Raw genomic sequence first — 178,318 nt, 5'->3', positions numbered from 1 at the left:
GGGGGCGGGGGCTGCGGGGGGGGGCCGCCCATCAGGACGCACTGCCGGAGGAGGCTGTGCGTCCTCAAGCATTCACGAGAAATGGGAGGGAGGGGCCCATGCCCGAGAAGATCAATATCGGCGTCATTGGCGCCGGCTGGTGGGCGACGCTCAGCCACATTCCAGCGCTGCTCGCCAATCCGCACGTCGGCTCAGTCGCTGTCAGCCGCCCCGATGCCGATGGCCTCGCCAAGGTCGCGGCCGAATTTCCGCGCGTGAAGCCCTATCTCCATACGGCCGAAATGCTGGCGAGCGAGACACTGCATGGCGTCGTCGTCGCATCGCCGCACACTTTTCACGCCGAGCATGGCCACATGGCGCTGTCGCGGGGCTTGCACACGCTGATCGAAAAGCCGATGGCAACCAATGCGGGCGACGCCCGCATGCTAGTCGAGACGGCAAAGGCGAACGGCGTCGAGATCATCCTCCCCTATGGCTGGAACTTCAAACCGATCACGGCGCTCGCGCACCGCCTTGTCGCCGATGGCTGGATCGGCGAGGTCCGCCATGTCGTGGCGCAGATGGCCTCGGCGCTCTCGGATCTCTTTGGCGGCGAGCAGATGGTCGAGACCAAGGATCATCTGTTCCGCCCGCCGGCTTCGACCTGGGCCGACCCCGCCAAGGCCGGCGGCTATGGCTGGGGCCAGCTGACCCACGGCCTCGGCGCGCTGTTCAGCATGGTCGATCTCGATCCGGTCCGCGTCTTCGCCAAGACCGGCCTCTCGCCGGCCGGCGTCGACTTCTACGATGCCGCCGTGGTCGAACTGGAGAACGGTGCCACCATCTCGCTGTCCGGTGCGGCGACCGTGCCGAAATCGCGAAGCTACCAGATGGATATCCGCATTTTCGGGACGGAAGGCATGCTGCTCTTTGACATCGAGCGCGCGCGCTGCGAAGTCATCCGCCATGACGGCAAGACCCATATCGAGCAATTGCCTGCCGATGCGGGCGCTTACGAATCCGTCGCGCCGATCGCGCTGCTCGTCGAGCTCTGCCGCGGCGCGGATGTCGTCAATCCCGCCGATGGAACGGTCGGAATGCGGGCGAGCCTGCTGCTCGACGCCATGTATCGCTCGGCCGCAAGCGGCCAGATGGAGAAGGTCGGATGATCCGCTTCAGCGTCACCAGCTGGTCGTTTCCGCAGCTGACCCTCGACGAGGTCGGCGGCCTCGCCAAGGTGCTTGGTATCGAGGCGATCGACATCGGCTACTTCTACCGCTCGGCCCTCGACAAGCAGCGGCTGCTGGCAGCGCCGAGATCATATGCCGACGAAATAAAGGCGCGGCTGCCGGTCGCGGTCTCGAACCTCTATCATCTGTTCGGAAACTCGGTGGCAGAGCGCAACCTCGCCGATCCGGCGTGGCGCAAGGAAAACGAGGCTGACTTCTCGAAGGCGCTGGAATTCTGCGCCGCTATCGGTTCCCCGACCATCTTCATCCTGCCGGGCGTCATCAACGGCGCGCAGAGCCGCAGCCAGGCGCTCGCCGAGACCGTGGAATCGCTGAAGCCGCTGGTCGAGGCCGGCGCCAGGGCCGGTGTCACCGTCTGCGTCGAGCCGCATGTCCATTCCTATCTCGAAAGCCCGGCAATCACGGCCGAGATGTGCGAACGCGCGCCCGGCGTGAAGCTCGCAATCGACTACGCCCATTTCGCGGTCTCCGGCTATCGACAGGAGGAGATTGACGTCCTTGCACCGTGGTTCGCCCATGCGCATCTGCGCCAGGCGCGCCCTGGCGCGCTACAGGCAAAGATGGAGGAAGGCACGATGAACTTCCCGGCCATGTTCTCGACCTTTCGCGATGCCGGCTATCAGGGCTGGCTGTCGGCGGAATATGTTCACCAAGGCTATTTCGACACGCTGCACGAAGACGTGCTGACGGAGACCATCAAGATGCGCGATCTGTTCCGCACCTGGAGCGCAGCATGAGCGCCGTCATCGTCACCGGAGGCGCCGGCGGCATCGGCCGAGTCATCTGCACGCGCCTGCATCGCGACGGCAACAAGGTCGTCGTTGCCGATCGCGACCGCGCCGCTGCCAGGGCGGCGGCCGAATTGATCGGCTGCGATTTCGAGGAACTCGATATCGGCGAGGAAGTCTCGGTCGTCACCGGCGTCAACGCCGTGGCGGAGCGCCATGGCGGGTTGAAAGCCGTCATCAACAATGCTGGCATCCACATGCAGTCGCTCGTCGTCGAGACAAGCGCGGTCGATTGGGACCGCATCTTCCGCGTCAACAGCCGCGGCACTTTCCTGATGTGCCGCGAGGCGGCGCGGATCATGGCCCAGCAGCGCTCCGGCCAGATCGTCAACATCATCACCAAGCTCGGCTTCGGCAATCCGTTTTCCTCAGTCTATGTATCGTCGAAGAATGCCGTCTGGGGCCTGACCCAGTGCCTCGCTGTCGAGATGGCGTCGAGCGGCGTCCGCGTGAACGCAATTGCGCCCGGTCATGTCGGCCCTGGCACCGGCATGGAAGCCGCCTTCCGCGCCAAGGCCGACAAGCTCGGCAAGAGCTGGGAGGATTTCGAACAGCAGGTGATCTCGACCATCCCGCTTGGCCGCTGGTGCACGCCCGAGGATGTCGCTGGCGGCGTCGCCTGGCTGCTTGGACCGGATACGACGTTCGTGACCGGCGAGATGATCAACATCACCGGCGGCTTCCAGGCCTATGCTGCGGCACCCCGCGACGATGACGTCCGCACGGCGGCAGAAAAGGGACCGAATTCATGATGAGCCTTGAAGGCAAGGTCGCACTCGTTACCGGCGCGCGCAGCGGTCTCGGTGCAGCAACGGTCGAGGCGTTGGCCAGGGCTGGCGCGACGGTCATCGCGTGCGGTCGCAAGGCGGGCGATTGCAATGCCACCGTCGAAACGGTGACGAAATCAGGCGGGCGCGCCTTCGATCTTGCGCTCGATGTGGCCGATATCCCGGGCATTCCGGCCAGGATCGAGGCGGCGCTGGCGCCGGCCGGCGGCATCGACATTCTCGTCAACAACGCTGCGACGATCGCGCCGATGGCGACGCTCGGCGAACTCGACGCAGTCAGCTTCGATCACGCCATGACCGTCAATATCAGCGGACCGGCCGCGCTGACCTCGGCGCTCTGGTCGCACTTCTCGGCCAAAGGCGGGCGAGTCATCAACGTCGTCAGCGGCGCTTCAAACCAGCCGCTGCTCGGCTGGGCCGCGTACTGCGCGTCCAAGGCGGCACTTCTGATGCTGACCCGCTCGATTGAGCTTGAAGGCGCAGGGCTCGGCATTCGCGGCTTCGCCTTCGCGCCGGGTCTCGTCGATACCGGCATGCAGGCGAATATCCGCGCCGCGCGGATCAACGAGGTCTCGAACATCCCGCGCGAGAACCTCGCCCCGCCAGAGCGCCCGGCTCGCATCATCGCCTGGCTCGCCTCGGGCGCCGGCGACGACCTCGCCGGCCAATATGTCGACATCCGCCAGGAGGGTCTGGCGGAGCGCGCGGGACTTTAGTTGCATTCGAGCGGACCGGCTCATGGAGCCGGTCACGCTATTTCGGCCAGCCGTTCCTGCCGCCGCTCAGGCCTGCAGAGCGGTGTCGTAGGGCTCGTTGGCGAGATTGCCGGCGAGCCCCGGCGAGATAACGGCGGCCTCATCGACGGAGGCCGTGACGAAATACTGGAGATGGAAGCGGCTCTCCGTGTAGTCAGCCGGAATCACTCCGACAAAGGCCCCGTCGGAAGGCATCATCGGCAATGTCGTCCAGCGCTCGGCCTGGTTGACGTGACGATAATGCAGCATCGGCGGAGCGTCGAAACGCCCCTCGACCCGCACCTCGAAGGGTTGGCCGGCATTAACTCGCTCAGAAGCCTTTGTCGCGAGCCGCCTTCCGGCGACGGGCCGGCGGCTCGCAATGGCGGCGAGCGCTGCCTCGACCGCGGGCGTCATCGGCGTGGTGTTGCCTTGTCCGGCTCCAGTATAATTCTTGACCGCCCCCCGCGAGGCTTCGATGTCCAGGATTTCGGCCCTGATCTCATCGAGCCGCGTGTGCCATGAGCCCCGCATCCAGCTCTGCGGCCCGTAGGTTATGTCGTTGTCATAGACCTCGCGGCTGATCGCGGCGACGCCTTCCCAGGCCGTCACGGAACGGCGAACATAGTCGAGCGCCGTGTCGATCACCGAGGTCACATGGGTCGCGAGCCATATCTCGGCATAGATGGCGGCGCGGAAGCGCTCGGCGAAGAACCGCGCAATCCCGGCCGCGATGCCGGCATCGATGACAAGGCGCTGGACGGAGACCCTGCCGGCTGCCCGGCGGGCCTTGATATCGATGAGGGCGTGCTCGACGCCGGCCGCGATTTCCTCGAGCCAATCCGCGACATCGAGCGGCGAATAGCGATGATCCAATCGACCCGCCAGAAGGCTCTCCGCATATTCTCGCGGACTGGAGAAGAGCTCGAAATCGAACGTGGCGACGTTCCCGAAGCGCGCCTCCCCCTCCATATCGAACGCATAGGCTCGGCCGTTATTGCCCGGGATGAGGCTGATATTCGTATAGATTTCCGGCCAGTAGTGGTTGTTGGATGCGGAGGGCGCGTGCGCGATGGAGACGAGCGGCAGAACACGGCTCGCGAGGCCGAGGGCCCGCTCGCACAGATCGGCCGCGTCCCCGCATTCGCTGCGCAGTTCGCGCATCCAGCTGTCGCGCGGCGCTTCGGGATTGTAGAGAAGCCGCCCCCAGACGCGGTATTGGTAGCGATATTTTTCCCAGTCATAGCGCGGCAGCAGGTCCTGGCGCTGATAGTTGAGGCGCCCGCCGGGTATGCCCGTTCCCATGCGTCCCTTGAAGCTCAGCGGCTCGCAAAGCTCGACGCCATCAGCGCCGGCGAACATCGAACTGCGCCCGTAGCCCGCCGCCAGTTCCGGATCTCCCCAGAGCAGCACGCGCTGCGTCCCCGGCCAGATGCGGAAGATGACCTTGTAGTCCTTGTCCTTCTGAAGAAGGTCGCCATAGCTGTAGCGCAGGAAGCTGCGCGACCCGGCGCTGATCCGCTCGCGATCGCTGCGCTCCGGGTTCTTCGGATATTCGCGATTGCGGATCGCGGATTGATGATAGGGCAGGCCCAGATGCTCGGACATGTATTTGGGCGAAGCCGCGAAGGGCATGCCGCTCCGGCGCGCGACATCGAGCATCTCGTAGTCGAGACCCTTGCCGTGCATATCGATCTCGACGGGACGGCCCGCAGCCGCCACGCCGGCAAAGACCTCCTCCCAGAAGTGATAGTCACCTTCGGAAATGCCGCCCTCGACATGAACGCGGAAGGTGATCCCGGTGATCTCGGGCACTTCCGTCAGGAGCGCGGCAACGGCGTCCCGGCAATAGGGTGCGAGATTGTCGGCGGTCACGCCCATCACCGCCTGGCGCGCCCTTGGAACATCGTCAAAATCGTAGCGCTGCGTCCAGAGCGCAAGCTGGAATTCCATGCCGCGCCTTGCCGTCTCCCGAGCGACAAACTGCAAGGTCTCGAGATTGTGCTGGCGCTCGGCTCTGCTCAGTCCTTCGACTTCCACGCCGTAGCCAGGCATATCGAGCAGGTAAGGATAGGCGAAGTAGAAATAGACGTCCGTGATCCAGAGATTGTGACCTGGATAGTTATAGCCCATGCCGAGGGTCAGCGAGAACCGGTTGATCCTGTTTGAGGCCAGCATGTCGAGATAGGCAGACCACTGGTTCCGGTCGTAGAACCAGATCTTGTCCTCTTCCTCACTGCAGAAGAGCCTTGCAATGGATCGCACCGCCGCGGTCGGCGTCTCGGCAATCGGAAATTGACCGAAAAGCGCTTCGCCCGGCACCGCATGCGACACGCGATCGGCCAGTTCGGTCAGCGCGTAGACGAGGCCGCGCTCGTCGGCGCCCCAAATGCCGATCCCGCCCTCCGTTTCGAAAAGCGCGTAGCTCTCCGGCCGATCGGATATCGCAAGCTCCGCGGGCGCAGCTTCTAGCGCGATTTCGAAGGGTGCGTCGGCGTCGAGGGCGATCTTGCGCTTCCCGAGGCTCGACTGCAGCTCTCCCAGCGCCCAGAGGACGGGGGACGACGAGTGCGAGACGGCAAGACGCACGGCATTCGGCCAGGCCATGGATATCCAACTCCGGGAAAAAGGCGCCGCCCGGACGGGCGGCGCAGTCATGGCCGATGAGGCATCGTCAACGGCCGTATACTCTGGTCAGGTGATCGTCGTCCGCGTGAGATCCCAGTCGGAGCCGCCCGACACCACCTCGTAGCCGAGTTCGACCCCGCCCCTTCGCACCATCAGGAATCCATTGGTGCAGATCGGAAGATAGACTGCGTCGCGCAGAACCTGCGCCTCGGCCTCGCGCACCAGTTCGAGGCGCTTGTCGAGATTGGCTTCGGAGAGGGCCGCCTCGATCTTGTCGTCAATACCCGGCATTGCGAGGCCGTAGCGGCTCAGATTCTGCCCGCCCGGCTCGGCGCTGGTCGAAGAGAGATACTGCAGCAGAGGCATTGTCGGAACGGGCGGGAACGCCGCCGACAGCATCGAGAGCGTATTGGTGCCGGACACCTGATTGGCATGGAACGTCGTATGTTCCTTGACCGTCAGGTTCATGGTGATGCCGGCGCGGCGAAGCTGTTCCTGGATCATCAGGGCGATGGAGGAATAATCTTCGCGCTGCGATGTATAGGCATCAAAGGTGAAGTTCGGCAGACCTGCTTCGGCCAGCAACGCCTTGGATTTGTCGACGTCTACGTTGTAGCGGATATCGGCGGGAATGGTTTCGGCCGTAAAGGCGCCGAGGAAACTCGGCGGATTGACGCCGAAGGTCTCGGCCCCGAACGGAGCCATGGCGTCTGCGATCTCCTTGCGGTCGATGGCGTAGAAGATGCCCTGGCGCACGCGCAGATCGTCGAAGGGCTTGATCTTCAGATTGACATGCATGCCGAAGAAGCTGCCGGGCCGGGAAACGTCGAACCCGAGGCCCGGCTGCTTCTGCTGGAGCGAGGGGACCCAGCCCGGCGCACGCACACCCTCGATCATGTCGAGATCGCCGGAGAGCAGTGCCAGTGTGCGCGCGGTCGTATCCGCCACATAGCTGAAATGGATGCGCGGCGTTGCCGGTTGCTGGCCCCAGAACTGCGAATTGGCCGTCAGCATGACGCCGTCAGCGGGGTTCTCGTAAACCTTCTCCACCTGATAGGGTCCGGTACCGATCGGATCGAACTCGATGGCCTTCTCGCCCTTCTCCTCGATCGCCTTCCGCGACATGATATTGGTGGAATAGCCGAGCAGCGAACTCACGGGAAACAGCGGATCGGGACGCTTCAGCTTGAAGACGACGCTGTAGGGCCCGTCCGGCTCGATGCTCTCGATATTCTCGAAGACCGCGCGGGTGGTGCCTGAACGCTTCGGATCCAGCATCCGCTCCAGCGAGTATTTGACGTCGTCCGACGTCATCGCGCCATAGCCCTTCTGGAATTGCACGCCTTCGCGCAGCTTGAAGGTCCAGGTTCGCGCATCCTCCGAAACCGTCCAGGACAATGCGAGGCTCGGCTGCAACTCGTCGAGGCTCTTCGGATATCGTCCGAGGGGCGCCGTCACCAGGCGATCATAGACATGGTTGATGGTCCAGGCATCGGCGCCCTGGTTGATCTTGGCGGCGTCGAAATTGCGCGGCCCGCCTGCTGCAAAGGCGACCCTCAAAGTGCCGCTCTCCGCCGCGGCGAAGGCAGCTCGGCCTGCGCCGCTGGCGATGAACGCGCCCGCCGCACCAACTTTCAGAAATGTCCGCCGGTTTATCATCATTTTCCTCCCGCCCCGATGCACATACATGGATGCGCTGAACACACGTTATGCGAGGCGCTGATCGCGTCGGCCGGAATTAGTCTTGCTTTTCACGATGCAGAAGCATTCCGCATCGTGAAAACAACTTGCCGCCGGTGCGCGCCTCTACAGCGTCCTCTATTCGTTTCCCGGTGCTCGTCCGCCGAGCGAGATCGTCAATTCCCGCGCTATCTGCGCGACGACTTCGCCGACCGGCTCGACGCGTTCATAGGTGAGGCGCGCGGTCAGGCCAGATACGGAAACGGCGCAAAGAACTTCCGAGTGGGAATCGTAGACGGTGGCCGCGATGCAGCGCAGCCCGACCTGATATTCCTCGTCGTCGACCGCATAGCCTGAGCTGCGCACGCGCTCCAACTCCTGCTTCAGCGCCGACATGCGCAGGATGGACTTTTGCGTGAAACGCTGCATGCCGCGCACGGCCACGCTGGCGGCGACCTCCGCCGGCGAATAGGTGGCGAGGATGGCCTTGCCCAGCCCCGAATTCACGATCGGCACATGCCCACCGACACGACTGATCGCACGCATGATCTCGCGGCTCTCGACCTGCGACAGCACGACGACCTCGCCATCCTCGATATAGCCGAGATTGGCGGTTTCGCGCGTCAAGTCGCGCAGGCGCCTCAGATAGGGCAGCGCCGTCGCGACGAAATTACGCCGGCGCACGAAGCGCGCCCCGACGATGAAGCTCTGGCGCCCGACATGCCAAAGGCCCTCCGTGGAATCGAACTGGACGAACTGCCGCTTCTGCAGCGTCGTCAACAGCCGGTGCGCGGTCGATGGCGAAAGATTGGTCCGGCCCGCCAGATCGATCAGGCGGCACCCTTCCTCATCCTCGCCAAGAGCTTCAAGCAGAGAGAGCGCGCGATCGACCGACTGCACGCTTCCCGACCGGCTGGTCGGTTCGCGAGCCTCAGTCTTGCCAGGCGATACGGAAGCCATATCAAAGTCCTCCCTCAAGGTCGGCCACTTCCCGCCCCGCGGCGGTGATGTCACGCGCCCCGTTTTCGGAACGCGATCGGCAGGCTATTCCGCTACAATGTCAATAATCTGCGGCCGAGGCGGCTCGCAATTGACTCCCTGCGATCGACAGACAGCGGCGCGGCCGATGGGCCCTGCCCGTCTCCGATCGACGGTCACTCCAGAACAAACCACCGTTGCGGCGGCGACCCGGGCTCTTGCGGCAGAAGCCGAGTTCGGCCCGTCTTTTCCCGCGTTTCCGCCGCTTGTAGCGTACGCGACCTTGATCGCGACACCATGGACAGCTAGGCCGCCGGCGCCAGGCTCGACCAGTCTCCCGACCACTCCTGGACCAGATGACCTTCACCGAGGTCCCTATACTGCCGCATCGGCGGGACATAATCCACGCTGCGAATCGGACTTTTGATCTCGAAATTATCGACACCGCGCAATTGATTGCGCCGTGCCGGATCAGGAACGGGAACGGCCGCGATCAGCCGCTTCGTATACGGGTGCTGCGGATTGGCGAACACTGACCTGGTCGGGCCCACCTCGACGATCTCGCCGAGATACATGACCGCGACCCGGTGGCTCATGCGCTCCACCACGGCCATGTCATGCGAGATGAAAAGGTAGCTGAGCCCCAGTTGCTGCTGCAGATCCAGCAGCAGGTTGACCACCTGCGCCTTGATGGACACATCCAGGCCGGACACGGACTCGTCCGCCACGATGACTTTCGGCGACAGGGACAAAGCGCGCGCAATGCAGATGCGCTGGCGCTGGCCGCCCGAGAATTGCTGCGGGTAGCGATTGGCCACCTGCGGATCGAGCCCGACGCGTTGCAGAAGATCCGCAACCATAGCCTGCGCTTCTACCCGGGTGCCGAGCTTGTGCGTCAGAAACGGTTCCGCGACTGCCTCTCCGACGCGGATGCGCGGATTGAGGCTGGCGAACGGATCCTGGAAGATCATCTGGATATGACGGCGCATGTCGCGCATGCGCTCGGCGTCGAGGGCGAGCACATCGGTGCCGTTGATGCGAACCTCGCCGCCCTGCGGTTCGGTCAGGCGCATGATCGTGCGGCCGGTCGTCGATTTTCCGCACCCCGATTCCCCGACAAGCGACAGCGTCTCCCCGGGCATGAGATCGAACGATACGTTCTCTACGGCATGCACTCGGCCCTTGATGCCGCCGAAGAAGCCTGAAGGAATGTCGAAACGCTTGACGAGATTGCGGACCGAAAGCGCAGGCGTCGCGGCGCGTTCGACCGTGTCGGGGCGTGGCGCGGAGACGCGCAGTTGTCCCGTCGCCTTGTCGATCAGCGGAAAATGTTCCGGCTGCCCGCTGAGAGCGCTGCCAAGCTGCGGCACGGCGGCAATCAGGCTCCGGGTGTAGGCGCTCTTGGCCGACGTGAAGATGGCGCCCGTCGGACCTTGCTCGACGACCTCGCCGCCCAGCATGACCACAGTCCGATCCGCGATCTCGGCCACGACGCCCATGTCATGGGTGATGAAGAGGACGCCCATTTCCTCTTCCTGCTGCAATTCCTTGATGAGTTGCAGGATCTGGGCCTGGATGGTGACGTCGAGCGCGGTGGTCGGCTCGTCGGCAATCAGGAGGTTCGGCTTGCAGGCGAGCGCCATCGCGATCATGACACGCTGGCGCATGCCGCCCGAAAGGCTGTGCGGAAGGTCCCCGGAGCGAGCCTTGGCGGCCGGAATCTTGACGCGCTCGAGCAGCCGCACGGCTTCTGCCCTCGCGGCGGCGCGGCTTGTCTGGCCATGAATGGTCAGCACTTCCGCGATCTGATCGCCGATGCGGGCCAAGGGATTGAGACTGGTCAGCGCCTCCTGGAAGACCATACCAATCTTCCGGCCGCGCACGAGGCGCATCTGCGGCTCGGGAAGGCCGATCAGTTCCTGACCGGCGAGCGACACCGATCCCTCGATCCGGCTCGAGGCTGGGTCGAGAAGGCGCATGATCGAAAGCGCGGTAACGCTCTTGCCCGAGCCCGATTCACCGACCACCGCCAAGGTCCGGCTCGATTCGACATCGAAGGAGATGCCCTTGACGATCTCGGTCCACCCGGTCGGCGAACGGAAGCTGGTCCTCAGATCGCGAACCGAGAGAACAGGCGGGGAATTCGTGGCCGTCATGATCTCTCCCGCCTCACTCGGACGAAGTGGATGGATCGAGCGCATCGCGGATCGCATCCCCGACCAGATTGAAGGCGAGCACGACGAGCGTGATGGCTGCACCCGCGCCGATGATGGGCCATGGCGAACCGAAGATGTTGTTGAGGCCGTCGCGGATGATGTTGCCCCAGCTCGGATTGGGTGGCTGCGTGCCGATGCCGAGGAAGCTCAGCGACGCCTCAAGGCGGATCGCCGAAGCAACCCAGAGCATCGCAAGCACGACGATGGGCGCCATGATGTTCGGAATGATGTGCCTGATGATGATGACGGGCGTCCGCACCCCGACCGCGATGGCCGCCTCGACATAGGGCTCGCGCTTGGCGGCCATGGTCTGCGCGCGTGCGACGCGGGCGAAGCCGGGGACGAAGGCGACCGTGATGACGAAGATGACGTTCCAGAAGCCGCCGCCGAGCACCGCCGCGATGAGGATGGCAAGGAGCAGTTCGGGGAAGGCGAGCAAAAGGTCGACGACCCGCGAGATGATGCGGTCGACGATGCCGCCGAAATAGCCCGCGAGGATACCGAGTGCGCTGCCCACCACCGCCGCGCAGAAGGGCGAGATCAGGCCGAACAGCAGCGAGTTTCTCGATCCGTAGATGATACGCGAAAGGACGTCGCGCCCGAACTGATCAGTCCCGAGCCAATTTGCAGCGCTCGGCAGCCGGTTGATCTTGATCATCGATTGCGAGAGCGGATCGTAAGGAGCAAGAAACGGCGCGAAGGCCGCGACGAATACAAAGACGACGATGATGGCGACGGCGAATATCGTTCCCGGCTTGCTGAAAAGCGTCGTGCGCAGCAAGTCGAGCGTCGAGGGCTGGGGCGGCAGGCTCGGCCGCGCATCGCTGATGAGGCTCATTAGTTTCCTCGCATACGGGGATCGACCATGATGTAGACGAGGTCCATGATGAGATTGACGGCCACGACAATGATGGCGAAGACCACGACTCCGCCCTGGATGACCGCGTAATCGCGTTCCGAAATGGCATTGACGAGCAGCTTGCCGATGCCGGGACGATTGAAGACCAGTTCGATGGCCACCGATCCCGAGAGCGTTGCGAGAAGGCTCAGCCCGAGACCGGTCGTGATTGGCAGGAGCGCATTGCGCAGGCCGTGACGATAGATGACCCGGCGTTCCGTCGCGCCCTTGGCGCGAGCGGTGCGCACGAAATCCTTCCCGAGAACCTCGAGGAGCGAGGTTCTGGTGAGCCGGCCGATGAAGGCCGCCTTGACGAAGGCGAGCGTCAGCGCAGGCAGGAAGACATGGTACAATCGGTCGGCAAATCCTTCGCCGCCGCCGTTGATGGGGAACCATCCGAGATTGAGCGCGAAGGTGATGAGCAGAAGCGCCCCCAGATAGAAGTCGGGGACCGCATAGCCGATCAGCGAGAATACGCGGACGCCGCTGTCCGGCAGCTTGTTGCGATGCGTCGCCGCCATGACCCCGAGCGGCACCCCGGCGAGGACACCCATGATCATGGCGACGATCGTCAGTTCGATCGTGTAGGGCAGATTGTAGGCGATGAGCTGGGTGACCTGGCGTCCGTTCGACAAGGATGTGCCGAAGTCCAGCGTGAACACGCCACGCACGAAGGTCACGAATTGCAGCCAGAGCGGATCGTTCAGCCCCATTTGTTCGCGCAGGATCGCAAGCTGCTCGGGCGTCGCCGTATCACCGAGCGCTGCCAGCGCCGGATCGCCCGGCAGGATGCGCATCGCGAAGAAGACGAGGACCAGCACCAGGAAGACGGTCGGGATTGCATCGAGCAATCGCAAGATCAGAGTACGCCCCACGAGCCGCTTTCTCCGGTTTCCGGTAGATCGTCAGTCTCGGATGGCACGGCGGCGCGCCATCCTCGTCATCAGCTCGCGCGACGCGCGCGCCAGAGGGCCCAGGCGGCCCCGCCCGATACGACTTCGTATCCAAGATCGACGCGCGGGTTCCGCGCCACGACATAGCCGAGCGTGATGATCCCGAGACAGGGAAGATCGGACAGGATCTTGGTCTCGATCTGCTTGAAGATGGCCGTGCGGGCCTCGAAGCTCGGCTCCTGACGTGCCTGATCCAGAAGCTGATCGACGCCCGGGATCACCACGCCGTAATGGCTGTAATTGCCGCCGCCGGTACCGTCGGCCTTGACCGCCGCTGGCCCCGACACCTGCTGGGCGAAGATATTGAGCGGCAGCGGGGGATAGCTGGTCGAGTTCAGCGGCATGGCGTTCTTGTCGTTGCGGTTGTCCGCATGGAACGTGTTGTGCTCGATGACCGGCATATCGAGGGTGATGCCGACCGTGCGCAGCTGTTCCTGAACGATCAGCATGATCGTCTGATAGTCTTCGCGCTGGCTGACATAACAGGGGATGGTGACCCCGCCGCCGAGGCCGGCCTCGGCAAGCAGCGCCTTGGCCTTTTCCGGATCGTAGTTGTATTTGAGGTCCGCGGGCAGTTCGTCCTTGGTCACCGAGCCCTCGAACTGGCTGGCGATGAGGCCGACCATCGGCTTGGCCACGGCACCATAGGCCTGCGCGATCTGCTCGTTGTCGATCGCATAGCGGATTGCCTGCCGCACGCGGATGTCGTCGAGCGGCTTCCGCGTCAGGTTCAGATGCAGGAAATTGAAGCTGCCGGGCGAGGTCACGTCGAATTTCGTGTCGGCGGACCTTTGCTGCATGGATTCGATCCAGCCCGGCGAGCGGACGCCGTCGATCATGTCGATCTGACCGGAGGCGAATGCGAGCGTGCGGGCGGTGGTGTCGGCGATGAAGGTGAAGGTCAGTCGCTCCGCCGCGGCCTTCTCTCCATGGAAGTCGGGGAAGGCGACGAGCATCGCACCCTGCGCGTCGTCATAGCTTTCGAGCTGGAAGGGCCCGGTGCCGATCGGATCGAAATTGAAGCCGGCGCCCTTCTCCTCGAAGGCCTTCCTGCTCATGATTCCAGCCGACAGGGTCGAGACGACCGTGCCGTTGAACATCGGATCGGGCTGCGTCAGCTTGATGACGACGGTATAGGCGTCCGGCGCCTCGATCGACGCGATATTCTTGAAGTAGAGCTTGTTGACGGTGACCGTCTTCGGATCGAGCTGGCGATTGTAGCAGAACAGCACGTCATCGGCCGTCATCTCGCCATAACCTTTATGGAACTGGACGCCCTTGCGCAGGTGATAGGTCCAGGTCAGCGCGTCGCTCGTCGACTCCCAGCTTTCGGCGAGCGAGGGAAGGAAGTCCTCAGGCCGGTTCGCGTAGTTGCCGTCTGGCACCTTCACGAGACCCTCGTAGATCTGGAACATCACCCAGTTGTCAGCCCCGACCGTACCGGGCTGCTGCGGGCTCAGCCCGTTGAGCCCGCGGACCGCCAGCGCCATGGTGATGGCTCCGGCATCCTGTGCGTTCGCCTCGAAGCTGAAGCCGAACCCCGCGGCGATGCCTGCGGCACCCGCTGCACCAAGGAATGTCCTGCGCGATAGTGTCATTTGTCCCCTCCTCCCGGGATCACGTCATGCCTCGGCAAACGCTCCTCAGACGCGACGTCTGGCGATCTCATCCTCGTTGATGTCGAGGCCGAGCCCCGGACGGCTGGTCAGCCGGAACCGTCCGTTTTCCGGCCCGATAGGATGCGTGAACGCGATGTCGGTGCGCCCGGTGTCGTCGGCATATTCGGCCGGCTTGGTCATGTGCATCACCGTCGAGAGCACATGGAGATTGGCCATGTGGCCGATGCCGGGCTGGGTCTGGTGCGGCACGAACTCCACGCCATGTGCGAAGCAGATGGCGGCGCATTGCATGAGCCCGGTAATGCCGCCCATCTTGACGATATCGGGCTGCACCATGCGGACGCCGGACCGGATCAGGTCGACGAGCGCCTGGGTCGTATAGGTCTGCTCGCCCGCCGAGACGGTGATGCTCAGCCTTTGCGCCACCTCGCCCATGGCATGCACATGATAATGCTGCACGGGCTCCTCGAACCAGGCATAGCCGAGATCTTCGAGCACACGGCCAACCCGCATGGCACCGCTGATCGAATATTGATTATTGGCATCGAAGGCGAGCGGCAGGTCGGGACCGACCAGCGCGCGGACGGCCTTCACCTTCGCGATGTCGCCGGGAAGATCGTGGTCCTGCCGCGTCCGGTCGCCATCGAGCCTGATCTTGATCGCGGATGGCTGTTCATTGCGCCAACGCCGTTCGACGCGAGCCAGCGTTTCCTCGACGGTCGTGTCCTGGTTGCCGCCGATCGAGGAATAGAAGGGCAGCTCGGTGCGCCACGCTCCGCCGAGCAGCTTGTAGATCGGCTCGCCGAGCAGCTTGCCCTTGATATCCCAAAGCGCGATGTCGACGCCCGCCAAAGCGCCGGTTACCGCGCCTTCCGGGCCGAGCTTGACCAGCCTGTGAAGCGCCCGATCGTAAAGAACGGCATGATCGAGCGGATCGGCGCCGACGATCATCGGCGCGATATAGCGATTGATAATGTCGATCGAGTGCTCGCCGCCCAGCATCGGCGAAACCTCGCCGTAGCCGATCGTGCCACCCTCGGTTTCGACCCGCACCCAACCGCTGTTGGCCAGTCGCGAACTGCCGGGCTTCCAGGCGAGCTGGAATGCCTCCGCAGACTTGATTGTGTCGCTCATCAGGCTCTCCCTTTACTCAAGGGCTAGACGAGCTGCGGGATGACATCTTCACATTTGGTCGGGAATTTCACCATGTGGAATGACCGGCCTCGAAACAGAGGATTATTGACATTCCGGGAGGCAGGTTGCCGCTTGAGCAGGCACACGCCAAGCGCGATCGTTTCGCAAGACGATGCGTCAGGTCGAGCTTGGGCTCCCGATCGGGTGCCTACCGATTCGTCTGATATCGGGGCGCCCGACGTCTTCCACGACACGGACAGGATCAGGTCTCAACCCTAGCTGTGCGGCCGGCCCGGCGATATTCTTGTCGAGGGGGAACGGCGGGAGACCGGGCGGAGTTGAGGCAGATATGGCCGTGTCACCCAACGCGTACCGGCCAGCTCGGAGGTCCCCATGTTGTGGCGCCGATGGATCCTTGGAGCGCTTGCCTTGGCGCTCTTGCCGGGATGCAATACCTGGCAGAACTATCAACAATCGGTCGAGAAAAACTGCCGTCAGCAGGCAAAGTACAAATCCGATCGCTATTACGATTGCCTTCGGAAGGCTGCAGCGGTCGATCGCCAACGGCTACGCCACCAGGATGAAGCCTGGCTCGACAGCCTCGAGGACGCCAGTCAGTTTCCCATTGTTCCACTACGTCCGCAGTATCGGCCTCCTTATCATCACTGATGATCGGGGCGGCATAGCGCGCACTCGTGCTCAACGATCGGGTCCAACACTGAAGGGCATCATATGACCGAAAATTCAAATCGCTCACAACCGGACTACCCTTATCACCCGGAAGAAATGCGCGCGGCCTGGGACTGCAAGTTTGGGAAGAACATCACGCTGCAGGGCACCGCGCGCTGGACGCCAGCCGGAGTCGTCACGGCCGGAATCGCCGCGTCGGCCGTGCTGCTGTCGCTGGCAGCGTTGGTTCGGGCCGCACACAGGCCGTAAGGCATCTTGAGAGAGCGGCATCGAGAGCATCGTCGAAACAGACGCGGCGGCGGCGGGTGACGCACCACGTCGCCCTTCTCCTTGCGCGGTTGGCTTTTCCGAGGACCGAATTGGCGATCTCAAGCCGGCTCGGAGCGGCCCTTCGAATGGCTCTCGGTGTATTTGAAAGCGCTGACGAGCGCCGCGACAGTCACGGCCACGCCGACCCAATGCGGGACGGCCGTCACAAAGCCCATGATCAAGTCAGCGATCGCGCAGACGGCGAAGGCCAAAGCCCACACGCCTGATATCTTGTAGTTGACGCGGAGAAACTCGGGATTGCTCCAGAGCGCTCGCGGTACCGTTTCTTTCGCATATTGTATGGTGAATGGCTGCCCGATCGCGATGGAGATCGCCACAATAACGAAGAGGCCGCAGTCGACGACCAGCCGCACCAAGGGGATCGTCCATTCATGGGCGGTCACCGTCGTAAAGATCGCCAGGCCGCCAAACAGCACGACCGTTCCCACTTCGAGGATTTTCGGCGACTTACGCTTCAATAGACTGTCCCGAACGATCATCGCCGCCGATACGGCTGCCGCCGTCCAAAGGCCGGCGACCGTCAGCCCAAAATGGACCAGGACGGCAAAGACGATAAAGGGCGCGAAGCTGACGAGGATGCTCATAGCGCAGGCTCCTGGCTGGTGAATGCAACGATTGCGGAGAATCGCCTCGTCGGCAACGGGCAAGAGGATTTATTGCACTTATTGCGTTCAAGCGGATCCCGCAGCTTAGGGGAGAATCTGGTCCAGTGAGATTCTTGCCGGAATGCGCTGCGCCAGCCGGATCCACTCGAAATCGGGCCGACGATGCCTGCAGGCTGCCGACACAGTTGGATCGACCAGCCTTGCCGCGCTCACGCGACGGCGAGTTGCCGTACCAGCCAGTCCTCGCCGCCGAACGCTCCGGACTTCGAGAAGCAGGACACCCCACGCCACCGGCCGACATCCATCCGCGAGGCAGGGATGCCGGGTTCGCTCTCCCCCTCCACGAGAAGACGCACGGCGCCGAGCGCGGTGCAGAGCGCAGCAAATGTCTCCCCGCCGACGACGGTCAGCACATCGGGCGGCGCCATCTCATCAGCGAGTGCGCCGATCCAGCGCGCTATGAGCCGCGCCGCCTCGCCGCCATCCAGCGCGTCAGGCAGGTCGGGAATGGCGACACAGCGGCCCCGCGCGGACATCAGTGCCGTTATCGCCCGGGCGCTCGCCGCCGCATCCGCTCCGTAGCGGGCGATTGGCTCCAGGCTGCGTGCGGAAAACGCCGCGATCTGGCGAAGCGTGACGTGATGATGCGAGCCGACCAGCACGAGATGAGAGCCCGATGGCGGGGCAATAATCGGAGCCGGCCGGCCGGCGAGTGCGCGGGCGAGCCCGGCGGCGCCACACCAGAGCGTGCCGGCTCTGCCACCGTGGCGAGCGACGATGGCCTCGAGGTCGGCATCCGTCGCTGCGTCGAGCAGCAGGACCTCCGTGCCGCAATCACCGAGCGCGGCAGCTTCGTTCCCGACGGTGATGCCGTAGCGGGCGAGAGCCGCCGCCGGTTCTGCGACCAACGTAATCGCGCCGGTGGCATCGGCCAATATCTGGCGGCCGCCAATCGTCATGCGCCGCTGCGCAGGAAAGGCCGGCGCGAGGATGATTCGCCGAAACAGTCCCGACCGGGCGACCTCCGCGAGCTCGGCGGCCCAGTGACCACGCAAGAGGCTGTCGATCTTCTTGAAGGCGATGTCGCCCCCGGCAAGCACCGCCGTGGTGTCCCGCGTTGCCGCGATTGCCGCCGCCGCCTGCCCGTCGCGGCATGACATATTGATTGCGAAGGATCCGGTCGGACGATCCGCCTTCGGATCGACGACAACAGGAACCGGACCGATCAAGGCCGCAAACTGCGCGCTCGTGTCGAGCGCTCCGGTCAAATCGTCGGCGACGAGGCGAAAAAGCGTCATGCGGCGGCGGTCGTCGTGGCTCGCGACGGGACGACGGTCACCGAGACGCCGACATTGCGGACCCGCTCGATCTCGGAGGGGTCGGCTCGGTCGTCGGTAAAGAGCTCGTGGATATCGGTGAGTTCGCAGATCCTGCAGAACGCGGCCGCGCGGAACTTCGATGCATCGGCGAGCAGGACGACGCGCCGCGCCGCCGCAATCATGGCGCGCTTCATGGCAGCGGCCTCGAGCGAGGTTTCGCTGAGCCCAAGCCCCGTTATGGCATGCGTCCCGATCAGGGCGACATCGGCTGAAAGTTCGCGGAGCAGCCCTTCGCCCGGCTCACCGACCATGGTCAGCGAGCCCGCCCGAACCGTGCCACCGAGCACGACGACCCGCATATTGTTGGCCCCCACCAGCACTTGACCGATGCCGAGATCATTGGTGACGGCAGTCAGCGAAAGGGCCCGTTCGACACAGGCGCGCGCGGCCGCCAGAACGGTCGAACTGCTGTCGAAGAGCACGCTGGCGCCCGATTTCAGCGTGGCCGCAGCGGCGGAGCCGATCGCTTCCTTCTCGAAGCGGTCGAATTCCGCGGTGATTGCCGCCTCCGGCTCAAAGGTCGATTGCAACTGCTTCTGGATCACGGCCCCGCCATGCGAACGCTCCAGATAGCCGCGCTCCTCGAGATGCTCCAGATCGCGGCGGACCGTCGACATCGAGATGCCGATCGCCTCGGCCAGGTCCTGGATGGAGGCGGCGCCGCGCTTGCGGATAAGCTCCAGCATCGTCGCGCGGCGCTGGGCGGGGATGAGTTCGGGGCGTCGGGGTTGGCTCATTGATTCCGGACGGCGTTTAGGGGGCGCGACGGGCGCGGTCGATCAATAGCATCGCAAGAATGATGGCGCCGAACACCATCTGCCGCAACGCATCGGGGACCTGCATCAGCGAAAGGACCGAGGCGAGCAGCGTGATGAAGATGGCACCCATGAAGGTTCCAGAATAATTGCCGCTGCCGCCAAAGATCGATGTGCCGCCGAGGACGACTGCGGCGATCACCGGCATCAGATAGCTGTCGCCCATGCCCTGATAAGCCTGGTTGGCATAGCCGACAAGCAACAGCCCACCGAGGCTTGAAAGAAGGCCGGCCAGCGCGAAGACGCCGACGATGATCCGCTCGACCGGCGCGCCGGCGAGGAACAGAGCCCGCGGCGACTGACCGAGCGCATAGATATAATTGCCGAAGACGGTGCGCCGCAGCATGAACAGCACCAAGGCGCCGACGACGAGCCAGAGCAGGAAGGCATTCGGGATGCCGAGGGTCCGCTCGCGGGCGAGGAAGACCATCAGCGGCGGCGGCGCGCCGGCCGGCTTGGCACCGCTGGTGTAGAACACCGTGATCCCGAGCAGCATCGCATTGACTGCGAGGGTCCACACCATGGCCGGGATGCGGAAGATCGCAACGCCGAGGCCGTTGACCGCCCCGATGAGGAGCCCGCCGGCGAGCCCGGCGGGGATCGCGATAAAGGCGAGCGTCGGGTTACCCGAGCCTGCGAGCGAGGTGGCGAGGATTGCCGTTCCGGTGATGGTTAGCGGCACCGAGAGGTCGATCTGGCCGAGCAGGATGACGAGCATCGCACCCGTTGCGAGAATGCCGACGATTGACGCGATCTGGAGCTGCTGCAGCAGATAATTGACCGAGAGCACGCCTGGGGATTCGAGCGCGGCGCCGGCCAGCACCACAATGCTCGCGATCAGAAGGATGACCACCGAGCGATCGACGCCCCAAGAGGCCTTGCGGCCCGAGTCGGCTGTTGACGATGACGGTGCCGACATCAGAGGAACCGCTCCAGGCGGGACCGCACGCGAAGCATGCCCAGCGAGCCAAGGACGATGGCGATCGCGAGGATGGCGCCCTCGAAGAAGGGCTGGGCCAGCGGCGGAAGGTTGGAGAAAAACATAAGGGCCGAAATCGTCTTGAGGATGAAGGCGCCGAGCGCAGCGCCGAGCGGCGAGCCGACCCCGCCTGACAATGCAACGCCACCGATGACGACGGCGGCGATCGAATTCAGCGTGTAGGAAGGGCCGATATTCGGATCGCCCGTCAGCGTCAGCATGCTGACATAGAGGCCCGCGAGCGCCGCGAAGAAGCCGCCCAGCGAATAGGCCGCGAGTGTCATCTGCGGGACGCGAATACCGGTCATCACCGATGCGTCACGCGAGGAGCCGATGGCGTAGAGGCTCATGCCGAACCGGCTCCGCCGCAGCGGGATGGCGACTAGAATCAAGACGATGGCGAGTGCGATCAGCGCCGTGGGCACCCCATAGACGTCATAGGTCAACGCGTCGGAGAGCGTCTCATCGATCGCCCCACCCGGCGTTGGGCGCAGCAGCAGAGCAACGCCGGAATAGAGGCTGCCGAGCGCGAGCGTCGCCACGATCGGCGGAATACGGCCGACGACGACGGCGAGGCCGTTGAGCAGACCGCAGCCGATGCCGACGACCATGACCAACACGACTCCAAGCGCCACCTGGGCCGGCGAACCTGAGATGAGATAAGAGGCGACGACATTGGTCAGCGCGATCATGGGGCCGACCGAGAGATCGATGCCCCGCACCAGCACGACGAAGAACTGCGCGATGGCGGCAAGCGCCAGGAGCAGACCCTGGTTCGACCAGATGGTCAGCACATAGGTCGAGAAGCCGCGCGGCTGGATGCTGATGTAGAGCGCGAACAGGATCGCGAGCAGCACCGCCGAAATCACGACGCGCGGCACCTTGAACCTGCCGCTTCGGGATGAGCCGGTTTCTGTCATGTCGAGGCCGTGTTCGAGTGGGCGTTGAGTGCAGCGGCGATCAGGGCATCGGGCGTGACCTCGTCGCCGCTCATCTCGCGGACAACCCGCCCGCGATAGAAGACGTAGATACGATGGCAGAGATGGATCAGCTCCTCATAGTCGGTCGACTGAAGGATGATCGCGAGGCCCTCGCCTGCCAGTTCCTGGAGAAGGCGGTAGATCTGCGCCTTGGTGCGCACATCGATGCCACGCGTCGGATCCATCAGAAGCAGGCAGCGCGGCGATAGAGCGAGCCATTTGGCGAGCACGACCTTCTGCTGATTGCCGCCGGAGAGCGTCTTGACCGGGTCATCGAGGCTTTTCAGCTTGATCTCCAGCCGTTCCGTGAGGCGCGCGATGGCTGCATCCGCCGGGCCCGCCGCGTTTGTCAGTCCATAGGGCTTGCGGCTGAGCGCGGCGAGGCTGAGATTTTGGCCGATCGACATGTCGAGGATCAGGCCCTCGGTCTTGCGGTCCTCCGGAACGAGGGCGATGTCGACGCCCGGCGCCTTCGCCCGGCGCGGGGTGACACCCCCAAGCGGCTTGCCGTCGAGCGTCAGCGTTCCCTGCACACCCTTCAGGACGCCGAAGACGGCATGCATCAGATATTGCTGGCCCTGGCCGTCCAGACCGCCAAGGCCGATGATCTCGCCAGGCCGGACGTCGAAGTTGACGCCGTCGAGCCCGCGCTCCCAGCTGAGGCCGCGGCCTGAAAGCAGTGGTACGACGCCCTTGGCCGGCGCCGCGACTCGCGGGGGAAAGAGTTCCGTCAGCGGCTGCCCAACCATCAGTCCGATCATCTCGTCGCGGTTGCGCGTGCCGGCCGCGAAGGTCTCGACATGGCGGCCATTGCGAAACACCGAGACGCGGTCGGCCACGGCGTCGATTTCATACATCCGATGGGAGATGAAGAGAATCGCGCAACCTTCATCGCGCAGCTTGCGGATCACGGCGAACACTGTTTCCACGCGCTCGGCCGTTAGCGCCGCCGTGGCCTCGTCGAGGATCAACAGACGCGGCCGCCGATGGATGGCTTTGGCGATCTCGACAAGCTGCCGATCGGCAAGCGGAAGTTCGGAAACAAGCGCAGAGAGGCCGATATGGCTGCCGCCAACGCTATCCAGTGAGGCGCGCACGGCCTTGACGGCGGCGCCGCCAATGAGGCGCAGCATCGGCCCGCCGTCGCCGAGCAGGAGATTGTCTCGCACCGTCAGGTGCGGCATCAGCGACAGTTCCTGGAACATGCAGACAATGCCGAGCGCCGTCGCATCGCGCGGCGTCGCGAACTGCCGCTCGATGCCGTCGACCTTGATGGTGCCGCCATTGGGCGTGATCACGCCCGCCAGCAGCTTCATGAGGGTCGACTTGCCGGCGCCGTTCTCGCCGAGAATGGCGTGAACGGCGCCGGCTTCGATCGTCAGCGAGACGTCGGTCAGGGCCGGAATCCCGCCATAGCTCTTGGATACGGCGGAGAATTCGACGAGAGATGTCATTCCAACTGGCCTTCCGATGTCCCGCAGCGGCGGATCACTCCGCGTTCTGGGCGGTCTGTCCCAACAGTTCCTGCGGCGTGAAAACCGGGAAGCACTGCGGATAGCCAGTCGTTGTATAGAAGTTCGGAGGCAGGTCCGGGAAGTAGTCCTTGCCGGAAACGAGATCGGCATTGTTCTTGTTCGGGATCGGCAGGAAAACCTTCTGCGGCAGTGAATTGCCACCGAGCAGAACGACGGCCGCCTCCAGAGCCAGTGCCGACATTGCCGGCGCCTGCGCGGCCGTGATCCCCGGATATTTGCCCTCGACGGCGAGCTGGCGCGTACCGTTACCGGCGTCGACGCCGATCGGGACGACCGGGTGCTTGGCGGCCTGCATCGCATGAAGCGCGCCGATCGCGCCTTCCTGGACCATCACGCCATCGAAGTTGCCATTGGTGGCGATCGCGTCGGCGGTACCCTTCTCGGCGGTGCCCGCATCCCAGTTGCCGACGACCTGTACGACCTTCAGGTCCTTGTATTGGTCGAGCACCGAATGCATGCCCTCATGGTTGTCGCGATCGACGCTGTTGCCCGGCAGGCCCGAAATCTCGAGGACCTGGCCCTTCACATCGCCCTTGGCAGCCTTGATACCGTCGACGACAGCCTGCGCCTTCATGCGGCCGAGGTCGAACTGGTCCTCGTTGACCTGCACGATCTTGTCGGAATCGAGAACGTTGTCGAACGTGACGAGCACGACGCCGGCGCGCTGCGCGCGCTTCACAACCGCGTCGAAGGCGGTCGGGTTCACGGCGTTGATGACGATCGCATCATAGCCGGCAGCGATGTAGTTATCGATCGCGGCGATCTGCGCGGCGGAATCGTTGCCGACCGAGATCACCTTGAATTCGGACAGCTGCTTGGCATTGTCGGGGCGCGCGCCCCATGCCTTGGCTGACTGGATGGCGGTGATGCGCCAGTCATTGCCGACATAGCCGTTGACCAGCGCGATCTTGTACGGGCCCTTCTTGGCATCATACTGGATCGTCTTCTGATTGTCCTTGGCCGGGCTGAAGCACTCCGGCTTGTAGGTGTCGGCATGGGCGCCCCAGGTCAGCGCGGCGATCGACGCCGCGCCCAGGAGCCGGGTCACGAACTTCACGGATACCATGGCAAATCCTCCCTTTCAGATCGAGTGAGGCGCAGCAGCCCGCGCTCATATTCACTCGCCTGTGGTAGAAAGTGAGAGATTTCGAAAACTGTCAACTCCCATTCATCACGCTATCGGCGCCACTCACGCAGCTTTGTCCGTTTTTGTGCAGTGCGGTGACGTTTTCTGATAGAAAGTGGAATTATCTGACTTCCCAACGCCGCCAGCCTTCGCTAGCTTCCGTTCAAACAAGATCAGGTGCATCAGTGTCTCGACCCAGGATTGCCGTCACATCGGGAGACCCGGCCGGAATTGGACCGGAGATCATGGCGCGCGCAGCTTCGGTGCTGCGCCCGCGCATCGCCTCGGGCGAGTTCTCTCTCGTGCTTGTCGGATCGGCCTCGGCCCATGGCAATGCCGTGAAAGCCCTCGGCCTCGAGGATCCGGCGGTATCTGTTGATCCGGCCCAGCTCACCGACCCCGACGCGCCCGCCATTGCCTTTGTCGACGTCGATGCCGAGCGGCTCGACGTTCCCGTCGGGCGTTCAACCGCCGAGGGTGGCCGCATAGCCTATGACGCGATTGCGAGGGCCGTCGATTTCGCGATGGACGGGCGCGCAGATGCCATCTGCACCGGGCCAATCAGCAAGGAGGCCCTGAACTTCGCCGGTCATCACTACAGCGGCCACACCGAGCTGCTGGCGGACCTCACTGGCGCTCGCGACAGCGTCATGCTGCTCGCTCACGGCAATATGCGCGTCAGCCACATCACCACGCATGTCGCGCTTGAAGACGTGCCGCGCCGCGTCACCCCCGAGCGGATCAGCCGCGTCGTGGTGCTGACCGACGAGGCGCTCAAGGCGCTCGATCTTCCGCGCCGCAAGATCGCCATTGCCGCGCTGAACCCGCATGCGGGCGAAGGCGGCCTGTTCGGCCGGCAGGATATCGACATCGTCGAGCCGACGATCCGCAAGCTTCGCGACGAGGGCTTCGATGTCGAGGGTCCGGTCCCTGGCGATACGGTCTTCGTGAAGCTGCGCGCCCGTCAGTTCGATGCGGTGATCGCGATGTATCACGACCAGGGCCACATCCCGGTCAAGCTGCTCGGGTTCTCGGTGGACGAGAAGACCGGCCGCTGGGAGGCGCTGAGCGGGGTCAATGTCACGCTCGGCCTGCCGATCATCCGCACATCGGTCGATCACGGCACAGCCTTCGACATCGCCGGACGCGGCATCGCCAGCGAGACGAGCCTGATCGAGGCGATCGAGCTTGCCACCTCCTTCGCGCGATCGCGAAGCGCCTGACGCCGGAGGAGCGGGCTGAAAGGCCCGTCGGCACAACCATCATAGCGACCGGTTCGGGCCGGCCCGGTCGCACTTTGACAATGTCGGCCCCGGGGAGGACCTCATGATCTCTAGACGTACCCTCATGCTCGCGATGGCGGCGCCGCTTGCCGTCGCGCTGGCCGGCCCTGCCTCGGCGGCGGCCGACAAGCCGACCATCGGCGTCGTCGTCCCGACGCTCGCCGCGCAGTTCTGGAACAACTACATCGACTTCATGAAGAAGGGCTCGGAAGAGCTCGGCGTCAATCTTGTCGTGCTCAACGCCGACAACAAGCCGGACCAGATGGTGAAGTCGCTTGAGGACCTCGTCGCGCAACCGGTCGATGGCATCATCTTCACGCCCTATTGGGCGACGGCGGCCCGCGGCCTGACGCTTGCGAAGGACGCCAATATCCCGGTGATCCTGACCGACAGCTATCCCGACTTCCAGCCGCAGAGCGATCGCTTCCCGAACTATCGCGCCTTTGTCGGCCCGAGCGACGAGGATGCCGGCAAGCAGATGGCCGAGGCACTCTTCGCCGCCATTCCCGCCGACGCGAACGGCAAGAAGGTCATCGGCGTCGTCAATGGTACGGCCGGAACCTCGGTCGCCATCGACCGCCGCAAGGGCCTCGAAGACGCGCTGAAGGATCATCCTGAAGTGGTGATCGCGGGCGAAGTCGACGGCAATTTTGTCCGTGATACGTCGCAGACGGTGTTCGAGTCGCTCTATCAGGGCAACCCGGAGATCAAGGGGGTCTGGGCCGCCAATGGCGGCACCGCGACGGGCGTCATGACGGCGCTGAAGAATGCCGGCAAGCAGCCCGGCAAGGACGTCATGGTCGTCGCCATGGACCTCAACCCAGAAAATGTCACGGCGGTGAAGAACGGCGAGTTGCTGTTCGACATTGGCGGTCACTGGCTGCAGGGCGGCTTTGCTCTGGTCATGCTCTATGACCAGATCAAGGGTCACGCGATCCCGCAGGATCAGGACAACGTCAAGCTGAAGCTGCTGCCGCTGACGCAGGACCGCGTCGCGCAGTTCGAGGCCGATTTCCCCGGCGGCGTCCCGCCCTATGACTTCAAGGCCCACTCGCAGACCTATACGCCGAGCGCCGGCGCGGCCACGTTCGAGCTGAAATACTCGAAGTAAGGCCAGGCTATACCATCGCGGCCCGGCGGAGCTTCCGTCCGGGCCGCGACATCGCTTCGAACCGTCTCGCCCTGCTCTTCAGCCGGGCCGTCCGGGAACACGCCCTTGAAGATCGTCGCCACCGACATCGCCAGAAGCTTCGGCAGCACGCGGGCCCTTTCCGGCGTTTCGATCACGCTCGAGCCCGGCCGCGTCCACGCGCTTGTCGGGGAGAATGGCGCCGGCAAATCGACGCTGCTCAAGATCCTCGCCGGTGCCGAGCGCCCCGATACGGGCAGTATCGCCATCGACGGTAAGCCCTATGCGCCCCGGTCACTGGCCGAGGCGACAGCGCTTGGCGTCCGGCTGGTGTTTCAGGAAATCACCATCAATCCGTCGCTGTCGATCGCCGAGAACGTCTTCTCGGGCCAGTTGGCGCGGTTTCGCAGTCGCGGCCTCCTCAACCAGGCTGCTATGAACCGCGCGGCGCAGGCGCTGCTGGACACGCTGGCAGTCGATGTCTCGGTCGCGCAGCCGCTCGCACGGCTCGATCTCGGCCAATGGAAATGCATCGAGGTCGCGCGCGCACTCTCCACCGACCCACGCGCCGTCCTGTTCGACGAATCCACCGCCTTCCTCAATCATCGCGAGGCTGACCAACTGCTGGCCGCCATGCGCGCGCTCGGCGATCGCGGTCTCGTCGTCGCTTTCGTCTCGCATCACCTGGCCGAGATCGACGCAGTAGCGGATCAACTCACCATCCTGAAGGACGGCCGCAAGGTCGGCGACTTCGCCGCCGGTGAACTCGACCGCGAAGGCATCCAGAGCCGGATGGTCGGGCGCGACCTCTCGCGGGGTCTTTACCCTCCCCGTCCAGAGGCACGGATATCCAGCGGGCCGATGCTGCGTTTCAACAATGTCGCTGCCGACGGGCTCGAGCCGACCAGTCTTTCGGTCGCTCCGGGGGAAATCCTTGGTATCGCGGGCCTCAAGGGCGCCGGTGGCGAGCGCATCCTCGAAGTTGCGGCCGGCGTCGTCCGGCCGCGGGGCGGCAGCATCACGGTCGGCGGCGCGCCGCTCGCGGCAAAAACGCCCGCCGAGGGCTGGGCCGCGAGCATTGCCTATCTGCCTGGCGAGCGCACGACCGAGGGCCTCATCGTCGATGCGAGCGTGCTCGACAATCTCGTCATGGCAAAGCCGCCGCGACGCGGGCCGTTCTTCGATCGTACCAAGGCGCGCGCGATGGCGCAGGCGATGATCGCCCGGCTGCTGATCAAGGCGAGTTCCGAAAAGGCACGCTCCGGCTCGCTCAGTGGCGGCAACCTGCAGAAGGTCGTGCTGGGCAAATGCCTCGCCATCGATCCGCGCGTGCTGCTGCTCAACAATCCGACGCGGGGCGTCGATGTCGGCGCACGGACCGAAATCTATCGCTCGCTGCGCGAGGCCGCGAAGGAAGGACTCGCCATTCTGATGGTCAGCGAAGATCTCAACGAGCTCATCGGCCTCAGCGACCGCATTCTGGTCATGCGTGAAAAGCGCATCGCGGCGTCGATCGATGATCCGGCCGCCACATCCGAAGACGCCATCATCCGGCACATGACCTGAGGGAAACCCAATGTCCTCCGCAAAACCCACGGTCACGGGACGTTCCGAAACCGCGCAGCGACCGGCCGATGCGCGCTCGCGCCGAGACGACATCCGGCGCTTCTTCCCGATCCTGCTGCTGCTTGTCCTCGTCGCGGTGTTCTCCTTCGCTTCGCCGCGCTTCCTCCAGTTCAACAATCTGATGATCGTCGCCCAGCAGGCCGTCGTGCTGCTGGTGGCGGCCCTCGGCATGACCTTCGTGATCATCGCCGGCTCGATCGACCTGTCAGTCGGGGCCATCGTCGCCCTTGCGGCGCTCGTGGCGGCGGCCACATCGGCGAGCCTCGGCATCTATGCCATCGTACCGGCCTGCCTAGTCGGCGCTGCGGCCGGCCTTGTGAACGGCGTGGTCGTCGCAAAGGGCAAGGTGCCATCCTTCATCGTCACGCTCGGTGCGATGGTCGTCTATCGCGGCATCGTGCTCTTCTTCACCCGTGGCGCGCCGATCTCCATCGACGACGAGCGCTTCCTCGATCTCTATTCGGGTCGCACAGCCGGCATTCCGCATTCGGTATTGATTGCGATCCTGCTGATCGCCATCGCGGCCGTGATGCTGAACCTGACGGTCTTCGGCCGCGAGGTGCGGGCGATCGGCGGCGGTGAGCGTATCGCGCTCCTGACGGGCATCCGCGTCGACCGCGTCAAGATCGCCATCTTCGTCCTGTCGGGACTGATGTGCGGAATGGCCGGCCTGCTGCAGGGCGCCCGCGCAATGGCGGCGACCGCCCAGCTCGGAGAGGGGCTCGAGCTCGACGCCATCGCCGCTGTCGTCGTGGGCGGGACACCGCTGACCGGCGGCGTCGGCAGCATCCAGGGAACGATCCTCGGCGCGCTCATCATCACCATTCTCTCGAATGGCATGAACATCGTCGGCCTCGATCCCTATTTCCAGAACATCGTCAAGGGACTGGTGCTGGTCCTTTCGGTGTTCGTCACGATCGACCGCAAGAAGATCGGCATCATCAAGTGATCCACGAGATCTGCGAGCACGGATACAGGAGAAAGCGATCATGACGATCCAGACCATGCGTGATTTCGGCATCGGCGATGGCCAGCTGTTCATCGGCGGCCGGTGGGTCGATTCCGCAAGCCGCGAGCGGCGCGAGATCGAAAACCCGAAGGACCAGAGCATCGTCGCCGCCGTCGCCTCGAGCACGATCGAGGACGCCGACCGCGCCATCGCTGCTGCGCGCAAGGCGCAGCCGCTCTGGCGGCGGACCACTGCCGCCCAGCGAGCGGCCCTGCTCAATCGCTTCGCCACTCTCATCGACGAGAACGCCGAGACGCTGGCGCAGTTGCTGACGGCCGAGGGCGGCAAGATCCTGCGCGACTCGCGCATCGACGTCGCCTTCTCCGCCCTCCTCCTGCGCTATGCGGCGGAGAGCGCGCGCCATATCCAGGGCGAGATCATGCCGGGCGAGAACCCGGACGAGCAGATCTGGATCCAGCGCGTTCCCTACGGTGTCGCCGTCGGCATTACGGCCTGGAACTTCCCGGCCGCGCTCTTTGCGCGCAAGGTCGGCCCGGCGCTCGTCACCGGCAACACGATCATCATCAAGCCGCACGAACAGACGCCGCTCACCACGCTGGTGCTCGCCGAGCTTTCACGCCGCGCCGGAATTCCCGAGGGCGTGATCAATGTGATTGTCGGCGATGGTCGCACCGTCGGCGCCCATCTCGTCGCTCACAAGGGCACCGACATCATCTCGATGACGGGCAGCGTACGCGCCGGCGGCGAGATCTATGCGCTCGGCGCGGAGCATATCAAACCCGTCCGCCTCGAACTCGGCGGCAAGGCTCCGTTCATCGTCATGGAGGACGCCGATATCGACGAGGCCGTCGAGGCGGCCGTCGCCTCGAAGTTCTTCGCCGGCGGCGCTGTCTGCACCTGCAATGACCGGATGTATCTGCACCGCGCCATCCATGACGACTTCATGGAGAAGTTCATCGCGCGGGTTCAGAAGCTGACGGTTGGCGATCCGACAACAGCCGTCGATATCGGACCGCGCATCAATGCGAGCGAGGTCACGAAGCTGAAGGCGATGGTCGAACAGGCGCTGAAGCAGAAGGCGGCAAAGCTTGTCGATGCGACGCCGCTAAAGGCCGAGGCACGGGGCCACTGGTTCTACCCGACCATCCTCTCGGTGGACTCGAACGATCTCGACATCATGAAGCAGGAGACTTTTGGCCCTGTCATCGCGGCGCTCGCCGTCGATGATTTCGAGCAGGCGCTTGCTTATGCCAACGATTCCGATTTCGGCCTGTCGGCCTATGTGTTCACGCGTGATCATCGCAGGATCATGCGCAGCGTGAACGAACTCGAATTCGGTGAGATCTACCTCAACCGCGCTTCCGGCGAGAGCCCGCATGCCCATCATGTCGGCTATCGCAAGAGCGGCATCGGTGGCGAGGACGGCAAGCACGGCATCGAGGGCTATCTGCGCAAGAAGACCCTCTACAACAACTACGCCTGAACAAGACGGGGCGGCACGCGACGCGCGCCGCCCCCTTCGGAGAGAGCGATGATCACGCACTGGTTCGATATACGCGACGAGCGCTTCAGGGCGCTGATCCTGCCCAATGTGCATGTCGACGTGCTCTATGAGGGCGGCCGCTGGCTCGAGGGGCCAGTCTATGTGCCGGCCGCGCGGCACCTCCTCTTCTCCGACATCCCCAATGACCGCGTGCTGCGCTTTGACGAGGTGACCGGCGCGGTCACCCCGTTCCAGTCGCCTTCCTTCTTCGCGAACGGCCACACGCTCGATCCCTCCGGCCGCGTCCTCGCCTGCGAGCATCAGAACCGACGCGTGGCGCGTTTCGAGCATGATGGCTCGGTGACGACGGTCGCCGACAGCCACGACGGACGCCGGCTGAACTCGCCCAATGACGTGATCGTCGCCCGGGACGGATCGGTCTGGTTCACCGACCCGACCTATGGCATCGCGACGGAGTATGAAGGGGCGCGGACCGCAAGCGAGATCGGCAGCAACAATGTCTATCGCGTCGGCGCCGACGGCCGCACTGAGGCCGTTATCACCGACCTCGTGCAGCCGAACGGCCTCGCGCTCTCGCCCGATGAGCGCATTCTCTACGTGGCCGATAGTGGGTCGAGCCCGTCACGCCTCCTGGCCTATCCCCTCGGCGCCGATGGTCGGCTCGGCCCGCCCCGGTTGCTTTGCGAGGCGGAGGCCGGGATCTATGACGGCTTCAGGATCGACCGGCACGGTAATATCTGGACCAGCGCCGAGGATGGCGTGCATTGCCTCGCGCCCGACGGCACGCTGCTCGGCAGGATCGTGCTGCCCGAGGTCGCCGCCAATGTCGAATTCGGCGGCCGTTTCCGCAACCGCCTGTTCATCTGCGCAACGCAGCGCCTCTATTCGGTTTATCTGAACACGACCGCCGCCCGCTGAGGGCTCGGCCCACACCCCTTCGTCAGGAGGACAAGGCCTTGCACCCGCCTCGCGTCTCCCTGCACGCGGCTTGCTGAGAATCCACCCTAATGATTATAACAGTATAAACTCACAATCATCAGGCGACGGTTAGCCACGCGTCGTCTCAACCGATTCCGGGAGGACGTCTTGGCACTCGAAAAGATCGACGGGGTGCAGATCGCGGCGAGCGATCTGGAGCCTTTCATCACGGCCATCTTCAGCGCGGCGGGTACGGATCGCGCCAGTGCGGCCGCCGTTGCGACCGCGGTGGTCGATGCGTCGTCCCGCGCCTTCGACACGCATGGCGTCCGCCTGGTGCCCTTCTACATGCGCGGGCTCGCTGGCGGCCGCATCAATCGCACGCCGCAATTGACGATCGAGCGCAAGGCAGCGGCCGTCGCCCATGTCGATGCCGATGACGGGCTCGGCCATCTCGCGAGCTATCGCGCCATCGACGAAGGATGCGCGATCGCCGCCGAGACCGGAGTCGCTGTGGTCACCGTTGGCCGATCGTCGCATCATGGCGCCACAGGCTGCTATACCCGCCTCGCGGCGACGCGGGGCTTTGCCGCGATCGGCATGACGCATGCTGACAGCATGGTCATCCCGCACGGCGGTACGTCGGCGTTCTTCGGCACCAATCCGCTCAGCTTCGCCCTGCCCGCGCCCGGCGAAGACCCTCTCCTGCTCGACATGGCGACCAGCGCCGTTCCCTTCAATCGCGTCGAACTGCGCCGCGCGACGGGCACGCCGCTGCCCGAAACCGTTGCCGTCGACCGCGAAGGCGATTTCACCATCAACCCGCATCATGCCGTCGCGGTGGCGCCCGTCGGCGGCGCCGTGTTCGGCTACAAGGGTAGCGGCCTCGCCGCGATGATCGACCTGCTCTGCTCGGCGTTTACCGGCATGGGTCACGGCCATACGCTGGCGTCGTTTGGCGGACCGGACTTCTCGCAGCCAATCCGGATCGGCCACTTCTTCATCATCATGGCGCCGGCCGTCTTTCAGGCGCTTTCGCTGTTCGACGCGCGAATCGCGTCCTTCCTGGCCGACATTCGCGCGCAGCCGGCGAAGACAGGGATGCAGGTGCATGCGCCCGGCGACATCGAGAAGGCGGAGGCGAAGCGCCGCGCCATCGAGGGCCTGCCGGTCGACCTCGTGACCTGGGCCGCGCTGCAGGAGTTCGCGACCCGCTACAAGATCAAGACGCCAGCCGTGATCGGCTGAAGCCTGCATTCGGGCAGGGACGGCACGCCGCTCCTGCCCGCAACGCTCAGGAGGCGCGGCGTACCGGCGACGCCGACTTCAGGAACTGGCGGTTGACGCAGTTGGTCAGCCGGCCTTCCTCGGTATAAGCGAGGATGACCTCGACGGCCTTGCGCTGCATGTCGTTCATGGCGGCAGGGCTGTAGAAGGCGGCATGCGGGGTCAGGATGAGCCGCCCGTCGAGCCAGCTTTCGCGGCTGGTCCACGCCTTGACGAGTGGATGGTCGCTGTCCGCCGGCTCCTTTGGCAGCACATCGAGACCGGCGCCGGCGACGCGGCCGTCCTTGAGCGCGTCATACAGCGCGTCGAGATCGACGATCGGGCCGCGCGCCGTATTGACGAGCACGAGCCCGGGTTTCGCAGCCTCGAACGCCGCCTTGCCGACGAAGCCGCGCGTCTCGTCGTTGAGCGGCGTGTGCACGCTGACGATGTCGCTCATCGCCATGAGGTCTGTGAGGCTGTGCACACGTTCATAGCCGACCGAGAGTTCCGTGCCGTTCGGGAGATACGGGTCGTAGAAGACGACGCGCATGTCGAAGGCCGCCGCGCGGCGCGCCGCTGCAAGGCCGATGCGGCCAAGCCCGATCACGCCGAAGGTCGCTCCCTTATGGCGGCGAACAAGCGGCGCCGCGGAAAAGCGCCAGTTGCCGACCGGATCGCTGCGAAGCACGTCGCCATAGGTGGCCGTGCCGCGCGTCAATGCGAGCATCAGCGCGATCGCATGATCCGCGACCTCGGTGGTGCCGTAGTCGGGAACGTTGCAGACCGGAATCCCCCGCGCGCCCCAGCCCTCGAGATCGAGATTGTCGTAGCCGACGCCCTCGCGCACGACGATGCGGACATTTTCGAAATCGTCGATCTCTGCCGGCAGGAGATGCGTCGCCGAACAATTGATCAGCGCGTCTGCGGCGCGGCTGCGCTCGCGCGCAATCGTGTAGCCGGGATCGGTGGGGATCGGGTCGATGTCGAATTCGACCGTCTTGCCGTAGAGGCGCTCCAGCTCCTCGCTCTGAGGCGGATACCAATTGACCTTGAAGATGCGCATAATGTTCCTGCCGTTTGTCCGTCTGCTTTTTGCTGGCGCTCTCCAGATTGTTAACAGTAGGCTATGTGCATGAGCAAGAGTCCAGTTGCCCCCCACCTCCATCGCCGTGAGCGCCGGGTGCTGACCGACGACGTTTCCGACGCGATCCGCGAGGCCATCCTCTCGGGACGGCTCAAGGGCGGCGACCGGCTGATCGAGGACGAACTGGCCGAGAGCCTCAATGTCAGCCGCGGCCCAATCCGCCAGGCAATCTTCCGGTTGGAGCAGGAGGGCCTCGTCATCCACGAGACGCATCGCGGCGCAACGGTCGCGCAGGTCTCCGTCGAGGACGCCGCCGAAATCTACACGCTGCGCAAGGCCCTGGAGCGGCTTGCCGTCACAGCCGCCTGCGAGCGTGCCACAGAAGCCGACTTCGTGCCGCTCAACGCAATTCTTACGTTATTTCAATCTGTTCCGCGAGCATCGATGACGCGTCGGCGCGTCGCCGAACTTGATATCGACTTCCACGATGCGCTATTCCGTGCCTCTCATCACGTTCGACTTTACAAGGCCTGGGAGTCGCTTCGCTCGCAGATCTTCGTCTTCCTGCTGCTGCGCGACGGCCTGCCCAACGACTATCTGACGTCCTGGTACCGCGACCATTCCCGCCTGCTCGATCTCATCCGCAGCCATGATGTCGAAGCGGCTGGCGCCTGTATCGAGGAGCATATCGGCGGCGCCTATGAGCGGCTGAAGGCTCATATGGCCGAACGCAGCATCCTCCGTATCGAAGCGAACTGAGCGCAAGGTCCATCGCTTGACAGAAGAGGCTCACCTGTTATCGTCGGATTGTTAACAATCAACAAGTGGTCAAAAAGGCCACGTCGCCATGCCGCTTCGGCATGAGCCAGGGAGGAGACGACCATGAGCAGACCAGAAGGTGGCGGGGCTGCGAGCCCGACATTTCGGACGCGCCCGACCCGGCGCCAGCTCCTCGGCGGCGCAGCCGTCGTCGGCGGTGCGCTCGTTGCCGGCCCGCTGGTGCGTCAGGCACGCGCCGCCGACCGCATTCCGCTGAAAGTCATGAGCTGGGAGCAGTTCCAGCCGGGCGAGAAGGAAGGGTGGAACGCGCTCTTCAAGAAGTTCAACGAGTCCCAGTCCAAATACACGGTCGACTGGACGGGCTGGCCGGCGAGCCAGTACGTCTCCAATGTCGTGATCCAGGCCCAGGCCGGCGGCATCGACGCCGACGTGTTGATGGCGATGCCGGATCTCGCCGCGCAGGTCATCCGCAAGTTCAAGCTCGCAGAGCCGCTCGACGATGTCGTCTCCGCCCTTGGCATCACGCCGAGCGCCGGCCACGCGTTCCTCACCGTCGACGGCAAGCTCTACGGTCTCTCGGCGATCGATGTGAATTTCGCCCTCGTCTACAACAAGGCGCTGTTCGGCAAGGCCGGCCTCAAACCCGCGACGACGCCCGAGGAATGGATCGACACCACGGCGAAGCTGACGAAGCGGCCGGAGCAATTCGGCATTGCCCTCACCAATGTGATCGCCGATTCCGGCGAATGGTGGTTCCAGCTGCAGAATTTCTGCCTGCCGTTCGACGGGAAGTGGGCGGAAGGCAAGACGCCGCTGGCCAATTCGCCCGAGGTGGTGAAAGGGCTCGAACTCTGGAAGAGCCTCTACGAGGCCGGCGTGCCGCAGGGCACGGCCCAGAGCGCGATCATGAAGCTCGCAGCCGACGGCCGGGTCGCCCAGGCCTTCGGCGTCAACCCGACCGTGGTCGTGCTGCGCGCGACGAACCCGGCGATCTATCCCGACCTGCTCTCCGCGCCCCCGCCATGGCCGAGCCGCCGGTCGCTCGACCGCATCCATCCGCTGATCGCCCTCAAGGGCGCGAATTCGGAGGGCGCGAAGGAATTCATCAAGTTCGCCATGACGCCGGATGTGATGGCCGATCTTATGATCACCAATCTCTATGTCATGCCGCCCTACGACCTCGCCGCGAAGTCGGAGAAGTTCAAGCAGTTCCTGGCCGACAAGCCGTGGATCACGGGCTTCAACGAGGCGAAGCAGGTCTCGCCGATCGACGTGATGGGCGACTTCGCCTTCGTCGATGATCAGTTCGGCCGCATCATCATGCAGAACTTCCAGAGCGCACTGCGCCCCGGTGGCTCTGTGAAGGCGGCGATGGACGCCGCCCAGAAGCAGCTCGAGCAACTCGCGACGCGTATCTGACGCGGACAAACCGCCCCGTCGAGCCCGCATGGGCCCGACGCCTCCGCATCGCGCCACGCAAGGCATGGCAATTCGGCCGGCGCTCACTCGCCGAATGCGCCTATTCCCCGCCGGCGCGATGCGGAGACCAAGAAGGCGGAAGCGACGCCGCAATGAGCGGAGGCGGCCGAATGCAGGGCGACCGGTCCCGCCGCCGCTATCAGGAGGATCAGTTGGCATTGGCTACGGCGCTCCCCGAGACGGCCATCCGCCGCGCTCGCCGTCCGAGGACGCCGAGCGGCGTCGTGGGCAGCCGCAGCTTTCCCTATCTCCTGGTCCTTCCGATGCTGCTGCTCGAAGGCGCGCTCATCCTCTATCCGATCGTGCGCGGCGCGCTTTACAGCCTCGAGACGCCTGATGGTCTCGGCCTCGACAACTATGCGCAGATGCTGGTCGATCCCGACTTCTGGCGCATGATCGGCCGGACGCTCGTCTTCACCATCTCGGTCGACGTCATCATCCTCTCGGTCGGCCTGTCGCTCGCGCTCCTCATGAACTGGAGCTTCCGTGGCCGCGGGTTGTTCCGCAGCCTGCTGACCATTCCCTGGGCCATTCCCGAGGTTCCGGTCGCCATCACCTTCGTGCTGATGCTCGATCCGAGCTTCGGCGTCCTCAATGCCTTTGTCCGCTTCTTTTCCGGCGCCGACGAAAGCCCGCAATGGCTTCTCGACCCGACACTCGCGATGGGCATCATCATCGTGGTCACCGTCTGGAAGGGTTTCCCCTTCTATTCGCTCGTCCTGCTCTCGGCGCTCCAAGCGGTGCCGGACGAGCTCTACGAGGCGGCGCGCATCGACGGCGCGGGGCGCATCGCGCAGTTCCGCTACATCACCATTCCCGGCATCAGCAGTTCGCTCGCGCTGCTCGCCGTGCTCGGCTTCATCTATTCGACTCAGCAGTTCACGCTGATCTGGCTGATCACCGGCGGCGGCCCCGTCGATGCCACGACCACGCTCGCGCCGGCGATCTACATGCAGGCCTTCCGCTTCTACAACTTCAACTATGCCGGCGTGATCGCGGTGGTCGGCTTCCTCATCTCGGCCGTCTCGACCATTGCCTTCGTCGCAGTCCAGCGCCGCCAGCAGGTGCCGGAATGACATCAATCCGCGACAGCGATCGACCCGGCGCGGGCGGCCGCATCGAGACGGTGGCACGCTTCGCCGCGATCGTATTCGCGTCAGCGGTCATCCTGTTCCCGGTCTACTGGATGGTGCTGTCCTCGCTTCGATCCTCGGCGGAATCGCTGTCCTTTCCGCCGCCGCTCCTGCCGCATGCCATCGATCTTTCGGCTTACCTGCAGCTCTTCACCGACAAGCCGATCGGCCATTGGCTGTTGCTCTCGACACTGGTCGCCACGCTGACGGTGATCGGCACCATCATCCTCGTCATTCCCGCCGCCTATGCGCTTTCACGGCTCTACTGGCCGGGGCGTACAGCGGTCGGCCTGCTGCTGCTCTTCACGCAGATGATGCCGGGCGCCGTCGTCGTTGCACCCGTGCTCACGCTCTATCGGCAGCTCGGCTGGACCGACAATCTTCTCACGCTCGCTCTGCTGCACACGGCCTTCGTCGTGCCGCTTTGCGCCTGGGTGCTGAAGACGTCGTTCGACGCGGTGCCCAAGGAGATCGTGGAAGCGGCGCTCATCGACGGCTGCGATCGCTGGAAGGTGCTCTGGCTCGTCGTTCTGCCGCTCACCCGGCCGGGCCTCGTAGCCGTCAGCGTCATCGCCTTCTTCGCATCGTGGAACGAGTATCTGTTTGCCTCGACGCTCATCACGCGGAACGAGCTCTACACCGCCTCGCTCGGCCTCGCGACGCTGATGACGCAGCTCGACACGCCGCTGTTCGTGCTGATGGCGGCCGGCGTCACATTCTCGATCCTGCCGGTGTTCTTCTACATGGCCATCCAGCGCCACCTCCTGCGTGGGCTGACGGCCGGAGCGGTGAAAGGCTGAGAGCAGCGATGAAGATCACGAAAATCGAGACGCTCTGGTTCGAGGCGTTGCCGCAGACCGAATGGGCGAAGCTCAACCCGAAGGCGCGCCAAGCGCTGCCCAACAATCTCTGGGTCCGCATCTACACCGACAAGGGCCTCGTCGGTATCGGCGAGACCTATTATTTGCCGCGCGCCGTTGCCGCGATCATCCATGACATCTTCGCGCCGCTCCTCATCGGACGCGACGCGCGCGACATCGAGAACCACTGGCAGAACATGTTCGCGCTGGTGAATTTCTGCGGGGCTTATGGCGCGGAAATGCGGGCGATCTCGGCGATCGACGTCGCGCTTTGGGATCTTGCCGGACAGAACGCCGGCGAGCCGATCTACACGATGCTCGGCGGGCGCAGCCGCGACCGCATCCGCGCCTACAATACCTGCGTCGGCTACGGGAAATATGACGATCTCAACGCCTGGCTGAACGGCAAGGCGGGAGAACTCGCCACCGATCTCCTAGCGCAGGGCATCACGGCGATGAAGATCTGGCCGTTCGACCAGTTCGGCCCGACCCTTTCGGGGCCGGTCGACAGCCGGAAGCCGATGGTGATCTGGGGCGCGCAGACGGCGGCCGGCCCACGCGGCCATTCGATCACGCAGGACGAATTGAAGGCGGGTGTCGCGATCATCGAGGACATTCGCCGCGCCGTCGGCGACCGGATGGAAATCGCCATCGAAGGTCACGCGCGCTGGGATCTCGGCACAGCGGTGAAGATCGCGCGCGCGATCGAGCCGCTCGACATCCTGTGGCTCGAGGAAATCATGCCACCGGATAATGTCGAGCCGTATTTGAGACTGAAGCAGGCGACGAATATTCCGATCTGCCAGAGCGAGCGCGTCTTCACGCGGTTTGGTTTCCGGCCATGGATCGAGAAGGGCGCTGCCGATATCATCATGCCCGACCTCTCCTGGGGCGGCGGCCTGACCGAGGGCCGCAAGATCGCGTCGATGGCGGATACCTATTTCCTGCCCGTCACCTGCCACGACACGATCGGCCCGGTCGCGCTCTGGGCAGCGACGCATCTGATGCACCACATCCCGAACGCGCTGATCATGGAGACGGTCCGCGGCTATATCGACGGCTGGTATGACGACGTGGTCACCGACCGGATCGAGGTGCGCGACGGGCATCTCCTGCTGCCAGACCGCCCCGGTCTCGGCACGACACTTCGGGAAGATCTGTTCTCGCGCCCGAATGCGCGGGTCGAGGTCAGCACCGACGAGACGTTGAAGCGGTGGTGAGATGACACCCTTCACCGTCTCCTACACAGGCGACTATCTCGACGCGGAGGGACGGCTCGCCGTGCCCGATATCGCGCTCGATCTCTACGATGCCCATCCGTCTGTTCGCGTCGACTATCTCCGCGGCCAGTCGCCGCGCCCTGATGATGCGACCTATCAGAGCCGCCTCTATTCGCTGGAAGTGAGCGCTACCGATATCGCCGATGCCGACGGCATCGTCATCTTCCGGCCCTGGGTGAAGGCGTCCACTTTCGCAAATGGCGCGGAGCGGCTGACCGTCATCGGTCGGGCCGGCGCCGGCTATGACAAGATCGACCTTGCCGCCTGCACGGCGAACGATGTCGCCGTGTTCAACGCGCCTGACACGCTCACCCATGCGACGGCCTCCTCGGCTTTCCTGCTGATGATCGCGCTTGCCAAGCGGCTGCCGCAGCAGGAGCGGATCGTTCGCAGCGGCCGCTGGGACCAGCAAGCCGCAGCAATGGGCATCGACCTCCCCGGCAAGACACTCGGCATCGTCGGGCTCGGCGCCAGCGGACGCGAGCTCGCGCGTCTCGCCGCGCCATGGGGCATGCGCATCGTCGCTTTTTCGCCGCGCGCCGACGCCGCCGAAGCCGCGGCGCTCGGCGTCGCTCTCGTCGGCTCGCTGGACGACGTGTTTCGCAAATCGGATTTCGTGAGCCTTCACAATCGCCTCGACGCGTCGACACGCGGCATGATCGGCCCGCGCGAACTTCGCCTGATGAAAGCATCGGCCTATTTCATCAATGTCGCGCGCGGCGAGATCGTCGATCAGGCGGCGCTCGTCACCGCGCTTCGTGAGCGGTGGTTTGCCGGCGCGGGGCTCGACGTCTTCGAGCACGAACCCCTCCCCGCCGACGATCCGCTCGTTGCGCTCGACAACGTCATCCTGACGCCGCACTGGCTGCCGTCGACACTCGATGCGGCACGCCTGACCATGACGACGATGGCGAACGGCATCATTCGCGCCGCGGAGGGCCTCGTTCCGGCCCACGTGCTCAATCGCGATGTGCTCGACCGTCCAGGGTTCCGCGCCAAGCTCGCGCGCTTCGCCGTCACGACTGATCCCCTTCGCACCCACCGTTAGGACGCGCCCATCATGATCCGCAGGAACCGCCTCAAGGCCAAGCTCGCGGCCGGAGAGAAATCGTTCGGCATTTGGCTGCAAAGCGCAGATCCGACTTTCGCCGAAATCGCGGCACTGGTCGGATTCGATTTCTTCATCATGGACCAGGAGCACGGGCCGGGTGACATGCAGGCGGCGATCGATATGGCGCGCGCCGCCGCGGTGACCGATACGACCTCGCTGATCCGCGTGCCGTCCTCAGACCCGATCACGCTGCGGCGCATCGCCGACGGCGGGGCCGAGGGCGTGCTGGTTCCGATGGTGGAGACAGCGGAGCAGGCTAGGCAGATCGTCGACGCGCTGCGCTTTCCGCCGGTCGGGAAGCGCGGCAATGCCTGGGACATCACACGGGCTGCTGGCTATGGAATCGCCAAGGACTATCTCCAGCGCATCCATGACGAGTTCATCATCATCGTGCAGATCGAGACGGTGCTCGGCGTGAAGAACGCACGCGCCATCGCCGATGTCGACGGCGTCGACGTCGTCTTCATCGGGCCGACCGATCTTTCGGGCAGCGTCGGCCTGCCGGGCGAGACCAATGCACCCGAGGTCGAGGCGCTGATCGCCGAATGCGTCGCCGCAGTCGAGCCGACCGGCAAGCCGCTCGGCACCGTGCCACGGCGCGGAACGACCTGGCAGAAGGCCTTCGACGACGGCTTCGCTTTCGTGGCGGCCGGCAGCGACATCTATTATTTCCGCACCGCCGCCGAGGCTCAATATCGGGACTGGCTGCGCTACTCGGGCAGCTAGACGTCGGCTGAATGGCCTTCACAGCCTTGACGATATTATAATGATAACGTTACCATCACGTTCAAAACAGGGATGGAGCCATGGTCGAGACGGATGAAGACGGGAGAGGCGGAGGCGCCGCTCCGCGCGCCCTGATCACGGGGGCTGGCGGTGGCCTCGGCCGCCAGGTCGCCATCGATCTTGCGGCGCGCGGCGTTTCGGTCGCCCTCGCCGATCTCAACGCCAAGGGCGTCGAGGAGACGGCGGCCCTGTGCGGTCCGAACGCCAGCACCCTCGCCATCATCGGTGATCTCGCCGCCGGAGACGCGCCGGAGGCAGCGGTCGATACCGTCGTCGCGCATTGGGGCGGCATCGATATCCTCGTGAACAATGCCGGCTATGGCGGCATTGAGCGCTTCCTCGAGATGACGGCCGCGCTCTGGGACCGGACGTTTTCCATCAACGTCAAGGCGCTCGCCCTCCTCACCGCAGCCGCCGGCCGGGTGATGGCCGGGCAGGGGTCAGGCCGCATCATCAACCTCACCTCCCCGGCCTCGCGCATGGCGCTGCCGAACTACACAGCCTACGCGGCCAGCAAGGCGGCTGTGGATTCGATCACGCGCGCCGCCGCGGTCGCCCTCGCCCCCTCGGGCGTGCGGGTCAACAGCGTCGCGCCGGGCATGATGGATACCGAGATGCAGCGCTCGACCGAGGAAAAGCTCGCCGCGATCGAGGGCCGCAACGATGTCGCCGCTTTCCTCGACGAGCGGACGCGCCGGGTGCCGGTCGGCCGGCGCGCCGAGATCGGCGAGGTCGCCGCGGTCGTCGTCTGGCTGGCGCTCGATGCGCCCTCCTACATCACCGCCGAGCGGCTCAACGCCTCGGGCGGCCTCGACAAGGACTGACCATGGCGCTTCGCAACCACCTGCCGGCAGAGCCGGATATCGCCGCGATCCGCGCCCATGCGACGAACATGCGGCGACACATCCTCCTGATGGCCGAAGGACCGGGCCAGGGCTATGTCGGCCAGGGCCTCGGCATCGCCGATGTCCTCGCCGCGCTCTATTTCCACGAACTGCGTCACGACCCAGGCGATGTGCGGGCGCCGGACCGGGACCGCTTCGTGCTCTCGACCGGGCATTATTCCATCGCACTGTGGGCGGCGCTGGCTGAGGCGGGCGTCATTCCGCTTTCCGAACTGCCGACCTATGGCGCCGACGACAGCCGGCTCGACATGTCGACGCTCGATACGACGCCGGGTGTCGAGATCATCGGCGGCTCCCTCGGCCATGGCCTCGGCCAGGGCGTCGGCATGGCGCTCGGGCTGCGCCTCAAACAATCGGCGGCGCGGGTCTTCGTGGAGCTGTCGGACGGCGAGATGCAGGAGGGCGCGACCTGGGAAGCCGCAATGTCGGCCGGCCATTTCGGCCTCGATAATCTCGTGGCGCTGATCGACTGCAACGGCATCCAGGCCGACGGGCCCGTGGTGCTCAATATGGAGCCCGTCGCGGATAAGTGGCGCGCCTTCGGCTTCGCGACGCAGGAGATCGACGGCAATGATCTTGCGGCGGTCCTCACCGCGCTCGAAGAGGCGCGCCGGGCCGAAGGACGGCCGCATGCCATCGTGCTGCGCACCCGCCCCGGCAAGGGCGTGCCAACGCTGGAAAATCGCGAAAGGGCGCATTTCGTTCGGGTCGATGCCGGCGAATGGGCGGCGCTGCGAGCCGAACTTGAACGTGAAGCGGAGGTCTCCCATGGCTGAGGTGGCGCGCACATTGGCCATGGGCATCGACGAGGCCAGCGGCGAACGGCCGATCGTCGCGGCGCCGTTCGGCAAGGCTCTCATCGAGATCGGGCGGGAGCGACCTGAAGTCGTTGGCCTCACTGCGGATCTTGGCAAATACACCGACATCCTGCCCTTTCGCGATACGTTCCCGGAACGCTTCTTCAATGTCGGCATGGCCGAGCAGAACCTCGTCGCCGTGGCAGCGGGCCTTGCGCAGACCGGTTTCACACCCTTTGCGACCACCTATGGCGTGTTCGCCAGCCGCCGGGCCTATGACTATGTCGCCATCGCCGTCGCTCATGCGCGGCAGAATGTGAAGATCGTCGCCGGCCTGCCCGGCCTCACCACGGGCTATGGCGGCACGCATCAGGCGATCGAAGATCTCGCATTGATGCGCATGATCCCCGGCCTCGTCGTCATCGACCCTTGCGACGCGACCGACATCGCGGCGGCGACGCGCGCGGCCGCGGCGCATGATGGCCCCGTCTATATGCGACTCTTGCGCGGCAATGTTCCGGTCGTGCTCGATCCGGCGACCTACCGCTTCGAAATCGGCAAAGCCGTTCGCCTCTGCGAAGGCGCTGATGTCGGTATCATCGCAAGCGGCTTCATGACCGAGCGCGCGCTCGATGCTGCCGCCCGCCTTGACGCACGCGGGATAAAGGCAGGCGTTCTGCATGTCCCGACGCTGAAACCGTTCGACAGCGAGGCCGTTGCGAACTTCGCCGCCTCAGTGTCCCGCGTGGTCACGGCGGAGAACCACGTCATGCGCGGCGGTCTCGCCTCGCTCGTCGCCGAGACGCTGTTCGACGCCGTCGTGGCGAGACCGCTTGCCCGCATTGGCCTGCCCGACCGCTTCATCGAATGCGGCGCCGTGCCCACCCTGCAGCAGCGCTACGGCATCACGGTCGAGCACATCGTGTCCGCCGCCGAAGGAAGGATCGCATCATGAGGATCGAGGGGATCGAGACTTTCACGGTCGGCGCCGGCTGGAAGAACTGGCTTTTCGTCCGCGTCCACACTGACAAAGGGATTTCGGGCCTCGGCGAGGGCACGCTGAACGGCTTCATCCGGACGACGGAAGCTGCGGTTCGCGAACTCGAGCACTTCGTCATCGGCAAGGACCCGCGCCAGGTGAACCGCCTCGCCAAGGCCATGTTGGACGGGGTCTCGCTCGATGGCGGGCACATCCACCGGACGGCGATTGCCGCGGTCGAAGTTGCCTGCTGGGATATCCTCGGCAAATCGCTGGGCGTACCGATCCATCAGCTGATTGGCGGACGCATGCGTGACAGCGTGCTCGGCTACGCCAATGGCTGGTATCGCACCGAGCGGACGCCTGAGGCCTTCCTCGCCGCGGCCGAGACCGTGATCGCCAAGGGCTTCAAGGCGATGAAGCTCGACCCCTTCGGCACGGCGCAGGGCTTCATCGACGATGACGAACTCGACATCGCCTATGACATCCTCAGGATGCTGCGCGAGAAACTGCCGAAGGGCACGCGCCTCCTGATCGATGTCCATGCGCGCTTCACCGAGACGGAGGCGATCCGGGCGGCGCAGCGGCTTGCCCCGCTCGATCTCTATTGGTGGGAGGAGCCGACCACCCGTGACCGGCAGGAGACCGTGCATCCCGTCGCGCGCGTCTCGCCCATCCGCGTCGCCACCGGCGAGATGTACGATACGCTCGGCCAGTTCTTCACCCTCGCCGAAGGCGGCGGCGTCAACATCTTCCAGCCAGAGCCGATGTCGCTCGGCGGCATCACCAACACGCTGGCTGTTGCCAATGTCGCGCTTGCCCATGGCAGCTATATCGCGCCGCACCAGAGCGGCGGCCCGGTCGCGACCGCAGTGTGCCTGCAACTCGCCGCGGCCGTGCCGAACTTCCTGATCCAGGAACATTTCGACGCCTTCAACGAGCCGTGGACGCACGATCTCGTCTCCTGGCATCCGACGATCGATGCCCGTACCGCTCATCTCTCCCTCCCCGACGCTCCCGGCCTCGGCCTAGAGCTCGACGACGCGGTCGCGCGCGCCCATCCCTACGATCCCGCGGCCTTTCTCAACATCCATCAGCCGGGTTGGGAAAAGCGGCTTGGGACGCGGACGACCGGTGTTTGACAATTCAGCGTTGCGCCATCCACGGCGCTTGCCAATGTTATAATAGTATGTTCGTCTTTGTCGTCGCCTGGCACGCAAGTAGCCGGCGCGATTGGACCGGGCAGCCGTGGACACCGCAAGTCCGTCGCAGATCAGCGAGCACCCGCCGCCAGAAGAGCAGAGGAAACGCCAGCACACCGAATGCCGCCAAAAGAGCGGCGGTTAGTGCAATCCCAACAGGAGGAAAGCCATGCGCCAAAGCCATCGCCGCACCGTTCTACACGGCGCCGCCGCACTCGTTCTCGGTCTCCTCGTCACGTCGGCCATGCCGCGCGCGGCGGACGCGACGACGGTTGACGACATCGTCTCGGCCGGCAAGGTGACCATTGCCATCGACACGACCACCCCGCCCTATGGCATGATCGACAACGACATGCAGCCGTCTGGCTTCGACATCGAGTTGGCACAGCTGATCGGCAAGGCGATGGGCGTTCCGGTCGAATTCGTGACCGTGACCTCCCCCGGACGCATTCCCGCCCTCCTGACCGGCCGCGCCGACATGGTGGTCTCGATCTTCTCGATCACCGCCGAGCGCGCATTGCAGATCGCCTTCAGCATCCCCTACGCTTCGCAGTCTTCCGTGGTGCTGGCGCCGAAGAGCGTCAACATCAAGTCGGCCAAGGATCTGGCGGGGCTCAAGGTGGGGGTGACCCGCGGCACCGGCGAAGACGGGCTGCTGACGGCCGCCGCCAAGGATATTCCCGGCATCGAGATCCTTCGCTTCGACGATTACGCGTCCATCTCGCAGGCGATGCTGTCGGGGCAGATCGACGCCATGGGCGGCGGCGACTATGGCGACATCTATCTCAAGAAGAGCGCCAAGGGCGATGACTTCGAGCTGAAATACATCCTGAAGACGTTCTATTTCGGCATCGGCGTCCGAAAGGATAGTCCCGAGCTGCTGCAGTGGCTCAACACCTTCATCTTCACGCTGCGTCAGGACGGCACGCTCGACCGGCTGTCGATGAAATACAGGAAGGTCCCGCTGCCGCCGCTGCCGACCTTCTGATCAGCGACGCCGATCCAACGATCCCTGACCCGGCCCATGCGCGATCGGGTCGGGCGGCCTGGTCATGACGGGAGCGCGACGTGAACTATGTCTTCCAGTTTGGGCCGATCTTCCGTCACAGCGACGAGCTGATCTATGGCGCCGTGCGGACGATGGAGCTTACCGCCGCCTCATCGGCGATCGGCTTTGTCATCGGCCTCGCCGGAGCGCTGGCACGAAGCTTCGGCCCGATCTGGCTGAAGCGGATCGTCGCCGTCTATGTCGAGATCATCCGCAATACGCCGCTGCTCGTTCAGCTTTACTTTGTCTTCTTCTCCCTTCCACTGATGGGCGTGAAGCTGTCGAGCGACCAGGCCGCGATCCTCGCTCTCTCGATCCATCTCGGCGCCTATGCCGTCGAGATTCTGCGGGCCGGCATCCAGTCGATCCCCGGCGGGCAGATCGAGGCGGCAAAGTCGCTCGGGCTGTCGCGGCGCCAGATCATCAGGCATGTCATTGTCGTTCCAGCCGCCCGCGCCGTCTATCCGGCACTGACGAGCCAGTTCATCCTGCAACTTCTGGGCACATCGATCGTATCGGCGATCGCGGCCGAGGAACTGACGGCGGTCGCCAACAATCTCGCCATGCAGACCTTCCGCAATTTCGAGATCTACATCGTGATTGCCATCATCTATTTCATCCTGGTCCGCGCCTGCAGCCTGCTGTTCCGCCTGGTCTCGCTCGTGTTGTTCCGCTGGAAGGCGTGAGGACCATCAGATGAGCCTCCGCGAATTCGGCCCGAACGAACTCTTCTTCCTGCTGATGGCGACGCGCTGGACCATCCTGCTCGCTGTCGTCACAGTCGTCGGCGGCGGATGTCTCGGGCTTTTCCTCGCCGGCCTTCGTGTCAGCCCAAGCGCCCTCCTCCGGCATGCCGCGTCGGCCTATATCGGCTTTTTCCAGAGCACGCCGATCCTGATCCAGCTTTTCATGGTCTATTACGGCACCGCCTTCATCGGGCTTCGGCCCGATCCCTGGCCGGCGGCAGCCATCGCCTTCTGTCTCAACGCCGGCGCCTTCTTCGGCGAGATTTTCCGCGGATCGATCGAAGCCGTCGCCAAGGGACAATGGGAGGCGTCGAAAGCGCTCGGTCTGCGCTATGTCGCAACCCTTCGCCTCGTCATCATCCCGCAGGCGAGCCGCCTCAGTCTGCCGCCGACAGTCGGTTTCATGGTGCAAATCGTGAAGACGACCTCGGTCGCCTCGCTGATCGGCCTCGTCGAACTCTCGCGCGCGGCGACCATGATCAACACAGTCACCTTCCAGCCGGTAATCGTGTTCGGGACGGTGGCTGTCATCTATTTCGCGCTATGCTGGCCGCTCTCCCTGCTCGGCCAGCATCTCGAGCGCAGGCTGAACGGCGGCCGCGAGCGGGAGGTCGTGCTCTGAGCGGCGCATCTTTAAGCGCTTTCGCGGTCGATGATCTCAAACCCGATCGTCTCGACCTTCGGAATGTCTTCGCCGGCGAGGCTCTTCACCAGTTGTTCGACGGCGCGCCGGCCCATGCCGTAGCGATCGACATGGACGGTCGTGAGGCGCGGAAAAAGCTGCGACGCGAGATCGACATCGCCATAGCCGGCGATCGCCAGCCGCTCGGGAATGCGCCAGCCACGGCGATGGCACTCCTGGACCGCGCCGATCGCCAGCGTGTCGCTCGAGCAGAAAATCACGTCGAGCGCGGCATCGCGTTCCGTCAGGATGCTGACAGCATCCGCGCCGCCGGCCGGCGTGATCGGCAGTTCGACCTCGAGCGGCGCCGGATAGCTGTGTCCACGATCGAGGAGGGCCTGGCGATAACCGATGCGCCGCTGCTGCAGGCGGTCATTGCCGTGGACCGGCGTCGAGACGAAGCCGATGCGGCGATAGCCCTTGTCCAGGAGATGCGAGGTCATGGCATAGGCGGTGTCGAAATTGGAGACGCCGAGCGCCATGTCGATCGGGTCGCGGCCGCGCACTTCGCTGATCTCGACGATCGGCACACGGCCGGAAATAAGCAATCGCCGCGCCGCGTCCGATTGGACGAAGGCCTGCAGGATCAGGCCGGCCGGCTGCCAGCCGAGCAGCGTGCGGATGGCGTTTTCCTCGGCGCCGGGGGCGAAGTCTCCCTGGATCAGGAGGAGCTGGTGCCCGCTCGCCTGGCAGGCATCGGACATGCCCTGCACCTGCTCGGCGATCCCCGAATTGATGAGCGGCGGCACCATGGTGCCGATGATCCTGCGCGCGCTTCGCATACTGGAGGCGAGCTGGTTGGGAATGAAGCCCTCGCGTGCGACGACCTCCATGATGCGGGCGCGCGTCTCGATCGACACCTTGTCGGGGTCGTTGAGTGCGCGCGAAACGGTCATCGGCGCAACGCCGGCGCGGCGGGCGATCTCCTTGATGCCCAGCTTGCCGGCTGGCTCGGATCCCGAGTGAGGGGTGCGTTTCGCCATTGGCGGCTGCATCGCGGACAAGAGGAATCACCTACCAAGTCTAGCGCCGCGCGCGTCTCCCGCCATGGATGGAAAACGGGCGGGAAAAAACTGCGTCGCCCGCCCGGTTTGGCGTGACAACATTATAATATCATGTTTTTATATCGGTACGTCCCGATGTAGTGCGTCGGGGGAGGTTTGCCGAAGCGGCCCCGACGAATTCTCGTCGAGAGAGCGGCACGGCGGGAGGAGCGCTATGACCTTGGCTACGCAGGACGATGCGGCGCGCGCTGGCGGATTCGCCAACAAGATGAGAGTCCTGCTCTCGGTGAGCGAACTTGGCGTGCTTGTCGCCGTGATCGCGATCAGCCTCATCTTCTACAGCATCGCGCCAGCGTTCCTTTCGGCACAGAACATCCGAGCCATCATCAACTTCGTCTCGTTTGTCGGCATCATCGCGATCGGCCAGACGGTTCTGCTGATCGGTGGCGAGTTCGATCTTTCGGTCGGCTCGATCGCGGGCCTCTCGGCCTGCGTTACCGCGATGCTGATGAAGGATGCGCATCTGCCCATCTTCGTCGCGATCATCGGCGGACTGCTCCTCGGCGCCGCGGTCGGGCTCGTCAACGGCCTCGTGGTCGTCAAGCTGAAGATCCCGGCCTTCATCCAGACACTCGGCATGCTCTTCATCGGACAGGGGCTGATCCAGGTCGTGACCGGCGGCAACCCCGTCTACCCGCTGCCCGAATCCGTCGGCAATTTCGGCGCAACACGCGTGATCTTCGGTCTCGGCTGGAGCTTCATCTTCTTCTTCATCGCCGGCCTGATCGCCGACTTCGTGCTGAGGCGCACGGTGCTCGGGCGCAATCTCTATGCGACCGGCGGCAATGTGGAAGTCGCGCGGCTCGTCGGCATCAATGCGAGCCTCTACAAGATCTGTGCCTTCGTCTTCGTGTCGGTGATGGCCTCGATCTCGGGCATGTTCGTCATGGCCGATCTTGCGAGCGGCATCACCTCGATCGGCACCGGCTGGGAGTTGACGGTCATCGCCGGCGTCGTCGTCGGCGGCGTCAGCCTGTTCGGAGGCGCGGGAACGATTGTCGGTGGACTGCTCGGCATGCTGCTCCTGCAGGTCATCCAGAGCGGCCTCGTCGTGATCGGCGTCGGCGCCAACTGGCAGCAGATCGCCGTCGGCACGATCATGGTCCTCGCCGTTGGTCTCGATCTCCTTCGACGCCGCGTGTTTATCGGCGGCGAGGGCGCACCGTCTGGAAATGGCCCGGATGCGGCCGTCGCCGTCGATCCGCCGGCCATCGTCCCGGCCGCCGCCGCGGACTGAAACCAGCCAGTTCTCATAATAACGCCCGCGATTGTCGACGGGCGAACAGTGGAGGGAATGAAATGAAATTCGCACATTCGGCAGGGGCTCTCGCGCTCCTGCTCGCGCTCGGTTCCAGCGCGTATGCCGATAGCGGGAAGACCATCCTGTGGGTCCAGCCGCTGCGTGACCATCCGGTGCACAAGCTGATGCAGGCAGGCTTCCTCAACAAGTGCAAGGAGCTCGGCTACACCTGCGAAGTCGTCGGCAATCCTTCGGCTTCGACCTGGGACGTCCCGGCAACGCTGCCGCTCGCCGAAGCGGCGCTCGCCTCGAAGAAGTTCGACGCCGTCGCCGTCTATACGCCCGACCCGGCGATCTATCCGTTCATCGGCAAGATCTCCGGCGAGGGCCTGCCGGTGGTCACGTGGCACATGGTGCCCGAAGAAGGCACCGTGAAGGGCCTTCTCGCCACCACCGCGGAGAACGTCACCGAGGCTGGCACGAATGCAGGCGTCGCCATGGGCGAGAAGCTGGGCGGCAAGGGCACGGTCGCGGTGACGCAGTCGGGATCCAACGTCACCGAGAACGAGATGGCCGCCTCGTTCAAGAAGGCGCTGAACGACAAATACCCTGATATCAAGATCCTCGACGTCCAGTATGAGGGCGTCGAGCCCGGCGCGGCGCGCGCCAAGGCCGTCGGTATCCTGCAGGCGAATCCCGACGTGACGGGCGCCTTCTCAACGACCGGCTACGGCCCGATGACGTGGTCCGGCGCCAAGCGTGCCACCGGCCGCGACCTCGTCATCATCTCGATGGACTACACGCGCCAGAACCTCGATCTCGTGAAGTCCGGCGATGTCTACGGCCTCGTGGCGCAGCCGCTCTATGAGGAAGGCGCCAAGGCGGCCGAACTCGCCGGCGAAGCCGCCGAAGGCAAGAAGCTCGCTTATGTGAACACCCTCCCCGCCAAGGTGATCACCGCGTCGGATCTCGACCCCTACTACAAGATCCTCGATTCCGCGGGCCAGTAAGTCCTGCCGTCCTGCCGGGGCGGAGCTACCACTCCGCCTCGGCCCCGAAACCCGGCCATCAGGCCGGGTTTCCAGGATTTCGCTCCGGGAGGAGACCATGAGCGACGAGACCGCTATCAGGACGATCGGCATCGCAAAGAGCTTTGCGGGCGTGCCCGCGCTGCGCGGCGTCGATTTTTCCGTGCGCCGCGGCGAGATCCATGCGCTGCTCGGCCAGAACGGCGCCGGCAAGTCGACCCTCGTCAAGATCCTCAACGGCGTTCACCGCGCCGGCAGCTACAAGGGCTCGATCCTGCTGGGCGACAAGGACGTCTCCTTCCGCTCGCCGCTGGCCGCGCGCGCCGAAGGCGTCGGCTATGTGCCGCAGGAGATCGAGGTCCTCGAACAGCTCTCGGTGGCGGAGAATGTCTTCGCCGGCCACACGGGGCTTGGCCGCGGCGTCCTCCTGAACCGCCGTCTGCTCAACAAGCGCACCGAGGCGCTGTTCGCCGAACTCGGCCTTGCCATCAATCCGCGCTCGCTTGTGGCGATGCTCACCGCGGCGCAGCGCCATCTCGTGATGATCGCGCGGGCGCTCTCGATGCGTCCGAAGGTGCTGATGCTCGACGAACCGACGGCATCGCTGTCCGGCGCCGAGGTCGACCAGTTGTTCGCCGTGCTGCGCCGTCTCAAGGCGCAGGGGACGACGATGATCTACATCACCCATCGCCTGCCCGAGGTGATGGCGATCTGCGATCGCGCGACGATCCTCCGCGACGGACGGGTCGTAGCTGAGATCGATCGCGCCGACTTCAACGAGGAACGCATCATCTATGCGATGTCCGGGCAGAAGCTGCAGCGCCTCTACCCCCATCATGCGGCGCCGACGCAATCGGAGGTGCTGCTCAGCGTTCGCGACCTCTCGGTCGAAGGCCGTATCGGCGTGCATCGCCGGATCTCCGGCATCAATTTCGAGGTCCGTGCCGGCGAGATTCTCGGGCTGGTCGGCCTGCTGGGCTCGGGACGTACGGAAATCCTGCATGCCATTTATGGACGCATCCCCTGCAGCGGCAACGTCAAGGTCGCGAACCATGACGGACCGATCCGCAGCATTTCGGATGCGCGCCGGGCCGGTATCGCCCTCCTCACGGAAGATCGGAAGCGCGACGGTCTCCTGTTCAACCTTCCGGTCGGCGGCAACATCACGATCGGCAACCTCGAGAAGTTCGCTCATCACCAGCTTGTCAGCCGGACCAACGAGTCAAAGGCTGTCGTGCAGGCGATGCGCGCGCTGAATGTGAAGGCCCGGTCTCCGCAGGCGAGCGTCGCTCACCTCTCAGGTGGCAACCAGCAGAAGCTGCTCTTCGCGCGCGTGCTGATGAACGGGCCGCGCGTGCTTCTCCTCGACGAGCCGACCAAGGGCGTCGATGCCGCCACCCGCCACGAGATCTACCGCCTCATCACAGAGCTTGCCGACAAGGGCGTCGCTCTCGTTATCGTCGCCTCGGAACTCGAGGAGGTGATCGGGCTCAGCGACCGCTGCGTGGTCGTGGCTGACGGCCGGCAAGTCGACGAGTTCCAGCGCGGCGAGCGCGACGAAGAGCAGGTGCTGCGCATCATCGCGGCCGCACAGGCTGAACTGACGGGTCAGACAGCCCTGAGAACGGGAGTGGCGACGTGAACTGGACCGTACCGGGGTCGCCTTCGGTCGAGGGGCGGAGCATTCTCGTGACCGGCGCCGGCACGGGCATCGGGCGTGCAACCGCCGAACACCTTGTCGCCCAGGGCGCGCGCGTGTTCGGCATCGGCCTCGACGGCCAGGAAGGCTCGGAACTCGGGCGAAAGCATGCCGAGGCGGGCACAGCCCTCATCTTCCGCGAGACCGATGTCACCGATGATGCCGAGGTTCGTGCGGCCGTGGCAGCAGCCCTGTCAGCCTATGGACGGCTCGACGGCGTGGTGAATGCCGCCGGCATCTACATGACCGGCAAGCGGCTCGAGGACGTCTCCGACGCGGAATGGGACCGGACGATCGCCGTCAACCTGACCGCCATATTTCGTGTTTGCCGGGCGACGCTGCCGCATCTGCGTGCCGCTGGCGGCGGCAGTATCGTCAATATCGCATCCGTCCACGCGCTCGCGACCGTGCCCGGAGTGCCGGCCTATGCAGCCTCAAAGGCGGCGGTGCTCGGACTCTCCCGCCAGATGGCGCTCGACTACGCGGTCGACCACATCCGCGTGAACGCGCTGATCGTCGGCTCGGTGGCGACGCGCATGACGCTGGACGGCCTCGACGAGGCGGGCGGTGCCGAGGCCGCCGGGCTCTCATTCGCCACCGACCGGATCGCCCGTATCGCCGACCCGCGCGAGATTGCGACCGGCATCGCGTTCCTCTTGTCGGACGCGGCGTCCTTCGTCACGGGCAGCGGCTTCGTGATCGACGGCGGCATGACGGCAAGGCTCTTGTAGCGTCATCGCTCGCAACGCCCCGACCGTCAGATCTCGGCTTTTCGGGAGGCGCCAGACTTCGCCATGGGTCAGCCATCCGTGACGATGAAGCGAACAGAGCCGCTCATGGACTCGCCCGGCGCCAGCACGACGATGCCGAGATCCTCCTCGCCATGCTCCAGCTTGTTGGCGGCACAGGGGACATTGCTCTGCGGCTCGGCGCAGAAGAACGGCTTCTGCGGATCGGCATAGGTCATGATCTTGCCGAGGATGGGGTCCGCTTCCATCCGAAGCGTCAGCCCGCGGGCCGGAAAGGCGATCTCGGCGACCCCATTCCAGCCTGAATAGCAGTTGTTCCGAAGCGCTGGCGGCAGCACGGGCCCAGCGCTGAAGTCGAGTTCCGGCGGCACCGCAATCCGCGCGCCGGAGGTGCCATCGGGTCCGGATTCCCACACATGCGAGGCTGTAAAGCGCAGCGTGGCGTCAGCGTCGCGCTCGAACCAGGGATGATGGCCGAAGCCAAACGGCATCGGCCGTGGACCGACATTCTCCACGACGGTATCGAGCGTCAGCCCCTCCGGCGTCAGATCGAAACGCTGCGTCGCCCGGTAGAGATAAGGCTCGCCGGCGATCCGCCGGTCGAGCGTCAGGGTGGCGGATCTCGTGTCTGCCGCCGCGACGACCCAGGCGCTAAGCCAGGCATTGCCATGCACGTTGAAGCGTTCGGGCGGGTTGTTCGGTAAAAGCGCGTAGGTGACGCCCTCAAAGGTGAAGCCGTTGCCGTCGATGCGGTTCGCATAGGGGATCATCGGGAAGCTGGCGACGCCGAGGACATTCCGCTCCTCCTCGGCCTTCGCGGAGAGGGGCCGCATGATATCGACGCCTCCCTTTGTGAAGGCCGCGATGCTGCCGCCGAGTTCCGGCACGAGCGTCAGCACGAGATCGCCTGCGCTGAGTTGCACGCGCCTCAAGCTCTCAGAAGTTGCGGCCATAGCCCGCTCCCCAACCGCCATCGACCGCCAGCACCTGACCGGTCAGATAAGTGTTCATCGGATCTGCGAGGAAAAGCACGGCATTTACAAGATCGGCGATCGTGCCCGCGCTGCCGGTCGGCACATGGCTGAGCAGCGCCTGCCCGCCGGCGACAAAGCTGCCACTTCCATCCGAGATCGCACCGGCGCCGACTGCATTGACGAGAACCGTCGGGCCGAGCCGCATCGCCAGCGTCCGCATCGCCGCGACCGTCCGGGCCGTAGCGACCGACTGCGCGGCATGCCGGCGTGACGGCAGAAGCCCGAACGAGGTCGTCAGCACGATGAGCCGTCCGCCCCGCTCTGCCATGGCCTCGCCGATGGTCTCGGCAGCGTCAATCAGCCACTCGATGTCCTCAGCCGTGCCATCAGGCGACAGGTCATGTGCGATCACCGCGAGATCCGGAGGTGTCGTTGCGTTTTGGGTCGAGGCTTCGACCGGCTGACGGCGCGAGACTGCGGCGCCATTCTCAGCCAGAGCCGCCACAACCTGGTCGACGACAGGCCCGTCCCGGCCCACGACCAGCGCCAAGCGCCCGTCGAGCTCCACTCTCATGCATTCCTCCCGGACGTGATTTTCTTTTGCATCTTCCCGGAGACCAACATAACATCATGCTATTATAATCATAGATGCTCGTTTGGTCGTCTTGCTTCAGCAGGTTGGCACGGACGGCACAGAGGGAGAAGGCATGAGCGTCCAGGTTTCCCGTCCTTCCGCAGGGTCCCGCAGAGCGGGCTCCGAGCAGAAAACGCACAACCTTCCCGCCGGGCTGACTGCCGACGCGATGATCGAGCTCTATGAGAGCATGGTCCTGCTGCGGAAGTTCGAAACCGTCGCGCAAATGGCCTGCCGAAAGGGCGAAACGCCCGGTTTCTTCCACCTCTATATCGGGCAGGAGGCCACCGCGGTCGGCATCTGCGCGCATCTGCGCCGGTCCGACTGGGTGACCTCGACGCATCGCGGCCACGGTCATGCGCTGGCCAAGGGCATGTCCCCCGACATTTTGATGGCGGAACTCTATGGCCGCGTCGATGGCTGCTGTGGGGGGCGCGGCGGTACGATGCATCTCTATGACCGCTCGATCGGCCTGTTCGGCACCAACGGCATCGTCGCCGCCGGCATCAGCCATGCAGTCGGCGCCGGCATTAGCGCGCGCACGCGCGGCACTGATGATATCGGCGTCGCGTTTTTCGGGGACGGCGCGACGAACCATGGCGGTTTCCACGAGTCGCTGAATTTTGCCGGGATCATGCGCGCTCCGGCGTTGCTTGTCTGCGAGAACAATCTCTATGCGACGGCGACGCCGCTCGCCACGGCGACACTGAACCCCGAGATCGCCTCGAAAGCTGCCGCCTACGGCATTCCGGGCGTCGCGGTCGATGGCAACGATGTCATCGCGGTCTATGAAGCGGCGGGCGCAGCCGTCGCGCGGGCCCGCTCGGGCAAGGGTCCGACCCTCTTCGAGGCCAAGACCTATCGCACCGTCGGACATCACGAAGGCGACCACGTCACCGGCACCTATCGCACGCAGGCCGAAGTCGATGAATGGCTGGCGCGCGATCCGATCAAGCTCTACCGCCGGCGCCTCCTCGAGGACTTTGCCCTTGTGGCCGACGACGAGCTCGACGCGATCGATGCGCGGATCGATGCCATCGTGCAGCACGCGCTCGAATTCGCGCGCAATTCGCCCGAGCCCGATCCGGCGACGGTCGGCCTCCACATCTATGCCGACCCGATCAATCCCGCCGATGCGCTGGTGCAGGCGGCGCCCGCCGCGACCCGGACGCAGAGCTGGCTCGATGCGGTTCGCGACGGGATCGCCGAAGAGATGCGGCGTGATCCGAACCTCATCTATTTCGGCGAGGGTACGGGCGAGCGCGGCGGAACCTTCGCGCATACCAAGGGCCTCTGGACCGAGTTCGGGCCGGAGCGGATGATCGATACCCCGATCTCGGAACAAGGCTTCACCGGCGCAGCGATCGGGGCCGCGGCGACCGGCGCGCGCGCCATTGCCGACCTGATGTTCGCCGATTTCATGTTCGAGGCGGCCGGCCAGATCGTGCTGCAGGGCTCGAAGCTGCGCTACATGTCAAACGGCCAGATGAACGCGCCCTTCGTGGTCCGCGTGGGTGCCGGCACGGTGCGCAGCGCCGGCCCGCATCACAGCGGCACCTATCATCCTGTTTGGGCCCATATTCCGGGGCTCATCGTCTGCATGCCGGCAACGCCCGCCGACGCCAAGGGCCTGATGAAGACGGCGCTCAGGGCCGGCGATCCGGTCATCATGCTCGAGCCGAAGGCGCTGTTCGCCTCGAAGGGCGAAGTGCCGACCGGCGAGCATCTGGTGCCGTTCGGCGTTGCGAGGATCGCCCGCCCCGGCCGCGACATCACGATCGCCGCGGCCGGGCAGATCGTGCATCGCGCGCTCGAGGCGGCCGAGAAGCTCGCCGCGCGCGGCATCGAGGCCGAGGTCATCGACCTCAGGACGATCATGCCGCTCGACGTCGACACCATCGCCGCTTCGGTGGCACGCACGCATCGCCTTCTGGTCGCGGACGAGGGCTACGGCCCGTTCGGCGTCGGCGGCGAGATCGCGCAGGCGATCAACGAACTCGCCTTCGACGATCTCGATGCTCCGGTCGGCCGCGTCCACACCGAGGCGATGTCGCATCCGCTCGCACCCACGCTCGAACGGGCGATGATCGTCGATGCCGAGCGCATCGTCGCAGCGGCCGAGGGCGTCATCGCGGGTCGTCCGCTCCTGCCGCGCCGCTGGTATTCGATCGGCGGACAGCCCGCAGCAGCGAACGCCAGTGCTCCGGCCGTGGCCGATCCCGTCAAGGCTGCGCCGGAGGCGCCGAAAGCGGTGGTGCAGGCTGTGATCGGCGAAGGTGAGGCGATCACCATGCCGTTCGGCGATCTCACGATCAGCGAGGGCACGATCGTCCGCTGGCTCAAGGCGGCGGGTGATCCGGTCCAGGCCGGCGATCTGGTCGCGGAGATCGAGACGGACAAGGCCGTCGTCGAGATCGAGGCGCCGGTCGCCGGCACGCTTGGTCCGATCGAGCAGGATGTCGGCGCGGTTGTGCCGATGGGCGGCCGCATCGGCTCCGTGATCGGCGGAAAGTGAGCGGCGCCGATGTCAGCACAAGCCTTTGAGCGGATCGCCGCCTCCCCCTATGCACGCCGGCTCGCACGTGAGCGCGGCATCTCCCTTGCCGGCCGCCGCGGCTCCGGCCCGAACGGCCGGATCGTCGCCGCCGACCTCGCGGCGATGGTGCTTCCGGCTGCCGTTGCCGCGCCGGCCGAGCCGCCAGCCGCGGCACCTCCCGTCGTTTCACAGGCCGAACTGGCTCAGGTGTCACCTGCGCCGATGAAGGAAGCCGCGCCCCAGCGGTCGATCTCCGGCTTTGCGACCGGCCTTGACCTCTCGCTGCTGCGCGCGCTCCTGCCGACGATCGTCGATGTGGCGCCGGATGTGACGATCGACGATCTCGTGCTGAAAGCGATCGGCCGCGCGCTGCGGGTTGCCGACCTGCCGGTCGAAACGATCGACTGGCGGGACAAGGCGGCAGCCGTCCAAGCGATCATCCCACGCGCCGACGGGCTGGCGCCCTCACGCATCGCCGCGCTCCGATCCGGCACCGAGACGGATGCGGCGCGGGGCGCCTCCATCATCGTGTCGCGCATTCGCCAGGATGGGCTCCGGCCCGTGACCGCAGCGCTCGATCCAAACGTGCCGATCCGCCTGACGCTCGCCGTTGCGGAAGCGGATATAGCCGAGGCGCTGATCGTGTTCGACGAGGCAGAGATCACGGATGCCGCGGCGGCACAGTTCCTCGCCGCGCTTCGCGATTGTCTCGCGGTGCCGCTCCGGCTCCTCGTCTAGAAACTGTGCTGGACGGGCGATCTTCACATCGCCCGTCTCCGCTCACATCATGTAGCCAGCCGTCCAGCCGCCATCGACGGTCATGATGTGGCCGTTGACGTAGCGGCTTTCCGGCGCCGCCAGGAACAGCACCGCCTCGGCGATTTCATCAAGCGTTCCCGGCCGCCCGAGCGGAATATGATCCATGAACGCCTGAGTGCGGGCGTGGAATTGGCCGTTTTCGCCGTAGAAGAGCTTCTTCGTCCCGTCGGTCATGATCGACCCGGGCGCGACCGCATTCGTCCTGATGCCCTTGGCGCCGAGTTCCAGCGCCATCGAGCGGGTCAGGTGAATAATCCCGGCCTTGGCGGCGACGAATGGACTCTGCAGCCGCATCGCGGCGAGACCGACGACCGATGCGATGTTGACGATCGCTCCGCCCTCGCCGCGCGCCAGCATCGGCCTGAGCGCGCTGCGCGAAACGAGAAAGAGGCCGTCGAGGTCAACCGAGATGATCCGGTGCCATTCCTCAGTCGGAAAGGCGTCGATATCAACACGGTGCGCGAATGTGTTCACGCCGGCATTGTTGACGAGGATGTCGATCTGCCCGAACCGCTCCACCGCGCGGTCGACCGCCCTGTCAATGGCGGCCTCGTCGCGGATATCGACATGGCAGGCGATGGCGCGGGGCAAGGTGGCCGCGATGCGCTCGGCATTGGCGATGTCGATATCGGCGATCACCAGCGCGGCACCGTTATCGGCCAGCCGACGAGCGATAGCGCTGCCGATGCCGTTGGCCGCGCCGGTGACGAACGCGACTTTGTCCGAAAGATCGGTCTGCATGAATCCTCCCGGACCGCCGCCAGGCGGTCTCTTATTATTGTGATAGTATAATCTCTCTGCGAACCATGGCAATCTGCGTGAGCGCACCGGCGCGATGCAGGCTATTGTCGCCAATCGGATTCGGTTGGAATAATTCGCAGTATCTGCGCTGTGGAGCGCTGCGATCGAGGTGAAGACATCGCCCGGAAAGAGGCTGAAGGAATGGAACGCGAAACGGCGGCGAGCAGCGACCTGGCGGATATGGACGGTACGGCGTTGACCCTGCTGCCGGCCCGTATCCTCTCGCGCGACGACGGCCCACTCTACCGGCAGGTGACCGACCTGCTGCGCGAACCCATTCGCGGCGGCCAGCTCGTTGCCGGAAGTGCCCTGCCCCGCGAGGCAGACATCGCCGAGCGCTTCGGCATCAGCCTCATCACCGTGCGCCAGGCGCTGCGCGAGCTTGAGAATGAGGGCTATATCAAGAAGCGCGCGGCAAAGCCCGCGGTCGTGATTGCGCAGACGCCGCGCTCGAAGGCGAGCTTCGGCTTTTCCAGCCTCGCGGCCATCGCCGAATCGACCAAGGACCGCCGGATCGAGATCCGTAGCTACAGGAAGGAGAAGTCGGTGCAGGCGAGTGCCGTCTTCGGCCTTCCGGAGGACGAAAGCCTCTATTGCCTCCGCGCCGTACTCTTCGTCGGCGACCAGCCTGCCTGCCAGTGCACATTCTACTTTCCGGTAGCCATCGGCAGTCGCCTTCGCCGCTCCGATTTCGACGATGTGGTGGTGTTTCGCTCGGTGCAGCGTCATCTCGGCATCAAGCTCTCCGGCGCCCGCGTCAGCGTTCGTGCCGAACTCGCCGATGCCCCCCTCGCCCGCAGCCTCGACTGCAAGGCCGGCGATCCGATCCTCGTCACGGAAATGGTCTATCGCTCGGCGGATGGCGAGCCGGTCGAACTGACGATCAACAAGAACCGGGCCGACTATTTCAGCCTGATTTTCGATGCTCCGAACGACATCGTCTGAAGGCTTCAGACCACCGCGGGAGCCGCCGGCCTCGCTGGACAGGCATATACGATTATAATAGCATATGAATATGACCGACGGCTTGCCAGTGCGCAGCCAGACAGTCACTATGATAACGTTACCACAACGGTGGAACATACCGCCGGACCATGCATCCGAGGAAACGTGTCCAATTCTGGGAGGGACGACCTTGAGACAAATTGCGCATACAGTCGCGCTCGCTGCGACCGCGATCGGCCTGATGGCCGGTATCGCCGGCCATGCCGAGGCCGAGGCCAAGAAGTACAAGATCTATCTGTCGAACAACTTCGTCGGCAATGACTGGCGCCAGCAGATGGAGCGCGTCGCCAACGTCTCCGTCAGCAAAGGGCCGCTCGAAGGCCGCGTGGACCTCAAGATTGAAAATGTCGAGAACACGGTCCAGGCGCAGATCAACTCGCTGAACAACATCATCCGCTCCAAGCCGGACGCGATCCTTATCGACGCCGGCTCGGATACCGCGTTGAACCCGACGATCAAGAAGGCCTGCGATGCGGGCATCGTCGTGATCAGCTTCGACCAGGTCGTGACCGAACCCTGCGCCTATGCGCTCGAATCCGACTGGAAGCGCATCCCTGCCGTGATGGCTGAATGGATGGCACAGCAGCTTGGCGGCAAGGGCAAGGTCTTCGTCGACCGCGGCCTGGCCGGCGCGCCGATCTCGGCCGCGCTCGAGAAGGGCTATCTCGACGTCCTGAAGAAATATCCCGGCATCGAAGTCGTCGGCAGCTACAACGGCGAATACGCGCTCGGGCCGGAACAGGCCGGCGTCGCGAGCCTGCTCGCCGCCCATCCGCAAGTCGACGGGATCCTGACGCAGGGCTACGGCTCGGGCGCCATCAAGGCGTTGCAGGATGCGGGTCGGACGATCGTCCCGGTCGTCGGCTTCACCTACAACTCCTCTGCGCTGGCCTGCGCCAAGACTGAAGGCGCCAAGTGCATCCTCGGCTCCAACCCGGCCTATCTGTCGTCGGAGGCGATCAAGCTCGCCGTGGACATCCTCGACACCGGCAAGAAGCCGGCCGAACGCCACGTGCTGGTGAATGGCGACTTCCTGGCGACCGCCCCGTTCAAGTCGGAGCTCTATCCCGACGCGGTGACGCAGGTCATCGAGATCGGCAAGAACGCCTTCCCCGATGCCCCGCCCGGATTGACGCTGCCGATCACGCCCGACTGGGTGACGATCACGGCTGCCGAAGCCTCCGGCTCCTGATCCGACCGCGTCGGACCCTGCCCGCGGCGGCGACGCCGCGGGCCTGTCATTCCTGCGGTAGACGGGCGTTGGATCGATGGAACTGATCGAGGCTGTCGGGATCAGCAAGCGCTATGGCGGCATCGTCGCGCTGTCGCGAGCCGACTTTCGCGCCGATGCCGGCGAGGTGCATGCGCTTCTCGGCGAGAACGGCGCCGGCAAAAGCACGTTCATCCAGATTCTCGCCGGCATCATCAGGCCAAATGGCGGCACGCTCCATCTTGCAGGCCGGGCCTATCAACCAGCCAATGCCCGCGCCGCCGAGGCCGCCGGCATAGCGGCCGTCTTCCAGGAACTGTCGCTCGTCCCGGACCTCACCGTCGCCGAGAACATCTGGTTCCGCCGCGAGCCGCTCTCGCCGATCGGCACGGTCCGCAAGCGCCGGGAACGCGAGGCCACCCTTGCTCTGTTTGACCGCTACCGGATTCCCGCCCCGGCTCCGACGCGCGAGGTGCGGCGGCTGACGCTGGCCGAGCGACAGATCGTCGAGATCGCCAAGGCCCTCTCGCGCGATCCATCGGTGATCATCCTCGATGAGGCGACCTCCGCGCTGCCGCCCCGGGAGACCGAATGGCTGCTGCAGCTTTCGCAAGACCTCGCAGCCGAAGGCAAGCTCGTCATCTATATCTCGCATCGCCTTGCCGAGATCCGGCAGATCGCGCAGCGCGTCACCATCTTCCGCAACGGCGCCACGGTCGCGACCCACGACACCGCAGCCGTTGACGACGAAACGATCATCGCCGACATGCTGGGCCGGCGCATGGACCGCCTCTATCCGCCGCGCATCGCGACCGCGACCGACCGCACCGCCCTCAAGCTGCGCGGGCTGTCGGTCGGAGACCGCCTCGCCGATATCGACCTGGACCTCAAGGAAGGCGAGGTCATGGGCGTCGCAGGCCTGCAGGGACACGGGCAGCGCGAACTCTTCCAGGCGCTTTTCGGGGTCAGCCGGTCGCGCGGCGCGATCGAGGTCTGGGGCAAGCCCGTCGCGATCCGCAGCCCGCGCGATGCTCTTGTCGGTCGCGACGGCATCGCGCTGGTCCCGGAGGACCGGCGCAGCCATGGGCTGCTCCTTTCGAAGAGCGTTCGCGAGAACCTAACCTTGTCGGTCGTGCCGCGATTCACCCGGTTCGGCTTCCTCAGCCGCAGCCGCGAGCGCGCGCTGGTCGATGAACAGCTGCGCACGCTGCAGATCAAGGCGGGAACGCCAGACCAACTGGCCGGAACGCTTTCCGGCGGCAACCAGCAGAAGGTCATCTTCGGCAAGATGCTTCTCACCCAATCGCGAATCCTTCTGCTTTACGATCCGACGCGCGGCATCGACGTCGGAACCAAAGGCGAGATCTTCCGCCTGATGCGGGACCTGGCGGCGAAGGGGTATGCGATCCTGTTCTATTCCAGTGACCTGCCGGAAATCGTGAATGTCGCGGACCGGGTCGCCGTGCTGCGTAACGGCAAGCTCGCCGCGATCCTTTCGGGCGATGACATTTCCGAGCACCGCATTCTCCGCGAAGCGATGGTCGAGGCGCGCGCGGCATGACGATGACGCTTCCCTCCCCGGCCAAGTCCGTGGCCAAGCGCGACGGCGACGCCGCGCGCGACCGTTCGACCTGGCTGATCGACCGCGCGCCGTTCCTCATTGCCTGCGGAATGCTGGCGGTGCTCGTCGCCATCTATGGCACGCTGCGCGAAGGCGTCTTCACCTTCGAGGAACTCAACCTCGACACGGCGGCCGCAATGACGCTGCTGCTCGCCGCAACAGGACAGACGATCGTGCTGCTGCGCGGCGGCATCGACCTGTCGATCGGCGGCATGATCAGCCTTGGAACCGTCCTCGCTGCCACCCAGTTCGGCGGCAGCCCGCTGCAGGTCGCGTTCGCCGCATTGATGATCGCGCTGCTCGGGTTCGCGATCGGCGTCTGCAACGGTCTTCTGATCTCCGTGCTGCGGCTGCAGCCTTTTCTCGTCACGCTCGCCACCTGGTCGATCCTGTCCGGCACCGCGCTGATGATCCTGCCGACCGATGGCGGCCAGTTGCCGGACTTCTGGATGGCGTTCGGTAACGCCTCGTTGCTGGGCGTCTCGTCCTCGGTGGGGCTGCTCGTGCTCCTGATCCTCTTCTGGGTGTGGTTCCGCGGCACGCGCCTCGGCATCGAGATCCGCGCCACCGGCTCCAATCAACGCTCGGCCGAATTGTCGGGCGTCTCGATCCTTCGCATCAACCTCCTGACCTACGGGCTTTCGGGCCTCTTCGCGGCGCTGGCGGCGCTTTATCTGACGACCCAGACCGGAACTGGCTCGCCCACCATCGGCAAGGACTACATCCTGCCCTCGGTAGCGGCGGCGGTGATCGGCGGCATCAGCCTGTTCGGCGGTCGTGGCGGCATGATCGGAACCATCGTCGGCGCCTTCATCCTGACGATCATCGGCAATCTCGTCTTCGTTCTCTCGGTCTCGAGCTACTGGCAGCCTGTCGTCTCAGGCGTGATCCTGCTCATCGCAGTGCTGGCCAGTTCGCTTGCCGAGAAATCCGCGCGGAGGAGCCTGTCATGAACGCCCTCCTCGCCCGCCACCGGGCCGTCTTGCTCGCCTATCTCGGCATGATCGTCCTGCTTCTGCTCACCTCCTTCGTGTCGCAGGGCTTCCTCTCCGGCAGCCATCTCAGGACGATGGCGGTGCTCTCCGCCTTCATCGGCATCGTCGCGCTCGGCCAGACCTTCGTCATCATCGGCGGCGGCATCGACCTTTCGGTGCCCTGGGTGCTGAACTGCGCCGCGGTGCTGGTGACGCTGATGGCAAATGGCGCCGATGGGCCGCTCATCTATGCGATTCCGATCGCGCTTGCCGGCGGCGCGCTGGTCGGCGCGCTGAACGGGTTCGGCATCGCGCTGTTCGGCGTGCCGCCGATCATCATGACGCTCGCCGTCAACGTCATCCTGCAGGGCGGCATCCTGATCTATACGGGCGGCGCGCCCACCGCCTCGGCACCGCCGTTGATCCAGTTCCTCGCGGTCGGGCGGATTGGGCCCCTCCCCGTCGTGGTGCTGATCTGGGCGGCGCTCGCCGTCGCCGCGACGCTGCTGCTCTCTCGAACCGCCTTCGGCCGCTATCTCTATGCGCAGGGCACCAGCGCAACCGTTGCCGAATTCTCCGGCGTCCCGACGCTGCGCATCACGGTTCTCGCCTACACGCTGTCCGGCTTCACCGCCGCGGCGGCCGGCATCCTTCTCACGGGCTATACCGCGCAGGCCTATCTCGGGATGGGCGATCCCTATCTCTTCACCTCCATCGCGGCGGTCGCGATCGGCGGCGCCTCGATCCTCGGCGGCAGCGGCAGCTATATCGGCACGATTGCCGGCGCTCTGGTGCTCACGATCCTCACCGGCCTCCTGCCGGCGCTCAACCTCTCCAATGGCGCGCTGCTCGTCGTCTATGGCGTTGTCATCCTGGTGACGGTGTCGCTCGCAAGCGACGCCGTATCGGATTTCTTCGCCGTGATGACGCGATCCTTCGGTCGCCGGGACAACGCTCAATCATAAAAGGGACGCCATGACCGACATCGAATGCGTGGTCGACGCCAAGGCCATTCTCGGCGAGGGCACGTTCTGGGACACGGGGGAGAAGGTGCTCTGGTGGATCGATATCTGGGCGCCCAACATCCATCGCTTCGATCCGAAAACGGGCGAGGATCGCATCTACGAGGCGCCGGAATATCTCGGCTGCCTGGCGACGCGCCGCAGCGGCGGCCTCATCGTCACGATGGCGAGCGGCTTCTACTTCTTCGATCCTGAAACCGGCCGCTATGATCCGATCGTCGATCCGGAAGCGCATATTCCGGACACGCGCTTCAACGACGGCAAGACCGACCGCCAGGGCCGTTTCTGGTCCGGTTCGATGTTCGAGGCCGCGGGACCGGCGCGCATGATCGGCTCGCTCTACCGGATGGACGCAGACCTCTCGGTGCACAAGATGGTCGAAGGCGTCGGCTGCTCCAATGGCCTCGCCTGGAGCCCCGACAGCCGCACGATGTATTATTCCGACAGCCACACGACGATCGTCTGGGCGTTCGATTTCGATCCCGCGACGGGCAATGTCGAGAACCGGCGTGTGTTCACCGATGTTGCGGATACTGGCGGCATCGTCGATGGGGCGACTGTTGATGTCGAGGGCTGCTACTGGGCGACGATCCCCGTGACCAGCAAGATCTGCCGCTACGATCCAGACGGCAGACTGATGCGCACGATCATGCTGCCGACCGACCTGCCGACCTGTGTCGGTTTCGGCGGCGACGACCTCGATGTCCTCTACTGCACCTCCGCCGTGCTCAAGCGACCGCCGGAGAAAATCAACGGTGCGGCGCTCGCCGGCGGTCTCTTCGCGATCGATGTCGGCGTGAAGGGCCTGCCCGAAGTCCCCTTCGAGGGCTGAGGTTCGGGCGGATCGTTTCAAGGAGAGATCATGACAGGGCCAACCGAGGCGCGGCCGCGCGTCGTCTGCATCGGCGCGGCAACGTTTGATTCCATATTCCGCATGGCCCGCCTGCCGACCGGACACGGCAAGGTCCTGCCGCTCGATGCGATCGAGGTTGCGCATGGCATGGCCGCGAGCGCCGCGGCGGCGATCGCGAAGCTCGGCGGGGCCAGCACGCTCTTTTCCCGGGTCGGAAACGACGGCGTGGGCGCCCGGATCATCGCCGACCTGAGGGAGGCTGGCGTCGACTGCAGCCATATCCGCCGCGTCGATGGCGTGCGCTCCCCGATCTGCACCGTGTTGATCGATGCCGACGGCGAGCGGCTCGTCATTCCGTTCTATGATCCGCGCCTCGGCAAGGACCCCGCCTGGCTGCCGCTTGACCTAGTCACTGAGGCCGATGCTGCACTGGCCGATGTGCGCTGGCCCGAAGGCGCAGCGGCTGTGCTGGATGCCGCGCGCGCGGCAGGAATTCCGGCGATTCTCGATGCCGATGTCGGCCCGGCCGAGATTATCGAAGACCTCGCCGCGCGCGCGACCCATGTCGTCTTCTCGGAACCTGCGGCGACGCTCCTTTCCGGCGAGACCGATCCCCGCGCTGCGTTGGAGGCCCTGGCGCCGCGCCTTTCCGGCTTCCTCGCCGTGACCGCCGGTCCTGACGGCTGCTTCTGGCTGGAGCGCGCGACCGGCGCCATCCGACACTTGGCTCCGCCTGAGGTGATCGCCGTCGACACGCTCGCGGCAGGCGATGTCTTCCATGGCGCCTTTGCGCTTGCCATCGCCGAGAAGGCGACGATCCCGGATGCGATCGCCTTTGCCAATGTCGCCGCGGCGCTGAAATGCCGGACATTCGGTGGCCGCATGGGGACGCCGGAGCGCGCGGAAGTCGAGGCCGTCCTCGCCACGATGGAGACCCGATCATGACCCCATCCGAATTGCGCGGCCGGCTCGCTGATGCGCCGATCCTGCCGATCCTGACGGTGCGCGCCGTCGAAACAACGATGCAGCAGATCGATCGGCTGGTTGCCTGCGGTATCGCCGCCATCGAGGTGGTGTTTCGCACGTCTGAAGCGGCCGGCGCGCTTGCGGCCGCGAAGGCGCGTCATCCCGCGACCCTCTTCGGCGCCGGCACGATCATGACCGCCGAGGCCGTCACTGAGGCCGTTGCGGCACGGGCCGATTTCCTGGTGAGCCCGGGACTCACGCCCTGGCTGGTCGATCTCGTGCGGCCGACAGGCCTGCCGCATATCCCCGGCATCCAGACGGCATCGGAAGTGATGACCGCCGTGCATTACGGCTATAGCCTGATGAAGTTCTATCCGGCACAGGCCTCCAACGGGGCCATGGTGCTTGCCGACTACGCCAACATCTTTCCCGATATCGGCTTCGTGCCGACCGGCAAGATCGATGCGGCCTCGCTGCCTTCCTATCTCGCGCTGGCCAATGTCGTGGCGGCCGGCGGGTCCTGGATGCTGTCGCCGGCGAGCCTTGCGGATGGATCGGAGCTTCGCGCCCAGATCGCTTCCGGCCGCGCGGCAAAGGCGGCCTCGGGGTGACGTCTTCCGCGTCCTGCCACGCCGTCAGGAGGGTTGGTCAAGCAGCCTTCACGATCCTGAAGCCATCGATCTCCTCGACGACAGGTAGCCCGGCCCAGCGTGCCGTATCGTGCAGGATGATGAGGCGGCTCAGATCGCCGCCGATTTCGGTGTTGATCCTGTCGATCGTCTTGAGCTGGTCCCAGGTGCTGCCGACGGCGTTGGCGAGCGGGACATAGACGCCGTCGTGATTGTGACCGCAGATATTGGCGGTCGTATAGATGCAGTCGCCGGCCACGACCAACCGGCCGCGCGCCGTCTCCAGGATGATGAACTGCTGGCCGATCGTGTGGCCCGGACCGGTCCGCACATGCAGGCCGGGGAGAAGATTGTCGCGGTCGCCATCCAAGAGGTCGAGCCGGTGCTCGATCGAAGCGTCGAAGGCGCGGCGCATGTCGTCCGGATTGATGATCGCGGTCAGGCCTCCGAACCGTGGCGGCAGCGCCAGCAATTCGACCCAGCTCAGGATCTCCTGCTTCTGCACATGGATCATGGCATTCGGGAATTTGCCGATCGAGCCCATATGGTCGAAATGCGCGTGGCTGAGGACGATGTCGGTGACGTCGCCCGCCTCCACCCCCAGCGCCTTGAGCATGCTGAGCGGCGAGATCCAGTCGGGGATGCCGAACTTCTCGCTGAAGGCGGCGCCGCTGCCTTCGCGCATGAAGCCCGTATCGATCAGGACAACCCGGTCGTCCCGTCGCGCGAGCACGAAGGAGAAGGGCAGATCGACGACGCCAGCATCATGCGCGCCGAGGATCAGGCCGGCGACCAACTGGTCCTTCGAGCGAGCGAATTCGAGGATATGCACTTCCCAGAGCGCTTGAACGTCGGTCATCGTCTTCTCCTCAGCTCTCGGAAATCATGCGGCCAAGGCTGGCCAGGCCGACGGCGACGATCAGGATCGCGCCCTGGAATATGTACTGTGAAAAGGTCGGGGCGCCGAAGATATTCAGGCCGTTGAAGCCGAACGCGATGATCAGCACGCCGACAAACGTGCCGAGCACATGGAACTCGCCGTCGCGCATCGTCGCCGAGCCGAGGAAGACGGCGGCGAACGCTGTCAGCAGATAGCTGTCGGCCGCGCTGGTCGTGCCGCTGCCGAGGCGCGAGGCGAGCAGGATGCCGGTCAACGCCGCACACATGCCGGAGACAACGAAGCCGAGGATCTTGATCCGGTCGACATTGATGCCGGCGAGACGGGCTGCCGCCGGATTGCCGCCGACGGCCTGGATCTCCTGGCCGAGAGCGGTGCGCTCGACCAGGATCCAGAGAGCGCCCAGCACGACGGCCATGATGATGATGTTGTTCGGGATGCCGAACAGCCAGCGGCCGAGCGAAAGCTGCAGGAAAGCCTCCGGCACGCCGGCGACGATCGGCACGCCGGCCGAATAGGCAAAGGCGAGGCCGGTGAGGATCGTGCCGACGCCCAGCGTCGCGATCACCGAATTGACCTTCGCCTTGGTCACGATGAGGCCGTTGACGAGGCCGATCAGCGCGCCGAGCGCGATCACGATCACGATGGCCAATGGGATCGGCAGCTTGTTGGCGACGATGAGGCCGGTAACGAGCACGCCGTGCAGGCTCGCCGCGAAACCGATCGACAGATCAAGCTCGCCGACGATGACCGCGAGCGTCAGTCCGCCGGCGATGATCATGGCCAGCGACGCCTGGTTCAGCACATTGGTGAAATTGCTCAGCGTTGGAAACGCCCGCGGCGACAGGAAGGCAAAGACGGCGATCATCAGCAGCAGGCCGATAATGGTCGCGTAGCGGGCGAAGAAGCCGAGTGCGGCCCTCGATGCTGGCGAAAGTCGCCGGCCGCCGCTCATCACCATGCTCATATCGTGGTCTCCTGGGTCGGCTGGCCACCGACAAAATAGCTCGCCTCGACAACCGCGTTGCGGGTGATGGCTTCGCCTTCGAGCGTTCTGATGACGCGGCCCTCGACCATGATCAGGACGCGGTCGCAAAGATCAGGAAGTTCATCGGGCTCGGAAGAAATGACGATGACCGCCATGCCTCTGGCGGCTAGCTCGCGCACCAGGCGATGGATCTCGCCTCTGGCGCCGATGTCGACGCCGCGCGTCGGTTCGTCGAGGATCAAAACCTTCGGCGCCCTCAGCAGCCAGCGGCCGATCACCACCTTCTGCTGGTTGCCGCCCGAGAGGCGTCCAACCGGCGTGTCGATGCTCGGAGTCTTGACCGCCAGATCGCGGACGATCTGCAGCGAAAGCGCCTCGCGCTTGCGGCGGTGGATCAGCGGCCAGGCCGGGCTGCGGACGATATTGGCGAGGTTCGAGATCTGCAGATTGAACGCGACGCTCTTCGTGATCAGCAGGCCTTCGGCGCGACGTTCCTCCGGTACAAGGCCGAGCCCCGCCTTGACGGCCTGGGTCGGGTTGCGTGGCGAGAAGGCGGCGCCATCCAGCGTCATGACGCCGGAATCGGGCCGGTCCGCGCCATAGATCAGCCGCGCCAGTTCCGTCCGTCCGGCGCCGACGAGCCCGCCAATGCCGAGCACTTCGCCCCGGCGGAGTTCAAAGCTCACGCCGTTGACCTTTGGCGCGCGGGTGAGCGCCTTAACGGTCAGGGCGACGTCCTTCCCGACGACCGGATGGCGCTCCGCCGCCGCCAAGGGTTCGACCTTGCCGCCGACGATCGCTTCGATCAGCGCCGGGCGGGTGATCGCGGCGCCCTCCAGGCATCCGACGGATCGGCCGTCGCGGAAGATGCTGACGCGACTGCAAAGCCGCATGATTTCGTCGAGCCGATGCGACACATAGAGCACCGCGACGCCGGATGCCGACAGGTCCTCGACGATCGCGAACAATTTTTCGGCTTCGGCTGCTGACAGCGAAGCTGTCGGCTCGTCCATCACAATCAGCCGGGCCTTTCGGACCAGAGCCCGGCAGATATTGATCAGCCAGTTTTCGGCCGTCGAGAGGCCCTTCACGCTGGCAAAGAGCGGCGCCTTGATGCCAACGCGCTCGGCAATCGGCGCGACGTCGCGCGCTGCCGCCTGCCAGTCGACCATTCCGAACCGCGTCTTTTTCGGAACGCCGAGCAGAATGTTCTGCAGCACGTTCATGCCGGGAATAAAGGCGAGCTCCTGATGGATGAAGCTCATGCCCAAATTCGTGGCGTGGTGCGGCGTCGGCAGCGATACCGGCACGTCATCGACCACGATCCGGCCCGCGTCCGGCTGGACGAGGCCAGCCAGAACCTTGATCAACGTCGACTTACCCGCGCCATTGGCGCCGACAAGACCGTGCACCTCGCCGGGCGCAATCGACAGCGACACACCCGTCAGCGCTTGCACACCGCCGTAAGCCTTGGCGATATTTTCGGCCACGATGAAAGGCTTCATCGTGGCCGAAGCGAATGTGTCGGATGAAAGCATAGACAGGCGGCTCGACGATCAGTTGCCGACGGCTTCGGGATGCTCGGCGATGAACGCCGCGACGTTGTCGGCCGAGATCAGAACAGCCGGGACTTCGACCGCCTTGGGCTGCCAGTCGGCCTTGGCCTTGATGATCTCGGGAAGCAGCTTGACCATGTCGTAGCCTTCCTTGCGGCTATCTTCCCAGGCCGTCGCGGTCATATGACCGTTCTTGATGTTCTCGATCGCCTGCGCGTTGCCGTTGACGCCGTAAACCTTGACCTCGGTCCGGTCCTGCTGGCGCAGCGAGCCGATCGCGCCGATGGCCGGATCGTCCCAGCAGCCCCAGATGGCGAGATTGCCGTCGCCGGCTGGATTCGATGCGAGCCAGGCGTTGGCATATTGTGCGCCGTCCTCGAAATAGCCGGGAATGCGGACTTCGTTCTTCGTCACCTTGATGCCGGGGTGCTTGGCAAGGACTTCGTCCAGCAGGGCCTCGCGATTGCGGCAGACTTCGCCCGTGCGGTAGGTCAGGGCCAGCAGGCTTGCGTTCTCACCGAGATCGGCGACCATCTTTTCAATGACCGGCAACGCGATCGGCGCGCCGGAACCGTTGGTCGCAGCAACCGAACTGCCGATTCCGCCGCCCCAGGTGACGACCGGGATGCCTGCGGTCTTCGCGGCCTCGAGGCCGGCGCCGATTGAAGAATACGGAAACACCATGTCGATGACGGCGACAGCGCCGCGCTGGGCAAAATTCTGGATCGCCGAATTGGCCTGATCCGCGTTTCCGGCCGCGTCGATGACAGACACTTCCCAGCCGAGTTCCTCGCCGGCAGCCTTCGCACCGGTGATGTAGCGAACATTGTTCGCCTCGGTCGCGGCGATCGAAACGATGCCGAGCAGCGGCTTTTCCTGCGCCGCCGCAACGCCCGTTGTCAGGACAAGGCTCGCCAGCAGCGAGATTCCGAATGTCATTCTGGTCATTGGATTCCTCCCCAAAAAACCGCTTCAACACGCGCCTACATGTAGCGAACGCGGACTAACCGTTTTGCTATGTGCACCCAAACCATCGGCTCTGGCAAGGGGGAGACGTAACTAATGGCCTAGACAAGCCAGTTCCGTGGGCTAAAATGCAGCGAAACGATTAGCTCGGTGTCGAATGACAACCATCAAGGATGTGGCGAAGGCCGCGGCAGTTTCCACCGCGACGGTGTCAGCGGTGATCAACGATTCCGCCTATGTCAGCCCTCTGCTCAGGGCCCGCGTGCAGGCGGCAATCCATGATCTGAAATACGAGCCGTCCCAGATGGCGCGGAACCTCAAGAAGGGCCGCAGCGAGCTGATTGCGCTGATCGTGGCCGATCTCGCCAATCCGTTCTTCGCGCGCATGGTGTGGGCGGCGGAGGCGGCCGTGGCGGCCTGGGGCTATTCGCTGGTCGTGTTCAACAGCGACGAGAAGCCAGAAAACGAGAGGAAGGCGCTCGCCCGCATTCGGGCTCTGTCTTGCGATGGCGCGCTGGTCGTTCCCGTAGGCCTACCGGCCCATTACGCCCAGCGCGACGCCGAGGGGCGCGGCTTTCCGACGGTGCTGTTCGGACGCGTCGTCGATGATCGGCATTCCGATACCGTCACCATCGACAACATTGCCGCAGGGAGCCAGGTGACGAACTATCTGCTTGATCTCGGCCACACGCGGATCGGCTCGATCACTGGTCCGCTCCATCTGACAACGGGTCGAGGTCGCCTGGACGGCATGCTGCAGGCGATGGCGCAGCGCGGCGTCGCGCCCGAGCCGGGCCATGTCCGCTCGGGCGAGTTTCGCGAGGATGTTGCCTATTCCGTGGCGCGGGAAATGCTCGATCGTCCGGACCGGCCGACGGCCTTGTATGTCGCCAACGGGGTGATGGCGCTCGGCGTGATGCGGGCATTGGCCGATCTGTCGATCCATTGCCCTCTCGATATCTCGATCGCCTCGACCGACACGATCTCCGGCATTGGCGGCCTCAGGCCGCGGCTGACACGCACCGAACACCCGATCATCGAGATGACGAACGAGGCGCTGCGTCTCCTCGTCGATCGCATCCAGCGCGGCAAGGACAAGCCGCCGCGAAACGTCGTCTTCCAACCTGCCCTCGTTCTCGGCGAAAGCTGCGCGCCCTTGAAACGGAGCTGACCGAGGATCGCGAAGGCAATCGCGCCGGGCAGCTTACGCAACGAAACAAGGTCCGGGCGGGCGCTGATTTAGCGCATGGCGGCTCATCAGCGGCATCATACCGCCAGAGCTGCCTTCAGCCGGGCCAGATCAATCTGGATGCGCGCATAGCTCGACCGGGCGATGCCGGCGCTCTCGGCTTCGGCGAGCAGACGACCGACGACATTGCGTGAAAGGCCCGCGATGTCGCCGAGTTCAGCCTGGGTCAGCGGGAGCTCGGAGGTTTCCGCCGCCCCGCCGACGCCACAGCCCAGACGCCAGAGTGTCGCCAGCAACCGCCGGCGCGGATCTGCCATCGCAAGGGTTGCGGATAGCGCCAGCGCATTATCGACGTGAGCGACTGTTATCTCCGAGATCCGGCGCCAGATCTTGGGGTCGCTCTCGGCCAGCTTCGAAAGCGATGCCTCGGAAACATACATGACCCTGACATCTGTTCGGGCGGCCAGGCCCACCCGCCTCGGTGTGCGCGTCAGCAAGGCCGCGTCTCCGACCCACCACCCACGGCCGGCGACATAAACAAGGATTGTCGGCAACGGCCCCGGGGCGATGAAGACGTCGACAAATCCATCGACGATGCCGTAGAGGCCACCGGGTGGATCGCCGAGACTGTAGACGGCGGCGCCCTTTGGGACACTTCGGAAGTCGGCAACGTCGAAAAGGCTTGCCTGAAACTCCCGCCCTTGCCGGGAGAGCCAGCCATGTTCCGCCATCACTTGCAGTGCTTGCGTGCGCATCATCGGCAAATCTGACCCAAATTGCACTTGGAAGTGCAAACTATCGCTCTATGATGTTGTAAGGAAGGACTGCGCAACATTGCAGAAAACAAGAGCATCGTCCGCCGACGGGGCAGCAACGTCGTAATTCTCCAAATTCTCGGGCGGTCTGTATCAGCAGACCGCCGCCTCCGCCCATTAAAGGGATTGATTGGCTAGACGAACACCGTTTGCGGTGCAGCGCGAAATTGGCCTATCGACACGAGGAGATCAACCATGACGCTGAGTCGAAGGGTAAGTCTGCTGATGATGGCGGCGGCGGGACTTTGGAGTGCCATGCCGGCAGCAGCGCAGGAGAAGACAAAGCCAAATATCGTCCTGATCCTTTCTGATGACTTCGGCTGGGGCGACATGGGCGCTTATGGCGGCGGTGACAACCGTGGCGCCGCGACACCTAGCCTTGACCGCATTGCCGCCGAAGGCATGCAGTTCATGTCCTACTACGGCCAGCCTTCCTGCACACCGGGACGCGCCGCGGTGCAGACCGGCCGCATCCCCAACCGCAGCGGCATGACCACGGTTGCCTTCCAGGGTCAGGGTGGCGGACTGCCGGCCGCGGAATGGACGCTCGCCTCGGTGCTCAAGACCGGCGGCTACAACACCTTCTTCACTGGCAAATGGCATCTTGGAGAAGCGGACTATGCGCTGCCGACGGCGCAAGGTTATGACGAGATGAAATATGTCGGGCTCTACCACCTGAATGCCTACACTTATGCCGACCCGACCTGGTTCCCGGATATGAGCCCAGAGCTTCGGGATATGTTCGCCAGGGTGACCAAGGGCTCGTTGTCGGGGATTGCGGGCCAGCCGGCGACCGAAGACTTCAAGATCAACGGGCAATATGTCGACACGCCCGTCATCGACGGCAAGGAAGGCGTCGTCGGCATCCCGTATTTCGACGGCTATGTCGAGAAAGCCTCCCTCGATTATCTCGACCAACATGCCCATTCGGACAAGCCTTTCTTCATGAGCATCAACTTCATGAAGGTGCATCAGCCGAACATGCCGGCGCCCGAGTTCCAGGGCAAATCCGCCGCTAAATCGAAATTCGCCGACTCGATCGTCGAGAACGACACCCGCATCGGGCGGATCATGGACAAGATCCGCGAACTGGGCCTGGACAAGAACACCTATGTGTTCTGGACGACCGATAACGGCGCCTGGCAGGACGTTTATCCCGACGCCGGCTACACGCCTTTCCGTGGCACGAAGGGCACCGACCGGGAAGGCGGTTCGCGCGTCCCCGCGCTTGCCTGGGGGCCGGGCATCAAGCCGGGATCCAAGAATTCCGAAATTATCGGCGGTCTGGACTATATGGCGACTTTCGCGTCGCTTGCCGGCGTGAAGCTGCCGACCGAGGATCGCGAGGGCAAGCCGATCATCTTCGACAGCTATGACATGTCGCCGGTCCTGTTCGGAACCGGCCCCGATCCGCGCACCAGTTGGTTCTACTTCACCGAGAACGAACTGACGCCCGGCGCAGTCCGCGATCACCAGTTCAAGGCCGTCTTCAATCTGCGCGGCGACGATGGTCAGCCGACCGGCGGCCTCGCGGTTGACACCAATCTCGGTTGGAAGGGCCAAGAGAAATACGTGGCCATGGTCCCCCAGGTGTTCGATCTCTGGCAGGATCCGCAGGAGCGCTACGACATCTTCATGAACAACTTCACTGAACACACTTGGGTCATGATCACGATGAACAAGGTCGTTCAGGACCTCATGCAGAGCTATATCAAGTATCCGCCGCGCAAGATGCAGGGTGAGGGCTACAACGGCCCGATCACGCTGTCGCAGTACCAGCGCTTCAAGTACTTGCGCGACAATCTCCAGGAGAACGGGTTCGAACTGCCGATGCCATCGGGCAACTGAGCGGGTTTCGACAACGGGCCGCCGAGGTTTCGCTCCGGCGGCCCTTCTCATTCATGGGGGAAGCAATGCTCAGACAAGGCCATCTGCGGATTGTTGCCATTTCGATCGCCATGTTTCTGCTCGCGCCGCTGGCCGCGGGTGCCGCCACGGCGACGCTGCCATCATGGAATGACGATGCCGCACGCCGATCGATCGTCGACTTCGTCGAGGCCGTGACAACGGCGGGCGGACCTGACTTCGTCGCTCCGGCGGAACGGGTGGCGGTGTTCGACAATGACGGAACGCTCTGGGGCGAGCAACCTATGTATGTGCAGCTTGCTTTCGCGCTCGACCGAGTGAGGGAGATGGCGCCGCAACATCCCGAATGGAGCACGACGGAGCCGTTCAAATCGGCGCTCGCAGGCGATTTCGCAGGAATTGCAGCGAGCGGCGACAAGGGGCTGCTTGAGCTTGTCGCCGCGACGCATGCCGGCATGACCAGCGACGCATTCACCCAAATCGTCTCCAACTGGCTCGCCACCGCCAGGCACCCGAAGACCGGCAAGCCCTATACCTCGATGGTCTACCAGCCCATGCTGGAGCTCATCAACTATTTGAAGAACAATGGTTTTCAGGTCTACATCGTTTCCGGCGGCGGCATCGAGTTCATGCGGCCCTGGACGGAACGCATCTACGGCATCCCGCCAGAGAACGTCGTCGGCTCCTCCATCAAATCGAAATTCGAAGACACGGAAGGTGCGCCACGGATTATCCGTCTGCCGGACATCAATTTCATCGACGACGGCGCCGGCAAGCCCATAGGTATCTACCAGCATATCGGCCGTCGGCCGATCGCCGCATTCGGCAATTCAGACGGCGACTTCCAGATGCTGGAATGGACGACATCGGGCCCCGGCCGTAGCCTTGGCCTCCTCGTCCATCACGACGATGCCGCGCGCGAATATGCCTATGACCGGCAATCGCATTTCGGCCGCCTCGATCGCGGCCTCGCCGAAGGCCCGCAACGCGGATGGACGATCGTCAGCATGAAAGACGACTGGAAGCAGATCTACGCGCCATAGCAGGAAGTCCACTGACACGTAGCGCTCCCTTACCGACAAACCGGAGTTCCGCTTGTTGGCAACGAGCCTTCGGACTGGGTGTCCAGCGTTGATCAATCGCGCTCAGATGGTATCGTCTTTGATCGAATGATGTCATGGCCTTTCACCGCCTGACATGTCTGGCGGGTGACGAGGACGCCCGCCGGCACGCTCATGATCTTTGGGAGGACCATTGAAACAGCTCTTCACGACGCTCGGGCCGCGGCTGAAGTCGGATCTCGGCATGATCCTTCCGCATGAGCACGTCTTCGTCGACCTTAGGACGCCGGACCAGCCAGGTTATGCCGAGGCGGAGGCGGGGGATGTTGTGCGGCTGATGGCGCCGCAGATCGAGCGCATCAAGGCGCTCGGCGTGACGGCGCTGGTCGAATGCTCGACGGGCGGCGTCGGACGGCGCGCCGATCTCGATCTCGCCGTCTCCCGCGCGACCGATTTCCCGATCGTCGTGCCAACCGGCAATTACCGCGAACCCTGGATTCCGGACTGGGTCAAGACCGCCAGCGAAGATGCGCTCGAGGCCTGGATGCTGCGGGAACTGGACGAGCAGATCGAGGAGACCGGATTTCGCGCCGGCTGGATCAAGCTCAGCGCGGGCGATGACGGCATCACGGCCCTGGAGGCGAAGATCCTGCGCGCGGCGGCGCGGGCCGGCATCAGGACCGGAGCGGTCATCGGCAGCCATACGATCAAGGGCCGCGTCGTGATGGACCAACTCGATATCATCGAAGCCGAGGGTTATCGCGCTGATCGCTTCATTTCGATCCACACCCAGGAGGAGCCGGATTTCGGCCTTAACCGCGCGGTCGCGGCGCGTGGCGCCTGGATCGAATATGATCATGTCGGACGCGCCCCGGACAGCGAGGTCGCCGACCTTGTGATGCGGGCGCTCGAGGCCGGGCTTGGCGGTCAGTTGCTGCTCAGCCATGACCGCGGCTGGTTCGATCCGGCGCAGCCGGGCGGCGGCGTTCCGCAGCCCTACACGCCTCTGTCGGAGGCGCTGCTACCGGAACTGACGCGCCGCGGCGTTGACGAGGCGACGATCACGCTTCTGACCCACACCAACCCATTCGAGGCCTTTGCGCGCTGACGGCGGCGCTGAAGGCGACAACAAGCCCGCAGAGCCCGGCGACGCTGCTCTGCGCCTGCCCCTGCGGCCATACCGATTTCCATATGTTGAGGAGAAAACCATGACCAATCTGCAAGGAACCGTTGCCGTCGTGACCGGCGGCGGCCGCGGCATCGGGCGCGAGATCGCGCTCCATCAGGCGCGCGGCGGGGCGAAGGTGGCGGTTCTCGCGCGAACCGCACGCGAAATCGAGGAGACCGCGGCCCTGATCGGGCAGGAAGGCGGGACCGCGATTGCCGTCCCCGTTGATCTCGTGGATACCGGAGCCGTCGAAAAGGCGCTGGCCGGCGTGGTCGACGCGCTCGGGCCGATCGACACGCTCGTCAACAATCATGGCTCGTTCCGCGCCTTCGGCCCGATCTGGGAGTGCGATCCGGAGATCTGGTGGAGCGATGTCGAGATCAATCTGCGCGGCACGTTCAACACCTGCCGTGTCGCGGCGCCGGCCATGCTGACGCGCGGCAGCGGCCGGATCGTCAATCTGGTTGGCGGCGGCACGGGTACGAGCTTCCCGAACGGCTCGGGCTATGCCTCGAGCAAGGCCGGCATCATGCGATTCACGGAGTGCCTCGACGACACGACCAAGGCCGGCGGCGTGCGGGCCTTTGCCGTCGATCCGGGTCTCGTGCGCACCGCGATGACCGAATTGCAGCTGAACTCTGACGCTGGCAAGGCTCATATGCCGAACATCCAGAAATTGTTCGACGATGGCATCAATGTCCCGCCGAGCCGCGCCGCAGCCCTCATCGCTGACATCGCGGCGGGGCGGTTCGATGCACTGGCTGGCCGCATGCTGCGCGGCGTCGATGATCGCGATGCACTTGAGCAGGACATGGAAGCGATCGCGGCAAAGGACGGCCGCGCGCTCCGCATCAGCAGTCTCGACCTGCAGAGCCTCTAGCGGGCGCGTGCCGGGCCGGTATCAATCGGCCCGGCATCCTCGGATGCACTTACGGAAGGATGTATCCGGCGGCGCGGAACAGGCGATACCAGTCCTCGCGGCTGAGCTCGATATCGGCGCCGCTGGCGGCTTCGGTGACGCGCTGTGCATTCGATGTGCCGAGTACGATCTGAATGCCGGCGGGGTGGCGCGCGATCCATGCGACAGCGATCGCGGCCGGCGTCACGCCATATCGCGCCGCGAGTTCGTCGAGGATGTCATTGAGCTCGGCATAGGTCTCGCGATCACCGAGGAACACGCCATTGAAGAACTGCTTCTGGAATGGTGACCAGGCTTGCAGCGTGATGCCGTTGATGCGGGCGTAGTTGATCATCTCGTTGTCGCGATCGATCGACTGGTCGAGGCCGGCCATGTTGCTCGCAACGCCGGAGGCGATCGTCGGCGCATGGGTGATGCTGAGCTGGATCTGGTTGACGATCAGCGGCTGGGACACCGCTGTCTTCAGGAGATCGACCTGGCCAGGCGTGTGGTTCGAAACGCCAAAATGGCGCACCTTGCCGGCTGCGTGCAAGGCATCGAAGGCCGCCGCGACTTCTTCCGGCTCGACAAGCGCGTCGGGGCGATGCAGCAACAGGATATCGAGATAGTCGGTCTTGAGCGCGGCGAGCGAGCCATCGACCGTGCGCAGGATGTGCTCCTTCGAGAAATCGAAGAAGCCCTTGCGGATGCCGACCTTGCTCTGCACGACGATGCTCGCGCGCTCCTCGCTCGACAGCGTCACGGCCTTGCCGAACCGGCTTTCGCAGCCATGCAGTTCCGGTCCGTAGACATCGGCATGATCGAAGATATCGATGCCGGCGTCGCGGGCGGCGGTGTAGAGCGCGCGAATGGCGGCGTCATCGAGCGCGGCAATACGCATCAGGCCCAGGATGACGCGCGAGGCCGATTTGCCGGTGCGTCCAAGCGGTACAGTGTTCATGGCGATGGCCCTTTTGAATCGATTTGATCGACCCTTGATGGCCGCACTTCACGACGGACGCAAGACCGAATCCGCCGTCTGCGCCTTCATCCGCGCTGGTAGACGGGGCGGATCGCGACGCCGCTGCGAGGGCGTCCCGTCAGCGGGCCTCGATCAGCGCGGCTAGGTGCCGCGCTGCCGCCGACCCGGCAATTCCAAGGTCCCGAACGCTGCTCATATGATTGCGCCCGACGAGATCGCAGCGCGAAACGGCCACCCGCTGCCCGCGCAACTGGCTGGCGAAGACATCCGCCTGATGGTGGAAAGGCGCCGTCTCTTCCGCACCGACCAGGACATTGACCGCGGTCGAGCGATCATGCGTATGGGTCGCCGGCGAGAAGGCGGCGACCTCCGCGTCGGTGATGCCGATTTCCTCGTGCAGGAACGACGACTGGAGCGGCTTCAACTCGTAGAGCCCGCCAAGCAGCAGCGCGCCACGGATGCCGGACGGCGTTTCGGTCTCGTTGAACAGAAAAGTCGCGAGATGCGCGCCGGCTGAATGGCCGCTGACCGTCAGGCGGCCGATATGGCCGCCATGCTCTGCAATATGATTGATTACCCAGCGTTTGGCGCGCCGGACCTGGTCGATGATCGTCGCCATGCGGACGGCCGGCATCAGCGCATAATCGACGATCACCGCAATGGCGCCGGCCCGGGTGACCGTCTCCGCGACATAGGAATAGTCGCGCTTCGAGAACATGCGCCAATAGCCGCCATGGATGAAGACATGCACGGGCAGATTGGTACGCGCTCCCGACGGGAAGAAGAGGTCGAGCGTCTCGCTGGGATCCGTGCCATAGGCAATGTCCGCTTCCATCGGCAGGCTCGCGCAGGCCGCCTGGCTGCGCGCCCTGATATCCGCGACGATGGCGTCGAAATCGCCGACATGATCACGGATGCGGAAGGGATCAGGCGCCATCGTTCCGCCTCCGTCAGAAGTTTGCAGCAATGTATTTCGCCTCCATGAACTCGGCGATGCCGTGATGCTGGCCGCCCTCGCGTCCGAGCCCGCTCTGCTTGACGCCGCCGAACGGGGCGGCCGGATCGGATACGAGGCCGCGGTTGAGGGCGATCATGCCGGCTTCGATGCGCGACGCGACGCGCATGCCGCGCGCGAGATCTCGCGTGAAGATATAGGCGGCGAGCCCGTATTCGGTATCGTTCGCCCGCGCGATGACTTCGCTCTCGCTGTCAAAGCGCGACAGCGGGGCGACCGGCCCGAAGATTTCCTCATGCGCCATCTCCGCGTCGGCGGGAACATCGGCCAGCACCGTCGGCGGATAGAAGAAGCCCTGCCCGGTTGTGGCCGCGCCGCCGCAAAGCAGCCGCGCTCCGCGCGCCGTCGCGTCCTTGACGAGACGGTCGATCTTGTCGACGGCCTTCCGCGTGATCATGGGGCCGCATTCAGTCGTCTCCTCGACGCCGGACCCCACAGTCATCGCCGCCATCCGGCGGCTCAAGCCCTCGGCAAAGGCGTCATAGATGCCGGATTGGACATAGATCCGGTTGGCCGCCGTGCACGCCTCGCCAGCATTCCGCATCTTGGCGACCATCGCGCCATCAAGCGCGACCTCGAGATCGGCGTCGTCGAAGACGAGGAAGGGCGCGTTGCCGCCAAGCTCCATCGAGCATGAGATGACATGCTTCGAGGCCTCGGCGAGCAGCGCGCGGCCAACTCCGGTCGAGCCCGTGAACGAGAGCTTCCGCACCCGAGGATCGGCCAGGATAGCGGCAGTCAGCGGACCCGGGCTTGTTGTGGTCAGGACGTTGACGACGCCAGGCGGCACGCCGGCCTCGGCATAGAGCGCGGCCAGCGCATAGGCGGTCAGCGGCGTCTCGCTCGCCGGCTTCAGGATCACGGTGCAGCCTGCGGCGAGCGCCGGCGCGATCTTCCGCGTCGCCATGGCCGCCGGGAAGTTCCAGGGCGTGATCAGGAAGCAGATGCCGATCGGCTGATAGTCGACGATGATGCGGTTGGTTCCGGCGGGTGCGATACCAAACTCGCCGGTGATGCGGACCGCTTCCTCGGCGTTCCAACGGAAGAATTCGGCCGCATAGGCCACTTCGCCGCGCGCATCACGCAGCGCCTTGCCATTCTCGAGCGAGATCAGCCGCGCCAGCGTCTCGGAGCGCTCGACCATCAGTTCGAAACAGCGCCGGAGAATCTCCGAGCGCTTGCGCGGTGCCGTGTTGCGCCAGCCTTCTGCAGCCTTGGCGGCGGCCTCGACGGCGGCGGTGGCATCCTCGATCGTCGCGTCGGGAACCGACGCCAAAACTGTTTCCGTGGATGGGTCGGTCACGTTGATGCTGCGCCCGCTCGCCGAAGGACGCCAGGCGCCGTCGATATGGAGCCCGCGTGCAGCGGCGCGGAGATCGGGTGCGTTTTCGTCGTGCGATGGGCTGTTCTGGTGGATGGCGGTCATCGTGTCATTCCTGAAAGGGCTATTGCGCTGCGGCGGCAAGGTCGCCGTCATAGGCGGCCTGGACGAGGCGTCGCATGGCGGGAAGATCGAGGCTGCGGGGATTGTTCTTGATCAGGCGGCCGATGCCGAGCGCCTGTTCAGCCGTCCAGTCGAGCTTGTCTGCCGCAAGCCCAAGGCCGGCCAGGGTCGGCGTGATGCCGATCGCCGCAAACAAGCGGCTCACTTCGGCAATCGCCGCATCGGCGAGTTCGTCGTCGTCCTGGCCCGGCTCGCCGAGACCAAGGGCGCGCGCAATCGCGGCCATCTCAGGCATCGCGACGGTGCGGTTATACGTCATCACATAGGGCAGCATGGTCGCGACGCCGAGCCCATGCGGGGTGTGGGTCAGCGCGCCGGCCGGATACTGGACCGCATGGGCGGCGGCCGTACCGGCGGTGCCGAATGCGCAGCCGGCGGCAAGCGCGCCCATCATGACATCGGCGCGGGCCGCCGCGTCGCTGCCGTCTGCGACGGCGCGTTCGAGACTGCGGCCGAGCAGCTCGATGGCCATCAGCGCGAAATGATCGGTGAGTGCGCTCTTGCCGACAAAGACATGCTGCTGCGCCAGCTCGTGATCGGCAGGGCGCCGCGCCGCGGTGAAGGCCTCGATCGCATGGGTCAGCGCGTCGGCACCTGCGATCGCCGTCAGGCCGCGCGGACAGGTCATGGTCAGGTCGGGGTCGCAGATCGCAACGGTCGCAATCAGATACGGACTGGAAATGCCGACCTTCAGGGTGCGGTCGGGATCGGAAATGACCGCGACCGGCGTCACCTCCGAGCCGGTGCCCGCGGTCGTCGGCACGGCGATGATCGGCAGGACAGGCGCCGGAACCTTGAACTCGCCGTAGTAGTCCTGCAACACGCCGCCATGTGACAGCAGCAGAGCCGCGCATTTCGCCATGTCGAGACAGCTGCCGCCGCCGATGCCGATCACCATGTCGGGATGAAACGCCCTCGCCTCCTCGGCGCAGACGGCCACGGTGTCGCGCGGCACGTCGGGCTGCACGCGGTCATGGACCATCACGGCGATGCCTGCGGCCTCAAGCTGCGACAGGATCTCGCCGAACATGTCAGTGGCCGCAAGCCGGCTGTCGGTGCAGATCAGGGCGCGCTTGCCGAGCCTCGCCGCGACGGTGGGCAGCGCATGGCGCTGGCCCGTGCCAAACAGGATCTCGCGCGGTAGCCTCAAGGCAGCGAAAAGGCTCAAAATGATTGTCCTTCAAGAACGGATGATGGGGATAAAGACAAGGCGTTGAGCGCGTCCCAGAGTGACGGCTCGATGTCGAAACCATCCCGGAGCGCGGCCGCGCGCCGCAGGCTCGCGCCATCGCCGGGGATGGCGACGGGCCGGCCGGCTTCGGACGGCGGGGACGTGCGGACGCTGTCGAGATAATCCGAAAGACGCTGCGCCAATTCAGGCGCGGCTTTGGGATTCACGACGATCAGGATGTCGCCCTTGTTGCAGAGCGCCTCCGCGTCGAGCGTGCCGCAAATGTCGGGCGCGAGGGCAGAGCCGGCGAGCGCGGCGATCAACACTTCGATGGCGATGCCGAGGCCGTAGCCCTTGGCATCGCCGAATGGCGCGATCGATCCGGATTTGGCGCGCGCGGCATCGGTGGTCGGCTTTCCCTCGGCGTCGCGCGCCCAGCCCTCCGGCATCGGTCGCCCGGTCGCGGCGTAGTGGTGGATCTTGCCCATCGAGACGGTGCTGGTCGCGAGATCGAGCACCAGCGGGCGACCGGCGGTGGGCACAGCGATGGCGATCGGATTGGTGCCCAGCATGGCGCGCGTCCCGCCAAAGGGATGCACGAGCGCCTCGCTCGACGACATCGCGACGCCGACATGACCCCGTTCCGCGATGTGCTCGACATAGTGCGCCAGCATGCCGAGATGATTGTTGTTGCGGATGGCGGCGATGGCGATGCCGGATGTCACGACGCGTTCGGCGAGACGCTCCACCGCCGCCATCGCCACAACCGGGCCGAGCCCGCTTCGTCCGTCGACGTCCCAGACGGCTTCCGCCCGCCAGAAGCCTTCGCCTTTGGTTCGCGGGTCGATGTGGCCGCGCTCGATACGCGCAATAATACGCGGCAGCCGCTGAAGCCCGTGTGACGGGTGCCCCTTCAACTCCGCCTCGACCAGCACCCGCGCCTGGCATTCAGCGTGTTCCGTCAATGCGTTGCGCTGAATGAGCAGGCGGGTGGCCAGAGCCATCGCTGAGCGTTCGCTGATTTTCACAAGGCCGCCTCTATATCAAATCCTATAGGATATAGTATTGCAGAGGCCGCAACATCCTGCTAGGTCTCTCCCCTGTCAAGGGCAAAGACGGCACAAAATGAACTCATCTCGGCTGACGGACACAACCACAGGCGGCACCCAGATCCCGCGGGCCAACAGCCTGGCGGGAGACGTCTATGAGGCGATCTTCAACCAGTTGATGTCGCTCAAGATCGCGCCCGGCGCGCGCATCACCGTCGACAGCCTGGTGAAGGAATTCAACGTTTCGCAGACGCCGATCCGCGAAGCACTCGGCCGGCTGGAGGGCGAAGGGCTGGTGCTCAAGACGCATCTCGTCGGCTATCGCGCCGCCCCGCAGATCACCCGGCGCCGCTTTGACGAGCTTTACGAACTCCGCCTTCTGCTGGAGCCGGCTGCGGCCGCCAAGGCAGCTGCGGCGATCGATTCCGAGAAGATCGAGATCCTGCGCGAAGCAGCGGGCGTGATGGCCGGCCGCGAAGGCAAGGACGAGCGCGTCCACTATTCGACCTTTGCCCGGCAGGACGGCATCTTCCATGACCGCATCATGGAATTCGCCGGAAACCAGCTCATCCGCGAAATGCTGAGCTTCCAGCACACGCACTTCCACATCTTCCGCCTGATGTTCCATTGGCGCGTCACGGAAGAGGCGCTGCACGAGCATCAGGCGCTGCTCGACGCGTTCGCGCGCGGCGACTCAGAAGCCGCCGCCGACGCGATGCGCGTCCATATCGAACACTCGCGTGACCGGCTGTTGCCGGCATTCGAGTGACACGGCCACCCTCGATCGCATTCGGACACGACCGCTCCATGGAACGCCCGTCGCAGCTTCACGCCGAAATGCCGGCCAGGCCGCCCGTGCTCAGGGCCGAAGCGCTGTCAAAGCAATATGGGCCGGTCACGGTGCTCGACGACGTCACGCTCGACGTTCACGCGGGCGAAATCCACGCCATCATCGGCGAGAACGGCGCCGGCAAGTCGACGCTGATGCGGCTGATATCGGGCTATGTGCATCCAAGCAGCGGTCACCTGTTCGTGGATGGCGAGCCGATGCACTTCTCGACGCCCCATCAGGCGCAGGATGCCGGCATCGTGCTCGTGCATCAGGAAATCCTGCTCGCCGAGGGGCTGACCGTCGCCGAAAACCTCTTCCTTGGCCGGGAACTGACGCGCAACGGCGTCGTCGACGATCGCACGATGCGGCGGATCGCGGCCGAGAAGCTTGGCGAGCTCGGTTGCCGTGTCTCGCCGAATGCGCTGGTCCGCGACGTCGCGCTCGCCGATCGCCAGTTGATCCAGATCGGCCGCGCTCTGCTCGACGCGCACAAGCTGGTGATCTTCGACGAACCGACTGCCGTGCTCACGGGCGACGAGGTGGAGCGGCTGCTCGAGATCATCCTCCGCCTCAAGGCGCAGGGGATCGGCGTTCTCTATATCAGCCACCGCCTCGACGAGGTGCAGCGGCTCGCGGACAGGCTGACGGTTCTGCGCGACGGCAAGATGGTCGGCACCTATCCAGGCCGAAGCCTCAGCCAGATGGACATGGCCGAGCTGATGGTCGGGCGCGAACTCACCGCGCTCTATCCCCCGCGCGGGAATGAAGCGAGGGGCGCGCCGATGCTGCGCGTCCGCAACGCCACGGTCCCGGGCTATGCCGAGGACATCTCGTTCACGGTGCACAAGGGCGAAGTGCTCGGCTTTGCCGGGATGATCGGCGCCGGCCGGACCGAGTTGTTCGAGGGCATTGTCGGGCTGAGGCCGGCGCATGCGAGCGTCGAGCTCGACGGTGCGCCCGTTCATATCCGCTCCCAGCGCGAGGCGATCGATGCCGGCATCGGCTACCTGACCGAGGACCGCAAGGCCAAGGGCCTTCTGCTGCAGGAACGCCTGGCGCCCAATCTGACGCTCTCCGCCTTAGGGCGTTTTCACCCTGGCCTCGCCATGAACAAGCGCCGCGAGACGGATGCCCTCGAGGGCGCGATCCAGAGCTACGACATCCGCGTCAAGAACCTCAAGGTGAATGCTGGCCAGCTCTCCGGTGGCAACCAGCAGAAGCTCCTGCTCGCGAAGGTCCTGCTCACCAACCCTTCGGTCGTGATCATCGACGAACCGACGCGCGGCATCGACATCGCCAACAAGGCGCAGATCTACACCTTCATCCGCCAGCTCGTGGGCGAAGGAAAGGCATGCATCGTCATTTCATCGGAGATGCAGGAACTGATCGGCATCTGCGACCGCATCCTGGTGATGCGCCAGGGCCGCATCAATGGCGAGGTCTCCGGCGAGGCCATGACCGAAAGCAATATCGCGCTGCTTGCCACCGCGGAAGCGGATGTCGGCCGCGCGGCCCTGGGAGGACTATCATGAGTGCCGTCATCCAATCCGCTCCGCCCCGACGGGAGAGAAGTTTCGCCATAGGCTGGGCGGATGCCGGGCCGTTCATCGCGCTCGCCGCCCTGCTGGTCATCGGATTCCTCATCAACCCGGATTTCCTCTCGGCCACCAATCTCTCGAACGTCATCACGCGCAGCGCCTTCATCGCGATCATCGCGGTCGGCGCGACATTCGTCATCTCGTCCGGAGGACTGGATCTCTCCGTCGGCTCGATGGCGGCGTTCATCACCGGCGTGACCATCATGTTCATGAACGGGATGGTGCCTCACCTCGGAACATGGTCGGTGCCGGCCGGCATGGCGATCGCGCTTTTCGCCGGCATCGCCTGCGGCCTCCTCAACGGGCTCATCGTCACCGTCGGCAAGATCGAGCCGTTCATCGCGACGCTCGGCACGATGGGCATCTTCCGCGCGCTCATCACCTATCTGTCGGATGGCGGCACGATCCCGATCGACCGCTCGCTGCGTGAGGTCTATCGGCCGGTCTATTTCGGCACTGTCACGGGCATCCCGATCCCGATCCTGATATCGCTGGCTGTGGCGGCGATCGGATCGTTCATTCTCTACAAGACCAAATATGGCCGCAAATGCGCTGCGGTCGGCGCCAATGCCGATGTCGCGCGCTATTCCGGCATTTCGATCATCAAGACACGAACCATCGCCTATCTGATCCAGGGCGCCTGCGTCGCCATCGCCGCGATCTGTTATGTGCCGCGGCTCGGTGCGGCGACACCGACGACCGGCGTCTTGTGGGAACTGCAGGTCATCACTGCGGTGGTGATCGGCGGCACGGCGCTGCGCGGCGGCAAGGGTCACATCTGGGGCACCGTCGCCGGCGCCGTCATTCTCGAGCTGATCGCCAACCTGATGGTGCTTTCGGACTTCGTCTCCGAATACCTCGTCGCTGCCGTGCAGGGCGTCATCATCATCATCGCGATGCTCATCCAACGCTTCTCGAAATAGCCCCGCGTCCGGACCACGCGGGTGCCGATCTCGACCGGTCCATCTATTGGGAGGATATTCAATTGACCAGAAACAAGTGGATCGCAGCAGCGGCCCTCGGCGCGCTTCTCGTGGCCGGACAGGCTTCGGCTGCCGACAAGAAGGTCGTCGCGGTGTCGATCCCGGCAGCCGACCATGGCTGGACGGCAGGCGTCGTCTATCATGCCCAGGCGGCCGCCAAGGAAATCAACGCCGCCTTCCCTGATGTCGAGGTGATCGTCAAGACCTCGCCCTCGGCAACGGCGCAGGTCAGCGCGCTCGAGGATCTCTCGGCCGGCCGCAAGCTGGACGCACTCGTGATCCTGCCGCAGACCTCGGAAGAGCTGACGATGCCGGTCAAGGCGGTCAAGGACAGCGGCGCCTTCATCACCGTGGTCGATCGCGGCCTCAACGACCCGGCGATCCAGGATCTCTATGTCGCTGGCGACAACATCGCCGTCGGCAAGAACACGGCCAAGTTCCTCGTCGACAAGCTTGGCGGCAAGGGCAACCTCGTCGTGCTCAGGGGCATCCCGACCGTCATCGACGACGAGCGCATCAAGGGCTTCCAGGACGGCATTGCCGGCACGGACCTCAAGATCCTCGACATCCAGTACGCCAACTGGAACAGTGACGATGCCTTCAAGCTGATGCAGGATTATCTGGCGAAATATCCGCATATCGACGCCGTCTGGGCCAATGATGACGACATGCTGCTCGGCGTGCTCGAGGCGGTCAAGGAATCCGGCCGGACCGACATCAAGTTCGCGCTCGGCGGCAATGGGATGAAGGACATCGTCAAGAAGGTGATCGACGGCGATGCGATGACGCCGGTCGAGACCCCCTATCCGCCGTCGATGATCAAGACCGCGATCTACATGACGGTCGCCAATCTCGTCGGCCACGCGCCGGTGCGCGGCAACGTCAAGCTCGACGCGCCGCTGATCACGAAGGATAACGCGGCCGAGTTCTACTTCCCCGACTCGCCGTTCTAACAACCAGCAGCGCGGGCGGATCTGATCCGCCCGCTCATCCCCATACGCGGAGGAGACCGCCATGCCCGGCAAGAAAATTCTGATGCTCACCGGTGAATTCACCGAAGAATACGAGATCTTCGTCTACCAGCAGGCGATGGAAGCCGTGGGACACACCGTGCATGTCGTGTGTCCCGACAAGAACGCCGGCGACCGGATCAAGACGTCGCTGCACGACTTCGAGGGTGACCAGACCTATACCGAAAAGCTCGGCCACTATGCCGACATCAACAAGACCTTCTCGGAAGCCGAACGCCAGCTCGACCAGTATCACGCCGTCTATTGCGCCGGCGGGCGCGGCCCGGAATATATCCGTACCGACAAGCGCGTGCAGGCGATCGTGCGTCACTTCCACGAGGCTCAGAAGCCGATCTTCACGATCTGCCACGGCGTGCAAATCCTGATCGCGGTCGATGGCGTCGTGCGCGGCAAGAAGGTCGCGGCACTCGGCGCCTGCGAGCCGGAAGTCATCCTGGCCGGTGGCACCTATATCGATCTCTCGCCGACCGACGCCTATGTCGACGGCACCATGGTTTCCGCCAAGGGCTGGACGGCGCTTGCGGCCTTCATCCGCGAATGCCTGAAGGTGCTCGGCACCGAAATCCGCCACAGCTGAGACACGGCCCTACGAACGAACAGCGGCCTCGTCACGGATGTGGCGAGGCCGCTGGCATTTGATGCCTGAGCTTTCAGCCGCGTCAGAGACGCTCGGCGAGCCACGCGAGCTGCGCCCGCTCCTGGAAGGCGCCGCCGCCCTCATGGTCGTTGAAGCCGTATTCGCGGAGCGTCTTGTCGGAGGACGCCAGCGCGTTGAAGGCGGCAAAGATCGTCGACGGCGGACATACGGTGTCCATGATCGCGACCGACATGAGCGCCGGAGCCTTGATCTTGCCCGCAAAACAGACGCCGTCGAAGTAATTGAGCGTCTTGAACACATCCTCGACACGGTCGCGATGGACGGCGAGGAAGCGCGAAATCTCCGGGAACGGATCGCGCGGCGTGATGCTGACCGCGCGGGGGAAATCGCAGAGGAATGGAACGTCCGGCATCAGCGCCTTGACGGAAGGATCGAGCGCGGCCGCAGCGATGGCGATGCCGCCACCTTGGCTGCCGCCGGTGACAGCGATGCGGCTGCCATCGACCGCGTCATGACTGCCCGCGGCTTCGATCGCTCGCACGGCGTCGGTGAAGACGCGGCGGTAGTAGTAGGTTTCCGGGCTCAAAATGCCGCGCGTCATCGAACCTGGATGGGCCGAATCCGAGCCGACGGGGTCCGGCGTGTCGCCCTTCGACCAGGTGCTGCCCTGCCCGCGCGTATCCATCACGAACGTCGCATAGCCGGCGGTCGGCCAGAGCAGGTGATCCTGCGGGAAGCCGCGGCCGCCACCATAGCCGATGTACTTGACGACGGCCGGAAGCGGAGCGGAGCGTTGGCGCGGCAGGATCAGCCAGGCCTTGACCGGATGGCCGCCAAATCCTGCGAATGTCACATCGAAAACTTCGACCAGCTTCAGCCCGCACTCGAACGGCTCGAAGGTCGCGGCGAGCGGAAACGCTCGCGTCTCGTCCAGCGTCCGCTGCCAGAAGGCGTCGAAATCCTGCGTCGGCACGACATCGCTGTGATAGGCGCGCAGGTCCTTGAGGCTGAAATCATAGATCGGCATGGTCGACTCGCTGTGGTCTTCGGCGGTCCAGCATCACGGCGGTCCCGGGCCGTGACAAGGCGAATTCGCGCCGCGTCTGCTTTCTCGGCAGCCGCAGACACGCGCCGCTACATGTTCGGATAGTTCGGCCCGCCCCCGCCTTCCGGAACGGTCCAGGTGATGTTGCGGTTCGGGTCCTTGATATCGCACGTCTTGCAGTGGACGCAGTTCTGCGCGTTGATCTGGTAGCGCGGACCGGTCGGCTCCTCGAGCCATTCATAGACGCCGGCTGGACAGTATCGCTGCGAAAGCCCGGCATAGACATCGTGCTCAGACGTCTTCTGCAGGGTAAGATCGGCGACCTTCAGATGCACAGGCTGGTCCTCCTCGTGATTGGTGTTCGAGAGGAACACCGACGAGGGAAGATCGAAGCTGACGATCCCGTCCGGCTTTGGATAGTCGATCTGGCGGACGGATGCGGCTGGCTTTGTTGTCGCGAAATCGGCCTTGCCGTGCTTCAGCGTGCCGAACACCGAGAAGCCGAACGTGTTGGCCCACATGTCGATGCCGCCGGCGAGAATGCCGCCGATCGTGCCGAGCTTCGACCAGAGCGGCTTGACGTTGCGTACTTTGCGAAGGTCGGCGCCGATCTCCGAACCCCGCCACGCCGCCTCATAGCCCACGAGTTCATCATGCGAGCGGCCGGCGGATAGCGCCGCGCCGAGATGATCGGCGGCCAGCATGCCCGAGAGCATGGCGTTATGGCTGCCTTTGATGCGCGGCAGGTTCACGAAGCCGGCGGAGCAACCGATCAGCGCGCCGCCTGAGAAGATAAGCTTCGGCACCGACTGAAAGCCGCCTTCGGTGATCGCGCGGGCGCCATAGGAAATGCGCTTGCCGCCGGCGAACAGCGGCGCGATCGCCGGATGCGTCTTGAAGCGCTGGAACTCGCGGAACGGCGAGAGATACGGATTGTCGTAATTGAGATGGACGACGATGCCGACCACCACCTGATTGTCCTCGAGGTGATAGAGGAACGAGCCGCCGCCCGTCCCGTTGCCGAGCGGCCAGCCGAATGTGTGCTGGATGAGGCCGGGCCGGTGCAGACTCGGGTCGACCTGCCAGAGTTCCTTGATGCCGAGGCCGAATTTCTGCGGCTCACGATCATCCGAGAGGCCGAAGCGCTCGATAAGCTGCTTCGCGAGCGAGCCGCGCGCGCCCTCGCCGATCAGCGTGTAGCGGCCGCGCAGTTCCATGCCGCGCTGGTAGTTCGGACCCGGCTCGCCGTCGCGGCCAACGCCCATATCGCCGGTGGCAATGCCGGTCACAGCACCGGCGTCGTCGAAAAGCAGCTCGGCTGCTGCGAAGCCCGGATAGATCTCGACGCCGAGCGCCTCGGCCTTGCCAGCGAGCCAGCGGCAGACATTGCCGAGCGAGACGACGAAATTGCCGTGATTCGACATCAGCGGCGGCATGATGAAATTCGGCAGGCGCAGGGAACCGGCGGGCCCGAGAAACAGGAACCGGTCCTCGGTCACGGCCGTCTTGATCGGCGTGTCCTCGCCGCGCCATTCCGGCAGCAGGCGATCCAGCGCGATCGGATCGATGACGGCGCCCGAGAGGATGTGAGCGCCAACCTCCGAGCCCTTCTCGACGACGACGACGGAGATCTCAGGATCGATCTGCTTTAGGCGGATAGCCGCGGCGAGGCCGGCAGGGCCGGCCCCGACGATCACCACGTCGAATTCCATCATCTCGCGCGCGGGCAGTTCGTCCGCCGTCATGACATGCTCCTCGGCCAACAGCCACGATCGGGCGGGCGACAGGGTGGCGCGCAACGGACAAGCATCTGTCGATCACGCCACGATTGATGCTGCGCAATACACCATCCCGCCCGGACATCGCCAGTCCGATGGCCGTTTGTCGGCCCAGGTTTCGACTGGGAGCCTGTCGCCGCTGCCACCACGCTTGCCAAGCCGCGTCGGTCGGCAGATGATACTGGTATGACGACTGAACATGATCCGATCAAGCGACGCAAGCTCTCCGATGAGGTGCAGGAACGGCTGCTCGCAATCATCGAGAGCGACCGCCTCGGTCCTGGCGACCCCCTCCCCTCCGAGCGTGATCTGATGACGGCGTTCGGCGTCGGCCGGCCAGCGATTCGCGAGGCGATGCAGAGCCTGCAGCGCATGGGATTGGTTGAAATCCGCCATGGCGAGCGCGCGCGCATCGCCGAACCTTCCTTCGGCCGCATGGTCGAGCAGATGTCGGATTCGATGCGGCACATCCTGTCGCATTCGCCTGCGAGCCTCGCCCATCTGAAAGAAGCGCGCGCCACCTTCGAGATGGAGATGGCGCGGATTGCCGCGCAGCGCGCCGGCCCGGTCGATGTGGCGCGTCTTCGGCGCACCATCGACAGCCAGGAGGCGCAGCGGAACAATCCGGCCAACTTCCTGCAATTCGATGCCCGCTTCCATCGCGAGATCGCGGCGATCAGCGGCAATCCGATCTTCACCTCGCTCAGCGAGGCGCTGCTGCGCTGGCTGCAGAGCTTCCATGTAGGGCTGATGCGGGTGCAGGGCCTCGAAAAGCTCACGCTCGCGGAACACCGGCAGATCGTCGACGAGATCGAGGCCGGCAATGTCGAGGGCGCCGCCAAGGCGATGCGCGACCATCTCTATCGCGCCAACGACCTCTATCATCAGGACAATCTCTCGCGTAACGACGCCGGCTGAGCCCTCAGCTCCCTCTCTTCAGCATTCGAGACTGGAGCCCCCCTCTTCGCCCTCTCTTACCGCCATCCGTCTCCGGTCATTCCCGGGCTTGATCCGCCAATCCAGCCTTTCGGCTTCTACCGAGTAACCGACGCGTCTATCATCAGGTGGACCAAGGAAGACTGGATTGCCGGGTCAGGCCCTGCAATGACAGAACGCAGAATGATGGATCGACAGGGCGATCACCGACCTTTCGCTCAGTTGAGCGCGCCCCGTCCTAACCCGCTCATCACCACTTCCTAACCTCCTGCGCCCGCCAGCAGTGCCGCAAGGCGCTTGTGGCACATCATCTTCTGGTATAATGACTGTTCCATCATAAGATCGAACCGCGGGGAGGATGATGGGCGACGTTCGATCCCAGATCTTCGCCTTCGGCACAGCGGAACCAACGGGCGCGACACGTCCGCTGGCAGCCGGCGGCTATACGCTCGATGTTGCCGACGGCGCCCTGCGCGGGATCCGCTGGCACGGCGTCGAGGTCGTGCGCGGCATCAATCTTCTGGTGCGCGATGCGCATTGGGGCACGCTTCCGGCCGAAATGCCGCTCGAAACGGTCGCGCGGGATGGCGAAGGCTTCAGCTATGAGCGCCGCTTCACGGTTGCCGATGGTGCCGCGCAATGCCGGCTGACGGCATCTACGCACGGCGGTGCCAGGCTGATCGTGACTGCCGAGATTGCGGCGCTTCGTGACCTGCAGACGAACCGGGCCGGGCTGACGCTTCTGCATCCGATTGCCGGCGTCGCGGGCATGCCGCTCACCGTCCACCACAGCGATGGCACCAGCGAGGACCGAAGCTTCCCGGCGCTGGTGATGGCTTCGCAGCCGGCGCTCGACATTATCGGCCTCGAGCATGTCGTCGAGGGAATCGCCGTTGCGATTGATTTCGCCGGCGAGGTCTTCGAGATGGAGGACCAGCGCAACTGGTCGGATGCCTCATACAAGACCTATTGCCGGCCGCTCGCACTGCCAACGCCCTATCGCCTCGAAGCGGGATCGACGCTGCGGCAGCAGATCGTCATCCGTTGCGCTGGCGCGATCGGCCCGCGCGGCGAAGTCGTGGACCTCGCGGGCACGCTCGCGCTCGGTCCTGAGGGGCGCAAGCTGCCCGAGATCGTCCTGGCGCTCGACGCGGCCGAGCCGATCGTGGGGGAGGCAGCCAACCTTTTCGATACGGCCCATATCCGATCCGTCGCGCTTCGCCTTCCGGCCGATATTGATGCTGAACGGCTCGCGGCGCTTCGACCCGTGATCGGTGACCGCGCGGTGACGATCGAAGTCGTGATCACCGATGGTCCCGATCCTTCTGCAGCATTGGCGGAACTCCGAGCGCGGCTCTACGCCGCCGACATCGTGCCGCGCCGTGTGCTCGCCTTGCCGGCAGCCTATCTCGCCTCGCACCAGCCATCCGGACCGTGGCCGGAAGGGGCGACGCCGACCGATGCCACAGTCGCTGCGCGGGCGGCGTTTCCGGATGCGGAGATCGGCGGCGGCATGCTGACGAGCTTCACCGAATTCAACCGCTGCCCGCCAGACCTCGCGCTCGCGGATTTCGTCAGCCATGGCATGACGGCGATCGTCCACGCCGCCGATGACCGATCGGTCATGGAGACGCTCGAAGCCCTGCCGGCGATCTTCGACAGCGTCGCCGCGCTTGCACCGGGCAAGCTCTATCAGCTTGGCCTTGTCTCGATCGGCATGCGGTCCAACGCCTATGGTCCCGAGCGGCCGGCCGATCCCGAGGGGCGCCGTCTGGCAATGGCCAAGGTCGACCCACGCCAGCGCGGTCTGTTCGCAGCAAGCTTCGCGGTCGGCGCCGTCGCGGCGACCGAGGGAAGCGATGTCGAGGCCATGGCACTCGCGACGCTCACCGGACCGTTCGGCATGATCCACAGCGCCGCGCGCTGGCCGCAGCCTTTTTTCGACGATCAGGCCGAGGCGGTAGTCTATCCGCTGTTCCATGTCGTGCGCGCGCTCGCTGGACTTGCCGGACTGCGGCGGCGCGCGGTCAGCGGTCTGCCGGCCGGCATAGCCGCTGTCGCGGCCGGTCCGATGCTCATCCTCGCCAATCTGTCGGCGGAGACGCGGGATCTCGCGCTGCCACGACAGGCGGTAATCCGCCTTCTCGATACGGACAGCTTCACGGCGGCAGCGGGCGATCCGCTGTGGCTTGACCGGCCGGGCGACACGGCTGATCAAATCACGATGGGCGCCTATTCTGTCGCCTTTCTCACTTTCACTGGAGATCTCCCATGACTGTCCGTCGCGGCGCCCTGATCGGATGTGGCTTCTTCGCGCGTAATCACATGAACGGCTGGGCGGAAGTCGAGGGCGCCGAGATCGTCGCCGTCTGCGACCGAGACTTCGCCAAGGCCGAGCGCATGCAGGCCGATTTCAAGGTTTCGCATGCTTATGCCGACGCAGAGGCAATGCTGCGGGCGGAAAAGCTCGACTTCGTCGATGTCGTGACGACCTCGCCGTTTCATCGCCCGCTCGTCGAACTCGCCGCCCGCCACGGCGTCGCGGCGATCTGCCAGAAGCCTTTCGCCGACAGCCAGGCCGATGCCGAAGCGATGGTCAGCGCCTGCGAGAAGGCAGGCGTGCCGCTCGCCGTGCACGAGAACTTCCGCTGGCAGCGGCCTTTCATCGAGATCGCCGACCGCATCGCCAAGGGCCGGATCGGCCGGCCGACCTATGCGCGCATCTCGTTTCGGCACAGCTTCGACTATTACAAGAACCAGCCTTATCTCGCCGAGGTGGAGCGGCTCAGCCTGATGGATATCGGGCTGCATCTCTACGACCTCGCCCGCCATCTCCTCGGCGAGGTTGAGACGCTCTCCTGCCTGACGCAGCGCGTGAACCCGATCGTGCGCGGCGAGGACGCCTTCACCTCCCTCCTCGGCCATGCCGGCGGCGCCGTGTGCGTCGTCGAATGCTCGGCCTTTGCCAAATATGAGCCGGATCCCTTCCCGCAGACCACGGCAGTCGTCGAGGGCACCGAGGGCACTCTGGAGCTGACCCGCGGCTACCGGCTGTTCGAGCATCACCCCGGTTCGGTCACCGAGACCGATGTCGACGTTGCCTTGCCCGCCTGGGGCGAGAAGCCATGGCAGGTGGTCCAGCAGAGCGTTGTCGCCTTCGAGCGCCATTTCATAGACGTGCTGAACGGCAAGTCCGAAGCGCAGCCTTCCGGCGCGCATAATCTCGGCACGATGGCGCTGGCGCTGGCGTCCTACGAGTCGGCCGCGACCGGCAGCATCATCCGCATGAAGGACTGGCGGGAGGGCGGCCGTGACTGAGGCTCTCATCTCGCCCGAGCGCATCGAAGCCGACTATCTCGTCGAGACGGCTTATGATCCGCGCGCGGCCATCGAATCCATGGCGGGCGAGCAATCGTCCGGCACATTCGTGCCCGTGCCGGGCGAGACGCCGGAATTGAAGGAACGCTCAGCCGCGCGGATCGAGGCGCTCGAAATGCTCGGCGAGGTCGAGGCGCCAAGCCTGCCCGGCGCCGGACGCCCCGCCGGCAGCCGGATCCAGCGCGTCCGGGCAACGCTCTCGTGGCCGCTGGCCAATATGGGACCCTCGCTGCCCAACCTGATGGCGACAGTTGGCGGCAATCTCTTCGAGCTGAAGCAGTTCTCGGGTCTGCGCATCCTCGATATCCGCCTGCCGACGGCGTTTGCTGACGCTTATCCCGGCCCGAGATTCGGCGTCGAGGGCACGCGGTGGCTGGCGGGCGTCGAAGGCCGGCCGCTGATCGGCACCATCGTCAAGCCGAGCGTCGGCTTCGGCCCCGGGGAGACCGCCGATCTCGTTCGCCTGCTCGCGGAGGCCGGCATCGATTTCATCAAGGACGACGAATTGCAGGCCGATGGGCCGCATTGTCCGTTCGACCAGCGCGTCCGCGCGGTGATGCGGGTGATCAACGACACGGCCCAGCGCACGGGCAAGAAGGTGATGTTCGCCTTCAACCTGACCGGCGAGATCGACGAGATGCGGCGGCGGCATGATCTCGTGCTGGCCGAGGGCGGCACCTGCGTCATGGCGAGCCTCAATTCGGTCGGGCTCGCCGGCATGATCGCGCTCGGCCGCCACAGCGCGCTGCCGATCCATGCGCACCGCAACGGCTGGGGCTATCTCTCGCGCGCGCCGATGCTGGGCTGGTCCTATGTCGCCTGGCAGAAGTTCTGGCGTCTGGCCGGGGCGGACCACATGCATGTGAACGGCCTGGCCAACAAGTTCTCCGAGCCCGATGACAGCGTCATCGCCTCGGCGCGCGCCTGCCTGACGCCGATGTTCGCCGAAAAGCCCTGCATCGTCATGCCGGTGTTCTCGTCGGGCCAGACGGTGAAGCAGCCGCCGGCAACCTTCGCCGCACTCGGCTCCGTCGACCTCATTTATGCAGCGGGCGGCGGCATCATGGCCCATCCGGATGGCCCGGCGGCGGGCGTTGCCAGCCTCCGCCAGTCCTGGGATGCGGCCATTGTGGGCATCCCGCTCGACGCGCAGGCGAGGACGCATCCCGAACTCGCCAGGGCGCTGGGAGCAGGTGCATGACCGCTGCCGCGCTTCCAGAAGGCGTGCTCGTCGCCTGGTATGGCGATGATTTCACGGGATCGGCCGCCACGATGGAAGCGCTGGCCTTTGCAGGACTGCCCTCGGTGCTGTTCCTGGGGATTCCGACGCCTGAGGATCGCGCACGCTTCTCCGGCATGCGCGGCATCGGCATTGCCGGCATCGCCCGTTCCAAGCCGCCGGAATGGATGGACGAGCATCTGCCGCCGGTCTTCGCAGCGCTCGCCGAGATCGGCGCGCCGATCAGCCATTACAAGATCTGCTCGACGCTCGATTCCGCGCCGCATGTCGGCTCGATTGGCCGGGCGATCGACATTGCCGCGCCGATGCTGGGCGGCAGCTGGCATCCGCTCGTCGTGGCGGCACCGCCGATCGGGCGTTATCAGGCCTTTGGCGATCTCTATGCGCTCTACGACGGCGCGGTTTACCGGCTCGATCGCCATCCGACCATGAGCCGCCATCCGGTGACGCCGATGCGCGAGGCGGATGTCCGACGTCACCTCTCCGCGCAGACCGCGCGGCGCCTTGGCCTCGTCGACCGTCTTGGTCTCCATGCCGATGCTGGCGCGGCGCTCGCAAGAGCACGGGCCGACGGCGGCGAAATCATCGCCATCGACATCATGGACGCCAGTGACCTCGCATTGGCGGGCAAACTGATCTGGGAGCAGCGCGGCGCCCGGCAGTTCGCCATCGGTTCGCAAGGCGTCGAATATGCGCTCATCGAGCATTGGCGCCAGAGCGGGGCGCTCGGCGCATCACTGCCCCTTGCGAGTGCCGGAGGCGCCGGACCGATCGCAGTCGTCTCGGGCTCGTGCGCGCCCCAGACCGCGGCGCAGATCGCCCACGCCACCGCGAGCGGGTTCGAACACATCGCCGTGGATGCAGCGCTGGCGGTCGACGAAGCCAAATGGCGAAGCGAGATCGGGCGCGCAGTCGACGCCGCGCTCGCCGCGCTCGGACGCGGCCGCGATCCGTTGATTGCTACCGCCTCCGGACCTGACGACCCCGCGATCGGCGCCGTCGATGCCGCGATCGTTGCCAGCGGCATTCCGGCGGCGACCGTCAACGAGCGGATCGGGCACGGCCTTGGCTCGGCGCTGGACCGCATCATCACCGAGGCTGGCGTCAGCCGCGCGGTGATCGCCGGCGGCGACACTTCGGGCCATGGCGCGCTTGCACTCGGTATCCGCGCGCTGACGGCGCTCGCCCCGACCGTTCCGGGCGCAGCGCTCTGCCGCGCTCATTTCGATGATCCCGCGCGGCCTCCGCTCGAGATCGCGCTGAAGGGCGGCCAGATGGGCTCGCCCGATTATTTCACCTGGATCAAGGAGGGCGGCGGACCCGCCCGGATGAGGAGCAAGGCAGCATGACCAAGATCGCACTTCTGGGCGCCGGCGGCAAAATGGGCGTCCGCCTCGCCACCAATCTCAAGGGTTCGCGCTTCACCGTCGACCATGTCGAGGTTTCCGCCGAGGGCCGCACGCGCCTCAAGGATGCGATCGGCGCCGATTGCGTCAGCGAGGATGAGGCGCTCGCCGAGGCCGAGGTCATCGTTCTGGCCGTGCCCGACCGGCTGATCGGCAAGATCGCCCATTCGATCATCGCGCGCGTCAGGCCCGGCGCGGCGCTGATCGTTCTCGACGCCGCCGCCCCCTATGCCGGCGAGATGCCTGTCCGCGCCGATGTCACCTATTTCGTGACGCATCCCTGCCATCCCTCGGTGTTCCCCCAGAACGTCAAGGATGGCGAGCGCGATCACTTCGGTGGCGTCAGCGATCCGCAGGCGATCGTCTGCGCGCTGATCCAGGGACCGGAGGCGGATTACGCGCTCTGCGAGGAGGTAGCGCGCACGATCTATACGCCGGTCAATCGCGCCCATCGCTGCACGCTGGAAAACATCGCCGTCATGGAGCCGGCGATGTCGGAAACGGTCGGCGCCACGCTCTGCCTCGCGCTCCGCGAGGCGACGGACGAGGCGGTGCGGCGCGGCGTGCCGGAAGCTGCCGCGATGGATTTCATGCTCGGTCATATCCAGATCGAACTCGCCATCGCCTTCAACATCTTCAAGGAAGGCAAGTTCTCCGACGGAGCGCTGCACGCCATCCGCGAGGCACGGCCGCTGATCTTCAAGGAGAACTGGCTACAGGCAGTGTTCAGCCCGGAAGCCGTGATGGCATCGGTCAAGGATATCTGCAATCCGCGCGAGGCGGCTTAGCGAAAACAAGAACGCCGGGGCCTCGCAGCCCCGGCGCATTGCCTTAATCAATCCGGTCGGCGGGCTGACCCGCCGGTCCGAGACCTACGAGAACACCGCCGTTTCCTGTTCGCCGCGATGGAAACGGGCGATCTTTGCGAACATGTCCTCGAGAATGAAGCGCACGTCGATCGTGTCATACACCTTCACCGGCCGGTTGCGGCCGGTATGGACGTAGTTCATCAGCGGGCTGAACTCAGGCGCCGCTTCATAACGCCAGGTCCCGCCGTTCGGATTCATGATGACCGAGAGCGACGGTGTATCGCCGAGCGAGCGATATTCGATTGGGCCTTGATGAAAGCGCGTATTGAAGTCGATCAGCTGGTCGACGAGATAGGCGCCGAGCTTGCCCTGCGGAGAAACCTTCTCGAACAGCTCGGCATAAGAAACCGAAATCATCTGGTAGATCGTCATCGGGATCTGCCAGAGATCGACCTTCGACTTGAAGACGACATTGGCCGCGTGGATGTCGTTTGAAAGATTGAACTCCGAGCCGCCGACCGGCCACCGCCCGCCGCCGATCCAGACGACGCGAACATTGCGCTCGGCGATGCGCGGCTCCATCAGGAGCGCCGCCGCCATATCGGTCAGCGGCCCGAGGAACGCGATGTGGAGCGGTCGTGGATCGTCCTTCATCGCCTCGCGAATGATCAATTCGGCGCCTGGCGACGGACGTGCGGTCGTCTCGTCGGGCAGCGCCTCGGCGGCGCCATTGGCGACGGTCACCTTGCCCGACAAGCCCATGAGATCAAGAAGAAGATCGACCTCTTCGCGGCTTTCCTCCATCGAGCGCGTCGTCCGCCGCGTCCCGAAATGCGCCGGGATGATGCCGTGCAGCTCAAAGGAGGGCGAGAGCAGCGCCTGGACGACGCAATACTGGTCGTCGGCCTCGTTCTTGGCGTCCGTGTTGACGATGATCCGGGTGAGCTTTTCAGGCGGCAATGGCATGGGCGTTCCTTCGAGGTTGGCAATTTGAGACAGGGGCGATCCTGTCTCCGAAATCGTGGGCGCAGGACACCTGGTCAGCGGCGCGCGACGAGGACGGCGTCGAGCGGATGACCGTCATCATCCTCGCCCGGCGGCGCCGAGATCCGATCGCCAGGGGACCAGCTGAAGGGCGTCTTCGCGCCCGTGCGTGGATCGAACCAGGACAGGTTGGTGGCCCCGTGCAGATCGAGCCAGGCGTCACCGGCTGCTGGGAAGTAAACGACGATCAGCGAGCGGTCGGCATTTGCCAGCGCCAGCGGACGGGTGCCGCGTTCATAGTCCCCGCTGACGATATCATTTGCCGGCGCAATATCGGCAAAGGGCACCTCGGCGCGGAAGAATTTCTGGACCACATCGAGATCGGCGACACCAGGCTGATCGGAGCCAAGTTCCATCCATGGGGCCCAGGAATTCTCGAAACCGGCGATGATGCCGAGGCCCGACATGACACCGCGCCAGGCGCTGCGGCGCGTGTGGTTGCGATCGCAGAACTCGTGGCTCGGCAGCTTCAGATAGAAGTCCGGGTTCCGCTCATAGCCCCATTCCGCGAAGATCGCGCTGCCGCCCCAGCCCTTGAGGCTCTTCTCGATCTGTTCCTCGATCCCCGTCGCGAGCCAGCCCTTGTCGCGGTCGCGCGCGCCCCATTCCTGGAACATGATGGCGTCGACCGCCTCGGGATCGGCATGAAAGCGCTCGGCGAAGGGCGGCATCACGGGGCCATTGTGCATCGAGAGCACATGGCCGTGCGGCGCAGTCCGCTTGATCCAGCGCGCGATCCACAACGCCCAGCGGTCGGCCGCCGGCTTATGATGCCAATCGCCATTGGGGTAATATTCGTATTCGTTGAGCGGCGTCCAGAAATGCACGGCGGCGTAGGCGTCGTAGCGCGCGATCAGGTAGCGCATCCACAGCTCTTCCCATTCGGGCGTGAACCAGGCGCGATGGTTGAACGGAAACTCGAAGCCCCAGCCCTCCATGATCATCTCGATGCCCATGCCCATCCCGTCGATGAGCGCGACGGTCTCGTCGACGGAACGGAAATAATCGAGATTGAAGATGTCGAACCGGGGCGACGTCTCGCTGCCGCCCCATGGCCAGAGCCGCTTGGAGTGCCAATCGCTATAGCCTTCCGGCGGGTGAAAGCGGCTGATCGGCAGGCGGCAGCGGAAGAGGTTGAAGCCGTGCTTCTGGCGCCGCTTCAGAAAGCCTTCGACGTCGCCGCCGCAATAGGCCATGCCGAACAGGTCATAGACGGTGTCACCGAGAAAGAAGACCGGTTCGCCGTTCTCATAGTGGAAGCCCCAGGCTTTCCCGGGTGTCGCCTTCAGGAAGCCGCGCGTCTCGCGCTCCTCGACATCGAAGCTGCCCTCACCGGCGAGTTCCGGATCATGCGGAACCGAGGCGATACGGAACGTCCAACGGCCAGCCTCGCCGGGATTGAAGCGAAGCTTCCAGACGCCGTCGCCGTCATGGAAGCCCGGCATGATGAATTCCTTGCCGGAAGGACTGGTGAAGATGCCATCGACACGCACATCGGCGAACGGTGCCTTGTAGGCGCGCGTGCTCTTGAGCTGCCATTCGCCGACGCTGCGGCGCGGGAGAACGCTTGGGTTCGTCATGGGATCGGCTCCGGAGGATGGATGTCGAACGCTGGTCAGCCCTTGACCGCGCCGGCGGTCAGCCCGGCGACGAAGTAGCGCTGCAGGAAGATGAAGATCGCGATGACCGGAACAATCGAGATCAGGATGCCGGCCATCAGCAATGTGTATTGCGATGAATATTCGCCCTGGAACTGCAGCAGGCCGACCGGCACCGTGCGGGATTCCTTGGCGCTGATCAGCACGAGTGCGATCAGGAATTCATTCCACGTCGCCAGCACGTCGATGATGCAGAGCGTTGCCAGCGCCGGAACGGAGAGTGGCAGCATCACGCGCAGGAACGCCGTCCATTCGGAGGCGCCATCGAGCCGCGCCGCCTCGAGAAGCTCCGACGGGATCAGGCGGAAGAAGCCGCGGAGCACGAAGATCTGGAACGGCAGACCAAAGGCGACATAGGGCGGGACCAGCGCGAACAGGCTGTTGGCGATGCCGAGCTGCTTCATCATGACGAGGAGCGGCTGCAGCGTCACCTGCACCGGCACGGCGAGACCCGCCAGGAAGAAGATGAAGATGGCGCCGGAGAAGCGGAACCGGAGCTTGGCGAGCGGATAGGCGGCGAGCGCGGCGATGAAGATGCCGAGCGGAACCTTCATCGCGATCAGCAGCAGCGAGTTGCGGAAGTAGATCGAGAAATCACCCGTGCTCCAGGCCTCGGCGAAATTGCTCCATGCGATCTTCTTCGGCAGCGAGAACACGCCGCGGGCGAGCAGATCGCCCTGCCCGCGGATTGCCGAGAGCACCACCGTGGCGAACGGCGTCAGCCAGATCAGGGAGAGCGCCAGGAGGCCGAGAAAGATCACGGTCTGCTCGAGGCGGCGCTGGCGGCGAACGTCTGACATCATGGGCTTGCCCTCAGCCGCGCGACATGCGGCGGATATAGGGAATCGCGATCACGAGCACGATCGCGGCGATGACCCATGCCAGCGCCGATCCATAGCCGGCGTGGTAATACTGGAAGGTCTGGAAATACATCCAGGTACCGAGCACCTGCGTCGAGCGGCCCGGGCCGCCATAGGTCATGGTGTAGACGAGGTCGAACACCTTGAAACCGTTGATGACGGCGAGCGACAGCACGATCACATGCGTCTCGGCGAGGCCGGGCATGGTGACGTGGCGAAAGCGCTGGAAAGCGTTGGCGCCGTCGATCGTCGCCGCCTCGTAATAATCCTTCGAGATCGCCTGCAGCCCGGCAAGATAGAAGATCATGGGAAAGCCGACATGCGACCAGATGAAGGTCACAAAGGTCGCCGGCAGCGCCATCTCATAGTTCGAGAGCCAGCCATTGGCCCAGCTGCGCAGGCCGACCGCCTTCAGCGTGACATTCACGACGCCGAAATGCGGATTGTACATCCAGGCCCAGATCAGGCCGACGGCGACGAGCGGCAACACGGCCGGGCTGTAGAAGATGGTGCGGAAAAGCGTCGAAGCGGGAGCGCGGCGGTTCAGCGCCAGCGCCAGCATGAGCCCGAAGAATGTCGGCAAGGCGAGCGCGCCGATCGTCCAGAGGATGTTGTTCCACAGAGCGAGGCGGGCGACTTCATCGACCGCGAAAATGTTGATGTAGTTCTCGAGGCCGACAAACGTCATCGTCGGCGAGAGCCCGTCCCAATCGAAAAACGAGACATAGAGCGATTGCAGCATCGGGTAGACGAGAAAGGCCGCATACCAGAGCGTGGCGGGAGCGAGAAACAGATAGGGGATGGCGGTGACCGGAATCCGCCAGCGCCTGCGGCGGACGATGACGGGCCGGCGCGCGCCAAGAGTGATCTCGGACATCGGTTCTCTCGTCTTGCGGGACGGTGGACGGACGGCGCAGGAAGCGCCGCCCGCCACACCTCATCAGTCCCGGGAGGTCAGGACTTCTGCTTCGCCTTCCAGGCCTCTGCCTTGGCCTGCATCTGCGCCGCCGCATCGGCCGGCGTGATCTTGCCGGCGACGACACCGTCCTGGACCTCGAAGAAGCCGTCGATCAGTTCCTTGGTGAAGGCCTGGTCGGTCGGCGGATAGGTCGCCGAATCCGAGGTCAGCAACTTCTTCCACTCGCAGTCGCGCGGGGCCACCGCGCAGTCGGACTCGACCCCGATCGTCGCCGAAGCGGTGAAGGCCTCGGGATATTGCTTCTGCGTGTCGGCGATCGTCATCCAGTTGATGAGCGCCGCCGCCTGGTCCTTGTGCTTGGAGGACGTCGGGATCATCCACTGTTCCGGGAACGCGGAATAGCGCACCGGCGTATGACCGGTCGGCGGCAGGAAGAACTTGTAGTTCTCCAGCGGCTGCTCGTCGCTTTTCAGCACGCCCTCGAACCAGCCGCCTTCGAACACCATCGCCGCGTCACCCGAATAGACGGGCATGCGCGCATCGTTCGGCGCGACGTTGAGGAAGTCGGGCACCAGCCAGCCATCCTTCACCCACTGAGCCATGCGGTCATAGGCCGCCACGACGCAAGGCTGGTTCCAGCTCGATTGCAACATATTCAGCTTGTCGTGCTCTTCAGGCCCGCATGTCGTCTCGGTGAAATAGTCCAGAAGGCGCATGGTCTGCCAGCCGAACTTGCCGCCGAACGAAGCGCAATAGATGCCGTCCTTCTTGAAGGTCGAGCAGATATTGGCGAGATCATCGTATGTCTTCGGCTCCGAGAGGCCGTATTTCTCGAACAGGTCGACCCGGTACCACAAGCCCATGCCGCGAGCATGGAACGGCACGCCATATTTGTGACCGTCGCGCGTGATGCGATCGATCGTCCAGGGCGCGACGACCTTTTCCCAGCCGTATTTCTCATAATAAGCGTCGAGCGGCTCGACCTGGCCGGCCTTGATGAAAGGCCCGGCGATCTCGCCGCCCCACATGAAGAAGACGTCTGGCGGATCACCGCTCGCCATCGACGTGCGCAGCACGTCGGGATAGACGGCGGCGCCCGAACCGGCGACCGTCTCCATCTTCACCTCGACATCGGGATTGGCAGCGTTATAGGCCGCCAGAACCGGCTCCCAGAGCTTGACCGTCGGGGCGTCGAAAACGGTCATCAGGCGGAGCGTATCTTTCGCCTCGGCTCCGCCCGAGAAGGCGACAAACCCGGCCAGGGCCGTCGCCGCAAAGATCTTCAGTCCTCGCATGAATTCTCCTCCTCCAAAATAGCGTCGCAGGTGGCCGTTGAACGCGGCTCTCGATGCGCCGGACCTCACGGTCACGCCGTGCGGCTCCTCCCCGCACGACCGGCTGTCATTCGACCATATATTGAGATACTCATTATACCATCAACGCGCCAGTGGCAAGCCGAAGACGGGTTCACGGTCATTGCCAAAGCGAGACTGTGCGTAGCCTTTTCGCCGGGACCGTGACCGGCGACCGCAATTCGGATCAGCCCATCCCCATTCATCGTCCCGTCGACGACGGAGCGCCAACGGGCCGCGTCAAAGCCATGATTCGGCCAGAAGCCGGCGCTACGCGAAAGCGTTGATGCCTTCAGAAAGCCCGCGTTGTTGCCTTCAGAAAGCCCTTATGGCGCGGGCAACTGAAGGTGTGGGAACCTGGCCGTCGGGCGGCCGTCAATCGGGGAATTATCGTGTCACATCTGTTGAGATCAGCGCTGGCGGCTCTCGCCCTCGCGGCGAGCGCAACGGCCGGGCTTGCCGCCGAAACCAAGCCCAATATCGTCTATATCGTCGCCGACGATCTCGGTTACGCCGATGTCGGCTTTCATGGTTCGGACATCAGGACGCCGAGCATCGACGAACTCGCCGCCGGCGGCGCGCGGCTCGAGCAGTTCTATGCCCAGCCGATGTGTACGCCGACGCGCGCGGCGTTGATGACCGGGCGTTATCCGCTGCGTTACGGGCTGCAGAGCTTCGTCATCCTGCCCGAGCAGACCTACGGTATCCCGGCGGACGAGACGCTGATGCCGCAATTACTCAAGCGGACGGGATATGACACGGCGATCATCGGCAAATGGCATCTCGGCCATGCCGACAAGGCGCTTTTTCCCGATGCGCGTGGCTTTGACTACCAATACGGCCCGTTGATCGGCGAGATCGATTACAATACCCACAAAGTGCATGGCGCGCTCGACTGGTACCGCGATGGCAAGCCGCTGCATGAGGAGGGCTATTCGACGACGCTGATCGGCCAGGACGCGGTCCGCTACATCGATAGCCGCAGCACGGACAAGCCGTTCTTTCTCTATCTGGCCTTCAACGCACCGCACACGCCCTTTCAGGCTCCATCCGCCTATCTCGACCGCTACAAGGATATCGCCGACCCGAACCGCCGCGCCTATGCCGCCATGGTCTCGGCCATGGACGATCAGATCGGCGACGTTCTCGCAGCGCTCGACAAGAAGGGGCTCCGCGACAACACGCTCGTCTTTTTCCAGAGCGACAATGGCGGCGTGCGCGACGCGATGTTCGCCGGCGAGATCGCGACAAATGGCGACCTTCCCGCCTCCAATGCGCCCTGGCGGGACGGCAAGGGTTCGCTTTACGAAGGCGGCACGCATGTCGTGGCACTCGCCAACTGGCCGGGTCACATCCAGCCGGAGAAGGTGGACGGCATGATGCATGTCGTCGACATGCTGCCGACGATCCTCGGCCGGGCGGGTGGCGCGACCACCGGCACCAAGCCGCTTGATGGCATGGATGTCTGGAACACGATCGCGACCAATGCGCCGTCGCCGCGGAGCGAGATCGTCTACAATGTCGAGATGTTCCGCGGCGCGGTCCGGGAGGGCGATATGAAGCTCATCTGGCAGACGCCTCTGCCGCAGCGCCTCGAGCTCTACGATCTCGCCAAGGACCCGACCGAGAAGACCAATCTTGCGACCGAGCGGCCCGCCGACGTCGCGAGTCTTCAGGCGCGCATCCAGGCGCTCGCCGGCGAGATGGCCAAGTCGCAGTTCATGCAGGCGACGATGAAGGCCTATCTCGGCCGAGACCATGCCGACCCGGCCTTCCCGAACGAGCCGGGGTTCTTCGACCAGGTGGCCGACTGAGCGGAACCCAGTCGGCTCTAGAATAGCCGGGCGCTTCACTGCGCCCGGCTTCAGTCCTTCCAGTAGCTGGACGACCAGCGGCGCGCCTTCGAGCCGGAGCGCCAGGGCGTCAGCCAATATTCGGCGGCGATGACGAGCAGGAAGCTGACAAGGCCGAGCAATGCGAGGAAGACGATCGCCGCAAAGGTTCCGGCGGTATTCAGGCGGGAATTGGCCTGCAGCAGATAGGCGCCGATGCCGCCGCTGGTCGAGGCGGTCCATTCGGCAATGACGGCGCCGGTGACCGAGAAGGTCGCGGACAGCTTCAGCGCCGAGAACAGCGGCGTATAGGTCGCGGGCAGCTTCACATGGCGGAAGATGCTGAAGCGCGAGGCGCCCATCGAGCGGACAAGATTGAGGATGTCCTTGTCGACCGAGGCGAGGCCATCGAGAACATTGACGACGACCGGGAAGAACACGACCAGCGCCACGATCACGAGCTTCGGCGCGAGGCCGAAGCCGAGCCAGATCGTCAGCGCCGCGGAGATGGCGACGATCGGGATCGCCTGGCTAGTGATCAGGACCGGATAGAGAATGCCGCGAACTGGCCGCGAGGCGTCCATCAGGACGGCGAATACGAAACCGGCGATCGCTCCGGCGAGAAACCCGAGCAGGAACTCCATGAAGGTCTGGCCGAACCCCTTCACCAGCGCCGGCCAGTCGTCGGCGATGTGGTTTGCGACATCCATCGGCGAGGGCATGACATAGCGCGGGATCTCGAAGGCATCGACCGCGAGCGCCCAGCCGGCGATCACCAGAACCAGGGCGACCACGGGATATAGTAACTTCAGCAGCAGCGCGTAGCGTTCAGACATGCGCAAGCTCCAGAGCGGGGCTGTTTTCGTAGATCAGGTCGATGATCCGCTGCTTGATCGTGCTGAAGACCGGGCTGGTCAGCGCCGAGACCGGGCGCGGGCGCGGGATCGGAACCTCGATCACCTCGCGGATGCGGCCGGGCCGCGGCGACATGACGACGACGCGGTCAGAGAGGAACACCGCCTCGTCGATGTCATGCGTGACGAAGACGATGGTGCGCCGTTCGCGTTCCCAGACGCTGAGCAGCCATTGCTGCATCGCGAAGCGGGTCTGCGAGTCGAGCGCGCCGAAGGGCTCGTCGAGCAGCAGCACGTCGCGGTGCATGGCGAGCGTGCGCATCAGCGCCGCGCGCTGGCGCATGCCACCCGAGAGCGCCGAGGGGTAGTGATTGATGAAGTCGCCGAGCCCGTAGCGGCGGGCAAGCGCCACGCCCTCGGCCCGCTCCTTCGGCCCGGCCTTGCCCTTCAGCAGCGCGCCGAGCACGATGTTGTCCAGCACGGTGCGCCAAGGCAGCAGCAGGTCCTTCTGCAGCATGTAGCCGACCTCGCCGGCCCTCCCCGTCACGTCGCGGCCATCGATGAGCACGCGCCCGCCTGTCGGCTGCAGCACGCCGGCGATAATGTTGAACATCGTGCTCTTGCCGCAGCCCGACGGGCCGACGACCGAGACGAATTCGCCGGCGCGGACGGAAAGGTCAGTCGGAGAAAGCGCCAACGTCTCGCCGAAGCGCTGCGTGACGGCATGGAGGGCGAGCTTGGGCGGGGCGGCGTCGGTCATCGTATCGGGCTGGACCTTCAAATGACCGTGCACGTGTCGCGGCCGAACCAGACGAGATCCTCGACCTTGACGGCGATATCGTCCCGCGACGCAAACGGCTCGATCGCCCAGGCGCCCCACATCGGTGCGTCATTACCGGCATCGATGAAGTTGTGAAGATAGGCGGCGCCCGCCGTCAGCGAATGGCCGATATTGCCGAGGAGATCGAGCAGCACGAAACCGTCGGCGACCAGCAACTCGTGACAGAAGCCGAATAGTTCCTTGGCCGGCATGCCGGGCCGGCAAGAATCGAGCGTCTTGGCATGGATGCGCTCAAGATCGGCAAGCGCCGTCCTCGCCTCGGGATAATCACCGAGAACGCGGCAACGCGTGCAATCGCCCCAGGAGCCATCCGGCGTGATCGGATGAACGTCGAGCATCAGCACGTCGCGCTCCGCCGCCTTCATGGCGCCGGGGCCGTTGGTGGGGAAGCAGACCTTAGCGTTCTCGCCGAGCCCCACCACGGTGATCGTCCAGACATGCTCGATCCCGTTGCGGGCGAGAAAGTCGCTGACGACCAGGTCGATGTCCTGTTCGGTCATTCCCGGCTCCAGCGCGGCGAGCCCAACGGCGCAAGCCTGCCTTGCGAGGGCCTGCGCCCGAACAAGTCCGGGCGGAGGCGTGTCGGAGACATCCGGACCCGGCTTGTAGCTCCAGGCAGGTGTGATGCGTTTGACGGCGACGGGTCCGGACATCGACTGACTCCCTTGATTCTTGTTCTTGTGTGCGCCGACTACTTGGCGAGATAGGCGTTCGTAAAATAGGTCGAGGGCGCCGCGACCTCCTTGACGACACCGAACTTGGTCAGCGCGGCCAGAAGCGCGGTCCAGTCGGCCTCGTTATTGACCATCAGGTCCTCGCCCAGCGCACCGAACAGCGGGATCGTGTCGGTCCATTGCTGCGTGATGAACTTCTCGTCGAAGGCCTTGGCATAGAGTTCGTGGAAGGCAGCAACGCCCTCGGCCGGATGCTCAGCCGCATAGCGGATGCTCTTCTCGGTGGCGCGCAGGAAGGCCTTGGCCTGATCCGGGTGCGCCTTCAGCCAGTCGTCGTTGCCGGCGAGCATGAAGATGGGCGTGTTCGGCACGCCATGCTCTGTTGCCGGCAGGAAGGCAGCCTTCTGGTTGCCAGCCGTCATCATCTCGGTGCCCTCGGCATTGGTGATGCCGGTGATCGCGTCGACGCGGTTCTGGAGCAGCAGGGGCACGGTATCGTCGGCAGCTGCGACCATCTCGACATCGTCGAGCGTCAGCTTGGCGTCGGCCAGCATCATGCCGAGCTGCGCCTTGGTCCAGGCATCATTGTAGATGCCGATGCGCTTGCCCTTGAGGTCGGCGACCGTCAGCGGCTTGCCTTCGGGGCTGATGATACCCCAGTTGTTGCCCCGCCCGTAACGGGCAATGGCGGTCACCGGCGCCTGCTCGCCGCGCGCGAAGATCACGTCCATGACGGTGGTGAAGGCCACCTGCGCACGGCCCGTGCCGAGGAATTTCATCGTGTCGGCAACGGTCGGCGGCACGACGATCTCGAGTTCGAGACCCTCTTCGGCATAGAAACCCTTCTTGGAACCGAGGATCCACGGAATCCAGAAGCCGTCCGGCGTCGGCCATTCCTGAACGAAGGTCAGCTTCGTCAGTTCGGCGGCATTACCGGGCAGCGGAGCGCCCATCAGCGCAGTGGCAACGGCAAGGCTACCCAGCACCGCACGTCTCGTCAGCTTCATGCTCATGTTCCGATCCTCTTCCTCTGGTTCAGCTCGGCGCCCGCCGGACCTCTTTGGGCCAGTCGGCGCGCCGCTTCGATTGTTGCACCCAGCAGGACCCCCGCGCCGGCCACGACATGGTCCGGTTCGACGAATTCCCGCTCATTGTGACTGATGCCGCCGCGGCACGGCACGAAGATCATCGCGCTCGGCGCGATCGCGGCCATCGACAGCGCATCATGAAAAGCGCCTGAGACCATGCGGCGCGACGGCAGCCTCAGCTGCTCAGCCGCGACCTCGACCGCGGCGACCATCCCGGCGTCGAAAGCAGCCGGTGGCACGTCAAGGAGCACTTCGATGTCGAGGCTGCAGCCATGAGTGGCGGCGGCTTCCGAGAGCACCGCACGGACCTCCGCTTGCATCGCGGCGAGCCGGTCGGCCTTCGGATGACGCATGTCCAGCGTGCAGGACGCCCGCTGTGCGACTACGTTGATCGAATCCGGCCGCGAAACGAGGCGGCCGGCCGTGAAACGCGCGGCCGCATCGCTTGGCATGATGGTGTCCTGAAGCCGGGCGAGCGCGGCGATGAGGGCTGCCGCGGCGTCGCGGCGCGCATCGAGCGGCGTGGTGCCGGCATGGCTGCTCTCGCCGGTCATCGTAACGGCGAGCCAGGTGGTGCCCTGGATACCCTCGACGGCGCCGATGGGAATGCCCGCGCGTTCGAGGATCGGCCCCTGTTCGATATGCAGTTCGAGGTAACCGGCGATCGGAAAGCCAAGGGGCCGATCCGCCGTTCCAGCAAGGGCTGCGCGCGTCTCGGCGATGGCAACGAGAAGCTCCGCTCCATCGACGCCGCGCTTCTCGCCTGAAGGCATCACACCAGCAGCAAAGGCCTGCGATCCCATGGCGCCCGGTGCGAAGCGGCTTCCCTCCTCATTGGACCAGACCACCAGTTCGACGGGCGTTTCCGTCTCGACGCCGGCGTCCTCCAGTGCTTCCAGCACTTCAAACGCAGTGAGCGTCCCGAGCGCACCATCGAAGCGTCCGCCCGTCGGCTGGCTATCGAGATGGCTGCCGATCAGCAGCGGCGGCCCCATATCGGCACCGCGTCGGATGAACAGATTGGCGACGCTGTCCTGCGCGACCGAAAAGCCGCGTGCCAGCGCGAGATCCGCGATCAGACGGCGCGCCTGCCGATCCGCCAGCGAGAAGGCGGGGCGATCGACACCGCCATTGGCAAGACCCCCGATCGCTGCGAAGGCATCGAGCCGCGACAGAAGCCGTGCGCCATCGACCCGAGCGGGGCTCAAGGCGCGAAACCTGCGCCGACGATGATCTGAAAGCGGTTTGAAACGGGCGACATTGCCCAGGCCCCCTGCTACCGTCGCGCTCGTCCGTTTCGGCGAGGCTCGAAGTTCACAACATCATTCAAGAGACTTGAACTGATGTCAATGCGGTTGCGCAAGCGCGGCCAGCGGTGGATGATGTGCTTCCGATCCCGGGCGCGGACCGGCGGAATTGATTGGAATGACGATGGCGAAGCGGGCGAAGGTCGCGGACGAACTAGCTCTCACGGCGGAGATGCGGCTCGGCATGCGCGTGAAGCTGGCGCGGCAGATCCGTGGCATGACGCTCAAGGACGTTGCCGACGCGGCCGGCTGTTCCGAGAGCCTTCTCTCGAAGATCGAGAACGGCAAGGCATCACCGTCGCTGCCGATGCTGCATCGGCTTGTCCAGGTGCTGGAAACCAATATCGGCTGGATGTTCGAGGAGGTGGACGGCGAGGAAGGCATCATCTTCCGAGCCGGCGCGCGGCCGCTGATCGCCCTGGATCCGCTGCGCCAGGGCGACGGGATCACGCTGGAGCGCGTCATTCCCTATTCGTCGGGGCATCTGCTCCAGTGCAATATCCACCATGTCGACGAAGGCGGCGCCAGCGCCGGGCCGATCCGCCATGTGGGGGAGGAGGTCGGCTATGTCATTTGCGGCGAGGTGGAGCTCAGCGTCGGTGATCGCAGCTTTCACCTGAAGCCCGGCGACAGCTTCGTTTTCGAATCGGAGCTGCCGCATCACTATCGCAATGTCGGAACCGAGCGCGCGAGCATCTTCTGGGTCAACACGCCGCCAACTTTCTAGCGATTATTCAAGTCTCTTGACATTCATTGCGCAATTCCGGACGTCTTGCGCTGCAACAGATGAGGAAACGGGTCATGACGGGGTTGAAGGTTCTTCTGGCGGGCGAATCCTGGGTCTCGTCCGCAACACATTTCAAGGGCTTCGACCAGTTCAACTCGGTGACGTATCATACCGGCGCCGACCCGCTGCTCGCCCTTCTGCGCGAACGCGGGTTCGAGGTTACGTTCATGCCCTCGCATGAGGCGCAGCGCGACTTCCCGCAGACGGTCGAGGCGCTGGACGCCTATGACGCGGTGATCCTCTCCGATATTGGCGCCAACACGCTGTTGCTGCATCCCGACACCTGGCTCAATTCGAAGCGGACGCCGAACCGTCTCATCGCGCTCCGCGACTGGGTTGCCAAGGGCGGCGCGCTGCTCATGCTCGGCGGCTATTACAGCTTCCAGGGCATCAACGGTGCCGCGCGCTATCGCGGCACCGCGGTCGAGGCGACGCTGCCTGTCACCTGCCATCCCTATGACGACCGCGTCGAGGTTCCCGAGGGCTTCACACCTGTCGTCACCGGCGATGCCGCGCATCCGATCCTTGCGGGCCTCGGTGGCGAATGGCCGCCGCTGCTTGGCTTCAACGAGGTGATGGTCAAGCCGGACGCCGAGATCCTCGCCACCGTTTCCACGGAATATGGCGCACTGCCGCTGCTGGCGACGCGGCGCCATGGCGAGGGCCGCACGGTCGTGTGGACCTCCGATGTCGGCCCGCATTGGCTGCCGCCGGAATTCGTCGCCTGGGAAGGCTATGGCCGCCTGTTCGAGCAGATGATCACCTGGGCGGTCGCCCGGACCTGAGATCGCAGCACCAAGGGAGCCCGGACGATGCCCGCCACTCGCGTCAAGGAAGCGCCGCTGACGGTCGCATCGATCCAGATGGAGCCGCTGATCGGAGCGGTCGAGCGCAATGTTGCGCGCTCGGTGGCGTTGATCGAGGAAGCGGCTGCCAAAGGGGCGCGTCTCGTCGTTCTGCCGGAACTGTGCAACACCGGCTATGTGTTCGAGAACCGGACCGAGGCGCAGGGGCTGGCCGAGACCATTCCGGACGGACCCTCGACCCGCGCCTGGCTGGATGTCGCCCGCCGGCTCGGCCTCGTCATCGTCGCCGGCATCACGGAACGCGACGGCGCTCTCCTCTACAATTCAGCCGTCATCGTCGGACCGGACGGGCTGATCGGGCGCTATCGCAAGGTGCATCTGTGGGGCGACGAGGCGCTGTATTTCGCGCCGGGCAATCTCGGCTTTCCGGTCTTCGATACGCCTTTCGGCCGGATCGGCTGCCACATCTGCTATGATTGCTGGTTCCCGGAGAGCTTCCGCCTCGCGGCACTCCAGGGCGCTGAAATCGTCTGCGTGCCGACCAACTGGGTGCCGATCCCCGGTCAGGACCCGAAACGCGAGGCGATGGCCAACATCATCGTCATGGGCGCGGCGCATTCGAACTCGGTCTTTGTTGTCTGCGCCGACCGGGTCGGAACGGAGCGCGGCCAGCCCTTCATCGGGCAGAGCCTCATCGTCGGCCAGACGGGATGGCCGGTCGCCGGACCTGCAAGCCCTGACGGCGAGGAAATCCTGGTCGCAACCGTCAATCTCGCCGATGCGCGGCGGAAGCGGAACTGGAACGATTTCAACCAGGTCATGCGCGACCGCCGACGCGACGTCTATGACGAGATGCTCGGCAGCGGGCTGAAGCCCGGCTGGTATTGAACGACTTTCAATCGACCATGGATTTCGCCGGTCCGCACCGCTAGCCTGCCGCGGCTTTCCGCAGGGGCCGGCAGCGGAAGGCATGGCATTGGCGCCGAGCCAATTGAGCAGGGGTCGATCGACCATGGTTTCGTCCGAGAGGCTCGAGGACGCGTCACGGGCCGCGTGGCTCTACTACGTCGCCGAGAACACACAGGATCAGATCGCCCAGAAGCTCGGTGTCTCCCGCCAGGCCGCGCAGCGTCTCGTCTCGCTTGCCGTTGCCGAAGGCCTCGTCAAGGTGCGCATCGACCACCCGATCGCCGCCTGCCTCGAACTCGCGCGCCGCCTCACCGACCGTTTCCAGCTTCGCCATTGCGAGATCGTGCCGGCCGACCCGGCGGCGCCCGGAGCGCTCGGCGGCATCGCACGCGCGGCGGCGGCGGAAATGGAGCGCTGGCTGTCGCGAACCGACCCGCTCGTGATGGCCATCGGAACGGGGCGCTCGCTGCAGGCTTCGGTTGACCAGATGCTGCATATCGACTGCCCGCAGCATCGCGTCGTCTCGCTGACCGGCAGCATCCTGCCGGATGGCAGCACCTCGCATCACAGCGTGATCTATTCGCTGGCCGGACGGATCAGCGGCGCCACCTTCCCGCTCCCCTTCCCCGTCGTCGCCTCGTCGAGCCATGAGCGGGAAACGCTGCATGCCCAGGCGATGATCAAGCCGACCCTGGCCCTGGCCGAACGCGCCGAGGTCACCTTCATCGGCATCGGCGACATGGCGAGCGACTCAGCCATGGTTCTCGATGGCTTCCTCAGCGGCGGCGAGCAGGTACTGCTGGAGCGGTCCGGCGCCGTCGGCGAAATCATCGGTTGGGCATTTGATGCCGAAGGCCGCATCCTCGATATCGGGACCAATGACCGGATCGCTTCGGCGCCGGTGCCAGACCGGGATCTCGGGCTGGTGATCGGCATCGCCGCCGGCGCACGCAAGCGCCAGGCGATCGGCGCGGCCTTGACCGGACGCCTCGTCAATGGCCTCGTCACGGACGAAGTCATGGCGGCGATGCTGCTCGCGGACTGACGGCCGCACCGCTTCAACTCTCTCGCATTGTGCAACGCAAGATCGAATTTCGTTGACCGCCCCTGCCCTCTTGTGAGTATTTTCCCGCTCGTCGGGCAAATGCCCGATACAGGGAGGATGTAATGAAACTCAACCGACACCTTGCGGGCTTTGCCTCGCTGGTCGCGATCGCAGCGGCTGGACCGGCTCTGGCCGAGACCACGCTCACCATCGCAACCGTCAATAATGGCGACATGGTCCGCATGCAGACCATGACGGACGATTTCACCAAGGCCAATCCCGACATCAAGCTGCAGTGGGTCACCCTCGAGGAAAACCAGCTGCGCCAGAAGGTGACGACCGACATCGCCACCAAGGGCGGGCAATACGACGTGCTCACCATCGGCACCTATGAGGTCCCGATCTGGTCGAAGAACGGCTGGCTGGTGCCGCTCGACAATCTCGGCGCCGACTATGACGTCGACGACCTGCTCCCGGCCATCCGATCGGGCCTCTCGACCGATGGCAAGCTCTACGCAGCGCCGTTCTACGGCGAGTCGAGCTATGTCATGTATCGCAAGGACCTGATGGAGAAGGCCGGGCTGACGATGCCCGACGCGCCGACTTGGGACTTCATTCGCCAGGCGGCCGACAAGATGACCGACCGCGCCAATGGCATCAACGGCGTCTGCCTCCGCGGCAAGGCCGGCTGGGGCGAGAACATGGCGTTCCTCACCGCGATGTCGAACTCGTTCGGCGCGCGCTGGTTCGACGAGAAGTGGCAGCCGCAGTTCGACCAGCCGGAATGGAAGAACACGCTGCAGTTCTATGTCGACCTCATGAAGGCCGATGGCCCTGCCGGCGCTTCGTCGAATGGCTTCAACGAAAACCTCACTCTGTTCCAGCAGGGCAAGTGCGGCATGTGGATCGATGCCACGGTCGCTGGCTCGTTCGTGACCGACCCGAAGGCCTCGACCGTCGCCGACAAGGTCGGCTTCGCGCTCGCGCCGGATACCGGTCTCGGCAAGCGCGGCAACTGGCTCTGGGCGTGGTCGCTGGCGATCCCGGCCGGCTCTGCCAAGGTTGAAGCTGCCGAGAAGTTCGTCGGCTGGGCGACTTCGAAGCACTACACCGAGCTCGTTGCGGCCAAGGAAGGCTGGGCCAACGTTCCTCCGGGCACGCGCACCTCGCTCTACAAGAACGCCGACTATCTGAAGGCGGCGCCCTTCGCCCAGATGACGATCGACTCGATCAATTCGGCAGACCCGACGAAGCCGACGGTCAAGCCGGTGCCCTATACCGGCGTGCAGTTCGTCGCCATCCCCGAGTTCCAGGGGCTCGGCGACACCGTGGGCCAGATCTTCTCGGCGGCCCTCGCCGGACAGACCAGCGTCGATGATGCGCTGAAGCAGGCGCAGGACGTCTCGACGCGCACCATGACCAAGGCCGGCTACATCAAGTAGCGCAAGTATCGAGTGCCCGAGGCTTCGGCTCCGGGCACTCGTCTTGAACGGGATCTTCGATGAGGAGCCCGCGCGCCAATTCCGGCCTGAACAGGTACGGAGCGCGGGCGGGCGCCTTATCCAAGAAGACAGGGCTGGTGGGAGGCAGGAATGGCGGCGACCGTCAATACGCGCAAGCTGGCGCGGACCATGCTGATGCCGGCAGTGATCATTCTCTTCATCTGGATGATCGTGCCGCTGCTATTGACAATCTGGTACTCTTTCCAGAATTACAATCTTATCAATCCCGTCAATGCCGGCTTTGCCGGCTGGTCGAACTACAAATACTTCCTGACCGACCCGGCCTTCTTCCAGGCCTTCGCCAACACGCTGATCCTGACCCTTTCGGTGCTGGCGATCACCGTGATCGGCGGCATCCTGCTCGGCCTGCTGCTTGACCAGTTCATCTATGGCCAGGGCATCGTCCGCATTCTCGTGATCTCGCCGTTCTTCATCATGCCAACCGTCGCAGCGCTGGTCTGGAAGAACATGCTGATGAACCCGAACTACGGCATCTTCGCCTGGATCGCGACCCGGCTCGGATTTGCCCCTGTTGCGTGGCTCGAGACCTTTCCCCTGCTGTCGATCATCCTGATCGTCGCCTGGCAGTGGCTGCCCTTCGCAACGCTCATTCTCCTGACGGCGCTGCAGTCGCTCGACGAAGAGCAGAAGGAAGCGGCCGGCATGGACGGCGCCAATTTCGCCAGCCTGTTCGTCTACATCACGCTGCCGCATCTTGCCCGTGCGATCACGGTCGTCATCCTCATCGAGACGATCTTCCTGCTTTCGGTATTCGCCGAGATCCTGGTCACGACCAGCGGCGGGCCGGGCTATGCCTCCACCAATATCGCCTATCTGATCTATCATCAGGCCTTGCTCGACTATGACGTCGGCGGCGCCTCTGCGGGCGGTGTCGTGGCGGTCATCCTCGCCAACATCGTCGCGATCTTCCTCGTCCGCCTTGTCGGCAAGAACCTCGACGCGTGAGGAGAGAACCATGGCCCGCGCAATCAGCCCGCAGAAGAAATGGACCTTCACGATCCTGGCCTGGATCGTGGCGCTCATCATCTTCTTCCCAATCCTCTGGACATTCCTGACCGCCTTCAAGACCGAAGGCGACGCCATTCTCTTTCCGCCGGCCTTCCTGCCGCCGCACTGGACGCTGGAGAACTTCTTCGAGGTCCAGACGCGATCGAATTACTTCAAGCACTTCTTCAATTCGGTTGTCATCTCGGTCGGCTCGACGCTGATCGGCCTTGTCATCGCGGTGCCCGCCGCCTGGTCGATGGCCTTCGCGCCGACCAAGCGGACCAAGGATATCCTGATGTGGATGCTCTCCACGAAGATGATGCCGGCCGTCGGTGTGCTCGTGCCGATCTTTCTCATCTTCAAGAATCTCGGCCTGCTCGATACGCTCGGCGGCCTGACCGGCATCCTGATGCTGATCAACCTGCCAATCATGGTCTGGATGCTCTACACCTATTTCCGCGAGATCCCGATCGACATCCTCGAGGCCTCGCGGATGGATGGGGCGGTGCTCTGGAAGGAGATCGTCTACATCCTCCTTCCGATGGCGATCCCGGGTATCGCCTCGACGCTGCTGCTCAACGTCATTCTCGCCTGGAACGAGGCGTTCTGGACGCTGAACCTGTCGGCGGCGAATGCGGCACCGCTCACGGCCTTCATCGCCTCCTATTCAAGCCCCGAGGGCCTGTTCTGGGCGAAATTGTCCGCAGCCTCGACGCTCGCCATCGCGCCCATCCTGATCCTCGGCTGGTTCAGCCAGAAGCAGTTGGTGCGTGGCATGACTTTCGGCGCAGTGAAATGACTTTCGGCGCAGTGAAATAGACGACGGGGAGAGAAAAAATGGGCAAGATCGTCCTTGAAGGCGTCGAGAAGCACTTCGGCAACGTGAAGGTGATTTCGAATGTCAGCCTCACGGTCGAAGACGGCGCGTTCGTCGTCTTTGTCGGCCCATCGGGCTGCGGCAAGTCCACGCTGCTCAGGCTGATCGCCGGGCTCGAGGACGTGACCTCCGGCAAGATCTATATCGACGGCGTGAATGTCGTCGACTTGCCACCGGCCAAGCGCGGCCTCTCGATGGTGTTCCAGTCCTATGCGCTCTATCCGCATATGAGCGTGCGCGGGAACATCGGCTTCGGCCTGAAGATGGCCGGCATGCCGAAGGAGGAGATCAGGACGAGGGTCGACGCGGCTGCGGCAACGCTGAACCTGACACCCTATCTCGAGCGCAAGCCGCGCATGCTTTCCGGCGGCCAGCGCCAGCGCGTCGCGATCGGACGCGCCATCGTCCGCGAGCCGAAAGGCTTCCTGTTCGACGAACCGCTCAGCAATCTCGACGCGGCGCTCAGGGTCAACATGCGCATCGAGATCGCGCGGCTGCAGAAGAGCCTCGCCACCACCGCGATCTATGTGACGCATGACCAGGTCGAAGCCATGACGATGGCCGACAAGATCGTCGTGTTGAATGCCGGTTCGGTCGAGCAGGTCGGTTCGCCGCTAGAGCTTTATGAACGGCCCGACAACCTCTTCGTCGCCGGCTTCATCGGTTCGCCAAAGATGAACCTGATCACCGGAGCAACGGCCGAACCCTACGGCGCCGCGACGATCGGAATCCGTCCCGAACACCTTGCTGTCGCGGGTGACGGCGATGGCTGGGCGGGCACGATCAGCGTCGCCGAACATCTCGGCAGCGACACGTTCCTCTATGTCGAGGTGCCTGGTGTCGGCCTCCTCACGGCGCGAACGCAGGGCGAGGTGGCGTTCCATGCAGGCGAACGCGTGATGCTGCATCCAGACCCGGCACGGCTGCACCGTTTCGACAAGAGCGGCCTGGCGATCCGCAACTGAGCGCCGACGCCGTCACGGCCATGGTTGAATGTCGGCGCGCGGCCATGGATGATCCGGCCCGCCGCCGGCGGAGAATCGAGCGGCAACGCATCGAGTAGCGAGAAGAACCCCGAAATGGCGATCAAGCTGTCGACCACCACCCTGCCCGCGATCGCCGCCACGGCGCGCGTGCCGCATTATGACCGCGCGGCGCTCAGTGCCGGCATCCTGCATTTCGGCATCGGCAATTTTCATCGCGCGCATCAGGCTGCTTATCTCGACGATCTGTTCTCCACCGGGCGCGATTTCGATTTCGCGATCATCGGCACCGGCGTCACCGGGCATGATGGCCGCATCGCCGCCCTGCTCGCGGACCAGGACCTGCTGACGACTCTGGTCGAGCAGGAGGCGACGAGTTCGCTCGCCCGCGTCACCGGATCGATGATCGCCACCATCGCGCCGGGTGATCGCGAGAAGATTCTCGATACTCTCGCGGACCCTTCGATCCGCATCGTCTCCCTGACCGTCACCGAGGGCGGCTATTTCATCAATGCCGCCACCGCAGCCTTCGACCCCCAGAATCCGCAGATTGTTGCCGACGCTGCCGATCCGGAGCATGCAAAGACGGTGTTCGGCCTGATCATCGCCGGCCTCAGGCGCCGCCGCGATGCGGGCATCATCCCGTTCACAGTGATGTCCTGCGACAACCTGCCCCATAATGGCACCGTAGCACGCAACGCCGTCGTCGGCCTTGCCGCTCTGTCCGACCCCGCCTTCGCGGCCTGGATCAAGGACAATGTCGCTTTCCCGAACGGCATGGTCGACCGGATCACACCCGCGACGGGAGACCGCGAAAAGCAGTTGCTCGCCGACCAGTTCGGTATCGAGGATGCCTGGCCGGTCTTCTGCGAAGACTTCCGGCAATGGGTGCTTGAGGACAACTTCCCGGCCGGCCGGCCGCATCTCGAAGATGTCGGCGTGCAGTTCGTGCCAGACGTGACGCCCTTCGAGATGATGAAGATCCGCATCCTCAATGGCGGCCACGCCGTGATCGCCTATGCAGGCGGATTGCTCGACATCCATTTCGTCCATGAAGCCATGGAGCATCCGCTGGTTGCCGGCTTCCTCGAGAAGGTCGAGACCGAGGAAATCGTCCCCGTGGTGCCGCCGGTCCCCGATACCGACATCTCCGCCTATTTCGAGCTCATCAAGCATCGCTTCGCCAATCCGAAGATTGGCGACACCGTCCGCCGCCTCTGCCTCGACGGCTCCAACCGGCAGCCGAAATTCATCATCCCGACGATCGCCGACCGCCTGTCGGGCGGCCTGCCGATCACGGGCCTCGCGCTCGAATCGGCGCTCTGGTGCCGCTATTGCTTCGGCACGACCGACAGCGGGGCGACGATCGCGCCGAACGATCCCAATTGGGAGCGCCTGACGGCGACGGCGGCGCTTGCCAAGGACGACCCTCTCGCCTGGCTGGCGATGGAGGACCTCTATGGCGCGGTCGGACAGAACGACGTGTTCCGCAAGGCGTTCTCGGAGGCCCTCACCGCGCTCTGGCGCGACGGGACGGCTGCGACCCTGACGCGCTATCTCGCCGCCTGACGCAGGGCGAGCGCGTGCGCGATTTCGGGCTGGTGATCTTCGACTGCGACGGCGTCGTCGTCGATAGCGAACCCGTGGCGATCGCTGCTTTGGCCGAATTCCTGCAAGGCATCGGCCTGCCGGTCGCGGCGGATTATGTCTATCGCAATTTCCTCGGGCGGAGCTGGGCGACCGTCACAGCGCTGCTCGCCCGCGACTTCGCCATCCGCCTCTCGAGTGAAGAGATCGAGGCCTACAAGGAACTGCTGTTCGATCGCATTCGCGCGCGAGTCGAGCCGATGCCTGGCATCGCCACTGCCGTCGCGGCGCTGCGGCACCCGGTCTGCATCGCATCGTCGAGCACGCCGGAGCGCCTCGACGTTTCGCTCGGCAAGGCGGGGCTTCGTGAGCGTTTCATGCCGCATGTCTTCAGCGCGTCGCTCGTCAAGCGCGGCAAGCCCGCGCCTGATCTCTTTCTTCATGCGGCCAATGCGATGGGCTTTGCGCCTGCCGACTGCCTCGTCATCGAGGATAGCCCTGCCGGTATCGAAGCCGGCAAGGCGGCCGGGATGGTCGTCGCGGCCTTTCTTGGCGGCTCGCATATCGCGCCTGGAAAGCTGCGGCCGGTGGCGCTGGCGCTCGAACCGAACATCGTGTTCGAGCATATGAGTGAATTGCCGGCCGTTCTGGCCCGTTTCGACGCGATCCGCGCCGCCGTCCATCAGGCCGGGCGCGCGACGCCGCCGTAGTTCGCGGCAAGGCCCTTTTCGAAGGTCTCGCGCATTTCGCCCTCGGACAGCAGGATCGGGCCGCCGATCAACAGCGCGTTGAAATATTGCTGCGCGATGGTCTCGAGTTCGACAGCACGCCACATCGCGTTCGGCAGGTCATAGCCTGTCGCGATCGCACCGTGATTGGCCAAGAGCACCGCCGAGCGCCCCTCCATCGCCTTCAGGACGTTCAGAGAAAGCTGCTCGGTTCCATAGGTCGCGTAATCGGCACAGCGCACATCGTCGCCGCCGAACACGGCGATCATGTAGTGGCAGGCGGGGATCGCGCGCCGTGTCATCGCGAGGCTGGTGCAATACATCGGATGCGCGTGGACGATCGCGCCGACTTCGGGCCGGGCGCGCATGATGTCGCGATGAAAGCGCCATTCGGTCGAGGGCGGCCTCGGTCCCTCGAAGGCGCCGTCATCCGCGCCGAGCGACATCGAGACGATCTCCTCGGGCAGCATGCGATCATAGGGGATCGAGGTCGGCGTGATCAGCATGCGATCCCCGAAGCGAACCGAGATATTGCCGGATACGCCCTGATTGAGACCGTTGGCGTTCATCTTGAGGCAATGGGCGATGATGTCCCGGCGACAGTCGAGTTCGGTCATCAAAGGGGTCCTGAGCGAGGCGGTCAAAAGGGCGGCGACCTCCGCTCTTTGCCGGCCGCTAGCGCTGGGGTCAACGGGAATGATGGTTGCCGATTTTCCGAATGACCCACTGCTCGCAAATCAGGCTCGCATCGTCGCACGGCCTCGGATATTGCCGTCGCGAAGGATGCGGGTTGCATGGAGCAGCCCTCGTCATGTCCCTGCCGGGCACAGATGATCGAGGCGCGCCCTCGACCCGGCCATGCAGCCCCGGAGCAGTCCAGCCATGGCGCCAGCCGATCTCGTCATCCGCAACGCCCGCGTCGTCGCCCGGGATCGCGACTTCCGAGGCGGCGTTGCGGTCAGCGACGGGCAGATCACGGCCATCTTCGAAGGCGAAAGCGATTTACCGGCGACCGACGTGATCGATGCGGCCGGCCTCGTACTGATGCCGGGTCTCGTCGATGGTCACGTGCATTTCTCCGAACCCGGCCGTGGTCATTGGGAGGGCTTCGAGACCGGCAGCCGTGCTGCGGCGGCGGGCGGGATCACCACATTCGTCGAGATGCCACTCAACGCGCATCCGCCCACCGTCGATGCGGCGGCGCTGGCGTTGAAGCAACAGGCGGCCGAGAAGAGCGTTGTCGACTATGCGCTCTGGGGCGGGCTCGTGGAGGACAATCTCGCCGATCTCCCCGGCCTGCAGGCCGGCGGCGTCGTCGGATTCAAGGCCTTCATGTGCACCGCGTCGGATTTCCCGCGTGTCGATGCCAGGCTGATGCGGGCCGGAATGGCCGCGATTGCCGGCTTCGGCTCCTTCCTCGCCGTTCATGCCGAGGACGAGGCGATGACGGACGGGCTGACCGCGACGCTGCGCTCCGCCGGCCGCACCGATCGTGCTGCCTGGGGCGAAGCGCGGCCGATTGCGGCCGAACTTGCCGCCATTGACCAGGCGATCATTATCGCAGCCGAGACGGGAGCGCGACTGCATATCGTGCATGTCTCATCGTCCGCCGGAATCGACCGCATCAGCGCCGCCAAGGCGCGCGGTATAAGGGTCACCGCCGAGACCTGTCCGCATTATCTGTTCTTCGACGAGACCGATCTCGAACGGATCGGGCCGCTCGCCAAATGCGCACCGCCGCTGCGCGCGCCTGCCGAGCGGGAAGCGCTCTGGGAACGCGTGCTCGCTGGTGCCGTCGACGTCATCGCGTCGGATCATTCCCCTTGCCTGATCGAGGAGAAGACCGCCGGCGATGCCGACATCTTCAAGGCCTGGGGCGGCATCTCCGGGCTGCAATCGACCCTGCCGGTGCTTCTAACGGAGGGACCGAGACGCGGCCTTTCACTCGCCGCGATCGCGAGAATGACCGCAACCAACCCGGCCCGGCTATTCGGGCTCGATCCGCAGAAGGGCGCGATCACGGTCGGCGCCGATGCCGATCTCGTTCTCGTTGATCCCGATGCGGCGTTCACGCTGGCGGAGGAGGACCTCTTCTACCGCAACCGCCACAGCGCCTATGTCGGCGCGCATTTCACGGGCGCGATCCGCCAGACCATCAGCCGCGGGGAAACCGTGTACGTCGACGGAGTCGTGACGGCGCTTCCCCGGCGTGGCAGGCGGCTCGAAGGCCGCCGTTGAGTGAACAGGCGCTCAGCGCGCCGTCCAGCCGCCATCGACGAGGATGGTCTGGCCGGTGATCATGGCGGCAGCGTCCGAAGCCAGGAAGGCGACGACGCCCGAGACTTCATGCGGCTCACCGATCCGATGCAGCGCCGCGATCCTGTCGATGACGTCGGCACGGAAGGCTTCGTCGGCCAGCATGTCCGCGGTCCCATCGGTTCGGATGAAGGTCGGCGCGATACAATTGACGCGTACGTCGTAGATTCCCCATTCAACCGCGAAGCACTTCGTCATATGGGCCACGGCGGCTTTCGAAAGGCAGTAGACGCCCTCGCCCGGCAATGCCACGGCGCCGGCCTGCGAGCCGATATTGATGATCGCGCCGTGTCGGCGCGCGATCATGTGGCGCCCGACATATTGCGACATGAAGAAGGTCGAGCGGACGTTGACGTCCATGACGGCCGCGAAATCCGCCTCACTGACGCTCTCGATCGGCGCCATCGGGATGCCCCCGCCGGCATTGTTGACGAGAATGTCGATCTGCCCGAAGGCGGCGAGCGCCTTGTCGACAGCGAGCCGAGCCTGGCCAAGATCGCGCACATCGAGCTGCAAAGCGACCGCGCGGCGACCAAAATCCGCGATTTCCGCGACGAGACCATGATCGTCGGCAGCATCGCGGAGGCCGAGCGCGACATCGGCGCCCGCAGCCGCCAGCGCCAGGGCCGAGGCGCGGCCGAGACCTCTGCCTGCCCCCGTCACCAGCGCGACGCGGCCCGTCAGGTCGAAACTCGGCAACTTCGTCATGGTCATTTCCTCCAGGGGCCGGCGGCGCTCAGCGCCGCGGAACGGCCACGACGAGATATCCATAACCCCAATCCACCGGAAGAATGCCCGAGAGACGGTCGTCGATCCAGCCGATGATCGCGCGATGCGTCACGGCATATTCGGGCAGCACGCTCTCGCTGGTCAGATGCTCGATCGCGAAGCCGGCCACGGCAAGCTCGGCGACGATCTCCTCGCGGCGATAGAGATGATAGAATAGCGCGATGGTGTCATTGCCCGCATCGCGATTATAGCGGATATCGCCGGGTTCGAGGCCTGGAAAGACGGCTGCTTCCGCCTGTGCCGCACGAAACCTTCGCCGCACATTCGGCAGTCCGAGGACGAGCCGGCCACCTGGCGCGAGATTGCCGCGCAGGTCCTTCAGAAGGGCCAGCCGGTTTGCGCGACCCGCGACATGGCCGAGAACGCCGAAGCCCAGCAGAACCGCATCGAACCGGCCCGACCCGTTGACGAGACGCCGATATTCGGTGCCGCTGGCATCGACGACCGCGATCCGACCAGCGAGGCCCGCTTCGGCCACGGTCGCGGTCAAATGGTTGCGCGCCACCGGGCTGATATCGACAGCGACAACCTCGGCCTCGCGCTCGCGCGCCAGCGCGAGACAATAGCGCCCTTCGCCGGCGCCATAGTCGAGCAGACGCCCGCCGATCGGCAGCGCCGCGCGCAGGAAGCGCATCGTGCGGCGGTTCGGGCGCGGATAGCGCCTCTGGTAAAGGCCCGACGAGAAATAGGCGTCGTAGCTCTCCGCCATGTCGGGGAGCGGGAGCGCGCCATCCGGTGGGCAAACAGTCACGGGCATGGCTTTCCGGTGTCCGCCGGGCTTCGGGCTCAAAACGTCACGTCAATGTTCGAAATGCAGCCTGAGGATCGAGGTCCCCGGCTCTGGCCCGGCCCGGCTCGACAGACGGTCGGCGAGGCGGCGCAGCAGCGTGCCCGAAATGCTCGACATCGCCGCATCAATGGCCGAGTCGTCATCGCCATCGAGGAGGCTTTCCAGATCCGCCACCGCGACGTCGCCAACGGGCATCGGAGCGCCGGAATGGACCAGTTCGATATCGAGGTTGAGCTCGTCGAAGCTGCCGCCGATGCCGATAACGTGGCGGTCGCCCCCGGCCTGGTCGATCGCCTCAGCAGCTTCGACAGCGGCGAGCGCGGCGCGGCGGACGACATCGCGCCGTGCCGCCCAGGAACCACCGGCCTCCTCGATGAAATCGGTAATCTGGATCGACACCGGCGGGCCGTCGGCGGCGAGCTTGATCGCCAGTTGGCGTCGGATGCCGAGCCGGAAGACGAGGTTGAGCACGATCGCGATGACGCCAGTGACGATGAAGCCTGAACCGACGAGATGGCGCAGCGCCGGATGCGCCCGCTCGGCAAGGCCCGGCATCAGGAGCACCGTGACACCGCCAAGCAGCGAGATGCCGACGATGAAGATGCCGCGCGTATCGAGTTCGCGCGAAGCAATGAGGTCGATGCCCGCCGCCATCAGGAAGGCCGCCGCATAGAGCTCGATCGCGCCGATCACCGGCGTCGGGATCAGCGTCAGCGCCAGGGTCGCCTGCGGCAGGAACGCGACCAGCATCAGGATCGCCGCCGTGGCGAGCCCGACTGTGCGGCTGGTGACGGCACTCGCATGGCAAAGGCCGATATTGGCCGAGGAGGTGGCGGTCGGCATCGACCCGAGCACGCCGCCGATCAGATCGGCGATACCGGCGCCGAGCACGCCGCGGCTCGCCTGTTTCATGTCCGGACGGCGCCAGTCGGCATCGTCCATCCTGTCGAGCAGGATCAGGCTGCCGACGGTGTCGATCTGGGTCAGGATAGCGATGAAAGCGAGGCCAAGCAGCAGGCCGACCGGAATGTCGACGACCGGTGTCACGAGCTCGGGCATCGCGACCGGCGCTGCGGACATCAAGACCGCGCCGCCTTCAAGGCGTCCCATGAAGAAGGCCGCGGCAACGCCCGCGACGACGCCGATGAGAAGCGCCAGCAGCTTCAGTCGCCGGTTACCCCATACCGAGAGCCCGACGATCAGCGCCAGCGTGATCGACGACATGATGAGGCTCGGAATATCGATGACGAAGTCGTGGCCGAGACTCCAGGAGTGTTCGACCGCCTCGCCCACGAGCGACATGCCGCCGATCAGCACGACGAGACCAGCGACGATCGGGGGGAACAGGCCGCGAAGGCGCGGCAAGAGCGGCGCGATCGCCAGTGTTGCCACTGCCGAGACCACGGTCATCGTCACCATGCCGCCGGGGCCGGTCACGGCGAGGATCGGTCCTGCCAGCGGCACCATGAACACAGAGGGCATGTGGATCATCAGCGACCCTGAGCCGAGGCGACCGCCCCAGGCCTGCAGTGCCGTGCCGATCGCCATGGCGATAATGGTGACGGCAAGAAGATTGCGCGTCTGGTCGACAGAGAGATTGGCGTAGCGGGCGAGCGCCAGCGTGTAGGCGAGCAAGCCGAGCGCCATCACGGCATGCTGGAACCCGAGCGTGATCGCCGTCGCAATCGGCGGCTTCTCGTCGGCGGAGAAAGAAAGCTCATGCGGGCGCCGTCGCGGCCGCGACGGTGGCATTTTCAACGCAATCATCGTTCGGCTTGTCCGCCTCTTGCGCAGCGGTCATTGCCGCGACAATCCGATCGATGCATGCTGTTCCTCGCCTCGGCCTCGGCCCCGCGCTACATTGCCCGGTCGCTGGTGGCCTGCAAAGTCATTTTTGCCCCGGGCGCCATCCTGATCACGGATTGCGCGCAACCCGACCAAGAAACTGGAGTTGAGATGAACGTTACGTTCGAGAGCGTTGGCACTGCCTCGGTCATCGACCTCCTCGGCCGCCTCGACAGCGCCAATGCGGCAACGGTCGAAGCCGAGCTTCTTTCCTATCTCTCGGAAGGCAGCGGCGGCGTCGTGATCGATTTCCAGCGGCTCGACTATATTTCCAGCGCCGGTCTCAGGATCGTGCTGGTCGTCGCCAAGCGCATGAAGCAGGCCGGCCGCAAGCTCGTGCTCACCGGCTTCCAGTCGAACATCAAGGACGTGTTCGAAATCAGCGGCTTCCTCAATATCCTCGACGTCGCGCCCTCGCGCGCGGAAGCCGTGAAGCGGACCGAGGGCTGAAACTTAGGATTCGTCGCGGCCGCTGGGCGGCCAATCCGTCGTGTCATGATCGGGGTGCTGACGGTTGCTCGCCTTGATCCGCGGGAGATAGCCCATGGGATCATGCGAATAGGTCGGCCGATCGCCCGGCAGAGATACGAGCTCGGAGAACCATTCGACGCGGCTTTCGTTGCCATACTGGACGACCGGCGGGACGCGCGAAGGTTGGTCGAAGGCCCCGGCCATCACGCCGATATCCGGGAAGTCCGGATAGTCGAAGATCATCGGCGTGCCGCATGCGCTGCAGAAGCCGCGACGAGCGAGCGCCGAGCTTCGAAACCAGGAGAACGCGCCGCGCGTCACGCGAAAGTCCGACTTCTGTACCGGGCAGATCACCGCGAATGGACCGCCGACCGCCTTCTGGCACATGCGGCAATGGCAGACATGCACATTGCTCGGCGGCGTGTCGCAGGCGAAACGCACCGCGCCGCACTGGCACCCTCCGGTGAGGCGGCCATCGCCAGGTTGATCGGCCATGTCGGATCTCCTTCGCTCGACTAAGAGAGGATCGTCTCGACGGGTGGGCCGAGATAACGCACCACGAGACAGGTGATGTCATCCGATTGCGGGGCGCCGGCGACGAAGGCCGAGACCGCGCCCGTGACGGCCGACAGCACCGCTTCGACGGGCCGCATGGCGGCATCGCGCAGCGTCGCCTCGATGCGGGCTTCGCCGAATTCGCGCCCGGCGCTATCCATCGCCTCGGAGATGCCGTCGGTATAGAGGAACAGCGTGTCACCGGCGGCAAGACGCGCGAGCTTGTCGCCGTAGGGCATGTCCGGCATCACGCCGAGCGCCATGCCGCCCGTCCCCGGCAGCCCGGCAACGCTGCCATCGGCACGGCGAATGATAAGCGGCGGGTTATGGCCGCCATTGGCATAGGCAAGCTCACCGGTCTCGATATCGAGGATGGCGTAAAAGGCCGTGACGAACATTTCCATCGGGTTTCGGGCACACAGCACCTCATTGGCCCGTACGAGACAATCGCCGGGCGAGCCGCCATCCATGGCGCTCGCCTGGAGAACGGTGCGGGAGATCGCCATGAAGAAGGCCGCCGGCACGCCCTTGCCCGAGACGTCGGCGATGACGAGACCGAGGCGCCGTTCGTCGAGCGGGAAGAAATCATAGAAATCGCCGCCCATCTCGCGCGCCGGCACCATCGACGCCTTGCCGGCATAGGCCTGGCTCACCGGCAGTGATTCGGGCAGCATCGCGGCCTGCAGGGTCTTTGCGGCCTGCAGCTCCGCCTCGACGCGGCGGGCCGAATCTTCGAGCAGCGCATTCTTCTGCTCGAGCTCCAGTGTTCTCGCCCTGACCTCCGCCTCGAGATCTTCCTCGCGCCGCTGCACCTTTACGGCCATATCCTGGAAGACGCGGGCGAGCGTGCCGATCTCGTCCTGCCGGCCGGTCATCCGATCAAGGCTGTCGGGGTGGAAGCTCCGCGCCTCGATTTCGCGAGCCGCCGTCGTCATCGCGAGCACGGGACGAGCGATGCGCCGCGCCGAGACCGACGCGATGGTGGCGCCGGCGGCGAAGACGAGGGCAGCCGAACCGACGCCGTAGATGAGAAGATCGGAGAGCAGCGCGTCAAGGCGCTGGTTCGACATCTGGATCATCACCGCTCCGATGACGATGCCCGCCGTGTCCCTGATCGGCGCCGAAACCCAGAGATGGTGACCCTTCAGCTCGGATGTCGCCGCCCCGGTCGAGATCGTCTCGGCGGGCAGATCGACGAGGTCCTTCGGCGTCTTCTCCGCGCCGACCTGTGCCAGCGATTTCTGCTGGTCGTCGAGCACCTCGATCGAGATGATGTCGTTGCGATTGAGCATGGCCTGCATCAGCACGGGCACCGAATTGGCGGCACGGACGCCATCGAGCGCGCGAACGGACTGACCGACAATCAACGCCCTGCCCGGCCCGGCGCGGACGCCGACATAACGGACGCCATCGACGGCGGGGCCGAAATCCACGCTGTATCGGCGCCCTGAAACCAGCCCGCGCAACGCATCGCGCGACAGCGTCTCCGGCAGCGTCTGGCCGTTGATGACCGAGCCGTAATCGCCGACCGAACTTGCGAGGATGTGCAGATCGCTGTCGACCAGCCAGATCGAATCGAGATTGCCGCGCGCGACGATTTCGGCGAAGCGGTCGCTGACATCGGGGATCGAAACCTGCCCGACGTGATCCGCCGTCAGCGCCAGCGTCGTCAGGACGTCGGTGACGATCTCCTGCGCCTCCTCGAGCGCCACCTCGGAGAGACGCGCGCTCTCGGCAATGATGCGCGCCACCACCTGGGCCTGGCCCTCGGCCTGCTCGATGAGGGCATTGCGGCCGAGCATGCCGAAGACGAGCGACACGACGAGAATGGCGAAAGCGATGCAGCTCGCCACGAGAATGATAAGACGGCGGGTCAACGTCACGGCACGATACCGCCATCGGTCGTACCGCTTCGCATCATGACGAGACGCAGCGTGTTGCGGTCGCCCTGGCGGCGATAATAGGCCCGGTCGATCATGTTGCTGATGAGATGGACGCCAAGGCCACCGACTGGCCGCGTTTCCAGCGGGGCGTCGAGATCGGGCTCGGGTGCGTCACGAAATGGATCGAAGGCGTCGCCGCCATAGCCGAGTTCGACGGTCACCTCGTCCGGCCGGCGGTAGATCGCGACTGCCAGGCGCCCGTCCGAAGCGCCGCCATATTTGACGACATTGGTCACCAGCTCCTCGACAGCGAGCGACAGGCGGAACACGGCCGCCGAATCGAGCACGCCCTCACCCGCCTCCTCGACGCCCGACTGGATCGTCGCGATCGAATCGTTCGAGACCGGCAGGTCGAAGGTGAGATCCAGCACCGATTGGCCGCTCACGAATACGTCTCCTTCAGGCAGGGCCTGCAAGCTGTCCTCGGCCAGCGCGCTCCGTTCGCCGAGGTCGACCCGCGCTCCGGCTGCGGTCCCGGCCCGCTGGCTGAGCCGTAGCTTGGCATAGCCCATGAGCCGGGCCAACGGCCAGCACAGCACGAGGAACCACAGCATCGTATAAAGATAGATCCAGAGGATCGCGCGCGGATCGCCGACGGCGGCGATCACCGTATTGGCCCGCTGCACGATCTCCGGAACGCCGATCACCGATGCGGTCGACGATGCCATGATGATGATCAGAAGATAGGTGGTCCAGGCGGGGATGAAGTAGAGCGCCTCCACGCGTTCGCCGCGTTCGAGATGTCGAAGCGCGGAGAGCGCATTGTCGGAAACGAAGCCGGTGACGGCGACGGCAAGGGCCAGCGACGCCTTGAGCCAGTCCGGCAGCGGCACCGAAAAGGCACCGAGCGGAATCTCGGGCGGGACGACATAAGCGAGATAATAGATCAGCACGAAAGTCGGCGGCACGCGCGCCGCCGCGGTCAGGAACGCCGCGACGCCGGAACTACGCTGGCGCCCGCGGGCGAGCAGGAAGCCGAGCGCCGTGCCGATCACCATGGTCAGCAGGGAAATGCCGATATTGATCAGGAACCCGACGCCGAGATAGGGCGTCCAGGTCAGCAGCATCGGCAGGATCTCTCGCGCGTTCATTTCGCAAGCACCCGGCGCTCGAACACCGTGAAGAGATGCGCCACGGCGAGGACGATGACGACGTAGACGACGAGCAGGATGTTCATCATTACGGGGCCGTTGCCGTAGTCGGCGGCGATCGCCGTGCTGGCATGGACCAGTTCGGGCACCGCGATGGCGCTCGCCATGGCCGTTGCCTTCACCACATTGATCGAGCTGCCCATGATGGCGGGGTGCGCGAGCCGCAGGGTTCGTTTCAACCGGTGTTGTGGCGCGGCGCCGATCGTTGCGGCGGCCTCGGCGAGGGCCGCAGCATTGGCGGCACCGGCATAGAAGGAGAGGACGGCAACCGCACTCCAGAAGGCCGAGAGCGTCAGCCCGTGGATCGCGACCAGCCCGCCGATGCCGAAAAAGACCAGGTAGAGCTGCAGTAGCGGCGGCGTCATCCGCATCAATGTCAGCATCAGATGCAGGAGCGGCGTCAGCAGCGGAACCCGCCGGCGCAGCACGATCGCGCCGCCGGCCCCGATGCCGATGCTGCCGACCAGCACCGCAATGGCCAATGCGAGCGTCACCTGCAGCCCCTCGATCAGTCCGGCGCGGTGATAGCGGTCGTAAAATGGTGTCACGTCGATGCCGAAGCGATCGCGCAGCATGAGAGTAAAGCCGGCGAGGCCCACGACCTCCTGCGCCTCGATCAGATCGAGCTTACGGCAGGCAAGCGTCCAGCTGCCATCCTCCTGCCGCCGGCAGGTCAAACGACCATCGGCATCGTGGGCCGACCAAAGCGCGCCCGCGTCGCGAAGATAGGCCGAGGGCGGCAGCTTCCACTTGGCCTCGAGCGCGGCGAGGTGGCCATCGCGCAGCCATGTCGCGATCGTGTCGTCGAGCCGGATCGCGAGGCGGCCCTCGCTCGCCACTGCCACGGCCCAGGGCGACACGAAATCGGGTGGCAACAGACGGTAGCCAGGCCAATCTCCGCTGGAGATCTGGCGCTGCAGCGCAGCTTCGTCATAAAGCCAGCCATCGCAAGCCCCGTCGCGGAGCGCGAGCTCGGCATCGCGAATGCTGCCAAAGGCTTCGATACCCGCATTCAGCCGCGTTGCGACGAGGCGATTCCACAACGCGCCCTGCACGGCGCAGAGCGAGCGGTTTCGCAGATCGGTCCAGGCCCTGATCGGGCTCTGCTCCGGCAACAGCACGCTGGCGCCGCCGCCATAATAGCCAGGCTCGATCATGCGCACGAGGCGGCGACGATCGACCGTATCGCCGAGCGTCGCGACGACGGCGTCGATCTCGCCCGCGACGAGCTTCTGCAGCCGGTTCGCGCTCGTCACCGGAACCAGGACGAGCTTGACGCCAAGCGATTCGGCGAGGCCCGCAGCGACGTCGACATCATAACCGACGGTGTCGCCCGCTGCGTCGCGGAAGCCGAACGGTTCGTAGTCCGTCTTGACGCCGACGATGAGACTGCCGCGCGCCTCGATATCGTCGAGCTTGTCAGCACGTGCCGCCATGGCGAAGCCGACGACCACGATCGTTGCAAACAGGATCCTGACAAGAGCTCCCAATAGCCTTGCCCGTCGCACTGCAGCACGATCCGCCATTGAACTTCCGCCCTTCCCAACGCACCGTCCGATTGTCGGCAGCGACGATAAACGCTATCCCGTCACCAAAGCCTTCTCCAGAGCGACAGGGAGCATTGCGGCGTGGCCTCGAAGCAATCGACGATCGCGTTGGCACTCGCGCTGATGATGAGCCTTGTGGGCCTTACTCCCGCGAGCGGCGGAACGCTGGATCGCATCGCGGAGACGGGCGTCATCCGCGCGGGCACCCGCGCCGACGCCATACCCTTCGCCTTCGACAATGGCAGCGGCACGCCGGTCGGCTTCTCAGTCGATCTCATCGAGGAAATCCGGGCTGCGGCCGAGAAAGCCATCGGAAAGCCGATCAAAGTCGATCTTTCCGTGGTGACGCCGGCCAATCGGGTGCAACTCGTTGCCGATGGCAAGCTGGATATCGTCTGCGAGATCACGACGCCGACCTGGGCGCGCGAAAAACAGGTCGATTTTTCGATCCCGATCTTCCGCGACGGCACCCGCATCCTGACCTTCCGCGACACGCTGCGCACCGTCCCCAACCCGAAGGACATGCTGATCGGCGTCGCCGAGGGAACCACGACGGCAACGATCCTCCAGGAAGCGCTGCCGGGCGTCCGCATCAAGAACTTCCCGTCGATGGATGCTGCCTTCATCGCGCTCGGCAAGGGCGACGTTCAGGGCGTCGCCAATATCGGCGTGGTCCTGCTCGGCCTCTCCCGCAAGTTCGAGCCGAACCGCAGCGTCGTCCTGCTGCCGCGCTCGGCACCGTATGGCAACGAAACCATGTCCTGCATGCTGCCGCAGAACGACAGCGCCTGGCGCGATTTCGTCAATCACACCATCATCGATCTCGAAGATGGGCTCGCCGATTACCGCGGCCGCTACATGGACATCCACGACAAGTGGTTCGGGCGCGACGGCGTGATGGTCTACCCGCTCGACCGCTCGACCCGCGACTACCTGCTGCAATCAGATATCTGGGCGCGGTGAGCGCGCCGGAAGCCGATCGCTACGCCGCCGAGGCTCGGCCGGCGGCGGTTCCATAGTCCTCGCGCCAGGAGCGCAGCGGCGCGAGCGCCGTGCCGTCCGCGTCGAAGACATGGACATAGCCGGGCGCCGCGTCATAGGCGACGACCGCACCTTCGGCGATGTCATGGATGCCGCGCAGCGAGGCGATGACGCGCTCGCCGGACCCCAGCGCAGAAAAGAGGATCGTTTCGGCGCCTAGCAGTTCGCGCGCCGTCAGCTGACACTTCAGCGGTCCATCAGCAGCATGGATCAGATGCTCAGGGCGAACGCCGATTGTCACGGTCTTGCCGACGAGATCGCCCGGGCCTGCGACTGCGGCGCGGAGCGTTGCGCGGCCCTCATCGACGGAGAGACGGAGCCCGTTCTCCGACACGGCATCGACGCGGGCCGCGAGGAAATTCATTTGCGGGGCGCCGAGAAAGCCAGCGACGAAGCGGTTCCGTGGCCGGGCGTAGAGTTCGATCGGCGCGCCGGTCTGCTCGACGATACCGTCGCGCAGCACGACGATCCTGTCCGCCATGGTCATGGCCTCGACCTGATCGTGCGTCACATAGACCATGGTCGATTTCAGCCGGCGGTGAAGCGCCACGATCTCGCTGCGCATCTTCACGCGCAGCTCGGCATCGAGATTGGAGAGCGGCTCGTCAAACAGGAACGCCTGCGGCTCCTTGACGATGGCGCGGCCGATGGCAACGCGCTGGCTCTGGCCGCCTGAAAGCTGAGAGGGGCGGCGCTGCAGCAGATGGCCGATCTGCAGGATTTCCGCCGCCTCATTGATGCGGCGCTCGATTTCCGGCTTCGGGGTTTTCTGGTTCACGAGGCCGAAGCGGAGATTCTCGTAGACGCTCATATGCGGATAGAGCGCATAGGACTGGAACACCATCGCCATGCCGCGCGCCGAAGGCAGCAGATGATCGCACCGCCTGCCGGCGAGATGAACCTCGCCCGACGTGACCTCTTCGAGCCCGGCGATCATCCGCAGCAGCGTCGACTTTCCGCAGCCCGAGGGGCCGACAAAGACGGTGAAGGATGCATCCTCGACCGCTAGATCGATGCCGTGGATCACCTCGACCGACTGGTAGCTCTTGCGGACGGATTGGAGTTCGAGCCTTGCCATCTCCGCCCTCTCAGCCTTCTGCCTGAATGACGAGCGCCTCGCCGGCCTTGAGGCTGGCCGGGGTCGGCAGCACGACCACTTCGCCCTCGCGAATGGCGACCTTGCCATTCACGGTCACCGAACCCGCAAGGAAAGGCAACACAACGCGGCCAACGGAGAGTTCTCCGCCGAGAACCCTGAGGGTGGCCTTATCGCCTTCGACGGCGAGTTTGCCCCAGCCCTTCCCGGCCGACCAGAAATGCGTGCCGCGCGCTTCGCCCTTCGGCGCGAAGCCGATCGTGCCGCTGCGCTGGTCGAAGGTCAGCCCGCTCCAGGCATTGACCAGCGCATAGCTCGACAGCGAGCGCGCATAATAGCTGCCGCATTCGATCTCATTCCACGGGCTGCGATTGGAGCCGTCGTGACGGTCGCGCGCCGCGCGGACGATGGTCAGCCCCTCCTCGACGAGCCCGCGCATGATCATGTGCGAGGCCACCGTATATTCGAGGCCGGTCCACACCTCCTCGGCATAGGGAGCGGGAACGGCCGGCTCATGCGTGCCTTCAGGATAGGAGCAGAGCAGCGTGCCGCCCTCGTTCTCATAGGCATAGACGCGGCAGGGGTTGAAGTGATCGACGAGCGAGGCGCGATTGTTCTCGGCGAAGATCGATTTCAGCGCGGCGGTGACCTTCTCGGGCGCCAGGATGTCGCCGATGCCGGCGATATCGGCATGCCACTGGCCGAGGATCTGGTCAGTCAGGCAGCCTTGGCCGATCTGATATTTGATCTCGGAATATTCGTCCGACCAATAGGCGTCCATGAAGCTGTCGGCCAGCACGCCGGCAGCCCGGCCGGTGTCGAAGCGCTGGATGAAGGCCCTGTCGGAGAGATCGAGGCCCTGCGCGAACCAGCGCCCGTTGAAGAGATGCTGGTCAATATAGGCGCCGCCCTTCGCCGCCATGTCGCCAAGCTCGGTCGCGAACGCCGCCTCGCCCATGGCGGTGGCCATTTCGGATGCCGCTTTCAGCGCCGCGACATAGATCGACGACAGCCACGAATTCGGCCCGAACAGCTCCATGTCGAGCGTATGGTGCTGGCGCCCCCAGAGAATGCCGGTCTTTTCAGGGTCCCAAAGATCGGGATTGTCAGGCGACCAGGCATAGTCGAGCGCGCGGCGGATGTTGGGCCACCATTGCGCCAGCCAGGCATCGTCGCCCGACTGCCGCCATTCGCGGAACGTCTTGATGATCGCGCCGAAATGCCCGTCGGCGCAGGGGCCGATGATATCGAAGCCCGAGCCGAGCGGCAGGCGCTGGCGGAAGGTCAGGCCGCCATTCGGCAGCTGATTGTATTGCCACTCGGTATCGCGGAGGCTGCGCTCCAGCGCCGGGAAGAGAGAGGCGAGCGCCTGCTGGTAGTTCCAGACATGGGTGCAGGAGCCTTCGCATGAGCCTTCGCGCTCGTGCTGCCCCTCCCAGCCCCAGAGTTCGCCGCCTTCAAGCCGGATGACCGTGGCGGTGCGCAGCAGGCCCATCGTCCCGGTCGCCGCATCGATGATCTCGGATGGCAGCGCCGCGCCGAAGATCGCGTCCCGAAAGGCCAGCGTCGCGCCTGCCAGCTCGTCCCAGCGCGCGAAGGCGTCGCCAGCGCTTTCAAGTGAATCCGCCCATTGCGTGGCGTAGAAGTTCTTCCAGGTCGGCTTGGAGCCCTCGGTCGCGCGGCTGTCGGGCTTGTCGCGGCGATACCAGTAGATGCTGCCGAGGGGATAGTTCCAGGCGATGGCGAAGCGGATGGTGCGCTTCTCGCCTGGCGCCACGGTGATCCGCGCCGCGAGCGTGCCGTGCTCGGGCTGCGCGAACATGTTCTTCACCTCGCGCGGCTTGTCATAGTGCCGCTCCGGCATCCGTCCCGCGCGCGCGAATTCGCGCCAGTAAAGGCTGAGGCTGTCGAACCACTGGCCGCGGAAATGATAGTCGACATGCTCGACATCCTCGGCGTCGGTCATGATGGCGAGATCGCCGCGCTGGTCGGCGGCGCGATCCTCGTCGGCCGAGGTGAGATGCAACGCCGAAGTGCCGCCCGCCTGCACGAAGCGATGAATACCGCTGTCGCAGCCGAAATTCCCCAGCGTTCCCGCAATCGTGTAGTCGATCGGCGCGGCCGTCGTGTTCTCGACTTCGAAGGCGAACATCGCGACGGGAAGCGATGAATCCCTGTCATTGTGCGGAATGAAGGGCGACAGCGCCTGCATGCGCACGTCGCCGGGGAAGCGCTCGTCATGAAACGCGAATTCGGCGACCGGGAAACGGCCGACCATGGTGACGTCGGCAAAATGCGGCACGCCGGCCATGGAATCGCGGTTGGCGCCGAAGCCGAAGCCGTCGAACTTGCGGACCGAGGGCGAGCCGGTCGGCGTACCCTCATAGGGCCCGTTCAGCACCAGCGCCTTCAGCAGCTTGCCGTCCTGTTCGGCCTTGATGGCGAAATGACTGTAGCCGTTGAACTGATGCAGCTCGGGGCGATTGCGAATCGACCAATCCACCATGCGGCCGGCGCCGGTGATCGAAAACCCGCCGGCGCCGATGCCGCCAAGCGGAAAGATGGCATAGCGGCGGCGCGCATCGCGATAGACGAAGCGGGGGTCGATCGAAGCGAGATCGTTCAGCATTCCCTGGGTTCCTGTTCCTTGAAGAGATCGCGCGGTGCTATCCGCGTCAGTTCTTGATGCCGCTCATCGTCACGCCCTCGATCACCAGCTTCTGGGCAAGAAGGAAGATGAGGATCACCGGCAGGACGGCCATGCTCATCGCGGCCATGACCATCGAGAGGTTGCCCTGCCCCATGAAGCCGCGGAGCATGTCCATGGCGACCGGCAGGGTCATCGATTCCTGTGGTTCAAGCAGGACGCGCGCCTGGAAATAGTAATTCCAGGTCTGCGTGAAGGTGATGATGCCGAGCGCCGACAGAGCCGGCCGCAACTGCGGCAGAGAAATACGGAAGAAGATCTTGAAATAGCCGGCGCCATCCATGAGCGCTGCCTCTTCCAGCGCCTTTGGCTGCGAACGCATGAACTGCCGGACCAAAAAGACGCCGAAGCTCGAGGTCAGATACATGAGCGCCAGCCCGATCGGCCGGTTGAGCAGCCCCGCCTCGGCATAGCCGAGATAGATCGGGATGATCGTCACCTGCGCCGGGAACATCAGCCCGACCAGCATGATGAAGAACAGGCTGTCGCGCCCCGGAAACTCAAGCCGCGCGAAGGCGAAGGCGGCGAGCGTACAGGTAATGAGCTGTCCGACCGTGACCAGCACCGCGATCTGGATCGAGTTCCAATAGATCTGGAGGAACGGGATTTCCGAGGCAAGCACGGCCCGATAATTGGTCAGGTCAAAGGTCGGCGGCAGGAAACTCGGCGGCATCTTGTAGGCGTCCGCCACCGGGCGGAACGACATCGAGAACAGCCACATGAAGGGCAGCAGCATGAACACGCCGAGCACGGCCATGATGGCGATGATGGCGCGATCGGTCCATTGCTGACGCGAGCGGGTCTGCATCGGCGGCCCCCTAGTAACTGACCCAACGCCGCGACGCGATGAGCTGCAGCGAGGTCAAAATGAGAATGACGACGGTGAGGATGACGGAGACCGAGGCCGCGTAGCCGATCTCGAAGGAGCCGAACGCTTCCTCGACGATGTAGATCGACATCGATCGCGTCGAGTCGCCGGGGCCACCGGAGGTCAGGATGACGATGGATTCATAGACCTGCATCGCGCCGATTGAGGCATAGACGATGTTGAAGAAGATGACCGGCGAGATCCACGGCAGGATGATCCGCGAGAAGCGCCGCCAATAGGAGGCGCCATCCATGATCGCCGCATCCATGATGGTCTTCGGCACGCCCTGCAGCGCGGCGATGAAGATGATCATGAAGAACCCGGTGTTCTTCCAGACATCCATGATGATGATCGACATCATCGCGGTCGAGGACGAGGTCAACCAGCGAACCGGCGTGATCCCGAGGCGGATCAGGTAGTAATTGATGATGCCGAGATCATCGCCATAGAAGTAGCCCCAGACGATCGACACGAAAGCGGCGGCGATGATCACGGGCAGGAAGAAGGCCAAGCGGAAGAAATAGAGCAGGAAGGCCGGCATGGCCCGGTTGAGCGCGAGCGCCAGCGCCAGGCCGACGCCAACATTGAAGGTCACGGCGAAGAAGGCAAACCGCAGCGTATTCCAGAAGATTTCAAGCGAACGGCCATCGGTGAAGAAGCGCTTGAAATTGTCGAGCCCGACGAAGCTCGCGCCGTCGATCGCATCATAATAGGTGAAGGCGAGCAGAAAGGTGACGATAACCGGGGCCAGCACGAATGTGAGATAGAGCGCGAAAGACGGCAAAATGAAGAGATAGCCGGCCCGCGCCTGCGCCCGCTTGAGTTCGGACCGTCGATTTGCGGCAATGGCGGTCATGTCCCGTTCCTGATCGATGGCGATTGTGCTCGGTCTTTGTCGTCGCACTGGCGAGAGCCCTCGCCCGCCCGCGGGAGCGTAGGGTCAGGGTTTTATTTGGCTTCCGGCGACGGCGCCGCTAGCGAGCGCCCTCGCCCAAGCCCTCTCCCGCAAGCGGGAGAGGGGGAAGATTGGCTCGGCCGGCGTCCTCAGCCGCCTTTGGCGGAGAGGCGCTTGAACGAGGCTTCGAGTTCCTCATGCGTCTTCTTCACGCCTTCCGGGATCGAGATCTCGTCCGCCATCATGGCCTGGTAGTTGCGGATGAAGATCTTCTCGACTTCCTGGAAGTTCGCCGGTGAGGGCACGGGCAACGTGTTCGGCAGCGATTTATAGTAGAGCGCTGCGCTCGGCGGGAAGGCGAGGAATGCCTCGGTGTCCGCTGCTGATTTGCGTCCGGGGACGCCGCCACCGCCCTCGCCTTCTTCCTTCTGCGTCTCGAAGCTGGTCAGTTCCGTGACGAGAGCCTTGGCGAGTTCCGGGTTCTTCGATGTGCGCGACACCGCATAGCCGCCGAAGCCGATTACGGTAATGCCGGTTTCCTTCTGCGGCGGGAAGGTCACGTCCATGTCGAGCTTGGCGCGCTTGGCGTTTTCGACAATCCAGTGCCCGCGCGAGATCATGGCGACCTGCCCGGCATTGAACTGGTTGTCCATCGTATCCTTGCCGGGGATCGGCGAAACCTTGTCGACGTGAATGAGGTCATGCAGGAACTGCAGCGATTCCGCGACCTTCGGGTCCAACATGTTCGAGCCCGACCAATCCTTGGTCAGGATCGACGTGCCATTCGAGAAGAACCAAGGCTGGACGAAGAAGAACTGGTTGGGCACCTCATACCCGAATTGCGTCGCATTGCCGGCGGTATCGCGCTTCGTCAGCTTCTTGGCCGTCTCGCGGAACTGATCCCAGGTCCATTCCGGCTTCGGATAATCAACCCCCGCTTCCTTGAACAAGGCGCGGTTGTAGTTGATCATGATGTTGTTCCAGCCGATCGGAATGAAGTAAGTCTTGCCTTCATAGGAAGACTGCTCGAACAGGCTGGGTGCGAAGTCGGAATATCCCGGATTCTTGGCGATATAATCATCGAGCGGGATAAAGAGCTTCTTGGTCTCGAAAGTGCGGAACGTCTCGATCGCCGTACCGTAGACGTCGGCGGCATTGCGGGCGTTGTACTGGCTGAGGACGCGGGTGACATAGTCGCCCCAGCCGGTCGAGATCGGATCCATCGTCAGTTCGACTGAAACCTTCGGATATTTTTGATTGAAGCGGGCAATGGCGTTTTTGATCGCCGCCGTCTGTGCCTCGCCGCCGAACGACATCAGCTTCAGCGTTGCCGTCTCGTCGGACTGGGCATGGGCAGCGGACATCGCGGCCAAGCCGATCGCAGCCGATAGTGCGAGTTTCGCAAGTTTCTTCAGCACGTTCCTCTCCTCCCTCCGCCGCCGGCGTCATGGCCGGCTCCGATGGCTGTTCCATCGTGGGTCGAAACGTTTCGCGCACAACTGAACAGAGAGGCCGCGGTCCAGCCTCCTCGCCGAACCGGCAGCGTCATGGCGCTTGCACGAAACGTTTCGAGTCATACACTGCGAGGCGCGGAAGGCAAGTGAGGAATCGTGGCCACCATCAAAGACGTCGCCATCAAGGCCGGAGTCGCCATCTCCACGGTATCGGCGGTTATCAACCGGTCGGCGCCGGTGAGCGAGGATGTCATCGCGCGCGTCGAGGCGGCGATCGCCACCATCGGCTACCTGCCGCACGGGGCCGCAAAGGCATTGCGAAGCGGCAATTCGCGGCTGATCGGGGTGATCCTGCCCGACATCACCAACCCGTTCTTCTCGATGGTGGCGAGGGTCATCGAGACGGTCTGCATGAAGGCCGGCTACATGACCTTCGTCTACAATACCGACGAGGATCCCGAGCACGAAATGCGGATCCTCCAGATGATGCGCATGCAGCGCGTGGCCGGCATGATCCTGATATCGACCCGCTCGGACGCCGCGCATGGGCGACGGCTGATGGCCGCGATCAATGTGCCGACGGTCCTGTTCGGCTCCAATGTCGAAGGCACACCCTACGACGTCATCACGCTCGACGACCGCAAGGCGGGCGCCCTTGCCATCGATCACCTGGTCGAGCTCGGCCATCGGCGCATCGCCATCATCGCTGGCCGCCCGGGTGTCTCGACCCATGACGAGCGGCTCGCCGCCTGCATCGAAGCGCTGCAGCGGCACGGCATCGTCCTCGACGAAGACCTGATCATCGCCGCCGATTTCGTTCAGCAGCTTGCCTTCGAGGCCGGGCAAAAGCTGCTGGCCCGCGCTGATCCGCCGACAGCGATCTTCGCGCTCAGCAACCTGATGCTGATCGGCGCTATGCGGGCCCTCCTGGCCGCCGGAAAAACCTGTCCGCGCGATCTGTCACTTGTCGGCATCGGCGATTTCGACTGGCCCGAGATCATGAGCCCGCAGATGACGGTCGTCGCGACACCGGCCGTGGCGATGGCGGAGTTCGCAATCGGCGCCCTGCTCGACGAGATCGACAGCAAGCGCCCGCCGGCGGGCAAGCGCACGCTCTTTGCGCCCGAGTTGATCATTCGCGGCTCGAGTGCAGCCGTTTCCATCGAAGAACCTCTTCGGGACCCGCTGGCAATTTGATGACCGCAGGGCGCGAAGCGTCTAGGCTTCTCGAACAAATGATAATCGAGGAAACGCCATGGCTATCTCGCTCCGAACCGTCCGCATTCCGGACTTCGGCATCCCGCTGGAGCGGCCAACGATTCCCGCAGCGATCTACGAGCAGCGGATCACGGCGCTGAAGGCGCGCGTGGGGACCGACTGGATCGCCGTTTATGCCGATCGCGAGCATAATGCCAACATCGCCTTCCTGACTGGTTTCGAACCGCGCTTCGAAGAAGCACTGTTCCTGCTCGGTCCTGGTGACCTGCGGATCCTCGTCGTCGGCAACGAGTGCCTCTCTTATGCGCCGCTCGCCGGTCTTCCCGGCATCGAGACGATGCTCTGCCAGACGATGAGCCTTATGGGCCAGGATCGAAGCCGGCGCCCCAATCTGCTTGCCGTGTTGAGGGATGCGGGCGTCAGCCGGGGCGCCAGCATCGGTCTCGTCGGCTGGAAGTATCTTGAGCCGGACGAGTGGAGCGGCCCGTTGCCAAGCTTTCAGGCCTCGGCACTCGTCGTCGATGCCCTGCGCCTCGCCGCCGGCGATCCGGCTGCGGTCGCCGATGCAACGCCGGCGATGATGCATCCGGAGCAAGGGCTCCGCGCGGTCGTCGACGCGCACCAGATCGCAGCAGGGGAATGGGGCGCGGCGCGCGCCTCGGCTGCCGTCTGGCGGATCGTCTCAGGACTTCGCGACGGCGATAGCGAATATGCGGCGGTTGCCCGTATGGGCTATGCCGGTGAGGCGCTCAACGCGCATGTGATGTTCGCCTCGGCCCGGGCCGGCGAGCCGGTCGTTGGCCTTCGCAGCCCGACGGCGCGTATTGTACGCGCGGGCGATGGCGTCACCACCGCCGTCAGCTATTGGGGCGGGCTTTCGTCGCGGGCGGGCCTTGCCAATGACGGCGACGACGCCTTCCTGGACGTTTCCAAAGCCTATTTTCGTGGGCTGATCGCCTGGTACGAGACCGCCGATATCGGCGTCACCGGTGGGGCGCTCTTCGACAGCGTCACCGGCGAACTCGCCGAAGGGGGCCTCGAATCGGCGCTCAATCCGGGTCATCTCGTCGGCTACGACGAATGGGTGCATTCGCCGGTCAGACCCGGTTCCACCGAGACGATCGGTTCGGGCATGCCGTTCCAGATCGACGTGATTCCCGTCCCGATGCCGGATGGCTGGGCACTCAATTGCGAGGACGCGGTCACCTTCGCCGATGAAGAGCTGCGCACCGAACTCGCATCTCTCTATCCGGATGTCTGGGAGCGAATCGTCGCAAGGCGCGCGTTCATGAGCGAGGAAATCGGCGTCGCCCCGGCTGCCTCGATCCTTCCGCTTTCCTCGACGCCGCTTTGCCTGCCACCGTTCTGGCTGGCGGCCGACCGGTTGTTGGCCCGCGATTGACGGCGTCTAGGGCGAGGGCCCGGATCGGGGCGGCTCTATCATCCGGCCTTCCTCGGCCTTGTAGTAATACTGGCTTGCGATCAGCCAGCCCTTCAGCGGTCGCAGCGGCGGAATGCAGGTTGCGAGCGTGAAGGGCAAGGTCGTGAACAGGTGCACCCAATAGGGCGCCGAAAACGCGGTCTCGATCCACAGGCCGAGCACGACGCTCGGGATGCAGCCAAAGCAGATCACGAAAAAGGCGGGTCCATCGGCCGGATCAGCAAAGGAATAGTCGAGGCCGCAAACCTCGCAGCGAGGCTTCAGCGTCAGGAAGCCATTGAACAATCGCCCTTCGCCGCAGCGCGGGCAGCGGCAACGGATGCCCGTCCGCAGCGGGCTGAGCGGCGGCCATTCTGCCTCAGGACGAGGCGTCCCGATGACATTTTCCGTGCCGGCAGTCATGATCGGTCCCTTTCGCGGCGACGATGTGATGTAATGTATGCATACAATTATCAATTGTAAGCACGACATGGCGTCGCAGCTAGATGACCAGCATTTCTTCGCCAGGAAAACGCGAAATCAGTGCCGAAAGTTGCAAGATTGCCGCCTTGAAATTCTCGCGGTCGGGGGTCGCGCCAAAGCCGATGCGTATCGCTTCGGGGGCAGCGTCGAGGGCGAATGCATCGCTTGCGACGAGGCCGAGGCCTGGGGCGTCGAGGCGGTCGAGGAAGGCGGCGCGGGTCCAGCCGGGGGGAAGCTTCAGCCAGGCGTGGAAGGCGGCCGGGTCGGATTGGAACAGGTCAGGCGGAAGCTGCGCTGCCGCGATGGCCTGCAGGGCGGCCGTCTCGGACCGGATGGCGGCCAGCAGCGCGGCGGCGGTGCCATCGCCGATCCAGCGGGTCGCGAGCGCAGCCGTGAGCGGCGAGACCATGGTGGCCAAAGCGCGGATGGAGCCGGCCAGCCGTTCGGCGATCGCCTCGTCCGGGACGGCGAGATAGGCGATGCGCAGTGCCGGCGACAGGCACTTGGCAAGGCCCGCGACGTGATAGGTCCGCTCCGGCGCCAGCGCTGCGAAACTCACCGGCGGCTTGGCCGGCAGAGCGCCATAGGCATCGTCCTCGATGATCGCGAAATCATGCCGCCGCGCCACCGCGACGATGGCCTGCCGGCGCTCGGGCGAGAGGGTGATCGTGGTCGGATTGTTGAGCGTGGGGTTGAGGTAGAGCGCCCGCGGACCATGCCGGGCGGCCCAGTCTTCGAGCGCGTCCGGCATCATTCCGCCTTCGTCGGCGGGCACGCCGACAAGCGAAATGCCGAGCCGGCCGGCAAGCGCGCGAAACCCGGGATATGTCAGGCGATCGGCCAAAATGACGTCGCCGCGGGTGGCCAGATGCATGGTCACCACAGCGAGCGCTCCCTGCGCACCCGGCGTGACCAGGACCCGGCCTGGATCGGTTCCCGGCATGCGGGCTGCCAGGAAGGCGGCACCCGCGGCGCGGTCCTCGGCCGTGCCGCCAGGCGCCTGGTAGCGCATCAAAAGATCGAGCCCCTGCGTCTCGCCAAGACCCGCAATGCCTTGCCACAGCCGGGCGGCGAGACGCGGATCGGCAGGGCGCGGCGGCATGTTCATCGCGAGGTCGATCCGGCCGGACGGCGGCCTTTTGTGGGGGCGGCGGACGAAGGTGCCCCGCCCGACCTGCGCCTCGACCAACCCTTGCCGCTGCGCTTCGGCATAAGCGCGCGTCACGGTGGTGAAATCGATCTCGAGCGACTCGGCAAGAGCGCGCTGCGGCGGCAGTCGGTCGCCGGGGACGAGCCGTCCGGCGGCGATGTCCGCGGCGAGCGCATCGACGATCCCGCGGAACAGAGGCCCGGCCCCACGATCCACAACCGGTTTCCACCCAGACATGACCCGATTTCGCCCTTTTCCATGCCAGACGGGATGTCCGGTTTTCGCCCGCAGACCCGGCTGATAGCGGCGACACCGGCGCCGCCGCGATATCCATACATTCGGAAATTGTATGGATCAAGCGGCCCGTTTCGCGAATGCGCGCGGCGGCAATGGACAGAGCGATCACGGCAAGCGAACATGGCGCGAACACCACGCCAGGCAGGGACCGAACGACGATGCTGCGCCGGCTGCTCGACCATCCCGTCCGGCTGATCGTCGGAATCGCGCTTGCGCTATTCATCGGCTACGAGATTAGCGTCCAGTTTCTCGCCTATACCGGCGACGCCTATGTCACGACCGATGTCGTCGTGCTGTCGGCAGAGGTCGACGGGCCGATCGACGCCATCCATGTCGAGAACAATCAGGCCGTCGCTGCCGGCGACGGTCTGTTCTCGATTGAGGCGACGCCTTACCAACTCGCGGTTACCGAGGCCGAGGCCATGTTGGCGCAGGCCAAGGCCGGGCTCTCGCTGGCAAATGACCAGGTCGGCGCCGCCAAAGCCGATATCGGCTCGGCGCAGGCCGTGCTCGACAATGCCAACGCCACGCTGACGCGCATCCGCAGCCTGACGGGGCAAGGCTTCTCGACCGATGCCAGCCTCGACGAGGCGATTCGGGATGCCGCAACGGCCAATGCCAACCGCCTGGTGGCGCAGGCGAGTCTCGGCGTCGCCAACCAGCGCGTGACGGTCGCCACGGCAGATGAAACCGCAGCGGAGGCGGCGCTCGCCAAGGCGCGCTATCGCCTCTCCAAGACCGAGGTTGCCGCGCCGATCGCCGGCCGGATCGTCCCGTTCACGCGCCGTCGCGGCGACTCGTTGGCGGTCGGAACCGAGGTGATGGCGATCGTCACCGCCGAAAGACCGCGCATCGTCGCCAATGTGGCCGAGCGGCATCTCTCGCATCTTGCCGTCGGCCAGCCTGCCTTGGTCACGATCGGCTCGCGGCCCTGGCACATCCTCAGCGGCCATGTCAGCGGGATCGCGGCCGGCATCGCGCGCTCTCCGGATGCCCAGCGGATCATTCCCTATATCGAACCGACCACAGATTGGATCCGCCTGCCACGCCGCTTCCCGATCGAGATCACGCTTGACGATGTGCCGCCCGACGAAGCGCTGCCGCTCGGCGCCGATGCGCGCGTGCTGATCCGGTTCTAGGCCATGACTGTGGTAGCGGCACGGACCGGGCCGGACGACGCGCTGACGCGCAAGGCCGTCGCGACGACGGTCGGGGTCGTCGGCGCCGTCTTTGTCGCCTTGCTCGCCGGCTTCGAGAACCCCTATTGGGCCGGGCTCAGCGCGCTGGTGATCGCCAACAGCGATCGCGACGAGCTGTTCACAAAGGGCCTGCTTCGCATCGCCGGCACCTTTGCCGGCGTGTTCGCGGGCTATATCGCAGCTCAGCTTCTCGCAGGCTTTGCGATCGGACAGGCGGCTGCGGCCATGCTCGCCGCAGGCATCGCGATCTATGGGCGCCAGCGCAGCGCCTTCGCGTATGCCTGGTTCTATGGCGGCGTAACGTTCCTGCTCGTCATCGTCGCCAGCATCGGCGACCCCGGTGGGCTCTATGATTTCGCGCAGAACCGATGCTACGAGATCGTGACGGGCGTCAGTGTCGCGACACTGGCGAGCTGGGCGCTCGGACCGGGCGCGGGTGGGACAACGCGGATCGTGGCGCATCCGTCTTCGGTCACACCGGCGGATGCGCGCCGGCTCGCTTATGCTGCGGCGCTCGGCACGCTCGCCATCCTCTTCGCGTGGACCTCGTTCTCGCTGCCGTCTCTCACTCAGGTCATCGTTTCCAGCCTCATCGTCATCGATGCCAATCCCGTTGCGACGCGTCACCGCAGCCTGCAGCGGATCATCGGTTGTTTCATCGGCGGTGCTGCCGGGCTCGCCGTGATCGGCATCGATGCGACCGGCTTTGTCTGGTGGACGGCCGCCCTGACGCTCGGCGTGTACCTCTCGGCGCGCATCCATCTCGGCGGTACAGCCAACGCCTATATCGGCACGCAGACCGCCATCGCCTTCCTGGTCACGCTCGTCGATAGCGGACCGCCGACGTCGATCGTGCCTCCGGTGCAGCGGCTGGTGGGGATCATTCTCGGCGTGGCGCTGATGAGCCTGGTGACCTGGGCTGTCGCCGGCCGCACGCACGGAAAGCCCGGCTGATCGCTCAGGCGTTCACGACAGCATGGCGGCCAGACAAGCGCTCGGTGGTCACCGCGACATCGGCGGGCCTCGCAAAGAGGTAGCCTTGGCCGAGCTTGCAGCCGAACTCGAGTAACCGGTCTGCCTGCTCTTGCGTCTCGATGCCTTCGGCCACGACCCGCTTGCCGAGCTTCAGGGCGATGTCGACGAGCGCCTTCACGATCACGGCGCTGCGCTTGTCCGTCAGCAGACGGTCGATGAAGGACCGATCGATCTTGATGATGTCGCTTGGAAAGCTCAGCAGATGTGTCAGCGAGGCAAATCCGGTACCGAAATCGTCCAGCGCGACCCGAATACCGCGCTGTCTCAACTCATCGACGAGATCCGCGACATTGTGCTTCGGGTCATCCATGAAGATGATCTCGGTGATTTCGACGATGATCTTGCTCAGTGGCACGCCGGTTAGTCCGAGAGCGGCTTCCAGCCTGGTGACGAAACTCTCGCCTACGAAATCGGCTGGCGCGACATTGATGCCGACATGGCCGCATTCGATTCCCGCCGCCATCCAGCCGGCAACATCCGTGGCCACCCCAGCGATCAGGCGGTCGGTCAGATTGTAAGCCAGCCGCGGATCTGAAAACACCTCCTGAAAATCCGCGGCAGCCACGATGCTTCCATCGCGTCTCTGCATGCGCAGCAGCGCCTCGAGCCCGACGATGCGCCCGCTGTCGATGTGCACGACCGGCTGGTAATAGGGGACGATGCGTTCCTCAGCGAGCGCGATCTCGACGTCAGAGTAGGTCGCACGCCGCTTCAGCGCGGCGGTCCTCAACTGCGGCTTGAAGCCGGCATAGCCGGAATGGAGATCCGACCGCGAGGCGGAGCGGGCGAGTTCGGCGTTCTGGCGCAACACCTCGGGCGTGGTCCCGTCAAGCCCGAACAGCGCGCCTCCGAGACTCACGCCGCGATCGACCGCTACAGACAGCCAGTCTCGTGACTGATGCAAGACGGACAGCACACCAAGGCCGACCTGGCGCAGCCGCTCGTGATCGGCGCAAGGCGAGACGATGACGGCAAAGAGACTACCGCCCAGGCCGAACGCCGATGACTCGGGGCCGAGGCCCTGCAATCTCAGCGAGAGTTCCCTGAGCACATTTTCCGAGGACAACTCCTCGACGCCGAGATCCAGCATATCGAGACGCTCTACGCCGACGAGAATCAGGCCAAAGAGGGCGCCGGAGGTTGCACAAAGCCTGCCGATGGCTGCATCGAACGAACGGCGGTTCGGCAGGCCGGTCAATGGATCAAAACTGGCGAGACGGTAGGCTACTTCCTCCGCGTCGCTGCGCTCGATCGCGATGGCGCTGAGATGGACGCAGGCTTCGACCAGGCGACGCTCGCGCGCTGTCGGGCCACGCGGCTCGTCGAAATAAAGCGCGAATGTCGCGAGAACACTGCCATCGGTGGCCATGATCGGGGTCGACCAGCAAGCCTTCAGCCCAAAGGGCGTCGCGAGATCGCGATAATCCGCCCAGAGCGGATCGGATTCGATGTCGCGGACCTCTATCGGACGGCCTGTCCAGGCCGCTGTGCCGCACGATCCGACATTCGGGCCAATGAGCAAACCTTGCAGCTTTGCGGAATAGGCGGCCGGCAAGCTCGGCGCGGCGATGGGAATAAGTCGACCACCCTTGATGCGGATGAGCGTGCACTTGGCGCGTGGGGCCAACGCCTCCACCTTGCGGCAGATCAGCAGCGCGACATCCCCGAAAGGGGTCCCGAGCGCGATGGCCTCGAGAATCTCGTTCTGGAACCTTTGAAATACAGATCCGGCCGGTTCGCCCATGGCGACCTCGACTTTCAAGCCGTCATATTCGTTCGCCTCACGAGACGCCGATTCCGGTCCGAGACGCGTGCGGTTCCCCATTCAGTTCCTTGACAATACATGCAAAGCCGCGATGTGCCAGTGCAGCCCGAGATCGCACTGTCCTCTTGAATGGATGACAGAAGGTTTCAATCGGCGCCAGATTCGCTGGAAGCGTGGGATCTTTCAGACACTTGACCTCGGCATTTCCGACGCACACAACAGGCCGCGACGCAGGCGCGAGGGAGGACACCATGAAAAGCGAGACCGAGCGGGTCTTTTTCGGACCGCTCTGGCGGCGCGTCGCCATGGTGGCCCTGATCGCGGTTTGGTTCGGATATGAGGCGCTGTTCATCCGCGATCCGCTGTGGATGGTTATTGTCGGCGGCATGCTGGCCTATGCCGCCTGGACCTATCTCATCCGTTGGGACGGCTCCGCCCCGCCCGAGAACCAGCCATAGGCTTCACGCGCCGAGACGTTGCGCCAGCCAAGGCACAGCGATGTCCAAAACAGCCGGAACCTCGGTCAGGCCGATATCCGTGCTGATAAAGCCGTGGTTGACGCCGGAGACATGGACGAGCAACCCCGAGACGCCGGCCTCGCTCATGCGCCGCGCCACCGCCCTGCCCTCATCCACCAGCACGTCGTGTTCGGCAAGAACGACGAGCGTCGGCGGCAATCCCGCAAGGCTCTCGGCGCGGACGGGAGAGGCGCAGGCTTCGCCGCGCCGCGCCGGATCGGGCGCATAGCAATGCACGAACCACGCGACATCGGGTGTCGAGAGACCGACATCGCCCGAGCCGAAGGCACGGTAGCTCTCGCCTTCGCCGATATCGACGAGATCGGCCATCGGATAGAAGGGCACCATGCCGGCAATGGCCGGGCCGTTGTCATCGCGGGCGCGAAGCGCCGTCGCGAGCACGAGCATGCCGCCGGCGCTGTCTCCGGCGAGCGCGATCCGCGCCGGATCCCCGCCGATCGAGGCGCCTTCATTCGCGGCGAAGAGCAGGCCGGCATAGGCATCCTCGACCGCGGCCGGATAGGGATGTTCCGGCGCCAGGCGATAATCCACTGAAAGCACCAGCCAATCCGCGCGCTCCGCAAAGCGGCGGCAGACGATGTCGTGCGAATCGAGATTGCCGAGGACGAAGCCGCCGCCGTGGAAATAGACGAGGATCGGCAGGGGTCCGGATGCACCCGAGCGGCGGTAGAGCCGCACCGGGATCGGACCGGCCGGCCCGGGAATGGTCCGATCCTCGGTCAGGAGACCATCGCCGGAGCGCAGCGGCAGGCGCGCCTCGACAAAGAGCCGACGCGCTTCGTCCACCGGCCGCTCATAAACCTGTGGCTGGCTCGCGCGCGCGGCGGCGAGCGCAATCAGGCGAGCATCCAGAGGGCGGGCGGAAATCCCGGTGGGGATGGTGATTTCTTCGAACACAGTGCGATTCCTGGACGATTGTCGCCGCGGATAGCCTCCGACGGCGTGGACTTCGCGTGATTTATCGGCGATTTCGCGAGCTTGTCCACGCTGGATGCCAGCGCGCCACGTCTTCGCTCCCTCCGCCTCGCTATTTCGTGAGGATGATCTCGGGCGCGCCGCGCAGCGTGTTGCTGACAGTGCAGATGTCGCCCTCCGCGGCCGCGATGATGGCTTCGCGCGTCGCCGCATCGAGATCGCCCTCGATCTCGAACCGCACTAGGAAGCGGGCGATGCGACCCGGCCCGTCTTCGGCCTTTTCGCCCGAGACATGGACGCGGACATGTTCCAGCCGGTCGAGCACGCCGAGCTGGCTCGCCGCGATGCGGGCACTCAAGGCGAGGCAGGCTGCAAGCGCGGAATGGAGCAGATCGAGCGGGCTGAACCCGGCCTCGGTCGCATGGGTGGTAACGGCGAGCGTCCCGCCGGTATCGGTCGTGAGCGCCACCCGGCCGGCCCTCGCCAGCGCGGCCTCGGCCCCCGCCTGCCGCGTCTTCACCCTTGCTTGCGCCATCATCGGTCCTCGAACGACAAACACTTCGCCGAAGTCTAGCAGACGCGGCGAGGCTGCGACGCATCGTGGCGGAAGCGCCAACCGCCCTTGCCGTCACACGGCCGGTGCCGCATAAGGCGGCGTCCTATTTGCGAGCGCGGGATTGCCGCATGCGCCTCGGCGCCGAAGCCATAGCGGGGAAACCCGGCCTCGACCGAGCACCGGCCGGCGGCAAAGACGGCTACAAGCCGCATGTCGACGGCCTCCGCGCCATAGCGATCGTCGCCGCCGTCGCCTATCACGCCGAGGTTCCCTGGTTTGCCGGCGGGTTTGTCGGCGTCGACATCTTCTTCGTCATCTCGGGCTATCTGATCATCAACCAGATCCTCGGCCAGATGGCGGCCGGCCGCTTCGGGATCTTCGACTTCTATGCCCGCCGGGCGCTGCGCATCCTGCCGAGCTATGGCGCGATGCTGCTGTTCACGGTGCTCGGCGCCGCGCTGGTGTTGCGTTCGCCCGGGGAGCTCGGCAACTACGCGGTCTCGGCGCTGCTCGCGCCGCTGTTCCTGTCCAATGTCTATTTCCTGTTCCGCAGCGGCTATTTCGACACCGGCTCGGCGCTGAAGCCGTTGCTGCACACCTGGTCGCTCGCCGTCGAGGAACAGTTCTACTTGGTCGTGCCGCTGCTCCTGATTGGCCTCGCGCTCATCGCCCGGCGGCGCCAATGGCCGATGGGCCGGCTGCTGGCCATCGCTGCCGCGACCATCGGGCTCGCCAGCCTGATCGGCTGCATCCTGGCGACGCCGCTCGACACCAATCCCTGGGCGGCGGAGCGCAACCCGGCCTTCTTCCTCACCTGGTGGCGCGCTTGGGAGTTCGTCGCCGGCGGCATCCTCGCTACACTGGCGGCACCGTTTGCGTCTGGCCGGCGAAGCCTCCTGCCGGGCACGCTCGCCGGCATCGCGGGCCTCGCGCTGCTCGCGCTCAGCATCACATTCACCGGCCTCGAATGGATGGGCGTCCGCCATGCCGAGCTCGGCCGCGTCATGGGCTTCCCCGGCGCGGCCGCACTGATGCCGGTCGTCGGCGCGATGCTGGTCATCTGGAGCGGGCTCGTCGCACCGCGCGGACCCGTGGCGCTGCTCCTGTCGCTGGCGCCCGTCGTCTATCTCGGCCAGATCTCCTATGCGCTCTATCTCTGGCACTGGCCGCTTTTGGTGTTCGGCCGCTTCCTGCCGCTGCAGGTGCCACAGGCCAGCGTCGATGCGATCGCGCTTACCATCGCCGTGCTCTTCGCCATTGCGACGCGCTATGCGATCGAGCTGCCGATCCTCGCCTGGCGCCGCCGCGTTAAGCTCGGCAGCGACCGCCGGCTGCCGATCCGCATCTTCCTCGCCAGCATCGCCGGCTGTATTGCGGTCACGGTCGTCTCCGGCGGCATCGTCGCGCTCGCCTATCGCAATGCCGGCGGCAATCCGATGGTCGCAGCCGTGGAGGTCTCGGCGGTCCATCCCGCCAACGGCTGCGCTTCGGAAGACATCGACGTCCAGACGAGCTGCCTCGACGGCATCGGCGCGCGCGGCCTGCTCGTCGGCGATTCGCATGCCTTCGCGATGATGCCGCGTATCGAATATGAGGCGGAGCAGCTGGGCATCTCGATCCTGCAGCTCGCCATGCCGGGCTGCGACCCGATCGACGTCATGCTCGACCGGCCGGCCGCGACCGCCAACAGCTTCTGCAAGCCGCTCGTCGAAAAGCTCGACCGCTTCATGCCGCGCGTCGGCGGCGCCGATTTCGTCATCCTCGACGGCTATTGGAACGCGCGCTTCCGCCAGACCGGCGATGACCACGCCGCGAGCGCGAAACGGCTGCGCGAGGGTTTCGCCGAACTGATGAAGACCTTCGCCGGCGATGGCAGCCGGCGCATGCTGATCGTGGCGCCGCTGCCATCCTTCTATCGCACCGACCCGTTCAACTGCCTCGATCTTTCGAAGGCGCTCGGACTTTCGACCGATCGCTGCGGCGTGCCCCGCGCCGTCGAGGAGGATTGGCGGCGCGAGACCATCGCGATCATGCAGGAGATCGTCGCGACCTATCCCAATGCCCGCATGATCGACCCGATCGATCTCTTCTGCGACGAGCGCATCTGCATGCCGATCAAGGACGGCACGCTCGCCTTCTTCGATTCGAACCACCTCAATGCCTATGGCACCAAGGTGCTGTTCGACGCGTTCCGCGACGACTATCTCTGGGCCTTCAAGGGTTAGCTTCGGGTTCGCCGGAGCCGGCAAGCGCAGGCGGCCGAGATATGGCCGAAATTAATCCCGTCTGCGGCATCGCTTGCGTGTCATCCGAAAGATAAGCTTGCGACTCAAAAACGAATCGCGCGCGCCAACGGTGACACTCATGAAAAACAAGCCAGTCTTGTCCGGTTTTCCTCGCACGCGCGCATTGAAGATCCTGGCAGTCGGCCTTGGCGCCGGCGCCTTTGCCTCTTCGGCCAAAGCGGAACCGCTGCTGGACTTCACTTATGTGCCGCTGAATTATGGCGCGAACGGTACGTTTCTGACCGGCATTCGCGGCGACAATATCGTCGGCAACTATACGATTCCGGGCACGGACGAGACCGGCGGCCTCTACTACAATATCGCTGCCGGGACCTGGGCAGCGTTGCCCGAGACGACGGCCAATGGCGCAAATTTTCCGGGCGCGATCGGATCCTCGCCCTATGGGCCGAGCTTCGGCACACCGGACGGCATCCTGCGCGCGGTCGGCAGCTACCAGACCGAGGCCTCGTCGCCCTACGATCTCAGCTATCTCTATGACGCCGCGGCCACGCCCGGTCAGAATCTGACCTATCTAGCCTATCCGGACGGACCGGGCGGGAAGACGCTGTTCACGATCGCGCACAGCAATTTCGGCAACCAGGCCGTCGGCGACTATGATACCGATCTCGCGACCGGCAATGCCTTCATCTACAATATCGATACCGGCAGCTACACGACGAACAACGTACCGGGCGCCGTTAGCACGACCGCCTATGGCATCTATGGCGACAAGATCGCAGGCGGTTATGGCGCCATCGATCCGGGCAGCGGGCTGTCGCTGCAGCACGGCTATATCTACGACCAGACGACGGGAACCTACACCACCTACGACCATCCCGGCTCGATACAGACGCATTTCGAAGGCATCACCAGCGCCGGCCGAGCGAACGAATACAATCTGGTCGTCGACTGGACCTCTGTCGATGGCGTGGCGCACCCGTCGGTGATGCATCTTGCCGCCGACGGCTCGGTCAGCTGGTATGATATCGATATTCCTGGCGCCGTGGTGTCGTCGAATTCGGCCTATGGCGAGAATGTCGTCGGCATCTACGTCGTCGACGGCGCCATCAACGGCTATCTCGCCACCATCCCCGGCATGTACAATCCGATCAGCAACGAGGGCGTACTGAGGTCCGGTACCGAGAATGCCGTGGTTCTCTCCGGCATCAAGGGCGACGACCTCGCCAATAGCGGCTCCATCTCGGTCAGTGGCATTGGCGGCGTCGGATTAAGCGGCGAAACCTATGGCGTCGTGGCCAATAGCGGCTCGGTGACAGCCTCCGGCAGCGGGGGAGCGGCCGTCGAGATGCATGGTCGCTATGGCGCGCTGCTGAATTCCGGCACTTTGCAGGCGGATTTCGCTGCCGATGCGGTGCGGGTGGGGGCGGATGCCGACGGCACGGTGATCGTCAACGCCGGCATCATCGACGGACGTCTCAATGCGATGGCCGGCTCGAACCAGCGGTTCGAGAACAGCGGCTGGCTCGGCATCTCGGGCATCGGGCTGCCGGTCACCGATTCCTTCAGCGGCACCTTCGTGCAGACGGCGGCCGGCACTCTGGCGCTTCGGATCACCGAAAGCGGCAACGATTCGCTCGACGTCTCGGGTACGGTGCGGCTCGCGGGCACGCTGGCGACGACAATTCAGGCGACCAACCTCCTGAAGTCTTACGAACTGGTCAGCGCGACGGGCGGGGTTACAGGCGCCTTCGACACCGTCACGACCGCCGGCCTGCCGGCTCTCTTCGCCACCTCGCTCGAGTATGCGCCGACGACCGTCACCATCGACGTTTCCTCCGCCCTCGGCAGCCTGCCCGCCACGGCGCCGAACCGGCTCTCGGTCGGCAGCGCTATCGACTCCATGATCAACGGGACGAGCGACAATACGCTGGCGGCGTTACCTGCCAGCCTGGAACCGCTTTATGCGCTCTCCGCCAGCCAGCTCCCAGTCGCGCTCGCCGCCCTTTCCGGCGAGGCCTATGCCAGCGAACAATCGGTGCTGGCCGGCGACAGCCTCTATAGCCGCCAAGCCGTGCTCGGCCGTCTTCGCCAGGGCACCTATGCCGAAGCGCTTGGCGCGATGGCAGCGCTTGCCGACGGCGGCCCGACCGTCACCGGCGCCGTCGCCAAGCCGAGCGTCACCGCATCCGGCGCCACGCTCTGGGGCCAGGCCTATGGCGGCTGGTCCAATCTCGACGGCGACGGCGACACGTCCGACGTCAGCGCCAATATCGGCGGCATCGTGTCGGGCGTCGACGTCAATGTCGACCGCTGGCGGGTCGGCGCCGCGCTTGGCTATTCCCGGTCGAATGCCGATGTCGCGGCGCTCGGCAGTTCGTTCGATGTCGACAGCCTGCTGGTCGCGCTCTATGCCGGCACCGAGGCGGGGCCCTTCAACCTGCGCTTCGGCACCAGCTATGCCTTCAACCAGATCGATGCCGACCGTACGATCGCCTATCCCGGCTCGCTGCAGCAGGCGAACGCGCAATATGACGGCGGGACGGCGCAGGTCTTCGGCGAAGTCGGCTACGGCTTCGCGGTCAGCAAGCTGGCGCTGGAGCCGTTCGCTGGCCTCGCCTATGTCAATATCGACACGCAAGACTTCTCGGAGAGCGGCGCGTCTGCCGGATTGGCGGGCTCTGCCGAGAGCCTCGGCATCGGGTATTCGACGCTCGGCATCCGCGCGGCGACCAATCTTGCCCTCTCCGGCGGCATGGTCCTGCAGCCTCGCGCGGCGCTCGCATGGCAATATGCGTTCGGCGACACGGAGACAGGCGCCGATCTCGCCTTCCTCAGCGCGCCCGGCGCCACCTTCTCGGTGAGCGGCGTGCCGATCGCCGAGAACACGGCGCTGGTGGAACTCGGCGCCGATCTGCTCATCAACCCGAAGGCACGGGTCGGCCTCTCCTATATCGGCCAGTTCGCCGACAATGTCAGCGACAACGCCCTTCAGGCCAACGTCGCCTGGAGCTTCTGAGGCAAAGCTGCGGCTTCACTCTTGTCATTGCCGGGCTCGACCCGGCAATCCAGGCTTTCTTGCAACGCGCGGCGTTTCAACCGACCGGCTGCAACCGTTCGACGCCCAACTCATCCGCGAGTGCATCGAAGGCCAGCCGGAGGCCTGGCGCGAGTGGGATGCCGTCGCGGCTGCGCTCGACCTCGACCTTCCATTCGCGGTCGCCGGGGGCCATGACGGCCTTTCCCGGCCGGGCGGGCGCGGCCCTGATGCTGGCGAGATAGGCCGCCATGCCGGCGTCATAGACTGCGCGCGGCACGAAGCGCTCGGGATCGATGACGATGAAGAAATGGCCGAGGCGGCGCGGCGTCGATTGATCGGGCCCGACCATGCCGAGCAGATCGGCGCAATGTGGCATGCCCGTCATCACGGCAGAGAGGATCTCCATCAGACTGGCGAGGCCGGCGCCCTTGTGACCGAAGCCGAGGCCGCCGAGCGGCAGCAGCGCGGCCGAGCGCAGCGGCTCGGTCGTCGGCTGGCCGGCCGCGTCGACCGCGACCTCCGGCGGCAGCGTCAACCCCTTGACCGCCATGTCCTGGACCTTGTTCCAGGGCACCATGCTGGTCGCCATGTCGAGCAGATAAGGCCGGCCGCCGGCAACCGGCGCCGCGAAGGCGAGCGGATTGGTGCCGTGGAACGGCGCGACGCCATCATGCGGCAGCACGAAACTGTCTGAATTGCAGAAGGCGAAACCAGCCATTCCGGCGGCCGCGGCGCGCATCGCGTAGCAGCCTGCGGCGCCGAAATGCGAGGAATTGACGACAGTTGCCGCGGCGATGCCGGCCGACCGCGCGAGACGCACCGCTTCGTCGACGGCGAAGAAGCTTGCATGGTGGCCGAAGCCATTGTCGCCATCGACGATGACCGTCCCGGGGCCGGTGATCTTGGCGGCGAGACGCGGCGCTGGATTGATGCGGCCTGTGCGCACGACCTTGGCATAGTGCAGCAGCAAGCGCGCGCCATGGCTGTCGACACCGCGCAGCGAGGCTTCCGTCAGCGCATCGGCCACCGACCGCCCGGCGTCCTCGCTGGCCCCGGCCGCGCGCAAGGCGTTGAGGATGAAGGCATGCACGGCGTCGGCACCCGCCCTGAACTCCGCGGCGCCTGAAAGCGCTTCATCGACTGTCATTTTGGCTTGTCTCCATCCCGCCCCTCGGCGGCAGGGGCCATATCACGCCGGCCGATCAGGCGTCATCCCTCGTCGACGCGCAAGGCCATCGGCGCTAGTCTTCCGAAGCTGGCCGTGGCCGGCGGATGAGGGAGGACATCGATGCCGGATGCCAACTGGGCGGATGAGCAGCCATCCGTCGCGATCCTCGCCGAGCTGGAGCGGAAGGTGCTCTGGCTGGCGGCGTGGATGATCCACAACGCCAACCACCTGCGCGACAATGACGAGGGCATCAAGGTCGGCGGCCACCAGGCGTCGTCCGCCTCGCTCGCGACGATCATGACGGCGCTCTATTTCGACGCCTTGCGACCGGAGGACCGCGTCGCTGTCAAGCCGCATGCGAGCCCGATCTTCCACGCCATCCAATATCTCTCCGGCCGGCAGACGCTCGACAAGCTGCGGGATTTCCGCGCCTTTCGCGGCGCGCAGAGCTATCCCTCGCGCACCAAGGACACCGACGACGTCGATTTCTCGACCGGCTCGGTCGGCCTCGGCGCGGCGCAGACGCTGTTCTCGGCGCTGGTGCAGGATTACGTCCGCGCCAAGGGCTGGACCTCAGGCGGCAAGGCGGGCCGCATGGTGGCGCTGGTCGGCGACGCCGAGATGGACGAGGGCAACATCTTCGAGGCGCTGCTCGAAGGCTGGAAGCATGGGCTTCGGAACTGCTGGTGGGTCGTCGACTACAACCGCCAGAGCCTCGACGCCGTGGTGCGGGAGGGTCTCTGGCAGCGTTTCGAAGCGATCTTCGCCAATTTCGGCTGGGATGTCGTCATCCTCAAATATGGCGTGCTGCTGGAGGCCGCCTTTGCCGAGCCGGGCGGCGAGGCGCTGCGCCAGTGGATCGACACCTGTCCGAACCAGCTTTATTCCGCGCTCTGCTTCCAGGGCGGGGCGGCGTGGCGGAAGCGACTTCTCGACGAGATCGGCGACCAGGGCGCCGTCACCGCGCTGATCGAGCGGCGCGACGACGCCGGACTCGCCCGCCTCATGACCAATCTCGGCGGCCATGACCTGCCGACGCTGACCGAGGCCTTTGCCAAGGCGCGGACGCATGAGCGGCCGACCTGCTTCATCGCCTATACGATCAAGGGCTTCGGCCTGCCGCTCGCCGGCCACAAGGACAATCACGCCGGGCTGATGACGCCGGCGCAGGTCGAGACGCTGCGCGAGAGCCTCCATGTGCGACCGGGCCATGAGTGGGACCGCTTCGAGGGGCTGGCAACGCCGGAAGCCGAGCTTGAGCGCTTCATCGCCGCGGCGCCCTTCGCACAGCGCCGCAAGAAGGCGGCGGCACCGGTCGTCGCGGTGCCCGGCGCCCTGCCCGTTCCGCCGGCCGCCGGCAAGCTGCTCTCGACGCAGGCCGGCTTCGGACAGATCCTCAACGAGGTGGCGCGCGGCGATGATGAGTTCGCGCGGCGCATCGTGACGACGGCACCGGATGTCACTGTCTCGACCAATCTTGGACCCTGGGTCAACCGCCGCGGGCTCTTCGCGCGCGAAAGCATGGCCGACCTCTTCAAGGCCGAGCGCATTCCCTCGACCTTCAACTGGGACTTCTCGCCGGGCGGGCAGCATCTCGAGCTCGGCATTGCCGAGATGAACCTCTTCCTGATGCTTTCGGCGCTTGGCCTTTCACACGCCATCAACAGTGAGCGGCTGCTGCCGATCGGCACCCTCTATGATCCCTTCATCTATCGCGGCGCCGATGCGCTCAACTATGCCTGCTATCAGGATGCGCGGTTCATTCTGGTCGCGACGCCTTCGGGCGTGACGCTGGCGCCCGAGGGCGGCGCGCATCAATCGATCGGCACGCCGCTGATCGGGCTGGCGCAGGACGGGCTCGCCGCCTTCGAACCGGCCTTCGTCGACGAACTCTCGGCAATCCTCGCCTTCGGCTTCGACTATATCCAGCGCTCCAAGGGCGACGCCGCGCCGGACGAGCGCACTGTTCTGCCCGACGAAGAGAGCTGGCTGCGCGACGAGACCGGCGGCTCGCTGTATCTCCGCCTCTCGACCCGGCCGCTCGAACAGCCGCAGCGCGCGCTGACGCCGGAGCTTGCGCGCGCCATCGTCGACGGCGCCTATTGGCTGCGCGAGCCCGGTCCCAATCCGGAGCTGGTCATCGCCTATCAGGGCGCGGTGGCGCCAGAAGCCATCGCGGCGACCGGGCTGCTCGCCGAGGACCGGCGCGATATCGGCCTTCTCGCCGTGACCTCGGCCGACCGGCTCAATGCCGGCTGGACGGCAGCGGCCCGGGCGCGCGAGCGCGGCCTCGTCCATGCCCGCTCGCATGTCGAGCGGCTGTTCGAGAAATTGCCGGCGCATTGCGGCCTCGTGACGGTCATCGACGGCCATCCGGCGACGCTTGGCTGGCTCGGCTCGGTCGCCGGGCATCGCACGCGCTCGCTCGGCGTCGAGCATTTCGGCCAGACCGGCACGATCGCCGATCTCTATCGCCATCACGGCATTGACGCTGCCGCGATCGCCCGGGCCGCGTCCGCTCTAGCACCCTTCCATCCGGTTCGCCACCTGAAGCCGGCGTCCTGAAATGGCGATGGATGAAGACCCCGCCGCCACGGTCGAGGCCGCCGTCAACGGCCTCGGCATCCTCGCCCGCCGCCGGATCGAGGCCGAGATCATCAAGCCGATCTACGAGGAGATGGTCGCCCGGTTCGGCAAGGAGGCAGCACGGGCGGCGCTGAAGGCGGCCATTACCAACGCGGCGATCGAGAGCGGTCGGCGGCTGGCCGCCGCCGAACCCGGCCCGACCGACCTTGCGACCTTCGCCGCGCTGCAGCCAAAATGGCGCCAGGACGACGCGCTCCGCTTCGAGGTCATTGCCGAGAGTGCGGATCGTTTCGACTATGACGTGACGCGCTGCCGCTATGCCGAGATGTACCAGGCCATGGGCCTCGGCGAGATCGGCGACATTCTCTCCTGCCAGCGCGACGGCACCTTTTGCCAGGGCTATGACAGCCGCATCACCATGACCCGCACGACGACCATCATGTCGGGCGCGAAACGCTGCGACTTCCGCTACCGCATCGACACCGACAAACCCGCCTGAACGCGACCTGCGCCGGCTGCCTCTTGACGCGCGCCGTTTCATGTAACATACAAAATTACATGAAACGCGACAGCCGATTGTCGGGCGTGCTGCATGTCCTGCTGCACATGGCCGAAATAAAGGGGCCCGTGACGTCGGAAACGATGGCGCGGGCCATGCAAACCAATCCCGTCGTGGTGCGCCGTATCATGGCGGGGTTGCGTGAGGCCGGCCTCGTCCGCTCGGAAAAGGGCCATGGCGGCGGCTGGACCATCGGGCGCGATCTCGCGGCGATCACACTGCGCGACATCTATGACGCGCTCGGCCAGCCGGACCTCTTCGCCATCGGCAACCGCACGGAAAGCCCCGGATGCCTTGTTGAGCAAGCGGTGAATGCCGCGCTCGACGACAGCCTCGCGGAGGCGCAAGCGCTGCTGCTCGCCCGCTTCGGCGCCGTCACCCTCGCCATGCTCAGCGCCGACTTTCACGCCCGGATGGTCGCCAGCGGCCGTTCCGTCGATCTGGAGACCAATCATGCCAAACTATGACGCCGTCATCGTGGGCGGCAGCTTCGCGGGCCTTTCCGCCGCTCTGCAAATCGCCCGCACGGGCCGCCCCGTGCTGGTCGTCGATGCTGGACGGCCGCGCAACCGCTTCGCCGATGCCTCGCACGGTTTCTTCACGCAGGACGGCAGCAACCCGCTGGCGATGATCGAAACCGCCCGCGCGCAGATACAGCGCTATCCGAATGCGCGGACGCTCGCCGGCGAAGTCATCGATATCAGCGGCAGCGACGGAAGCTTCTCGGTCACGACCGCCAGCGGCGAAGCATTCGCGGCCCAGAAGCTGGTGCTCGCCTATGGCGTCTCCGACACGCTCCCCGATGTGCCGGGCCTCGCCGAACGCTGGGGCGCGACCGTCCTGCATTGCCCCTATTGCCACGGCTTCGAGTTTTCCGGCCGCCGTCTCGGCGTTTTGCAGTCACACCCGATGGCGGCGCATCAGGCGCTGCTGGTCGCGGATTGGGGGCCGACCACGTTGTTCCTGAATGGCGGGCCGGTGCCCGACACTGAGACCGCCGCAAAGCTCGGCGCGCGCGGCATCGCGCTGGAGCCGGCCCCGGTCCGGACGCTCACTGGCGATGGCGGCGACCTCTCGGCCGTGGAACTGGTTGACGGCCGCAGCGTGCCGATCGATGCGCTCTATGTCGGGCCGGTGGTGCGCCACAACAGCGATCTCGCAGAACGGCTCGGCTGCGCGCTCGACGAGACCCCGCTCGGCCCGATCATCCGCACCGACGAGCGCAAGCGCACGACGGTCGCCGGCATCTTCGCGGCGGGCGACATCGCCCGCGCGCCGCATAACGCGACCTGGGCATCGGCGGATGGCGTCGCGGCCGGCGTCTTCCTGCATCAGTCGCTGGTGTTCGAGCCGCTGGCGGCCTGACATCCCGGCAAGGCCATGGACGGCGGCGACGCCGCGAGGCAGACTTCTCCGATCCGCGTCATGCAGCCGGAGGAGCGATCATGGGTTTGGCTTTCGTCAGTAGAGGTCTCGCGGCGGCGGTCTTCGCCGTCGCGCTCGCCTCTTCCAGTGTGTTCGCGGCAACGCCGAAGGACACGCTGGTCCAGGCCTGGCAGATCGACGACATCATCTCGCTCGATCCGGCCGAGCTGTTCGAATTCTCGACGACCGAGATCGCCGGCAACACCTATGAGCGACTGATCGGCTACGACCTCGACGACGTCTCCAAGATGTTCGGCGTGGTGGCCGAGAGCTGGACGGTTTCGGACGACGGCAAGACGATCAGCTTCAAGATCCGCGAGGGGCGGAAATTCGCCTCGGGCAATCCGATCACCGCAGCCGATGTCGAATTCTCGCTGCAGCGGGCCGTGCTGCTGGACAAGTCGCCGGCCTTCATCATCACGCAGTTCGGCATCACCAAGGACAATGTGAAGGATGCCATCAAGGCGACCGGCGATTACACGCTCGACTTCACAATGGACCGCCCCTATGCGCCGAGCTTCGCGCTCTATGCGCTGACGTCATCCGTCGCTTCGGTGGTCGACAAGAAGCTGGTGCTCGAACACGAGGCCGATGGCGATCTCGGCAATGGCTGGCTGAAAACGCATTATGCCGGCTCCGGTCCTTTCACGATCCGCGACTGGCGCGCCAATGAGGTGGTGGTGCTGGAACGCAACCCGAATTTCTCGGGCACCCCGACACCGCTTTCCCGCGTCATCTATCGCCACATTCCCGAGACCGCGACGCAGCGAATTCTCCTGGAAAAAGGCGATGTCGACATCGCGCGCAATCTCGGGCCTGAGCAGATCACGGCTCTTTCAGGCAACCCCGATATCAAGATCCAGCGGGCGCCCAAGGGCACGCTCTATTATCTCGGCCTCAACCAGAAGAATCCCAACCTCGCAAAGCCAGAGGTACGCGAGGCGCTCAAATATCTCGTCGACTACAGCGCGATCGTCGATACGATCATGAAGGATCAGGCCAGCGTTCATCAGGCCTTCCTGCCGAAGGGCTTCCTCGGCGCGGTCAACGACAATCCCTATGCACTCGATGTCGACAAGGCGAAGGCGCTCTTGGCCAAGGCTGGCCTGCCGGATGGCTTCACCGTCACCATGGATGTGCGTTCCACGCAGCCGATCACCGGCGTCGCCGAGGCGATCCAGTCGAGCTTTGCCAAGGCCGGCGTCAAGGTCGAGATCATCCCGGGCGACGGCAAGCAGACGCTGACCAAATACCGCGCCCGCGCGCATGACATCTATATCGGCGATTGGGGTTCCGACTATCAGGACCCGCATTCCAACGCCCAGACCTTCGCTTCCAACCCCGACAACAAGGATGACGCGTCGTCGAAAACACTCGCCTGGCGCAATGCCTGGCCGACGCCCGTGCTCGGCCCTGAGGTCGGGGCAGCAATCCTCGAGCGCGATCCGGCGAAGCGGGCAGCGCTTTACGAGAAGCTGCAGCGCGACGTGATGGCCGACGGGCCGTTCGTCATCATGTTCCAGAAGACGGAGAGCGCGGCGCTCCGGTCCAACGTCCAGGGCTTCATCATGGGTCCGTCCTTCGACAACAACCTCGCGACCAGCACGAGCAAGGATTGAGCCTCGATTCTGGCCTGATGGCTGCAACGACGCCGGAGCGGCGCGGACGCGCCGCTCTTGGCCTTGCCGGCGGCATCGCCGGCTTTCTACTGACCCTCGCGATCACGCTGTTCGGGCTCGTCGTCGTCACCTTCGTCATCGGCCGCATCGTGCCGATCGACCCTGTGCTGGCGGTGGTCGGCGACCGCGCATCCGCGGCCACCTATCAGCGGGTCAGGACCGAGATGGGGCTCGACCTGCCGCTCGTCGAACAGTTCCGCATCTATCTCGTGAAGGCAGTGACCGGCGATTTCGGGCGCTCGGTGCTGACGACCAATCCGGTCATCGAGGATATCCGCACCTATTTCCCGGCGACCATCGAACTCGCAACGCTCGGCACGCTGATCGGTACCCTCATCGGCGTGCCGCTAGGCGTCTTCGCCGCCGTTCGCTCGGGCAGCGTGCTCGACCACATCGTGCGGATCATCGGCCTCGTCGGCTATTCGGTACCGATCTTCTGGCTCGGGCTGATGGCGCTGCTGCTGTTCTATGCCAAGCTCGACTGGGTGGCCGGGCCGGGCCGGATCGATATCGCCTATGACTATCTGGTGACGCCGGTCACCGGCCTGCTGCTGGTCGACAGCCTGATGCAGGGCCAGATCGACGTGTTCTGGAATGCCGTCAGCCACATCATTCTGCCCGCCTGCCTGCTCGGCTATTTCTCGCTCGCCTATATCAGCCGCATGACGCGCGCCCTCGTGCTCAACGAGCTGGCGCAGGAATATGTCGTGACGGCGCGGATCAAGGGCCTCTCCGAGGCGCGCGTCGTCTGGCGCCACGCGCTGCGCAACGCCGCCGTGCCGCTTCTGACCGTGGTGGTGCTCTCCTATGCGACGCTGCTCGAAGGGTCCGTGCTGACCGAAACGGTGTTTTCCTGGCCGGGCATCGGCTCCTACATCACGTCATCGCTGCAGAACGCCGACATGAACGCAGTCCTTGGCGGCACCCTGGTGGTCGGCGCCGCCTTCGTGACGCTGAACCTCGTCTCGGACCTCCTTTACCGCCTGCTCGATCCGAGGACGCGCTGATGGCCGGCACATCCTCATCGCTCGCCGCCTGGCTCACCACCGCCGAGCCGCAATCGCGGGCGCAGGCGCGGCTTGGCCATGCCTGGCAGGGCTTCCGACGGCTGTCGCGCAATCCGACCGCCATGGCCGGCCTCGCCATCGTGGTGCTGCTGATCTTCGTCGCTGTCTTCGCACCGCTGCTCGCTACCCATTCGCCGATCGCGAGCGGTGATCTTCGGACCGAGCGACTGCTGCCGCCGGGACCGGTGTTCTGGCTCGGCACCGACGATCAGGCGCGCGACATCTATTCGCGCCTTCTCTACGGCTCGCGGCTGACGCTCGCCGTCGTCATCCTCGTCTCGGTGATCGCCACGCCGATCGGCCTCGCGATCGGCACGATCTCCGGCTATTTCGGCGGCTGGATCGACCGCATCCTCATGCGGATCACCGACATTTTCCTCGCCTTCCCGCGCCTCGTCCTCGCGCTCGCCTTCGTCGCGGCGCTCGGACCCGGCATCGAGAACGCGATCATCGCCATCGCCATCACGGCATGGCCGCCTTATGCGCGCCTTGCCCGCGCCGAGACGCTGACCATCCGCAACAGCGACTTCATCCACGCGGTCCGCCTGCAAGGCGGCTCGTCGCTGCGCATCCTCCTGAAGCATATCGTGCCGCTCTGTCTTTCATCGGTGACGGTGCGCGTCACGCTCGACATGGCCGGCATCATCCTGACCGCCGCAGGGCTTGGCTTTCTCGGTCTCGGCGCGCAGCCGCCGACGCCGGAATGGGGAACAATGATCGCGCAGGGCCGACGCTTCCTCATGGATCAGTGGTGGGTCGCGGCGGTGCCGGGCATCGCCATCTTCGTCGTCAGCCTCGGCTTCAACCTGCTCGGCGACGGGTTGCGGGACGCGCTCGATCCAAAGGCCGCGCGATGACCGCGCCGCTGCTTGAGGTGGAGGATCTCCGCGTCCGCTTCCCCCTTGCCGAGGGCACGGTCGAAGCGGTGCGGGGGATTTCGTTCACGCTCGGGCGCGAACGGCTCGGCATTGTCGGGGAAAGCGGCTCCGGCAAATCGCAGACCGGGCGCGCCATCCTTGGGCTCACCGCCAAGCCCGGCGAAGTCACCGCAAGCCGCCTCGTCTTCGACGGCATCGAGCTGATGACCGCATCGCCGCAGGTCCGGCGGAGCCTTCGCGGCAGTCGCATGACCATGGTGATGCAGGACCCGCGCTATTCGCTCAATCCGGTGATGACCGTCGGGCAGCAGATCATCGAATCCTACCGCGCCCATGCGCCCGTTTCGCATCGCGAGGCGAAGCGGGCGGCGCTGGCCATGCTGGAAGACGTCCGCATCACCGCGCCCGACCGCGTCATGGCGCTCTATCCGCATGAACTCTCCGGCGGCATGGGCCAGCGCGTGATGATCGCGATGATGCTGATCACCGGGCCGGAACTGCTCATCGCCGACGAGCCGACCTCGGCGCTCGATGTCACCGTGCGCGGCGAGGTGCTGCGGATCCTCGACCAGCTCGTCGCCGAGCGTGGCATGGGCCTCATCCTGATCAGCCACGATCTCGAAATGGTCGCCTCGTTCTGCGACCGCGTTCTGGTGATGTATGCCGGCAAAATCGTCGAGGAACTTGCTTCGGGAGCGCTCGGCGCGGCGCGGCATCCCTATACGCGCGGGCTGATCGGCTGCCTGCCGAAGCTCGCGGGCGACAGCCATCCGCTCCCCGTGCTCACCCGCGATCCGGCCTGGGCCCGATGACCACGGCACCACCCTTGCTCGAAGCGTCGCATCTTTCCGTCCGGTTCGGCGTCGGGCGGCTCACGGTCGCGGCGCTCGACGATGTCTCATTCACGCTGGCGCCCGGCGAATCGCTCGGCCTTGTCGGCGAGAGCGGCTCGGGCAAATCGACGGTGCTGCGCGCCATTACCGGACTTGCGCCGCTTTCAGGCGGCCATTTGATGCTCGATGGCGTCGCGGTTCCGACGCCGCGCCGGATGGACTTCTTCACCGCCGTGCAGATGGTGTTCCAGGATCCCTATGCCTCGCTGCATCCGCGCCACACGGTCGACCAGATCCTCGCAGAACCGCTGGCGATCCATCGGATTCCCGATGCCGAGGCGCGGATCGTGGCGGCGCTCAAGGAGGTCGGGCTCGGGCCGTCCTATCGCTTCCGCTATCCACATCAGCTTTCCGGCGGTCAGCGCCAGCGCATCGCGATCGCCCGTGCGCTGATCCTCCGGCCGAGGATCGTGCTGCTCGACGAACCGACCTCGGCGCTCGATGCCTCGGTGCAGGCCGAGATCCTCAACCTCCTGGAAGAGCTGCGTCGCGCCTTCGGCCTCGCTTATATCCTGGTCAGTCACGACCTCGCCGTGGTGGCGCATCTTTGCGAGCGGCTGATCGTGCTGCGCCAGGGCCGCATGGTCGAGGAGACGACGGCTGCGGCGCTCCGCGATGGGTCGGTGAAGGCTGACTATACGCAGGCGATGCTGGCGGCCAGCAAGGGGTTCACGCGGCCGGCGCCGGCCGATCCGGCTATTGCTCCTGCCCGAAATATTTGAGGCGCAGCTTGTCGATCTCGTCGTGCTCCTCGGACGAGAGCAATTCGATGGTCACGGGACGGCGCAGGACGCTGTTCTGCGGCGTGCCGAAGGCATATTTGCTCGGCTCGAAACGCGGACCGACCAGCCGCACATCGGCGCGGGGATGCGTGTACATGTAATATTGCAGCACAGGGCCATCCTCGATGATGGCGTCGACATCGCCGCTTTCCAGCGCTGCGATCGCCTCGTCGAATGTGAGGAAGGCGATATTGCGCAGGCCCTGCTCACGGACGAAATCATTGGAGACGGTGTCCTTGATCACGCCGATCGTACGGCCCTCGAGATCCTCGACATTGTGGATCTGGTTGGCAGCCGAGAGCGTCGCCATCACGGTGGTCACCGACGAGGTGACATAGGCGATGACCGCGACGCCCGCCATCAGCCAGACGCCCTGCCAGATGCGGCCGAGCCAACCGAACAGGTTCTTGCGCGTCGCCGGCTTTCCGGTCGTCGCGATCTGCATCACCGTGTAGAAACTGTCCGCGAAGCCATCACGCCAGCGCTTCGGGAAGGCGCTATCGAAATGACGATCGAACAACGTCATCATGATGGTCGCCAGCAGAAGGGCCAACCCGATCCGGGCATAGGTGGTGAGAAAGCCGGCATCGCGCAGTTCGCCGATCACGTCGAGGACGCTGGCGTGACTGCGCTCATTGATCATGATCCGAAGCCCGGCATCGAACCATGGCTGCGTGAAGTCGATCCGCCGCGCCCGGCTCTCATTCACGGTGATGTTGGAAACCGCAATATCGATCTGGTCGTCATGGGCAGCCTTGATCAGGGCGCCGACGGTCGGGAACTCCTGATAGGTGAATGTCCGCTGCAGATCACCGGCGAGGTTCTCCCACAGGTCGATCGCCATGCCGGTAAATTTGCCGCCACGCTTCATGACGAAGGGCGCGCTCACATGAACGCCGACCCGGATCGGCCGCTGCGGACCGACGACGACCGCGTCGCCATCATTCGCGCCGACGGGCGCCTCGTCGGGGGGAACAGCCGGCTCGGGAATGCCCTCTTCGACGGGCTCGGTCGCGGGTACGGTCAGTTGCGGCGGCGTGACCGGCTGCGCCTCGACGGCCGGCGGCTTTGCGCCCGCTGCCGGCGGCGTCGCGGGCGCCGGCTCCTGGGCCTCGCTCGATCCGACCATCACCGCAGAAGCGAGGACAAAGGTCAGGATTGCGGCAGCGCCTGCCAGTCGCCGGACGAAAGTCATATCCCCGCTCTTCCTCTCAAAGTCAGGCCGCCACCGCGACATCGCATCAACCGATGGTTCGTTCCAGCAGGCTCAGCCAGTTTTCCGAGCCCAGCCTGGTGAGCAGCGCCTCGTCATAGCCATGCGCGCGCATCGCGGCGACGAGGTTCGGCAGGCCGGCGGCGCTGCCGATCTCGGCCGGAATCAGCGCGCCGTCGAAGTCCGACCCAAACCCGACGCGATTCTCGCCGACATGTTCCATGAGATAGTCGAGATGGCGCAGCATCGTGTCGAGGCCGGTGTCGGTGCGCATGCGCCCGTCGGGCCGCAGGAAACAGGTCGCGAAATTGAGCCCGACCATGCCGTCGCTGTCGCGGATCGCATCGAGCTGGCGATCGGTCAGGTTGCGGGCCGACGGCGTGATCGCATGGGCATTCGAATGGGTCGCGACCAGCGGCGCCTTCGAGAGGCGCGCCACATCCCAGAAGCCGGCCTCGTTCAGATGCGAAAGATCGATCAGGATTCGCAGCGCATTGCAGGCGGCAACGAGACGTTCGCCGGCCTCGGTGAGGCCAGGCCCGGTGTCGGGCGAGCCCGGAAAGCGGAACGGCACGCCATGGCCGAACACCGTCGGCCGGCTCCAGACAGGGCCGATCGAGCGAAGGCCGGCGGCATGGAGCACGTCGAGCATTTCGAGCCCGGGATCGATCGCCTCGGCGCCCTCGATATGCAGGACGGTGGCGAATGCGCCACGCGCGATCGCGGCACGGATTTCGCCGGCATCACGGCAGATCGCGACGTCGCCAGCCGATTCCCGCTCGATGCGCAGGAGCAACGCGATCATGGCGAGCGCTGCCTCGCGCGCCTCGTTCATCGGCAGCATGCCGGGCAGCGGCACGTCGTAATTGGCGCCCATCATCTGCTCGGCATAGGCAAAGCCGCTGGCTGGCGGGGCGAAGACCGCGAAAAGGCCGCCAACGAGGCCGCCGGCACGGGCGCGCGGCAAATCAAGCTGCCCGTCTTCCGTGCCGTCCAGAAAGGCGCGCGCCGCGCCCTCGCGCCGCACGAGGCGGAGCAGAACGTCATTATGGCCGTCGAAGATCGGCAGAAGCGACATGTCTCTCTCTTTCAATCCCGAACGGGTTCATGCGCGGGCGCGCCCTCGTCATGCAACGCTTCGACATCGCGCGAGACGGTGGCACGCTCGCCGACAAGTCCGCGCGGCCGGACCAGCAAAATCACCGCGAGCGCCATGCCAATCGCGACGATCTGCAGCGCAGCAGCCCGGGCCTGGAACGCTGGCGCCACGAAGGTGCCGACCGCGAGGCTCGACAGGCTCCACAGCGCCCAGACGACGACCGCGCCGATAAGCGCGCCGCGATTATTGCCGGAGCCGCCGACGATCAGCATCGCCCAGACCTGAAAGGTCAGGATCGACAGATAGTTGTCTGGCGCGATGAAGCCAATGAAATGCGCCTGCATGGCGCCGGCAAGACCCATGATGGCGCCACCGAAGGCGAAGGCCTGCAGGCGATAGAAATTGACGCTCTTGCCAAGCGAGGCGGCGGCGGCCTCGTCCTCGCGAATGGCGCGCAGCACGCGCCCCCAGGGGCTGCGGGTCAGTGTTTCGAGCACCAGGAAGAGGCCGAGCACGACCGCGGCGGTCAGCGCCAGATTGGCCGCGTTGAAGGCGATCGGCGTTTCGGCAAGGCTCGCGAACGGGCGCGGAATGAAGGCGATGCCGAACGGACCGCCCGTGAGCGCCGTCGCGTTGAGCGCGACCACCTGGATCGTGACGGCGATGCCGAAGGTCGTCATCGCGAGATAGTCGGCGCGAAGGCGCAGCGTCGCGAGACCGACCAACGCGGCTGCGGCGCCGGCAATCAACATCGCGGCCAGCCAGCCGGCGAGGATCGGCCAGCCGAAACCGCCAATGCGCTCGGCCGCCTCAGGCGTCGTCAGGATGGCCGAGGCATAGGCGCCGATCGCCGCGAAACCGGCCACGCCGACATTGAACAGGCCCGTCTGGCCCCATTGCAGGTTGAGGCCGAGGCAGAGCACGCCGAAGATCAGCGCGTTGACGAGGAAGAAGGCGCCGTAGCCGAGAAGGTCGATCATCCCTCGCGCACTCCGAAGAGGCCGCGCGGCCGGACGAGCAGCATGGCGATGAGCAACACGAAGGCGACAGCCGAACGATATTCGGATCCGATGACCTGCACGGCGCCCGCCTCCGCGATGCCGACGATGAGACCACCGATGATCGCGCCCCACACACTGCCAATGCCGCCGAGAATGGCGGCGGCAAAGAGCGGCAGCAGCAGGTCGAAGCCCATTTGCGGCCGGATCTGCACCGTCAGCCCCAGCATGATGCCGGAGACGCAGGCAAGCGCCCCGCCGATGAGCCAGGTGGCGCGGATGACGGCAGCAACATCGATGCCGACCACGCGGGCGAGCGCGGGATTTTCGCTCACCGCCCGCATCGAGCGGCCGATATGGGTGCGTGTCAGCAGGAGATGCATCGCAATGACGACGACGAGGGCGAGGCCCATCATCGCCGCCTGATCGGGCGTCACGCGGATGCCGAAGCCGATCGGGATCGCGATCTGGATGGCGCGGCTGAAATAGGCCGGCTCGGAGGTGAACAGGAACTCCAGCATCGCCCTCAGCGCCAGCGAAGCGCCGAAGCTCGCGATCACCATGACGATACCGTGGCCGGTGCGGCGCAGCGGCTTGAACAGGGCCGCATCGAGCGCGAGCGCCAGCAGCCCGGTCAAAGCCATGGCGAAAAGCCCGCCGACGATGAGCGGCCAGCCGAAAGAAAACGGCATGAAGCGGGCGGCGGGCCCGATCCAGCCGGTCAAGGCGCTGACAACGCCGAGCGCCAGATAGGCGCCCCAGGAAATGAAGTCGCCATGCGTGAAATTCGAAAAACGCAGAATCGAATAGGTCAGCGTCAGGCCGACAGCGCCGAGCCCGATCAAAGCGCCGGCAAAGAGACCGTCAGCGAGAAATTGCAGGCTCATGGCGCGATCCTCCCGCCGACGCCGGCATCCGCGCCGCCGAGACCGAGATAATGCGCGGCGATATCGGGATCAGCCGCCAGCGCGGCGGCCGCCCCTTCATGGCGATTGCGGCCGTCGGCGAGAATATAGGCGCGGTCGGCGATGGCGAGCGCGGCGCGGGCGTTCTGCTCGACCAGCAGGATGGTGACGCCGCTTGCGCGAATTTCGGAAAGTTTGGCGAATACCTCGCCGACCAGCTTCGGCGAAAGCCCCGCAGAGGGCTCGTCCAGCATCAGCACCGATGGCTCGATCATCAGGGCACGGGCGACCGCCAGCATCTGGCGCTGCCCACCGGAAAGACGACCGGCCGCGAGGCGGCGTTGCCGCGCGAGGTCAGGGAAGAGGGCCAGCATGGCGGCGACACGGGCGGCGCGCGTTCCTGCCGGCGCGATATGGCCTGCCAGAACGAGGTTTTCCTCGACGCTCATGGTCGTGAACACATTTTCGGTCTGAGGCACGAAGGCGAGGCCCCGCCGCACCATCCTGTGAGCGGCCGTCCGGGTAATATCGACATCGCCGAGCAGGACGGCGCCGCGCGAAATCGGCACCAGACCGGCAATTGCCTTCATCAAGGTCGACTTGCCGGCGCCGTTGGGGCCAAGCAGCGCAACGATCTCGCCGTGGCCGACCGTGATGGTAGCGCCCTTGACGATCGGCAGGCCCGGTTCATACCCGGCCTCGATATCGCGGGCGACAAGAGCCACAGGCGCGGTCACGCGGCAGCTCCGCCAAGATAGGCCTCGACGACACGCGGATCGCGCGCCATCACCTGCGGCGCACCCCGGCCAAGCACGCGGCCCTCCGCCATCACGATCACCTCGCCGCAGAGCCGCGCCACGAGGTCCATATTGTGTTCGATGATCAGGAAGGTGACGCCGCCGCGATTGATGGTTTCGATCCGCGCCATGATCGTCTCCAGCAGCGCCGGATTGACGCCGGCGGCGGGCTCGTCGAGGAGGATCAGCTTCGGCTCGGCCATCAGGACGCGGGCAAGCTCCAGCAGCTTGCGCTGACCGCCCGACAGCGCCTTGGCCGGCAGGCGCTCGACGCGAGCGAGGTCGACGAAGGCGACGATGTCGCGGGCCCGGGCGATGTTGGCCTTCTCCTGCCGCTGCACATCAGCGCGGGCGAACAGGTTTGCCAGCATGCGCTCGCCGGGCTGCGACCGCGCCGCGACGAGCACGTTTTCCAGCACCGACATCTCGCCGAATGGCTTCGGAATTTGAAAGGTGCGGGCAAGGCCCGCCGCAATGCGCCGATGCGCCGGCTCATGCTCGACAGGGTGGCCTCCGAGGCGGATCGAGCCCGAGGTCGGCTGCAAGGTTCCGGCGATCAGGTTGAAGGTCGTGGTCTTGCCGGCGCCGTTCGGCCCGATCAAGCCGACGATCGACCCGGCGGGGACGACGAAACTGACGTCGTCGACCGCGCGGAAGCCGTCGAAGGACTTGGAAACCGATTGCACTTCGAGCATGCGTGCGCCAGACCAGAGGCGGGGGAGCGTGGCGGGCCGGACCGGCCCTCGCGTCCGTTCTACATGGCTCGGCCCAACTCTCAAGGGGCCAGTCATGGACCCGCCACGATGCGGCCCAGTCAATGAGACGACGAGGAGCGTGATGAGCGGCGTTACCGACGATCATTTCGAACTTTACGACCTTCGCGTCGAGGTGGTCGCGCCGCCCGGCGCCAATCTCTATTGCGGCGCTGTCGTCGGCGATCATTTCGAATTGCGCGGCGAGATGCTGCATCTGCCACCGGGACAGGGCATCTCGATCTATTCGCTGGCCTCGGTGCTGCCGCTCCTGGCCGCCAAACAGCGCCCGACTCATCCCCATGACTGGATGACGAGCGACGCCGAGATCGCCTGCCCCGACCCCAACTGCCCTTCGCGCCTCCGCATCACGCGCCTGGGCCTTCGCCGCTTCTCCCATGCCGCGACCACGGCCGTGCCGCTGCCGAAGGCCGAATGAAAGACACGACGATGGACCAATTCGACCTCGCCCCCGATTACACGATCTCCCGCGTTATCCGTGGCGGCTGGCAGCTTGCCGGCGGCCATGGCGCCATCGACCGCACCGCCGCGATCGCGGACATGGAGGCCTTCGCCGAGGCCGGCATCGTCACCTTCGACTGCGCCGACATCTATACCGGCGTCGAAGCGATGATCGGCGACTTCCGCGCCGCCTATGCCGCTACGCATGGCAAGGCCGCGCTGGACCGCATTCATGTGCACACGAAATGCGTGCCCGATCTCGCGATCCTCGACCGCATCCGCAAGTCCGACATCGCCGCGATCATCGACCAGTCGCTGAAACGGCTGAAGATGGAGCGGCTCGACCTCGTCCAGTTCCATTGGTGGGACTATGATGTGCCGCGCTATGTCGAGACGGCCGTCTGGCTCGACGAGCTGCGCCGCGAGGGCAAGATCCGCTTCGTGAGCGGCACCAATTTCGATGTTCCGCGCGTCAAGGAAATGCTGGATGCCGGCGTGCCGATCCGCACGCTGCAGGTCCAGTATTCGGTGCTGGACCATCGGCCGGAAAACGGGCTCGTCGCCTTCGCGGCCCGCCACGGCATCGACCTTCTCTGCTATGGCACCGTCGCCGGCGGCTTCCTCGGCGAGCGCTGGCTCGGGGCAGCCGAACCTGCTGAACCGCTCGAAAACCGCTCGCTGACCAAATACAAGCTGATCATCGACGATTTCGGCGGCTGGGCGCTGTTCCAGGAGCTGCTCGCCGCGCTTGCCCGCGTCGCGGCCCGGCATGGCGTCGATATCGCCACGGTGGCGAGCCGGCATGTGCTCGACCGTCCCGGCGTCGCCGCCGTGATCGTCGGCGCGCGCAACCGCGCCCACCTCGCCCGCAATCTCGCTATCGGCGCGCTGCGCCTGACGGACGCCGACCGCGCCGAGATCGACGCCGTGCTGGCCAAGCGGCAGGGGCCGGAGGGCGATGTCTACACGCTGGAGCGCGACCGGACCGGCCGCCATGGCTCGATCATGAAATACAACCTGAACGCCCAATGACAGCGCAGCATCCCCTCGTCGCCGCCGCGATCCGCGAGATCGAGGCCTCGCATGATTTCTTCGTCCGCTGGTTCCTCGGGACAGCGAGCGAAGACGAGTTCGCGCTCTGGCAGCGGACGACCGCACCGGAGTTTCGGCTGACGACGCCCGGCGGCACGATGCTGGCCCTGCCGGAAATCACGACATGGATCGCCGGCGCGAAGGGCTCGCAGACGACGCGCTTCGAGATCGGCATCGAGGATGTCGAGGCGGTCCATGTCAGCGCCGATGCCGTCTTGCTCATCTATGTGGAGCGACAGTATCGTGACGGACGCACGACGCGGCGGCAGTCGATGGCGCTGTTCCTCAAGGACGACAGCGCGCCGCGGGGGGTCGTGTGGCGCCATCTGCAGGAAACCTGGCTGCAGATGGACTGATTTCGAACGCCGGGGGCAAAGCCCGCGACAAAGCGGCAGGGAGAGTTTCCAATGACATCGAACCGCATGTTGCGCGCCGCCCTTCTCGGCAGCGTCATCGCGCTGACGGCCACGGGCGCCGCGCGCGCCGCCGATTGCGACGTCACCGTCGGCCTCGTCATGGAACTGACGGGCCCGGCCGGTGAATATGGCCAGGCCGGCGCCAAGTCCGTCGAGATGGCGCTGCGCGACCTCAACGATGCCGGCGGCGTCGCGGGCTGCAAGATCGTCACCGACACGCGCGATTCGCAGAGCCAGGGCACTGTCGCGGTCGACGTCGCGACGCAGCTTGTTCAGGTCAAGAAAGTGCCGGTGATCATCGGCGGCATCATCTCGTCGGTCTCGATCCCGATCCTCACCTCGGTGACCGCACCGGCCAAGATCCCGCAGGTCTCGCCCGCCTCGTCCTCGCCGACGCTGACCAAGCTCGGCCGCGAGGGCAAAACCAATGGCGTCTTCTTCCGCACCATCACCTCCGATGCGCTGCAAGGCATCGCGGCGGCGAAGTTCGCGATCGACCAGGGCATCAAGAAGATCGCGATCATCAACGTCAACAACGACTTCGGCGTCAACATGGCGGGCGAATTCAGCGCCGCCTACAAGGCGCTCGGCGGCGAGATCACCTCGACGACGCCCTACAACGAGAAGCAGTCGAGCTATCAGTCGGAAGTGACGGCGGCGCTCGCTTCCTCGCCCGACGCGCTCTATCTCGTCTCAACGCCGGTCGACGGGGCGACCATCGCGCGCGCCTGGATCTCGCAAGGCGGCCCGCAGAAGTTCCTGCTGAATGACGGCATGAACAGCGCCGAATTCATCAAGAATGTCGGCCCGGAATATCTGAACGATGCCTATGGCACCTCGTCGGGCACGGACGCGACCGCATCGACCGACTATTTCAACAAGGAATACAAGGCTTTCTCCGGCCTCGACCCGGCCAGCCCCGCCGCCGACCGCTCCTATGACGCGGGTGCGATCGTCGGCCTTGCGATCGCCGAGGCGAGCAAGGACACGGGCAAGGCGGACAGTGCCGGCATCCTCGCCTCTATCCGCAAGGTTCTCGACCCCAACGGTACGGTCATCCATGCTGGCAAGGACGAGTTCGCCAAGGCGCTCGCCCTCATCAAGGACGGCAAGCCGATCAAGTATGAAGGCGTCATCGGCCCGGTGACCTTCGACGAGGTCGGCGACATCACCGGCCCGTTCCGCCTGTGGCGGATCCAGAATGGCGAGGTGACCACCGTCGGCACGATGTCGACCGCCGACATCGACAAGGTAAAGGCCAGCCTCGCCAAATAAGGCGGCCACCCACTCAACCTTCGGGGCGCCGCACGCCGCGGCGC

General features: G+C 65.0%; 158 protein-coding genes. 91 read left to right on the top strand and 67 right to left on the bottom strand.

Annotation, left to right across the window (positions count from 1 at the left end; translation table 11 throughout):
• Positions 1-98: 98 nt before the first annotated feature.
• The 4 genes from LB518_RS19365 to LB518_RS19350 are packed head-to-tail and all read left to right on the top strand — an operon-like array spanning position 99 to position 3,521.
• The gene (locus tag LB518_RS19365; protein ID WP_224579452.1) at positions 99-1,148 is read left to right on the top strand and encodes a Gfo/Idh/MocA family protein; all 1,050 of its coding nucleotides are present in this window, start codon (positions 99-101) and stop codon (positions 1,146-1,148) included.
• Positions 1,145-1,966, top strand: coding sequence for a sugar phosphate isomerase/epimerase family protein (locus LB518_RS19360; protein WP_224579451.1), 822 nt, complete (start codon positions 1,145-1,147; stop codon positions 1,964-1,966). Before LB518_RS19365 ends, LB518_RS19360 begins: the two co-directional genes overlap by 4 nt.
• A complete protein-coding gene (locus LB518_RS19355) occupies positions 1,963-2,769 on the top strand; it encodes an SDR family NAD(P)-dependent oxidoreductase (RefSeq protein ID WP_224579450.1) in 807 nt (268 codons plus the stop codon). Before LB518_RS19360 ends, LB518_RS19355 begins: the two co-directional genes overlap by 4 nt.
• Positions 2,766-3,521: an SDR family NAD(P)-dependent oxidoreductase gene (locus tag LB518_RS19350; protein ID WP_224579449.1), complete on the top strand. Its 756-nt coding sequence runs from the start codon at positions 2,766-2,768 to the stop codon at positions 3,519-3,521. Before LB518_RS19355 ends, LB518_RS19350 begins: the two co-directional genes overlap by 4 nt.
• 66 nt (positions 3,522-3,587) lie before the next feature.
• Here the strand turns inward: LB518_RS19350 and LB518_RS19345 are convergent, their stop codons facing one another.
• The 8 genes from LB518_RS19345 to LB518_RS19310 form a co-directional block, all read right to left on the bottom strand.
• Positions 3,588-6,146, bottom strand: coding sequence for a hypothetical protein (locus LB518_RS19345; RefSeq protein WP_224579448.1), 2,559 nt, complete (start codon positions 6,144-6,146; stop codon positions 3,588-3,590).
• Positions 6,147-6,233: 87 nt separating this feature from the next.
• Complete coding sequence (locus LB518_RS19340; RefSeq protein WP_224579447.1) at positions 6,234-7,826, bottom strand: ABC transporter substrate-binding protein; 1,593 nt, start codon at positions 7,824-7,826, stop codon at positions 6,234-6,236.
• Between the two features lie 159 nt (positions 7,827-7,985).
• Entirely contained in the window at positions 7,986-8,807 is an 822-nt protein-coding gene (locus LB518_RS19335) for an IclR family transcriptional regulator (RefSeq protein ID WP_224579446.1), read from the bottom strand.
• A gap of 323 nt (positions 8,808-9,130) precedes the next feature.
• Positions 9,131-10,981: an ABC transporter ATP-binding protein gene (locus LB518_RS19330; RefSeq protein ID WP_224579445.1), complete on the bottom strand. Its 1,851-nt coding sequence runs from the start codon at positions 10,979-10,981 to the stop codon at positions 9,131-9,133.
• Between the two features lie 13 nt (positions 10,982-10,994).
• The gene (locus LB518_RS19325) at positions 10,995-11,879 is read right to left on the bottom strand and encodes an ABC transporter permease (protein WP_224579444.1); all 885 of its coding nucleotides are present in this window, start codon (positions 11,877-11,879) and stop codon (positions 10,995-10,997) included.
• On the bottom strand, positions 11,879-12,814 hold the full coding sequence (locus tag LB518_RS19320) for an ABC transporter permease (protein WP_224579443.1): 936 nt from the start codon (positions 12,812-12,814) through the stop codon (positions 11,879-11,881). The genes LB518_RS19325 and LB518_RS19320 overlap by 1 nt, the downstream gene beginning before the upstream one ends.
• Positions 12,815-12,882: 68 nt before the next feature.
• Positions 12,883-14,490: an ABC transporter substrate-binding protein gene (locus LB518_RS19315; RefSeq protein WP_224579442.1), complete on the bottom strand. Its 1,608-nt coding sequence runs from the start codon at positions 14,488-14,490 to the stop codon at positions 12,883-12,885.
• A 45-nt stretch (positions 14,491-14,535) separates the two neighbouring features.
• Positions 14,536-15,645: a mandelate racemase/muconate lactonizing enzyme family protein gene (locus LB518_RS19310; protein ID WP_224579441.1), complete on the bottom strand. Its 1,110-nt coding sequence runs from the start codon at positions 15,643-15,645 to the stop codon at positions 14,536-14,538.
• Between the two features lie 429 nt (positions 15,646-16,074).
• On the opposite strand from LB518_RS19310, the gene LB518_RS19305 reads away from it, so the two are divergent.
• Both LB518_RS19305 and LB518_RS19300 read left to right on the top strand, forming a co-directional pair.
• Complete coding sequence (locus LB518_RS19305; RefSeq protein ID WP_224579440.1) at positions 16,075-16,314, top strand: hypothetical protein; 240 nt, start codon at positions 16,075-16,077, stop codon at positions 16,312-16,314.
• A gap of 63 nt (positions 16,315-16,377) precedes the next feature.
• Positions 16,378-16,584: a hypothetical protein gene (locus tag LB518_RS19300; protein ID WP_224579439.1), complete on the top strand. Its 207-nt coding sequence runs from the start codon at positions 16,378-16,380 to the stop codon at positions 16,582-16,584.
• Positions 16,585-16,703: 119 nt separating this feature from the next.
• On the opposite strand, the gene LB518_RS19295 is transcribed toward LB518_RS19300, so the two are convergent.
• The 7 genes from LB518_RS19295 to LB518_RS19265 form a co-directional block, all read right to left on the bottom strand.
• On the bottom strand, positions 16,704-17,249 hold the full coding sequence (locus LB518_RS19295; RefSeq protein WP_224579438.1) for a hypothetical protein: 546 nt from the start codon (positions 17,247-17,249) through the stop codon (positions 16,704-16,706).
• 230 nt (positions 17,250-17,479) lie between these two features.
• Positions 17,480-18,568, bottom strand: a complete 1,089-nt coding sequence (locus LB518_RS19290; RefSeq protein ID WP_224579437.1) for a four-carbon acid sugar kinase family protein — start codon at positions 18,566-18,568, stop codon at positions 17,480-17,482.
• Positions 18,565-19,386 carry a DeoR/GlpR family DNA-binding transcription regulator gene (locus tag LB518_RS19285; RefSeq protein ID WP_224579436.1) on the bottom strand — a complete coding sequence of 274 codons (822 nt, stop codon included), beginning with the start codon at positions 19,384-19,386 and terminating at the stop codon, positions 18,565-18,567. Before LB518_RS19285 ends, LB518_RS19290 begins: the two co-directional genes overlap by 4 nt.
• Positions 19,387-19,402: 16 nt before the next feature.
• Positions 19,403-20,383, bottom strand: coding sequence for an ABC transporter permease (locus LB518_RS19280; RefSeq protein ID WP_224579435.1), 981 nt, complete (start codon positions 20,381-20,383; stop codon positions 19,403-19,405).
• A complete protein-coding gene (locus tag LB518_RS19275; RefSeq protein WP_224579434.1) occupies positions 20,383-21,363 on the bottom strand; it encodes an ABC transporter permease in 981 nt (326 codons plus the stop codon). Before LB518_RS19275 ends, LB518_RS19280 begins: the two co-directional genes overlap by 1 nt.
• Entirely contained in the window at positions 21,360-22,877 is a 1,518-nt protein-coding gene (locus LB518_RS19270; RefSeq protein WP_224579433.1) for a sugar ABC transporter ATP-binding protein, read from the bottom strand. Before LB518_RS19270 ends, LB518_RS19275 begins: the two co-directional genes overlap by 4 nt.
• A gap of 34 nt (positions 22,878-22,911) precedes the next feature.
• The gene (locus LB518_RS19265) at positions 22,912-24,024 is read right to left on the bottom strand and encodes a sugar ABC transporter substrate-binding protein (protein ID WP_224579432.1); all 1,113 of its coding nucleotides are present in this window, start codon (positions 24,022-24,024) and stop codon (positions 22,912-22,914) included.
• A 245-nt stretch (positions 24,025-24,269) separates the two neighbouring features.
• Between LB518_RS19265 and pdxA the strand changes: the two genes are divergently transcribed.
• The 7 genes from pdxA to LB518_RS19230 all read left to right on the top strand — a co-directional run bounded on the left by pdxA (position 24,270) and on the right by LB518_RS19230 (position 32,762).
• Positions 24,270-25,307 carry a 4-hydroxythreonine-4-phosphate dehydrogenase PdxA gene (gene pdxA, locus LB518_RS19260; RefSeq protein WP_224579431.1) on the top strand — a complete coding sequence of 346 codons (1,038 nt, stop codon included), beginning with the start codon at positions 24,270-24,272 and terminating at the stop codon, positions 25,305-25,307.
• Between the two features lie 103 nt (positions 25,308-25,410).
• Positions 25,411-26,478, top strand: coding sequence for an ABC transporter substrate-binding protein (locus LB518_RS19255; RefSeq protein WP_224579430.1), 1,068 nt, complete (start codon positions 25,411-25,413; stop codon positions 26,476-26,478).
• Positions 26,479-26,583: 105 nt separating this feature from the next.
• Complete coding sequence (locus LB518_RS19250; RefSeq protein ID WP_224579429.1) at positions 26,584-28,062, top strand: sugar ABC transporter ATP-binding protein; 1,479 nt, start codon at positions 26,584-26,586, stop codon at positions 28,060-28,062.
• 10 nt (positions 28,063-28,072) lie between these two features.
• Positions 28,073-29,071, top strand: coding sequence for an ABC transporter permease (locus LB518_RS19245; RefSeq protein WP_224579428.1), 999 nt, complete (start codon positions 28,073-28,075; stop codon positions 29,069-29,071).
• Between the two features lie 40 nt (positions 29,072-29,111).
• A complete protein-coding gene (locus LB518_RS19240; protein ID WP_224579427.1) occupies positions 29,112-30,575 on the top strand; it encodes an aldehyde dehydrogenase family protein in 1,464 nt (487 codons plus the stop codon).
• A 48-nt stretch (positions 30,576-30,623) separates the two neighbouring features.
• Positions 30,624-31,514 (top strand): SMP-30/gluconolactonase/LRE family protein, encoded by an 891-nt coding sequence (locus tag LB518_RS19235; protein ID WP_224579426.1) that lies wholly within the window; start codon positions 30,624-30,626, stop codon positions 31,512-31,514.
• A gap of 168 nt (positions 31,515-31,682) precedes the next feature.
• Complete coding sequence (locus LB518_RS19230) at positions 31,683-32,762, top strand: Ldh family oxidoreductase (protein ID WP_224579425.1); 1,080 nt, start codon at positions 31,683-31,685, stop codon at positions 32,760-32,762.
• Between the two features lie 46 nt (positions 32,763-32,808).
• Here LB518_RS19230 and LB518_RS19225 read toward each other — a convergent pair whose 3' ends face one another.
• Positions 32,809-33,846, bottom strand: coding sequence for a C-terminal binding protein (locus tag LB518_RS19225; protein ID WP_224579424.1), 1,038 nt, complete (start codon positions 33,844-33,846; stop codon positions 32,809-32,811).
• A gap of 69 nt (positions 33,847-33,915) precedes the next feature.
• Between LB518_RS19225 and LB518_RS19220 the strand changes: the two genes are divergently transcribed.
• The 14 genes from LB518_RS19220 to LB518_RS19155 all read left to right on the top strand — a co-directional run bounded on the left by LB518_RS19220 (position 33,916) and on the right by LB518_RS19155 (position 47,595).
• Entirely contained in the window at positions 33,916-34,626 is a 711-nt protein-coding gene (locus LB518_RS19220; protein WP_224579423.1) for a GntR family transcriptional regulator, read from the top strand.
• 123 nt (positions 34,627-34,749) lie between these two features.
• Positions 34,750-36,066, top strand: coding sequence for an ABC transporter substrate-binding protein (locus LB518_RS19215; protein WP_224579422.1), 1,317 nt, complete (start codon positions 34,750-34,752; stop codon positions 36,064-36,066).
• Between the two features lie 212 nt (positions 36,067-36,278).
• Complete coding sequence (locus tag LB518_RS19210) at positions 36,279-37,202, top strand: carbohydrate ABC transporter permease (RefSeq protein ID WP_224579421.1); 924 nt, start codon at positions 36,279-36,281, stop codon at positions 37,200-37,202.
• Positions 37,199-38,059: a carbohydrate ABC transporter permease gene (locus LB518_RS19205; RefSeq protein ID WP_224579420.1), complete on the top strand. Its 861-nt coding sequence runs from the start codon at positions 37,199-37,201 to the stop codon at positions 38,057-38,059. Before LB518_RS19210 ends, LB518_RS19205 begins: the two co-directional genes overlap by 4 nt.
• 8 nt (positions 38,060-38,067) lie before the next feature.
• On the top strand, positions 38,068-39,339 hold the full coding sequence (locus LB518_RS19200) for a mandelate racemase/muconate lactonizing enzyme family protein (RefSeq protein WP_224579419.1): 1,272 nt from the start codon (positions 38,068-38,070) through the stop codon (positions 39,337-39,339).
• A 1-nt stretch (position 39,340) separates the two neighbouring features.
• A complete protein-coding gene (locus LB518_RS19195) occupies positions 39,341-40,447 on the top strand; it encodes an NAD(P)-dependent oxidoreductase (protein WP_224579418.1) in 1,107 nt (368 codons plus the stop codon).
• A 12-nt stretch (positions 40,448-40,459) separates the two neighbouring features.
• Positions 40,460-41,236, top strand: a complete 777-nt coding sequence (locus LB518_RS19190; RefSeq protein WP_224579417.1) for an HpcH/HpaI aldolase family protein — start codon at positions 40,460-40,462, stop codon at positions 41,234-41,236.
• Between the two features lie 80 nt (positions 41,237-41,316).
• Entirely contained in the window at positions 41,317-42,120 is an 804-nt protein-coding gene (locus LB518_RS19185) for an SDR family NAD(P)-dependent oxidoreductase (RefSeq protein WP_224579416.1), read from the top strand.
• 2 nt (positions 42,121-42,122) lie between these two features.
• Entirely contained in the window at positions 42,123-42,977 is an 855-nt protein-coding gene (locus LB518_RS19180; RefSeq protein ID WP_502845850.1) for a transketolase, read from the top strand.
• On the top strand, positions 42,970-43,953 hold the full coding sequence (locus tag LB518_RS19175) for a transketolase family protein (RefSeq protein WP_224579415.1): 984 nt from the start codon (positions 42,970-42,972) through the stop codon (positions 43,951-43,953). The genes LB518_RS19180 and LB518_RS19175 overlap by 8 nt, the downstream gene beginning before the upstream one ends.
• Positions 43,950-45,119: a mandelate racemase/muconate lactonizing enzyme family protein gene (locus LB518_RS19170; RefSeq protein ID WP_224579414.1), complete on the top strand. Its 1,170-nt coding sequence runs from the start codon at positions 43,950-43,952 to the stop codon at positions 45,117-45,119. The genes LB518_RS19175 and LB518_RS19170 overlap by 4 nt, the downstream gene beginning before the upstream one ends.
• 229 nt (positions 45,120-45,348) lie before the next feature.
• On the top strand, positions 45,349-46,167 hold the full coding sequence (locus LB518_RS19165) for a transporter substrate-binding domain-containing protein (protein WP_224579413.1): 819 nt from the start codon (positions 45,349-45,351) through the stop codon (positions 46,165-46,167).
• An 80-nt stretch (positions 46,168-46,247) separates the two neighbouring features.
• Positions 46,248-46,913, top strand: coding sequence for an amino acid ABC transporter permease (locus LB518_RS19160; RefSeq protein WP_224579412.1), 666 nt, complete (start codon positions 46,248-46,250; stop codon positions 46,911-46,913).
• 10 nt (positions 46,914-46,923) lie between these two features.
• Positions 46,924-47,595, top strand: coding sequence for an amino acid ABC transporter permease (locus LB518_RS19155; protein ID WP_224579411.1), 672 nt, complete (start codon positions 46,924-46,926; stop codon positions 47,593-47,595).
• Positions 47,596-47,606: 11 nt separating this feature from the next.
• On the opposite strand, the gene LB518_RS19150 is transcribed toward LB518_RS19155, so the two are convergent.
• Positions 47,607-48,638 (bottom strand): LacI family DNA-binding transcriptional regulator, encoded by a 1,032-nt coding sequence (locus LB518_RS19150; RefSeq protein WP_224579410.1) that lies wholly within the window; start codon positions 48,636-48,638, stop codon positions 47,607-47,609.
• 235 nt (positions 48,639-48,873) lie between these two features.
• Here LB518_RS19150 and LB518_RS19145 point away from each other — a divergent pair, with 235 nt between their 5' ends.
• The 4 genes from LB518_RS19145 to LB518_RS19130 all read left to right on the top strand — a co-directional run bounded on the left by LB518_RS19145 (position 48,874) and on the right by LB518_RS19130 (position 53,417).
• Positions 48,874-49,956, top strand: coding sequence for an ABC transporter permease (locus LB518_RS19145; RefSeq protein WP_224579409.1), 1,083 nt, complete (start codon positions 48,874-48,876; stop codon positions 49,954-49,956).
• A 62-nt stretch (positions 49,957-50,018) separates the two neighbouring features.
• On the top strand, positions 50,019-50,969 hold the full coding sequence (locus LB518_RS19140; RefSeq protein WP_224579408.1) for a sugar ABC transporter substrate-binding protein: 951 nt from the start codon (positions 50,019-50,021) through the stop codon (positions 50,967-50,969).
• Positions 50,970-51,066: 97 nt separating this feature from the next.
• Positions 51,067-52,629, top strand: coding sequence for a sugar ABC transporter ATP-binding protein (locus LB518_RS19135; protein WP_224579407.1), 1,563 nt, complete (start codon positions 51,067-51,069; stop codon positions 52,627-52,629).
• Positions 52,626-53,417, top strand: a complete 792-nt coding sequence (locus LB518_RS19130) for an SDR family NAD(P)-dependent oxidoreductase (protein ID WP_224579406.1) — start codon at positions 52,626-52,628, stop codon at positions 53,415-53,417. The genes LB518_RS19135 and LB518_RS19130 overlap by 4 nt, the downstream gene beginning before the upstream one ends.
• A 68-nt stretch (positions 53,418-53,485) precedes the next feature.
• Here LB518_RS19130 and LB518_RS19125 read toward each other — a convergent pair whose 3' ends face one another.
• Together LB518_RS19125 and LB518_RS19120 are read right to left on the bottom strand one after the other, a co-directional pair.
• Positions 53,486-54,388: an aldose 1-epimerase gene (locus LB518_RS19125; protein WP_224579405.1), complete on the bottom strand. Its 903-nt coding sequence runs from the start codon at positions 54,386-54,388 to the stop codon at positions 53,486-53,488.
• Positions 54,372-54,983: an SDR family oxidoreductase gene (locus LB518_RS19120; RefSeq protein WP_224579404.1), complete on the bottom strand. Its 612-nt coding sequence runs from the start codon at positions 54,981-54,983 to the stop codon at positions 54,372-54,374. The genes LB518_RS19125 and LB518_RS19120 overlap by 17 nt, the downstream gene beginning before the upstream one ends.
• Before the next feature lie 133 nt (positions 54,984-55,116).
• Here LB518_RS19120 and LB518_RS19115 point away from each other — a divergent pair, with 133 nt between their 5' ends.
• Entirely contained in the window at positions 55,117-57,558 is a 2,442-nt protein-coding gene (locus LB518_RS19115) for a thiamine pyrophosphate-dependent enzyme (RefSeq protein ID WP_224579403.1), read from the top strand.
• A 9-nt stretch (positions 57,559-57,567) separates the two neighbouring features.
• A complete protein-coding gene (locus LB518_RS19110) occupies positions 57,568-58,317 on the top strand; it encodes an E3 binding domain-containing protein (protein WP_224579402.1) in 750 nt (249 codons plus the stop codon).
• Positions 58,318-58,359: 42 nt separating this feature from the next.
• On the opposite strand, the gene LB518_RS19105 is transcribed toward LB518_RS19110, so the two are convergent.
• Complete coding sequence (locus LB518_RS19105; RefSeq protein WP_224579401.1) at positions 58,360-59,139, bottom strand: SDR family NAD(P)-dependent oxidoreductase; 780 nt, start codon at positions 59,137-59,139, stop codon at positions 58,360-58,362.
• 201 nt (positions 59,140-59,340) lie between these two features.
• On the opposite strand from LB518_RS19105, the gene LB518_RS19100 reads away from it, so the two are divergent.
• The 8 genes from LB518_RS19100 to eda all read left to right on the top strand — a co-directional run bounded on the left by LB518_RS19100 (position 59,341) and on the right by eda (position 67,461).
• Positions 59,341-60,144 (top strand): GntR family transcriptional regulator, encoded by an 804-nt coding sequence (locus tag LB518_RS19100; RefSeq protein ID WP_224579400.1) that lies wholly within the window; start codon positions 59,341-59,343, stop codon positions 60,142-60,144.
• A gap of 190 nt (positions 60,145-60,334) precedes the next feature.
• On the top strand, positions 60,335-61,396 hold the full coding sequence (locus tag LB518_RS19095; protein WP_224579399.1) for a substrate-binding domain-containing protein: 1,062 nt from the start codon (positions 60,335-60,337) through the stop codon (positions 61,394-61,396).
• 76 nt (positions 61,397-61,472) lie between these two features.
• Complete coding sequence (locus tag LB518_RS19090) at positions 61,473-62,975, top strand: sugar ABC transporter ATP-binding protein (RefSeq protein WP_224579398.1); 1,503 nt, start codon at positions 61,473-61,475, stop codon at positions 62,973-62,975.
• Positions 62,972-63,988 (top strand): ABC transporter permease, encoded by a 1,017-nt coding sequence (locus LB518_RS19085; RefSeq protein WP_224579397.1) that lies wholly within the window; start codon positions 62,972-62,974, stop codon positions 63,986-63,988. Before LB518_RS19090 ends, LB518_RS19085 begins: the two co-directional genes overlap by 4 nt.
• Positions 63,985-64,974 carry an ABC transporter permease gene (locus tag LB518_RS19080; protein WP_224579396.1) on the top strand — a complete coding sequence of 330 codons (990 nt, stop codon included), beginning with the start codon at positions 63,985-63,987 and terminating at the stop codon, positions 64,972-64,974. The genes LB518_RS19085 and LB518_RS19080 overlap by 4 nt, the downstream gene beginning before the upstream one ends.
• Before the next feature lie 10 nt (positions 64,975-64,984).
• Positions 64,985-65,863 (top strand): SMP-30/gluconolactonase/LRE family protein, encoded by an 879-nt coding sequence (locus LB518_RS19075; protein ID WP_224579395.1) that lies wholly within the window; start codon positions 64,985-64,987, stop codon positions 65,861-65,863.
• A gap of 30 nt (positions 65,864-65,893) precedes the next feature.
• Positions 65,894-66,829, top strand: coding sequence for a PfkB family carbohydrate kinase (locus LB518_RS19070; protein WP_224579394.1), 936 nt, complete (start codon positions 65,894-65,896; stop codon positions 66,827-66,829).
• Positions 66,826-67,461, top strand: a complete 636-nt coding sequence (gene eda / locus LB518_RS19065; RefSeq protein ID WP_224579393.1) for a bifunctional 4-hydroxy-2-oxoglutarate aldolase/2-dehydro-3-deoxy-phosphogluconate aldolase — start codon at positions 66,826-66,828, stop codon at positions 67,459-67,461. Before LB518_RS19070 ends, eda begins: the two co-directional genes overlap by 4 nt.
• 37 nt (positions 67,462-67,498) lie before the next feature.
• Here the strand turns inward: eda and LB518_RS19060 are convergent, their stop codons facing one another.
• Genes LB518_RS19060 through LB518_RS19045 form a run of 4 tightly spaced genes read right to left on the bottom strand, consistent with a single transcriptional unit; the run spans position 67,499 to position 71,869 of the window.
• On the bottom strand, positions 67,499-68,338 hold the full coding sequence (locus LB518_RS19060) for an N-acyl homoserine lactonase family protein (protein WP_224579392.1): 840 nt from the start codon (positions 68,336-68,338) through the stop codon (positions 67,499-67,501).
• A 10-nt stretch (positions 68,339-68,348) separates the two neighbouring features.
• Positions 68,349-69,344, bottom strand: coding sequence for an ABC transporter permease (locus tag LB518_RS19055; RefSeq protein WP_224579391.1), 996 nt, complete (start codon positions 69,342-69,344; stop codon positions 68,349-68,351).
• Positions 69,341-70,903, bottom strand: coding sequence for a sugar ABC transporter ATP-binding protein (locus LB518_RS19050; RefSeq protein WP_224579390.1), 1,563 nt, complete (start codon positions 70,901-70,903; stop codon positions 69,341-69,343). Before LB518_RS19050 ends, LB518_RS19055 begins: the two co-directional genes overlap by 4 nt.
• Before the next feature lie 18 nt (positions 70,904-70,921).
• Positions 70,922-71,869: a sugar ABC transporter substrate-binding protein gene (locus LB518_RS19045; protein WP_224579389.1), complete on the bottom strand. Its 948-nt coding sequence runs from the start codon at positions 71,867-71,869 to the stop codon at positions 70,922-70,924.
• Between the two features lie 175 nt (positions 71,870-72,044).
• Between LB518_RS19045 and LB518_RS19040 the strand changes: the two genes are divergently transcribed.
• Positions 72,045-73,058, top strand: coding sequence for a LacI family DNA-binding transcriptional regulator (locus LB518_RS19040; protein ID WP_224579388.1), 1,014 nt, complete (start codon positions 72,045-72,047; stop codon positions 73,056-73,058).
• A 95-nt stretch (positions 73,059-73,153) separates the two neighbouring features.
• Here the strand turns inward: LB518_RS19040 and LB518_RS19035 are convergent, their stop codons facing one another.
• Positions 73,154-73,807: a Crp/Fnr family transcriptional regulator gene (locus LB518_RS19035; protein ID WP_224579458.1), complete on the bottom strand. Its 654-nt coding sequence runs from the start codon at positions 73,805-73,807 to the stop codon at positions 73,154-73,156.
• Between the two features lie 285 nt (positions 73,808-74,092).
• Here LB518_RS19035 and LB518_RS19030 point away from each other — a divergent pair, with 285 nt between their 5' ends.
• From LB518_RS19030 to LB518_RS19015, 4 genes are all read left to right on the top strand, one after another.
• A complete protein-coding gene (locus LB518_RS19030) occupies positions 74,093-75,739 on the top strand; it encodes an arylsulfatase (protein WP_224579457.1) in 1,647 nt (548 codons plus the stop codon).
• Between the two features lie 65 nt (positions 75,740-75,804).
• On the top strand, positions 75,805-76,800 hold the full coding sequence (locus LB518_RS19025) for an HAD family hydrolase (protein ID WP_502845849.1): 996 nt from the start codon (positions 75,805-75,807) through the stop codon (positions 76,798-76,800).
• 211 nt (positions 76,801-77,011) lie between these two features.
• Positions 77,012-77,926, top strand: a complete 915-nt coding sequence (locus tag LB518_RS19020) for a phosphotriesterase family protein (protein ID WP_224579387.1) — start codon at positions 77,012-77,014, stop codon at positions 77,924-77,926.
• A gap of 100 nt (positions 77,927-78,026) precedes the next feature.
• A complete protein-coding gene (locus tag LB518_RS19015; protein WP_224579386.1) occupies positions 78,027-78,866 on the top strand; it encodes an SDR family NAD(P)-dependent oxidoreductase in 840 nt (279 codons plus the stop codon).
• Positions 78,867-78,915: 49 nt separating this feature from the next.
• Here LB518_RS19015 and LB518_RS19010 read toward each other — a convergent pair whose 3' ends face one another.
• From LB518_RS19010 to LB518_RS18990, 5 genes are all read right to left on the bottom strand, one after another.
• Entirely contained in the window at positions 78,916-79,845 is a 930-nt protein-coding gene (locus LB518_RS19010; protein WP_224579385.1) for an aldo/keto reductase, read from the bottom strand.
• A gap of 139 nt (positions 79,846-79,984) precedes the next feature.
• Complete coding sequence (locus tag LB518_RS19005) at positions 79,985-80,803, bottom strand: alpha/beta hydrolase (protein ID WP_224579384.1); 819 nt, start codon at positions 80,801-80,803, stop codon at positions 79,985-79,987.
• Between the two features lie 13 nt (positions 80,804-80,816).
• The gene (locus LB518_RS19000) at positions 80,817-82,307 is read right to left on the bottom strand and encodes an NAD-dependent succinate-semialdehyde dehydrogenase (protein WP_224579383.1); all 1,491 of its coding nucleotides are present in this window, start codon (positions 82,305-82,307) and stop codon (positions 80,817-80,819) included.
• A gap of 19 nt (positions 82,308-82,326) precedes the next feature.
• A complete protein-coding gene (locus LB518_RS18995; protein ID WP_224579382.1) occupies positions 82,327-83,553 on the bottom strand; it encodes an iron-containing alcohol dehydrogenase in 1,227 nt (408 codons plus the stop codon).
• On the bottom strand, positions 83,550-84,584 hold the full coding sequence (locus LB518_RS18990; protein ID WP_224579381.1) for an Ldh family oxidoreductase: 1,035 nt from the start codon (positions 84,582-84,584) through the stop codon (positions 83,550-83,552). The genes LB518_RS18995 and LB518_RS18990 overlap by 4 nt, the downstream gene beginning before the upstream one ends.
• A 97-nt stretch (positions 84,585-84,681) precedes the next feature.
• Between LB518_RS18990 and LB518_RS18985 the strand changes: the two genes are divergently transcribed.
• The 5 genes from LB518_RS18985 to LB518_RS18965 all read left to right on the top strand — a co-directional run bounded on the left by LB518_RS18985 (position 84,682) and on the right by LB518_RS18965 (position 89,626).
• Complete coding sequence (locus LB518_RS18985) at positions 84,682-85,374, top strand: GntR family transcriptional regulator (protein ID WP_224579380.1); 693 nt, start codon at positions 84,682-84,684, stop codon at positions 85,372-85,374.
• 38 nt (positions 85,375-85,412) lie between these two features.
• On the top strand, positions 85,413-86,969 hold the full coding sequence (locus LB518_RS18980; protein WP_224579379.1) for a sugar ABC transporter ATP-binding protein: 1,557 nt from the start codon (positions 85,413-85,415) through the stop codon (positions 86,967-86,969).
• The gene (locus LB518_RS18975) at positions 86,966-87,958 is read left to right on the top strand and encodes an ABC transporter permease (protein WP_224579378.1); all 993 of its coding nucleotides are present in this window, start codon (positions 86,966-86,968) and stop codon (positions 87,956-87,958) included. Before LB518_RS18980 ends, LB518_RS18975 begins: the two co-directional genes overlap by 4 nt.
• Before the next feature lie 62 nt (positions 87,959-88,020).
• Positions 88,021-88,971, top strand: a complete 951-nt coding sequence (locus LB518_RS18970) for a substrate-binding domain-containing protein (protein WP_224579377.1) — start codon at positions 88,021-88,023, stop codon at positions 88,969-88,971.
• 61 nt (positions 88,972-89,032) lie between these two features.
• Positions 89,033-89,626, top strand: coding sequence for a DJ-1/PfpI family protein (locus LB518_RS18965; RefSeq protein WP_224579376.1), 594 nt, complete (start codon positions 89,033-89,035; stop codon positions 89,624-89,626).
• Positions 89,627-89,708: 82 nt separating this feature from the next.
• Here the strand turns inward: LB518_RS18965 and LB518_RS18960 are convergent, their stop codons facing one another.
• Both LB518_RS18960 and LB518_RS18955 read right to left on the bottom strand, forming a co-directional pair.
• Positions 89,709-90,674 (bottom strand): acetylxylan esterase, encoded by a 966-nt coding sequence (locus tag LB518_RS18960; RefSeq protein WP_224579375.1) that lies wholly within the window; start codon positions 90,672-90,674, stop codon positions 89,709-89,711.
• Positions 90,675-90,781: 107 nt separating this feature from the next.
• Positions 90,782-92,437, bottom strand: coding sequence for an electron transfer flavoprotein-ubiquinone oxidoreductase (locus tag LB518_RS18955; protein WP_224579374.1), 1,656 nt, complete (start codon positions 92,435-92,437; stop codon positions 90,782-90,784).
• Between the two features lie 219 nt (positions 92,438-92,656).
• Here LB518_RS18955 and nanR point away from each other — a divergent pair, with 219 nt between their 5' ends.
• From nanR to LB518_RS18925, 6 genes are all read left to right on the top strand, one after another.
• A complete protein-coding gene (nanR, locus tag LB518_RS18950; protein WP_224579373.1) occupies positions 92,657-93,388 on the top strand; it encodes a transcriptional regulator NanR in 732 nt (243 codons plus the stop codon).
• Positions 93,389-93,767: 379 nt separating this feature from the next.
• Positions 93,768-95,681 (top strand): D-apionate lactonase family protein, encoded by a 1,914-nt coding sequence (locus LB518_RS18945; protein ID WP_224579372.1) that lies wholly within the window; start codon positions 93,768-93,770, stop codon positions 95,679-95,681.
• Positions 95,678-96,724 carry a Gfo/Idh/MocA family protein gene (locus LB518_RS18940; protein ID WP_224579371.1) on the top strand — a complete coding sequence of 349 codons (1,047 nt, stop codon included), beginning with the start codon at positions 95,678-95,680 and terminating at the stop codon, positions 96,722-96,724. Before LB518_RS18945 ends, LB518_RS18940 begins: the two co-directional genes overlap by 4 nt.
• Complete coding sequence (locus tag LB518_RS18935) at positions 96,717-97,985, top strand: ribulose-bisphosphate carboxylase large subunit family protein (RefSeq protein ID WP_224579370.1); 1,269 nt, start codon at positions 96,717-96,719, stop codon at positions 97,983-97,985. The genes LB518_RS18940 and LB518_RS18935 overlap by 8 nt, the downstream gene beginning before the upstream one ends.
• A complete protein-coding gene (locus LB518_RS18930; RefSeq protein ID WP_224579368.1) occupies positions 97,982-99,373 on the top strand; it encodes a four-carbon acid sugar kinase family protein in 1,392 nt (463 codons plus the stop codon). Before LB518_RS18935 ends, LB518_RS18930 begins: the two co-directional genes overlap by 4 nt.
• Positions 99,370-100,218 carry a phosphogluconate dehydrogenase C-terminal domain-containing protein gene (locus LB518_RS18925; RefSeq protein WP_224579367.1) on the top strand — a complete coding sequence of 283 codons (849 nt, stop codon included), beginning with the start codon at positions 99,370-99,372 and terminating at the stop codon, positions 100,216-100,218. The genes LB518_RS18930 and LB518_RS18925 overlap by 4 nt, the downstream gene beginning before the upstream one ends.
• A gap of 84 nt (positions 100,219-100,302) precedes the next feature.
• Here LB518_RS18925 and LB518_RS18920 read toward each other — a convergent pair whose 3' ends face one another.
• From LB518_RS18920 to LB518_RS18900, 5 genes are all read right to left on the bottom strand, one after another.
• Positions 100,303-101,205 carry a nucleoside hydrolase gene (locus LB518_RS18920; RefSeq protein ID WP_224579366.1) on the bottom strand — a complete coding sequence of 301 codons (903 nt, stop codon included), beginning with the start codon at positions 101,203-101,205 and terminating at the stop codon, positions 100,303-100,305.
• Between the two features lie 74 nt (positions 101,206-101,279).
• On the bottom strand, positions 101,280-102,863 hold the full coding sequence (locus LB518_RS18915; RefSeq protein ID WP_224579365.1) for a glycoside hydrolase family 140 protein: 1,584 nt from the start codon (positions 102,861-102,863) through the stop codon (positions 101,280-101,282).
• 35 nt (positions 102,864-102,898) lie between these two features.
• Complete coding sequence (locus tag LB518_RS18910) at positions 102,899-103,744, bottom strand: carbohydrate ABC transporter permease (protein ID WP_224579364.1); 846 nt, start codon at positions 103,742-103,744, stop codon at positions 102,899-102,901.
• 10 nt (positions 103,745-103,754) lie between these two features.
• Entirely contained in the window at positions 103,755-104,678 is a 924-nt protein-coding gene (locus tag LB518_RS18905) for a carbohydrate ABC transporter permease (protein ID WP_224579363.1), read from the bottom strand.
• A gap of 77 nt (positions 104,679-104,755) precedes the next feature.
• Positions 104,756-106,015, bottom strand: coding sequence for an ABC transporter substrate-binding protein (locus tag LB518_RS18900; protein WP_224579362.1), 1,260 nt, complete (start codon positions 106,013-106,015; stop codon positions 104,756-104,758).
• A 449-nt stretch (positions 106,016-106,464) separates the two neighbouring features.
• Between LB518_RS18900 and LB518_RS18895 the strand changes: the two genes are divergently transcribed.
• Complete coding sequence (locus LB518_RS18895) at positions 106,465-107,886, top strand: arylsulfatase B (protein WP_224579361.1); 1,422 nt, start codon at positions 106,465-106,467, stop codon at positions 107,884-107,886.
• 50 nt (positions 107,887-107,936) lie between these two features.
• On the opposite strand, the gene LB518_RS18890 is transcribed toward LB518_RS18895, so the two are convergent.
• Genes LB518_RS18890 through LB518_RS18870 form a run of 5 tightly spaced genes read right to left on the bottom strand, consistent with a single transcriptional unit; the run spans position 107,937 to position 112,569 of the window.
• On the bottom strand, positions 107,937-108,740 hold the full coding sequence (locus LB518_RS18890; protein WP_224579360.1) for an ABC transporter permease: 804 nt from the start codon (positions 108,738-108,740) through the stop codon (positions 107,937-107,939).
• Positions 108,733-109,518: an ABC transporter ATP-binding protein gene (locus LB518_RS18885; protein ID WP_224579358.1), complete on the bottom strand. Its 786-nt coding sequence runs from the start codon at positions 109,516-109,518 to the stop codon at positions 108,733-108,735. Before LB518_RS18885 ends, LB518_RS18890 begins: the two co-directional genes overlap by 8 nt.
• Positions 109,519-109,535: 17 nt before the next feature.
• A complete protein-coding gene (locus LB518_RS18880; RefSeq protein ID WP_224579356.1) occupies positions 109,536-110,252 on the bottom strand; it encodes a M24 family metallopeptidase in 717 nt (238 codons plus the stop codon).
• 38 nt (positions 110,253-110,290) lie between these two features.
• Entirely contained in the window at positions 110,291-111,286 is a 996-nt protein-coding gene (locus LB518_RS18875) for an ABC transporter substrate-binding protein (RefSeq protein ID WP_224579355.1), read from the bottom strand.
• Positions 111,283-112,569 carry a hydantoinase/carbamoylase family amidase gene (locus LB518_RS18870; RefSeq protein ID WP_224579353.1) on the bottom strand — a complete coding sequence of 429 codons (1,287 nt, stop codon included), beginning with the start codon at positions 112,567-112,569 and terminating at the stop codon, positions 111,283-111,285. Before LB518_RS18870 ends, LB518_RS18875 begins: the two co-directional genes overlap by 4 nt.
• 223 nt (positions 112,570-112,792) lie before the next feature.
• Between LB518_RS18870 and LB518_RS18865 the strand changes: the two genes are divergently transcribed.
• The 10 genes from LB518_RS18865 (at position 112,793) to LB518_RS18820 (ending at position 122,882) form a co-directional block, all read left to right on the top strand.
• Positions 112,793-113,395: a cupin domain-containing protein gene (locus LB518_RS18865; RefSeq protein WP_353619969.1), complete on the top strand. Its 603-nt coding sequence runs from the start codon at positions 112,793-112,795 to the stop codon at positions 113,393-113,395.
• A gap of 74 nt (positions 113,396-113,469) precedes the next feature.
• Positions 113,470-114,240: a glutamine amidotransferase gene (locus LB518_RS18860; RefSeq protein WP_224579350.1), complete on the top strand. Its 771-nt coding sequence runs from the start codon at positions 113,470-113,472 to the stop codon at positions 114,238-114,240.
• 27 nt (positions 114,241-114,267) lie between these two features.
• Positions 114,268-115,149 (top strand): nitrilase family protein, encoded by an 882-nt coding sequence (locus tag LB518_RS18855; protein ID WP_224579349.1) that lies wholly within the window; start codon positions 114,268-114,270, stop codon positions 115,147-115,149.
• A 124-nt stretch (positions 115,150-115,273) separates the two neighbouring features.
• Positions 115,274-116,215, top strand: coding sequence for a sugar-binding transcriptional regulator (locus LB518_RS18850; protein WP_224579348.1), 942 nt, complete (start codon positions 115,274-115,276; stop codon positions 116,213-116,215).
• A 122-nt stretch (positions 116,216-116,337) separates the two neighbouring features.
• Positions 116,338-117,657 (top strand): ABC transporter substrate-binding protein, encoded by a 1,320-nt coding sequence (locus tag LB518_RS18845; protein WP_224579347.1) that lies wholly within the window; start codon positions 116,338-116,340, stop codon positions 117,655-117,657.
• A 150-nt stretch (positions 117,658-117,807) separates the two neighbouring features.
• Complete coding sequence (locus LB518_RS18840; protein ID WP_224579346.1) at positions 117,808-118,683, top strand: carbohydrate ABC transporter permease; 876 nt, start codon at positions 117,808-117,810, stop codon at positions 118,681-118,683.
• A 10-nt stretch (positions 118,684-118,693) separates the two neighbouring features.
• The gene (locus LB518_RS18835; RefSeq protein WP_224579345.1) at positions 118,694-119,524 is read left to right on the top strand and encodes a carbohydrate ABC transporter permease; all 831 of its coding nucleotides are present in this window, start codon (positions 118,694-118,696) and stop codon (positions 119,522-119,524) included.
• 38 nt (positions 119,525-119,562) lie between these two features.
• Positions 119,563-120,567 (top strand): ABC transporter ATP-binding protein, encoded by a 1,005-nt coding sequence (locus LB518_RS18830; protein ID WP_224579344.1) that lies wholly within the window; start codon positions 119,563-119,565, stop codon positions 120,565-120,567.
• 114 nt (positions 120,568-120,681) lie between these two features.
• Positions 120,682-122,154 carry a mannitol dehydrogenase family protein gene (locus tag LB518_RS18825; RefSeq protein WP_224579343.1) on the top strand — a complete coding sequence of 491 codons (1,473 nt, stop codon included), beginning with the start codon at positions 120,682-120,684 and terminating at the stop codon, positions 122,152-122,154.
• A gap of 14 nt (positions 122,155-122,168) precedes the next feature.
• Positions 122,169-122,882: an HAD family hydrolase gene (locus LB518_RS18820; RefSeq protein WP_224579342.1), complete on the top strand. Its 714-nt coding sequence runs from the start codon at positions 122,169-122,171 to the stop codon at positions 122,880-122,882.
• Here the strand turns inward: LB518_RS18820 and LB518_RS18815 are convergent.
• Positions 122,855-123,517, bottom strand: coding sequence for a class II aldolase/adducin family protein (locus LB518_RS18815; RefSeq protein WP_224579340.1), 663 nt, complete (start codon positions 123,515-123,517; stop codon positions 122,855-122,857). The two genes, LB518_RS18820 and LB518_RS18815, sit on opposite strands and share 28 nt — an antisense overlap.
• 265 nt (positions 123,518-123,782) lie before the next feature.
• Here LB518_RS18815 and allB point away from each other — a divergent pair, with 265 nt between their 5' ends.
• Positions 123,783-125,138 (top strand): allantoinase AllB, encoded by a 1,356-nt coding sequence (allB, locus tag LB518_RS18810; protein ID WP_224579338.1) that lies wholly within the window; start codon positions 123,783-123,785, stop codon positions 125,136-125,138.
• A 12-nt stretch (positions 125,139-125,150) separates the two neighbouring features.
• Here allB and LB518_RS18805 read toward each other — a convergent pair whose 3' ends face one another.
• The 3 genes from LB518_RS18805 to LB518_RS18795 are packed head-to-tail and all read right to left on the bottom strand — an operon-like array spanning position 125,151 to position 128,562.
• Positions 125,151-125,930, bottom strand: coding sequence for an SDR family NAD(P)-dependent oxidoreductase (locus tag LB518_RS18805; RefSeq protein ID WP_502845848.1), 780 nt, complete (start codon positions 125,928-125,930; stop codon positions 125,151-125,153).
• Between the two features lie 22 nt (positions 125,931-125,952).
• A complete protein-coding gene (locus LB518_RS18800) occupies positions 125,953-126,762 on the bottom strand; it encodes an SAM-dependent methyltransferase (RefSeq protein ID WP_224579334.1) in 810 nt (269 codons plus the stop codon).
• A 42-nt stretch (positions 126,763-126,804) separates the two neighbouring features.
• On the bottom strand, positions 126,805-128,562 hold the full coding sequence (locus LB518_RS18795) for a uracil-xanthine permease family protein (RefSeq protein ID WP_224579332.1): 1,758 nt from the start codon (positions 128,560-128,562) through the stop codon (positions 126,805-126,807).
• 189 nt (positions 128,563-128,751) lie between these two features.
• On the opposite strand from LB518_RS18795, the gene LB518_RS18790 reads away from it, so the two are divergent.
• Positions 128,752-129,090 (top strand): STAS domain-containing protein, encoded by a 339-nt coding sequence (locus LB518_RS18790; RefSeq protein ID WP_286198763.1) that lies wholly within the window; start codon positions 128,752-128,754, stop codon positions 129,088-129,090.
• A gap of 3 nt (positions 129,091-129,093) precedes the next feature.
• Here the strand turns inward: LB518_RS18790 and LB518_RS18785 are convergent, their stop codons facing one another.
• From LB518_RS18785 to LB518_RS18770, 4 genes are read right to left on the bottom strand one after another with little or no spacing between them, the layout of a single operon-like run.
• Complete coding sequence (locus LB518_RS18785; protein ID WP_224579329.1) at positions 129,094-129,606, bottom strand: GFA family protein; 513 nt, start codon at positions 129,604-129,606, stop codon at positions 129,094-129,096.
• A 20-nt stretch (positions 129,607-129,626) separates the two neighbouring features.
• Complete coding sequence (locus tag LB518_RS18780; protein ID WP_224579327.1) at positions 129,627-131,543, bottom strand: PP2C family protein-serine/threonine phosphatase; 1,917 nt, start codon at positions 131,541-131,543, stop codon at positions 129,627-129,629.
• A 2-nt stretch (positions 131,544-131,545) separates the two neighbouring features.
• Positions 131,546-132,700 (bottom strand): ATP-binding protein, encoded by a 1,155-nt coding sequence (locus tag LB518_RS18775; RefSeq protein WP_224579325.1) that lies wholly within the window; start codon positions 132,698-132,700, stop codon positions 131,546-131,548.
• Positions 132,697-134,286 carry a transporter substrate-binding domain-containing protein gene (locus LB518_RS18770; RefSeq protein WP_224579323.1) on the bottom strand — a complete coding sequence of 530 codons (1,590 nt, stop codon included), beginning with the start codon at positions 134,284-134,286 and terminating at the stop codon, positions 132,697-132,699. The genes LB518_RS18775 and LB518_RS18770 overlap by 4 nt, the downstream gene beginning before the upstream one ends.
• A 102-nt stretch (positions 134,287-134,388) precedes the next feature.
• On the opposite strand from LB518_RS18770, the gene LB518_RS18765 reads away from it, so the two are divergent.
• Positions 134,389-135,270: an amino acid ABC transporter substrate-binding protein gene (locus tag LB518_RS18765; RefSeq protein WP_224579321.1), complete on the top strand. Its 882-nt coding sequence runs from the start codon at positions 134,389-134,391 to the stop codon at positions 135,268-135,270.
• Between the two features lie 19 nt (positions 135,271-135,289).
• On the opposite strand, the gene LB518_RS18760 is transcribed toward LB518_RS18765, so the two are convergent.
• The 5 genes from LB518_RS18760 to LB518_RS18740 all read right to left on the bottom strand — a co-directional run bounded on the left by LB518_RS18760 (position 135,290) and on the right by LB518_RS18740 (position 142,332).
• Positions 135,290-136,426: an ABC transporter ATP-binding protein gene (locus LB518_RS18760; RefSeq protein WP_224579319.1), complete on the bottom strand. Its 1,137-nt coding sequence runs from the start codon at positions 136,424-136,426 to the stop codon at positions 135,290-135,292.
• Between the two features lie 10 nt (positions 136,427-136,436).
• Positions 136,437-139,073 (bottom strand): GH116 family glycosyl-hydrolase, encoded by a 2,637-nt coding sequence (locus tag LB518_RS18755; RefSeq protein ID WP_224579317.1) that lies wholly within the window; start codon positions 139,071-139,073, stop codon positions 136,437-136,439.
• A 46-nt stretch (positions 139,074-139,119) separates the two neighbouring features.
• Positions 139,120-139,959 (bottom strand): carbohydrate ABC transporter permease, encoded by an 840-nt coding sequence (locus LB518_RS18750; RefSeq protein WP_224579315.1) that lies wholly within the window; start codon positions 139,957-139,959, stop codon positions 139,120-139,122.
• A gap of 10 nt (positions 139,960-139,969) precedes the next feature.
• On the bottom strand, positions 139,970-140,875 hold the full coding sequence (locus LB518_RS18745; protein WP_224579313.1) for a carbohydrate ABC transporter permease: 906 nt from the start codon (positions 140,873-140,875) through the stop codon (positions 139,970-139,972).
• Positions 140,876-141,063: 188 nt separating this feature from the next.
• Positions 141,064-142,332 carry an ABC transporter substrate-binding protein gene (locus LB518_RS18740; RefSeq protein WP_224579311.1) on the bottom strand — a complete coding sequence of 423 codons (1,269 nt, stop codon included), beginning with the start codon at positions 142,330-142,332 and terminating at the stop codon, positions 141,064-141,066.
• A 192-nt stretch (positions 142,333-142,524) separates the two neighbouring features.
• Here LB518_RS18740 and LB518_RS18735 point away from each other — a divergent pair, with 192 nt between their 5' ends.
• Positions 142,525-143,565 (top strand): LacI family DNA-binding transcriptional regulator, encoded by a 1,041-nt coding sequence (locus tag LB518_RS18735; RefSeq protein WP_224579310.1) that lies wholly within the window; start codon positions 142,525-142,527, stop codon positions 143,563-143,565.
• 58 nt (positions 143,566-143,623) lie between these two features.
• Positions 143,624-144,988 (top strand): M24 family metallopeptidase, encoded by a 1,365-nt coding sequence (locus tag LB518_RS18730; RefSeq protein ID WP_224579309.1) that lies wholly within the window; start codon positions 143,624-143,626, stop codon positions 144,986-144,988.
• Between the two features lie 6 nt (positions 144,989-144,994).
• Here LB518_RS18730 and LB518_RS18725 read toward each other — a convergent pair whose 3' ends face one another.
• Together LB518_RS18725 and LB518_RS18720 are read right to left on the bottom strand one after the other, a co-directional pair.
• Positions 144,995-145,429 (bottom strand): DUF983 domain-containing protein, encoded by a 435-nt coding sequence (locus tag LB518_RS18725; RefSeq protein WP_224579308.1) that lies wholly within the window; start codon positions 145,427-145,429, stop codon positions 144,995-144,997.
• A gap of 79 nt (positions 145,430-145,508) precedes the next feature.
• Positions 145,509-146,876 (bottom strand): aminotransferase-like domain-containing protein, encoded by a 1,368-nt coding sequence (locus LB518_RS18720; RefSeq protein ID WP_224579307.1) that lies wholly within the window; start codon positions 146,874-146,876, stop codon positions 145,509-145,511.
• A gap of 218 nt (positions 146,877-147,094) precedes the next feature.
• Between LB518_RS18720 and LB518_RS18715 the strand changes: the two genes are divergently transcribed.
• Complete coding sequence (locus tag LB518_RS18715) at positions 147,095-148,075, top strand: HlyD family secretion protein (protein ID WP_224579306.1); 981 nt, start codon at positions 147,095-147,097, stop codon at positions 148,073-148,075.
• Between the two features lie 3 nt (positions 148,076-148,078).
• A complete protein-coding gene (locus LB518_RS18710) occupies positions 148,079-149,089 on the top strand; it encodes an FUSC family protein (protein WP_224579305.1) in 1,011 nt (336 codons plus the stop codon).
• A 4-nt stretch (positions 149,090-149,093) separates the two neighbouring features.
• On the opposite strand, the gene LB518_RS18705 is transcribed toward LB518_RS18710, so the two are convergent.
• Positions 149,094-150,995 carry a putative bifunctional diguanylate cyclase/phosphodiesterase gene (locus LB518_RS18705; RefSeq protein ID WP_224579304.1) on the bottom strand — a complete coding sequence of 634 codons (1,902 nt, stop codon included), beginning with the start codon at positions 150,993-150,995 and terminating at the stop codon, positions 149,094-149,096.
• Between the two features lie 191 nt (positions 150,996-151,186).
• On the opposite strand from LB518_RS18705, the gene LB518_RS18700 reads away from it, so the two are divergent.
• Positions 151,187-151,393, top strand: a complete 207-nt coding sequence (locus tag LB518_RS18700; RefSeq protein ID WP_224579303.1) for a DUF3329 domain-containing protein — start codon at positions 151,187-151,189, stop codon at positions 151,391-151,393.
• A 3-nt stretch (positions 151,394-151,396) separates the two neighbouring features.
• Here LB518_RS18700 and LB518_RS18695 read toward each other — a convergent pair whose 3' ends face one another.
• Together LB518_RS18695 and LB518_RS18690 are read right to left on the bottom strand one after the other, a co-directional pair.
• A complete protein-coding gene (locus tag LB518_RS18695; RefSeq protein WP_224579302.1) occupies positions 151,397-152,371 on the bottom strand; it encodes an alpha/beta hydrolase in 975 nt (324 codons plus the stop codon).
• A gap of 130 nt (positions 152,372-152,501) precedes the next feature.
• Entirely contained in the window at positions 152,502-152,924 is a 423-nt protein-coding gene (locus LB518_RS18690) for an OsmC family protein (protein WP_224579301.1), read from the bottom strand.
• Between the two features lie 149 nt (positions 152,925-153,073).
• Between LB518_RS18690 and LB518_RS18685 the strand changes: the two genes are divergently transcribed.
• Together LB518_RS18685 and LB518_RS18680 are read left to right on the top strand one after the other, a co-directional pair.
• Positions 153,074-155,170: an acyltransferase family protein gene (locus LB518_RS18685; protein WP_224579299.1), complete on the top strand. Its 2,097-nt coding sequence runs from the start codon at positions 153,074-153,076 to the stop codon at positions 155,168-155,170.
• A 139-nt stretch (positions 155,171-155,309) separates the two neighbouring features.
• On the top strand, positions 155,310-158,207 hold the full coding sequence (locus LB518_RS18680) for an autotransporter outer membrane beta-barrel domain-containing protein (RefSeq protein ID WP_224579298.1): 2,898 nt from the start codon (positions 155,310-155,312) through the stop codon (positions 158,205-158,207).
• A gap of 76 nt (positions 158,208-158,283) precedes the next feature.
• On the opposite strand, the gene LB518_RS18675 is transcribed toward LB518_RS18680, so the two are convergent.
• On the bottom strand, positions 158,284-159,375 hold the full coding sequence (locus LB518_RS18675; RefSeq protein ID WP_224579296.1) for an Ldh family oxidoreductase: 1,092 nt from the start codon (positions 159,373-159,375) through the stop codon (positions 158,284-158,286).
• 141 nt (positions 159,376-159,516) lie between these two features.
• On the opposite strand from LB518_RS18675, the gene LB518_RS18670 reads away from it, so the two are divergent.
• The 9 genes from LB518_RS18670 to LB518_RS18630 all read left to right on the top strand — a co-directional run bounded on the left by LB518_RS18670 (position 159,517) and on the right by LB518_RS18630 (position 169,205).
• Positions 159,517-161,961, top strand: a complete 2,445-nt coding sequence (locus LB518_RS18670) for a thiamine pyrophosphate-binding protein (protein ID WP_224579294.1) — start codon at positions 159,517-159,519, stop codon at positions 161,959-161,961.
• 7 nt (positions 161,962-161,968) lie between these two features.
• A complete protein-coding gene (locus LB518_RS18665; protein WP_224579293.1) occupies positions 161,969-162,481 on the top strand; it encodes an L-2-amino-thiazoline-4-carboxylic acid hydrolase in 513 nt (170 codons plus the stop codon).
• A 59-nt stretch (positions 162,482-162,540) separates the two neighbouring features.
• Complete coding sequence (locus LB518_RS18660; protein WP_224579291.1) at positions 162,541-163,008, top strand: Rrf2 family transcriptional regulator; 468 nt, start codon at positions 162,541-162,543, stop codon at positions 163,006-163,008.
• A complete protein-coding gene (locus tag LB518_RS18655) occupies positions 162,995-163,906 on the top strand; it encodes an NAD(P)/FAD-dependent oxidoreductase (RefSeq protein ID WP_224579289.1) in 912 nt (303 codons plus the stop codon). The genes LB518_RS18660 and LB518_RS18655 overlap by 14 nt, the downstream gene beginning before the upstream one ends.
• An 80-nt stretch (positions 163,907-163,986) precedes the next feature.
• A complete protein-coding gene (locus tag LB518_RS18650; RefSeq protein ID WP_224579288.1) occupies positions 163,987-165,585 on the top strand; it encodes an ABC transporter substrate-binding protein in 1,599 nt (532 codons plus the stop codon).
• A gap of 17 nt (positions 165,586-165,602) precedes the next feature.
• Complete coding sequence (locus tag LB518_RS18645) at positions 165,603-166,652, top strand: ABC transporter permease (protein ID WP_224579455.1); 1,050 nt, start codon at positions 165,603-165,605, stop codon at positions 166,650-166,652.
• Positions 166,652-167,569, top strand: a complete 918-nt coding sequence (locus LB518_RS18640) for an ABC transporter permease (RefSeq protein WP_224579286.1) — start codon at positions 166,652-166,654, stop codon at positions 167,567-167,569. Before LB518_RS18645 ends, LB518_RS18640 begins: the two co-directional genes overlap by 1 nt.
• Complete coding sequence (locus LB518_RS18635) at positions 167,566-168,402, top strand: ABC transporter ATP-binding protein (protein ID WP_224579285.1); 837 nt, start codon at positions 167,566-167,568, stop codon at positions 168,400-168,402. Before LB518_RS18640 ends, LB518_RS18635 begins: the two co-directional genes overlap by 4 nt.
• Complete coding sequence (locus LB518_RS18630; RefSeq protein WP_224579284.1) at positions 168,399-169,205, top strand: ABC transporter ATP-binding protein; 807 nt, start codon at positions 168,399-168,401, stop codon at positions 169,203-169,205. Before LB518_RS18635 ends, LB518_RS18630 begins: the two co-directional genes overlap by 4 nt.
• On the opposite strand, the gene LB518_RS18625 is transcribed toward LB518_RS18630, so the two are convergent.
• From LB518_RS18625 to LB518_RS18600, 6 genes are read right to left on the bottom strand one after another with little or no spacing between them, the layout of a single operon-like run.
• Positions 169,180-170,460, bottom strand: a complete 1,281-nt coding sequence (locus LB518_RS18625) for a transporter substrate-binding domain-containing protein (RefSeq protein WP_224579283.1) — start codon at positions 170,458-170,460, stop codon at positions 169,180-169,182. The genes LB518_RS18630 and LB518_RS18625 overlap by 26 nt on opposite strands.
• A gap of 46 nt (positions 170,461-170,506) precedes the next feature.
• The gene (locus LB518_RS18620) at positions 170,507-171,556 is read right to left on the bottom strand and encodes a dipeptidase (protein WP_224579282.1); all 1,050 of its coding nucleotides are present in this window, start codon (positions 171,554-171,556) and stop codon (positions 170,507-170,509) included.
• Positions 171,557-171,567: 11 nt separating this feature from the next.
• Positions 171,568-172,557, bottom strand: coding sequence for a branched-chain amino acid ABC transporter permease (locus tag LB518_RS18615; RefSeq protein ID WP_224579281.1), 990 nt, complete (start codon positions 172,555-172,557; stop codon positions 171,568-171,570).
• Entirely contained in the window at positions 172,554-173,462 is a 909-nt protein-coding gene (locus LB518_RS18610; RefSeq protein WP_224579280.1) for a branched-chain amino acid ABC transporter permease, read from the bottom strand. Before LB518_RS18610 ends, LB518_RS18615 begins: the two co-directional genes overlap by 4 nt.
• Positions 173,459-174,217 carry an ABC transporter ATP-binding protein gene (locus LB518_RS18605; RefSeq protein ID WP_224579279.1) on the bottom strand — a complete coding sequence of 253 codons (759 nt, stop codon included), beginning with the start codon at positions 174,215-174,217 and terminating at the stop codon, positions 173,459-173,461. The genes LB518_RS18610 and LB518_RS18605 overlap by 4 nt, the downstream gene beginning before the upstream one ends.
• Positions 174,214-174,972 (bottom strand): ABC transporter ATP-binding protein, encoded by a 759-nt coding sequence (locus tag LB518_RS18600; protein WP_224579278.1) that lies wholly within the window; start codon positions 174,970-174,972, stop codon positions 174,214-174,216. The genes LB518_RS18605 and LB518_RS18600 overlap by 4 nt, the downstream gene beginning before the upstream one ends.
• A 142-nt stretch (positions 174,973-175,114) precedes the next feature.
• Here LB518_RS18600 and LB518_RS18595 point away from each other — a divergent pair, with 142 nt between their 5' ends.
• From LB518_RS18595 to LB518_RS18580, 4 genes are all read left to right on the top strand, one after another.
• Positions 175,115-175,468 carry a TIGR04076 family protein gene (locus LB518_RS18595; RefSeq protein ID WP_224579277.1) on the top strand — a complete coding sequence of 118 codons (354 nt, stop codon included), beginning with the start codon at positions 175,115-175,117 and terminating at the stop codon, positions 175,466-175,468.
• An 11-nt stretch (positions 175,469-175,479) separates the two neighbouring features.
• Complete coding sequence (locus LB518_RS18590; protein ID WP_224579454.1) at positions 175,480-176,523, top strand: aldo/keto reductase; 1,044 nt, start codon at positions 175,480-175,482, stop codon at positions 176,521-176,523.
• Entirely contained in the window at positions 176,520-176,939 is a 420-nt protein-coding gene (locus tag LB518_RS18585) for a hypothetical protein (RefSeq protein ID WP_224579276.1), read from the top strand. The genes LB518_RS18590 and LB518_RS18585 overlap by 4 nt, the downstream gene beginning before the upstream one ends.
• Positions 176,940-177,005: 66 nt before the next feature.
• Entirely contained in the window at positions 177,006-178,274 is a 1,269-nt protein-coding gene (locus tag LB518_RS18580) for an ABC transporter substrate-binding protein (protein WP_224579453.1), read from the top strand.
• The last annotated feature ends 44 nt before the right edge of the window (positions 178,275-178,318 follow it).

Source organism: Mesorhizobium sp. BR1-1-16 (assembly GCF_020165495.1).
Classification (GTDB): Bacteria; Pseudomonadota; Alphaproteobacteria; order Rhizobiales; family Kaistiaceae; genus Kaistia.
The sequence above is the reverse complement of the archived record's forward strand: the minus strand, read 5'-3'. Positions and strand labels throughout refer to the sequence as shown.

Coding starts and splice junctions, on each gene's coding strand:
- LB518_RS19255 (WP_224579430.1), top strand. CDS start 25,411: ATGATCTCTAGACGTACCCTCATGCTCGCGATGGCGGCGCCGCTTGCC.
- LB518_RS19225 (WP_224579424.1), bottom strand. CDS start 33,846: ATGCGCATCTTCAAGGTCAATTGGTATCCGCCTCAGAGCGAGGAGCTG.
- LB518_RS19115 (WP_224579403.1), top strand. CDS start 55,117: ATGAGCGTCCAGGTTTCCCGTCCTTCCGCAGGGTCCCGCAGAGCGGGC.
- LB518_RS19155 (WP_224579411.1), top strand. CDS start 46,924: ATGAGCCTCCGCGAATTCGGCCCGAACGAACTCTTCTTCCTGCTGATG.
- LB518_RS19190 (WP_224579417.1), top strand. CDS start 40,460: ATGATCCGCAGGAACCGCCTCAAGGCCAAGCTCGCGGCCGGAGAGAAA.
- LB518_RS18920 (WP_224579366.1), bottom strand. CDS start 101,205: ATGCCATTGCCGCCTGAAAAGCTCACCCGGATCATCGTCAACACGGAC.
- LB518_RS18875 (WP_224579355.1), bottom strand. CDS start 111,286: ATGAGCATGAAGCTGACGAGACGTGCGGTGCTGGGTAGCCTTGCCGTT.
- LB518_RS19150 (WP_224579410.1), bottom strand. CDS start 48,638: ATGGCGAAACGCACCCCTCACTCGGGATCCGAGCCAGCCGGCAAGCTG.
- LB518_RS19090 (WP_224579398.1), top strand. CDS start 61,473: ATGGAACTGATCGAGGCTGTCGGGATCAGCAAGCGCTATGGCGGCATC.
- LB518_RS19240 (WP_224579427.1), top strand. CDS start 29,112: ATGACGATCCAGACCATGCGTGATTTCGGCATCGGCGATGGCCAGCTG.
- LB518_RS19015 (WP_224579386.1), top strand. CDS start 78,027: ATGACCAATCTGCAAGGAACCGTTGCCGTCGTGACCGGCGGCGGCCGC.
- LB518_RS18860 (WP_224579350.1), top strand. CDS start 113,470: ATGACGGGGTTGAAGGTTCTTCTGGCGGGCGAATCCTGGGTCTCGTCC.
- LB518_RS18955 (WP_224579374.1), bottom strand. CDS start 92,437: ATGACGGCGGACGAACTGCCCGCGCGCGAGATGATGGAATTCGACGTG.
- LB518_RS18890 (WP_224579360.1), bottom strand. CDS start 108,740: ATGTCTGAACGCTACGCGCTGCTGCTGAAGTTACTATATCCCGTGGTC.
- LB518_RS19280 (WP_224579435.1), bottom strand. CDS start 20,383: ATGTCGGCACCGTCATCGTCAACAGCCGACTCGGGCCGCAAGGCCTCT.
- LB518_RS19325 (WP_224579444.1), bottom strand. CDS start 11,879: ATGAGCCTCATCAGCGATGCGCGGCCGAGCCTGCCGCCCCAGCCCTCG.
- LB518_RS18715 (WP_224579306.1), top strand. CDS start 147,095: ATGCTGCGCCGGCTGCTCGACCATCCCGTCCGGCTGATCGTCGGAATC.
- LB518_RS18925 (WP_224579367.1), top strand. CDS start 99,370: ATGACCAAGATCGCACTTCTGGGCGCCGGCGGCAAAATGGGCGTCCGC.
- LB518_RS19335 (WP_224579446.1), bottom strand. CDS start 8,807: ATGGCTTCCGTATCGCCTGGCAAGACTGAGGCTCGCGAACCGACCAGC.
- LB518_RS19100 (WP_224579400.1), top strand. CDS start 59,341: ATGGAACGCGAAACGGCGGCGAGCAGCGACCTGGCGGATATGGACGGT.
- LB518_RS18600 (WP_224579278.1), bottom strand. CDS start 174,972: ATGCTCGAAGTGCAATCGGTTTCCAAGTCCTTCGACGGCTTCCGCGCG.
- LB518_RS19080 (WP_224579396.1), top strand. CDS start 63,985: ATGAACGCCCTCCTCGCCCGCCACCGGGCCGTCTTGCTCGCCTATCTC.
- LB518_RS18910 (WP_224579364.1), bottom strand. CDS start 103,744: ATGATGTCAGACGTTCGCCGCCAGCGCCGCCTCGAGCAGACCGTGATC.
- LB518_RS19235 (WP_224579426.1), top strand. CDS start 30,624: ATGATCACGCACTGGTTCGATATACGCGACGAGCGCTTCAGGGCGCTG.
- LB518_RS19285 (WP_224579436.1), bottom strand. CDS start 19,386: ATGAGCCAACCCCGACGCCCCGAACTCATCCCCGCCCAGCGCCGCGCG.
- LB518_RS18730 (WP_224579309.1), top strand. CDS start 143,624: ATGGCTATCTCGCTCCGAACCGTCCGCATTCCGGACTTCGGCATCCCG.
- LB518_RS18755 (WP_224579317.1), bottom strand. CDS start 139,073: ATGCTGAACGATCTCGCTTCGATCGACCCCCGCTTCGTCTATCGCGAT.
- LB518_RS19300 (WP_224579439.1), top strand. CDS start 16,378: ATGACCGAAAATTCAAATCGCTCACAACCGGACTACCCTTATCACCCG.
- LB518_RS19220 (WP_224579423.1), top strand. CDS start 33,916: ATGAGCAAGAGTCCAGTTGCCCCCCACCTCCATCGCCGTGAGCGCCGG.
- LB518_RS18705 (WP_224579304.1), bottom strand. CDS start 150,995: ATGGGGAACCGCACGCGTCTCGGACCGGAATCGGCGTCTCGTGAGGCG.
- LB518_RS18680 (WP_224579298.1), top strand. CDS start 155,310: ATGAAAAACAAGCCAGTCTTGTCCGGTTTTCCTCGCACGCGCGCATTG.
- LB518_RS18710 (WP_224579305.1), top strand. CDS start 148,079: ATGACTGTGGTAGCGGCACGGACCGGGCCGGACGACGCGCTGACGCGC.
- LB518_RS18645 (WP_224579455.1), top strand. CDS start 165,603: ATGGCTGCAACGACGCCGGAGCGGCGCGGACGCGCCGCTCTTGGCCTT.
- LB518_RS18900 (WP_224579362.1), bottom strand. CDS start 106,015: ATGCGAGGACTGAAGATCTTTGCGGCGACGGCCCTGGCCGGGTTTGTC.
- LB518_RS19000 (WP_224579383.1), bottom strand. CDS start 82,307: ATGACCGCCATCCACCAGAACAGCCCATCGCACGACGAAAACGCACCC.
- LB518_RS19270 (WP_224579433.1), bottom strand. CDS start 22,877: ATGACATCTCTCGTCGAATTCTCCGCCGTATCCAAGAGCTATGGCGGG.
- LB518_RS19040 (WP_224579388.1), top strand. CDS start 72,045: ATGACAACCATCAAGGATGTGGCGAAGGCCGCGGCAGTTTCCACCGCG.
- eda (WP_224579393.1), top strand. CDS start 66,826: ATGACCCCATCCGAATTGCGCGGCCGGCTCGCTGATGCGCCGATCCTG.
- LB518_RS18785 (WP_224579329.1), bottom strand. CDS start 129,606: ATGGCCGATCAACCTGGCGATGGCCGCCTCACCGGAGGGTGCCAGTGC.
- LB518_RS18905 (WP_224579363.1), bottom strand. CDS start 104,678: ATGTCCGAGATCACTCTTGGCGCGCGCCGGCCCGTCATCGTCCGCCGC.
- LB518_RS19355 (WP_224579450.1), top strand. CDS start 1,963: ATGAGCGCCGTCATCGTCACCGGAGGCGCCGGCGGCATCGGCCGAGTC.
- LB518_RS18815 (WP_224579340.1), bottom strand. CDS start 123,517: ATGACCGAACTCGACTGTCGCCGGGACATCATCGCCCATTGCCTCAAG.
- LB518_RS18590 (WP_224579454.1), top strand. CDS start 175,480: ATGGACCAATTCGACCTCGCCCCCGATTACACGATCTCCCGCGTTATC.
- LB518_RS19215 (WP_224579422.1), top strand. CDS start 34,750: ATGAGCAGACCAGAAGGTGGCGGGGCTGCGAGCCCGACATTTCGGACG.
- LB518_RS18845 (WP_224579347.1), top strand. CDS start 116,338: ATGAAACTCAACCGACACCTTGCGGGCTTTGCCTCGCTGGTCGCGATC.
- LB518_RS18585 (WP_224579276.1), top strand. CDS start 176,520: ATGACAGCGCAGCATCCCCTCGTCGCCGCCGCGATCCGCGAGATCGAG.
- LB518_RS19330 (WP_224579445.1), bottom strand. CDS start 10,981: ATGACGGCCACGAATTCCCCGCCTGTTCTCTCGGTTCGCGATCTGAGG.
- LB518_RS19045 (WP_224579389.1), bottom strand. CDS start 71,869: ATGACCAGAATGACATTCGGAATCTCGCTGCTGGCGAGCCTTGTCCTG.
- LB518_RS18690 (WP_224579301.1), bottom strand. CDS start 152,924: ATGGCGCAAGCAAGGGTGAAGACGCGGCAGGCGGGGGCCGAGGCCGCG.
- LB518_RS18880 (WP_224579356.1), bottom strand. CDS start 110,252: ATGTCCGGACCCGTCGCCGTCAAACGCATCACACCTGCCTGGAGCTAC.
- LB518_RS18580 (WP_224579453.1), top strand. CDS start 177,006: ATGTTGCGCGCCGCCCTTCTCGGCAGCGTCATCGCGCTGACGGCCACG.
- LB518_RS18625 (WP_224579283.1), bottom strand. CDS start 170,460: ATGACTTTCGTCCGGCGACTGGCAGGCGCTGCCGCAATCCTGACCTTT.
- LB518_RS18795 (WP_224579332.1), bottom strand. CDS start 128,562: ATGATTGCGTTGAAAATGCCACCGTCGCGGCCGCGACGGCGCCCGCAT.
- LB518_RS18865 (WP_353619969.1), top strand. CDS start 112,793: ATGGCGAAGCGGGCGAAGGTCGCGGACGAACTAGCTCTCACGGCGGAG.
- LB518_RS18855 (WP_224579349.1), top strand. CDS start 114,268: ATGCCCGCCACTCGCGTCAAGGAAGCGCCGCTGACGGTCGCATCGATC.
- LB518_RS18965 (WP_224579376.1), top strand. CDS start 89,033: ATGCCCGGCAAGAAAATTCTGATGCTCACCGGTGAATTCACCGAAGAA.
- LB518_RS18805 (WP_502845848.1), bottom strand. CDS start 125,930: ATGACCATGACGAAGTTGCCGAGTTTCGACCTGACGGGCCGCGTCGCG.
- LB518_RS19315 (WP_224579442.1), bottom strand. CDS start 14,490: ATGACACTATCGCGCAGGACATTCCTTGGTGCAGCGGGTGCCGCAGGC.
- LB518_RS18700 (WP_224579303.1), top strand. CDS start 151,187: ATGAAAAGCGAGACCGAGCGGGTCTTTTTCGGACCGCTCTGGCGGCGC.
- LB518_RS18945 (WP_224579372.1), top strand. CDS start 93,768: ATGGGCGACGTTCGATCCCAGATCTTCGCCTTCGGCACAGCGGAACCA.
- LB518_RS18940 (WP_224579371.1), top strand. CDS start 95,678: ATGACTGTCCGTCGCGGCGCCCTGATCGGATGTGGCTTCTTCGCGCGT.
- LB518_RS19060 (WP_224579392.1), bottom strand. CDS start 68,338: ATGACCGACGTTCAAGCGCTCTGGGAAGTGCATATCCTCGAATTCGCT.
- LB518_RS18720 (WP_224579307.1), bottom strand. CDS start 146,876: ATGTCTGGGTGGAAACCGGTTGTGGATCGTGGGGCCGGGCCTCTGTTC.
- LB518_RS18975 (WP_224579378.1), top strand. CDS start 86,966: ATGAGTGCCGTCATCCAATCCGCTCCGCCCCGACGGGAGAGAAGTTTC.
- LB518_RS19010 (WP_224579385.1), bottom strand. CDS start 79,845: ATGAACACTGTACCGCTTGGACGCACCGGCAAATCGGCCTCGCGCGTC.
- LB518_RS18770 (WP_224579323.1), bottom strand. CDS start 134,286: ATGGCGGATCGTGCTGCAGTGCGACGGGCAAGGCTATTGGGAGCTCTT.
- LB518_RS19055 (WP_224579391.1), bottom strand. CDS start 69,344: ATGAGCATGGTGATGAGCGGCGGCCGGCGACTTTCGCCAGCATCGAGG.
- LB518_RS19180 (WP_502845850.1), top strand. CDS start 42,123: ATGGCGCTTCGCAACCACCTGCCGGCAGAGCCGGATATCGCCGCGATC.
- LB518_RS19120 (WP_224579404.1), bottom strand. CDS start 54,983: ATGAGAGTGGAGCTCGACGGGCGCTTGGCGCTGGTCGTGGGCCGGGAC.
- LB518_RS19275 (WP_224579434.1), bottom strand. CDS start 21,363: ATGACAGAAACCGGCTCATCCCGAAGCGGCAGGTTCAAGGTGCCGCGC.
- allB (WP_224579338.1), top strand. CDS start 123,783: ATGGCGCCAGCCGATCTCGTCATCCGCAACGCCCGCGTCGTCGCCCGG.
- LB518_RS19290 (WP_224579437.1), bottom strand. CDS start 18,568: ATGACGCTTTTTCGCCTCGTCGCCGACGATTTGACCGGAGCGCTCGAC.
- LB518_RS19170 (WP_224579414.1), top strand. CDS start 43,950: ATGAGGATCGAGGGGATCGAGACTTTCACGGTCGGCGCCGGCTGGAAG.
- LB518_RS18725 (WP_224579308.1), bottom strand. CDS start 145,429: ATGACTGCCGGCACGGAAAATGTCATCGGGACGCCTCGTCCTGAGGCA.
- LB518_RS18960 (WP_224579375.1), bottom strand. CDS start 90,674: ATGCCGATCTATGATTTCAGCCTCAAGGACCTGCGCGCCTATCACAGC.
- LB518_RS18750 (WP_224579315.1), bottom strand. CDS start 139,959: ATGCAGACCCGCTCGCGTCAGCAATGGACCGATCGCGCCATCATCGCC.
- LB518_RS18775 (WP_224579325.1), bottom strand. CDS start 132,700: ATGAACGCGCGAGAGATCCTGCCGATGCTGCTGACCTGGACGCCCTAT.
- LB518_RS19070 (WP_224579394.1), top strand. CDS start 65,894: ATGACAGGGCCAACCGAGGCGCGGCCGCGCGTCGTCTGCATCGGCGCG.
- LB518_RS18850 (WP_224579348.1), top strand. CDS start 115,274: ATGGTTTCGTCCGAGAGGCTCGAGGACGCGTCACGGGCCGCGTGGCTC.
- LB518_RS19365 (WP_224579452.1), top strand. CDS start 99: ATGCCCGAGAAGATCAATATCGGCGTCATTGGCGCCGGCTGGTGGGCG.
- LB518_RS18675 (WP_224579296.1), bottom strand. CDS start 159,375: ATGACAGTCGATGAAGCGCTTTCAGGCGCCGCGGAGTTCAGGGCGGGT.
- LB518_RS19145 (WP_224579409.1), top strand. CDS start 48,874: ATGACCTTGGCTACGCAGGACGATGCGGCGCGCGCTGGCGGATTCGCC.
- LB518_RS19105 (WP_224579401.1), bottom strand. CDS start 59,139: ATGCAGACCGATCTTTCGGACAAAGTCGCGTTCGTCACCGGCGCGGCC.
- LB518_RS19245 (WP_224579428.1), top strand. CDS start 28,073: ATGTCCTCCGCAAAACCCACGGTCACGGGACGTTCCGAAACCGCGCAG.
- LB518_RS18685 (WP_224579299.1), top strand. CDS start 153,074: ATGCGCCTCGGCGCCGAAGCCATAGCGGGGAAACCCGGCCTCGACCGA.
- LB518_RS19360 (WP_224579451.1), top strand. CDS start 1,145: ATGATCCGCTTCAGCGTCACCAGCTGGTCGTTTCCGCAGCTGACCCTC.
- LB518_RS18980 (WP_224579379.1), top strand. CDS start 85,413: ATGGAACGCCCGTCGCAGCTTCACGCCGAAATGCCGGCCAGGCCGCCC.
- LB518_RS18610 (WP_224579280.1), bottom strand. CDS start 173,462: ATGAGCCTGCAATTTCTCGCTGACGGTCTCTTTGCCGGCGCTTTGATC.
- LB518_RS18595 (WP_224579277.1), top strand. CDS start 175,115: ATGAGCGGCGTTACCGACGATCATTTCGAACTTTACGACCTTCGCGTC.
- LB518_RS18620 (WP_224579282.1), bottom strand. CDS start 171,556: ATGTCGCTTCTGCCGATCTTCGACGGCCATAATGACGTTCTGCTCCGC.
- LB518_RS19350 (WP_224579449.1), top strand. CDS start 2,766: ATGATGAGCCTTGAAGGCAAGGTCGCACTCGTTACCGGCGCGCGCAGC.
- LB518_RS18825 (WP_224579343.1), top strand. CDS start 120,682: ATGGCGATCAAGCTGTCGACCACCACCCTGCCCGCGATCGCCGCCACG.
- LB518_RS18835 (WP_224579345.1), top strand. CDS start 118,694: ATGGCCCGCGCAATCAGCCCGCAGAAGAAATGGACCTTCACGATCCTG.
- LB518_RS19185 (WP_224579416.1), top strand. CDS start 41,317: ATGGTCGAGACGGATGAAGACGGGAGAGGCGGAGGCGCCGCTCCGCGC.
- LB518_RS19050 (WP_224579390.1), bottom strand. CDS start 70,903: ATGCTTTCATCCGACACATTCGCTTCGGCCACGATGAAGCCTTTCATC.
- LB518_RS19025 (WP_502845849.1), top strand. CDS start 75,805: ATGCTCAGACAAGGCCATCTGCGGATTGTTGCCATTTCGATCGCCATG.
- LB518_RS19195 (WP_224579418.1), top strand. CDS start 39,341: ATGACACCCTTCACCGTCTCCTACACAGGCGACTATCTCGACGCGGAG.
- LB518_RS18630 (WP_224579284.1), top strand. CDS start 168,399: ATGACCACGGCACCACCCTTGCTCGAAGCGTCGCATCTTTCCGTCCGG.
- LB518_RS18745 (WP_224579313.1), bottom strand. CDS start 140,875: ATGACCGCCATTGCCGCAAATCGACGGTCCGAACTCAAGCGGGCGCAG.
- LB518_RS19005 (WP_224579384.1), bottom strand. CDS start 80,803: ATGGCGCCTGATCCCTTCCGCATCCGTGATCATGTCGGCGATTTCGAC.
- LB518_RS19200 (WP_224579419.1), top strand. CDS start 38,068: ATGAAGATCACGAAAATCGAGACGCTCTGGTTCGAGGCGTTGCCGCAG.
- LB518_RS18985 (WP_224579380.1), top strand. CDS start 84,682: ATGAACTCATCTCGGCTGACGGACACAACCACAGGCGGCACCCAGATC.
- LB518_RS19140 (WP_224579408.1), top strand. CDS start 50,019: ATGAAATTCGCACATTCGGCAGGGGCTCTCGCGCTCCTGCTCGCGCTC.
- LB518_RS18800 (WP_224579334.1), bottom strand. CDS start 126,762: ATGCCCGTGACTGTTTGCCCACCGGATGGCGCGCTCCCGCTCCCCGAC.
- LB518_RS18915 (WP_224579365.1), bottom strand. CDS start 102,863: ATGACGAACCCAAGCGTTCTCCCGCGCCGCAGCGTCGGCGAATGGCAG.
- LB518_RS18655 (WP_224579289.1), top strand. CDS start 162,995: ATGCCAAACTATGACGCCGTCATCGTGGGCGGCAGCTTCGCGGGCCTT.
- LB518_RS18790 (WP_286198763.1), top strand. CDS start 128,752: ATGAACGTTACGTTCGAGAGCGTTGGCACTGCCTCGGTCATCGACCTC.
- LB518_RS18930 (WP_224579368.1), top strand. CDS start 97,982: ATGACCGCTGCCGCGCTTCCAGAAGGCGTGCTCGTCGCCTGGTATGGC.
- LB518_RS19310 (WP_224579441.1), bottom strand. CDS start 15,645: ATGAGCGACACAATCAAGTCTGCGGAGGCATTCCAGCTCGCCTGGAAG.
- LB518_RS19135 (WP_224579407.1), top strand. CDS start 51,067: ATGAGCGACGAGACCGCTATCAGGACGATCGGCATCGCAAAGAGCTTT.
- LB518_RS19165 (WP_224579413.1), top strand. CDS start 45,349: ATGCGCCAAAGCCATCGCCGCACCGTTCTACACGGCGCCGCCGCACTC.
- LB518_RS19340 (WP_224579447.1), bottom strand. CDS start 7,826: ATGATAAACCGGCGGACATTTCTGAAAGTTGGTGCGGCGGGCGCGTTC.
- nanR (WP_224579373.1), top strand. CDS start 92,657: ATGACGACTGAACATGATCCGATCAAGCGACGCAAGCTCTCCGATGAG.
- LB518_RS19175 (WP_224579415.1), top strand. CDS start 42,970: ATGGCTGAGGTGGCGCGCACATTGGCCATGGGCATCGACGAGGCCAGC.
- LB518_RS19085 (WP_224579397.1), top strand. CDS start 62,972: ATGACGATGACGCTTCCCTCCCCGGCCAAGTCCGTGGCCAAGCGCGAC.
- LB518_RS19295 (WP_224579438.1), bottom strand. CDS start 17,249: ATGAGCATCCTCGTCAGCTTCGCGCCCTTTATCGTCTTTGCCGTCCTG.
- LB518_RS19110 (WP_224579402.1), top strand. CDS start 57,568: ATGTCAGCACAAGCCTTTGAGCGGATCGCCGCCTCCCCCTATGCACGC.
- LB518_RS18670 (WP_224579294.1), top strand. CDS start 159,517: ATGCCGGATGCCAACTGGGCGGATGAGCAGCCATCCGTCGCGATCCTC.
- LB518_RS18840 (WP_224579346.1), top strand. CDS start 117,808: ATGGCGGCGACCGTCAATACGCGCAAGCTGGCGCGGACCATGCTGATG.
- LB518_RS19205 (WP_224579420.1), top strand. CDS start 37,199: ATGACATCAATCCGCGACAGCGATCGACCCGGCGCGGGCGGCCGCATC.
- LB518_RS18760 (WP_224579319.1), bottom strand. CDS start 136,426: ATGGCAAGGCTCGAACTCCAATCCGTCCGCAAGAGCTACCAGTCGGTC.
- LB518_RS18660 (WP_224579291.1), top strand. CDS start 162,541: ATGAAACGCGACAGCCGATTGTCGGGCGTGCTGCATGTCCTGCTGCAC.
- LB518_RS18830 (WP_224579344.1), top strand. CDS start 119,563: ATGGGCAAGATCGTCCTTGAAGGCGTCGAGAAGCACTTCGGCAACGTG.
- LB518_RS19075 (WP_224579395.1), top strand. CDS start 64,985: ATGACCGACATCGAATGCGTGGTCGACGCCAAGGCCATTCTCGGCGAG.
- LB518_RS19345 (WP_224579448.1), bottom strand. CDS start 6,146: ATGGCCTGGCCGAATGCCGTGCGTCTTGCCGTCTCGCACTCGTCGTCC.
- LB518_RS19265 (WP_224579432.1), bottom strand. CDS start 24,024: ATGGTATCCGTGAAGTTCGTGACCCGGCTCCTGGGCGCGGCGTCGATC.
- LB518_RS19125 (WP_224579405.1), bottom strand. CDS start 54,388: ATGGCCGCAACTTCTGAGAGCTTGAGGCGCGTGCAACTCAGCGCAGGC.
- LB518_RS18615 (WP_224579281.1), bottom strand. CDS start 172,557: ATGATCGACCTTCTCGGCTACGGCGCCTTCTTCCTCGTCAACGCGCTG.
- LB518_RS18640 (WP_224579286.1), top strand. CDS start 166,652: ATGGCCGGCACATCCTCATCGCTCGCCGCCTGGCTCACCACCGCCGAG.
- LB518_RS18635 (WP_224579285.1), top strand. CDS start 167,566: ATGACCGCGCCGCTGCTTGAGGTGGAGGATCTCCGCGTCCGCTTCCCC.
- LB518_RS18885 (WP_224579358.1), bottom strand. CDS start 109,518: ATGACCGACGCCGCCCCGCCCAAGCTCGCCCTCCATGCCGTCACGCAG.
- LB518_RS18665 (WP_224579293.1), top strand. CDS start 161,969: ATGGATGAAGACCCCGCCGCCACGGTCGAGGCCGCCGTCAACGGCCTC.
- LB518_RS18650 (WP_224579288.1), top strand. CDS start 163,987: ATGGGTTTGGCTTTCGTCAGTAGAGGTCTCGCGGCGGCGGTCTTCGCC.
- LB518_RS19035 (WP_224579458.1), bottom strand. CDS start 73,807: ATGGCGGAACATGGCTGGCTCTCCCGGCAAGGGCGGGAGTTTCAGGCA.